Below are 230,686 nucleotides of genomic sequence, written 5' to 3'. Positions count from 1 at the left end.
CTTTTTTATACTCTTTTTCCTCTTTGTCTTTAAGTGCATTAAGTGTAGCTTGAAATTCATCTGAAGATGTGTTTTTTTCTTTGATTTTTGTCATATTGTTTAGGGCTAGCGGACTATTTTTATCATTTACTTGCATGAGTTGCTCCTTTTAAAATTTAATAACTACAAGCAAAAAACATTCCTTAATTTTAAAAACTTGACAATAAAATAAAGTTTTGATAAAATCACACTCTACTTTCAAAATGCGGGAATAGCTCAGGGGTAGAGCACAACCTTGCCAAGGTTGGGGTCGCGAGTTCGAATCTCGTTTCCCGCTCCACTTCTTTTAACTAAAATCAAACTTTTTTGATGTATTATATAATTAATATATTTTATATAAGAGGTTGCTGTATTGTTTTTTAAACAAATCATTCTAGTTTTATTTTTCTATACTTTAAGTTTTGCTTCGAATTTTGATGAAGTAAAATTAGCTTTGATTAAAGAATTTAAAATAAATTATCCGCAGTTAGAAATCATTTCTTTAGATCTTAACACTCAATCAAGTTTGCCTGCTGATTTTAATCAATATATTTTTTTAAAGCTAGGTAATCATAATTTTGATAGAGCCGATGGTTTTATAAAGGCTGAATTTAAAACTCCAGAGCAGTTTAAAAAAAATATATTTTTTAAGTATTTTTTAAAGGCAAAATTAGAAGTTTTGCAAACTACGCGTCCTATTTCGCGTAATGAAAATTTAAGTCCTGCTAGTTTTAAAATTTTAAAAATTCCTTTTGATAAAGCCCCTCAAGGTGTATTAAAAAAAGATGAAATCGCAAATTTAATAGCCAAAAGCAATATAAGAGAAAATATGATTTTAAAATATAATATGTTTAAAACCAAAACCCTTATACAAAGAAATGATTCTGTTTATGGTATTATCAAAGATGGGGATTTAAGCATGATGATAGAATTAAAAGCCTTGCAAAGTGGGAATTTAAACCAAAGAATTCGCCTTAAAAACAAAGATGGAAAAGTCGTGCATGGTAAAGTTATTAGTAAAAATTATGTGGAGCTAAAATGAAAAAAATTTTAGTAGGTATTAGCGGGGCTAGTTCTTGTGAACTTGGTTTTTTATTGTTAAAACATTTAAAAGAAAAAGGGCAAATTTATGCCATTGTGAGTAAAAATGCAAAAATAAGCTTTACAAAAGAAAATTCTCTTTTAGAAAATATAGACTTTTTGCAACACATAAAAGATAAATTTGAGCTTGAACATGTAAATTTTTTAGATAATGAAGATATTAGTCAATGCGTTGCAAGCGGATCTTTTGGCATAGAAACGACTTTTATCACACCTTGCTCGATTAATACTTTGGCAAAAATTGCTTGTGGTATAAATGATACTTTACTTACAAGAGCTGCAGGAGTGGCTTTAAAAGAACGTAAAAAACTCATACTTGGGGTAAGGGAAATGCCCTATTCTACTTTAAATTTAGAACAAATGGCTAAACTTTCTAGCTATGGAGTTATCATTGCTCCTCCTGTAATAGCAAGTTATGCTAAGGTTGATAATTTAGAAAAGTTATATGAATTTATCATAGGAAAATGGCTTGATTTAGCAAATATCGAGCATAATTTATACCAAAGGTGGCAGTGATGGCTAGTTGTGTGTATCCAGGAACATTTGATCCTATCACTAATGGACATTTAGATGTTATCATTAGAGCTAGCAAGATGTTTGAAGAGGTGGTAGTTGCTATAGCTAAAAGTGAAAGCAAAAAGCCTATGTTTGGCTTGGAACATAGAGAAAAAATGGTAAAAATTGCTACAAAAGACTTAAAAAATGTTAAAATTACAACTTTTGATAACTTACTAGTAGATCTTGCTAAAAATTTGCAAATAAATATCATTATAAGAGGCTTAAGAGCAGTGAGTGATTTTGAGTATGAATTACAACTTGGCTATGCAAATCACATGCTTTGGGAAGATTTTGAAACTATATATCTTATGCCAAATTTAAAAAATTCTTTTATTTCAAGCTCCATAGTAAGATCAATTTGTGCTCATAATGGTGATGTGAGCAAGCTTGTGCCAAAAGAAATTATACCTTTATTAAAGGAGAGAGATTGTATATAGCTTTTGAAGGGGTTGATTGTGTGGGTAAAAGCACACAGATAGAACTTTTAAAAAAATATTTTCATAATGCATTTTTTACTAAAGAGCCAGGTGGAAGTGAGCTTGGAGTGCATTTGAGAAAAATTTTATTAGAAAGCAAAATACATTTTTCTAAAAAGGCTGAGCTTTTGCTTTTTTTAGCAGATAGAGCAAATTTAATCGACATGCATTTAGCACAAAATAAAAACAAACTTATCATTTCAGATCGTAGTTTTATTTCCAATATGGCTTATGCAAGATGTGATTTTGATCAAAATATTTTATTTGAGTTAAATTCTTTTGCCACAGGTGGACTTTTTCCACAAAAGGTTGTGTTTTTGCATGGCTCTAAAGAGCTTATCGCACAAAGACTTTCTAAAAAAGATCTAGATAGTATTGAAAAAAGAGGGGTTGAATATTTTTTAAATATACAAAATGCCCTAGAAGAAACTTTAGAGTTTTTAAAAACTAAGATAGATATAAAAATTTTAAAATTAGATGCTTCTTTGAGTATTGAAATTTTACATGAAAAAATTAAGGATTTTATAGATGATTAATGCTTTAAAAGGAATGAAAGATTTACAAGATGATCAAGCTACTCTTTATGAAAAAGTGGTAAAAACTTGTGAAGAAGTAGCTAAAAACTATGGTTTTACTTTTATTAATTGTCCGCATTTAGAACTTACTAAGCTTTTTAAAAGAAGTGTTGGAGAAAGCTCTGATATAGTTGGCAAAGAAATGTATGAATTTGTTGATAAAGCAGGCAATGAAGTGTGTTTAAGGCCTGAAGGGACAGCTGGGGTGGTAAGATCATACATAGAAGCTAAAATGGACAAGGCTCAAAGTGTTAAAAGATGGTTTTATCATGGCTCTATGTTTCGCTATGAAAGGCCACAAAAAGGAAGATTGCGTGAATTTCATCAATTTGGAGTAGAAAGCTTTGGTGTGGCAAGTGTATATGAGGATGCGAGTATTATTTTAATGCTAAATGAAATTTTTAAACGCTTAGAAATTCACACAAGTTTGAAGATTAATTCTTTAGGCTGTAAAGAATGTATGGGTGTATATAAAGAAAAACTCATAGCTTTTTTAAATTCTAAAGAAGGTTTTTGTGAAGATTGCTTAAGAAGAAAAGACTTAAATCCTATTAGAGTGCTTGATTGTAAAAATGATCATTGTCAAAGTTTAATCGAAAATGCGCCAAAACTAAGTGAAAATTTATGCTCATGTTGCAAGAAAGATTATGAAAAATTACAAAAACTTTTAAAAGAAAATGATGTTGAATTTGAATGTGATGAAAAATTAGTGCGTGGGCTTGATTATTATTCTAAAAGTGCATTTGAGTTTGTTAGCGATGAAATCGGTGCAAAAGCTGCCGTAGCAGGTGGTGGAAGGTATGATAGATTAATTGAATACTTAGATGGTAAAAGTGGTTATGGCGTGGGTTTTGCTATGGGTATAGAAAGGATTATGGCTATTTTAGAGCAAAAACAAAGCGTAAAATCAAGAGAAGGAATTTATCTTTGTGCTATGGATGAAGCTTATATAGATACTATTTTTAAATTAGCAAATACTTTAAGAAAAAAACATAAAGTATATATAAGTTATGAAGCAAAAAAACTTGCAAAGCATTTAAACCAAGCAGATAATGCTAATGCTAAAATCTTTTTGTGTATAGGTGAAGATGAAATGCAAAAAGAAGAGATTTTTTATAAAAATTTAGAAAATAAAGATACTAAAAATATAAAATTAGCAAATTTGGAGAATGAGTTATGATTGATTATGGTATTAATATTTGGGGTGCAAATAATTTTATCATCGAAAATGGCAAAGTATGTGTAAATCATGGTAAAAAACCTGCCATTATAGATATAGTAAATACTTTGCGTGATGATGGCTATAAGGGGCCATTATTGCTTCGTTTTCCTCATTTAATCCATAAGCAAATTGAGCAGATTTATGAAAAATTTTCTAAAGCAAAAAAAGAATTTAACTATAAAGGTTCTTTTAATGCTGTGTATCCTTTAAAAGTTAATCAATATCCAGGTTTTGTAAAAAATTTAGTCAATCTAGGCAAAGAATACAACTATGGCTTAGAAGCAGGAAGTAAGGCTGAGCTTTTACTAGCTATGGCTTATAATAATGAAGGCGCTCCTATAACAGTTAATGGTTTTAAAGATAAAGAACTCATAAATATGGGCTTTATAGCGTGTGAAATGGGTCATAATATCACTTTAACTATGGAAGGACTTAATGAGCTTGAAGCGATGATTGAAATTGCTAAAAATCGTTTTAAGCCAAAGCCAAATATAGGTTTAAGGGTGCGTTTGCATTCAGCTGGAGTAGGAATTTGGGCAAAAAGTGGTGGTATAAATTCAAAATTTGGTTTAACATCCACTGAACTTATTGAAGCGGTAAATCTTTTAAAAACTAATAAACTTTTAGAGCAATTTACTATGATACATTTTCATTTAGGCTCACAAATTACTGAAATTCATCCTTTGAAAAAAGCTCTAAATGAAGCGGGTAATATCTACACCGAGCTTAGAAAAATGGGGGCAAAAAATTTAAAAGCTATTAATCTTGGTGGAGGTTTAGCGGTAGAATACTCTCAGTTTAAAAACGAAACAAGCAGAAATTACACCTTAAGTGAGTATGCAAACGATGTTGTGTTTATTTTAAAAGGTATTGCAGAACAAAAAAAAGATTTAGAGCCTGATATTTTTATAGAAAGTGGGCGTTTTGTAGCAGCTAATCATGCTGTTTTAGTAGCGCCTGTTTTAGAGCTTTTTTCTCAAGAATACACAGAAAGCAAGCTTTTATTAAAAGATAAAAACCCAAAACTTATTGATGAACTTTATGATTTGTATAAAAACATTAAAGCTTCTAATGCGCTTGAGTATTTACATGATAGCATTGATCATATGGAGAGTATTTTAACCTTGTTTGATTTGGGTTATGTGGATTTACAAGATCGCTCTAATAGTGAAATTTTAGTGCATTTGATTATGAGAAAAGCTATTTCTTTGGTGGGTGATCAAGCTGATTTATCGAGTTTGCAAAATGAAGTGCAAGAAAAATATTTAGTGAATTTTTCAGTATTTCAGTCTTTACCTGATTTTTGGGGTTTAGAGCAAAATTTCCCTATCATGCCACTTGATAGACTCAATAAAAAGCCAACTAGAAGTGCAAGTATATGGGATATAACTTGTGATAGCGATGGGGAAATTTCTTATTCTAAAGATAATCCTTTGTTTTTACATGATATTGATGTAGAAGCTGAAGATTATTTTTTAGGATTTTTCCTAGTGGGAGCTTATCAAGAAGTGCTTGGTATGAAGCATAATCTTTTTACACATCCAACCGAAGCTTGTATAAGTATTAATGAAAAGGGTTTTGAAGTAGAAAGCGTGCTAGAGGCTCAATCTATTTTAGATACCTTAGAAGATCTTGATTATGATGTGCATGCAATTATGGACAATATTAATGAAAAAATTTATGCTTCAAAACTTGTAAATGAAAATCAAAAAAAACATATTTTGGGTGAAATTTATTTATTTTTAAATGATAATGGATACTTAAAAAGTATAGGTTCTAAATGAGTATTTTTAAACTAATCAAAGAAGATTTTTCTATGCCAAAGCAAAAAGATCCTGCATATAGATCTTGGGTGGAATTAGTTTTTAACTATCCTGGTGTTTGGGCTGTGGTAAATTATCGTTTTGCGCATTTTTTTTATATCAAAAATTATAAACGCATAGCAAGAATGATTAGTGGAATTTCTCAGTTTTTAACAGGGGTTGATTTGCATCCTGGAGCTACGCTAGGTAGAAGGATATTCATAGATCATGCAATAGGTGTGGTAGTAGGTGAAACAGCTATAATTGGTAATGATGTGATTATCTATCAAGGAGTAACCTTAGGTGGTACAAGTTTAGATAAAAATACCAAAAGACATCCTACTATAGAAGATGGTGTGATCATAGGCTCTGGGGCTAAAATTTTAGGTAATATTACCATAGGTAAAAATGCAAAAATAGGTTCAAATGCAGTTGTATTAAAAGATGTTGGGGCAAATTTAACAGCTATTGGTATACCTGCTTATATTAAAGAATTTCAAATAAGCCAAAAAGAGAGAATTCAAAAACTAGAGGAAAGAATTAAATTTTTAGAAGAAAAACTAAATAAAGAGGACAAATGATAGCAATTACAGGTGGAGGCACGGGAGGGCATTTGGCTATAGCTAGATGTTTATTGCAAAGCGCAAGAAAACAAGGCATAGAATGTATTTACATAGGAAGTGAAAATGGCCAAGATAGACTTTGGTTTGAAAATGAAAATGGTTTTTATAAAAAATATTTTCTAAGCTCTCAAGGTGTTGTTAATAAAAAAGGCTTAGCTAAAGTTCAATCATTTTTACATATTTTAAAACTTGCAAGAACAACAAAACAAATTTTAAAAGAACATAATATTAAAGTAGTTTTTAGTGTGGGTGGATATAGCAGTGCCCCAGGCGCTTTTGGTGCTTTAATGGCAAATATCCCACTTTTAATCCATGAGCAAAATTCAAAAATAGGAAGTTTAAATTCACTTTTAAAGCCTTTTTCTAAAGCTTTTTTTACTGCTTTTGATGATCAAATTAACAAAGCAAATACTTTCTTTTGTCCTTATCCTATCAGCGAGATTTTTTCTCAAAAAGCAAGAGTGAGAAAAGAATTAAAAAATATTATTTTTCTTGGTGGCTCTCAAGGGGCTAAATTTATTAATGACCTTGCTTTAGAAAATGCTTTATACTTTAAAGAAAAAGGTATAAATATCATTCATCAATGTGGTAAGAATGATTATGAAAGATGTAAAAAAGCTTATGAGGATTTAAATGTCAAAGTAGAGCTTTTTGACTTTGATAAAAACATTATGGATAAAATTTTTAAAGCAGATTTAGCTATATCAAGATCAGGCGCAAGTAGTCTTTTTGAGCTTAGTGTAAATTTACTTCCTTGTATTTTTATTCCTTATCCATATGCGGTTAAAAATCATCAATATTTTAATGCTTTGTATTTAAAAGAGCGTAATTTATGTGAAATTTTAACCCAAGAAGAAAAACATCAATTTTTAAATTTAGTAGAAAATTTCTCATTAGAAGAAAAATCTTTAGCCTTGCAAGGATTAAAAAGCGAAAATGGCGCAGATTTTATGATAGAAAAAGCAAAACAAATGGGGTTTATTTAAATAAAATACTCCCCAAACGCACCATATTTGAACCACATTTTATAGCTAGTTCAAAATCCCCACTCATACCCATAGAGCAAATTTTTGCCCCGTGTTTTTGTAAAATTTCATAGATTTTAAAAGTTTGCTCAAAGCTTTCTTGAACTTTTTCCTCATCCATAGAGCCTATACACATAATGCCTGTAAGGTTTAAATTTTTACACTCTTCTTGTATTTGTAAATACTCTTCTATGGCCTTATTTTGCTCTATGCCACTTTTAGAACTTTCATTGGCAGTATTAATTTCTAATAAAGTATCTAATTTATAATCAAGTCTTTTATCTACGGCTTTGGCGATTTTTAAGCCATTGCAAGATTGCCAAAGTAATGGGTTTTGTTTGATTAAAAGATTGATTTTGTTACTTTGAAGATTGCCTATAAAATGCCATTTGATTTCTAAACCTTGAAGTTTTTCTTTTTTTAAAGCTAAAGCTTGGACTTGATTTTCTCCAAACTCTACAACACCTTGCTTAAAAAGCTCTCGAATTTGTTCATCTTGAACATACTTGCTAGCTGCTACTAAACGCACATTTTGTTTTATGGTTTTTTCAAAAATACTTTCTAAATTCATCTTTTCCTACATCAATTCATATAATTTTTTACGCTCACTTGAGCTTCCTATACCAAGTTGCATACGATATTTAGTGATAGTCCTACGCCCTAGTTGCACACTTGGGAATTCTTTTTGAGTGAGTTCAAGAATTTTCAAATCACTCAAAGGTTTTTTAGGATTTTCTTTTTTAATTAAATTACTAAGAAAATCTTTGATTGTAGCATTAGAAGTTTCACCATCATCAACTGCGGTGGTAAAGAAAGATTTTAAAGGTATTAAACCTCTATCACAACTTAAGTATTTGTTTGCAATTGCTCTTGAAATGGTAGAAGCATTTCTTTCAAGATCTTGTGCTAAATCTTTAAGTTGCATAGGTTTGATGTCCCCACCCATGAAAAAATCATATTGATATTCTATAATCATAAGCCCTAGTTTATAAAGGGTAGCTTTACGCATAGCTAGTGCATCGATTAAATTTTTTGCATCTTTTAAATAAGCACTTAAAAACTCATGATCTAAACCATCTGCTTCAAAAGCAATTTCAGGATAATAATCATCATTAATTTTAATTTTAATTTCACCATTTTCTTGATAAATAAATATATCAGGAATAATTTCCATGCTCTCTTCAAAATACTCCAAAAAAGGTGGAATGGAGATTTTTTTAATTATCGCTATAGCCTTTTTATACAAAGGATCTTTGATAAAATCTTTTGCATTTTCTAAATTTAAAATTAACATTTTGCAAAACTCATAAACCTCATCATCTAAGTCAAAATGCTCTAATGCAAAAATAAAAGCTTCTTGATTGTCTTTTGCACCTACTCCAATAGGCTCAAGATACTTAAATCTTTGTCTGATTTTTTCTACTTCTAAAGGATCAAATTCACCTAAAATTTCTTCATCATATTCAAAATAACCTTCATGATTTAAACATTCTATGATTTTTTCAGCAATGGTTTGGGATTTTTTAGTAGGAAAAAATGGTGGTATGATTTGCTCACTTAAAAGTTCATACACATTTTTTACTTCCAAGCTTTTTGCATCAATCATTTGCGTGGTGGTATTTTTACTAAAATATTCTTGATAATACTTGTTTTGATTGTTTGTAATGTTTGAGTTTTCTTTGATCTCTATAAAAGGATTTTCTTTAGCAAATTCATCTAAGCTTTCTTTTAGATCTTCAATGTTAGCTTGCAATATAGGAAGCCAAGATCTTAAGGTTTGTGATAGTTTTGCTTTTTGCGTTATAGAGGTTTTTTGTTTAAGCATTATTCAAGTCTAAACTCACTTCCAAGATAGTATTTTTTAACATCTTCATTATGTGCAATTTCATTAGCATTGCCACTAGCTAGCAACCTTCCGCTTCTAATCACATAAGCTCTATCGCAAATTGCTAGAGTTTCTCTTACATTATGATCAGTGATTAAAACACCTATATTCATAGCTTTTAAATCATTAATTAAGCTTTGAATTTCACTCACTGCGATAGGATCAACCCCAGCAAATGGTTCATCTAAAAGTAAAAATTTAGGATCACACATAAGTGATCTTGCGATTTCACAACGCCTTCTTTCGCCCCCGCTTAAGCTCATACCTTTTCTGTGCCTAATAGGCTCTATGCTAAGTAATTCTAGCATTTGTTCTATCTTTTGTTCTAATAAATTTTTATCCTTATATATTACTTGGGCGGCTAAAAGTAAATTTTCTTCTACGCTTAAGTCTTTAAAAACACTACTTTCTTGAGGCAAATACCCAATGCCAAGCTTTGCTCTTTTATTAAGCGGTTCTTTTGTGATATCTTGTGAGTCTAAAAACACCTGTCCGCTTGTTGGTAAAATAAGCCCACATATCATATAAAAACTCGTAGTTTTTCCTGCTCCATTAGGCCCTAAAAGTCCTACAACTTCTCCACTTTGCACTTCTAGCGAAACATCGTGTATGATTTTTGTTTTTTTAATGATTTTTTCTAAATTTCTAGCTTCTAGCTTACTCATGTATTATATACTTTCTTTTATTTTCATAAGGAATGATTTGTAAAATTATATTAAAAATTTGATATTTATCTAAATATTTTTTTAATTTTTCATCACCCCACTCTACCAAATGCAAACCTTCTTCAAAAAAATTTTCAATCAAGCCATTTTTTAAAAGTCCATCAAAACCTTCTTGATAAATATCATAATGATACATTTTACCTTGTTGAAAATCATACTCTTGCATGATAGAAAATGTAGGAGAATTAAGCGTTTTTTCTACTCCAAGAAATTGAGCATAATTTTGCACCAAAGTAGTTTTACCGCTTGCTAAATCCCCTTGAAGTAAAATAACTCCATTTTTAGGCAAAATTTCACAAAGTTTATAAAGCTCATTTTGACTTAAAATCATTTCTTTCATTGAATTTTTACCACATATTTTTCTTGCATAGCTTTTGGTATGCTTTTGGTTGTTGGTATGTCTAAAACTTTATAAATATTAGTATATTCTATAAATTTAATGCTTATTTCATCGCCAATTTTTACTTCTTTACTAGCTTTAACTACTTGATTATTTATACTTACTACACCACTTTTGCACATATCTTCTGAAATAGCACGACGCTTAGTAATATTAACTACATTTAAAAATTTATCTATTCTCATAAAAATATTTTATCAAAAAATACAAGAAAATGTTATAAAATGTCTAAATATTTTACATTATATTAAGCTAAATTCGTTAAATTTTACAATCATTTTTTTACAAAGAGGAAAGACAATGAAAAAAGATATTAAAAAAGTAGTTTTAGCATATTCTGGCGGACTTGATACAAGTATAATTTTAAAATGGCTACAAGATGAGTATAAATGTGAAGTAGTAACTTTCACAGCAGATATTGGACAAGGCGAAGAGCTTGAACCTGCTAGAAAAAAAGCGCTTTCTTTGGGTGTAAAAGAAGAAAATATTTTTATTCAAGATTTAAAAGATGAATTTGTAAAAGATTATGTGTTTCCTATGTTTAGAGCAAATGCTATTTATGAAGGAGAATATTTACTAGGTACAAGTATAGCAAGACCTTTGATAGCAAAAGCTTTGGTAGAAATAGCAAATAAAACTAATGCAGATGCTATTAGTCATGGAGCAACAGGTAAAGGAAATGATCAAGTGCGTTTTGAATTAGGTGCTTTGGCACTAAATCCAAATTTAGCCATTATTGCTCCTTGGAGAGAATGGGATTTAAATAGCCGTGAAAAACTTTTAGCTTATGCGCAAAAACATGGTATTGATATAGCTAAAAAGCCAGGTAAGTCACCTTATTCTATGGATGCAAATTTATTGCATATTTCTTATGAGGGTTTAGTACTTGAAGATCCTGCTGCTAAACCTGAAGCGGATATGTGGCGTTGGGTGAAAGATTTAAAAGAAACTCCAAATGAAAGCGAAGTGATAGAGCTTGAGTTTAGTAAAGGCGATTTATGTGCTATTAATGAAGAAAAAATGTCTCCCGCACAACTTTTGGCAAAACTTAATGAGCTTGGTGTAAAACATGGTATAGGTCGTCTTGATATTGTTGAAAATCGCTATGTGGGTATGAAAAGTAGAGGTTGTTATGAAACTCCGGGTGGAAGTATACTTTTAAAAGCACACCGTGCTATAGAAAGTATCACTCTTGATAGAGAAGCAGCACATTTAAAAGATGAATTAATGCCAAAATATGCAAGTTTAATTTATAATGGCTATTGGTTCTCGCCTGAAAGATTAATGCTTCAAGCCTTAATTGATGAGTCACAAAAATATGTAAATGGTAAAGTTAAACTTGAATTATATAAAGGTAATGTAATAGTAATAGGCAGAGAAAGTGTGAATGATAGCTTATTTAGCGAGGCTTATTGTACTTTTGAAGAAGATGCTGTGTATGATCAAAAAGATGCAGCAGGCTTTATAAGATTAAATGCTTTGAGATTTATCATCGCAGGTAAAAATGGAAGAAAATTTTAAAAAGGAAAACAATGAAAGTATTATTAATTAAAGATGTAAAAAGCTTAGGAAAAGCAGGAGAAGTTAAAGAAGTAAAAGATGGATATGGACAAAATTTTTTAATTGCCAAAGGTTTTGCCAAAGCTGCTACACATGAAGTTTTAAAACAATATGAAGCAGAGCAAAAGAAAAAGGCTGAAAATTTAAGATTTGAACTTGCAAATTTGGAAAAATTAAAAGAGGAATTATCTAAAATCACTATTTGTATAGCTAAGCCTGTGGGAGCTAATGGAAGCTTGTTTGGTGGGGTTACTAAAGATGAAATCGCACATGCATTAAAAGATCAAAAAGGCATAGAGCTTGATAAAAAAAGCTTAGAATGTGATACCATAAAAGAGCTTGGTGTGCATGAAATTTCAGCAAAATTAGGCCATGCAATTCATGCTGTATTTAAGCTAGAAGTTAAAGGAGAATAATGTTTCACGCAACTACAATTTTAGCTTATAAAGGTAAAAATAAATCTGTAATTGGTGGAGATGGGCAAGTAAGTTTTGGAAACACTGTTTTAAAAAACAATGCAGTTAAAATTAGAAAATTAAACAATGGAAAAGTATTAGCAGGTTTTGCAGGAAGCACTGCTGATGCTTTTAATCTTTTTGACATGTTTGAAAAACTACTTTCTAGTTCTAAGGGTGATTTGTTAAAAGCTGCAATAGATTTTTCAAAAGAATGGCGTAAGGATAAATACCTAAGAAAACTTGAAGCAATGATGTTGGTATTAGATAGAGATCATATATTTTTACTTTCAGGAACTGGAGATGTAGTTGAGCCTGAAGATGGTGCTATAGCTGCTATTGGTAGTGGGGGTAATTATGCACTTTCTGCTGCAAGAGCTTTAGCCAAACATTCAAATTTAGATGAAGAAGAATTAGTCAAAGAAAGCTTGCAAATAGCTGGTGAAATTTGCATTTATACTAATACAAATATTAAAACTTATGTAATTGAGGATGATAAATGAATTTAACTCCAAAAGAGATTGTGAAATTTTTAGATGATTATGTAATTGGACAAAAAAATGCCAAAAAAATCATAGCAATTGCTTTAAGAAATCGTTATAGAAGAATGCAGCTTAGCCCTGAACTTCAAGATGATATCATGCCAAAAAATATTTTAATGATAGGATCAACTGGGGTTGGTAAAACAGAGATTGCAAGACGCCTTGCTAAGATGATGGGACTTCCTTTTGTAAAAGTTGAAGCAAGTAAATATACCGAAGTTGGTTTTGTTGGACGTGATGTAGAAAGCATGGTTAGAGATTTAGCTAATGCTGCTTTAAATTTAGTAAAAAACGAAGAAAAAGAAAAAAATAAAGACAAAATTAATGAATTTATAGAAAATAAAATTTTAGAAAAACTTTTACCACCTTTACCAAAAGGTGTTAGTGAAGAAAAACAAGAAGAGTATCAAAATTCTTTAGAAAAAATGCGCGTGAAATTAAAAGCTGGTGATTTAGATGATAGCACAATAGAAGTTGAAATTTCACAAAGCGTGTTTGATACTAATCCAAATTTACCACCTGAAATGGGTGCTATGCAAGATATAGTAAAAGTTATTGGCGTGGGTAATAAAAAAGTTAAAAAAGAAATGAAAGTAAAAGATGCAAGAATAGCTCTAGCTCAAGAAGCAAGTGAAAAAATTCTTGATATGGAAAGTATTAAAGGCGAGGCTTTAAGAAGAGCTGAAAATGAAGGGATTATTTTTATTGATGAGATAGATAAAGTAGCAGTTTCAAGCTCAAATTCAAACCGCCAAGATCCAAGCAAAGAAGGAGTGCAAAGGGATTTGCTTCCTATAGTTGAAGGTAGTACTATACAAACTAAATTTGGACCTTTAAAAACTGATCATATTTTATTTATCGCAGCAGGTGCTTTTCATTTAAGCAAGCCAAGTGATTTAATCCCTGAACTTCAAGGGCGTTTTCCTTTAAGGGTTGAGCTTGATTCGCTAGATGAGGATGCTTTATATGCTATTTTAACAAGACCTAAAAATTCATTACTAACACAATACATTGAGCTTTTAAAAACTGAAAATGTAGAGCTTGTTTTTGAAGATGAGGCTATTAGAGAAATAGCAAAAATAGCAAGCAAGGCTAACGAAGAAATGCAAGATATTGGTGCAAGACGCTTACACACGGTGGTGGAAAAACTTTTGGAAGATATTAGTTTTGAAGCAGATGAATATGCTGGTAAAGTTTATAAAATAGATGATTTTAAAGTGCAAGTTAAACTTGGAGATATCATAGAAAATAAAGATTTAGCTAGGTATATCTTGTGAAAAGTGGCTTTATAAGTATAGTGGGTAGAACTAATGCGGGAAAAAGTTCTATCCTTAATTCTTTATTAGAAGAAAAAGTGGCTATGGTTTCTCATAAGCAAAATGCTACAAGAAGAAAGATTAATGCAATTATAATGCATGAGAATCATCAGCTTATTTTTATAGATACACCAGGCTTGCATGCAAGCTCTAAAGCTATGAATCAGCTTATGATTGATTTGGCGATTAAAAGCATTGCAGATTGTGATGTGATTTTATTTGTGGCTAGTATTTATGATGATATTAAAGATTATGAAAATTTTTTAAGTTTAAATCCTAAAGTGCCGCATATTGTATTAATCAATAAGGTTGATTTGGTAAAAAAAGAAGTCTTACTTAAAAAATTAAGCGAGTATTCTCAGTTTAACTCACATTTTAGCGCTATTATCCCCTATTCTGCTAAGCAAAAATTTTATAAAAAAATTCTCTTAGATGAGATGATTAAGTATTTGCCTGAACATCCGTATTATTTTGATCCTGAGTTTATTACTACCACAAATGAAAAGGATATCTATAGAGATTTTATTTTAGAAGCCATATATGAAAATTTAAGTGATGAAATTCCTTATAGCACTGAAGTAAAAATAGAAAAAATCAAAGAGCTTGAGCAAATTTATTATATTAACGCTATCATCATTACAGATAGTAATTCTCATAAAGGAATGATACTAGGTAAAGATGGAGCTACAATTAAGCGTATAGGTAAAGAAGCTAGGATGAAAATAGAAAAATTAGCACAAAAAAAGGTAATGCTAAAATTGTTCGTTCAATTAGAAAAAAATTGGCATAAAAACGAGCAAAATCTCAAAAAAATCCTTTATGATGAGTAAAAAAATCATCAAAAAAGATTTTCTTACTTATGAAAAACTTTTATATATAAAACTTACAAATCCTATTAGTGAAGATGAAATCTTAAAAAAGAGCTTTGAGGAACTTGGTCTTAAAGATGATTTTTCATATGAGCTAAAGTATTTTCAAGATAAATCTTTTACTCATGTATTTTTGTGTAAATATGAAGATATTTTAGATGTTGATTATGTAATCCCAGAACCCCTGCTCTTTGAAGTGTATTTTAGGAATGATACAAATAGTGAAAATCTTGCATTATTATTTAAGAAAAAATACATAGTTTTAGTGGAGTATTTGGGGTGTGAATTTCAAAATTGCAAAGTTATGCCATTAAATACTTATAGTAAAATATATGATGAAAAATTAAAAAATACATATAAAAACATCATAAGCATAGACGATACTCAAAATCTTAGCAGTTTTGATAAATTTAATAGTAATATTTTCTATCAAAAATTATTAAAAAAATGTGATCGAGTTAAAATTAATTTTGCCAATAAAGCAAAAATAAATCATTTAAAATCTTTTAGTTTTAAAATTTTATTAGCTTTTACATGCGGGATTTTACTAGCCTTAGTTTATCCTTTGTATTTATATACGCAAAAATCATTTTATGAAAAAGAAAAAATAAAATATGAAAATTTAATCAAAAATCAAGATGATATCTTAGAGCAAGCAAAAATAAATCAAAAACAAAATCAAGAAGTTGAAAAATTACAAGAAAAAAATGAACAAAAAATTGATTTGTTACAAAAATTTTATGCAAATACGCTCTGCTATAAGGATTTTTATAATTTTTTAAAAGTCTTAAATTCTCATCAAAGTTATATAGAAGCTTTATATATAAAAAATAATGATTTTATCATAAAGCTTAATAAAGATTATGATTTTTATGATGATTTTAAAAAATATCATTTTGTGTTAAAAAGTAAAGAGATTAACGATGAAAAAATTACTCTTGTTTTTGAAAAATCTTTATGAAAATTTAGAAAATATCTTTACGAGATTATCTAAACGCGAATTTATATTGACTTTGATAATGGCTTTTGTATTTGGTTTTTTTATAATCTATATGAGTATTTTTGAGTATTTCGAAAAACAAATGAAATTATCAAAAGATGAGTTATTTATTTTACAAGCAAAATATAAGCAAAAACAAGAATTGATTTCTGATTTTAAAGATGAAAAATTGCAATCTTTTGATAATGAAATATCCTTAGAAGAAAGCAAAGATTATCAAAGTGTTTTAAAAAATATAGAAAAAAATCTCACTAAAGTAAGGTTTTTACAAATCCAAAGTCATGAAAGTCAAGATCAGTATTTTACTTATTATGATTTAAGATCGAGTTTTAATGGTGATTTTTATTTCTTAATGCAATTTTTGCAAGAACTAGATCCTTATATAAAAGTCAAAAATTTAGAGCTTGTAAAATATGAAAATGAATTAAAAATTACATTAAATCTTATTTTTACTCTAGTATAAAAATGATTTTTTTGATAAAATTTATCTAAACATGGCAAGCGATCGCTTCTTTTGAAGAGGAAAGTCCGAGCTGCAATAAGACAAGGATTCCATCTAATGGATGGCTAGGGTAACCTAAGGGAAAGTGCAACAGAAAGAAAACTACCATATTATATGGAAAAGGTGAAACGGTAGAGTAAGAGCCTACCAGTAGCTTTGGTAACAAAGCTAGCTATGTAAACCCAATCCGCAGCAAGAAGGGGTGGTTTTAGTCTTATAATATAACCCTTCGCTTGAACTTGTTTGCAAAAACAAGTCTAGATAAATGATCGCTCTTGACAGAACTCGGCTTATCGCCATGTTTTATTTCATATAAGCAGATGCTTTTTTGAGTTTTTGTAAATTTTTTGCTACTTCATCTTGCTTTTTTTTCATAAAAGCTATTGCCTCATTAGTAAGAGCTAAAGCCTCATTGGGACAATCTTTAAAGTCAGGTTTTTCTATGAGTTTAACTATTTTTTCCACATCTTCAGTATATACAGCTAGTTTAAACTCATCTATCCATTTTTTTTCACTCATTTTTGATGAACTTCTCTCCAAGCCTCTAACAAGCCTTTGACTACATTGATAACTTCATCTACTCTTGCTTCACTATTTTCTATATTTGCCAAAGAAAGAAGTTGTAATTCTCTAGTGTATAGGCCACTTAAGTAGTGTGCTATTTCTCCGCCTTTTTCATAATCAAGGCAATTTAACAATTCTATAAAAATAGCACTAGCTCTTTTTACATAATACACTCTTTCTTCTATATTTCCATTTTGAATAGCTATTTTTATCCTACTTGCAAAGCGTAAAATCCCACTATATAACATCTCTATAAGTTTTTCTTGGGATTCTACACCAGTTTGATTTTGTGAATACGCATTATATACTGCACTATTTAGCATTTAAATCCTCTCTATTTTTTAAGAATTTTGATTATTTGCTGCATTAATCATATTTGTAATAACACTTGCTTGGTTATTTAATTTTGCAATTATACCATCATATGCTGCCCATCTTGACCACATTGTGTCATATCTGCTTTCTATGGATTTTTTAGTATTTTCTATAGTTTCGTTTAGATTTTTTGATTCTTTAGTTAAAGAGTCTTTATAACCCCCAAAAGAACCATCAGAGCTCATCATCTCGCCCATAGTGTTTTTTAATACCCCAAAGGTTCCAGTTTCTTCTTTATAAACTGAATATATAGTTTTTGGGCTTAAGCCAAATTTTTTCAAAAATTCTTTATCACCTTGAATTTCTAGGTTACTTCCTGATGTTCCTTTGATTCTAAATTGAATTTGCTGATTCTCGTTACCTTGATTAATGATTTCAAAACTAGCTTCTAAACCTTCTAAGCCAAAACTATTTATATGATCAACTAAATTTTTAGCTTTTTCTATATCATCCGCACCAGTTAGTTTAAAAGGATCTCCATTGGCAGTTTTACTTAAATCTATAGTTTCATCATTATAAGTAATGGTAAAATTGCCTTCTTTGAATTCTATTTCATCACTACCAAGCTTACTTACTCTATCTCCTGTTAGATCAATGTCTTCAAAGCCATTATGTCCTACGAAAAATTTCTCAGCCATTTCAGGATCTTCATTAAACTTAGCATTAAATTTTCCAGAGTCAAAGGTTAAAACCCCATCATTTAAAGTCAAACCATAATCAGCTAAAGATAAACTTACTTTTGAAGAAACTTTAACACCATCTGAAGTATCACTATCTCCAACTGTGATTGTTCCATCTACTGTGATAGTTTGAAGCAAAATATTGTTAATTTGTGATTTTATATTATAAATCGAGCTTACACCTACGAAATTTCCTTTTGTCCCTGCATCAGGATCGTATTTTGTCGCTGCATTAAGATTGATCATTAAATCATTATAAGCAGTAGCTAAACTTTCTAAAGATTGCGCTATGGCTTCAGTATCTTGAGTAACATTGAAACTAATTTCACCTTTTTGTTTAAGTTCTAGGGTAATATCAGGTCCTATATCTGTGATGGTATTAGTTGATCTAATCATCTTAACGCCATCTACACTAAAGATAGCATCCATACCTTTTTGGATATGATTTTCATTGTTTGAAGCTACATTGTAGCCTTGTGGAGTGTTATAATCTAGATTAATTCCAAATTTTTCACTTAGCAGTTTTTTGGCATTTGGATCTCTAGAATAATTTGCTTGGTCTATATTACCATCAGCATCAGTTGCATAACCACCATCAAAAAGACTTAATTCACCACCATTAGTAGCTCTAAATGTAAAAGATTTTCCATCTTCCCCAAAGCTTAATTCTACTTTTCCATTAGTTTGTTTTTTTAGATCTTCTGCTAAGCTCTTATAAGTAGTATTCTCGTCTATATCAATAGTAAATCTATCATATCTTTCACCATTTTTTATAACAAAAGTTAAAGAAGTGCTTTCTCCTTTGGATAAAAGTTTCTCTTCTTGGTTTATATTACCACTAAGCGATCCAGTTATTTTATCTTTATCCTTATCTCCAGCATCTGTTGGTCTAAAACCATATAAACCACCTGCACTAATGCTATTTTTATCAAGCTCCCAACCCATAGCTTTTAAGAGTTCATCATCACCTGAAAAAGAGATATTGTTTTTAGTTCCTGTTTCAGTGCTTTGCACTACTAAACGATAAGGATTGTCTCTATCTCCGGTATTTACTAGCTTAGCTTCTATTTTACCACCTGTGGCGGAATTGATTTTTTCAGCAAGTTGAGCTACGGTTGTACTTTTATCAATTTCTATTTTATAGTCTTTTCCATCTTGGGTAATAGTAAAAGAAGCTTTGCCGTTAGAATCACCTTTTATGCCTAAACTGCCCATGACGGTAGAAGTTTTGTCTTTAAAACCATTGCTTTGATAAACATCTTTTTGAGCAAGTTGATCGACTATGACTTTCATATTTGAAAGATTAGATAAAGAGCCTACAACTAAGCTAGCAGCCGCACTATCGCCACTTACACTAGGAGAAACTTTCTTTTTGTTAAATTGAGAAGTATCGCCAAGACTATTTACAGCAGTTTGAAAAGCAAGTAGTTTAGCTTCAAGCTCTGCTAAGTCTTTTTGTCTTGAAGTGTTAGTTTCAAGTTGCGTGTTATAAAGCTTTAAGTGAGCATTCATTTCTGCTTCTTTAAGCTTATTAAGCGTATCGCTTGTTAAAACTCCTGAACCTATACCTAAACTTCCTAAACTACCTACTGCCATGATTAACTCTCCTTATCAAAAATGGTGCCAATAACACCTTTAAAATGTTCTATTAATTTCATAACTTCTTCACTAGGAATTTTGCGTATTAACCTACCTGTGTCTTTTTCGGTGACATTTACATACATTTCGTTTATTTTATCATTATACGCAAAACGCACATTTGTTTCCAATGTTTCCATTTGTCTATTAAGTTTTTCTGTTGCGTTTTTTAATTTTTCATTTAAATTCTCATCTTGATCATTTAAATCAACCTGTTGCTTATTCTCTTGAGATGGCTTTTCAACACTTTTTGTGTTAAAATGAGTTATATTTGTATCCCTTTGAATATTGCTAATGTCCATTTTAAACTCCTTTTTAAAAGACTCTAAAACACACTATCGACACAATTTTAAAAAACTTAATATTTAAATTAAAAATATATATATTTAATAAGCAAAAAGTGTTCTCAAAAAGTTTAAAATTAAAAAATTTCAAACTTTTTGAAGAATTTTTCATCATTTACAAGTAATTTTTTTGCAATAAGTCTGTCTATAACTTCTTTAGAGCAATTTGTCATTAAAGGCCACTCTTTATGATAATCTTCTAATGATCCTTTATTTGTCGCATCAATTGCAACACAATCTTTTTTGATAAATATATCTCTTTTTGCATCGATATTATTTACCACACGCCAAATTAACATATAAGGATTTTCCAAAATAGCATCTGAATCTAAAAAAACTAAAATTCTAAAATGTTTTTTATGAATTTGTAGTTTTTCAAAAATTTGAGCAATTTTTTCTTTTTTATCAATTAAGATCACACAAATTGGAGCAAAGGTTTGGGTGTAAAATTGTTTTAATTTTAAAATATTTTGATCTTTTTCTTTAAAAAGTGAAAACAAAGTTTCATCACTTAGAATTTCAAGTTCAACTTTTTTCTCATCGCCACACGCATCAAGTCCTGCTTTACCACCGTAACAATAAGTGCTTGAAGCATGATCGAGTTGATCGCAAATTCCTTCACTAATAAGTAATTTTTCTTCATCAAAGCGATTAAGTATATAAGGTATGAGCTTGTCATAATCTTGCAAGCAAGGTGCATTTTCATCGACAAAAATAGCATGTTTTACAAAACTCATTTGCCCTACTCCCCAAAAAGTATGCATTACTTGTTTTGCATGAGCTGGATATTTTGCTTCTATTTTGGCTAAAATCAAATTATGAAAAACTCCATTTTCAGGCATGTTATAATCTATCAAATCAGGTGTGTTAGTTTGAAGTAAAGGTAGAAAAACTCTTTCTGTGCCAAGCCCCATGTATTTATCTTCTAAAGGCGGTTTTCCTACAACCGTAGCTTGATAAATCGCATTTTTTTTAGCAAAGATTTTTTCTACTTTTAAGACAGGACAAAGTTCAACAGGAGTATAAAAGCCTGTATGATCTCCAAAAGGTCCCTCGGGTGCAAATTCATTTGGATCTACAAAGCCCTCAATTACAAAATCACTATCATAAGGCACATAAAGATGATTGCTTTTGCATTTTGCCAAAATGGCAGGTTTTTTCTTGATAAAACCATAAAGTAAAAGTTCAAAAATACCTTTTGGTAAAGGCGCTTGAGCACACCAAATATATAAAGGATCTCCACCTATGGCTATACTTACTGGCATTTTTTGATTTGCTTTTTTATACTCATGGAAAAAGTGGCTCGCGTCTTTGTGAATTTGCCAATGCATAAGCAAGGTTTTTTCATCAACTACTTGCAAGCGATACATTCCAAGATTATTTTGTTTTCCATCTATGCTTTGAGTATAAACTTGCCCCATAGTGATAAAAGGTGCAGCGTCTTTTTCCCAAGTTTTTAAAATAGGTATTTCATATAAAGAATTTAAGCTTTTGTAGTTAAATTCTCCATCTTTTTTGATGCGTTTTGGTGGGATATTTTTTAAATCAAGCAAGGTTTTGAAAAAATTTAATTTCGCACCAAAGCTTTGCGGTATGTGCATTTTAAGTAAAGAGCTAATTTCTTTAGCTACATCTTCATAATCTTTTCCAAATGCTAAATTTAAAGCTTTTTTGCTGCAAAAAGTATTTAATAATACAGGATAATCGTATTTTTTGCCATTTTTTACTGCATTAGTAAAAAGCAAGGCTTTAGAGTCTTCTTTTTTAACTTCTATATAAGCTAAATGTGCCATTTCAAGTTCTACATCTACTGGCTCATGGATGGTTTTTAATAAATTATTTTTTTCTAAAAGCTCTACGAATTTTTGCATTTATATCATACTCTCTGCTTCTTTTAAAATTTCTTTTGCACCTTTTGCTATCATTTCTTTGGCTAAAAGCTCGCCTGCATTTGAGTAATTTTGCTTATCAATTACTCTTTTTTCTTTTAAAATTTTACTTGCATCGGGTAAGCCCACTATGGCGCGAATTTCTATTTTTTCATCAATGATTTTTGCATTAATTCCTATAGGTACTTGACAACCACCTTCTAGGGTTTTTATAAAATCTCTTTCTATATGAGTTTCTACAAAGGCATTTTTATCATTTAAGCATTCAAGGTATTTTAAAATTTGTTTATCATCAATGCTTTCTATACCTAAAGCTCCTTGAGAAGCTGCAGGTATCATCTCATCAAGTTCAAAAGCCCTAATGTATTTTATTTCTTTATCTAAACCCAAGCGTTTAATGCCAGCTAGAGCTAAAATAATAGCGTCAAATTCCTTAGCTTTAAGTTTTTCTAAGCGTGAGTTGATATTACCTCTTAGAGAAATGATATTTAAATCAGGTCTTAACGCTAAAAGCTGCATTCTTCTTCTAAGACTTGTAGTGCCTACTTTTGCACCTTTTGGAAGAGCATTTAAGCTTTCATAATACTCACTTAAAAAAGCATCATTTACCACTTCTCTTTTTGAAATAGCAGCTAAAACTAAGCCATCAGGAAAGAAGCTTGGCACATCTTTTAAGCTATGCACAGCTAAGTGTGAATCACCTCTTAACATACTTTCTTCAAGTTCTTTTGTAAAAAGTCCTTTTCCACCTATTTTAGCTAAAGGAGAATCAAGTAAAACATCACCTTTGGTTTTAAAACCCTCTAAAAAAATTTCTAAATCAGAATGTGTTTGTAATAATTTATTTTTTATATACTCACTTTGCCATAATGCAAGTTGGCTTTTTCTTGTTGCGATGATTAATTGCATTTTTTATGCTCCTGTATGATTTCTACATCTATGATTTCTTCTTCGTTGTTTGTTTGATGATATTTTCTTTTTTGTTTTGTAAATAATTTTAATATCGTCATAAAAAATAAGAGTAAAATTCCCAAAAATGTGCTTAAAATTCCTGGTATTAAAAGTAAAATTCCAACTATAGTTAAGGAAAATAATTTAATCATACCAAATAAATTAGTATTGGCATTTTGCATAGTGATGAGATTTGTCCAAGTCTTTGCTAAAAACATTGCTCCTAAAAACATACTTGCAAAAACTATCATAAAAAAATTTAAAAAACCAAAAAAGACTATAAATAAAATACTAGCAATCAATTCTAAAATCAAAAAAGCACTTAAATTTGTTTTTGCTATCATAAAATTTTCTCTAAGTGTGAAATTACTTCTTGGGTTTTTAAAACTTGTTTTTCTAGAGTATTTCTATGGATTAACTCTACTTCATCGCTTTCTAAACCCTTACCTATAACTAAAGCATAAGGAAAGCCCATTAATTCAAAATCATTAATCTTTACACCAAAACGCTCATTTCTATCATCAAACAAAATTTCTTTATCTTTAAAATGAGTATAAATTTGCTCGGCAAATTCCATAGCTTTTGTATCTTTTATATTAGAAACGATAATATCTAAAACAAAAGGAGCTAGAGTTTTATTCCAAATACAACCTTTTTCATCATGGCTTGCTTCTATGGCAACAGCTACTAAACGGCTCACCCCCATACCATAACAACCCATAGTGAAAAATTGAGCTTTACCATTTTCATCTAAATAGCTTGCATTCATTGCTTTTGAGTATTTATTTCCAAGTTTAAAAATATGTCCTACTTCAATACCTTTGCTTTGCTTAAGCTTGTGCTGACATTTTGGACAAAGATCATGCTCTTTAACTGCGGCAAGATCTTTAAAGCGTTCTTTGTTTAAATTTACAACATTGATTCCAACCAAATGATAATCTTTTTTATTTGCTCCAATAATCATATTTGTTTCATTTTCAAGCTCATGATCAATATAAAAATCAACTCCATTTAATCCTACAAAACCAATAAATCCTGGTACTAAACCTGCTTTTTCTAATTCTTCTTCACTTACATCGGCCAATTCTAATGCATTTGCTGCATTTAGTGCTTTAACTTCTTGCAGTTCATCATCGCCGCGTATAAAAAATACTACAATTTTTTCTTCATTTTCATAAATAGCTTTTTTAGCAATAGCTTTAACAGTATAGTAAGGATTAATTTTAAAAAATTCTGCTAATTCTTCTATAGTTTTTACATTTGGAGTGTGAAATTGTGTAGCAAAGTCAGCTTCTGGTCTTTCATCTTCGCAACTTTTTTTAGCTCTTTTTGCTGCTTCGATATTTGCAGCATAATCACAATGCTCACATAATAATATATCATCTTCGCCATTTTTAGCCAAAACCATAAATTCTTTTGATCCACTTCCGCCAATAGCCCCACTATCAGCTTCAACAGCTCTAAAATCAAGCCCTAATCTTGTAAGAATTTTACTATAAGTTTCATGCATAAGATTAAATTCTTTATCTAAATCAGCTTCATTGCTATGAAAACTATAGCCATCTTTCATTAAAAATTCTCTACATCTTAAAAGCCCAAATCTAGGTCTAGCTTCATCTCTAAATTTAAGTCCTATTTGATATAAATGCAAAGGAAGTTGCTTGTAAGAATTTACTTTATTTCTAACCAAAGCTACTATGGCTTCTTCATGAGTTGGTCCTAAGACAAAATCATTTTCTTTTCTATCTTTAAAGCGTAAAAGCTCTTTACCAAAAACATTAAATCTCCCACTTTCTTTCCAAAGTTCAGCTGGGGTATTAAAGCTTAAATTTACTTCTAAAGCTCCCGCTTTATCCATTTCTTCTTTGATGATATTTTTAATCTTATCTAAAACTCTTTTTCCTAAAGGTAAAAAATTATACAAACCACTTCCAATTTGTTCTACAAAAGCACCCTTAACTAAAAATATATGACTTGGCAGGGTAGCATCTTTTGGATTTTCTTTTGTGCTTATGGCATAAAATTTACTAAATTTCATGATTATTCTCCAAATTAAATTCACATTTATAGAAGTTTAAACCTTCCATGCTTTCATTTTTTAAATCAAACACATAACGCATGGCATTTACAACAGAGTCATTTTGCATAGTTCCACTTAGTTTTTTTAAATTTACACTAGGATGATGTAAAAATGCATTCATTACCTGTCTTATAAGCTTTCTTGCTTCTTCATGATTTGAGTGTTTTAAATATCCTTTATCTATGGCCTTTTGTAATTGTTCTTTAGCGATTTCATCAGCTTGCAAGCGTAATTGCTTGACCAAAGGTAAGGTTGCTAGTTTGCTTAGATGTTGAAAAAACTCATTTGTCATAGTGCCTACTATAGAATAAGCAATCTGGGCTTGATGTTCTCTTAGTGTTAAATTTTTTCTTACAACTTCTTCTAAATCATCAACAGCATAAACTATATTTTTTTCATTTGCTTTTACATCAATATCCCTAGGCACTGCTATATCAAAAAAATATCTTTTATAATCTTTTTCTTCTAATATGTCATTAGTTATGATAGCATGTGGAGCATTTGTGGCGCTAAAAAATATCTCATATTTATTTAATGCTTCTTTTAAATTTGCGATACTTTCGCAATTTGCATTTTTACCTAAATCCTCACAAAGTTTTTTGGCATTTTGTATATCTCGATTTAAAATCAATACTTTAGCTTTAGCATTTAATAAATGTTTACAGGCTAACTCGCTCATTTCCCCTGCACCTACTACAACTGCAGTTTTATTTTCTAAATTTATAAGCTCTTTGGCTTTTGCTACTGCTACTGAAGCAACTGAAATAGGATTTTTGGAAATTTCAGTTTGATTTCTAATATTTGCTGCACATTTAAAAGCATAATGGACTGCTCTAGTTAAATGCACACCACATCTTTGTTCTTGTAGAGCAAATTTATAAGCATCTTTTAATTGTCCAGCAATTTGTGTTTCTCCAATAACTAAACTATCAAGTGAGCTTGCCACAGAAAATAAATGATGGATAGCCCCACTATCTTCATAAAAATCAGCTTTTGTGCTTAAATTTTCTTTATCAACCCCACAAAGCAAACTAAGTGTTTTTAAAATATGTTCATTGATACTTTCAATTTCTCCGATAAAAAGAAAAATTTCAACTCTATTGCAAGTGCTAAGCACTAAACTTTCTAGAATTTTATTATTAGTATGGATTAATCTTAATAATTCTCTTTTTTTATCTTCATTAGAAAAGGAAAGTTTTTCTCTAGTAGCAATATCTGTATTTTTGTGCGTAAAACTGATACAATAATAATGCATTAAAATTCCCTTTCTATCATACTTTTAATAATATCTTCTAAATCTTTTATATTGTATTTTTCTATGGCTTTTAAGGCATTATTTGCATAGGTGTTTAATTCTTGACCAATTTGATTAAAAATTTCATGCTCTTGCATTTTATTTTTAATCCAAGTAAGTTCATCTATGTTTAAATCTTTCTTGTAATAAGACTTAAGTATTTCTTGATCTTGTGGATTTAATTTTTCATATAAATACATATAAGCAAGGGTAGTTTTACCTTCTTTAAAATCATTCATGGCGGGTTTGCCTAAGGTTTGTTCATCGCCTTTGATATCTAAAATATCATCTACGATTTGAAAAGCCAAGCCCAAGTTTTTACCATATTCTGCAAAATCATCTTCATTTAAATTAGCAAGTATAGCCCCACATCTTGCACTAGCTTCGATTAAAACGGCTGTTTTGTTATATATCATTTGCAAATAAGCGTTTTTATCGGTATTGAAAGTTTCGCTTAAATTTACATCCATTAATTCGCCAACGGAAAGCTTTACAACAGCATTGGAGATGATTTTTGCTAATTTTAAATCTATTAAAGAAAGTTCATAGAAGGCTTTTGAGTATAAAATATCTCCAAGCATGATAGCATTTTTGGCTCCAAATTGTTCATTGATAGATTTTACACCTCTTCTTAATTTTGCTTCATCAATCACATCATCATGCAATAAGCTTGCAGCATGGATTAATTCTATAATGGCACAAATTTTATAACTAATATCGTTTTCACTAGCTATTTTTAAAAGTAATTTTGAGCGTAATTTTTTACCGCCTTGAAGTTTTGAACTCATTGTTAAAATAGGCTTGTAATTTAATTCAGATAAAAATTCATGCATATATTGATCTATCTTTTGCACCATGCTTTCCTTAATTTTCTTATAATTATATTTTATTAAATTTTACTTTAGTTTTGATTAAGAGTGACTTTTCTAGGATCTAAAAATTCCACTTCTAATCTTTTATCTCTATCTTCTATGTAGATAGTGAAAATAGCCTCACCTTTTTTAAAATCACTAAATTCAAGTATTAATCTTGCTCTATCTATGTGTGGATTTTTATAATCAGGCACTAAAGTTTGATCTACCCAATTTAAATTTCTTCTTAAAGACATCACAAATTGCCTAGGGTATTTTTTATACCTTGAATGAACGATGATATTAGTTTGATCAAATAAAGTCCATGAAAAGTCAAAATAATAAATCTCATCAGGATAGTCAATTTCTTTTATTTTTACACTTGCTTTTTCATCTTTACTTAAGGTAAATTTATAAGTATAATCAAAAAATACTTCAGCTTTTAAAAAATTAAACATCAAAAATAAAGATAAGAATAAACGCAAAATCAACCCTCATGCCCTAAAATTTCAGCACTTAAGCCTATATAAAAATCATTTTTTCTCTCATCTATTAAGAGTGAATTTTCCATTTGAAATTGTGCTACATCATTTTCATTTAAATTATTTTTTTCTAAAAGCTCTATCATAGCGATATGATCGGCTAATAATTTTTCTAAAACATTTTCTAATGCACCTAAATTTGCATATTTTATTGTTTCAATAAATTTTTCTTTAGGGCTTTTTGCAAACATTTCATCAAAAATATCCATTTTTATCCTTTTATGTAAGTTTGAATTTTTTCTATTAAAGTAGTTTTATCGTTAGCTTCATCTAAGTCTTTAATTTCTTTTTGCCAAGAAATATGTATATAATCCATCTTAGCATTTTTAGCACAAAGTCTGTCTTTTAAGCTATCGCCTATGAAAATACTTTTTTCATATTTTGCTTCATCTGCGATTAATCTTAGCATCATAGGATCAGGCTTAGCTTCTATACCATAACTAACACCTAATATTTTATCAAAATATGAAAGAATGTTTTGTTTTTTTAAAATAGGTACCAAGCTTTCTTGAGGTGCATTTGTGGCTATAGCTAAATAGCAATCATTTTTTTTACAAAATTCCAAAACCTCAAGCACACCATCAAAAAGCACCACGCTTTGATCATAATGCTTAATAAAATACTTCTCATAACCTTCTTTAAAGCTAGTATGTGAGTAAGTATCAACCCCATAAAAAATCTTAGCATAATTTTGCCCAGGAGTATTGATAGTATCTAAAATAAACTCTCTTTTTAAAGGTTCTAAATTTAAATCAGCTCTTATTTCATTTACCGCACATACTATAGCATTAGCACTATCTATAAGCGTGCCATCCATATCAAAAATTACATTTATCAATATTCATCCTTAAATTTAATTTTATGTTTGTCTTTTTTATAACTTTGATTATTTTTTAGCTTATATAAGGCATTGGCTTTTGAAGCTAAGGTTTTTTGGTCTAAACTTTCATCTAAACACTCATTTACAAAAATCTCCAAAGCCTTAGTATAAGTAGAATCTAAAAACACCGCTTGAATTTTCTCAAAGATTTTAGCATTTTTTTGCATTCTTTCCCTAAAAAGAGTTAAATCAAAATCTTCTCTTTTTAAAGCACTCACAGCAGAATTAGTAAATTTTTCTAAAGCTCTTACATATTTTACCCTTAAAGCTTTTTCATCATTTTTCATTCTGCTGCACTTGTATTGATTCTACATTGTAATGCTTCTTGTACTAAATTTCTTGCTATTGAAGCTTCAGCATCTACAATATGTAAATGTTTATCAGTATGTGGGAAAATGATCTTAGCACCTGTACCACTTGTTTTTAAAACCGTTTGTATGGGTTTGTTAAAGCTAGAAAGCACTTGATAGAGCATATCAAGCTTAGCTTCATTACTTATAGTTATAATAGCAACTGAGCATTCTTCTATATTTGCTACTTTTAATGTTTCTACTTGGGCTACATTTGCAAAAAAGATATTTTCATTTCTACTGCGGCCAAGTTCAACTAAATTTAAATCACTTTCTAAAACCAAATATGGAATGCCTGTTTTTTTGATCTTTTGCACCACTTCTTGACCTAATCTTGTATAACCAAAAATGATAAAATGATCTTTCATTTTTTGATCACATAAATAAAATTTAGCCATATCATTTTGCTCACCTTCGGCTGCGTTGGCTATTTTTCTAAGATTATTTAAAATAAAAGGCGTTGCAACCATAGTGACGATAGAAACTATAATAAAAATTTGCGCTGTTTTTTCATCTATAAGTGAATTTACTTGCATTAACGAAAATACTGCTAGCGCAAATTCTCCAATTTGAGAAATACTCAAAGCAGTTTTTAACGCTACTCTTTTTCTTGTGTAAAGAATTAAAAGACCATAAATTACTACAAATTTTATCAATAAAACCAAGCTTACAAAAACAAAAATCAAAAACCAATTTTCAAAAACTATATGAAAATCAATTTGCAAACCAACACTGATAAAGAAAAATCCTAAAAGCAAATCTCTAAAAGGAACCAAATCTGCTTCTATTTTATGTTTATATTTAGTTTCAGCTATCAAGGCTCCAGCTATGAATGCTCCAAGTGAGTATGAAAAACCAAAAGAATGAGCCAAAAAACTCGCTCCTATTACGGTAAAAAGTATGGTAGCGATGAAAATTTCATTTGCATTAGTTTTAATGATGAATTTTAAAACATAAGTAAAAAGGTATTTGCCTATAAAATAAAGCAAAACAAGTAAAATCACAGCACTGACTAAAGTTGTAAGTAAAAGTTTTGAAATATCAGCATTTTGAGAACTAAATATATCAATCATTAATAGCAGTGGTATCACAGCAATATCTTGAAAAAGTAAAATTCCTAAAGCTTTTCTGCCGTATTCTTCGTTGATATCGCCATTATCATTAAGTATTTTTAAAACTATAGCAGTGGAAGATAAGGCTAGAGCAAAACCTGCTATCATTGCGATATGGCTTGCTATACCTAAAATATAAGTTACAAGTAAAGTACAAACCAAACCACAAGTTAGCATTTGCAAACTTCCATTTAAAAATACTTCTTTTTTCATTGCTAAAAGATGTTTAAATGAAAATTCAAGCCCTATGGTAAACATTAAAAAAACTATGCCAAATTCAGCTACATGTATAACAAATTCATTAGTGCTAAAACCATAAAATTCACGCACAAATAAACCTGTAGCTATATAACCTATAATAGTTGGAATACCAAATTTTTTAAGTATAACATTAAGTATGACAGCAACTGCTACTGCGGTTAAAAATAAAGTTATAAAAGCATCCACTCACCAACCTTTTGTAATGTTTTATTATTTTATTTTTTCTAAAAAAATTAAATCAAAATTACTTCTATGTTTAACTACTGCTCTTGATTTTGAAGGATTATCTCTTCTATCAAGTTCTAATCTTAACTCTTCAATAGTGTTTTCAAACTCATCAATTTTTGTTTTTAGTTTTAAAATCACATCAACACCAGCCAAATTAACCCCAAGATCTCTTGTTAAGCGTAAAATCATTTTGATTCTATCTATATCTTTTTGAGAATAAAGCCTCATTTTACCATCGGTTCTACTTGGCTCAACTAAACCTTCTTTTTCATATTGTCTTAGAGTTTGTGGATGTATACTTAAAACTTTTGCAACAACACTTATAAGATACACCGGTTCATCATAACTATGCTCCATTACTTACTCCTTTCAAGGTAATTTTTCTTCTAAAATTTTTACAAATTCAGGATCAAGGCTATTAATATCAGGTATTTTTACATTTAAAATTAAATACATATCCCCATAAAGATCTGTTTTTCTGTTTTGCACTCCATAGCCTTTAAGTCTAATTTTTTGATTGTTTTTAGAATTTGGCGGTATGGTGATTTTAACTTCTTTTCTTGGGGTATGCACACTGATTTTATCTCCAAAAAGCGCTGTTTTTAAGCTAATTTCAACCTTTTTGTACAAATCATCATCTTCTCTTTCATATTCATCGCTTTTTTCAAGTTCAACTTTTAAAATCAAATCCCCTCTTTGCCCTTGAAAGCTTTTTCCTTTACCTCGTATGCGTAGCTTTTCGCCATCTTTTATGCCATGTGGAATTTTGATTTTAACTTGCTCGTTATTTATATTTACCAAATGCTCACCACCTAAAATTCCTTTTTCAAAAGGAATTTTAACACTTGCTTGCAAGTCTAAATCTTCTTCAAATCCTCCAAATCCTCCAAAGCCACTTCTAAAATTATTACTAGAACTAAAACCGCCACTAAATCCTCCAAAGCCTCCGCCAAAAATATTTTTTAAAATATCATTGATGTCAGCTCCACCTGCATTTCTTGAAAAATCATGAAAACTTTGCCCACCAAACATAGAATCGCCATATCTATCATACTGAGCTCTTTTTTTCTCATCACTTAAAATTTCATAAGCGGCGTTAATTTCTTTGAATTTTTCCTCAGCACCATTTTCTTTGTTAATATCAGGATGATATTGTCTTGCTAATTTTCTATAAGCTTTTTTTATCTCATCTGCACTAGCGTTTTGCGAAACTCCTAGTGTTTCATATAAACTATTACTCATTTTTATTATTCCTTAATTTTTTATAAGATTATATCAAAAACTTTAGTCTTAGTCAATCAACTTTTATAAGTTTTAAAACTAAAGGTTTTATTTACAATTGTGTAAAAATAAAATTTTATACTTGCATTAAATGATTTTACAAAGGATAAAACATGAAAAAAACTATGATTCTTTCTTTGGCATTGGCAACTAGTCTTTTTAGTGCTAGTATTGATTTTAAACAAGCAGATGATAATGTAAAAAGAACTTTACCAACTGATAATCAAAATACTATACTTTCTTATCATGATTCCATACAAAAAGTTAAAAATTCAGTTGTAAATATCTCAACTTCTAAAACTGTTCAAAGTAGTTCATTTGGAATTGATGATTTTTTCAATGACCCTTATTTTAGACAATTTTTTGGTTTTGATTTCCCACAAGCTCCAAAAAATAAAAAAAATAAAGAAGTTGTAAGTTCATTGGGTTCTGGTGTAATTATTTCAAGCGATGGTTATATTATAACAAATAATCATGTTATAGAAGATGCTGAAAAAATCACTGTAAATTTACCTGATTCTAGCACTGAATATAAAGCTAAATTAATCGGTGCTGATCCTAAAACAGATTTAGCAGTGATAAAAATAGAAGCAAAAAACTTACCCGCAGTAGTTTTTGCTGATTCAGATAAATTACTAGAAGGTGATGTAGTGTTTGCTTTGGGTAATCCTTTTGGTGTTGGAAGTAGTGTTACAAGTGGGATTATTTCGGCCTTAAATAAAAACAATATAGGTCTAAATCAATATGAAAATTTCATCCAAACTGATGCTTCTATTAATCCTGGAAATTCAGGCGGAGCTTTGGTAGATAGTAGAGGAGCTTTAGTTGGGATAAATTCAGCCATACTTTCAAGAAGTGGTGGAAATAATGGCATAGGTTTTGCAATCCCTTCTAATATGGCAAAATCTATTGCACAAAAACTTATTGAGCATGGAAAAATTGAAAGAGGATATTTAGGCGTAGTCATAGGAGCTTTAACTCAAGATATTAAAAAAGCCTATACTAATCAAGAAGGTGCTTTAATCACTGAAGTACAAAAAGATTCAGCAGCTTATAATGCAGGGTTAAAAAGAGGAGATTTGATTATAAAAGTAGATAAAACTGTGATTAAAAGCCCTATGGATTTAAAAAACTACATAGGAAGTATTGATCCAAAACAAGCAGTAGAAGTAACTTATGAAAGAGATAATAAAGTCAAAACAGCTAAATTTATGTTAAAAACAGATGAAAAGTCGCTACAATATGAAAAAGGTTATATTGATGGTCTAAAATTAGTGGAACTTGACTCTAAGAATAGACAGCAATACCGCATACCTGAAAGTATTAGTGGTATTTTAATTACCGAAGTTACTCCAAAATCAAAAGCTGAAAAAATAGGTTTTGAGCAAGGTGATATTATTATAGGTGTTGATCAGTATGAAATTTCAAATTTTAAAGAATTATCTAAGGCTTTAGAATTAAATAAAGGTAAAGAGTATGTTAAAATTTGGATTAATAGAGGCGGATTTGTAAGAGCTTTACTTTTTTAAGAAAGGAAAAAAATGACAAATATTTTAATGATAGAAGATGATTTAGAATTAGCAGAGATTATAGCTGAATATTTAGAGCAATTTGATATGAAAGTAGATATTGCTCATGAGCCTTATATAGGTCTTTCAAGACTTGCTTTAAATCCTTATGATTTAATCATTTTGGATTTAAGCTTACCTGGACTTGATGGACTTGAAGTATGCGAGGAAATTCGTAAAAAATATGATACACCTATTATCATTTCAAGTGCAAGGCATGATATTAGCGATAAGGTTGCAGCACTTGATTTGGGTGCAGATGATTATTTACCAAAACCATATAATCCTCAAGAACTTCAAGCAAGAATTAAAAGTCATTTAAGAAGAATTTCAAACACAAAAACTGCTCAAGCTCAAGTTAAAAAAGATCTTGTATATGATAAATATAAACATACTATCACTATGAAAGATCAAGAAATTAGCTTTACTAATGCTGAATTTGATATTTTGAGTTATTTAATTAAAAAAGAAGGTGGAGTGGTAAGCCGCGAAGAGCTTGTGTATAATTGTAGCTCTATTAGTGAAGATTCTAGTAATAAAAGTATAGATGTAATCATTAGTAGAATCAGACAAAAAATCGGAGATGATCCTAAAACTCCAAAATACATTCATTCAATCAGAGGTATAGGATATAAATTAACTCAATGAATAAATCATCAATTTTTTATACTATAACCTTTGTTTTTTTGCTTGCAAGCGTTAGTGTAATTTTAGCTTTTTTATGGCTTATAAAATATGATCAACAAAATTACACTAATGAGCTTAATGCAAAATATTCTTTTATAGCTAATGCAAGATTATTATATTTTAATCATGTGATTAGTGAAAGAGAATTTTATGAGCAAACAAAAAATTACAAAATGATAGAATTAACAACTCCATCAGCCATAAGACAAATCATCTATAAAGCTGAAACTATAGCACGGGCTCAAACTAGCACAGGTGTAGTTGAAATCATTACTTTAGAAGATAATGTGTATTTAAAAATCATCTTTGATGGTAAGCTTTATTTATATAAAGATTTAGAATATCAAGGTTATCGTTATTTTGTGATCAAGCTTATTGCTAGTATAGTAGTAATGGTTTTATTGATTTTATATATTTTTATCATTAAAAAATTAAAACCACTTAGAGCTTTAAAAAGACAAATTGATAAATTTGGCGAAAATAAACTCAATGAAATTCAAAATGTTAGCAAGGGAAATGATGAAATTTCTCAAGTAGCAACAGCCTTTTATGAGTCTATTTTAAGAATTCAAAAACTAAACACTTCAAGGCAGTTTTTCTTAAGAAATATTATGCATGAGCTAAAAACCCCCATTACTAAAGGTTTAATTACTTTAGAAATGCTTGAAGATAGCAAATATAAAGAAAGATTAGTGGGTGCTTTTAATCGTTTAGAGATTTTGATTAATGAATTTGCAGCCATTGAGCAAATTACTTCGGGTGCTGGTTTGATTAATTTAAAAAAATACAATATCTTAGATCTTTTAGATGAAGCTAAAGATATAGCTATGAGTGATGATGAAAAGGTAAAAATTAGTATAAAAGAAAGTTTTAGTGTCAATGTAGATTTTAAACTTTTTACCACTGCAATGAAAAACATGATAGATAATGCGACAAAATACTCTGATGAAAATTGCGTTACTATAGAAATAACTAAAGATTATCTTTGCTTTAAAAACAAAGGAAAAGCCTTAGATAAAGACTTGAAATACTATACTCAAGCCTTTACGCAAGGCAAGAAAAATAAAGATAGTTTTGGACTTGGATTATACATTGTTAAGACTATTTTAGATTCTCATAAACTCACGCTTTATTATGAATATAAAGATGGTGTTAATCATTTTTATTTTAATGATATACAAAATATAATTTTAAACTAGGAAATTCATGCCTTTATCGCGTTTAAATGAAGAACAATATAAAGCCGCTAGTGCTCCTTTTGGACACAATCTAATTATAGCAAGTGCAGGCACGGGTAAAACTTCAACTATAGTTGCAAGAATAGCCTTTTTACTTCAAAATGGTATAAAGCCTGAAAAAATTATGCTTCTAACCTTTACAAACAAAGCTAGTAAAGAAATGATAGAAAGACTTAGTAGGTATTTTGATAAAAGCATTACTTCAAAAATCACAGCTGGAACCTTTCATAGTACTGCTTATTCTCTACTTAAAGAGTTAAATCACGATATTATTTTAAAACCTGCGAATGAGCTTAAAATTCTTTTGCGTTCTATTTTTGAAAAACGCACTTTTCATCATTTAAGCGATACTAAACCTTATATGCCAAGCTATTTGTATGATGTGTATTCTTTATTTCAAAATACTAATGCAAACTTAGATGAATTTTATAATTGGTTTTGTCAAAATTATGATGAACAAGCTGTTTATGCTGAAATTTATGAAGATATTTTAAAAGAATACGAAGAAGAAAAAATGCGTTTTAACTATGTGGATTTTAATGATTTATTGATCAAATTAAAACATGTTTTAGCTTCACATCATTTTGAATTTGATGAGATTTTAGTAGATGAATACCAAGATACTAACACCTTGCAAGGCTCGTTAATTGATGCTTTTAAAAGTAAAAGTTTGTTTTGTGTGGGTGATTATGATCAAAGTATTTATGCTTTTAATGGGGCTGATATTTCTATTATAGGAAGTTTTAAAGATAGATTTGTCGATGCAAATATTTTTACTTTAAATAAAAACTATCGTTCTAGTAAAAATATACTTGCGTTAGCTAATAAGGTTATTTTAAACAATGAAAGATTATATCCTAAAGAATTAATTGTAACTAGAGAAGGAGATTTTAAAGCGCCAAGTTTGCTAACTTTTAATGAATTATTTGATCAATACTCTACCATAGCAAAAATAATCTTACAAAGCGGGGTTAATCTTGATGAAATTGCTGTGATTTTTAGAAACAATTCTAGTGCAGATGGAGTAGAAGTAGCCTTAAGAGAACTTGGCATAGCAAGCAAAAGAAAAGGTGGAGGAAGTTTTTTTGAAAGCTTGGAAGTTAAAAACTTTTGCTCTATGCTTGCAATCGTGCTTAATCCAAAAGATATCATGGCTTTTATACATTTACTTGAATACACCAAAGGAGTTGGTGGGGTTTTGGCAAAAGATATTTTTGATGCTTTATTAAAATTAGGACATTCTAGTTTAATTAAAGGCTTTTTAAATCCTGATAGTAGTGTGAATTTAAAAAAATACAAAAAACAAAGTTACCAACTAGGACTTTTTGATGATATTGAGGAGCTAGCCTCGCCTTCAAGATTTAACTTAGAAAGCGAATTTAACACCCACCCTATTTTAAGCTTACCCAAAATCAACGAGTTTTGTGCAAAAAATCTTGAAAAAATTTATCTTTTTATTAAAAAAGCAAGTGAGTGTAAAATCTCAACCCAGCTTGTAGATTTGATTTTAGAAAATGATTATTTTAAAGAAATTTGTGATATTTTGGCAACTAAAAGAGCGACTAATAAAAATTCCAATGTTGATTTAAATAAAAAAAATGAAATTTTAGAAAAAATCAACGCGAAAATGTTTGTATTAAAAGAACTTGCTAAAAATTATAGTGATAATTATAAATACTATAACTTTCTTACTCTTGGCGCTAGTGAAATGAGTAGTGGTAGTGGGGTTAATCTTTTAAGCATACATGCTAGTAAGGGGCTTGAGTTTGAACTTGTATTTGTAATTGATCTTGCACAAGGAAGATTTCCTAATCAAAAACTCATGAGCATGGGTGGAAGTTTGGAAGAAGAAAGAAGGCTTTTTTATGTAGCTGTAACTAGAGCTAAAGATACTTTATACTTAAGCTATGCAAAATATGATAAGATTAAAAAAAGCAATTATCAACCCTCGTGTTTTCTAATCGAAGCAGGTATGTGCAAAGAAGAATAAAAATAAGACTTTATTAATCTTTTTATATTATGATTAATAAAAATCATTCAAGGAGAAAAAATGAATAGTGTATTATTCAAAGGAAATAAAGTAAATTTAAAAGGAAACAACATCCAAGTTGGCGACATGGCTCCAAATATCACTTTAAAAGCCAAAGATCTTTCAGGTGTTGAAATTGCTCCAAAAGGTAAAACTCAAATTATTATCAGCGTACCAAGCCTTGATACTCCAGTATGTGCAACTGAAGCTAGAGAATTTAATAAAAAAGCAGCAGCAAGCGGTGTAGAAGTAATCGTAGTTAGTATGGACTTACCATTTGCTATGGGTCGTTTTTGCTCAACTGAAGGTATAGATAATTTAACTGTCGCGAGTGATTTTGTTTCTAAAGAATTTGGTGAAAAATATGGTGTTTTAATGGCTGATGGTCCGCTTGAGGGAATTTTAGCTAGAGCAGTGTTTGTAATTAAAGATGGCGTAGTTGCTTATAAAGAATTAGTAAATGAAGTAACAGAACTTCCTAATATGCAAGCTTTAGAAAATTTCTTTAGTCAAAGTTGTGGATGTGGTGGTTGTGGTTGCCACTAAATTTTAAAAGCCTGTAAAAGGCTTTTAAATCTAACTGCAAAAATACTTAAAAACAATATTAGCAAACCTTTTCTAATTTTGGAGCAATAACAAATCTACAATAAGCTTGGCTAGGATTATTTTTAAAATATTTTTGATGATAGTTTTCAGCCTTATAAAATTTTTCTAGTTTTAAAACTTGTGTAACTATGTCTTTAGTGTAATATTTTTGTGCTTTTTGTAAAAAATTGCTAATAATTTTTAACTCCTCATTAGTTTGATAAAAAATAACTGATCTATACTGCGTTCCTTCATCAGCTCCTTGTTTATCTAAGCTTGTTGGATCGTGCATTTTGAGAAAAATTTCTAAGATTTTTTCTAATGAAATTTGTTTTTCATCATAAATTATCTTAGCTACTTCTATATTCCCATCACCATTTATCACGCTTTCATAATTTGGATTTGGCTTACCACCGCTATAACCTACTTCTGTATAAACTACGCCTTTAATTTCATCAAACACAGCTTGAGTACACCAAAAACAACCCGCACCTAAGATAATTTCCTTATTTGTCATTATTTTCCAAATCCTCATTTTCTTTTAAAACAAGCTGCATAAGATAAAGCTCTTCTCCATCTATGATTTTTAAATCTTTATCTTCGCATTTTGGGCACCAAAAGATATTATTTTCAAGTACTCCACTAAAATGGCATTTTTGACACTCAACTACTACTTCTTGAATATGCATAATAAATTTAGCATTTTTACATAAGGGGCTATTTTCTTTAAAAGTTTCAAAGCTTCTTTGCAAAAGTGGAGGTTCAACCCCACTTAAACGCCCTATTTTAACATGCACTTCTTCAATAACTTTTCCTTGAGCATATTCTTCACAAAGTTCTAGCAAAGATTCTGTAATACTTAACTCATGCATTAGCAAATTCTTGGTAAAAGTTCGCCTTTTGGAGCTTCTAAAATGCGTTTTGCTCCATAAGCATTTTCTAAGACCACTCTTGCTTTTTTATTAGCTGTGATTTCACCTATAATAGCTGCATTAGTATTAAATTGTTTTAAAATTTCTAATGCTTTTTGTTCATCTTTTTTATCTACACAAATAATAAAAGTTCCTTCATTTGCAAGCTCATAAGGCTCATACCCAAAAAGCTCACAAACCCCCAAAACTTCATCGCAAACTGGGATTTTTTCTTCAAATATTAAAAGCTCTAAATTACTTAATTTAGACCATTCATTTAAAACCGCACTAAGCCCACCACGCGTAGCATCACGCATTGCTTTTATGGAAATATTTGCATTTAAAAGTGTTAAAACTTCATCTTTTAAGCTTTTACAATCACTTTGGATATTTGCCTCTAAATTATTTCTTTCAACCAAAACCGCACAACCATGAGCTCCAATATCCCTTGAAACTAAGATACTACAACCACTTTTTAAGTTTTTGGTATTGATTTTTTGTATATTTTTACCTATACATGAAGTATTAATGTATATTTCATCGCCTTTATTTTTAGGAACAACTTTAGTATCCCCGCAAACTAGCTTTACTCCCGCTTTATCGCATTCTTCTTTTATAGATTTTAGTATAATTTTTAACTTTTCTAGCTCAAAACCCTCTTCTAAAATTAAAGCTAATGATAAATATAGTGGTTTTGCTCCCACCATTAATACATCATTTACGCTACCACAAACTGCTAATTTTCCTATATTTATATCTTTTAAAAAGATAGGATTTAATACAAAAGAATCAGTACTAAAAGCCAAATCATCTAAAATAGCAGCGTCATTTGCTTCTTTTAAAACATCATTTTCAAAAATAGAAAAAATTTCACTTATCAAAGCATTCATTTCTTCGCCACCGCCACCATGGGCTAAAGTAATTTGCTTCATTTTATGCCTTATCTTGATAGTATTTATAATAAGCCGCACAAGCTCCTTCACTAGAAACCATACAGCTACCTATGGGATTTTTTGGAGTGCAAGCTTTTGCAAACACCTTACAATCGTAAGGCTTAGCTAAGCCTCTTAAAATTTGACCACAAATGCAAGCTTTGCTTTCATCTTTACTTTGTACTTTACAATCAAACACTTTGCTAGCATCTAAGTGTGCAAATTCATCTTTTAGACAAAGTCCGCCATTTACAATCACTCCAAGACCTCTAAATTCAAAATCACAAGGTTTAAAGTATTTTTCCACTAAAGCCTTAGCTTTTAAATTTCCTTCTTTGCTAACTACTCTGTGATATTCATTATAAACTTCAAAAGTATTTGCATTCATTTGCTCTACTATATTTAACACACTAAGCATTATATCAACTGGCTCAAAACCACTCACTGCTATAGGAGTTTTGTATTTTTTAGCAATAGGTTCGTAAATATTTGATCCTGTGATAACGCTTACATGGGAAGGCCCTAAAAAGGCGTCAATTTTTACATTTTCATCTTGCATGATAGCTTCTACCGCGGGTGGAACCAACACATGATTAATATGAAAAAATAAATTTTTTAAATTTAAAGCTATACCTTTTTCTATAATCACCCCACTCATAGGTGTAGTTGTCTCAAAACCTATGGTAAAAAAGATTATATTTTTTTCAGGGTTTTTTAAAGCTATATCTATCACATCCAAAGGTGTATAAAGTGCTCTAATATCAGCCCCTTTAGCTCTAAGATCAATTAAGCTTTCATAACTTCCTGGCACTTTAAGCATATCGCCTAATACGCAAAAGATAGTATTTGGTATACTTGCAAGCTTTAAAGCCACATCAATACGCTCTCTTGGCATAACACACACAGGACAGCCTGGGCCATGAACAAAATTAATTTCTTTTGGCAATAAATCAGGCAAACCAAATTTCATAATACTATGCGTATGTCCACCGCAAATTTCCATGATATTAATAGGCTTAGTAATTTTAGAAGCAATAAGTTCTTTTAGGGCTAAAATTCTTTCTTTATCTCTAAAATCATTAATTAAATCCATTTTTTAGCCCCATATCGCCTTCATTTTCATCGATTTGTCCATTTTGCATTTTCTCTGCTATATCAGCATAAATTTTTAAACTCTCTTGTGCAGCTTGAGTGTCGATTTTTTCCATAGCAAAACCCACATGTATAAGCACATAATCGCCTACTTTTAAAGGCTCACTTATTAAATCCAAACTTACTCTTCTTTTAACCCCTAAAGTTTCTACTATGGCTGAATTTAGCTCATCAATTTCTAAAATTTTAGAAGGTATAGAAAGACACATTAGTTAAGCTCCTTTTTCATTTTTAGATAATTTATCCAAAGATCAAATCCTGTTTTTGTTTTACTATCTAAAATCATAATATCTATTTTAGGATTTAGCCTTTTAGCTGCCATAGAAGCTGCTTTGAAATCAAAGTCAAAATGTTGAGCTAAATCGGCTTTAGTAATGACCAATAAATCAGCCTTTCTAAACATCACTGGATATTTTTCCACCTTATCGCTACCTTCTGTTACTGAAAGTAAAACTACATTTAAATGTTCACCCAAATCATAACTTGCAGGACATACCAAATTTCCCACATTTTCAACAAAAACTATATCAAGTTTGCTAAGTTTAAAATGATGTAAAGCTTCATGCACCATAAAAGCATCTAAATGACAAGTTTGTCCTGTAGTAATTTGATGAGCTAAGCCTCCTGCTTTGATAATGCGGTTTGCATCATTATTAGTTTCTAAATCTCCTTCAACCACAGCTATTTTTAAATCATCTTTTAAAGTTTTTATAGTTTCTTCTAAAAGCGTTGTTTTACCGCTTCCTGGGGAACTCATTAAATTAATACAAAGAGTATTATACTCATTAAAATGCTCTCTATTATGAGCTGCTTGATGATCATTTTTTGATAAAATTTTACTAATAACATTAATAGTTTTTTCATCTTTTAAAACTGGATTTTCATGATGGTGATCATGATGATGTTCATGTCCATTAATAGAACAACCGCAATCTTTACACATAATCTTTCCTTTATATTTTTATTTTATTGTATATAAAAAAGTATTAAAAAAATATGAGTTTTATTAAGTTTTTAAAGATAAATAATGCACAAGTTGCCCAAGTGCGATAGAACTATCATTGCAAGGAAATTGCAAAGAAGTTTTATAAGCAAAATTTTTTCGATCTAAAATTTCAAGCAAGGTTTTATTTTGAAATACTCCGCCACATAAAAGCACTTCTTCTTTAAAATCTTTTGAATATTCTATAATTAAATTTGCAATGCCATTTAGCAAACCTGTGCTAATTTTAACCTTATCTTTATCTTCTAAAGCTTGTAAAAAGGCATTTTTAAAGCAAATTTCTTTTTCTTGGATATCAAATTTGTAACTATAATCAAGATTTTTATCATAATATTTTTCCATCAAAAGTCCAATTTGCGCTTCATAATCAAGCTTTTGTATATCAAAAGCAAAAGCGCCAAAAGCATCAATAATCCTACCAAGAGAACTTGTATATAAAGAGCTTTGAGTGTGAATTTTTTTAAGATTGTTTAATTTTACTTGAGAAAATTTAGCTAAAAACTCGCTAGCTTTGCTTTCTAAATTAAAATCAAAAATTAAAGCTAAAGCTAAATTTGCGATATTTTTAATATCTGCATTAATTAGTTTGAAATTTTTAAAATGATTTAACCTTTCATAGCTTTTTAAACTCGCTCTAAAAATCTCTCCGCCCCAAATTTTTCCATCATCTCCATAGCCTGTTCCATCAAAAACAAAGGCTAAAACATCATTTTTGTAAATTTTATGTTCGAATAAACAAGCACACAAATGTGCATAGTGATGTTGCACGCGAAAATTTTTATAATCTTTAAATTCTTTTACATAGTTAAATTGTGGATGTTTATCGCTTAAAATTTGATCAAAATTTAGTTTATAAGAGTTTTGAAAGAAAGTTAAAATTTTAAAAAATCTCTCTTGTATGTCTAAACTTTTCATATCGCCTATATAAGGAGAAATGAAAATTTGATTTTTAAAAAAACATGCAAATTCGTTTTTTAACTCACTTCCTAGAGCTAGAATATTTTCTTTTGTATTAAAAATATCTGCTGTATTGATATAAAGTGGGTTAAGACCCCTTGAAGTCCTTAAAAACATAGTTTTTTCGCTAATAACTTGAGCAATGCTATCATCGCTTGAATTGTGTATTGTTCTATCATAATCAAGATAAAAATCAAACACATCACTAAGTTGCTCTAAAAGTTTTGTTTCTTCATAAATAATGCTTTGTGAGCTTAAATTAGCACTTGTTGCAATGATAGGTTTTTTAAAATGTTCAAAAAGCATTAAATGCGTTCCCATATAAGCTAACATAATACCTATTTTATTGGTATCTGGTGCTAAGCTTTTATGGATATTTTTGCTATTTAAAATAACTATGGGTTTTAAATTTGAAGTTAAAAGTTTTGCTTCAGCTTCATTAATAAAAGCTAATTCTTGAGCCATTTTAAGATCTTTTACCATGATAGCAAAAGGCTTTTTAGGGCGATTTTTGCGTATTCTAAGTTCATTTATAGCATTTTCATTTGTGCTATCACAAATTAAATGAAACCCACCCATACCTTTAAAAGCTATGATTTTACCTTCTTCTAAAAGCTTTGCAAGCAAGATAAAAGCTTTTTCATCTTTGGCTAAAATATTTTGATTTTTATCTTTTAAAAAAATAGTAATTTTACATTTTGGGCATGAGAGTGGTTGGGCATGAAAACGACGATTAGTAGGATCTTCATACTCGCTTTGACAAAAAGAACACATTTTAAACTCATCCATAGTCGTATTAACTCTATCATATGGAAGTTTTTTTATAATAGAAAATCTTGGCCCGCAATTTATGCAAGTGATGAAAGGATATTTAAAACGCGGATTTTTCTCATCGTAAAATTCATTATAGCAATCCTCACAAAGAGCAAAATCGCTTAAAATCGGGCTAAATTTTTCACTATCTTGTGAAGTACTTATGATAAATTCATTATAAGTTTTTTGAAGTTTTTTATAAGAAAAGCTAAAATCATCTATCCTAGCTAAAGGTGGTAAATTAGCAAAAAGTTTTTCTTTAAAAATTTTTAAATCATCATTGCCACACTCAAGGATTATAACAACACCTAAGCTATTATTATAAACTTCACCTTTTAAATTAAGCTCTTTAGCTATGTTAAAAATAAAAGGACGAAAGCCAACGCCTTGCACTAACCCTTTAATATGAATTTCATATCCAAAGTGGGACATCACTTAACTTAAAAAATGGTATGTGTTTAAATACATTTTTACTAAGGCTTTTATGCTCAAACAAACTCCCACTAAGCACGGCACAATCAACTTGTTCTTTAGTCCTTAAATCATCAAATAAATCCCTTAAAAAATACGCCAAACTCTCAACAACACCTAAGGCTATGATTTGATTTTCTACTCCAGCAAGCTTAAAACTCATCACACTTCTTAAGGTTTTAGTGTAATCAAATTCTTTTTGCTCATTAAGCTTAAAATCTATCCTAACACCTTTTGCCATTTTACTCTCATCTGCTAAGGCCAAAAGTGCTAATGCTGCTTTTTTCTCGTCTTTACCAAGCTCTAAAATCATCCCTACCATGCCAAAAAGATTAAAAAAATTATTAGCCATATTTAGTTCTTTTCGCACTAGGGTAAATTCTTTTTCATAATTAGCTAATAATCTCTTAGCAACATCATCTTGACTTATAGTTTCATAAAACTCATCAAAGCTTTTTGGTAAATTTAGTTTTAAAAGATTGATTTCTTTATCAAGTAAAATAATATCATCATATTTTTTACTAAGTTCTAAAAGCAAAGGCTTTTTGTCTTTAAAATCAGACAATATACAAGAAATTCTTGCAAAATTTTTATCTTCTTTTTGAAAAATCAAATTTTTAAACTCGGGTAAAATATAATCATAACCCCTACAAACTACTAGCTCATTTTCGATTAAAGCTACTTCAAAATCATCTTCAAAATGTTCTAGCTTTTTAAAATTTAAAAACTTAATTCCTTCTTTTTCAAGCTCAAAACACAAGGCAAACAAGAAAAGATTATCATATATTTTTATTTTAAAATATTCATGATTTAATTGATGATTTTGTCTAAAAATAGCATTAAATTTAAGCTTCATTAGAGGCTTTTCAACCCCTGCTAAGATTTTAAATTGCTCGTTATTGCAAGAAAAAAATGCATTGATATGTTTTGGGTCACAAGGTATTAAAAAATCATCCAATGCTTCATTAAAAATTTCAAAAGCATATATTCCTTTTGGACTTTTAAAATGCATTTTTTCTTTGTTTTTTAATTTTTCCAAGGCTTTTTTTAAATTATCGTAGAAATTTTCTTTAGTGATTTTTATAAATTCTTCTTCTATTTTAAATTCTTCTTCTACAAAAATACCCCATTCATTTTCTAAAAGCTCGCCATTAGTATAAGCATTTGCATTAAGTCTTGTTAAAAAACTTCTTTTGGTAAAGGTTTTTTCTTTTTTTATAGGTGTAAAATCTTCTTCTATAACTTTTAAGTCAAATTTGTTTAAAAAAACACTATGGCTGATATTTTCTAAATTAGAGCAAAAGGCTTGAATTTCATCTTTTTCGCCTTTAATCTTAATGATGATTTTTTCATCTTTTTGCTCATAATCATACACATAATCTTTAGCATAATAAGCTAACAAATACTCAAAAATATCATTTTTAGATTTATAATCAAAAGTAATTTCTAAAAGCAAGTTTAAAACCTTAAAATTAAATTTTTAAAAATATAAATATAACAATTTTAATTCTAAGGAAAGCTTAAAAATATACTTAAAAAATAAGACTTTTTAGAAAAATTTCTCTTGCTTTATAATCAGGCATAAATTTATATAAAAAATCATAAAATTCTTTTTGATGATGTGGGTAGATTAAATGTGTAAGTTCATGTAAAATCACATATTCTATAGCTTTTATAGGTTTTTGCATAAGTTTTAAATTTAAGTTTATGTATGCTTTTTGATGATTACAAGAACCCCATCTTGAAATCATTTCCTTGATGCAAATTCTTTGCACCTTTCTTTCAAAAGCAAATTCCCATTTTTTTATAAAATACTCAAAAATCACCCTAGCACTACGCCTTAAAAAAAGATCTAAGGCTTTTTGATTTTTTGCAAAAATTTTATCTTTTTTTATAAGAACTTTTTTATGATTTTCGTTAAAAACTAGCTTGTATTTTTTACCTAAAAAATACAATTCATCACTTGCTAAAACTACTCTTTTTAAAGAAAGTTCTTTTTCTTTGGCTCTAATCCAACTTTCATTTTTTTCTAAAAATCTTAAAACATCTCTTTGCTCATAATATAGCGGTATGCTAAGTTTGAAATTTAAATCTCTATCTATCCTAAGTCTTAAGTATTTAAGTTTTTTCTTTTCAAAAACAAAACGAAATTCTTTAAATTCTAAAATTCCTTTTATACTAGTGCTTTGCCTTGCCATTTTTTACTTTTCCATCTATATGAATTTACTATACCGCGCAAAAACTCATCTGCACAAAAACCTATCCAAACTCCTAAAATTCCAAGTCCAGCATAAAAACAAAGCACATAGCCAACCGGTAAAGAAACTCCAAGCATAAATACCACTCCACTTAAAAACGGAAACCTCGCATCACCACTTGCTCTTAGTGAATTTACCATGACTATATTGAAAGTTCTTGAGATTTCTAAGAAAATTGAAAGAGTAAAAAGTGGTATCATAAGCTCTTTTAAACTTTCTTCAAGCTTTACTATATCCATGGTAAAATCTTGCAAAACATAATTAAGCAAAGCCACAAAAGCACTTGCAATCACGCTAAAATACAAAGCTATCCAAGTATGTTTATAGGCCACATTTAAGTATTTTGCGCCGACTAATTTACCTATGATAATTTCATTTGCTACGCTTATAGCTTGCCCTACTAGCATGATAAGTAAAGAAATTTGAAAATAAATCGTTTGAACGCTTAAATTTTCTTTACCCAAGCTTGCTACAAAAGCAAAAGCTATGGTATATTGTATAAACCATATTAAATGCTCTCCTGCTGCAAAACCACCGATATTAAAAATCTTTTTAAGTACGGCTCTTTCAAGGTTTACCATCTCTTTAATTTTAAGATGAATTTTGAGCTTAAAACTAAGTATTGCTATAAGCATGCTAAAGGCTACCAAACGCCCAAGTATATTACTAAGCCCTACCCCAAAAAGCTCTAACTTTGTAAAATGTAATATATAAAAATTTCCTATAAATATCACAACATTCATCAATAAGGTAGCAAACATAACCCAATAAGCCATATTATACACCCTAATAATAGCAGCCAAAACTATACTCATGGCGTCAAAAAACAAGCAAATTCCAAGCATGTGTAAGTAAATAGCACTATCTTTTAAAAGCTCATTTGGAATTTGTAAAAGATAAAGCAAAAACTCTCCATGCCATAAAATCAAACTTCCGCACACAAAACCAAGCAAAGCATTTAAAAATAAACTTTGATGAATTGCCTTTCTTGCTAGAGTGTAATCTTTAGCCCCTAAAGCTTGAGCAATCACTACGCTACAACCCACACTTAAAAAACTAAAAATAATGATAAATAAATCTGCTACTTGATTACCCGCACCCATAGCTCCAACTAAAAAGTTAGAATATTGCGAAACCATAACGGTGTTGATAATCAAAGAAAAATATCTTAAAAACATTTCTAGCAATATAGGCATACTAAGATGTTTGAGTGAAAGTTGTTTGCTAGCCATAAATACTCTTTTTGATAATAATCTTTTGAAAGTAAAAAGTAATTTTACTTAAAAATTACTTTTTATAAGCTTTATAATATCTCTAAAACAAATTTATCATTTTCATCTTTAAAGGTAAAAACTTTATTTTTACAAGGATAAGATATACTATCTTTTTTCATACTAAATGTTTTATCTTTTAATTTTTCAAGCATAATAGGTAATTCTTTATTAAATAATGCCTTATCAGGAATTCCACACCCATGAGTTAAATTTTTAATAAATTTACCATCTATATCTTTTTCATCTATTAGATGAAAATCTACTTCATAATTTAAAGCTTTTAAAATTTCTATCATAGAAATTTTATGATCAGCTGGAGTTAAGTCATCTTTGGCACTATGATAACTTGTATAAATAATATTTTTATTCTTTTGAGCTTGTAAAATCAAATGATCTTTATTAAGTAAAGCTCTTATTAAATAATTTTCATCAGCAAAATAATAAGGTGAGTTTGGGTTTTTGCGTGTCCAATAAGTTTTAACATTGCAATTTACAATAGTATTTGGGTCGCGAAAAGTATAATCTTCTTTATTTAGTTCTTTTCCAAGAAAATACTGCAATGGAGGCAATGCAGCACCTGAATTATCTATTACTCCATCTACATACCAAGGAGCTATTTTAGCACACATTAATGCCACTAAGCCACCGTATGACCCTCCCCCGTAAATTTTAGGTAAAGATTTAAATTGAGGATAATTTTTCATTATATCTTTTAAGGCATTGATATGATCGATAGCAGGCATAATGGCAAAATTATTATACTCATTGTTAGGTGGGATAAAAGTGGAAGTAAAATATGCTTGATAATTTTGATCTACCAAATTTTGCCCTTTTAAGCTAGAAATTGCTTGATTTAAATACTCATAATATTGCCAAGCATTATAAGTGTTTAAATTACTTGTATTGATATTTAAATTTTCCAATGCTATTTTTAAATGCGGTAAATCATCTTCCATAAAAGTAGTAGTTGCACTATATTTGTCCACATCCGATCTTCTTTGGCAAAAACAATGATAAAATACATTTACAGCTACTACATCAAATTTTTTAGCTATAAAATTTCTATAACTTTCTAGAAAATGTATATTTGCATTAGCTCCATATCCGCCTATGATGAAAACAATAGCTTTCATTTGCTTACTATCATCATAAGTAATTCTATATTCTAATTTACTTTCTCTTTTTATATTTAATTCTACATCATTACAAGAGTCTATGAAATAGGTTTGATTTATGAGCATATTAAGCCTTTTAGAAATTTTGATTAATTATATCATCAAAATTTCTAAATAAATAAAAATTATCCAAAAGCTCCATTTAAATAAGCTTTTGTTTTTTCTTCTTTAGGATTTTCAAAAAATTCCTTGCTCTCTCCAAATTCTACAAGTTCGCCTAGATGAAAAAATGCAGTATAATCAGCCACGCGCTTACCTTGTTGCATGTTATGCGTTACCATGATCATAGAAAGATTATGACTTAATTCTTTAATAAGCTCTTCTATAACGCTTGAAGATATAGGATCAAGTGCAGAAGTTGGTTCATCTAAAAGTAATAATTTTGGCTTTATGGCCAAAGCTCTTGCAATACAAAGGCGTTGTTGCTGACCACCTGAAAGTGCTAGAGCATTTTGTTTTAGTTTATCCTTTACCTCCTCAAAAAGCCCTACTTTTTTAAGACAATCTTCCACCAAAGCATCTTCTTCATCTTTGTTTTTGATCATCCCATGGAGTTTTGGAGCATAAGAAATATTATCATAAATGCTTTTTACAAAAACATTAGGTTGTTGAAATACCATTCCAACTTTTTTTCTAAGCACGACTAAATCTTGATTTTTAACATCTTTTCCATCAATCTCAACAAGACCATCGATTTTTGCTATTTTGTCATTCATCCTATTAAAACAACGCAAAAATGTGGATTTTCCACAGCCTGAAGCACCTATTAAAGCTGTGATTTTATTTTTTTGAATTTCCATATTAATATCAAATAAAGCTTGTTTTTTACCATAAAATAAATTTAGATTTGTTGTTTTTGCTATCATTTTAATTTTCCTTGAAAATATCTTCTTAAAAGTATTGCTGCTAAATTTAAAATCACCAAAAGAGATAAAAGCACTATAATCCCTGCTGCTGTTCTTTCTAAAAATGCACGCTCTGGCATAGCTGACCATGAAAAAATTTGAGCAGGTAAAACACTTGTTGGTGCAAAAACACTATTTGCCACATCAGGTATAAAAGCTATCATACCTATAATCATCAAAGGTGCCGTTTCGCCAATAGCTTGAGCTAAAGTTAAAATAGAACCTGTTAAAATCATAGGCATTGCCAAAGGTAGCATAATGCCTTTTATCATTTGAATTTTAGTCATGCCTAAAGCATATGCTGCATTTTTCATATTAATATCCACACTTTTTAAGGCAGCTTTAGTTGAAACAATAATAATAGGTAAGCTCATAATAGCCAAAGTTAATCCTCCAACTAAAGCACTAGAACGAGGCATCCCAAAAAGATTAATAAACACCCCAAGTCCTAAAAGTCCAAATAAAATACTAGGAATACTTGCAAGGTTATTAATACACACTTCTATAAAATGCGTAAATACATTTTGCGGAGCAAATTCTTCTAAATAAATAGCTGCTCCAACTCCTATTGGGATACTTACAACCATACATACTATCATCACAAGTAAAGTTCCAACCACAGAAGCAAAGATTCCTGAATTTTCAGGTGATTTAGAATCTCCATTAAGGAAAAAATTTGTGTTAAAACTTAGTTTGATTTCTTGCTTTTGAACTAATTCATCAACTAAAGTTTTTTGTTCATCGCTTAGTTTATTATAGTTTTTTTTCATATATTGATCAACTTCAGAATTTGCTAAAAGCCAAGATTTTTCTTTGATTTGACCTGTTCTTATTTTCCTTTGTTCAGCACGCGATAAAAGCTCATATGAAGGGCTATTTCTATCAGCCTGGGCATAAATGTAAGTTTGCTTAAAAGCTCCTATCCCAAGATACCCTACGCTTGATAAAAAAATACAAAGAAAAATAAGGTTTATATAAAGCCCCATTTTACAGAATCTTTTGAAATTTTTTGAAGCTTTTTTTCTTTGTTTAAAAAGTTTTTTCATAAATTTTTCCTTTTATGGAAGCGATTTATCAAATAAACGCTAAAAATATTAATGATTAATGTAATAATAAAAAGCACAAGCCCTAAAGAAAATGCACTTAAAGCTAAAGAACTATCAAAAGCTTGATCACCACTTAATGCTTCTACTATTTTTACAGTCACTGTTGTCATATCTTCTAAAAAATTCATTGTTAAATTTGGACGCAATGAAGCAGCCATAACAACAATCATTGTTTCACCTAAAGCTCTTGAAAGTCCTAAAAGACAAGCTGCAACTATACCTGGCATTGCTTCTGGTAAAATTACTGCAAAAACGACTTCTTTTTTAGTCATACCTAAAGCATAAGCTCCATTTATCCTTTTTAAACTTACAGCTTCAATGCAATCTTGTGAGAGTGAAGCCACTATAGGAACTATCATAATACCCATGATAAAACCTGCACCTAGGGCACTTTGAAAACTAGCTTCTATACCAAAAAGAGAAAAAAACCACACTATAAAAGGAGCTACCACTATGGCTGCGAAAAATCCAAAAACTACAGTAGGAATTCCTGCTATGATTTCTAAAATAGGTTTTAAATAGTTTTTAGATTTTTTACCTGCAAATACTCCAAGATAAATAGCACACATTACACCTAAAGGTAAGGCTGTTAGCATTGCTATTAATGAAATATAAAAAGTTCCCCAAAATAAACTCAAAGCACCAAAAACCCCATGCTTGCTACTTCCATCAGCACCTACAAATGCAGCATCTGCTGCCCACTGACTTGAGAATAAAAAAGTAAATACGCTTTCTTTTTGAAAAAATTTTAATGCCTCTATTAAAATAGTTAGCATAATAGCAAAGCTTACTACTACGCTAACAAAAGCACAAAGAAAAAGCGTTAATTTTATTATTTTTTCTTTTATCAATTTTTCATCCTAAAAATTAAAAAACTTTCCCTGCTTTAACAAGCTCATCAGTTAATAAACCTTTTTCTTCTATATGTTTTTGGGTTTGTTTTAATGTTTTTTCATCCAAAGGAACTAATCCTATTTTTTCTAATTCTGCTCCGCTTTTAGCTAAATCATCACTCATATAAATTTTTGCAAATTCAAATACTTCTGGATTTTTCTTAGCATTCATATATATAAACAAAGAACGAGCTAGTTTATATTTTCCTTCGGAAATATTCTTCTCATCAGCTTTTACACCATCAATATCAACTGCATTAATCTTATCATCATTACTAGCTAAAAATCCGTATCCAAAAAGCCCAAAAGCTTCTTTATCAACAGAAAGTTTTGAAACAATTAAATTATCGTTTTCTCCGCTTGGTATAAATGCTCCATCTTGGCGTATAGTTTTATATGCACCTTTATATTCAGGAATTTTTTTAGAAATATCTACCATTACAAGCTCTTCTATACTATCTCTTGTTCCTGAACTTGATGGAGGACCATAAATTGTAATTTTTCTATTTGGTAGATTTTTATTGATTTGTTGCCAATTTGTATAAGGATTTGGGACTAATTTTCCATCTTGTGGAATTTCTTTGGCCAAAGCTAAAAATAACTCATGTAAGCTTATATTTAATGGAGCATTGATTTTATTTTGAGCTAAAACTATGCCATCATAGCCTATCATAATCCCGACTATATCACTCACACCTGATTTTTTACAAGTTTCAAATTCACTTGGCTTGATTGCTCTTGAAGCATTAGAAATATCAGTAATTCCCTCGCAAAACACTTTAAAACCACCACCTGTGCCAAGACTTTCAACTATAGGTGTTTTTGTATTTTTTATAGAAGCATACTCTTCAGCAACAAAAGAAGTAAAAGGATAGACAGTAGATGAACCTGCTATTTTTAATTCTGCCGCGTTTAAACTAACAAAGGTAGCCACACTTAAAGCCAAAAGTTTTTTCATTTTTTCTCCTTGTTTTAAAAAAGTAATGAAAATTTAAAAAAACTTGGAAACATTTTGGATACATGTATTTTTTGATATAATTTTATATGCTAAATGTTATTTTGATAGAAGATGATAAAGATTTAAATGAGTTAATTAGTTTAAGACTTAGTCAAGAAAATATAAAAATTTATAATTATTTTGATTTTTTTGACTTAGAAACCTTTCTAGATACAAATGAAATAGACTTAATCATCATGGATAGAAATTTACCAAGTGGCGATAGTGTAGAGATGATAAAACAATTAAGAAAAAAAGGTTATATGGAGCCTGTGATTTTTCTTAGTGCAAAGACTTTACAAAAAGATATTTTAGAAGGTTTTGAGCAAGGCTGTGATGATTATATATGCAAACCTTTTGATTTTAATGAACTTTTATTTAGAATCAAAGCCGTAACTAAAAGAAATAAAACTCCAAAAGAACAAATTTCTTATCAAGATTTTACTTTATATATAGAAGAAAGAAAATTAATTTATCAAACAAATACATTTGAAAATTTATCAACCCTAGATGTAGAATTACTCAAGTGTTTTTTTAATCACAAAAATCAACTTCTAAGCCGTCAATTTTTAAGTGAGCAGGTATGGAAAAATGACACAACAAGCGATAAGACAATCAATACGGCTATTTTAAGATTAAAACAAAAAATTCCACAAATTAAAGAAAATATCATTTCAGTGCGCTCGGTGGGTTATAAATTGTGTTAAAAATCAGAAATTTTTTTGCTTTATTTTTTATATGTTTTTGTATATTTTTTATAGGATTGTTTTATTTTGTTAATGAGCAATATATAAACAACACTATAAAAAGCACTTATGAGCAAAAATTAAAAACCTTGAATGATACATTAAAATTTAGCATTATAAAAACACTCAATACAAACAACATTCAAGAATTTTCTCAACAAACAAGAGCAGATTTTATCATCAAAAAAGATGGAAAAACCATCTCATCTTTAGATGATTTTGATTTCTTTAAAAATCAATTTAACGCAGATTTTACACATGAATTTTTTAATAATAAAGAAATTTATTATAAAGCTTATCAATATGAAGGATATAAATACATCATCATTGTTTATCCAAAAATAAACGCAAAAATACAAGATTTTTGGATAAAAAATATTTTGATTTTTTTGCTTTTTTTAGCAGTATTAACTGCAATATATATTTTTATATTTAACTTTTTTAAAAAATACTTTCAAGAATTACTTTTGTTTATTAAAAATATAAAGAGTCAATCAGAATTTCATTTTACAAAGAACTTTTTTTATGATTTAAATTCTTTAAATTTAAGATTATTAAAAATAAAAAAATTATTTTATGAGAAAGAATTACAAAATAAAAAACAAGCCAAAAAAATTAAAATGAAAAACACTCAACTTTCAAATTTAATCAGTGCTATTTCACATGAGTTAAAAAATCCTTTAAGTGTTATAAATTTAAGTTTGCAATCTTTAGAAAAAGAACATAATGATGAAACTATGAAAAAATTTATGCTTGAAAAAATTCACAAGCAAAGCGTAAAAATCAACCAACTAACACACAAACTAAATTTTGTTTTTAATTTAAATATAACATCTTTAAATGAAGAAAATTTTGATTTATATGCTTTAAGTAAAAATATTGTTGAAAATTTTAATGAAAGCAGGATTAAAATTCAAGGAGAGCAAACTTTCATAAAAGCAGATTCTTTTCTCATTGAGCAAGTTATTATTAATCTCATTAGCAATGCACTAAAATATAGTCAAAAAGATATTTTTATTGAAGTTAAAAACCAAGAATTTACTATACAAGATCAAGGCATAGGCATAGAGGAAAAATATTTAAAATTAATCACAAAAAAATTTTATAAAATCAATACTAGCCAAAACAATTCTTTTGGACTAGGATTGTTTTTAGTTAAAAAAATACTCACTTTACACAAAAGTTCTTTAAAAATTCAATCTAACCCACAAAAAGGCAGTGTTTTTTCTTTTAGTATAAAAAATACAAAATAATTTTTTTATTATTAATATCTTTTTAATAAAACTATATTAATATAATAAAGCAATAACACTTAAAGGAGAGAAAATGCTTTCAAAAGAAGTAGTAGCTTTATTAAATGAGCAAATTAATAAAGAAATGTATGCAGCAAATTTGTATTTGAGTATGAGTTCATGGTGCTATGAGCATAGTTTTGATGGTGCAGGGGCATTTTTGTTCGAGCATGCAAGAGAAGAAAGTGATCATGCTAGAAAACTCATCACTTATTTGAATGAAACTGATTCTAAAGTAGAATTAAAAGAAGTTAAAAAACCTGATAGTGATTTTAAATCATTGCTTGATGTATTTGAAAAAACTTTTGAGCATGAGCAAAGTATCACTGCTTCTATTAATAATCTTGTAGATTTTATGCTTTCAAGTAAAGATTATTCTACTTTTAATTTTCTACAATGGTATGTAAGCGAACAACACGAAGAGGAAGCGCTTTTTAGAGGTATAGTAGATAAAATCAAACTCATAAGCGATAATGGTAATGGCTTATATATGGTAGATCAATACATCAAAAGTCTGACTAATAAATAATTTTTAGCTTCCATAAATTTGGAAGCTAAATATCTTTTAATTTAAAAGAATTATTGCAAAATAAAAGTAAATTTGCTAAAATACTTTTTATTTAAAAGGATTTTTATGCAAATGAATGAAATTACTGATAAATTAAAATTTATACTCCAAAAAGAAGGAATAAAAAACGCCAAAGATTCTGATGTAGCTAAGATGCTAAATATCAATCCTGATACCTTTTATAGTATGAAATTTAGAAATTCCATACCTTATAAACAAATACTTCATTTTTTAAATGAGAGAAATATTAATATCAATGCGTTTTTTTATGAAGATTCCCTTGAGAGTAATACTCTAACGCATGATCTAAACTATAATGTTTTAAAATATTATGATGTTAATGCTTCTATGGGAGGTGGAGCTTTAAATGATAATGTAAGTTTTTCAGAAGTGATTATAGATGAAAAACTAAGTGATTTTTTTGGCTCTAAAGATTGTGATATCATCCCATGTATAGGCGATAGCATGGAGCCTGAAATCAAAGATGATTCTTTGTGTTTAGTAGATAAAAGCAAAAGCTTTAAAGAAGGTGGAGTTTTTGCGGTAAATACCAGAGATGGTTTATTTATCAAACAAATTTTTAAAAGCAATAAAGGCGGAGTTTATTTACACTCTTTTAACCTAAGTTATGCGGATGTTCATTATCAAAATGGAGACTTTTTAATTGTAGGTAAGGTAGTAGGGACTATTAGTAGAATTTAATATTTAGCAAATAACTTCTTTTTCTATATGATAATTTTTATTATTTAAATTAATAAAAAGTTAATAAATTATATTTTTAAGTTAATTTTTATTAAAAAATAGTCAAAATTATGTTTTAAAAGTTAATAGATAATAAATAAGAGTGTTTTTATCTTTTAACAAAACTACATGAAAGGGAAGTTATGAAACATAAACTAGCTAAAGTCTCCACTTATGCTTGTTTAGCATTGGGCATTAGTTTGACTACACAAGCTTTTGCTTCTTCAGAGCCTAGAACCCTTGATGGTTATGTGGCTCAAGAAGATGCATTTTTTGATTATCTTTATAAAAATCACCCTATTTTTAAATATGAAAAAGAAGGGCGTTTAGTGGGTAAATTTACCCATAGTGATAGAACTGAAAATTGGGTTGTAAATCAAAATGGAGCTAAATTTGCTGCCGAGCATGATTTAAAGCAAGCCTCTATTACCTATCGTTTGCCTTATGAATCTTTTTTGGATTTTCCAAACAAATTTGTGGGTCCAAAAAAATGCGGTGAGTGTCACCCTGCTCAATATGCTTCTTGGGAGCGCTCTCGTCATGCAAAAACCGTGCGTTTTCCACATGAAATGGAAGAAGTTGGTGGAGCTGAAGGTTTGAAAAAACCTATGTATAACTCTCAAGCTACTATTTTACCCGATGGAATTTATCCAAATGATGTTTATGCTCTCATTGGAACACCAAGAACAAAATATGGTTTTATAGATAGATGGCTTGTGCGTGGAACTTACCATGTTGAAGATGGAAATTTGAGTGATTTAAGTGGTAAATTAACCGCTGGAGGCAATCAATTTTCAAGACTTTGGAGTGAGTTTTTAACCCCTGAAATGGCACAAAAAATAGCTGCATTTGCACCTGGTTTTCCTACTAAAATGGAAGATTTTGGAGGAAATGGCTCTCAAGTATGGGGAACAAACTCTTATGCTGCAACTTATAAAGAAAAAGCGGTTTTCCAACCTGCTACTGCGTATTGTGAAACCTGTCATACTTTTAAATTTGACTTTAAAAGCAAGGAAGAATTTTACAAAGCACTGGGTAATCCAAAAGAACTTCAAAAACATACCATCTCAAAAGGTATTACTTGCGAGGAATGCCATGGGGCTGGAGCACATCTTTATGGAGCAAGAGGTGCAGGCATGCCATCAAATTGTGAAAGATGTCATCAAAGATTTTCATATAATGAAACCGATGCTAAAATCAATCCTAGAAAACCTTTCAACGCATATTTTAAATCAAGTTGCCCTGCGTGTGGAACAGAAGGTGCTCAAATGTATTCTTCAGCACACTACGATAAGGGTATGAGATGTAATACTTGTCATGATCCGCATGAAGTAACTTTTAATGATTGGAAAAGCGGTTATACTAAAACAAAACTTAAAAAAACTTGCAAAGATTGTCATGAAACTCAAGCAAGCTTTTTCAAAAAAGGTGGAATTCACGCAAAAGATAACTGTACAGCTTGTCACATGCCAAACATGATGAGTTGTGAAAACTTTGGAGCAGTTCAAAACCCTGATAAAGGTGGATTTGATAATGTTAGAGCTTCACATATTTGGAATATCAAAGTAGATAAAACCGCAAAAACACTTAATCCACCAGAAGGCAAAGAAAGATCGCCTAAAGTTGGTGGCTGGACCATAGCTAGAGATGATGAAGGTAGATTTTTCCTTGATTTAATGTGGAGTTGTGGTAGAACTAGTTTTAGTGATATTAACCTAATGGGTCCTGGTGCAAGTGGTTGTCATAGTCCTGTGCAATCAACCTTACCTGAAAAACTTCACTTTAGCAATCAAGAAATGATTTATGATAAAGTAATGCAGTGGCAAAACCCTGTTAAAGAAGGCTATGAGAAAATTAGAAAAGGCATAGCAAATATTGATAAAACTTTTGCTGAAAAAAATAAACTTTCAATAGAGCAAAAATCAAAAGTATTAAGCCTAACTAATCAAGCTCAAGCCATAGCTGATAGACTAGAAAAAGATGGTTCTTGGGGTGTTCATGGACCTGCTTATTCTAAGAAAATCATAGAAGAAGCTTTAATTTATATCCAAGAAGCACAAAATATCCTAAATGGCAAATAAAAACAAAGGAAGAATGAAAAATTCTTCCTTAAAATAAGGAGCTAGTCTTGAAAAATTTAATTACTCGACTTTTTATTGTGCTTTTTACTCTTTTTATGCCATCAGGATTTATTTTTGCTGAGGCTAATGGAGAAATAGGCTCAATAGAAGGTGTAAAAAGCATTAGCTTAGCGCAAGCTCAAGAAATGCTAGATCAAAACAATACTTATTTTTTTGATGTCAATTCAGAGCAAGATAGACAAGCTAATGGTTATATACCTAATTCCATATCAACCTATGTGGAAAATTGGCAAAATTTATTACCTAATGATAAAAATGCAAATTTAGTATTTTATGGTTTAAATCGTTTTAGATTTGAAGCTTCTCAAGCAGCTGCAGTTGCTATAGAACTTGGCTATAAAAACTCTGTTGTAATGCTTGATGGTATAGAATCATGGGTAACTTCAGGTAGAAAAGTTGAAAAAATAGACACAGTTAAATGGGAAAAAGCTAAAGAAATTATCGAATTTAAAGACACTATCCACTCAAGATTTAAATTTAGCAACACCCCATCTTGTCGTGATTGTCATGCTCAAAAAGGTAAAGGCATTAGAGCTGATATTGCAGCAAATAAAAACCTAATCAATCAAAAATGTGCAACTTGTCATGAAAAAGCAAGCAATGCTTTAGCAAAAAGCGCTCATGGAGTAGAAAAGTTCTTACCCGCTCAAGATATGCAAAAGAAAAAAGAAAAACCATCTTGTGCAACTTGTCACTCTATTCATATTACCCCAAAACATTCAGGAATTTATTCACAAAAACAATTAGTCGATCAAAAATGCGCACAATGTCATAAACAAAAAAGTGCAACTTTTCATATGACTTTTCATGGTAAAGGTATGTTTTTAAGCACTCCAGGTGAAACTCCAAGTGTTGCTACTTGTTCTGATTGTCATGGAAAACATAATATTTTAAAATCAAGCGAAAGAAGCTCAACTCTCTCGCCAATTAACCGTGTTCAAACTTGTAAATCATGCCACCCAAATGCAAATAAAAATTTCGCAAATTGGATGGCACATGCTGATCATAGTGATGGCGAAAAATATCCTGGATTACATGGTGCTTATATATTCATGACTATTTTGGTCATTTCTGTATTTGTTTTCTTTGGAGCCCATACTATACTTTGGTGCTTGCGTTTAATTGCTATGCGTATAAAATATCCTAAAGAATGGAAAGAAGCAAGAAAAGCAGCACATGAAGATAAAGTAAGAGTAAGAAGATTTAGCACTTTTCATAGAATTCAGCATTTTTTTATGGCAGTTAGTTTTTTGGGTCTTGCATTCTCAGGCTTACCGCAAAAATTCTATGATTCAGCATGGGCTAAACCTATGATTGATTTAATGGGTGGAGATATCATTAACGCAGCAACCATACATCATATTTCAGCCATAGTAATGTTTGCAGTATTTTTCTCTCACATTGGAGAAATCATCATCGTAAATTGGAAACGCCGTGATGTAGCAAGGGATTCAATAACTGGCAAAATAAGCTTTATAAAAGTTTTAAAAGCTACTTTTGGACCTGATTCTTTAATGCCAAATTGGCAAGATTTTAAAGATATGAAAGATCATTTTAAATGGTTCTTTGGTTTTGGACCAAGACCGCAATTTGACCGCTGGACTTATTGGGAAAAATTTGACTATCTAGCAGTATTTTGGGGTATGTTTATCATTGGTATTTCAGGGCTTATTTTATGGTTTCCTGCTTTCTTTGGTAAATTTTTACCAGGTGAAGCAATCAACTTAGCAACCCTACTTCACTCTGATGAAGCTTTACTTGCTACAGGATTTATTTTTGCAATTCACTTCTTTAATACGCATTTTAGAGCAGATCGCTTCCCTATGGATATGGTGATTTTTTCAGGAAGTATTAGTGAAGAAGAGATTAAACAAGAAAGAAATGTATGGTATAAACGCTTAAAAGAAAGTGGAAAATTAAGCACTTTATATGAAAATAAAAGTAATTTCAAGGCATATCAATGGCTAGCTAAACTTGCAGGATTTGCAATGCTAATCACTGGCTTAGTATTTTTATTTTTAATGCTTTATACTTTCTTTAACACTATCTTATAACCTTATTCGCTATAATAGCGAATAAGGACTTTTTCTAATTTTTTCAAGGATTTTAAATGTTTAAAACAATACTCTCACTTAGTTTTTTAAGTATTTTTTTTATAGCTTGTTCCAATGAAGAAAAACTTGATTCTAATTTAATCTCAAGCGGTACACAATTTTCTAAAGAAAATTTACAAAAAGCAAATGATTTAGATAAAAAATCTTATGAAGAAATAGCCTATTTATTTAAAGATAATACAAATATAAAAAGTGATGATAAAAACATTTTAATCATTTTTAGCGCAAATCACTGCCTTTATTGTGATAAATTAAAAGAAGAAATTAAAAATGATAAAAAAATACAAGAACTTATAAAAGACAAATACAGCTCATATTATATAAATATAAGCTATAAAAAAATTCATACATTTTATAAAAACCATAAAAGCGACTTAAGCACAGCTGAACTTTCTAGTATTTATGATATAGTAGCCACCCCTACTATTGTAATTTTAAACAAAAACAGCCAAACTTTGCTAAATTATCCTGGTTTTATTAGCGCAAAAAGACTAAGCGCTACAATGGAGTTTTTAAATCAAAAAGAAAATCAAAATTTAGACGAAGCAGCCATAGCACAAAAACTCATACATTTTTATAAAGAAAATAATATTTAAAGGTTAAAAATGCAGTATTTTTTTTCTTTTGCAATGAGTTTTTTACTAATGAGTATATATGCCATAGCTTGTGCTGTGGCAACCTTTATAGAAAATGATTTTGGTATTAGTGCGGCTAAAGCTTTAATTTATAATAATGCTTGGTTTGATATGTTGCATTTATTGCTAGGTTTAAATTTAATCGGAGTGATATTTTACAACAAGCTTTTTCAAAAGAAAAAATACTCTATCTTGCTTTTGCATTTATCTTTTATAGTGATTTTAATCGGTGCTGGACTTACTAGATATTTTGGCTTAGAAGGTGGAATGCATATAAGAGAAAATCAAAGCTCTAACACCATAGTTACTAGGGAAGAATTTATAAAAATTACTGATTTTGATGCTAATGCTAGTTTTGAATTTCCTATTAGCTTTACCACGCTAACTCAAAAGCATTTTGAAAAAACTATTGACTTAAATGGTGAAAAATTAATCATAAGCTCTATCAAATACACTCCACAAAAAGACTCTATCACACCTGCTAGCTTAAAATTAAATATTAATTATCAAAAAGCAAATACGCAAATAATCTTAAATCCAAATTTTACAAACAAACAAGCAGTGCATTTTAACTTACAGGGAAAAAATTTTACTATCAATTGGGGACCAAGAGAAATTAAGCTTCCTTTTGCATTACACTTAAAAGATTTTATACTAGAGCGTTATTTAGGCTCTATGAGTCCATCTTCTTATACTTCAAAAATTCAAATCATAGATAAGCAAAATAATATTAATCTAGATTATGATATTTTTATGAATAATGTTCTTGATTATGGTGGATATAGATTTTTTCAAAGTTCTTATGATCAAGATGAGCAAGGCACTATACTTTCAGTCAATAAAGATCCTGGTAAAATCCCTACTTATATAGGTTATACTTTATTGATTTTGGGATTTTTATGGGTTTTATTTGATAAAAACTCAAGATTTCATCATTTAAGCATTTATTTAAAAAAAGGTCAAAGTTTTGTATTGTTTATTTTGCTTTTTGCAAATTTACAAACTCCACTTTTTGCACAAGAAGATAAAAATGAAATTTTAAATTTAATCTCAAATTTACAAAAAAATTCCTATGAACATTCTTTAAATTTTGCAAGATTACTTGTGCAAGATCATAATGGTAGAATCAAGCCTTTAGATACTTTGGCAATGGAGTTTGTTTATAAAATCACTCAAAAAGAAAAATTTTTAAATCTTCACTATGATCAAATTTTTCTAGCAATGATGATTTATCCTAAAGAATTTAGAAAAATCAAAATGATAGCTATAAAAACAAACAAGCTAAGAGAATTAATAGGCACAGATATAAATGAAAAATACATAGCATTTGATGATATGTTTGATAATGGGGTATATAAACTTAGTAATTATGTTGAGGAAGCTAACCGCAAAAAGCCCTCACTAAGAACTAACTTCGATAAAGATTTACTAGCCTTAGATGAAAAAATAAATCATGCATATTATATTTATAGCGGTCAAGCTTTAACTATTTTTCCTGATATTAATGAGCAAAGTTTAAAGTGGTATTCTCCGGTGCAAATTTTACCCTTTGCAAAAGAAGATGTAGAGCGTTTACAAATGCTTTTAGTTAGCTATTTTTTACAAGTTCGCAATGGTGTTGAAAATAATCAATGGCAAGATGCAAATGAATTTTTGCAATCTTTAAAAGATTTTCAAAATCACTATGGAAGTAGTGTTTTACCGCCAAAAGAAAGATTAAATCTTGAAATACTGCTTAATCATTATAATATCTTTGATAATCTAACTTTTGTTTATATTAGCTTTGCGTTAGTGTTTTTCTTTTTAAGTTTTTATACTATATTAAAAAATATTTCTTTATCTGCCTTTGTATATAGATTTTTTTACATCATTTTAAGTATATGTGTAATCATGCATGCGCTAGCTTTAAGCATTCGTTGGTATGTAGGTGGGCATGCTCCTTGGAGTAATGCTTATGAAAGCATGATTTATATAGCTTTTGCTTGTGTGATGAGTGCTGTGGTATTTTTTAGAAAATCACTCTTGGCTTTATATGGTGCGAGTTTTTTAGCAGGCATTTCACTTTTTGTAGCTCATCTTGGCTTTATGGATCCTCAAATTGGGAATTTAGTACCTGTTTTAAAATCATATTGGCTTAATATTCATGTTTCTATTATAACAGCAAGTTATGGATTTTTAGCACTTTGTTTTATTATAGGGATTTTGAGTTTAATTCTTTTTGCTTTAAGGGGTAAAAATAAAAATATAGATTTAAACATCATTAAATTACACTGCGTTAATGAAATGTCTATGATAATAGGACTTGCAATGCTTACAATAGGAAATTTTTTAGGCGGAGTTTGGGCTAATGAAAGTTGGGGAAGATATTGGGGTTGGGATCCAAAAGAAACTTGGGCTTTGATTTCTATTGTAGTTTATACTATGGTATTGCACTTAAGATTTATTTTTAAAGCTTATTTTATTTTTGTTTTTGCAAGTGCTAGTGTTTTAGCCTTTTATAGTATATTAATGACTTATTTTGGAGTAAATTTTTATCTTTCTGGGCTCCATTCTTATGCAAATGGTGATGCTTTTCCTATACCAACTTTTGTGTATATTTTGATTGTGCTTAATTTTGTTTTAATTATTAACGCAGGAAGAAAAAGGGATTTAAATACGCCTAGTTTTTAAACTAGGCTTTGCTTTTTTCTATTTCTTGAAGTGCATGGATAAGATCTTTTAAATTTTCATAAGGAATATGAACTTTCCAATCTATTCCATTTTCTTTTTTTAAAGCCACACCTATACTTAAGACATCATTGCTTCCTATACCATAAGGATTAGAAAGATTACAAAGGCTTATTTCTCCACTTTTACTACCATGTAATTCTATAGTTTTAAATATTTTTTTACTCATGTTTATCCCTAAAAGCTGTGATAATTTTTGCTTGAAATTTTAACCAATCTTTTTGAAGCATGATAGGAAAACCACCATAAACCCTAGCACCTTCTAAATTTTTAGTGACCCCGCCCCTTGCGGCTATGGTAGCAAAATCTCCTATTTCTAAATGCCCACTTGTAGCACTTTGTCCACCCATAGTAACATTTTTACCTAAAATACTTGAGCCTGAAATTCCACTTTGAGCTACTATAAGACAATTCTCCCCTACTTCACAATTATGTCCTACTTGAACAAGATTATCAATCTTTGTACCTTGCTTTATGATAGTGCTTTCAAAAACTGCTCTATCAATAGTCGTGCAAGCTCCAACTTCCACAAAATCTTCTAAAATAACATTCCCATTGTGATAAATCTTATAATGCTCGCCATTTTTTGTATGCGCATAACCAAAGCCATCACTACCTATCACACAATTTGCTAGCAAATGGCATTTTTTACCTATTTTAGTGTCATTATAAATCACAACATTTGGATGGATTGTAGTATATTCACCTATACTTACATTATCGCCTATATAAGCTCCTGTCATTATCACTACATGATCAGCTATTTGGACATTTTCTCCAATATAAACATTTGGCATAATCTTGGCACTTTTAGCAATTTTAGAATTTTTCTTTTCACTAGAAATTAAAGGTTTAGCAAAAAGCTTACTTAAAAGCGCAAAAGATAAATGTGGATTATCAACAACTAATTTAACACAATCTTTTGAAACTAAATTTTCAAATTCTTTTGAGACTAATATAGCCCCAGCTCCACTACTTGCAATTTTTTTAGAGTTTTTTTCTCCATCGCAATAACTAAGTTCAGTAAAACTTGCATTATTTAATGAATTTAAAGCTGTAATTTCTATATCATCTCCGCAATATTCTATGCCTAAAAATTTAGCAATTTCACTAATTTTCATTTTACCTCCATTAAAATAGAACCACTTCTAACCACACTAATAGGATTATACTTTTTCATAGTTTTTAAAAAGTTATCAATATTTTTTGCATCATCACTTGCCATTACTATAATAAACTCATCATCACTATAAGTTACACTGCCATTATAAGCTTTTAATATGGCATCTAAACCTGCAAAATTTTCATTTAAAGCAATCTTTACCAAAGCTGTTTCTTTTTCAATAAAATCACTAGAATCAATCACTTTATAAGTAGGTATGAGCTTATGAAGTTGTTTTATGATTTGCTCAAAAACTTTTTCATCACCTAAAGTAACGATATTTATCCTTGAGAATTCTTTATCATCAAGTGGAGCAACTGTAAGAGATTCTATATTATAACCGCGTCCTGAAAAAAGCCCAACAACGCGTGATAATACCCCATGCTCATTTAATACAATGACAGAAATTACTCTTCTTTTCATTTTTTATCCTTGTTTTTATAGCTAGGTAAAATCATATTATAAATAGCTCCACCCGCAGGTACCATAGGTAATACATCTTCATAACGATCTATAGCTACATTTAAAACACAAGTTTTTTTAGATTCTAAGGCTGCTTTAAAAGCTTTTTGAAATTCTTCTTTATCAAAAACATTATAACCCTCACAATGAAAACCTTTAGCAATAGTAACAAAATCAGGTTGACTTGTTAGATCTGTATTAGAAAATCTTTCTTTATAAAACATACTTTGCCATTGTCTTACCATACCTAAAAAAGAATTATTTAAAATGATATTAATCACTTTAATTCCATAAGCACTTGCTGTCATTAGCTCTTGTATATTCATTAAAAAAGAACCATCGCCTACAAAATTTATTACAACTTCTTCATCTACAGCTAATTTAGCCCCAAGTGCGGCCGGTAAAGAATACCCCATAGTTCCTTGCCCACCGCTTGTTGCAAGTTGTCTTGCATAATTAAAAGGATAAAATTGCGCTACCCACATTTGATGTTGCCCTACATCAGTAATTATCCTTGCATCAGGAGCTAATCTAGCACATTCTTCTATAACCCATTGAGGTTTTAAAACTTCATCGCTATCTTCATAGATTAAAGGATATAATTGTTGATAGTTTTGTAAAGTTTTAAACCATTCTTGGTATTTTGTGTTGTCAAAACTTTCTTTTTTTAATTCTTCTAAGGTATCTAAAATAACACTTTTAATATCCCCAACTATAGGAAAATGCGCTTCGATGATTTTAGAAATAGAGCTTGGATCTATATCAATATGAACGATTTTTGCACCCTTGGCAAACTCACTTGTTTTACCAGTAATCCTATCATCAAACCTAGCACCCACAGCAATAAGCAAATCACACTCACTTAAAGCGATATTTGCACAATAGCTTCCATGCATACCTGCCATTTTTAAATTAAGCTCATCATCACTTCTTAAAATCCCTAGAGCCATCAAAGTTTCAACTGCAGGAATTTGGCAAAAATGAATCAAGTTTCTTAATTCGTCACTAGCATTAGAAGCTATGCAACCTCCACCTAGGTAAAATAAAGGTTTTTGAGCATTTTTAATCAAACTTACTAATTTTTTAATTTGCTTGATATTTCCTTTATAGGTTGGCTTGTAAGTTTTCATAGAAATTTCTTTAGGATAATGCCATACACCCATAGCAGCAGTAACATCTTTAGGTATATCAATATGCACAGGCCCTTTTCTACCTGTTGTAGCGATATAAAAAGCTTCTTTTAAAATTTTAGGTAATTCTTCGATATTTTTTACTAAATAATTATGCTTTACACAAGGTCTTGAAATACCTATAGCATCGATTTCTTGAAAAGCATCTGTTCCTATTAAAGAATTTGCAACTTGAGCTGAAATTAAAACCAAAGGTATAGAATCACTATAAGCGGTAGCTAAACCTGTAACTGTATTAGTAAAACCAGGTCCACTTGTAACTACTGCCACACCAACTTTACCACTCATTCTAGCATAAGCATCAGCACTATGTAAGGCCGCTTGCTCGTGTCTGACTAAAATGTGTTTAAAATGAGTTTGTTTGTAAATTTCATCATAAATATTTAAAGCCGCACCACCAGGATAACCAAAAACTACTTTAACATTTTCTTCTTTTAATGCTTCACAAATCATTTGCGAGCCATTTAGCTCTTTCATTATTTTACCTTTTTGCTTAAAATGGAAAATATTATAACGATAATTTAATAAATATTATTTTACAAGAAAGAGTTTCTTGAAAATCAAGAAACCACTTGTGCTTTTTTAGCGTATTCTATACCCAAATCAAAAGCTTTTGCATTTGCCTCTTTAGTTTTTGCAGGTACCATATCAAGCATAGTTTGTTTTAATGCATCAATATCAATACATTTACTCATATAAGCAGCTATAGCTAAAGCAACGACTGATTGAGTAGCTACATTCCCTACTTCTTCTTTAGCTATAGTAATAATAGGAATTTCAAAAATTTTCCATCTTGCATAATCTTCTTTACTTGGATGAACTAAATTTGGCTCTATAACTATAACACCACCATCACAAACACCGTCTTTAAAACTATGATAACCTTTATCAGCAGTTGAAAGCATAAAACTAACTTCACCTTCTACTGCATAAGGAAAAAAGATTTCATTTTCATCAACGATAATATCAACCTTAGTTGGCCCACCTCTAACTTGAGAAGTATAAGTAGAAGCTTTAAAAGCATTACGCCCTTCTTTAATGGCGGCTTTAGCTAGAATTTCACCTGCAGTGATAACCCCTTGTCCACCTTCACCACAAAATCTTAATTGATATTTCATTTTAATACTCCCAAATCAACCATTCTTTTTTCTTTCAAGGCTCTTCTAACTTCCTCATAAGCTTCACAATATTCTGCTTTGCTTTCATCTTGGTGTAAAATTCCTATAGGGAATTTATCCGCTCTTTGTTCATAGTCTAATTGTTCAAATTTAGACTTTTCAACGCAGCGATTTTTAATCCAATCAAGCATGCTTACAGCTTCGCCCATTTTGTTTTTTCTACCTAGGTTAATATGGCAGTTTGAAAATACATCTACAAAACTATAACCTTTGTGAGATAAAGCTTTAAAAATGATATTTTCAAGCTTATTTGCCTCTATAACATTTGTTCTTGCTACAAAAGAAGCCCCAGCGGCTTTAGTAAGCTCACAAGCATCAAAATTTGGGTCTATATTACCTGCTTGAGCTGTAACAGTGTAAAAGCCTTGTGGGGTAGTTGGTGAAGTTTGTGAATTTGTAAGACCATAAATAAAATTATTGATTAAAATATGAGTTAAATCTATATTTCTTCTACATCCATGGATGGTATGATTTCCACCAATTGCTAAAGTATCGCCATCTCCGCTTACTACGATTACATGTTTTTTAGGGTTTGCTAGTTTAATCCCTGTTGCATAAGCAATAGCTCGACCATGAGTAGTATGGACTGTATTGCAATTTACATAAGAACTCATTCTACCACTACAACCTATACCAGAAACTAAACAAACATCATCCATATTCCAGCCAAGTTTTTGAATAGCTCTAATAATAGCTTTTAAAACAACACCATCCCCACAACCCCAACACCATTGTGTTGGAAGTTTATCTACTCTTAAATATTCATCGTAATTAAAAGCCATTTTACATATTCTCCTTTACTTTAGCAATAATTTCACTTGGGGTTATAGGGCGACCATTTGCACGGTGCAAGCTAATAAAATCATCTCTTTTACTTACTCTTTGAATTTCTTCTAAATATTGCCCCATATTAAGCTCACTTACCATAACTTTTTCAAATTTAGATACTACTTGAGCTATTTTTTTCTCAGCTACTGGATAAAGGGTAATAGGTCTAAAAAGCCCTACTTTTAAACCCTCTTCTCTAAGTCTTAAAATAGCTTCTTTAGCAGATCTTGCAACGCTACCATAAGCGATGATTAAAAACTGTGCATCATCACACATAAACTCTTCATAAGTACAAATTTCATCGGTATTATTTTTAATCTTACCAAATAATCTTTTGATATTTTTATCTACTATTGCTCCATCTTCTGTTGGAAAGCCTATGTCTCCATGATGAAGTCCTGTGATATGATAACGATAACCTTCAAAGAAAGGATTTAGTATGGCAGCTTCATTTTCACCTGCTGCATAAGGTTTGTAATCTTTTTTATCACCCGTAAATTTTTTTCGGTTGATAATTTCTAATTCTTCTAAATCAGGTAATTTTGCCTTACCATTCATGTGTCCTATGGTTTCATCTAAAAGCAAAAATACTGGAGTCATGTATTTTTCAGCTAAATTAAAAGCTCTAATAGTTTCAGTGTAAGCTTCCTCTAATGAAGCAGGAGCTAAAGCTATACTTGCATAATCTCCATGTGTTGGAGCTTTTGCTTGAAATAAATCACCTTGCGCAACCCTTGTTGGAAGACCAGTTGAAGGACCACCTCTCATAACATTTACAATTACTAGTGGAATTTCAGCTATAAAACCCAAACCAATTTGTTCAGCTTTTAAAGAAATTCCCGGTCCGCTGCTTGCTGTCATGGATTTTACTCCACTCATAGAAGCACCTAAGGCCACGCTAATACCCGAAATTTCATCTTCCATCTGTATAAAAGTACCATCATTTTTTGGTAACATATGGCTTAGTTCATGTGCTATTTCAGAACTTGGGGTAATTGGATAACCACCAAAAAATTTACAGCCACAATCAATCGCAGCTTTGGCTACTAAAACATTACCTGTTGATATAACTTCTCTCATTTTGTTTTCCTATGCATTTAGTTTTTTATATTTATTTTCTTTAACAGCTTGTGCTCTTTCTTTAGCTTCTGGTGTAAGCTTTGCAAATTTAAATTCATCTCTTTTGGCAACAAAAATCGCAAAATCAGGACAGTGACTTTCACATTCACTACAGCCTATACAAGAATCAGGATGAACCACTTCTATCATCTGTCCTAAAACTGCACTGATTTCATCTCTCATTGCTAAAACTCCGGCTGGACAATAGCTAACACAGATATTACAAGCTTTACATCTTGCTTCATCAACCCAAACTGGTGTATTCTCTGGAGCAATCATTAATATTCCTTTCTAGTTTTTTGTAATTTTCTAATGATTTTTTATTAAAAATTATTTTTAAAACAAACTTTTTATTATAGCGAATTTATAGCATGATTAAATATTATTTAAAAGATAAAATAAAACTAATAAGATTTTATAACACAAAGTAACATTAGGAGTAAAAAACTCCTAAAAAATTATTTATAATTATACTGAATAAAAGAATTTTCTAATGCAATTTGTTCTTGATTGTCTAATTTTAATTCTAAAGTTTCAAGCACCCCATCAAGACTAATCCTTGCCATAATTCCAAAAGCTTTTTCTCTTATGCCATATTCTCCATCTAAAATCACACATACTGGTAAAAATTCTCCACTTTTTAAAGCCTCTATCATTCTCACGCAAGCACTAGCAGGAGCTAAATAGGCTGAAGTTTTTAAATATTTTATAATTTTAGCACCACCGGTTTTAACCTCTTGTTCAATTTGAACAATATCTTGCTTATTTAAGACTTCACTTAAAGCTTTATTTTGCACTTTACTTTGAGATTTTACCAAAACCATACTATCATTGTGAAAACCTATAAGCTTAGTATCTATATAAGAAGTTTTTATATCTAATTTTTTACTCACTTCGTATTTAAATCTAGCATTATCTAAAACACCTGCCATAGCAATGATTTTTTTTAATGAAAATAATTTGCTTTCATAAAGAGCGTTGAGTAAAAAATCTACAGGATTGCTTACTATGATAAACAAAGGATCGTTGTTAAATTTTTTAATATTTTTTGCACACTCAAGCATAATTTTAGAATTAATAGCAAAAAGCTCATCTCTACTCTGACCTTCTTTTCTAGCTACACCTGCACTAAAAATAACCGCTTGAGAATCTTTTGAGTATGTATAATCATCCGTACAAGTTATTTTAATATCAAAATTAAAAGCGGCTATGCTTTGACTTAGTTCTAATTCTCTAGCAAAAAGCAAGTCTTTATTAATATCAATCAATATAATCTCATCTATTAATTCTCTTAAAATTAAAGCATAAGCAATGCTTGCACCGACATTTCCTGCTCCTATGATGGTAATTTTCATCTTAGCTCCTTTGTTGTATTATTTAACTAAATTTGTCGGTAATTCAAAAATATTTTTTATCAAATGATAAGGAAGTTGCAAACTCTGTGCGATAAGTTGAGTTTTAAACTCGGGATTATCAATTGTTCCACCTAGTTTAATTTGTGTGCTAATTTGCCTGTCTTTGCCTAATATAATTTGATTGATAATTGGAACTTTAGAAATAACCGAACTAGCTGATTTTAGCGTTCTAAGCTCTAATAAACCATCCACTTGACTACTTCTTAAATTGATTTTAGCTTGACCTAAAATATCTGCACTATCACCATTAAAATTTAGCGCATCTATTTCAAAAAGATCTTTTTTGCGATTAAAACTTATACCAGCATTTTCTACACTAAAACCTTTTTCATTAAAAGTTGGGGCTTTAAATAAAATCAAACTAGGTATGGTATCAATAAAACTTAAGAGTTGCTGATGAAATTTTAAATCTTTTAAATAAGTATCTTTAAATAAAAATTTGCCTTTAAAAAAATCAGTACTATTACCATCTACATAAAGATTAAACTCGCCTTTTTCAAAAACATTTTGACGCATAAAAGTATTTAGAAAATCATCATCCATTTTTAAAGCTCTAATTTGCATTTGATTTTCTTTAAGCAAAAGCTCAAATTTAGACTCATTTCTATTAGCCCAAGCTTTTATATAGTCTTTTTTGATTTTAGCATTAAATTGATCAAAATCTAAAGTTTTGTTAAAATCTTTTAAGATCAAATCTATATTTTTAGCACTGATATTATAATTTGAATTTTCAAGATTATCTAGTGTGTTTTCTGTATCTTGTTCTGAAAATAATAAATTAACATTATTTAAAGTAATGTTAATATCATCATTGTCTTTTTGTGCAAAAACACTACCACTTGCGCTAGTTAAATTAAAATCTTCTCCTTTTATTTTTATACTAAAACTATCATACTCATAAGGATTATTATCCTTATAGAGTAAAAATGATTCAAAAGTAGTATTATTTATATCTACATCAAAATCTTTAAAATTTAAAGTATCTAATGACAACTCTCCATCATGCACATTATTTTTTTGCATTAATTTAGAATAAGTCTTATACTTTGCAAGCTTAGCAACATAAACAGACATACCTTGATCAAAATTTAAAGTCGTAGTAAGCTCTTTATTATATAAACTGATATTTTTATCATAGTTAAGATCTAAATCAAGAAATTTATTTTCCATTTTTAAGCTATCTTGTGGTAATTTTAAATTTGCTATAAAGGTCTTAAAATCACCTTTTTTTTGCTTTAAATCAATACTTGCATTAAAATCACCGCTGATTAATTCACTTTGTACACTTGCATTTTTAATCTCTAATTTATCTTTTTGTAAATCAATATTTGCTTGTATGATTTTAAAGTCACTTATATTTATATTAGAATTTACAATATCAAAATTTCCTTTATATGAAATTCTTTCAGGGTGTTCAAAAGGAATTTTTAAAATTAAATCAGTCTTTGCAACACCATTGTTTTGTAAAAATGGTAATTTTATATCATATAAACGCAAAATTTTATTCACTCTATAATCAGCTCTAGCATTGTCACTTTTTATGCGTATATAAATTCCTGCTTTTTCATTTAGCATATTGTCTATATAAATTTGACTTTGATTAAGATTGTAATTGTTAAAATATAATTTATCATAGATAAATTCTAGTTTTTGTTTATTAAATTCAAGCCTTACAAAAGGACTAATGATAGGATCTATACCTTTATCTAAAACCACTTTCAAGTTATTTACATAACCTTTAGCACTAATATCATTCAAATAATATCTATGTTTTCCAAAATCTGCAAAGCCATTTAATTTCTCTATAAAATAAAAATCAGCCTTTACCTTACCGCCCACCCAAAGAGCAAGATTAGAAGGCAAATGCACTCCATTTTCCACTAAAATATCAAAAATTTTTGAAATATTATTTGAGCTTATATTTTCTAATTCATAAGCAATCTCTTCTCTTTTAAGTGAGAATTTAACATCACTTTTTAAAAAATCACTATCAATTTCTCCTTTAAAAGTATAAAATTTTGTCTTAGGATTGATAAGTAAAGAGCCAACTACACTAAGGTTATGATCTTTTAAAAGAAAATTATCAATATTAGCTTGTATATTTTTATCACTAATTTTTAAATTGACTTTTACTAAAAGATTTTTACTGTTTACAAAAAATAGATTATTTTTATAAATTAATTCCACGGGATAGTTATTAACAAAAATTTCATCTATATTGATTTCTTGAAAAAACCAATAAATATATTTTACATCTTTGATAAGCTGCACAGCTTTACTCGCACTAGTTTCATTTTGAGTGTTTTGATTTTGAGAATTTACTATAACTTTTTTTGCATTTAAAATGAGTTTTTTATCTAATTTAATATATAATTTCTCCAAATTAATAGAAGAAATTTCTAATTTTTCTATGTAAATTCCATTTTTGAGGTAAATAAACAAAACAATGAAAAGTATCATAGGTAATGCTAAAAATTTAAGAATTTTTTTAATATGTTGTGATTTGATTTTAATTTTTCTTTTATCCATTTTTTATTATCTACTTTTACCTATAAAAACAAACTCTGTAGTTTTTATACCACAAGGTTCTGTTAGTAAGATTATAACGCAATTAGATAAAAATAACTATAAAATGAGCAATATTGATAAATATACTTTATATTTTTTAGGCCATCCACAATCTGGCTGGATAAATATAGGCACAAAAGAACTAAATAGAGCTGAATTTTTACATAAGCTTACCGTCGCTAAGGCAGCACTTGAAACTATTACTTTAATTCCTGGGGAAACGACTGAAATTTTCTTTGAAGAATTAGCACCAAAGTTAAATTTAAATGCCAAAACCTTAATGCAAGAATTTTACAAACAAAGCCCTTTTAAAGAAGGTATGCTTTTTCCCGAAACTTATAAAATTCCAAAAGGCATTACAGAAGAGCTTTTAGTAAAATATCTTTTGGCTTACTCTGCAAGTGAATTTAAAAAACTTTCTTATAAAATTTTTAGAGAATACAATGAAAAAAAATGGCATGAATATATCATCATTGCTTCCATTATACAAAAAGAAGCAGCGAGTAATGAAGAAATGCCTATAGTTTCATCTGTGATTAGAAATCGCTTAAGAAAAGGCATGAAGCTTCAAATGGATGGGACATTAAATTATGGAAAATACTCTCATGAAAAAATCACTCCACAAAGAATAAGATCAGATAATAGTTCTTACAATACTTATAAATTTAATGGCATACCAAAAGAAGCTGTGTGTAATGTTTCATTTGAAGCTATTAAGGCAGCTATTTTTCCTGCTAAAACAGAATATTTATACTTTGTAAGAGATAAAAAAACCAATAAGCATATTTTTACCTCTACTTTAAAAGATCATAATAAGGCAATAAGAAATTGATTATAAAATTTCTCTTTGGCCTTTTGCATCAGGTTCGCTTAAAACACCTGTTTGTGAAAGTTGTTCTATGATATTTGCTGCGCGGTTATAGCCTATTTTTAAGCGTCTTTGCAAATAAGAAATACTAGTTTTTCTATCTTCTAAGATTACAGCCTTTGCTTCTTCATAAAGCTCATCTAAATCTCCATCATCAAATTCACTTCTTTTATAAGCTCCATCTTGACTATCATCTTTTAAAAAGCTCTCATCATATTCTACTACTTGTTGAGCTTTTAAAAACTCTACAATATTTTCGATTTCATTTTCGCTTGCAAAAGGTGCGTGCAAACGCACTAAACCACTCATACCAGGAGGAGTAAATAAACAATCTCCACGCCCTAATAAACTTTCAGCCCCCATAGAATCTAAAATAACCTTAGAATCTATCTTTTGTCCTACTTTATAAGAAATTCTACTTGGTAAATTTGCTTTTACAACACCAGTAACAACATCTACTGAAGGGCGTTGTGTGGCTACGATTAAGTGAATTCCACTTGCTCTTGCCATTTGTGCTAAACGACCTATATAAAACTCTACATCCTTACCTGCTGTCATCATTAAATCAGCCAACTCATCGATAATCACTACAATAAATGGTAAAATTTCTCCACCTTGTTCTTTGATTTTTTCATTGTAATTTTCTATATTTTTAGTTTTTGCTTCAGCCATCAAACGATACCTGCGTTCCATTTCAGCCACCATATTTGATAAAGCATTTACCGCCTTTTTAGGATCAGTAATTACCGGTGTAAGTAAATGTGGAATATCATTATAAATACTAAATTCAAGCATTTTTGGATCTATCATCATTAATCTTAGTGTTTTTGGCGAATTTCTATAAAGCAAAGATAAAAGCATAGAATTTATACCCACACTTTTACCACTTCCTGTAGTTCCTGCTATTAAAAGATGAGGAAGCTTTTTAAGATCTGTGATGAAAGGATCGCCTACTATATCTTTACCTAAAGCTATAGTTAAAGGTGAGCTAGAATTTTTAAATACCTCACTTTCTAAAATTTCTCTTAAGTAAATCGTATCGATTTTTTCATTTGGAACTTCAATTCCCACTACATCTTTACCTGGAATTGGAGCTTGAATTCTTATAGTTTGAGCTTTTAAAGCCATAGCTAAATCATCTTGTAATGATAAAATTTTACTTACTTTAACATCTGCTGCTGGGCGAAATTCAAAAGTAGTTACAACAGGACCTGTGTAAGTTCTAACTACATCTCCACCTATTTTAAAGCGTCTTAATTTTTCCAATAAATCATAAATTTTTCTATCTATTTCTTCTTCATTTATCTCGCTTTTGCCTTCTTTTGGCATAGTTAAAAAATCTAAAGGTGGTAAAGAAAAATCTTTTGGTTTTTCAAAATTTCCAAAATCAAGATCTTTCAACAAGGCTTTGTTTTCACTCACTTCATTAGTGATAGAATGATGTGTTTTATTTTCTATTACTTCTATTATAGGCTCTTGGGTGATCTCAAATGGAATTTTTTCTTCCTTAACTTCATTTTGTGCTTCTTCTACTACAAAAGGACTTTCATAGTTTCTTTTACTTCTTAGCTCTTCTATACTAATAGGCTTAGCAAAATCATCTTCACTAAAATCAAGTTCTTTTACTTCATTTTGCGGAATAAAATCTTCATCTTTAAATTCTTTTACCCCTAAAAAGCTAGTTTTATTTTGAATTTTTTTAAACTCAGCTTCTTTTTGTGCTTCTATAGCATTTAATTCTTCAATTTTTTTAAAATCCTCATTAAGCTCTTCTAAGATTTTTTCTTTTTGCAAGGCTTTATATTCTTCTAGCAATTTAGCTTTTTGTAGCATTTGCTCACGCTCTTTAAGCTCTTTGGCAAACAAAGAATTTTCTTCTATCACCTCTTCTTTGTTTTCGTTTAAATCCATATTGCGTCTTTTATAGCTTGGTTCATCTAAATTTTTACTTTTTAAAGTTTGAGTATAAATATCTTCACTTTTATTTTTGTATTTTAATAAATACTCTTCAGGGGTCATTTCATCTTCCTTTATATTTATTTGACTAGCTTTTTGAGCAAAACTTGCAATAGGCTCTGAAAGCTCATGAATATAACTTGAACCTAGCTTTTTATCCTCTTCACTAATCACAACCTCTTCTAATTCTTGATTTTTTAAATCTTCAAGGTTAAATTTTTTATTCTCTTGGATTTCTTTTTTTGGTAGCTCTTTTTCCTTGATAAGTTCTTCTGTTTTATCTTTAATTAAAAGCTCTTGTTTGAGCTTTTCTTGTTCTTCTTTGGTTTCATTTTCATATTTATCGCCACCAAAAAAGCCAAAAATTTTATTTTTAATTAAAGTTTCAAGTTTTAAATAAAAATCAAAATCAAGCTCTATTTTAAATACCTCTTTGATAATTTGCGGAAAAGAAATACTAAAAGCAAAAGCTAAAAGCAAAATTACCAAGATTAAACTTCCTATTTTTCCAAAAAGTCCATCTAAGATTACAAACATGGCAGAGGCTATATAGCCTTTATCTTGCAAGAACGCTGAAGCAAAAATAAGTGAAGCAAAAATACAAGCAAAAACAGCCACACTAAATCTACGCTCTATAAGTTCAAAATTATAGTTATTTTTATACAAAAGATAATTAAACCAAAAAAAGACAAAAGGGTAAAATTTAGTCAATGATCCAAATAAAAAATAACTAAGTTTTGCCAAGGAATACCCTATAATACTTACTAAAGCTTGATCGGGTATCAAAGCACTTAAGCAAAAATAAAAAATAAAAATATTAGAAATAACAAAAATAGCTTCTTTTTTTATAATATATCCTTTATAAAGAAAAAAGCTATTATATCAAAAAATTATAAGTAGTTTAATAAACTAATTTGAGAAATTTTAGAAGTAGCCGAAAGCATAGCTTGATAAGATACCATAGTTTGCATAAACTGCATATAAGTTTGCCCATAATCAGCATCAGTTACACCGCTTTTAATAGAAGCTACATTGATATTTAAAAAAGTCATTCTTTTATTTGTCTCTTCTATATTATTAGTGTAAGCTCCTATGGTTGTTTGCATTTTTCTAACATGATCTTGCAAATGATCTATTCTTTCTAAAGCCCCTTGTAAACCTGTATTTCTAGGATCACTTCCTTCTGAATCAGCCCTCATACTGCCATTTAAAACAGCATCTATCATCTCATCTAAGTCTTTAATCAAATCAACATTTGGATCATCAATAGTTAAAGAATTATTTGCACTAAATACAAAACCTGATCCATCGCGTATTTCTCCTGCTGGAGGAAAACCGCTATTTGAATTTGAATCTTTAATAGTAAGACCTATATTAGTGTTACTTGAAAATTTATCAGTAATACTTATACGACCTTTATAGTCCATACTAACTTCAACAAAACCTTTAGAATCAGCTATATCTTGTTGGATAGTTTGAAAATCATTATTATTAATAGTTCCGTTTGCATTTGGAGTAATAGTTGCTGTGGGAACATTATCACTTGCAAACATACCGATAATATCATTTAACTGGCCATAAGTAATATCTTCAGGTCTTGTTTGCATACCCACTGCATTACCTGTATTTTCATTATATTGAGAGTGAGTAATAGGAAAACTTATGGTTTGACCCGGATTATTTGGATCAGGATAACTTACAGTAGAATTTTCTAAATCAATAGTTACATTATATTTTTGACCACTTCTAGAAGTGATTTCCATTTGGAGTTGTTGACCTTGCATGCTTCCATTGGCATTTGCTACAACTTCACTTAACTTTGTACTATCAGTAGCATATTCACTTGTACCTTTAATCACTTGAGAAACATTGCCAAAAACAGTATTTCCATCTTTTTCAAAAGGCACATCATAACTAGCCCCATTAGTTTTATCACCATTGATGTTACTTTTAATAAAATCTGTTTTGTGTAAGTCTATGTTAAACTGCTTACCACCTACTGTTACTTGTATTGGACTTTGAGCATTGTTTAAATTACCATCTTTAATTGCTGCATTCATAATACGCTCTGTAACTTGAGCCATTGTAATACCTTCAGCTTTAGCAGCATCACTTAAATCTTTAATTTGAGTCGGATCTAAAAGTTGTGGAGTCATAGCAACAGCATGAAAATCTAAAGAACTACTTCCTTCTTTTAAACTCTTTATTTCTATCTGCCCGCTATCATTTAATGCTACTTTAACAACCTCATTTCCCTCTGTATTTCCATATAATCTTCCAATATTTTTTAATACATCTTCAATTTTTGCATCAGGATCTATATCTAAAGTAGCTTTAAAACTTGTTCCATCAGGTCTAACACCTTGAATATACATAGTCGAATGTGGGAAAGAGAGTTTTTCATCATAGCTATCACCAAAATGCTCATCGGGCTTAAGTTCTCCATTTTGAACATAGTTTTGGCCTATTAAATGTGAAAATTTAGATTCTCCAGTTAAAAATTCTTTTTTGTCCGGATAACGAGCATCAGTAAAAGAAACATTTGTTGAAATAATTTTATTGATATTTGAATCAGGCTTAAAAAATAAATCCCATCCAGGTATATTATAAGGAATTTGGGTGCCAGCGCCACTTACTACAAAAATATTATCTTTATTCCCAGTATAATTTCCATAATTATCAAAAGGTTTATTTGCACTATTTGATCCTGCAAAGAGATATTGCCCATTAATACTAGTATTAGCAATATTTACAATAGAATCTCTTACAAGTTTGAGTTCTTTTGCTATAGCCTCTCTTGATTCTTGAGAATTACCATCACTTGCAGCTTTTGTGAGTAATGTTTTAAATTTTTCTAAAAGTTCTGTGATATTTTTCAAGGCAGTATCTGTGTTTTTTGCTAGCTCCATAGCAGATTGAGTTCCTTGAACTATTTGACCTATGTTTGCCATCTCATATTCTAATCTTGAGCCATTAATATAAACATTTGCATTTTCCCAAGAATGCTGAATAAGCTGACCTGTTTGCAATTGCAAATTATATTTATTAAGCAAAGACTGACCATCTGTGTAGTTTTGTATAGAAGTGTAGTAATTATACTGATTGCTAATTCTCATTATTTTGCTCCGCAAATAAATTTTTTTAATTATTTACAAGCAAAAAAAGTTCCAAATTTTAATGATATTTAAATTTTTTATATAAAATATTTTATATTGTTTTAATTTTTTTTTAGTATAATCTCATACTCTATTTAATTATTTTAAAACTTTCAAAAAGCCCGAGTGGTGAAACTGGTAGACGCGCCAGACTCAAAATCTGGTAAGGGCAACCTTGTGTCGGTTCGAGTCCGACCTCGGGCACCATTTGCTTTAGTTTTAAACTTATACTAGCTAAAATATACCATTTACAAAAAAACTTCTATAAAAGGTTTATGTTGAATTACACATTGACAAAAAAAGATAAAATATTTTATTATGAATTAAATTTGAAAAATCAAAACTTTTTTGATACTTTTTTAAAAATAATGGAAAATAGTATTTTTAAAGTAGAAAAAATTCAAGAAAATAATTTTATCGTAAGTGGAGGTAAATTTACTTGGATTTATGAAAATGGTAAAAATATCATAATAACAGAATCTGCCTTTGAGATAATTGCAAATTTTATTCTAGATGATTTTTTTAATCTTTACCGCCAAACTCAAACAGATAATGAAACAACAAATGAAACCAAAGACGTAACCGAAGAAAACTATACACCTAAAATGCAAGATTTCATGGATCAATTTAGTTGTTTTAATATTCCTCAAACTTTAGATGCAAAATCTTTAAAAATCAATACACAAGATATGTTTGAATTTGCAAAACAAATGAATGCTATGAGAGATTATTATGAAGATGAATTTGAACAAAGTGACAAAATGGATTCAGAGCAAAAAGCTTTAAAAAATTATCAAGAAAAAATTATACAAAAAGCCTTAAGAGATGTCTTAGATATCACTCAAGAAGAATTTGAAAAACTCTCTTTAAGTGATACAAAAAAAGCACAAGATTTTATCGATGATGCTTTGGAGATTGAACTTTTAAAATATACTGATATATTTATCAATCATAAATTAGATGATGATATTTTCACATGTATAATTAAACCTTTACTTGAAGAAGAAACAAAAAATCAAATAGGTTTTATACAATCTAAATCTTTTAATAACATCAATTCTAAAGAATATTTTTTCAATTTAATAAAAGCTGGTGCAAAAGTGACATTCAAGCAAGCTCAAAAAAGTATGATAATGCAAAATTTTTATTATTCTTTACAAGCACAGCTTTGCGAAATTTATAATCAAAATAATCAAAATTACAAATTAGAAGACGAAGAAATAAATAAATTTATAGAATCTTTACCTAACTATATAATTTTTAACAAAATAAACATAGCTTTGCAAATATCTCAAGTAACACAAGGAAAAGAGCGTATTAACCAACTTGATGATATTGAATGTTTATATGATGAGTGGCAAAAAGAAGAATGTATAGAACTTTTTATGTTAAATTATACCTATAGTCCTCCAAAACTTTTAGCTTATGAAAGAATTGATGCAAACTTAAATGATGAAGAGATAAAAAATAAAGAACAAGAACTCATAAGAGCGAAAAAATTTAATTTTAATGCCATAAAAGCTTACAAAATTAAAAAAAGAAATGATTTTTCTAAACAGATCTTAGAAGAGTTAGCTCCTTCACAAAAACACGAATATACTATAAATTTAAATTCTATTGAAGAAAAATACATAAAAGAAATTTTAAATTTAGATGAAAATGTAAATATTACAAATTTTCACATAAATACTATCAATTCTTTATTTAATAAAATTATCCGAAAACTTTGTGGTAATTTTTTAGCATTAGATGATGTTTTAGAACAAAGCAAAATACACGATTTAATTCACAATGATTTTATCGAAATTTTAATGCAAAAAAGTGTTAGTAAAAAAACTTTGAAAAATATAAATATTTGTGTTTTTGAACCTATTTTTAGTACTAAAGAATACGATTTTTATTGTAATTTAGAAGATGAACAAAAACAAAATTTTGCCTTAAAAATAGATCAAAATTTTTTCAAGACTTTATTAAAATGTGGAGTAAGTATCACTCAAAAACACCTAAAAAAACTACAAACCTTGAAAGAATTTTATACCTTAATGCATAAATTAAATCTTGAAAATTTTAATCAAAATTTAAATTATTACGAAAATCAAATATACTACACAAAAGACCATATCAAAATTCAATTAAAAAATTTAAATAAAATCACAAATTTTCAAGAATTTTTAAATAAAAATACAAATTTTATAGCTTTAAATCAAATTTTAGATATTTTAAGTCAAATAAAAGATTTATCTTCGTATGAAAAAGAAGAATTTTTACAAAATTATGATTTTAAAGATTGGCAGCATACTGATGGTGAAATTTTTGTATATGATAGACAATACATTAATGAAAACTCCATAGGTTTTTTAAAAGCAAATAAAGAATTTCAAGAACCAAAAATACGCTTACTAGGTTTTACACAAATTAAACCAAACAATAGCATAGAAAGTCAAGCAGAAGAAATATTTGATTATTTAATGCTAGGAGAATCTCTTTTTGATTTAGATAATATATTAAATTTCTTAAATATCATTAAACACAAAGAATATTGCTATGCCTTAAAAGCTAATATAACCTATGGATTAACATACAGACGAATGATAAATTTAAAAGAATTAGCAAATTATCTAAAAACAGAAGAAATTAAAAATATTATATTTATCCAAAATGACGATGAGTGCTTTAACTCCTTAAGTAAAGCTTTGAAAATATTAAATTTAAAAGCAAATTTTGATTTTAAATTAGATTTAGATAATAATTTGCAAATTTTCATACTAGAAAATGAAGAGAATAAAAATTTAAAATCAGCTATTATGTTTGGAGATACCACAGAGGAAGAATATATTTTAGATTTTATAGAAAAAGAGCAGTTTAACCAAAACTCTCTTCCTTTACTTTTTGATTTAAATTTTAGACAAAATGGCAATGGAGGAATAGCTTTAAATTCTATTTTTTATCAAGGTTGTTGCTATTTGGAAGACAACTATACTAAAGTTGATAAATACATAGGTAGTTTTGATTTTTTTCAATGTAATTGTTTTTTAAAATATTTTAAAAATGATTTAAAAAAGATCATTATATCCTATATAGATAGAAGCGAAGAAGAGGATTTTAACATTGACGAAAATATAGAATTTAAATCTAATTTTGATAAAAAATTCTTTGACTATGTTTATTCTTATAAAAATTCTTACAATAATCTTTTTATATGCGAAAAAAATAATATACTTTATATTATGTTTTGTATAGATATGTATCAATCAAATTTAGAAGATAATTTTACATGCATGAGCTCTTTTATAAATAAACATTTTCCACTAAGTGTAAAGGAAGTTAAATTTTACTCACGAAGTCCTTATGAAAAATTTGGACTAGAAACATTTTATATACAAGAACAAATACAACTAGAAAAATTACAAAACATTAAACAAACAAATGAAAATTTTATTTCATTGCAAAGCATCAAAATGGCTAAAGAATTTTATGATACATTAAAACCTTTTGATGGTTTAAATGCTCTAAAAATTTATAATGAATTTAAAAAAATTTGCCTAACACCAGTGAATTTTTTAGAAAATACAGATAAAGATTGTGTAGATTTTTTTATAGATATTGATATTTCACACAATAGACCATTTATAGATGAATATTATATTTGTTTCAAATTTGAGAAAGATTTTTACACTTTTTTTAAAGATGAAAATCTAAGTAGATGGGTTTTAACGATAACTTTTAGTCTATCATATGATGAGTATCTTGAGCAAAACAAATCTTACTCAAGCAATGATAACAATGGAGAATTTATTAAATATGCAAATTTGAAAGAAGTAGATGATATGGAAAATCTAGAAATCAACTATGAAGAGCAACAAATAAGATGTGAAAAAATCTTTGACTTTATAGAAACAAATCCACTCTTTAAGAAATTTTTCAATAAAAACAATCCTAGGAATTTTAAATTACGATTTGCTACTTATGCTGAACAAATTGATGAAATAGTTTGGATTAATAACACTTGGATTAAATAAAGAAAGGAAAAAATAAAAACACTAAAAAATTGAAAACCAACAACATAGGAAAAATTATGGATTTTAATACCGATATTTTAGAAAGCTTAGATGATTTCAAAGCATTTTTAGACACAAAACCTAGTAAAGAACTCCTAGAAGCAGTAAAAAATCATATAGATGATTTTATGGAAGGTGCATATAATAATTTAGATCCATAAAACTACGAAGTTGCTTTTGAAGAAGATACTGACATACCTTATGATGAAGTAAGTGAAGATGAATTTATGGATTGGTTTATTAAAAATGTACTTTATCATGATGATTTAAGTGAGATTTATAAAATACTAAAATCACTTGTTAAAGATTAAAACCCAATTTACAAAGAAAGGAAAAACAATGAAAACATTAGAAGAAATATTATCTTTAGAAGAAGATGTAGATAAATATGTAAAAAACTTATGTTTAGAATTTTATGATCTTGTAGAGGCTAACAAACTTGAAGAAGTTAAAGAATTTTTAAAAGATTATCCTGTGCCTGAAATATTTTTTGAAAAATGCTATACACCTTATTGGGATAGTGAAAACAAAAGAGCTATTATCGATCCTGTTATCGCTTTAGCTTGTGCAGGAATTGCTTATGATAAAAGTAAAAGTTTTGAAATGATGGAGTATTTTGAAAATTTAGGACTTAAAGCCAATGAAGTGTGCTTTGGATACAATGCACTTAATAGGTATATTGATAGAGATGGAAAAAATAAAGAAGTAATAGAGTATTTTTTTAAAAAAGGATGCACATTTGAAACTTATAATGAAGAAAGTGGCAGCACTCCTTTACATGAATGGATATTATGCGGCGAAGAAGTGAAGTATTTAGAAGAAGCTTTAAAACTAGGAGCAAATCCTAATATGAGAGCTATTAAAACAGAAAGTGAATTTAGCTTTACTAATACAGGAGAAACCCTTTTGCATAGAGCTGCAGAATCTGATGAGAAACCTATAGGAGCTTGTGTGGAAGTGCTAATCAAATATGGAGCTGATGTAAATGCGGCTAATTGTTGTATAAGTGATATTGAAGATGGGAAAATTGAATATTATGATCCTGCTACTCCATTAGATAGAGCTAACACCTATGATATAAGCAAAAACATAAAAATCTTAAAAAAAGCAGGAGCTAAGACTTGGGAGGAATTGGTTGAAGAATACAATATCGATACAAGCTTAGAAGAACCAGAACAAATTAAAATGTATGAAGAAAGAAGAAAGGATAAAAAATAAGATTAATAAGGTAAAGAACAAAAAAGGATTTTTCATTGAAATTTAATGATGTGAAATTTAAAATCAAAGAATTTGAAAGTGTGGATATCATCAGTGGTTATTCTCTTGCCTTTTATTTGCCTAAAGAAGAGCATATGATAGGAGAAGAAAACAAGAATAAAAACCAAAAAACAAAAAAAGATGAATATCGCATCAATAAAAGTAATTCTTTAGAATATATACAAAAAATCAATGAAGAAAAAGAAATTGAAAAACTTAAACTTCAAAGCAATGAAAAAATCAATGAAGAATTTGATAAATTAAAAGATGATGCTTTACCTGCTAAAGAATATAAAAGAAAAAATTATGAATACGATGTATTTTATGATGTTTATACAAGTAAGGATAATATAAACAAGTGCATAAAAAAAATCCCGATAGAAAATGGTGTGGCAATAGTAACAAAAGATTTTTTAGAGGAATTTTATGAAAATTCTGTTAAGGGTCGGTATAATTGTAAATGGTGTCTTATACCCAGACTAATCCGCAATGAAGGAGAATCTAGTTTTGATCCTGTGCCTATTTTAAATAGTAGCTTTGTCATTTCAGAATTAAGCAATATCAAACAAAAAACCCTTACTTTTCAAAGAAAAATAGCCAATGTGGAACATCCAAGTCATTTTGCTTTACAAAGCCCTAAGGAATTTAAAAGTATGCTTGAAAATGAGCAAAGCTTTGCTTCTTATGGTGGTAAAGAAAAACAAATAGAAGAGCTTTTAAAAAGCGCACAACATAAGCTTGAAACCATTAAAAAAGCAGATGGAATTTCTAAAAAAACTAAGGAAGATTTAGAGAAAAAGCAAAGAAAAGAAGTTGAAAAATGCAAAAAATTAAAAAATAGCAAGAAAAAAATTTCACCCAAACTCATAGGAGATACGGGAGAATATGTCACTTCTTTACTTTTTGGGAAAAGATCCACACGCTATTTAAGCAATCAAAGAAAACTAGATACTAATTTTAATACTAAAGGTTTTAATCACACCATACCTGATTTTTTAGTAACGCTAAATGATTACCCTACTTTAGTAGAGGTTAAAAATGTTCAAGATCAAGCTTTAACAGAACAAATAAGCTTTGAGTTAAAACTTGCTAGAGAATATGAGCTTGATTATTTATTTTTATGCAATCATTACACAAAATTAATAGATAATATAACTAATCTAGAGATATTTAATAAAGACAATAAAAACCATAAAGGATCAAGAAGTGGTTTTATCTACCACAGACATGCTCACAGAAGCATAAAGACAATATTTAAAGAAATATATCTACACCATATCAAAGGAGCAGCACCTAATAAAATAGTAATAAAAAGATTAAATTTAAATGACCCTGTTCATATAGAAGAAGAATTAAACAAAAACAAACAAATACAAAAAAACTAAAGGAAAAACAATGAAAACATTAGAAAATATCAAAGCTATGAGTTTTGAAGAAAAAATGCAAATTCAAAAACAGTTATTTGATTTTATTAGTAATAATGACTTAGAAAATGTTAAAAATCTTTTAAAAGATTATCCCATAAAAGAAAGCTTTTATGAGGCACATTTTACATACCATCATAATAATGAAGATTATGAGCTATCTTTATTTGATCCAGCAGCAAGCTTATTAAGGGCCGCATTTGCTTGTGAAGAAAATAATAATGATTTTTCTATTTTAGATTATTTATTTGATGAGTATGGTTTAAGTTTAAAAGATCCTAAATATAATTTTGCTTTTCCCGACATGAAACATATCAAAGAAGCTAATGAAAAATACATCTTAATGAAAGAAGTAGAAGGCGAGCCTAATATTTATAAAAACGCTCTAATCTACGCATATATACTCAATGCTAAAAACCCAAATTCTCAAATCATACAATATCTAGTCAATCGTGGAGCTAAATTTGAAGTGCATAATGAAGGATTTTCCGGTAGAACTCCTATGCATTTTTGGGTTATGCAAAATAATTATGAATTATTAGAACTAGCTATTAAAGGAGGGGCTAATGTGGATATGCAAACCCGACTTATTCAAGAGAGTGAATACAATGAAACTCTTTTATTTGAAGCTGTAAGCGAACCTGAAACTTATAAGGTTACAAAGCTTTTAATTGAACTAGGAGCTAATGTGAATTTTGCTACCCCAAGAACTCCTTTAGATAATGCAAGAGGATCTAGAAATAAAAAGCTTTTAAAAGATGCAGGAGCAATGACTTCAGAGCAAATTAGAAAAAAATATAATTTACCAGCATATGATTCTTCTCATTGTGAAATTAATGGAAAAACTGACTTTGATTTATTGGGTAAATATCGTGATGAATGCTCCAAACTTTTAAACGATGCTATAAAAAAGGCTAAGGAGAATGGAGAAAAAAAAGATGTAAATAAAGTTTCAACACAAGAAACTACAATAATTTTAGGAAAAACTCCTAAAGAGCTTATAGATGCTGTGCAAAATTTTAAAGTTTTAAAAGCTTTAAATTTATTACAAAATGACGCTATTAAAAGCATCAACAAAGACATTTTAAAAATATGTGATGATGCTATAAATGAGTTAATCGATAAAGTTGTAGTAGATTCTAACAAAGGTAAAAATATAGGAGATGGTATTTATATAGAATTTAGTGAATTTATTTGCATTGATTATAATGATGATGGTTATAAAGATTATAGCGGGTGTGTAAGGAAAGAACTCAAAAAAAGTAGTCTTTATGAGCTAAAAAAGATTTTAGAAGATATTATAAAGGGTAAAAGCATAGAATCTGCTTTGCACAGTTGTGCTTTTTATGATAAAAAAGGTAAATTTAAACCAAAACATCCAAATCTTTGCTATATTCCATTTAATCTTTTTGAATTAAAAATATTAGTAGAGATGGAATTTATATCTTTAGGGCAAATTGATTTAAGTTACATAAAAGACCTAAATCAACTTTTTGCTAGTTATTCTATGGAAATCATTCATTTGCATACAAATAGGAAAGATTTTAGCGGGATAGAGTCTTGGGATGTGAGCCAAATCAAATACATGAATGGACTTTTTAAAGGATTAAAAGATTTTAATGCAAACTTAAGCAAGTGGAAAGTTACAAATGTAAAAGATTTTGAAGATATGTTTTGTGATTGTGAGTCTTTTAAAAGTGATTTATCTAAATGGAAACCAAAAAAAGCTGAAAATATCAATTCTATGTTTCATGGAGCAAAATCTTTTGACTGCGATTTAAGCGAATGGAATCTACCAAGCGAATTAGTAGAACAATCAAACAATATATTTAGCGACTGCCCTTTGCAAAACAATCCACCTTCATGGTATAAAGCAGTATTTGATATGGATAATCCAAGCTATGAATTATTATGCAAACTTGTTAAGGCGCGTGATTATAAACAAGCTAAAATTATTTTAGAAAAGATACTTCCTTTACAAAATGAACAGTATCAACATATCACTCAGCTTTGTTTTTATGTACCGAAAGGGACAGTAAGCAATGCAATGCCAGATGAGGATTTTTTTAGTACTCTTGTAAAAAATGCAAAATCTCAAGGCTTTCATATTCCTATTAGTGATAAAGTGATGCATACTTGTTTGCGTTTTGATAAACTAGAATATGCTAAATTTCTTAGAACATTAGGCTATAAAGTAGTAATTACTGAAGAAAATAATTTTGGTTTATTTGTTGCATTAAAACATAAATTGAGCACAGAAAACAAAAATATTTTAGAATTTATCTTGGATAATCTTGATAGCAAAATCGATACTGCATTTTTTGAAAATATTAGACTTGACAAAACGCCTAATAGAAGATTTTGCGATGCAGATGATGAAACACTTGATTTTTTCTTTCAAGAATTAATAAAGCGTTACCCTAAAGAGATGCTTGATGAAAAACTACTAGTTATGTTTGTGCATAGCGATCTTATTTATTTACTTTTTAAACATGGATTAAAAATAGATTTAAAAAATATACCATATGATCTAAATATAGTAGGAAGGTATTACTTAGCGCCGATTCAGAAAATGCTCGCTTATGAAGCAAAGGGAAGAGTATCAAGATTTTTACAGCTTTTAAGACATAATTTATTGCGTGCAGATTCTATTATAGAATATCATACTGGAGTAAAAGCCCCTGCGTTGCTTATTTTTTTAGATAATTTTAAGGATAGATTAGACCTTGATGGTAAAGAATACCCAATAAAAGACATTTTAATAGAATTTGCAAGTCATAATGTAGATATACAAAAGCTTGGAACTTTTTATGATAAAGATTTTTATGAAATTTTAAAATTAAGCGAATATAAACAAGAAATATTGAAAATTTTTAAAAAATAAATATATATTATATTTGACAAACAAAAATGGTTTTTTATATATATTTTAGTTATCTTAAAAATTCTGTCTTACTAAAAAAATAATTAAATTTTTAACTAAAAAATATATAAAAACCTTTTTTTGAGACATTTTATAGGATAACCTTGTGATTTTTTAAAATGGCATTGAAATTTATCAACTTAAATTTGCATATATAAAATCTCATATAAAATTCAAACCTATTTTTATTTAAATACTTAAGTTTTACATTTTTGAGCTATCACATCCATAGCTTCTTGCGAGAGAACAAAATTTGTATGATAAAGCAAGCAGCTACCCATATCAAGCACTTTTAGCACAAGCTTTTTGTTATTAGCATCTTTTGGGTTATGTCTTGTATTAGCTAGATCATAAATTTCATACACCATATCTTTGCTAAGCTTATTAATGTCAAGTTCTATGATATTTTCTTCAAATTTCATAGGATCTTGTGTAAATTCTTCTTTGTTTTCTTTTTTTACAAAGCTTTTTTTCTTACTAAAAGATTTTAGCTCATTTTCTTTTGCTTCTTCTAGTGTATAAATTTCATTTAAACTAAAGCTTAAGTCATTGTCATTGTTTTTATATCTTAGTAAAAAGGCAAAGGCTTCATCTTTGCTTTCTTTAAAAAGTGTTTCAACTTTTTCTACTTGAGTTTCAAAAATAATCATATCAAAAGAAGAATAAAAGTCTAAAACCACAGCCTTAGCATATCTTTTACCACTTTTACTCATCATTGATTTAAAATCTTCAATCTTTCCTACAACCAAAAGCTCACCCTCGCCTTTGAGTGTTTCAAAATCCATACTTTTAAAATATTCTATACCTTCTATTTGACTTGCAAATTTATCTAAAGGATGACCTGATACATAAATTCCTAAGATTTCTTTTTCATAGCCTAGTTTTTCTATTAACTCAAATTCTACTTTGCTATCGTGAAGCCCTACTTTGATATCTGCGGCTATTTCTTCTTCTCCAAAAAGAGAAGCAGTAGAATTTCTTTTAACTTCAGCTATTTTTCTACTTGTTTCTGAAATAAGCTCAAGATTATCCACCAAGCATTTTCTAGTATAGCCAAACTCATCAAATGCACCTGATTTAGCTAAATTTTCTATAGTTTTTTTATTAATCTTAGTAGGATCAATAGAGCTTATAAAATCATCAAAATCACTAAAGCCCTCTTCCTTGCGAATAGTCATGATATTTTCTATCGCAGGAATTCCCACACTCTTAATCGCTCCAAGCCCATAAATAATAGCTTCAGAACCATCTTCAAGCTTAGTTGCACTAAATTCTCTTTGAGCTTTATTGATATTTGGCGGCAAAAGCTTGATATTCATTCTTTTCATCTCTTCAATGTATTTTGCGACCTTATCCACATTGCTTTCTTCACTTGTTAAAAGCGCAGCCATAAATTCACTTGGATAATAAGTTTTTAAATACGCTGTTTGAAAGGTTATAAGCGCATAGGCAGCCGAGTGAGATTTATTAAAACCATATTCAGCAAATTTCAAAATAAGCTCAAACAAATCATCAGCCTTTTTCTCATCATAGCCTTGTTTTTTAGCTCCTTCTAAATACTCTGCTTTAAGATTGTCCAAAATTTCTCTTTTTTTCTTACCCATAGCACGACGCACATTATCAGCTCCACCCAAAGAAAAACCACCAATTTTTTGCACTATTTGCATAACCTGCTCTTGATAAACTATAACCCCATAAGTATTTTCAAGTATAGGCTTTAAATCATCAAATGCATAAGTAGCAGCCTTTCTACCATGTTTAATATCGATAAAATCATCCACCATCCCACTATCAAGTGGTCCTGGTCTATATAAAGCTAAAACCGCGATTAAATCTTCAAATCTTTCAGGCTTTAACCTAGCATTCAAACTTTGCATACCGCCTGATTCTATTTGGAAAATACCCAAGGTATTACCACTTTGTATAGTTTTATAAACCTTAGGATCATTCATATCAATCTTTTCCCAAATCACATCTTTACCATAACGCTTTTTAACTAGTTTTATGGCATTATCAATTACTGTAAGGGTTTTTAAACCCAAAAAGTCAAATTTAATTAAATCCACATCTTCAAGATATTCTTTAGAATACTGCGTTACCAAATGACGCTCATCGTTTTTGCTTTGTCTAAAAAGCGGAGCTTTATTCCACAAAGCTTCATTAGATATCACAACTCCGGCCGCGTGCATACCTGCGTTTCTATTTAAACCCTCTAGTGCTTTAGCAAAATCCCAAACTTGACGCCCCTTTGGATGAGAATTTACAAATTCAGCTATTTTTGGTTCTTGCTCATAGGCTTTTTCTAAAGTAATTTTTAGCTCTTCAGGAACTAATTTTGCCAAAGCATCCGCATCAGGTATGCTCATATCACAAACCCTGGCTACATCACGGATTACTCCCTTTGCTAAAAGCTTACCAAAGGTAATGACTTGTGCAACCTTTTCAGCTCCATATTTATCGATCACATAATCAATCACTTCCCCTCTTCTATCTTGACAAAAATCCACATCAATATCAGGCATTGATACACGCTCAGGATTTAAAAATCTCTCAAAAAGAAGATTATAAGGTATAGGATCTAAATCTGTAATTTTCAAACAATACGAAACCAAACTCCCTGCAGCACTCCCACGCCCTGGGCCAACTGGTATATCTTTCTCCTTAGCTGCGGCGATAAAATCATGAACGATTAACATATAACCTGAAAATTTCATATTTTTAATAATACTAATTTCTAAATCAAGCCTATCTTTATACTCTTGGTGCTTACTCTCATCGATAAATTGAAGTCTTTCTTCTAAGCCTTTTTTACAAAGATACTCAAAAACTATATCATCATTATCAAAGCTAAATTCTTGATCTTCTTGTGCTAGATTTAAACTATATTTTTTTGCATATTCACGGGTAAATTTAAAATTTGGTGGGGTTGGATCGCCTAGTTTTAATTCTAAATTGCATTTATTAGCTATTTCTTGAGTATTTTCAATGGCTTCAGGAATATCGGCAAAAAGCTCGCTCATTTGCTCTGGTGTTTTTACATAAAACTCATGCACCTCATGTCTTAAACGCCCTGGATCATCAAGCTTAACCCCCATGGCTATACACATAAATACTTCATGAGCAGCCGCTCTTTCTTTAAAAGTGTAATGCGTATCATTAGTTGCAATAATTTTTATATCAAGCTCTTTAGCAAGTTTGATAATAGAATCATCAATAAATTTTTGATCATCAATACCATGACGCATAATTTCAAGGTAAAAATCATCTCCAAAAACATTTTTATACCATAAAGCTGCTTCTTTTGCACCCTCATAACCCTTTGCGCCAAATTTTATATTTCTTTCATTCTTGGTATTTAAATGCCAATTAATCTCACCTTGCAAACACGCAGAAGAGCAAATCAAACCATCACTATGAGCCTCTAAAAGCTTTTTATTAATCCTTGGGTAATAATACAAGCCATGTATATAACTTTGCGAGCTCAAATACATCAAATTTTTATAACCAATTTCATTTTTAGCAAATAAACAAAGATGAAAACGCTGTCTTGAACTTTTATCACTTAAATCATCGTGATTATGTAAATATGCTTCAAGCCCTATAATAGGCTTAATTCCTTCAGCTCTCATTGTTTTATAAAAATCAATAGCACCAAACATATTTCCATGATCAGTCATAGCAACACTTGTTGCACCTTGTGCTTTTAGCGTTTTAGCTAGCTCTTTGAGTTTATTTGCTCCATCAAGTAAAGAATATTCTGTATGTAAATGTAAATGTGTAAATTGGCTCATATTTTTCCTTGTATTTTTTTATTATTATAAAAAAAAACCTTAAATTTAAAACTTACAAGCATAAAAAATGTATAATAGCTTACTTTCAAAAAAGGAGTAAAAAATGGAAGTAAAAATTTATTATTGTAATCTTTGAAATTACAAACCACAAGCTGCAAGGGTTGCAGAAGAAATACAAAATGAATTCAAAGATGCGCAAATTTCTACCATAGAAAAAGGTGGTGGTCATTTTATAGTAGAAGTAGATGGTAAAATCATTTACTCTAAAAAAGACTTGTTTAATTGTGAAGTAGATAGATTTCCTCATGAGGGTGAAACTACCAAGCTTATGAAACAAATGTAAGCTAAACCCTCATTAGCGAGGGTTTATTTTGTTAAAGGAATAAGCATACCTTCATAAAGTTTTTGATAAATTTCTTCTGAGCATAAATGTTTAGCAAGCTCTAAACCAAATAAAATAGCCGTAGCAGGCCCAGCTGCTGTGATGACATTTTCATTTACCACAACTGCTTTATTTACTCTAGTTCCTTCAATACCCACTTCACAACCAGGATAGCAAGAAAACTCCCCGTTAATCACTCCTGCTTTTGCCAATATCATAGGTGAAGCACAAATAGCAGCTACGATTTTTTTCTTAGCATGTAAATCTTGTATGATTTTTATGATAAGTGAATTGTTTTTTAAATTCATCATACCTTCAAATCCACCTGCCAAAGCGATTGCATCTAAATTTTCTTGATCAACACTAGCCAAACTCACATCAGCCCTTATGCTAATTCCATTAGCTCCTTGCACTAAAAGCTCATCATCTAGTGAAGCAATAATAACTTCTAAATTTCCACTAGCCTCCCCTGCTCTTTTTAAAACATCAGCTATACCTATAAATTCAGCCTCTTCAAAACCTTTTGCCAAAGGCACTAAAACTTTTTTCATTTTTCCTCCTTTTAGTCAATAAATCTTTTATTTAATTCATGAAAATATTCTATGCGTCTATCGCGTAGAAATGGCCACCATCTACGCACATTTTCACATCTTTGCATATCAATTTCAACGATTTTACAAAGCTCTTGTTTATCATCAGCCCTAAAAAGCTCTTCACCTTGAGCCCCAAAAACAAAAGAATTCCCCCAAAATCTTATGCCATCTTCCACACCGCTTTCATCTTTTTCAAAACCCACTCTATTAATAGCTACTACAGGTAAGCCATTAGCTATAGCATGACCTCTTTGCACACCTATCCAAGCTTCAAGCTGTCTTTGTTTTTCTTCTTTTTCATCCTTATCAAACCAACCTATAGCGGTAGGATAAATTAAAATTTGAGCTCCCTTTAAAGCCATTAACCTAGCAGCTTCAGGATACCATTGATCCCAGCATATTAAAACCCCAAGCTTTCCAACACTTGTTTGTATAGGCTCAAAACCCAAATCACCTGGAGTAAAATAAAATTTTTCATAAAAACAAGGATCATCAGGAATATGCATTTTGCGATATTTGCCTGCTATGGAGCCATCTTTTTCAAATACCACACTAGTATTATGATAAAGCCCTGCACTTCTTTTTTCAAATAAAGAAGTTACCAAAACAACTTTATTTTCCCTAGCTACATTAGACCAAAATTTAACATCCTCTTCATAGTCATTTGCCAAATCAAAAAAGTTTGTATTTTCACTTTGACAAAAATACTGCGTTTGATGAAGCTCTTGCAAACACACAAGCTCAGCCTTTTCTTTTGCTGCTTGTTTAATAAGTTCGCATGTTTTTTCTATAGTTTTTTCTTTATTTTGTTTAAATTCTTGCTGAATGAGTGCTAATTTCATTTTTACTCCTTTCTTCTTCTGAATCATCATAAGGATCTAAATGTATATGGATATTCCAAAAATCATCTTTAAAATGCTCTCTTATGCTATCTTCAATCTCATCACCAATCTCATGAGCTTTTAAAAGTGATATTGTAGGTTCAAAAACTAAATGCACACTAACATAAAGCATATCAGGACTTTTTCTAGTTTTTAAATGATGAAAACTTTTGACTTCTTTATTTGCACTTATGATTTGTTTAATCACTTCAACTTGTTCTTTATCAATAGCTACATCTAATAAAATTTTAGAACTTTCCTTAATGATTTTAAAAGCTGAAAAAATCGTATATAAACTTATAGCTATGCCAAATAATCCATCAATAAAATGATAATTTGTAAAAGCTATAATCACAAGTGCTAAAAGCGTTAAAGCATTAGTCAAAAAGTCTATTTTATAGTGTAAGCTATCAGCTTTTATAATCAAGCTTTTTGTTTTTTTAGCAACATAATTTAAAAAAACCACCAAACACAAAGTCACAGCCATAGCAAAAGCCATGACAAAAATTCCAAGATCAAGTTTTTCTACACTTTCTTGATTGTGAATTTTCAAAACACTCTCATAAAAAATATAAACCCCAATCCCACTAATAACAAGACCTTCAAAAAGCCCCATTAATGCTTCAATTTTACTAAGGCCAAAATTATATTCCTTGCTAGAGCCTTGAGAGCTTTTTTTCAAAGCTAAAAAATTTAAACCCGAAATCACACAATCAAGCAAAGAATCAATCGCACTAGAAAGTACTGCAACAGAACCCGAAGCTAATCCTACTGCAAATTTTATAATAGCTAAAAAAATAGCACATACACTTGCAATGATAGTTGCGCTTTTTTGTAAATTCATCTTTGACCTTCATAGCGGTTTTGACAAGAACAATGCAAAGAACCATTTTGTCTTAAAAACACCCTTGCATCAACCCCTACTACTTTTCTATCTTTGCATACTTTTTGTAAATTTTCTAATACCAAAGCATCATTTTCATCATTATAAGTTGGCACTATCAAACCACCATTAACAAAAACAAAATTTGCATAAGTAGCACCAAGTCTTTTACCTTCAAAATATAAAGGCTTAGGTAAAGGAAGCTCTAATAAATCAAATCCTGTTTTTTTAAGTTCCTCTTCCATAGCCTTTAAAGGTTTATAATGCTCATCATTTTCATCTTTACACACACAATAAGCAATAGTTTTTTCATTTATAAATCTTGCTAGAGTATCTATATGATGATCAGTATCATCGCCTTTTATATAACCATGATTTAACCATATAATTTGTTTTAAGCCAAAAATTTCTTTTAACTTAGCTTCAATTTGCTCTTTATTTAAATGTGAATTTCTATTTTCATTTAACAAACAAGCACTCGTTGTAAGCATTACTCCTTGCCCGTTAAAATCAATACTCCCACCTTCTAAAATAAGATCAATTTTTTCTAATTTTCCAGATAATTTTTGTGCAAAAAGTTTTGAATTTACCGCATTATCTAAAGTGCTTTGAAATTTATCACCCCAAGCATTAAAAGTAAAATCAAGCCCTATAATTTTATCATCTTCACGCGCATCAATTGCACCAAAATCTCTAATCCAAGTATCATTAGTATCACACTTAAAAAAATCTACATTTTTTATATGTTTAAATCTTTGAAAATCTTTTTCACTTGGAGTAATAAGTAAAACTTTTTGAAAATTTGCCACAGCTTTAATAAATTCCTCATAGCTTTGCATAATTTCCTCTAAATAAGGACTCCAATCGCTATTTTTATGGGGTAATGAAAGTAAAAGTAGTTCCTGTTTTTCCCATTCTGCTATGCTTTGTCTCATTGATAATTTCCTTTGGATAAAATGTATAAAAAGGTAACATTAATTACATATTCTAAAAAATATTAATAATATCATTTTTATCTTTAAAAACGGCATAGTAGTATTTAAAGATACTTTTACATTAAAAACATTTAATATTTTTTTAAATTTCAAGTTATAAGATGAAAATAAGACAAGTTCAAGGAGGTAAAATGAAAAAAATTGTATATTCTGTCTTATCTTTATCTTTTTTAATGAGTTCTGCTTTTGCCATTGATCAAGCAAAACTTCAAGCAAAAAAGCAAACAGGTATCCATTTACAAAGTGCACAATGGAAAGTCCCAAATACTATAGAAAATGGTATTATCATTGAAGATAAGCTTCCAAATTCACCTTATACTCAAGCAGTCATTTTGGGTAATAAAATTTTAAATTACACCACAAGCTATATAGGACCTCAAGCAAAAAATCCTAAAAATCGTTATACAGGTAATAATCTTTCTTGCTCAAGCTGTCATGCTAATGCTGGAACTATAAAAAATCAATCAGGTTTTGTAGGAATTTATGCACGCTTTCCACAATATAATGCAAGAGCGGATAAAATAATCACTCTAGAAGATAGGATTAATGGCTGTATGGAAAGATCCATGAATGGCAAAAGGCTTCCAAACAACTCTCCTCAAATGAAAGCCATACTTGCTTATATGCATTATATTTCTCAAGGTATAGAAGTAGGAGCAAAAACACAAGGACAAGGATTACCTAAAATATCCTTTTTAAAAAGAGCAGCAGATCCTAAAAAAGGTAAAGAAATTTATCAAAATAAGTGCGTAGCCTGCCATGGAGAAAATGGAGAGGGGATAAAAAGTAATAATCCTAGTATGAGTTATTACATATATCCTGCTTTATGGGGAAATGATAGTTACAACACAGGTGCTGGCATGTATAGACTTATCAAAGCTGCAAGTTATATCAAAGCAAATATGCCAAAAGATGATGCAACCTTAACTCTAGAACAAGCTTATGATGTGGCAGCTTATATTAATTCTCAACCAAGACCTATTAAAAAGAATAGAAATAAAGACTTTCCAGATCGTGATGTAAAACCTGCAGATATGGATGTAAAACCTTATGCTAAACATGATAAATTTAGTATAGAGCAACATCGTTATGGTCCTTTTGAACCTTTATATATTAATACAAAATAATTTTTAAGAATAGCTAATTCTAGCTATTCTTTTTTTAAAACCCAAGCGAAATACCATATCGCAAAAGATAAAAGCAAAATCATAAAAAGCTTTTTATCATACACTCCAAAACCAATATAAAGCACAGAATACATAAAACCAAAACTTCCTACATAAATGCAAATTCTACTCATTAAACCATTTTCTACTGCTCTAAAACATGGACATTTGTGAAAAAATTTCTTTTTTGTTTCTTTGGGTTTAAAAAAACTCAAAATCGCACTTAAAATCAGTAAAAAACTTAAAAAATATAAAACCTTATCCATTAATGAAAATACCTTAACCAAGCAGGAATTGCACTTTGCTCTTCTCTTAAAGAACTTTCTTCTCCATGCCCTGGAAAAAGCTTAAAATTTTTTTCATAAGCTAAAACTTTAAGCAAACTCTCTTTCATCTTAGTTGCATCTGAGTAAGGAAAATCCCACCTACCAATACTACGATAAAATAAAAAATCCCCACTAAAAAGCACATCTTCACCCACAAGTTCTATCATACAACACCCTGGAGTATGCCCTGGGAAATGATGAAATTTAAACTTAAACTCATCTATACTAAATTCATTTTCATCTTCTATCAATACATCAGCACTTGAATGCTCAAAACCATAATTAAAAGGATCTTTTAGCATAAAAGCATCATCTTTATGGATAAAAATTGGAATTTCATAAGCCATTTTAACTTTAGCATTATCATAAACATGATCATAATGACCATGGGTATTTAAAATAGCTAAAGGTTTGCTTGTATTTTCTTTGATAAACTTATAAGCATTTTCTCCTGGATCGATGATAATTTGCTTGTTATTATGATCTATAATATAACAATTTGTTTCATACATTCCACATGGTTGTTTCAAAATACGCATATAAACTTCCTTTTAACTAAATCAAATATAATTTTAAAAAATTAATATTTAAAGATTTTTTATGAATTATACAAAATTACAAGAATTATTGATCAATTTTATAAAAGAACAAGCAAGAGATAAAAATCTCATCTTAGGTTTAAGCGGTGGGATAGATTCGGCTTTAGTAGCTCATCTTTGCAAAAAAGCAGTAGGTGAAAAACTTTTTGTGCTTTTAATGCCTACAAAATATTCTAAAAAAGAAAATTTAGATGATGCGTTAATGCTATGTGATCATTTGCAAATTCATCATAAGATCATTTATATTGATGAAGTACTTTGTGCTTATGAAAAAATTTGTCAAGATTTAAGCCATTTACGTTTTGGGAATTTAGCTGCAAGAGTGCGTATGAGCTTGCTTTATGATTATTCAGCCTTGCATAATGCTTTAGTGGTAGGCACTTCTAATAAAAGCGAACTTATGCTTGGTTATGGAACTATTTATGGGGATTTAGCTTGCGCTTTTAATCCTTTAGCTACACTTTATAAAAGTGAAGTTTTTGAGCTTGCTAAATTTATAGGTGTACATGAAAATTTCATACAAAAAGCCCCTAGTGCTGATCTTTGGCCAAATCAAAGCGATGAAAAAGATCTTGGCTATAAATATGAAGTTTTAGATGAAGTTTTAAAAGCTTTAGAAAATAATCAAAGTTTGGAAAATTTTGATGAAAATTTAAAAAATTTAGTCTTAGAGCGTATGCAAAATAATGCCTTTAAAAGAAAACTTCCAACAACATTAAAGAATACATATGACTTGGCTTGATCGGTATTTTTTTAAACCTAATTTTTTACAAAAAATTCTAGCCTTTTTACTTTTACCTTTTAGCTTTTTATATATGATTATAGCTATTTTAAATACTAAATTTAAAAAAGAACTTGATTTTAATTTACCCATTATAAGCATAGGTAATCTAACCCTAGGAGGCAATGGAAAAACTCCCATTTGTAAAGCCATAGCTGCTGAATTTGAAAATTGTTTTATCATCTTAAGAGGCTATAAAAGACAAAGTGAAGGCTTAATCATCGTTAAACACAAAGATAAAATTTTATGCAGCATTAAAGAAAGTGGCGATGAAGCTATGGAGTATGCACTTACAAAGCACATTAGTGGAGTGATAGTAAGTGAAGATAGAGTTAAAGGCATACAAAAAGCTATCGAACTTGGAGCAAAGATCATACTTTTAGACGATGCTTTTTCTAAATTTCATATTAAAAAACTTAGTATTTTATTACAAAGCAAAGATGAGCCTTTTTTTGATTTTACCCTACCTAGCGGGGCTTATCGTTTGCCAAAATCTTTTGCTAAAAGGGCTGATTTTATAGCTAAAGAAAATGAAGATTTTGTGCGTTATTCTCATGTAAAAGAAAATCAAAAAGCTATTTTAATAAGCTCTATTGCAAAGCCTTTTAGATTATATGAGCATTTTATTAAAGCTAGAGCTTGTTATTTTTTTGCTGATCATTACACTTTTCAAAAAGAAGAATTAGAAAAACTTTTAAAAAAACACAATTGTGATACCTTAATGCTAACCTTTAAAGACTATGTCAAGGTAAAAGATTTTGGCTTTAAAACAGAATTAATTCATCTTGATATTATTTTAAAAGACAGCTTTAAGCAAATTTTGCAAGATTATATTGATAAATTTAACAATAAGGAAAAAAATGTTACTACACTCAACCCAAGATAAAAATCACCAAGTAAGCTTTTCAAAGGCCTTACTTAGCCCTAGTGCACCTAATAATGCTTTATATGCACCACTTAATCTACCAAAGCTTGATAATGAAGCTTTAAAAAATTTAAACTACAAAGAATTAGCTTTAAAAATTATCGCAGCTTTTGATTTTGATTTAGAGCCTGAAGTTTTTGAAAAAGCTTTGAAAACTTATGAGAGTTTTGATGATAAAACCTGCCCTGTTCATTTAAGAAAAATTAATGATAAGCTTTATATTAATGAATTATTTCATGGGCCAACAAGAGCTTTTAAAGACATGGCATTGCAACCTTTTGGCGTGCTTTTGGAATACTTAAAAAAAGATGATGATTTTTTAATCATGTGTGCTACAAGTGGCGATACAGGGCCTGCTACGCTAAAAAGCTTTGAAAATAAAAAAGGCATAAAAGTAGTTTGCATTTACCCAAATGAAGGCACAAGTAAAACTCAAGCTTTACAAATGACACACTCAAATGCAAGCAATTTAAAATCCATAGCCATTGAAGGTAATTTTGATGATGCACAAAATGCCCTAAAAACACTTTTAAATGATGAAGATTTTAAAAACACCTTAAAAGAAGAAAAGTTAAGTCTAAGTGCTGCAAATTCAGTTAATTTTGGAAGAATACTTTTTCAAATTATTTATCATTATTATGCTAGTTTGAAAATTGATAAAACAATTGATATCATCATTCCGAGTGGAAATTTTGGTGATGCTTTGGGGGCTTATTATGCTAAAAAAATGGGAGCAAATATAGGTAAAATTAAAATTACTTCCAATTCAAACAATATCTTAAGTGAGTTTTTTAATACAGGTAAATACGATTTAAGAAACAAAAACTTACAAAAGACTATTTCCCCTGCTATGGATATACTCATATCATCAAATATAGAAAGATTGCTTTTTGATAAATTTAAAGATGAACGCACCAAAGAACTTATGCAAGCTTTAAAGAATGAAAAATATTATGAGCTTAGCCAAAAAGAACTAGAGCTTTTACAAGAAGACTTTGAAGCTGATTTTTGCAATGATGATGAGTGTATGCAATATATCAAACAATACAGCCACTTAGGACTTTTAGATCCTCACACTTGCACTTGCTTTAAAATGCTTGATTCTAACACCACGACACTCATCACTTCCACAGCACAATGGAGTAAATTTACCCCAAGTATGTATCAAGCAATTTATAACAAAGAATGTCAAGATGAACAAGCTTGCATGCAAGAACTTGCAAAAGAATTTAAGCAAGAAATTCATCCAAATATTGCAAGCTTATTTACAAGCACTCAAAAACAAAATCAAATTTGCAAACTTGAAAATCTAAAACAAACTATTATAGAATGGATAAAACAATGATAATCATACCAGCAAGATTAAAATCAAGTCGTTTTAAAAATAAAATTTTATGTGAAATTGATAATTTACCTATGTTTATTTATACAGCTAAAAAAATGCAAGAAGTTGATGAAGTGTGCGTGGCAATTGATGATGAAGAGGTTTTAAAAATAGCACAAAAACACAATATAAAAGCAGTTTTAACAAGCAAAAATCATGAAAGTGGCACTGATAGGATCAACGAAGCTTGTCAAATTTTAAAACTAAATGAAAATGAGTTAATCATTAATGTCCAAGCTGATGAGCCTTTTATAGAAACGCAAAATATTAAAGATTTTAAAGAATTTAGCCAGAAAGCTTTTGAAGATGAGCTTTGTTTTATGAGTAGTTGCTACAAAGAAGTAGATGCAAAAGCTTGCGATGATCCAAATTTGGTTAAAGTAGTTACTGATAGTAATGATTATGCTTTATATTTTTCAAGATCTAAAATTCCTTATGAAAGGGCAAATTATAAACAAAATTTTAAAGCCCACCTTGGAATTTATGCATATAGGGTTAAAAATTTACAAGAATTTTGTACTTTGAAAAACTCAGCTTTGGAAGAATGTGAAAAATTAGAACAATTAAGAGCCTTAGAAAATGGCAAAAAAATCAAAATGTTAAAAATACAAAGTCAAAGCATAGGTATAGATACAAAAGAAGATTATGAGAGGGCTTTGGCTAAATTTGGAGTTAAAAAATGAAAAAAATACTTTTTTTACTAAGCTTATTTTTTACACTTCATGCAAAAGAATTAATCGTAGGTATGGAACTAGCCTACCCTCCTTTTGAAATGAGTGATACTAAAGGCAATCCAAGTGGTATTAGTGTAGAGTTTTTACAAGCCTTTGCCAAAGAAAAAAACTATGATTTAAAAATTCAAAATATAGCTTGGGATGGACTCATACCTGCTTTAAGAACTCAAAAAATAGATCTCATCATGTCTTCTATGAGTATAAGCGAGCAAAGAAAAAAAGTAATAGATTTTACCTTGCCTTATGCTAAGGCAAATTTAGCGATATTAAGTGCTAAAAAATCAAATATTAATTCCATAGAAGATTTAAATCAAAAAGGGAAAATCCTTGCTTTAAAAAGAGGTTCAAGTGCACATTTATATGCTCAAAAAAATCTTAAAAATGCAAAAATCCTAGTATTTGATAAAGAAAATGCAGCCATTTTAGAAGTCATTCAAGCAAAAGCTGATGCTTTTATTTATGATCAAATGAGTATTTATAAAGCATGGAAAAAACATCCTGAGCAAACAAAAGCTATTTTTACCCCTTTTGAAAAAACACCTGAGCAATGGGCCATAGCTTTAAATAAAAACAATACCAAATTAAAAGAAGAGCTCAATGAGTTTATTTTAAAATCTAAAAAAAATGGTCTTTTTGATAAACTAAGTCAAAAATATCTCAAAGATATGCAAGAAGTTTTCAAAGAACAAAAGCTTGAGTTTTTCTTTTAAGAAAAACTCTTTTCAAGCTTTCTTGAAAACATAGAAATAGGTAAAGTTAAAACCAAATAACAAAGCGCTAAGGGAATATAAATTTCTAAAGTAGAAAAGGTAAAAGCATTAATTTCTTGAGCATTTTGAGTTAATTCTGAAATAGCTATAACGCTTAAAAGAGAGCTATCTTTGATCAAATTACTAAGTTGTCCACTTAGTGGTGCTAAGATATTTTTTAAAGCTTGAGGAAAAATCACACTTTTATAAATTTCAAACTCACTCAAACCCAAAGCCTTAGCACTTTCATATTGCATTTTATCAACACTTAAAATCCCTGCTCTAAATATTTCACAAATATAAGCACTAGCAAATAAAGCTAAAATCAAAACTCCACAAACATAGCGATTATCAAGCCCCAAATTATCTGCAAAAATATAATAAATCAATAAAATTTGCACTAGCAAAGGTGTGCCTCTAATAAGCTCTATAAAAACTCTTGCAAACATATTAAAAAGCACGATTTTACAAAGACTCATATAACACAAAATCAAAGCAAAAATCACACCTACAATCAAAGACAAAACACTAATAAAAAAACTCGTAAAAAAACCTTGTATCATTTTGTCTTTATACTCATAAATTGCCATAAAATCAAAATTATAACTAGCACTTAAAAAAGATAAATAAAAAAATAAAAACAATAAAAATGCTAGCAAAAAGGCATTAACTGCAAACACCTTTGGACTGATTTTTTTATGCTCATTAAATTTATTACGCACTATAAAAAGATGATTCAATTCTAGCCTTTATTTTTTATCAAATTTTTTAAGTTTTTCATCATTTAAACTAAGTTCCATCTTACGAATTTCTTCCTCACCGCTACGGACTAATTTTTTATCATATTTAAAATACTTATTTTTAATTTTATTTGGATACTCTAAAGAATTAAGTAGATATTTAAACAAATTTATCCTTGCTTTCTTTTTACTATCTGAATTAATGATCACCCAAGGACATTTTGGTGTATTAGAAGCTAAAAGCATAGAATATTTGGCTAGAGTGTATTTATCCCATAATTCTTGTGATTTTTCATCAACAACAGAAAGTTTGTATTGTTTTAGCGGATCTGTTCTCCTTTGCTCAAAACGCCTTTTTTGCTCTTGTTTGGAAACTGAAAAATAAAATTTAAAAAACAAAATTCCACTATCAAGTAGCATTTCTTCAAAAGAAGACACCTCGCGCAAGAATTTTTTATGCTCATTTGGAGTACAAAAACCCATCACAGGTTCCACCCCCGCTCTATTATACCAAGATCTATCAAAAATTACTATCTCTCCTGCTGCAGGCAAATGTGTCACATAACGCTGAAAATACCACTGAGTTCTTTCCACATCACTTGGTTTTTCAAGTGCTACCACACGACAACCTCTAGGATTTAAATGTTCAATTAATCTTTTAATAGCACCACCTTTTCCTGCTGCATCACGCCCTTCAATTAAAATCAAAACTTTTAATCCTTTATCTTTGACATGATTTTGAAATTTTAAAAGCTCAATTTGTAATCTTCTAAGTTCGCTTTCATACTCAAGTGTTGATTTTTTCACTTTAATAAGAGTAAATTTATCCTTATCCACAACAAACTCCTTAATTTAGGATAATTATTAACTTAAATTTACCACAAATAAGTAAAATAAAACAAATTTAATTTTCAATTTCAAGGAGAAAAATGCGTTTTTTAGCGGTATTTTTTATTTTTTTCAATTTAGCTTTTGCTAATAATGGAGTATTATCACTTAATGAAGCCTTTAAACTCAATACCCATAGCAACAATCAAGGAATTTTTTTAAAAATCAATCTTGCAGATAGAATTTATCTTTACAAAGATCAAATCAAAGTAGAATTAGACTCTAATGACATTACTTCTTTATTAAATTTCCCACAAACTCAAACTAGAGAAAATAAAGAAGTAATCTTTAGCCAACTTGAACTTTTCATACCTCAATTATTATTAGATGATTTTGTTAAAAATAACAAAGCAAAACTTTCCCTAGCTTATCAAGGTTGTTCAGAAGAAGGTTTATGCTATCGTCCTGTATATGTAAATTATGAGCTTAATAAACAAAATGGAATTTATGCTATAAAATCAACTAAAGATCAATTTAAAAAGCAAAACGAAGATGAGCAAATTGCTAATGATTTAAGTACGCAAAATATATTTATCACACTTTTGACTTTCTTTGGTTATGGCTTATTACTAGCATTTACTCCTTGCATTTTACCAATGATACCTATTCTTTCTTCATTAATTGCAATGAAGCTCAAAGACAAACCATCTAAAAAACATAGCTTTTATTTATCTTTTATCTATGTCTTTTTTATGTCTTTAGCTTATGCTATAGCAGGTGCTTTAGTAGGCCTTGCAGGGGCTAATGTACAAGGTTTATTACAACAACCTTGGATTATCATTACTTTTGCAGGCATTTTTGTATTACTTTCACTTTCTATGTTTGGACTTTATGAATTACAACTACCGCTTAAATTTCAAAATTTTATCAATAAAAAAATAGAAGGCAAAAATGGAGTTTTTGGTATAGCTATCATGGGCTTTTTATCAGCTCTTATTGTAGGTCCTTGCGTGGCTGCACCTTTAGCAGGAGCTTTGCTTTATATTACTAATAGTGGTGATGTATTTTTGGGAGGACTTTCTTTATTTGTGATGAGTTTTGGTATGGGCATGCCTTTACTCTTAATAGGTCTTGGAGGAAATCTTTTAAAAAGTGGGGCTTGGATGCTTAAGATAAAGATTTTCTTTGGTTTTATCATGCTCATTATGGCAGTTTGGATGCTAGAAAGAATACTTAGTGTAAATATCATTTTGATACTTTATGGAATTATAGGGATATTTTTTGCTAGTTTTATGGGTTTATTTGATGAAGCTAAAACTAATTTTAATAAATTTAAAAAAGCGAGTATGATTTTAGTTTTAACTTACAGTTTAAGCCTAATTTTAGGCGGCTCAATGGGTTCAAAAAGCCTACTAAAACCTCTTGAGTTTAACCTTACTTCAAAAGAAAATAGCCCTAGTTTAAGTTTTAAAACCATTAAAAATTTAAAAGAACTTAAGCAAGAATTACAAAATTCTACCAAACCTGTTATGCTTGAATTTACAGCCGCTTGGTGTGAAAACTGCAAACTTTTAGAAGAATATACTTTTACAGATGCTAAAGTACAAAATTTGCTTGCTAATTACACGCTTTTAAAAGCAGATGTAACACACAACAGCCAAGAAGATTTAGCTCTTATGAAAGAATTTGGAGTTTTTGGACCTCCTGTGATGATATTTTTTAACAAAGGCGAAGAAAAAGGACGCATTATAGGCTATGTAGATGCAAATGAGTTTTTAAATAGAGTTCCTTAAAAACTCTATTTAAAATTAATTTTATTTCAAAAAACCTTTCAATCCTTCAAGTTGGTACTGCCATAGTTTTTCTATAAAAATTTTAAGTTTTATTGCTAAAAAACCACTAATTGGCTTATGTAAAACCGTTCCAACTGCATAATCTTTTCCGATAGAACAAACGGTATTTCCACTTATAAAAGAAAATTCTTGCTTAAATTCTTTCTCATCAATCATAGCCATTAAAGCTTTAGCTACATAAGCTCCTTCTCTTAATGCAAGCTGGGCTGTTGGAGGATAAGGGGTATTGGTTTTAGGATTTTTAAATAAACTATTATCACCTATAAAAAAGTATCTTGATGCATTTTCAACATTTAATGGATGCATAAAAGCATCTACCTCTATACGCGATCTTGCACTTGGAAAATCTGAGCTATTTTCTATAACACTATTACCTCTAACTCCTGCAGTCCAAATGATAGTATTAGCTTTAACAAATTCTCCCCCATCAAGTCTTATGCCGTTTTTTTCACATTCTATGATTTTAGATTTTTCATATACTTTCACACCAAGTGTCTCTAACCTTTGCCTTGCTTTTAAAGCCAAACTTTTATCAAACATAGGTAAAATTTGATCCATAGCTTCAATAATAGAAAGTTCTAATTTCTCATAAGCAATTTGCTCTTTTTGGCAAAAGAATTTAAGCTCTTTAGCTAAAGAAGCTACAAATTCAACCCCGCTTAAACCCCCACCACAAACTGTGATTTTTAAATCATCTTCATTTTGAGTGGTTTTATAATTTTTTATTTTCTCATATATAATTTCATTAATTTTTAAAGCATTTTCATAATTATCTATACTCAAAGCATATTCTTGCATACCTTTAATGCCAAAAGTTTCTTTAGCAAAACCAAGCCCACATACTAAAATATCAAAGTCAAATTCATTATTTTTAGTAAAAACTTTATCTTTAGAAATTTTTAAAACTTCATCTTGAATAAAGTTTATTTTTGGATTTAATAAAGGCAAAAGATCATATTTTGAACTATAAATATCTTCATTTGAAGCTACTTTGTGTAGTAAAATAGTATGATAATGATAAGAATTGTTATTAATCAAACTCACTTGTGCTTTTTCAAAAAACTCATCAGGTAAGGCTTTTATAGCCGATAAAGTAGCATATCCTGCACCTAAAAATAAAATTTTCTTTTTTTGCATGGATTTTCCTTTAATTTGATAAAAAAATAAATAAAAATTTGGCATAATGGTATTATTTTTTATCTTAAAATATTTTTTATTTAAATTTAGCAAGGAAAAAGCATGCAAAGACAAACTTGGAGCAATACGCTAACTTATATCCTTACAGTAGCAGGAGCGACTATTGGTTTTGGAGCCACTTGGCGTTTTCCATACTTAGTAGGTGAAAATGGGGGCGGTGCTTATGTTTTAGCCTTTTGTATAGCTATGATTTTTATAGGAATTCCTGTGATTTTGGTTGAAAATGTTATAGGAAGACGCAGAATGCTAAATTCAGTTGATGCTTTTGGCGGAAAAACAAGTGATGGAGTTAAAATATCTAATTCTTGGCAAGGTGTTGGCTATATGGGACTTTTAGGTAGTTTTGGAATCATGGCTTATTATATGGTAATAGGTGGATGGGTTTTAGCTTATATTTTTAAAATCATCATAGGCGATTTTAATCTTTCAAGTCCCATTAATGCTCAATATACAAGCGAATTTTATAGCTCTACTATAGAAAACAATCCTTTATTAATAGGAATTTTTACTACTATATTTGTGATAATTAACTGGATTATCTTAAAAAAAGGTGTGATTGATGGCATAGAAAAGTCAGTAAAATACCTTATGCCATTTTTATTTATCTGCCTTTTGGTTGTTGTTGCACGCAATTTAACACTTGAAGGAGCAAGTGAGGGCGTGAAATTTTACCTTACTCCTGATCTTTCCAAAATCACTCCTAAATTGTTTATAGATGTTTTAGGACAAGTATTTTTTGCCCTATCTTTAGGCTTTGGGGTAATGATAACCTTATCATCTCACCTTAAAAAAAATGAGAATTTAATCAAAACTTCTGTTTATACAGGAATTTTAAATACCCTCATAGCAGTACTTGCTGGTTTTATGATTTTTCCAGCTTTATTTAGCGTAGGTTTAACCCCTGATAGTGGGCCATCTTTGGTTTTTAAGACCTTACCTGTTGCATTTTCACATATACCTTTTGGAAGTATAATTTGCGTGTTTTTCTTTTTGCTTTTAATCATCGCTGCACTTACCACAAGTTTGCCAATTTATCAAGTAATTATCAGTGTTTTAGAAGAAAAATTTAAACTAGCTAAAAATACTGCTATCAATCTAACGCTTGGAAGTATTTTTGTCTTGGGAAATTTACCATGCATACTTACTTATGGTCCTTTAAAAGATATTACTATCATCAAAGGAAAAAATATTTTTGATAGCTTTGATTTTATTAGTGGAAACATATTCTTTGTTTTAACCGCATTTTTTTGTTGTATATATGTAGGTTGGGTGCTTAAAAAAGATGCAATTTATGAGCTTTCTAATCAAAATACCCTAAAAGGAAGTATTTTTAAACTATGGTATTACTATGTTAAGTTTATCATACCTTTGATTATCTTAGTGATTTTTTATTTTGGTATTTTTTAATTTATACTCATAACGCTTTAACATGCTTATATTTCCTTCAAGGCCTCCTTGATGGATATATAAGATTTTTCCACCAAATTGCTCTTTATGAGCTAATAAAGTTTTAAAACCCACCATATCATAAAGCAAATCAAACTCTACTCTACATTCTTTTTTTAGATCTTGATAAAGCTCATAAAATTCTAAATAAGGCTTAGCAAAATGATATTTTTTTGGTGGATTTAATATGGTTAAATTATCAAAATCATAATTTGACTCTAAGCTTAAAATTTGCTCTTTTAAATACGCACTATCTCCCACACAAGCACATGTAAAAACTTTAAATTTGCTATGTTTAGCCAAAAAAGCCGCAGAAGTTCCTGTGCCTGAGGGTAAGAAAATACTTACATTTTCATTCAATTGCTCACTAAGCTCTAAAGCCAGTTGTTGGTATCCAAATTCAGCTTCTTTTATAGCCACACCCTCTTCTATAAAAACATCATCATCTTTTTTCAAGGCTAAAGCTTGCAGTCTTCTTGTGGGATAATTTATATTTTCTATCAACTCAACATTGTGTTTTAATGCAAATTCTAAATTTCCATGGGGATTTTCTTTTAAAAAAGAACTCATTTTTTCACAAACAAAAATGAGCAAAAAATCATTTTCGTAACAAAACTTAGCTAAAGCAACTAAAGCATTGCTTTGAGAAGAACCAAAAGAAATAAATCTTTGTCCTTTTTTAAATAAATGTTTGCTTTTTTCAAAAAAGGCTAGTTTTCTAGCCTTATTTCCATTAATATAACCTAGTAAATCATCTCTTTTGAGTAAAAATTCAAAATCTTTGTATTTTAAAACATCAATTCTACTTGCTATCAAGGTATTTTTCAACCTTTTCTAAAGCATTATTTGTATTGATATTAAACTTAATCTCTATTCTACGACTTGCTTCTTTATCTTCTTTACCATCTTTCATAATCACATCAGAATAAGATCTACCACTTGCCATTAAAAGTTTTTGCAATCTTGGATCTTTGTAAAATGAGTGTATAAAACTCATCACAGCATAAGCTCTTTTTTGTGATAAATCAAGATTATATATATAAGAGCCTGCACTATCTGTGTGACCTTCTATGACTATATTTTCTATACTATTTAAGATATTTTCATCTTTTAAGATATTGTCAAAATACTGTGTTAAAATTGCCTTTAAATTCTCTTTTGCTTGAGCTTTTAGAGTAAAAGAATTTGTATCAAAAAGCACTTCAGAAGGTAAAACTATCGCGCCTGTATTAGAATCTAAGGTAATATTAGTATCAAATTTTGCTTGAAGATTTTTGATGGTATTTTCTTTGATTAATCCTAGTTCTTTGATCTTACTTTTTGCCTCATCAAAATTACGCTCTAATTCTTTGATTTCTTCATCTTTTTTGTTTAATCTCTCAAGCAAAGCAAAAATTTGTTGATCTTTTTCATCCAAACTTGAATTTAAATCTTGATTGAGTTTAGTAATATTAGCCTCTAAAGCCTGTTTTTGCTTATTAACATCATCAAGCGTGCTTGAAGTATTATTTAATTTTTGACTAAGATTTTTTAAAATATCTTCTTTTTGGTTTAACTCTTCTTTATTCTCTCTTAAGCGCTCTTCTTGTTTTTGTAGATTTTCTTTTATGATTTGCAAATCACTTTGAGTTAAAACATACTTAACAACTATAGCTCCAATAAGCAAAATAAATATAAAAAGCAAGCCCGCCATTAAATCTGCATAGGCTATCCAAAAATTATTTTCTTCATTGTTAGAATTATTTTTTATCATCTATTTTTTCATCTTCTTTTTGATTTTCAAGCTTTGCAATAACTTGTGTGGTTTGCTCATCTAATTCTTTGCTTTCTTCTTTAAATTCTTGCATTAGTGAAATTTTTTCGTCAATATTTTTTTCATCTTCATAAGCTTCTTTAAAAGTATGCATACCCTCTATAATACTTGCCCTAAAGCCTTCAAAAAGCTTAGTTTGATTATCAAGCATAAGATTTTGATATTTTTCAATATTATTTGAAAAATTATTTACCTTTTCATCTAAAGCACTCACACTTTTATCTAAATGCACAATTTTATCCGAACTCACATCTAAAAGTCTGTTATATTGCTCTGAAATTCTTAAAGTTAAATCTTTTATGTTTGAATTTAGCATATTTACCGCATTTGCAATCTCGCTGTAAGTTTTAACTATATCTTTTTGTTCTCTTTGGGTTTTAGATAAATCACTCATAGTTTGTTTTACATGCTCACTGCTTAATCTTACAGCTTTTTCCTCAGCATTTACAAGCTCTTGAAAAACTTTGAATTTTCTATCTATTGTATTATCTAATTCTTTAAAAAATTCCTCATTACTTACATGCTCAAAAATCGTGCCTATTTTTTCAAAATGCTGCAAACTTTCTTGAAGATACTTTCTATCAATTTCTTCTTTAGACCAGAAAAAATCGCTTGTTGCATTTTTTTGGCGATTAAGAAGTTTTTGGAATTTACTACTGCCGTATTTTTCAAAAAATATCCACCAAAGCGCCAAGAAAATTCCATAAATTGATACATAAAAGGCTGTTCCTACCCCATTTAATAAAACTGAAATTTCTTGTTCTAAACCTGCTGTGTCGCTTGAATTAAAATTTGGCATAGACATGGCTATACTTATAAAAGTTCCTAAAATACCAAGCATAGGAAAAATAGCTGCACCCACAGAAGCAAAATTTTCATTTCTTAAATCTTTCACATAAGCATAAGCAAAATCATCAAAACTAGCGTTTGACTTTGTTTCTTTACCTATAACTAAAAAATGCTTCATAATATAGCGTTTTAATATAAGTTTAAATTCATCTTTTTGTTGCTCAAAAATACTTGAAGCATAATCAGCGCTGTGTCTAGCAAAGATCAAAGCCACCAAAAAGATAATCCCTATCATTACAACACTATGTAATTCTACTTTAAAATCAATCTTTCCAAAATATCCTAAAAGCACTAAAATATACAATATAGCAGGGATAAATATAATCTTTAAATAAGCAACAATTCCTGTACTACCTTTTCCCTCAGGCAATACAAGATCAGAAAAATCATCAGTTGTTTTAACTTCCATTTTATAAACCTTTGTTAATTTTACTCTAAAAATTTGAAATCTTCACAGGAAAATCAACTAAGAGTTATAAAACTCTTAGTTTCTATCGATACAATTTAAATCACTAAAAGCACACTCTAAGCGTTTGATCATACTCTCTTCGCCCGCTCTAAGCCATACTCTTGGATCATAGTATTTTTTATTTGGCTTATCTTCTCCATCTGGATTACCAATTTGGCCTTGCAAATAAGCTTTATTTTTAAGCTCATACTCTCTAACACCATCCCAAAAAGCCCATTGTGTATCTGTATCAATATTCATCTTAATTACACCATAGCTAAGTGCTGCTTTGATATCCTCTATATCGCTACCACTGCCACCATGGAAAACAAAATTGATTGGTTTATCTTCACCAAGATTGAATTTTTCTTTTACATAATTTTGAGAGTTTTTAAGAATTTCAGGTCTTAAAATCACATTTCCTGGTTTATATACTCCATGTACATTACCAAAACTAGCTGCAATTGAAAATCTATCACTAATTTTAGAAAGTCTCTCATAAGCTAATGCTACATCTTCAGGCTGAGTGTATAATTTTGCATTATCAATATTAGTATTATCCACTCCATCTTCTTCACCACCCGTACATCCTAGCTCAAGCTCTAAAGAAATTCCAAGCTCAGACATTTGTTTTAGATAATTTTCGCAAGTGCCTAGATTACTTTCTAAATCCTCTTCACTTAAATCAATCATATGAGAGCTAAACAAAGGCTTACCTGTTTCTTTTTTAAACTCAATATTTGCTTCAATCAAAGCATCAATCCAAGGAAGTAATTTTCTAGCAGCATGATCTGTGTGTAAAATTACTGGAACTCCATAAGCTTTTGCCATTAAATGTACATGTCTTGCACCACTTATAGCACCAAGCACATCAGCTTTTGGACAAGCTTTTCCTGCTACAAATTTAGCTCCACCATTTGAAAACTGAATAATCACAGGTGAATTAACTTTTTTAGCACTTTCTAAAACCGCATTAATAGAATTTGTCCCCACGACATTTACCGCAGGGATAGCAAATCCTTCTTTTTTTGCATAATTATATACGGTATTTAGATCATCGCCACTTAAAACACCTGGTTTGACAAGATCTAATACACCCATTATTTATATTCCACTTTTGCTTTTTGACGAAGCTCTTGAGCTTTTTTATTCATAAGTTCTTTAAATTCTTCCATTTTGATATTGCTTTCAATACCTGCTTTTACTTCATTATAACTCATAGTACTTTTCGCTCTAGCATCTTCTTTTAAAATAATATGATATCCAAAATCACTTTTTACTGGTGTTTTAGAAATAGTGCCTTTTTTCATAGAAAAAGCTGCATCAGCAAATGGTTTTACCATAGTTGATTCAGCAAACCATCCAAGATCACCACCTTGAGCCGAAGAACCTTTGTCGATTGATTTTTCTTTTGCAAGTTGAGCAAATTTATCATTTAAAGCTTTTCCACTTAACTTACTAAGCTCGGCAATAATATCTTTAGCTTCTTTTTCACTAGTTACCAAAATATGCTTAGCTTTTACTTGAGCTGGTTTAGTAAATTTATCTTTATTTGCTTCATAGTATTTTTTAGCCTTAGCATCATCATTTTTGATAGAATCAAAAATTTTCTTTTGATAGATATTTACCATGATAGCTTCTTTAGCACGCTCTAATTCTTCTTTATATGAAGGATCATTTTCTATTTTTTGAGCTTTAGCGTCTTTTAATACAAGTTGTTGGATGATATATTGATCAATGATTGCTTTTTTTTGTTCAGCTGGTAAGTCAGTGATTTTAGCACCTCTTAACATAGGAGCAAAAAACTCATTTACTTCTGTATCGCTAATATTGTTTCCATCAAGGGTTGCAACCACCGCAGCATTTAAACTCAAACCTGTTAATAAAGCCGCAGCAACTAAAGAAATTTTTTTCATTGTTTTTCCTTTGAAATAGTTTTGTTGATTTTATTATATCTAAACTTTATTTAAAGCCGATTAACATACAATAAGTTTATGAAAAGAAATTTAGAGATTAAAGAATTATTTTTAAAACATTTTGGACAAGCAAAAACAGAATTAGTTTTTAGTAATGCTTATGAACTTATAGTTTGTGTTATGCTTTCAGCTCAATGTACTGATAAAAGGGTTAATCTCATCACACCTGCTTTATTTAAAGCTTACCCTAGTGTGCAAGATTTAGCTAAGGCAAATTTATCTTCTTTAAAACTTTTGATTAATTCTTGCTCATTTTATAATAATAAAGCACAAAATTTAATCAAAATGGCTCAAGCAGTTTGCGAGCAATTTAATGGTGAAATTCCAATGGACGAGCAAGATTTGAAAACTCTAGCAGGCGTAGGACAAAAAACTGCACATGTAGTGATGATAGAATGGTGCGGGGCTAATTGCATGGCTGTAGATACCCATGTATTTAGAGTTTCGCATAGACTTAATCTTAGCAAAGCCAAAACTCCCGAAGAAACCGAAAAAGACTTAACTAAAATTTTTAAAGATAATCTAAACTATCTTCATCAAGCTATGGTGCTTTTTGGGCGTTATACATGTAAAGCTAAAAATCCTTTATGCAAAGAGTGCTTTTTAAATCATTTATGCAAAAGTAAAGATAAGAAAATTTAATCTAGCACCAATTTAGTGCTAGATGATTTTAATGAAAGAATGGTAGATACAAGAAAGCATTGATCACTAAAGCATTTACTATATCTATGAAAAACGCACCCACTAAAGGTACAATAATAAATGCCATATGGCTCATACCATAGTGATTTGTTACAGTTTGCATATTTACCATAGCTGTTGGAGTAGCGCCCAAACCAAAACCACAATGTCCTGCTGCTAAAACTGCTGCGTCATAATCTTTTCCACATACCCTAAAAGTGATAAATATAGCATAAGCAGCCATCATAGCAACCTGAACAGCTAAAATTACCAACATCGGTAGTGCAAGAGTTACTAAATCCCAAAGATTAATAGTCATTAGAGCTAAAGCTAAAAATAAAGACAAGCTTACATTACCTAAAACTGATACTTCTCTATCAAATACATGATGAATTTTTGTAGCTGATAAAACATTTCTTAAAACCACACCTACAAAAAGACAATACACAAAAGTTGGTAAAGTAAAACCTGTATTTGTTTTAATATAAGTAGACAAAGCACTACCTATTAATAAACATAAAGCAATTAATGCCAAAGATTCTATAAAAGAAGAAGGTGTGATTAGTCTTTCTTTTTCTGGAGACTGGAAATTTAAAATCGCATCTTTATCATCATTTTGCTTTGGAACTACTAACTTATATTTATTGACTAAATATCTTGCGACAGGCCCACCTATGATACCACCTGAAATAAGCCCAAAAGTAGCACAAGCAATAGCAACAGTAGTTGCACTAGAGTAAAAATAAGGTTCTTTAATAAATTCAGCTGCCCATGCTGCACCTGTTCCATGACCGCCACTCATTGTAACAGAACCTGCTATAAGTCCCATTAGTGGATTTTGCCCCATAGCACTTGCCACACCTATGCCAACTATATTTTGCGCAAAAAGCAAGCCAACAACAACAACTAAAAAAATTGCTAATTTTCTTCCACCCTTTTTTAAAGAAGCAAAATCAGCTAACAAACCAATACTTGAAAAAAATGCAAGCATTAAAGGATCTTTCATAGATTCATCAAATTTAATATCCAATGAGAAGAAACTATGTAAGATCAAAAGAATAATCGCAGCAATCCCACCACCAACAACTGGCTCAGGGATATTATAATCACGAAGAAATTTTACCCTTTTAATGACAAATACGCCTAAAAGCAATACTATAACCATAGTAACTAGCGTTGCATAAAAATCAAATTTCATAATTCTCCTTTGTTTGATTTATTTATCAATTGTATTCTAAATGACTTTAAAACAACGCAAATAAACAACACTCTTTTCTTATAATATTACAAAATGAAACACTTTTAGTCTTTTTTACTCTGAAATTAAAACAATATTATGATATAAATTAATATTTTTAAGCAAAGATAGCTTTGCTCTGCTAAGCTCTTGGAGTGAATTTATAAACAAAGCGTCCGCATCAAGATAATCTTTTAATTCACTGCGACCTAATTCATATTTTTCTAAATATAGCTGTGTAATTTTTTCTTGATTAACATTAATGTCTTTTACTAATTTTAACAAATCATTATAATACTTGTCATTTTCATAACAAAAATTAAATTCATGGATAGTTCTTTGTAATACATCTTTATATTCAACCAAACGAGCTTGGTATGTTAATTCAGAAATTTTTACATTTTGTTTTACTCTATAAAAGTCCAAAAATGGTAAGTCAATGGCGACATTGCCTCCTAAAATTAAAAATTTAAAACTCTCATCAATATTCTTATCATTCCCATCTAAATTTCCCAATATTTTTATCCTAGGTAAAATACTTTTTTGCACACTTGTATAATCCTTGTAAGAAGCCATAAGTTGATTTAGTTTTGCTTGAACTTGTGGTCTATAAGCAAGCATTTTTAATTCTATATCAAAATTAATTTTTTGCAAAGAAAAATCTTCAAGAGTATAATTTAGCATTTTATTAATCAAATGCTCATCATCTTTACCCAGTAAGTCTTTTATATTTTTAAGAGTTAAGTCTTTATTTTGCAAATTTGTAATGATATTTTGTTTAGTGTTTAATAAAGATTTTTTAATATTTAAAAGATCTATATATTCAACTTTTCCATAATTAAGTTTAGTAGTATAAATTTCTAGCATTTGCTCTAGATTTTTTAAATGTTTGTTTAATAAATGATCTACATCATTGAAATAAATAAATTCAAAAATACTATTTATCGCTAAATTAATCGTATCAAGCTCTAAAGAGCGTAATTCATACTCACTCGCCTTTGCTAAAAATTCAGAACTAGCAACTTGATCTGAAATTTTGCCATATATATCAAGCTCATAATTTAACATAATGCCATTTGAAAAACTATGCGTTTTTGTGCCATTGTTTAAATTTTTTCTTATATTTGCACCAAAATTTCCACTCAAAGTAGGATAAAGATCTAAATTTAAAAGCTTATATCTAGCTAAAGTACTTAAAAAATTAACCCTTGCTATATTTAAGTCTTTATTATTATCAATAATAGCTTTTAAGATATTATTTAAGTCTTGATTGTTATATTTTTCCCACCAAGCCTTGCTTGCGTTAAAATCTTCAAAATATTCTTTTTTTATTTGTTCTTGAGATACTTGTTCTAATTTTACTCCTACGCAGGCATTTAAAAAAAAGGCTATAAAAAATAATAAAAATATTCTCATCTCATTCCTTTGATAAAGCACTAATAGGATTTAAATTTGCTGCATTTTTTGCTGGGAAAAATCCAAAAACCACTCCGATTAAAACCGAACTTAAAAGCCCTAAAAATACCGAATTTAATGAAAGTATCATCGTAAAACCAAAATTTAAAGAATTAAATACTTCAATGATGATAAAAGAAAGCATTACTCCAAAAATAGCCCCTAAAGAACAAATCAACACAGCTTCGATTAAAAACTGCATTAAAATATCTTCTTTTCTAGCTCCAATAGCCATTCTAACTCCAATTTCTCTTGTGCGCTCACTTACTGAAACAAGCATGATATTCATCACACCAATACCACCTACTATCAAAGATACCACTGCAATAGAAGAAATAAGTAAAGTCAAAGTAGCAGTATTTTCCTCAATGGCATTTTTAATCGCGTCAGAATTTATAGTAAAAAAATCTTTTTTTCCGCGTTTAATCTCTAAAATTTTTACCATAGCCTCCTCAGCCAAAGCAGGATTTACCTCATCTTTTACCTTAGTTACTATGGCTCTTATTTGTTTATCTCCTGTGATTTTATTCATCAAAGTAGAATAAGGAGTATAAATTTTAATGGTATTTTCATCAGCTCTAAAGCCTTTATTATCTCTTTCTTTTTTTAAAACACCAACTATAGTTAAAGGTTGCTTGTTAAAAATCACGCTTTTACCTAAAACATCTTTAACGCTGATATTATCAAATAAAATTCTCAAAGCATTTTCATCTATAATGCAAATATTAGTATTATCTTTTATATCTTCATTATTAATAAACCTACCATCTACCATCACAAAACCCCTAAGTCTTAGATGATTTGGTCCTACTCCATAAATTCTAGCTTGTAAAGAATTATTCTTATAAGTTACCACCCCTATTTTACCCACATCTGCTTCTACTGCTTCTAAATAAGGCAAAGAGCTTAAGGTTTTTAAATCACTTAAATTAAGCCTTGTTCTACCTGATCGAATATCTCCCAAGCCACGCCCTGAAACAACTTCTATGGTATTAGTCCCAATAGAGCTAATAGAAGCAAGTATGTTTTGTTGGGCTCCAAGCCCTAAAGCAACCACGCAAACTACTGAAGCTATGCCTATGATAATACCAAGCATAGTAAGCAAAGAGCGTAGTTTGTGTGCTACAATGGAAGTTATAGACATTTTTAAACTTTCAAAAAGCTGATTTTTAAGCAAATTAAAGCTTTTTTTCTCTTTTGGCATTAACTTAGTTTTTATTTCATCTGTTTTTTTTGCACCATTATCACTTATAATCTTACCATCTTTAATTTCTATAACTCTTTTTGCTCTAGCAGCTATTTCTCTATCATGAGTGACTAAAACTACGGTGTGTCCTTGCTCATTTAGTTTATTTAAAATTTCTAAAACTATCTTACCGCTTTTAGAATCAAGCGCACCCGTTGGCTCATCTGCTAAAATAAGCTCGCCACCATTTATCAAAGCTCTTGCTATAGAAACTCTTTGCTGTTGCCCACCACTTAGTTCATTTGGCTTTGATAATTCTTTATGATCAAGCTCTAAAAAAGAAAGTAATTCTTTAGCCTTTTGCGATCTTTCTTGTTTATTTTTTCCTGCATAAACAGCAGGTAAGGCTACATTATCTTTAGCATTTAAAAGACTAAGCAAATTATATCTTTGGAAAATAAAACCAATTTTTTCGCGTCTAATTCTTGCTTTTTCATCTTTGCTTAAATTAGTTACTTCATATGCATCTAAAAAATATTTTCCACTACTTGGCTCATCAAGTGTACCTATAATATTTAAAAGAGAGGTTTTACCACTTCCTGATTGTCCTATAATGGCTACAAATTCTCCCTTTTGAATATAAAGATTAATATTTTCTAAAATAGCTGTATTATTAATCTTTTTTTGTATATTTTCTAAGCGTATCATTTTTTATTTTTACCTATGATAACTAAATCACCCTCATTAATACCATCTAAAATTTGAGTATTTAAACTATCTTTGATACCTAATTTAACAGGTGTTTTTACACTTATATTATTGGCTTTTAAAATTTCTACATAATAACCACTTGTATCGCTTTTTATAGCTAAAGTTGGTATAACTAAAGTATTATTTTCTGTTTTAATAGCAATTTCATTTTCTGTACTCATACCTATGCGTAAAAAATTATTATCATTTTTTACAAAAACCCTTGCATAATAATACACAGCACTAGCACTAGTACTTGAGTTTGAGTTTAAATTTGTATTGCTTGTTGCATCACTTATGGTAGTATTTGCTGGATCTATACTTGAAATAGTTGCTTCATATTTTTTATCAGGCTCATTTAAAATGCTAAATTTTACCTTTTTTCCAACACTAATTTTATTAATATCAGCTTCAGCTATTTGCATACGAATTTCCATTTCACTTAAATCAGCCAAGCGCACTATACTTGGTGTATTTTGGTTTGCATTTACAGTTTGCCCCTCTTCAACTGCTACATTGATAATCTCGCCCTTACTAGGTGCAGTTATAGTGGTATAAGCTAAATCTTTTTGAGCATTTTTTAAAGAAATTTCAAGTTGAGTAGTTTGAGCTTTTAAATCAGCCACATTTGCTCTTAAGGCATAAAAAGTATTTTTAAGATTTTCAAGATTTTCTAAAGAAGTAGCCTTTTTAGCATAAAGCTTTTGCTCTCTTTGGTATTGTTTAGTAGCTATATCAAGAGCAATTTTTTTACTTTCTAAATTTGCCTTTGCACTTTCAAGTCTAGCTTTGGTAATATCTAAATCATTTTGTTGTTTATCTTTATCAATTTGTGCGATTAAATCACCCTCATTAACACGATCGCCCAATTTTACATATAGTTTAGTAATTTGCCCACTAACTTGTGCACCAACATCAACTTGGGTTTTTGCATAAACTTCACCTATTGCTTCTATGCTTTGAGTAATGTCTTGTTTTTTAACCTCATAAGTTAGATAATTATATTCTTCCTTATTCGCAAAAAAGTAAAAATACACCCCTATAATGAGTATAATCAAAAATATGCTTAAATAAATTATTTTTTTCATTTTAATCCTTTAAAAACCGTATAATAAAATATTTGTATGAAGTAAAAATAAAATTGTAGCAATAAAATATAATTTTAACAATTTTAAAGCTTATAAGATATAAGATAAATTAAACTAAAAATAAGGAAATTATATGCAAGATTATTTAAATTTAATGCAAAATCGCTCTTCTATTAGAGCATATACTCAAGAAAAAATTTCTAGAGAGAACTTAGAATATATCTTAGAATGTGCTAGATTATCTCCTAGTTCTTTAGGGCTTGAACCTTGGAAATTCTTAGTTTTTCAAAAAGATGAACATAAAAAAGAAATTGCCAAAATAGCTAACAATCAAAATCATGTAGCAAATTGTGCTGCTATTATTGTTGTGATCTCAAGAGCTGATTTTAAAGATTATTTTGAAGAAAAACTAAAAAAGCGTGGTTTAAGCCAAGAAGAGTTAAATAAACGCTTGCAAACCTATAAGCCATTTTTAGACGCAATGGATTTAGAACAAAGTTTTATTTATGCAAAAGAACAAAGTCATCTTGCTATTGCAAATATTATCAATGCTGCTTATAGTTTAAATTTAGGTTCGTGTATTATCGGTGGCTTTGATAAAGATAAAATCAATCAATATTTAAATTTAGACACCGCTAAACAAAGAGTATCTATGCTCATTGCTCTAGGACATGCCCAAAAAAATTCTGGTACAGAAAAAGCTCGTTTTGCATTTAATGAAGTGGTAGAATTTAAAGATTAATCAAATATCAAAACTCCATTTAAATTTTATATAATAAAATAATATTTTTAAAATAAAATGGAGTTTTAAATGCAAGGAAATTTTTTAAAGATTTTTGGCGTATTGCCATTTTTAGCAGTAGCTTTTATTAATGCTTTTGTGGATTTAGGACACAAAATCATCATACAAAATACCATTTATAAATTTTATGAAGATAGCACCCAACTTTTTCTAACTGCTATTGTCAATGCTTTAATGCTTTTGCCTTTTATTCTTATGCTTTCACCATCTGGATTTTTAGCGGATAAATTTCCTAAAAATAAAATCATGAAAATATCTGCATTATTTTCAGTAATATTAACTTGTATTATTTGTTTGTGTTATTATCTTGGAGCATTTTGGCTTGCATTTACAATGACTTTTATCATGGGAGTGCAATCTGCCTTATACTCTCCTGCAAAATATGGCTTTATAAAAGAATTAGTAGGAAAAGAGCTTTTAGCTATGGGAAATGGAGCTGTCAATGCAGTAAGTATTGTGGCTATTTTAGCCGGTATGGCAGTATTTTCTCTAAGCTTTGAAATGCTTTTTGAGTCAAATTTTAACACTCCTTCGAATATTTTAACACAAATTGCACCTTTGGGTTTTGTATTAATAGCTTTTGCTTTATTAGAACTTTTTTTAGCTTATAAACTTCCTAGCTTAAAAGAAGAAGATAAAAATTTAAGTTTTGACAAAAAACAATATTTACAAGGAAAGCTTTTAACCTCTAATTTAAAAACAATATTTTCTCATAAAATTATTTGGCTTTGCATTATAGGAATTTCACTTTTTTGGGCCATATCACAACTTTATTTAGTGAGTTTTCCTGTATATGCAAAAAATGATCTTTTTATAGAAAATACCTTTTATGTACAATGCTCTTTAGCTTTTTCTGGTATAGGAGTGATTATAGGATCGCTTATTAGTGGCAAGTTTTCTAAAAATTACATCGAATTAGGTCTTATACCACTAGGTGCTTTAGGGATTTTTCTAATGAGCATTTTAATGCCATTTTTAGAAAACTTACCAAGTTATAGTGTAGTGTTTTTTATTTTTGGTTTAAGCGGAGCATTTTTTATCATACCTTTAAATTCTCTCATACAATTTCATGCAAAAGAAAATGAACTAGGAAAAGTCTTAGCAGGAAATAATTTCATACAAAATATTTTTATGTTAGGCTTTTTAGCACTAGCTACTTTTGCTGCTTATGCTAAAATTGAAGTGATAAATTTGTTTTATTTTATCATCGCTGTGGCATTTTTTGGAAGCATTTATGTGCTAAGTAAATTGCCTTTTTCTTTAGTGCGTTTATTAATGAGTATAGCGTTTTTTCAACGCTACCGTTTATTGGTAGAAGGTTTTGAGAATATTCCTGAAAAAGGCGGAGCGTTATTACTTGGCAATCATATATCTTTTATAGATTGGGCTATTGTGCAAATGGCTATACCAAGAAAAATTTATTTTGTTATGGAAAAAAGCATTTATTCTAAGTGGTATATTAGAATTTTTCTTGATAAATTTGGAGTTATTCCTGTTTCAAGTGCTTCTAGCAAATCAAGCTTAGAGCTTATTGCTATGCATATTAAAAATGGAAATTTAGTTTGCCTTTTCCCAGAAGGAGTGCTTTCACGCCATGGACAGCTTAATGAATTTAAAGGTGGATTTGAGTTAGTTTGCTCAAAATTAGAAGAACAAGATGGAGTGATTTTACCTTTTTATATTAGAGGACTTTGGGGAAGTGCTTTTTCAAGAAGCGATGAAGAATTTTCAGCAAGAAACCGCAAAATAAGCAAAAGAAAAATCGCTATTGCTTTTGGAAAAAGCTTGCCAATACACACTAAAAAAGAAGTGGTTAAAGCAAAAGTTTTTGAACTTTCATTTATTGCTTGGAAATCTCAATGTGAAAGTATGCATACTATAGCTAGAGCTTGGATAGATAGTGCTAAAAGAAATTTAAGTCAAATAGCTATTGTTGATCCTTTAATAGGTGGTATTACTTATAGAAAAATGCTTGCTTTAAGTCTAGTTTTTAGCTCTTTTATAAAAAATAGATCACATGAGTTAAATATACAACCTACCCAAGGAAGCTATGCTCCAAAAGAAGAATGTATAGGAATTTTACTCCCTGCTTCCATGGCTAGTTCTCTTTGTAATCTAGCTGTATTACTTGCAAATAAAATCGTGGTAAATTTAAATTTCACAGCAGGTGTAAAAGCAATAAATCAAGCCATTCAAAGCTCTCAAATTCAACAAATTTATACTTCTAGAAAATTTATGGAAAAATTAGAAAATAAAGGTATAAAACTAGAATTTGAAGAGCATGTTAGAATTATTTTTATGGAAGATATTATCGCAAACTTTAAAAGACAAAAACTCAAAATCTTTTCTATGCTTGCTTTAGTAAGTATCTTACCTACTTGTTTAATAAAAGCATTATTTGCATCTAATAAACAAAACCTTGCCATAGCTGCTATATTATTTAGTAGTGGTAGCGAGGGAACACCTAAAGGAGTAATGCTAAATAATCGCAATATTTTAAGCAATATAGCTCAAATTTCAGATGTATTATGTGCAAAAAATGAAGATGTTGTCTTATCTTCTTTGCCACCTTTTCATGCTTTTGGATTAACTGTAACTACTTTTATGCCTTTATTAGAAGGGATTAAAAGCATAACACATGCTGATCCAACAGATGCACTAGGTGTAGCAAAAGCTATAGTAAAAAACAATGTTAGCATTATGTGTGCTACTTCAACTTTTTTAGGTATTTATGCAAGAAATAAAAAACTTGATGCGATTATGTTTGAAAGCTTAAGGATTATCGTATCAGGTGCTGAAAAACTCAAAAGCGAAGTAAGAACTGCCTTTGAAATGAAATTTAAAAAACCTATTTTTGAAGGTTATGGAGCCACTGAAACCACTCCGGTTGCAAGTGTGAATTTACCGAATAAATTTGATCCTGACTATTGGATTTTACACCGTGCAAATAAAGAAGGTAGTGTAGGTATGCCTTTACCAGGAAGTGCTATACGCATAGTAGATCCATCTACTTATGAAAGTTTAAATCATGGAGAAGATGGATTAATACTCATTGGTGGCCATCAGGTTATGGTGGGTTATTTAAACAATAAAGAAAAAACCGATGAAGTTATCAAAGAAATCGATGGCATACGCTGGTATAATACCGGCGATAAAGGCCATGTAGATGAGGATGGCTTTTTATATATAGTAGATCGTTATTCTCGTTTTGCAAAAATTGGTGGCGAGATGATATCTTTAGGAGCTTTAGAAGAAGAAATTGCTAAATTTATCAATACAGATATAGTAAAATTTTGCGCAGTTGCACTAGATGATGATAAAAAAGGTGAAATGGTATGCTTATTAGTAGAATGCCAAGAGCAAGATTTTGAAGGAATTTGCGAAGCGATTAAAAACTCTACTATGCCTGCTATTTTTAAACCAAGTAAATATTTTAAAGTAGAACAAATTCCGCTTTTAGGTTCTGGCAAAGTGGATTTAAAAGGCGCTAAAGATTTAGCTAAAATCTTGCAAGAAAATTAATTCCCAAAGTAAATTTTACTTTGGGAAATTTTATAAACTATTTCTTTTAGTTTTACAATCATATTTTTTATCAAAAACAAGCTTATTATTTTCCTTAACTACTAATTTTCCCTTAATATAAAAATACTCCAAATCGCTAGTTTGTGTTAAGATTATATCCGCCTCCATCATACAACCCTCGCGTCCTATTTGCATTGTTTGGGTAATGGTATATTCTGCACTTAATGGGTTTTCATTTTGAAGTTTTAATTCTCTTTTTAAATTATGCTTTACTAAAACATCAACCTCATCAAATCTATAAACACCTTCTCCAAAAACCCCACCAACACCATCTGTAATACAAGTCCAAGTATCGTTTAAAATATCATAAGAAATACTTCTATCTACCCTACCTTCTTCTAAAAGTGTTATTGGAGTTAAAGGAGCACTTTGTGCTTGCATATTGATTTTATTGCTATCTTGACCATTAAAACATGGTAAATTAAATTCACACTCATTTAAATCTAAAGTCAAGGTTGAAATTTTTGGCATAGGCCAAAACATAGGCCAAAAAGAATTTGCTAATGATAATCTTATCTTAGAACCCTTAGCAAATCTATATCCACAAGCATCAAGTTTGATTTGCTTTTGGATAAATTCATCTTTTTTTAAAGGTATAAATTGCTCTTTATTATCACTTAATGCAAGATTGATTACTCCATAACTTACTCTTTTTACAAAACCATCAGCTCTAACTTCACTAAGTTGAGCAAAAAGCATAGCTTTTTCTTGATCGCTTGCAATTTTTACATTTAACATAGGAAAGCCCAAGACATCCAAATCTTGTTCTAAAAAATCACTTTCAAAAACAACTGCCATCCCATCATCCAACCTTTGATCGCTAGGACTTTCTCCTAAAACACCAGCTCCCATCCACTCTCCTGATAAAAGCCCATGATTTAATGGAGTGTTAATTTTGATAAATTCACTTGATTTTTTACATGTTAATTTATGCGGATTTAAATAGTATTTTTTATAGCTAATATCATTTTTAAAATCATTTAAAGCAACAAAACGACCTTCTACTTTCTCTGTTTTTGAATTTGGCTTAGAGCTATTTTCAATATATGCTTGTATCATAGGAGCTTCAAGCACATCGTTTTCTTCATTTTTAAGCCATTTATCCCACCATTTAAGTGCTTCTTGTAAAAAACCCATTGCAGGCAAAGGTAAGCCATCATGAGGATAAACATGAGCCCAAGGACCAACGATAGCTTTTTTTGGAACTTTCAAACCATTCATTAGAGTAAAAACAGGATTAGTGTAAGAATCAGCCCATCCATCTAATGCAAAAACAGGAACTTGTATATCATCATAATTTTCCCCAACAGACCCATGCTTCCAATAATCATCTTTTAAAGTATGCCCAAGCCATAATGTGGGCCATAAAGGCATGTTCTCAAGCCTATTGAACCATTTTTTTCTACCATTTGGATCAATTTTTGGATCAACAAAGCGTGATTGATATGCAAGCATGATATTACCCCACCAAAAATTATCATTAAGCAAACATCCGCCTTTATAATGAATATCCTCATTAAACCTATCATCAGTAAAACCTACTACTATAATTGCTTTTAAATTTTTAGGTCTTCTTGCTGCAACTTGTAAAGAATTAAAGCCACCCCAAGATTTACCCATCATACCAATATTCCCATCACACCATTCTTGCTTTGCAATCCACTCAATGACTTCTAAGGCATCATCTTGTTCTTGTTTTAAATATTCATCTTCTAATAAACCATCAGATTCCCCACTTCCTCTAATATCAACCCTAACAACCGCATAGCCATTACCACTAAAATATCCGTGCATAGGCTCATCTCTGCCCCTTGTTCCATCATTTTTTCTATAAGGAATGTATTCTAATATAGCAGGAACTTTTTCTTTTACTTGAGGAAGCCAAATTCGTGATGAAAGCTTAGTGCCATCTTTTAAAACTATCCATTCATTTTCTATTACTCTAACCTTGTTTTTAAAGTTAAAAACAATTTCCTTCATTTCATCTCCTTTTTATTGTATTTTTTAATCCAAATCAAACAAAACATTACACCCAAAATAGCCATAACTATCATGATGGTAAAATATATATGAAAACCTTTTACACCTGGGTATCTATCTAATAAATCTCCAGCAAGTAATGGTGCAAAAACTTCAGGCAAATACCCAAAAGTAGATACAACACCTATAGCCATACCCGCTAAATGTATAGGAATTTTTCCCTCACTAAGTAAAGAATAATAAATTCCAAAATTAGAATACATAGCTATATAAATTATAACACAAGCAGAAGTTAAAACACTCATTTGTAAAAATCCATTTAATTTTGAACTAAGCATTAAAAAAATAACACCAATTCCCATTAAAATAAAGCCTATCATCATTATTTTAGCTTTTCCATATCCATCTGCTATAAATCCACCCACTACAGAAGAAACCGGACGAATATATTGAGCCAATACCGTTAAAATAGCTGCAAAAACAGCAGAAGTTCCTATAACATTGCTTGCATAAGGAGTAAAATAATAAAAACTCATGTTAAAAAAATATGTACAAAAAGTAATAGCAACCACAAGCCAAAGAGCAGAATTTTTCAAAAGAAAAACCAAGTCTTTGATTTTAATCTTCTCACTTTGCTCATTAATATCATCTTTCAAAAGAAAAAACAATAAAATAGCACTTACAATAGGAGCTATAGAATAAAACACAATAACCATTTCTATACCTTGTGCGGCCAAGGCTTTTGTTTGAAAATATCCAAAAATACTCGTAGCTATAGCCAAATGTGCAGCACCAACAACTCCTCTACCGCCTTCAAAAATTCCATAAGCCCTTGCTTGTTCTTTAGAATTTGCTAAACTCCTTACTATTTTCATCAAAGAAGGCCAAAAAGTTAATAATGAAGTAATCCCCCAAATTCCATAAATAATCAAAAGTGCATTTAAAGAAGTAAAATATAAATGCAATAAACCACCAAGTCCTGTAGCAATTAAAGAAAAAATCAATAATTTTTTTGGTGCAAAACGATCTGCTAAATAACCTCCTAAAGCATAAGAAAACAAACCAAGCAATCCATAAGCACTACCCAAAAGCCCCATTTCAAAATTATTTAAATGATAAAGACTCATATAATCATCATAATAATACTTTCTAAAATAAGGTAAACCATAAATAATAGATCCGCAAAAGGATAATAACAATAATGTTAAAAAATTATTTTTTAAACTTTGTCCTGTATTTTGTCCCATCAAAAACTCCTTTTGCATACTATATATAATTTTTATGTTTTTTTGCTTTTATATAAGTGATTTTATGCAAAAAATATTATAATAATATATTTTTTACACATTTTAATCTACTTTATTATAAAATTTTATTAATTTAATAATTTATAAGCATAAAAAATTTATTTACAAAATAAAAATAATTTCTGTTTTTTATTTTTTATTATTGTTTTTTTGATACATTTACATAAACTAAAAATTAAAAAAGGGAAATAATGAAAATTTTTGATATGGTAGTTATTGGTGCTGGCCCTGCAGGTATTGCAGCAGGAGTAGAAGCTAAAATAAAAAATAAAGAAGTTATTGTTTTAGAAAAAGCTGATGCGATTTGTCAAACCTTGGTAAAATTTTACAAAGAAGGCAAAAGAGTAGATAAAGCTTATAAAGGTTGTGATAGCACAAATCACGGGCATATAAATTTTGAAGATGGAACTAGAGAAAGTACGATAGAAACTTTCCAAAATGCCATTAAAGAGCATAATCTTGAAGTAAAGCTTTCTAGTGAAGTTGAAAGTGTTAAAAAAGATGGAGAAAATTTCATCGTTAGTACTGCAAATGAAAATTATATTTGTAAAAATGCAGTTATTGCCATAGGTAGAATGGGTAAGCCAAATAAACCAAGCTATACTTTACCTATAACTTTAACAAAAATCATCAATTTTAATGCAAATTCAACAAGCCAAGATGAAAAAATCTTAGTTGTAGGCGGTGGAAATTCAGCAGCAGAATACGCTATAGATTTAGCTAAAAATAACGATGTTACACTTTGCTATAGAAGAGAAACTTTCTCAAGATTAAACGATATTAATCTTGAAGATATTCAAAAAGCTTTTGAGCAAGGCAGTGTAAAAGCAAAACTCGGCATAGATATAACTGGTATTGAAGATGAAAATGGCAAAGCTAAAGTAAATTTCACTAACAATACAAGTGAAATTTATGATCGCATTATTTATGCTATTGGTGGTTCAACTCCACTTGATTTCTTACAAAAATGCTCTATAGAAGTTGATGAAAAAGGTGTGCCAAGCTTTGATGAAAACAAAGAAAGTAATGTAAAAGGATTATTTGTAGCAGGCGATATAGCGAGTAAAAACGGAGCTTCTATTGTAGTGGGTTTAAATGATTCATTTAAAATCTGCGATCATCTTTATAAATGCTAAAACTCTTTCAATATTCAAAAGGCTATCGTTATAATAATGATAGCCTTTTACTTTTTGACTTTTTATCTAAAAATAACTTAAAAGGAAATATCCTTGATATAGGATGTGGATGTGGAATTTTAGGACTTTTAGTAAAGCAAAAATTTCCAAATTCAAAAGTCTATCTACTAGATATTCAAGAGCAAAATATCAAACTAAGTTATAAAAATGCCAAAGAAAATAAACTTGAAATTCAAAGCATTTGCGAAGACTTTTTAAACTATAAAAGTGATATAAAATTTGATTTTTTAATCTCTAATCCTCCATTTTATAAAAAAAATACACAAAAAAGCCAAGATTTGCATTTATGTATATCAAGATATCAAGAATTTATGCCGCTTGAGAAGATGTTTGCTAAAATAAATACTTTAATCAAGCCAAATGGTAGTTTTTTTATGTGCTATGAGGCAAGTTTTTTAGATGAAATTTGTGCTTCTTTAAAGCAATTTAAATTAAAGCTAGTTTCTCTTCAATGCATTCACACCAATACACAAACTAATGCAAGGCTTGTTTTAATGCATATTAAAAAAAATAGTAAAAGCCCTTGTGTGATAATGCCTACGCTTTTTATGTATGAAAATAATGTTTTAAATCCAAAAATTAGCGAAATTTATGAAAATACAGGAACTATAAGCTATGATATGTGAAAAAAACTTTGATTATTCTTTTGATGAAAATGCTTGTAAAACATGCGGTGGAAAATGCTGCACTGGAGAAAGTGGATATATCTATGCTAGCAAAGAAGAGCTAGAAGCTATTGCTGCTTTTTTAAATTTAAGCTTTGAAGCCTTTAAAGAACAATACCTTATCAAAGTTGGATTTAAATATAGTTTTAAAGAAGTAAAGCATGAAAATGGCTATCGTTGTATTTTTTTTGATACAATGTATAAAAAATGTTTAATTTACAAGCATAGACCAAAACAATGTAAAACTTTTCCATTTTGGGAGTATTTTAAAACACACAAAGAGGAGTTGAAAGAAGAATGTATAGGGGTTTGCTTTCACTAATTATCGTTTTTATCCTAACAAACCTTGCTTTGGCTAAAAGCGAAGATAAAATCTTACAAGCACTCATTTATGAAGAACATGGACAGTTTCAAAAAGCATGTGATATTTATACAAATTTATTTCATGAAAATAATGAAAGTATCTATTTACAAAAAGCATTGCTTTTAGCTTTGGGTGCTAACTTAAAACAAAAAGATGAACTTTTAAAAGCCTCTAAAGAATTTTTAAATCATACAGCTATTGCAAGATTAAATGCTTTGCATTTTTTTGAAATAGGAGATTATAAACAAGCCGAAACTATACTTTATAAACTCATTAAAGAAGAGCAAGATTATAGAAACTATGAAATACTAGGTGATATTTTTGCTAAAAAAGCTTTATACACCAAAGCTTTAGAGCAATACAATCTTGCTTATAAGCTTTTTGAACATGAAAATTTATTACTTAAAATAGTTGAAATTAATATTAAAAATAAAAATATCGATCAAGCTAAAAAAGCTTTAGAAGAATTTGTAAAAAATTCACAATGCACTCTTAAAACATGCACCCTACTTTTAAAAATTTATCAAGAGCAAAAAAACAATAAGGCAAGCATTCAAACCCTTGAAAAACTATATAAACTCAACAATGATATTAAATATATATATGCTATGATAGAATTACTAGTGCAAGAAAAAAATTATAAACAAGCTCTAAATTTAGTCCAACAATACAACATAGATCCTGATACTAAAATTTTCTTATATACACAAACAAAAAATTATAAAAAAGCTTACGAAATAGCTTTAAAACATTATGAACTTAGCAAAGATAAAAAATACCTTTCTATGGCAGGGGTTTTAGAATTTGAAATTTATATGGATTCTAAAAGTAAAAAAATCACGGATCCAAAAATTCTAGCTTCTATTATGAAAAAATTTGAACAAAGTGTAGATGTGCGTAGCGATGCTTTATATCAAAACTACTATGGCTATGCCTTAATCGAATATGATATTGATATTGCAAAAGGCATAGAATTAGTAGGCTGGGCACTTGAACAAGAACCACAAAATCTTTACTACCTAGACTCTTTAGCTTGGGGCTATTATAAACTTAAAAATTGCAAAAAAGCTTATGAAATTTTACAAAAAACATTCCACGATAAAGAATTTGCAAATTCCCAAGAAAGCAAAGATCACTTAAAGGCCATTGAAAAATGTTTAAAACAATAGATTTAAAAGATCATTTTTCAAAAACACAAAAAATTCTAGAAAATAAAAAAGAAATTTTTCCTTATGATATGCTGGGCAGAAGCCTAGCTTCTAATGCTTTTTATCCTAAAGATATTTACACACTTTTGCTTGAAAGAAAACTTTCGCATTTTTTATACTCCAAAGATTTAAATTTTAATCATGAAAATTTTGATGCTATCGTTTTACCAACAAGTCCTTTGCTTAATCAAGACATACAAAATTTAAGTCTTTTTAGACGCTATCATGACAAACCCATTGTGCAATTTGACTTTATTTTTGATGAATATCAAATTTTGGAAAGCTTGGTATATGGAGCTGATGCGTTTATTGTATTTCCTAAAATACTAAAAACTATGCAACTAAAAAAACTTTATAGTTTTGCAATACATCTTGGCTTAGAGGCCATTTTTTATATTGAAAGCAAAAGCGATCTTAATAATGCTATTTTAGCAGGAGCTAGAATTTTTTTATTAGAAGATGAAAAGCTATTACCTTTGATACCAAAAAATAAAGCTCTTATAAGTAAAAATATCAAAAATCTACATGCTTGCATAAAGGAGAGTTGATGGAGTATTTATACGCACCTTGGAGAGATGTTTATTTTAATAATAAAGATAAAAATTTTTGTCCTTTTTGTCATTGTAAGTATGAACTCAATGAAGATGAAAAACTTGGGGTAATTTTTAGAGCTAAAGAATGTTTTGGCATTATGAATAAATACCCTTATAGTCCGGGTCATTTCATGATTATCCCTTATGATCATTTAGAAAATATAGAAGATTTAAATAATGATACATGGCTAGAAATTAGCCATTTTGTGCGTATTGGAGTTAAAATTTTAAAAGAAAACTTTCATGCCAAGGGTGTTAATATAGGTATGAATTTAGGCAGTGCAGCAGGAGCTGGCATAGCGCCGCATTGTCATTATCATTTAATCCCAAGATGGCAAGGGGATACAAATTTTATCACTACCATAGGACAAACTAGAGTTTGTGGGAGTGATTTGGGAAAAGTTTATACCACCTTATACAAAGCTTTTAAAGATTATGTATAAAGAAGTTGATTTTGAAAATTTTTTAAAATTTAATTTTGATCTTTTAATTGATGTAAGAAGTCCCAAAGAATACAAACTTGCTCATATAAAATCTGCGCAAAATTACTACGCATTAAATGATAATGAATTTGAAGAAATAGGCACACTTTATAAGAAAAATAAAGGCTTAGCTAAAGCAAAAGGTGCAAGTTATATTTGTAAAAATATGAGTGAACATATTAATAAACTTTATCAAAATTATAAAATAGGTTCTTTGGTGGGAATTTATTGTGCAAGAGGTGGTAAAAGATCAAAAGCTATTGCTTTAATCTTGGCTGAACTTGGTTATAGAGTTGTAAGATTAGAAGGTGGATACAAGGCCTATAGAAGTTATGTGAGTGAGTTTTTTAGGAAAGATTTAAATATTGAGTTTTTATGTCTTTGTGGTAATACGGCAAGCGGTAAAAGTGATTTAATCGAAACTTTAAATAATGCTTTAAATTTAGAAAAACTAGCTAACCACCAAGGATCAAGTTTTGGTAAAATTTATGGAGAACAACCAAGCCAAAAAGCCTTTGAAGATAAGTTGTTTTATTTTTTAAAAGATTATACTCACAAAACTTGTTTTATAGAAGCTGAAAGCAGACAAATTGGAAATTTAACTATCCCGCTAAATTTATATAATAGTATGCAAAAAGCTAAGAAAATTTGGTGCGAGTGTGATATAAATTTACGCATTCAAAGAGTTTTAAAAAACTATACTCCAATGGATAAAAAAGTATTTTATCAATGCGTTGAAAAAATATCACCTTATATCAGCAAGGATTTTAAATTAAGACTTTGTAAAAATTATGAAGAAAATAATTTAGAACTTTGTGTAAAAATGCTTTTTGAATATTATGATAAAGTATATAAAAAACCTGCAAAAATTGATTATTTTATAAATAGCTCTAATTTAAATGAAGCTAAAAAATATCTTATGAGTTTAAACTCATAAGATTATATTTACAAAAATTACAAAAATAATACTTGAAAGAATTCCAGCAACTGGTAAAGTAATAACCCAAGCTAAACCAATAGGTTTCATCATACCCCATTTAGCATCTTTATTAAACACCCCTATACCCAAAATAGCGCCGATTAAAATATGGGTTGAGCTAACTGGAATTCCAAGTTGAGTTGCTAAAAGTATAACAATACTTGCACCAAGTTCAGCACTAAAGCCTGTTGTTGGCTTAATTTCTGCTAGTTTTGAACCAACAGTTTGAATAACTTCTTTACCTAAAAACCAAAGTCCAATAACCAAAGCTATACCAAACATAAGCATTACAGCAAATGGCACTGGCGAACTTGGATTAATGGTGTTGTTTTTAAGCACATCTAAAATCGCAGCAAATGGCCCAAGAGCATTAGCTATATCATTAGCTCCATGCGAAAAAGCAAAACTAGAAGCAGTAAAAATTTGAAACCACGAAAAAATCTTTTCTATAGTTTTATTTACTTCAGTTTTTTTCATCAATCTTACAACAGCCAAAGTAACTATATAAGCAAAAATAGAAATAATAGAAACTATCCATAAATTCTGCACCATATCTAAAGTAGAAACTTTATTTAAACCTTTAAATAAAAACATTGACGCTATTATTAAAGCAGCTATCCCTGCAACCAAAGGAACATGAAATTTCATTTTAGAAAAAACATCTATATTTTTTTCTTTTTCTTTTAATTCTTTAATTTTTAACTTATATTCACTTCTTTTTTCATCATCATCTAAAACAATGGCGCTTAATTCTTTAATTTGCTCTTCTTGACTTTTGTTTTTTAAATTGATAAAAAAATTTTCTTTAAACTCTTTTTTTTCTTTTTTAATTTCTTTTATTTGCATATTAATCAAAGCCGAAGGTTGAAGTATTTTTTTATAAATATAAGCATAAATTAAATACGCCACAAGTCCACCAAGCAAAGGAGAAATAACCCAACTCATAGCTATTTTATAAATACCATTCCAATTTACCATAGAAAAAGCTTGGTCTTGATCAAAAAATACAAACCCCATAGCTATACTTGAACCTACAATACCACCTATAATGCTATGAGTAGTAGAAACTGGAAGTCCTTTTTTTGTTGCTATAAATAACCAAATACCTGAACTTAGCAAAGCTGAAAGCATTACACATACAAACACCATAGGATCAACACTATCTGGTAAAACTACTATACCACTTCTTATAGTATTAGTTACTTCCCCACCTGCAAACACAGCTCCACTTAATTCAAATACTGCTGCAATAATTAAAGCTTGCTTGATAGTAACTGTCTTAGCTCCCACGCTAGTGCCAAATGAATTTGCAACATCATTACCACCAACATTAAAGGCCATAAAAATTCCAAATACACTAGCAAGAATAAATAATATCATGGAATTATTAGGAATATAATTATAACCCCAAACAAAAAAACACAAAACGCTTACAATAAAAATAAAAAATGCAATGGTATTGTCTTTACTCAAGCATTCTCCTTAAGAAATTATTTTAAGAATATTTTAGTAACTTTTACTTATTTTTTTCTTTGATTTGTAAAAATTGTAAAGCAGATTTTACTGCTTGCATATAACTTTGTAAGTTTATTTTTTCATTTTTATAAGCCTTATCATAAGCTGTTCCATGATCAACACTAGTTCGAATTATGGGTAAATTTAAACTCGCATTAATGCTTTTATCAAAATATAAAGCTTTTAAAGGTGCTAAGGCTAAATCATGATACATACTGACTAAATACTTGCATTTACTTAATGCAAAAGGAGTAAAAGCACTATCGGCCACTAAAGGCTCACTTAAAAAAATATTTTCCTTATAAGAAAACTCTTTTTCTTTTTGACTTAAAAAATATTCATTTTCTAAATTTTGTAAATTTAATGCATGATCTTTTAAAAATACATTTGCCATTCTTATAGCCTTTTTTATTTCTTGCTCTTCCTCTCCACCTATTACGCCATTATCGCTTGCATGAGGATTAAAACCCAAAACTCCAATTTTTTCAAATAAAGTGCATTGATAAAAATTAATTAAAAATTTCGCAAGTTCAAAAGCCTTAATTTCTTTATAAACATCTCTTAAAGGCATATGCTCAGTATATAAAGCCACAAAAAGCTCATCACACCCTAACATCATAATAGCATCTTGTTTGAAAAAATCTCTTAGTGCTTCAGTATGACCTTTATAGCTCACTCCTGCCATTTGCCAAGTTTTTTTATTAATCGGTAAAGTTACTAAAGCATCTAAAAATAAATGCGTGCAATAACTAGCTCCTTCAAAACTTAAAAAAGAATAAGCTCCACTTTTAGCGTCTAAATTTGCAGGATTTAACTCAAAATCAAAATCAATAATTTTATTAACTTGATATGAAAACTCATAAATTAAAAAATTTTCTTTTTCTTCTTTAAAGGCAAAATGTGGTTTTGAAGCATTAGAAATTTCAACTAAATTGATTTTAGATTTAGGATTTATTTTTAAAAGTTTATTTGCTTTTTGAAATAATTCATAATGCACAAAATAATATGGCTCACAAATTTTTACTAGCTCATCATGACAAGATAATAAAATTTGCATACCTATACCATTTAAATCTCCTATACTAATAGCAATTTTTTTCATCTTTTAATCAAAGCTTTCATTTGCAATATAGCTTTTTCTAAGCCTACAAAAACCGATCTTGCTACTATGCTTTGACCTATATTTAACTCTTCTATTTCTAAAATATCCACAATATTTTTTACATTTTTATAATTAAGCCCATGACCAGCTGCCACTCTTAAATTTAAACCCTTAGCCAAACTCGCACTTTGTTTTAATCTTTGGAGTTCATTTTCTAAAAGCTTTTTGAGTTCATTTTTACTTAAAATTAATTCAGGCAATGCATAAGAAGTTTGATTGATATTGGTATATAATGCATTATAAATATTAGCATACAAGCCTGTATGAAGCTCTATAAAATCAGCATTTAAAGAAGATGATTTATTAATATCTTCTAAATTTGGATCAATAAACAAAGAAACTTCGATTTGCTCTTGCTTTAAAGCATTAATGGCTTCTTGTAATTTTTCATTGTCTAAATTTAAACCACCTTCTGTTGTAAGCTCTTGTCTTTTTTCAGGTACTAAAGTAACGCGCGAGGGTTTGTATTTTAAAGCATATTCTATCATATCAATAGAGCATTCTAAATTCACTACACACTTGCAATATTTTAAGATATTTTCTAAATCAAACTCATTAGCATGACGACGATCTTCTCTTACATGGATAGTGATTTGATCAGCTAAATTTGCACTCAAAAACGCAGCTTCAAGCAAATCAGGATCATTTACTTTTCTAGCTTCTCTTAAAACTGCTATATGATCGATATTAACCCCTAAAAGCATAAGTTTTCCTTATAAGTTTTTTGCTATTATACTTTAAATTTTTTAAGGAGAGCTAGTGCTAGGTATTGATATGGGTTCAAATACATTAAGAGCTGTTTTGATGGATGAGAATTTTAATAAATTAAAAAGCGAAGAATTTATCATAGGAGCAGCTAAAAATATGCAAAATGACACCATTAGTGATGAAGCTATAGAAAGAATTTTTAATGCTTTAAAAATCTTAAAAGAAAAAAAATATGACTTAAGTCAAGCTAAAGCAGTCGCCACAGCTGCTTTTAGAAAAGCAAAAAATACTAAGCTTATTTTTGAAAAAATTCAAAAAGAATTTAAACTTGATATAAAATTAATCGATGCAAAAACCGAAGCAAAACTAAGCGTTTTAGGTATGCAAGAGCGTCTTAAAGCTCTTAAACTTTTTAGAAAAGACTTAAGTTATTGTGATTTGGGCGGTGCTTCTTGTGAAATTTCAAATGATAAGTTTAGCAAAAGTTATGATTTTGGAATCATTAGTTTTTATGAAAGAATGCATTTTAAAGCCATAAAACCAAATGCTTATGTAAGTTTTTTTAAAAAATATCCACAAAATCTTGTGCGTATTAAAGATGAAAAATTAAAAATTCATCTAAGCCCCTACCCTGCGCATTTAAAGCAACTTGCCTTAAAAGCTTTTAATCTTAGTAAAGATATAAAATTAAAAGGAAATTTTTTCATACTAAATTCAGGAGTACCTACCACACTTTGTGCTTATAAACAAAACATAAAATACAAAGACTACCTAGAAGAAAGTGTAAATGGTAAAATACTCAAACGCAAAGATTTTTTTGATTTTGCATTAAAAATTTGGAATTTAGAACAAGAAAAAGCTAAAATTTATCTTGGAGAAAATAGAAAAAAATACCTCATAGCAGGCTCAATGATACTTTTTGCTTTATTTAATAAGCAAAAGCTCATTGTGATTGATGATGGTGTTAGAGAAGGTGTGTGTATAGCACATTTTAAAAATATCAAATTTTAAAGGAGAAAAAATGAGTTTAAAAGATCAAATTTTAGAAGATATCAAAGAAGCTATGCGTAATAAAGATGATTTTAAAAGAAACACTTTAAGAACGCTTAATGCTAGCTTTAAACAAATAGAAGTTGATGAGAGAATCACACTTAATAATGAAAGAATATATAAAATCATTGCGAGTGAGATTAAAAAACGAAATGAAGCCGCACTTGCTTTTAGCAAAGGTTCTAGAGAAGATTTAGCACAAAAGGAACTCCAAGAAGTAGCTATTTTAAGTGCTTATTTACCAAAACAACTTAGCGATGAGGAATTAGAAAGTGAGCTAAAAAAACTTATAGAAAAACTACAAATTAGCTCTTTAAAAGAACAAGGTATTTTGATGAAAGAAGCTAAAGCAGCTTTTGGTGCAAGCGTTGATGGTAAAAGACTTAATGAAATGGTAAGAAAGCTTTTAGCATGAAAAAAGTTTTAACACTTTGCGCCTTAGCTTTAAGCTCTTTTGCTTATACTCAATATGAATTACATCCTAGCTTTAAAGCTTATTTTAAAGACTGCTCTTTATTAATGGATAAATATTATTATATTAATTGTTATGATTATAATTATAAAGGCACCAAGGCAATTGCTTATAAACTAGAAGCTAAAATTTTAAATCAAGGACACATCAAAAAACGCCCAAAATTTAAAGATGATACCAATATTCCTAAAAAGTATAGAACTTATTGGGAGGATTATCTAAGAAGTGGTTATACAAGAGGGCATGTTGTACCAAATCAATCCATGAATGCAACCCCACAAGCCCAACTTAGCACTTTTTTAATGAGCAATATCACTCCGCAAAAAAAAGATATTAATGCAGAAATTTGGAATGAAATCGAACAAAGAGAAAGATATTTAGCAAAGAAAAATAAAGAATTAGAAGTCTTAAATTTAGTACTTTATGATGATAAGCCAAAACGCATTAAAAACAACATAGCCATTCCTAGTTTTTATGTCAAAATTCTTAAGGTTAAAAATTTCAGCGAATGTTATAAAGTGCCAAATAATGATAATTTTGCAAGATTTGATAGAAATTATTTTAAGGAAGATTGTAAAAAATATATTGATTAAACTAGAAGCAACAAGGCTTCTAGTTTAGTTTTTACTCAACTTCAGCATCGATTACATCATCGTCTTTTTTCTTTTGAGCGTTTGGTTCTTCTTTTTTATACATATTTTCTGCTAATTTATGAGAAACTTCACTTAAAGCTTTCATTTTGCCTTCGATTTCTTCTTTAGAAGCATTAGCATTTTTCAATGTCTCTTTTAACTCATCTAAAGCTTTTTGAATATTTGCTTTATCATCATCACCTACTTTATCTCCAAGCTCACTTAAAGATTTTTCTACTTGATGTACCAAACTATCAGCAGCATTTCTAGCTTCTACTGCTTCTTTGCGTTTTCTATCTTCTTCTTTGTGAAGCTCTGCATCTTTTACCATATTATTGATTTCTTCTTCACTTAATCCACTTGAACCTGTGATTTTAATCTCTTGAGCCTTACCTGTAGCTTTATCTTTTGCACTAACTGTTAAAATACCATTTGCATCAATATCAAAAGTTACTTCAATTTGTGGCATACCACGAGGTGCTGGTGGAATTCCTTCAAGATTGAAATTTCCTAAAGATTTATTATCACGGCTAAATTCTCTCTCACCTTGTAAAACATTGATAGTAACTGCGCTTTGATTATCTTCAGCAGTTGAGAAAACTTGCTCTTTTTTAGTTGGTATAGTTGTACCTTTTTCGATGATTTTAGTCATCACACCACCTAAAGTTTCAATACCTAAAGAAAGCGGAGTAACATCAAGCAATAATACATCTTTAACATCACCTTTAATAACCGCACCTTGAATTGCCGCACCTATTGCAACAACTTCATCAGGATTTACTGATTTATTAAGCTCTTTTCCAAAGGCTTTTTTAACTTCTTCTTGTACTAGTGGAACACGAGTAGAACCACCCACCATAACAATTTCTTTTACTTCACTTTTATCAAGCCCTGCATCTTTTACTACTTCATTAATTTTGCTAATAGTTTCAGCAACTAAACCATCAATCATACTTTCAAATTTAGCTCTTGTTAGAGTCTTAGTTAAGTGTTTTGGGCCACTTGCATCAGCTGTGATAAATGGTAAATTAATATTAGTTTCATTAGCTGAACTTAATTCTTTTTTAGCATTTTCAGCTGCTTCTTTTAATCTTTGTAAAGCCATTACATCGTTTTTAAGATCAATACCTGTTTCATCTTTAAACTCATTTGCTAAAAAGTCGATTAATTTATTATCAAAATCATCACCGCCTAAAAATGCATTACCGCCTGTTGCTAAAACTTCTACAACATTATCACCTGTTTCAAGCACAGTAACATCAAATGTACCACCACCTAAATCATAAACTACAATTTTTTCACTTTCTTTTTTATCAAGTCCGTAAGCTAAAGCTGCTGCAGTTGGTTCGTTGATAATTCTTAATACATTCAACCCTGCAATTTGTCCTGCTTCTTTTGTAGCTTTTCTTTGTGCATCATTAAAATACGCAGGAACAGTAATAACCGCATCTTCTACTTTTTCACCCAAGAAAGCTTCTGCATCTTCTTTTAATTTCATTAAAACTTTTGCTGAAATTTCTTGTGGAGTATAAATTTTACCTGCTATTTCAATCGCACAAGCCCCATTTCTCTCTGTGATATGATAAGGCAAGCGATTTTTAGCTTCTTTTGCTGCTTCTTCATTAATCATCAAACCCATGATTCTTTTTATGGAATAAATAGTTTTTTCAGGATTAGTCACAGCTTGACGCTTAGCGCTATCTCCAACTAAAACTTCACCTTTATCTGTAAAAGCAACTACTGAAGGGGTAGTGTTTTTACCTTCTTTATTTGGGATAACTTTACTCTCACCTCTTTCATATACACTCACACAAGAATTTGTTGTACCTAAATCTATACCTATAACTTTTGCCATTTTTTATCCTTTTTATTAAATTTTATTTTGCAACACTAACTTTTGCTGATCTAATTACTCTATCATTCATCATATAGCCCTTTTGTAAAAGTTGGACAATATGATTACTTTCATGATCGGCGCTTTCAACATGAAACATCGCTTCATGTAAATTTGGATCAAACTCACCATTTGCTTCTATTGCTTTAACCATATGTTTTTCAAGTTTTTTCAAAAGCAAGTCTAAAGTGTTTTGAACCCCTTCTTTTATTTTCAAACTTAATTCATCATTAGCTTCTACATTAATAGCCGCCTCTAATGCATCAACTACATCAAGCAAATCTTTAGCAAAACTTTCATTTGCATAAATTGTTGCTGAAATTTTTTCTTTTTCCATTCTTTTTTTGATATTTTCAAATTCAGCATTTGCTCTTAAATAAGTATCTTTTAACTCATTATACTCTGCTTGAAGTTTTTCTAATTCATTGTTTTGATTTTCTGAATTTTCCACTGCTTCTTCTTGCATTTGCTCATTTTGCTTTTCTTCGCTCACGCAGCCTCCTTTATAATATTTAACATTGTTTTAAAATCAGAATACACACTACCGGCAAAAACCACATTAGATTCTTTGCCTAAAAATGTACTCTTAAGCTTTAATCCCATAAAACCCTCTTCAAATAAAGGATCAAATTGCAATTTATCGTTAAAATAAAATCCAATTTGAGGAGATAAAAGCTTAGCAAATTCATCATTTTGATAAATTTGATAAGCTTTACTCTCATTATATCTATAATAAACCATAGCTTCTTTTAGCATAGTTATTTTTTCCAATAACTCTTTAAACTCAACTCTAAAAGCTAAATTTTCAATACTTTTTAGATCAAGCCCTATAAGTCTTTGTAAGAAAACCAGACTATCTTGGCTAAATCTTAAAACCAACTCATTTTGTCCAAAATCAAGTATGATAAATTTATCATTAACCTTGGTAATATCTTGCAAAATAAGCTCATCGCCACCATAAACTAAGGTATAAATTTCAAACTTATCAAGCAAAAACTCCAACAATGCAAGATCGTTAATCACAATCTCATCTTCGCAAAGTTGCTCATACCAATAAGCCTTCATAGCACTAAAAGTTGGTATGCGACCACTGCTAATATGAAGTTGCGTTAATACACCTTCATCACTTAATTTTTTAAAATAAACTCTTATGGTAGAAGCAGGTATGCTAACTTTATGATTTAACTCATTAGAACCCACAGGGTTATTATCCTCTAGATAGGTTTCAATGATAGTTTTTAAAATTAAATCTTTTTTACTATAAGACTTCACTATAAAACCTTAAATTTTTTATTTTAGCACTCAATGTTTTTAAGTGACAAGATAATTATACAACTTTAGTATAATAATGTCAAGTTATTTTTAAATAAAAATATTTAAAATTATTTAGTCTATATAACTAAAGTTTATTTAGCCATTTATATATAATATATAAAAACTTATTTTTCAGTTTTTTTAAAAGAAAAGATAATATAATTGCGTCTAGCAATATTTTTTAAAAGGTTTATAATAATGAAAAATCTTACTTTAAGAGAAAAGCAAGATCTTGAAGCTTATGTGTTTTCCAATATAGAAAGAAAAAAAATGGCTTTAAGTAGAATTTTAAAGTTATATTATTTAAGATTTTTTAGACTAGTTTTTTAATTTATATTTTCTCATACCCTCTTTTGTGAAAGATAAGTCTTTAAAATCAGGGGATGAGATTAACTCCATACAAGTTTTATCCAAATTTTCCATTCCACTTACTTGCATACTAGCTTGCAAATTTTCATCTAAATATAAATCAAAAATTACACAAGCTTGATTATTGACCTTGTAGAGAATTTTTCCACCTTTTTTCTCATCTAGTTCATACGCTTGTAATTTATCATTTTTACTCATTTTTTTAATTTCATTTGCAAAAGATTGATGTAAGGTATAATAAATCATAAAATCGCGCATAATATTTTTAATATCAGCAATTTCTTTTCTTAGTTTTGATAAATCTTTAGTGTATAAACTTATAAATTGCGTATTTAAGTATTCATTTAGACTTTTTTCGTTTAATTTTTCACACAATGGATAAATTTTAACCACGAAAGCCTTATCTTTAGCAAGTACTATATCCACACAAGCTTGCTTGTTTTGTTTGTATTCTAAAAATAAAGCTTGACTAGAGCTTAAATTTAGCGTGTTTTGTTTATTATAAGCAAAATCACTTAAATCTTCATAGATATTTGCATAAGAAAAAATTCCTATAAAAAGCAATAATAAATTTTTCATTCAAATAAATCTTTATGATGAATTTTTAAGTACTCCACTACTTCTAAGATCTCATCAACTCCTTCTTTTTGGGTATTATGACAAACTTCATCAATACAATCAATATAAACTCCAATTGCTTTTTCTAATTTTACTCTTTTTACCCCAGCAAACAAGAGCATTGCTTCTAAAACTATACTTAATTCATATTGTAAATTTTCTATTTCTTCTTTAAAATCATGATTTGTTTTCATTATTTTCCTTTAATTCTTTACTTTTAATTAAATCTACAAATTGTGCTTTTATAAAATCATAATTAGAGCTATCTTTATACGCAGCAAATAATCCTCCGCTAGCATTTTTATGCCCTCCCCCATTGACCAAACTTTTAGCCATCAAACTCACATCGATTTTATTATTTGCTCTAAAACTTAAGGTTTTTCTCGAACTAAGATCAACAAAAAAATCAAAATCAGGATTTTGCATTAAAAAATCATTTCCAATTACGGAAGTATTGCCTATATTTGAAGTTAATAAACCTTTACTTCCTTTATAAAATACACTAAATTTTTCTTTATTTACACTTAGTCTTTCTACCACAAATTTTGAAATTAAATTGCTTAAGGTATCATCATTTTCTTTTTTAAAAAAAGATTTTTTTAAGCCATGCAAATCATCATCTAAATTAATATGAGCATTTTTTTGATGAATGTATTTTCTACAAACATCAAAAAGATAAAAAAGATATTTGATATTTTCTTGTGCAAACATTACCCTATTGATTTCTTTTGCTCCAGAAACCATACCAAGCAGTACTTTTCCAAGTTCAAAATTCTCATCTTCACTCAACCAAATATCTACTGCATTTACCACATCCACAAATTCTGACAAAGCCTTATTTTCACCATAACATTTACTAAAAAAATCATAAACAATCTTAGTAGCACATCTTTTATCATCTAAAAAATACCAAGGATATTTTTGCATACATTCTAAGCCACTTTGATGATGATCTAAAAGTAAAAGTTTGATTTTTTTGCCTTCTATGGCTTTTTGAAAATCTTCACATTGACTTAATGTTAAATTTAAATCCGTGATTAAAATCACAAATTCTTCATTAGGATTTTGCTTTAAATCTTCCTCTATATTTTTAAAAATCACATTAAAATTTTCATTAATCTCTTTACCATAATTAGAATTATAAAAATAACAATTCTTAAAATAAAAATCTAGCACATACTGACAAGCATAGCCATCTAAATCCGTATGTGAAAGATGATAAATTTTCATATTTTTCCTTTATAAATTATCAACTTTTATGATACCTTCTGTTTCAAACTTGGTATTTTCTGCAATCTCAGCAAAACTTAAGACCGTAATATTAATACCAAAATTAGAACAAATATCAGCAATGAATTTTCTAAGTTGCGGCTCAACACAAAGCAAGAAAGGCTTAATTCTTGTATTTGCCACACTTGCAAGTTCAGCTTTTAAAGCTTCTACTAAAGCGCCGGTTTGAGCTACATTTATCATTAAATGATACGAACCATCTTTAAACTGCACATGCTCCATTAATTTTGCAGCCGCAGCAGCATCAAAAATATAAAAGCTAATTTGCCCTTTTTCATCCACATATAAATTTGTAATTGCTCTTGCTAAAGAAGCCCTTACATGCTCAATAATCATATCCAAACTCTTGCTTACTTCAGCTATATCACTAATTGATTCTAAAATTGTAAGCATATCTTTAATAGGAATATGCTCTTTAAGTAAAGCTTTTAAAACTTTTTGAATCAAACCTATACTAGCAACTCTTAAACAATCATCTACCACGATAGGATAATCATTTTTGATTTTATCTAGTAAATTTTGCACTTCTTGTTTAGTTAAAAGCTCTGAAGCATTAGCTTTTATAAGCTCACTCATATGGGTTGAAATCACACTTGCTGGATCAATTACAATATAACCATTTAGCGTTGCCTCATCTTTTAAGGATGATTCTATCCACAAAGCATCAGAATTAAAAGCAGGTTCTTTAGTAGCTATACCTTCGATAGGTTCAGTGATAAAACCACTATCCATAGCTAGATATTTATCGGGATAAATTTCAGCACTAGCTATACCTACACCTTTGAGTTTAAAAGTATATTCATTTGGTTTTAATTGCAAATTATCTCTAATTCTAATTTTTGGCATTAAAAAACCTAAACTTTGAGCTATATTGCGTCTTGTTGATCTAATACGCTCTGTTAATTCACTTTCTGCTAGTTTGATAAGTCCATAACCTAATTCTAATTCTAAAATTTCTAATTTTAAAATATCTGTGATTTTATTTTCTTCTTCTTTTAAGATTTCTTCTTCGCTGCGTTTTTGAGGTTTAGCTTGTTCTTCTTCATGGGTTTCTTGAGACTTTTTAGCTGAAATTGCATTGATTTGAATTTTACCTTCTTGCACTTGCTTTATCATATAACCAAGTCCTAAAAACACCAAAGCCATAAAGCCCAAAGAAAAATGTGGCAAGCCTGGTACTAAAGCAAATATAAATAAAACAAAGCCCACAATTAATAAAGTTTTGTATTCCCCTAAAAGCTGATTGATAGAACCTTCAGCAAAATTATCCTCATCTTTACTAGCACGCGTGATGATAATTGCAGTTGCCGTTGAAGTTATAAGTCCAGGAATTTGAGAAACAAGTCCATCACCTATTGTTAATATAGTATAAGTTGAAGCACATTCTCCAAGCTCCATATCATGCTGAAAATAACCTATCATAAACCCACCAATTAAATTTACAATGGTGATAATAATCCCAGCAACAGCATCCCCTTTTATAAATTTAGAAGAACCATCCATTGCTCCATAAAAATTTGCTTCAGCTATGATTTCTTGGCGTCTTGCGCGTGCAGTTTTTTCATCAATCAAACCTGCATTTAAATCCGCATCAATAGCCATTTGCTTACCTGGCATTGCATCAAGGGTAAATCTTGCTTGAACTTCAGAAACCCTTGTACTACCTTTAGTTACAACCATAAAATTGATTAAAACTAAAATACAAAAAACAACCATACCTATAACATAATTTCCACCAACAACAAATTCACCAAAACTTGCCACTATATCACTAACAGCAGCTGGACCTTGATGACCCTCGCTTAAAATCATACGCGTTGTAGCTATGTTAAGTGAAAGTCTAAAAAGCGTAATAATTAAAATCATAGTTGGAAAAGTTGTTAAATCTGTAGGTTTTGGTATATATAAAGAAATTAAAATAATTAAAACTGAAATTGCTATACTTAAAGCAAGAAAAAAATCTAAAACTATACTTGGTAAAGGTACTATAATAATAGCTAAAATTGCAATAATTACAGCTACTATAGTTAGACTCTTTGCCTTTAAAATAGGTGCAACAAGTGGAGCAATCCAAGGCAATACTAAGCTAAAAATATCCCTTTTAGCCATTATTTTGAATAATATCCTCTAGAGTAATAGAAACTAAAAAATCATCTATCTTATTTTGAAGCTTCACCAACACAGGCATAATTTTACAATTTTCTTCTTTTTGCGAAGGACAAATTCCATTACTACACTCAAATACATTGATAGATTTTTTCTCTACACTATTAATAATTTCTTTTAAAGTGTATTCACTTGGCTTTTTAACAAGCATAAATCCACCTTTAGCACCCTTATAAGATTTCAAAAGTGCGTCTTTAGCAAGTGCTTGTAAAATTTTTGCTAAAAAACTTTTTGGTATATCTAAAACACTTGACATAGTATCTACATCTTGTGGTTCTTGGGATTTTGCTATATGAATTAAAGACAATAAAGCATATTCGCTAGCTTTGGTAAATAACACTTTTTTCCTTTCATTGAAATATTAATAAACAATATCTATTTTTAACTTTAAATAAAAATTTTAATTATATCAAAAATATGTGTTGTTAAATATTAAATTTCTTATTTTTTAAATTTCAGCATTTTTTTTGTTTTTTTAGTTATAATTGCACTTTTTATTTTAAATACCGCTCAGGAGGTCTATTATGGCTTTAGATTCGGCTAAAAAAGCAGAAATAGTTGCAAAATTTGCTAGAAAAGAAGGAGATACGGGTTCTCCAGAAGTTCAAATCGCACTTTTAAGTGCAAGAATTTCAGATTTAACAGAACATTTAAAAATCTACAAAAAAGATTTTTCTTCTCGTTTAGGTCTTTTAAAGCTTGTTGGTCAAAGAAAAAGACTTTTATCTTATCTAAAAAGAAAAGATTATCAAGCTTATTCTAAATTAATCAGCGAATTAAATTTAAGAGATAAATAAGCCTCGTGCTTATTTATCTTTAATATATTTTATTTTAGTTATTTACCACTTCTTTAATTTAAGTTTTCAAAATTTCAATATTTTATTCACAAGAGTTTCACGATGTGATTTTAGCTTCTAAGTATCTAAAAATAGCACTTTAAGTTTTATGAGTAAAAATATTTTTCACATTTAATTTTATTGATTTTTAATGTTTTTTCACTTTTGCTATAAAAAACCCATCTGCATAATTATCTGGTAAAACTCTTTTGGCAAATGACAAGTCAAAATCATCACTTTTTGCATTAATGAAGTTAACATTTAATAAATCAAAATCTAGTAATTCTAATTTAAAATTTTCACTTCTTAACGCATTTTCTAAAACAGCTTCATTTTCTTCTCTTAAAAATGTACAAGTACTATAAACCAATTCCCCACCATGTTTTAAGGCTAGTAATGCTGAATGTAAAAGTTTTTTTTGTAAATTTGCTATTTGCTTAATTTCTTTTGTGTTTTTTTGTATTTCAAAACCCATTTTTGCGAAAGTTGAACAAGGCGCATCAAGCAAAATTTTATCAAATTTCAAAGGACAAGCTTTACCTATAGTGCGTGCGTCTTTTAAAAAGCATTTTGCAATTTTAACTTGATAATTTTCCATAGTTTTTTTTAAGGTAAAAAAGCGTGTTTTAGATAATTCACAACTTGCTAAATAACCCTCATTTTGCATAAAATTGGCCAAATTTAAACTTTTTCCACCAGGAGCTGCACACATATCTAATACATTCTCACCAGCTTTAACACCCAAAGTTTTAGCACATAAATACGAAGAATAATTTTGTATATAAAACTTACCCTCATTAAAAGCATTCATTGAGCTTAATTTACTTTTAAAAATAGTAGGTATTTTATAACAATACAAATCAATTTTTTCAAATTTTATATTTTTTTCATTTAGAATTTCTTCTAGTTTTTCATTGTCAATAAGCAAAGAATTTCTAAAAATATTGAGATATTTTTCTTGATTAAAACTTTGAAGGATTTGTTCTTTTTGCTCTTTTGTATAAATTTCATCTAAAGCTGTATTTAAATCAAGCAAGGCCATAAAAATCCTTTAAAAATAAATATGCAGCTAAAGAATCAAGTTTGCCATCTTTTTTCTTTAAATTCACTACACCAAGCTCTTGTGCGTTTTTAGAGCTAAAACTCTCATCAACAAAAAAAACTTCTTTATCAAAATCAAGTAAAGATATGAAATGCTCTATTCTTTTTCGCATTTCATCTTCACTAGATCCGCCCAAAGGAATTCCTACCACCAAAGTATTTACATCATAGTCTTTAATGTATTTTTTTACCTCATTTGCTGCTTGATTGCGGTTTTTTCTAATGATAGCTTCAAGCGGCATGGCCATGCTTTTATTAATACACAAAGCAACACCAATACGCTTTAAACCTATATCTAACGCTAAAGTATTCATATGCAAGCTCTTATTTTCACTCCAGAAATTTCCACCAGACCCTCAAGTTCATATTCATAAACTCTATCACCAAATTTTTTCAAAACTTTTTCTAAATCATTTTCATGCTTTAAAAAGCTTAACAAATCATCCTCACTTTGCTCTTGATAAAGCTCTCCAAACATTTTTGCAAATTCCTCAAAATTATGAATTAAATTTGCTTTTTTTGTGGCTAAAAGTAAATTTGTTCCTTCACTTTCATCTTTCCTATGAGGTAATACATATATAGGTTTATTCATACTCAAAGCAAGCCTTGCACTTTGCATAGAACCACTTTTTAAATCAGCTTGAGCTATTATAACAACCTCACTTAAAGCAATAATAAGCCTATTTCTTAATAAAAAATCATATGGCTTTGCTTTATATTTTGCTTCATTTTCACTTAAAGCTAATGCATTTTCATAAATATTTAAAATTTCATTTGTATTAGCTTTTGGATAAATCTCATCAAGTCCATTAGCAAATATGGCTATAGTTTGAGGATAAGCTATTTTAGCTGCTTGGATATCCACACCCAAAGCCCCACCACTTACTACACAAACCTTAGTTTTTTTTAACAAAGATACTAACTCAATGAGACAATTTTTAGTATAAACGCTCATTTTTCTAGAACCTATAATAGCTACTTTTCTAGCATTTAAAAGCTCTAAATTGCCTTTATAATAAATCTTTGAAGGTGGATTTAAAAGATTTTTAAAATCTTCAATATTCTCAATAAATTTCATTTAAATATACAAGTTCAACTGAATTTAACAAATCTTTACTTTGCACCAAAGCTTTAAAAGTCTTTTCTCTTGGATGACCAATAGCTATAGCAAAACCTTTCTTTCTTGCCTCTTCTACTGCTTGTTTGAGTTGATTTTTAATATATGCTATATCATCTTCATTATCCAAAAAAACATCTCTAGCTATATAAGGCTGATTAAATTGACTTGCTAAATTTTTAGCTTTAGAATTTCCTATGGTTCTTGAATCTACAAAAATAAAATCATTTTGTTTAAAAGCATTAAATAATTTTTCCATAGCCTGCTTATTTGCAGTAAATAAACTTCCTGTATGGTTGTTAATAAATTTTACCTTTGGAAATTGTTCTTTTACAAAAGCAATGCGCTTGCTTATTTTTTCCATATCATCACTAGGGTGTAAAGTGTTTAATTCTGCCTTGTCATATTTTATAGCAGCAAGAGGCAAATGCACCATAAAAAAGTCAAAATCCTTTGCAAACTCAGCTGTATAAGGATGGCGTTTATCAGGTGGAAAAAAAGATGGGATTAATTTTAAATTTGTTTTTTTAAGCATATCTACATGAGTGTGACTTGCCATATCATCTATAATAATTGCTAGACGAGGCTTGGTATTTTTTTGTACTAGAATTTGAGTTTTATTATCCTCGCTTTTATCTGATATATTTTGCTCTACATTTTTTGATTCTTTGCTTGTATTTTGATCTATTACTTCTAAAATTGAAGTTTGATTATCTTCTTTAGTTTGATTTAACTCTGTATTTACAGGGTTTAAATTTAAAATTTCACTAATATTTTTATCTAAAAATTCTAAATTTTCATTTTCTAAAGTCAAATTTATATCATTAAAACTAAAATTATTTTCTTGTTCTATTATAGGTAATGGTTCTTTTTTGTTTATTGTTTGATTGTAATCTAAACCTTTATTTTCTTCTTTTTTTAAAAACAAAGCTCCAAATGCAAAAAGAAAAATTCCAATTACAACAAGACAAAGCGCTAAAAGCACTTTGTATTTTTTATTTATAGTTTTCAAATTAGTTTTTATCTTTATCAACTAATTTTTTAGCACTAATCCAAGGCATCATAGCGCGAAGTTCGCGTCCTGTTTTTTCTATCAAAGAATCATTCATTAATTTACGCTCTGCATGCATTCTTGCAAAATTCGCTCTTCTTTCTAAGATAAAATCTTTGGCAAAACTTCCATTTTGTATATCTTTTAAAACACCTTTCATAGCTTCTTTAGTTTCTTTGGTAATAATCTTAGGTCCTGTGATATAATCTCCATATTCAGCAGTATTAGAAACAGAATATCTCATATCAGCAATACCACCTTGATAAATCAAATCTACAATTAATTTCATTTCATGCAAACACTCAAAATACGCCATTTCAGGTTCATACCCTGCTTCAACTAAGGTTTCAAAACCAGCTTGGATTAAAGCACTAAGTCCTCCACAAAGCACCGCTTGTTCGCCAAATAAATCTGTTTCAGTTTCAGCTTTAAAAGTCGTTTCTATAATACCTGTTCTACCACCACCTATAGCACTAGCATAACTTAAAGCTAAATTTTTAGCATTTTTACTTTCATCTTGGTGGATAGCAATTAAGCAAGGAGTACCCCCGCCTATACTAAATTCATGTCTTACAGTATGACCTGGAGCTTTAGGAGCTATCATAATCACATCTATACCTTTTGGAGCAACAATTTGTCCATAATGGATATTAAATCCATGTGCAAATGCTAGAGTTTTACCTGCTTTTAATTCAGGTTTAATTTCTTCATTAAAAATTTCACTTTGAATTTCATCAGGAGCTAAAATCATAATCAAATCTGCTTCTTTAGTAGCTTCTTTTACACTTTTTACTATAAAATTTGCTTTTTGAGCTTTTGCCCAACTTTGCCCACCCTCTTTTAAGCCTATGATCACTTCTACACCACTATCTCTTAAATTCATAGCATGAGCATGACCTTGAGAGCCAAAACCTATAATAGCTACTTTTTTTGATTTTATTAAATTAATATCACAATCTTTATCATAATAAATTGACACAGCCATTATGCACTCCTAAAATTAAAATTAAAGCAAAGATTATAACTAAAAAATATAAATTTAATCCTTTTATGATAAAATTTAAGTTTTGAAAAATTACTATAAAGAGTATTATGAAAGAATTATTTAATCAACTAAGCTATGGTCTAAATGCTGATGAAATTACCAATAAAAGCAAGCAAATCATTAGAGAGTTACTAACTTGCGATATCATTAAATTTTATAAAAACAAATACTATTTAAAAGATGGCTTTACTTTTGGTAAGATTGATATTTCAGCTAATGGAACGGGATTTTTAGAAAGTTTTGATCCTGTTTTTAAGCGTGATTTGCTCATAGAAAATAAAAATTTAAAAGGAGCAAATTATGCTGATATAGTTGTGGCAAAATTACTTCCTCTTAAAAAAAAGCGTCCAAGTGCTAAAGTTATCTTAATACTTAAAAGAGCCCATGAAACTTCTTTGGTTATAACTAAAAAATACGGCGAAGCAGTCCTTGGAGTAAATATTCAAACAGGACTCACATGTGCCTTAAAAGCCTCTCAAAAATCCTTAAAAACTCTACCTTTAGGAACTATTTTAAAAATAGAAAATCATGATAATAATATCACTGAAGTGATAGGGCATATTGATGATGATTTTGTAGATGAAAAAATTTCCTTAGCACTTTTTAATAAAAATGCAGTTTTTGATAATTTATGTGAAAATGAAGCAAGAGCTTATGGAAATGAAGTTGATGCGAGTATGTATCCATCAAGAAAAGATCTTAGAAATTTAAATTTTTGTACCATTGATCCAATTGATGCAAAAGATTTTGATGATGCAATTTATTATGATAAAAATGAGCATGCTATTTATGTAGCCATAGCTGATGTAAGTGCTTATGTGCATGCTTATAGTGCTATTGATAAAGAAGCAAGATCGAGGGGTTTTTCGATTTATTTTCCTCATATTGCTATACCTATGTTACCAAGAGCTTTGAGCGAAAATATTTGCTCACTAAAACCTAATGAAGATAGGTTAGCATTTTGTTTTAAAATAAGCTTAGATCAAAACAATGAAGTGATTAAAGAAGAGCTTTTTGAGGCTATTATCAACTCAAAACGCCGTTTTAATTACGATGAAGTTGATGAGTATTTACAAAAGCAAGAAGATTTAGGCACAATCAATTGGCTTTATGAGGTTTTCAAAATCACTCAAAATTTACGAAAAAAACGATTAAAAAATGCTTGTGAGTTTAAAACCCAAGAGCTAAGAATGACTTTAGATGAAAATAATAAACTCATAAAAACACGCCTTGAAAATGACACTGCCTCGCATAATTTAATCGAAGATTGCATGCTTTTAGCTAATAAAGCTGCAGCAAAACTCATTGATATAGGAGTTTTTAGAAATCATTTAAATCCTGATTATAAAAAAATAGATCAATTGCTAGCTGATCTTTCAACACTTAGTATAGATATTAATCCTAAAAATAATGTCATAGAATTATTTAAAGACATTCAAGTCTTAGCAAATGAGCTAAATATAAGAGAAGAAGTAGATAAACTCATCATCAAAGCGCAAAAAAAAGCAGAATATTCTAGTGAAAATGCAGGGCATTTTGGCTTAGGTTTTGATAAATATACCCATTTTACAAGTCCTATTAGAAGATATTCTGATCTTATATTGCATAGACTTTTAAAAGCTAAAATCAACAATGATGAAAAAATGTTTAATTATTTGCTTTTAAATATACAAAGTACTTGCGAGGAATTAAGTTTATTAGAAAGAGAAGCAGATAAGGTTGCTTGGCATTTTATGGATAGAAAATTTGCAAGATGGGCAAAAGAAAATATAGGAAAAAGATTTAAGGCTTTAGTGGTAGAAAATCAAAGTTCATTGCAAGTAAAATTAAATGATGAAATTAAGGGAGCTTTGATTACCATCATAGGTTCAAGGGCAAATTTATTAGAAAATGTAGAAGTAGAAATCACTGAAGTAGATATTGTTAGTGCTAAAATTTTTGGCAAAATTACCAAGCATTTTAGTTTAGAAAGAAACTAAAATGTATAAAAATCAACTCCAAAGCTTACTTAATGGTAATAGTTTTCCCAATTATTTCTTGCTTTATGGAGCGGATAATTTCCAAATAGAGCTTTATACTAAATTTATTAAAGACAAATACTCTTTTGATGAGAGTTTAAGATTTTATTTTGAAGAATATGATTTTAAGCAAGCATATGATTATTTATCTAGCGCTTCTTTATTTAGCGAGAGAAAACTGCTAGAAATCAAAACTCAAAAGAAAATCTCAAGTAAAGAACTCAAGCAACTTTTACAGCTTTGTCAAAATTCGCAAGATAATTATTTTTTACTTGAAATTTATGATGAAAGCTCCAAACAAAGTGAAGCGGAGAAAATTTTTGCTAATAATTTTTGTAGATTTTATAAAGTAAATTCAGCTAAGGAAGGCATGGAATTACTAGCTTTAAAAGCTAAAGAATTAAATATTAACATTACTCAAAATGCCCTTTATGCTCTTTTTTATAATTTTAATGAAAATTTATATTTAGCGGCTAATGAGTTAAATAAATTTAGTGGTCTAAATATCAATGAAAAAATCATCCAAGAGCATTGTTATAGTTTAAGTACTATTAGCTTTGAAAGTTTTTTTGATAAATTAATGCAAAAACAAGATTTAAGAAACGAACTTGAAAATATTTTAGAAAATTATAATGAAATAGCATTGATTAATGCCTTATATGCAAATTTTTCTAGACTTTTTAAAATAGCTTTACATATTAAAATTTATGGAAATTTAGACTTAAAAGAAATTTTAGGCTATGCTCCACCTATTTCTGTGGCACAAAATCTTCAAAAACAAGCTCTTATGATCAAAATATCACAATACAAAAATATCTTTCTGACACTTTGTAATTGCGAATATGAATTAAAAAAGAATTCTAAAATAGAAAAAAAAGAATTTTTAATCGCAACACTTTTACAACTTAGCTCCATATTAAAAAGTTAAATTAAGAAAACTTATGGTAAAATGAAATTTGCATTTTATGCAAATCCTTGCCTAAAATTTTAGGCTTTATATCCATAAGGAGAAATTAAATGAGACATTATGAAGTTTTATTCATATTAAAACCAACACTTACAGAAGAAGAAGTAAGTGCTAAGTTGGAATTCGTAAAAGAAGTCCTTACAAAAAATGGCGCAGAAATTGAAAGCGTAGTTCCAATGGGAACAAGAAAACTTGCGTACAAAATTAAAAAATACGAAAGAGGAACTTATTTTGTGATTTATTTCAAAGCTCCTACAAATTTAATAGCAGAGCTTGAAAGGGTATTAAGAATCACTGAAGAAGTAATCAGATTTTTAATCGTAAAATATGAAAATAAAAAAGAAATTGCAGCTTGGGAAAGACTAAGCAAGGGTATCAAACAAAATAAAAAAGAAATTAAAGCTAGTGAAAGCACAGAAGGCTAATTAATGTTTAACAAAGTCGTTTTAGTAGGGAATCTTACAAGGGACATAGAAATGCGTTATGCTCCATCAGGTAGCGCAATAGGCTCTTCTGCTATAGCTGTAACAAGAAGATTTAGTACAAATACAGGAGAAAAAAGAGAGGAAACCTGCTTTATCGACATTAGCTTTTTTGGAAGAACTGCAGAAATTGCTAATCAATACCTTAACAAAGGTAGTAAAATTTTAATCGAAGGTCGTTTGAGATTTGAGCAATGGAGCGATCAAAATGGACAAAACAGATCAAAGCATAGTATTCAAGTTGAAAATTTAGAAATGCTAGGTTCAACTGTACAAAATAATCAACAAAGTAATTTTGAAAATCAAAATTATGGTTATAATCAAAATTTTAATCAACAACAAAGCTTTGATCCTTATGCTCAAGTACAAACTAAAACAAATTCATCTAATAATACCTATCAAAATCCTCAAAAGGAAGCCCCTATGAAGGAAATTGATATTGATAAATATGATGATGATACAGAATTACCATTTTAAAGGAAAAAACATGGCAGAAAAAAGAAAATACTCACGCAAATATTGTAAATATACTGAAGCTAAAGTTGATTTTATAGACTATAAAGATACAGCATTGCTAAAACATGCTTTATCAGAAAGATTTAAAATCATGCCACGCCGTTTAACAGGCACTAGCAAAAAACACCAAGAAATGGTTGAAGTTGCTATTAAGCGTGCAAGACATGTAGCACTTATCCCTTATATCGTAGATAGAAAAGAAGTTGTTACCAATCCTTTTGAAGGACTATAATTATTAAATCAAACCCAAGCTTTTTAAGCTTGGGAAAATAAAAAGGTTGTTTTATGTTTTCAGATATAGAATCTGAAATTTATGTTATTTTACTTGCATCCGTTGCTATTATAGCAGTTTTAAATCCTTTTGGAAATCTTCCACAATTTATTGCAATGACTGAAGGTCTAGATGCTGATATAAGAAAAAAACTTTTTAGAAATATCATTTACACTGCATTTTGTATTGTTTTAGTTTTTTTACTTTCTGGACCATTTATCATGAAATATTTATTTAAAATAGATATTAATGATTTACGAGTTGCAGGTGGTTTGATTTTAATCATTATGAGTACAAAAAATCTACTTTTCACCCCATCAAGCACTCAATTTCAACACTATCAAGGATTAAGCCACAAAGAATTATTAAAAAAAAGTATAGTGCCAATGGCATTTCCTATGCTTGTAGGACCTGGAACACTTTCTACCATAGTAGTTATTTCAGAAGATCAAAATTTAGCTATAGCCATAGCTTCTGTATTACTTACTTTTGCTTTTATTTTTGCTTTATTTCACTTTTCAGCTACTATTGAAAAAGTTATCGGTAAGCTTGTGCTTTATGTTTTTTCACGCATTGCTTTAGTTTTTATTATGGCTATGGGAGTAAAAATGATAGCTATTGGAATTCAAACTTACATTCAATCTACCTAGGATAAATAAAAAAACTTTTTTGTAAAAACACTTCTTCATTTACTGCTTTATTGGTATTTAACAACACACTAATATTTACCGCTACAATACTTTTTGCATGAACATACTTTGCAATTAATTTATTATTTTTACATTCACCCAAAGGATAAGCATAATCAATTCGTATTTTTATATTATTATATTCAAAATTATATTCACTTAAGCATTCTTTACCCTCCAAATAGGCTTGATATAAAAAATATTTAGCAAACTCTTTTGCATCATGAAGTAAAATATTTCCTTGAGTATAAAGCGCTAAATCTTTCATAATTCTTGGTGGATATGAAGAAATTTTTATTATAAACGCCATAATAAAAGAAATAAATAAAATAAAAAATATTGTATATATCATTGCAAATGATTTTTTCACAAAAGCATCCATTTATCTAAACATCTATTTTGAGTATTACTGCAAATTGTAATTTTTAATAACTCGCCATCATGCTTGAAAATAAGTTTTGAAATATTTTGAGCTAATAAAAATACTTGTTTGTTATGATTTAAATCATCAATTTGCATATAAATATTTTTATTTTTCAAATACACCTTAATATAAGCATATAAAATAGTATAAAATCCGCTAAAACTCTCATCAAAAAAATTGATTTTTTCTCTATCATCAACTAATATTTTATAGATTTTTGAATTTTTTATATCATAAATATACATATAATCACTAGTGTATATTTTCAACTTCTTCATACTATGCATATCTTTATAATTGCTCAAAATTCCTTCAGAAATTCCATTTTCTATAAAATACAAATTACTTTTTGGGCTAAAAAAACTTTCATTATTTTCTAAAATAATACCACTGAAGTTTAATTTTTTTAATGACAAATCATAAAAAATATCATCATTTGCACTCATATAACACTCAAAAGAATTACTTGTAAATATTGCATTCAAGCAAGAATTATAAATTTTCTCCATGCTAAGTAAAGCTTGATTTAAATCAAAAAATATTTCACTAGATTTTTTAACATTAAAACTATAATTATAAATATACATAGCTGGATTAATTAAAATAGTAATCAAAATACCCAAAATAACAAGACTTAACGCAAGTTCCAATAAACTAAAAGCCTTTTTCATCTACAAAAGCTTCTTTATAGGATAAATCTTTTATTTTTAAAGATTTGAGTTTAAATTCATCACTAGTGTATTCTAAAAAGTTGTAATTATTTATATTTATCTCTTTTGCTTTATATGAAGGAATTTTCTTTAGCAATTCTTTTTCTTCATTAAAAAGGGTTTGATTTTGCCATATAGCATTTAAAGATTTATTTGCAAATACAAGATAATAAGATCCAAAAATAAAAGATAAAATTACAATACAAAAAGCAAGCTCTAGGAGACTAAAAGCTTGCTTCATTTATTTAAACTTGCATTAAAAGCTTCAAAAAAGGCACCGCGTAAAGCTCTTTTTTCTAAAGCTTCAATTCCTTTTATAGTTACTCCTGCTGGAGAACAAATTTTTTCTTTAATAATAGCAGGATGAGCATGATTAAACAAAGCACTAAAGCTTTCAAAACTTGCACGAGTAAGCCCATAACTAAGCTCATTTTTTAAACCATTTTTCACACCTGCATTAGCTAAACTTTCTGCTACCAAAGCCAAAAATGCAGGAGCACAACCACTCAAAACCATAGCTATATCAAATTCTTTTTCATTTTGCAAACTTATGGCTTTACCAAAAGTATTTAGCAAAGATAAAATTTCATCTTTAAATAAATCTTTTTCCATTAAATAAGCAGTTGTAGAAGCTTTAAATTCGGCTGCTGTATTTGGCATAATTTTCACATAATTTTGTGCATCAATACAATGAAGCCGCTCAAAAGTAGTGTTTGCTAAAACCGAAATAAGCCATCTTGCCTTGCCTTTTAATTTAACAGCTACTTCTTCTAATGCATAAGGTTTAAAAGCCAAAATAATATTTTTATTATCCATATCAAACTCATCATACGATAATACTTTTAAATTTAAACCACTGGCTTTTTTTAAATCCCTAGCAACAATAACTACTTTATAAGTATCCTCTAAACCTTTAGCTATAGCACTTGCCATAGCACCATTTCCTAAAATATAAATTTCAGACATTATTTTGTTTGTTTAATAAAAGCTGAAATCTTTTCAGACTGAAAATAATTAGGATATTTGCTTGTATCTAAAATCACTTGCACTAAAGAGTTATTATCATAATTCATCACAACAGGTGCTAAAAAATTTACCGTAGATTCTTCTAATGGCTCATTAATAGCCACTATAACAAACACACCAAAATTAGTTTGCTCATTTAAAGCTAATAATTCTTGATAATAATCAGGCACTTCAAAATCATAATCAGGACGGATCATATAAGGATCAATCATCACAAAAGAAAAATCTTTACCATCAAGGCTTTTAAGTCTATAAAAAACCTCGTCTATTTTATAAAAATTCATATTTTTGGTATCTTCAAAACCTAAAATAGGACATTTAACTTCTAAGTTCATCTTGCCTCCTAAAATCTATTGACTAAGAAATTACAACTCATTAAGCAATTTTAGTTCCAATTTTAAAAATTACACTAATTAAGAGTTTTTGACTATAATTTTAGTTTTAAAAATTAACAATTTCATAAACATAAAAACATTATAATTACAATTATTAAATTTATAAGGTAACACAATGAAAAAACTTTTTATTTTTTCACTTATTATTGCAGGTTTATTTTTAGGAGCATGTAGCTCGAAAAAAGCTGAAGATTTATATAATCTAAGTTCTATGGAATGGTATCAACAAATTATAAAAGATTTACAAGAAAAAAATCTTGAAGCAGCTGATAAACACTATACTTCAATGGCAGGTGAACATATTGCTGATCCATTATTAGAACAAACTTTACTTATATTAGCTCAAGCTCATATTAGTGAAGAAGAATATGAAATGGCAAATTTTTATCTTGATGAATATTTAAACAAATTTGGTGATTCTAAAAATGTAGCTTATATAAGATATTTAAAAATCAAAGCTAAATTTGACTCTTTTGCTGTTCCAAATCGTAACCAAGCTTTAATGCTAAAAACAATAGAAGAAATCAAAGAATATAATCAAAACTATCCTAATGTACAATATAATGATTTAATCGATACTATGCTAACTAAATTTAATCTTGCAGTTTTTTACCTTGATGCAAGTATAGCAGAGTTATATCAGAAAAAAAACAGAGAGCAAAGCTATGAGATTTATAAGCAAAAAATCGAAAATTCCGATTTTAATAAAATCGATATGATTAAACCAGAACTTCCATGGTATAGAAAAATATTTGAAGAAGGTATAATGTAATGAAATTAGAAAATACTCAAAACTATCCAACAAAACTTCCCATTCTTGTAGAAGATGAGCTTTTTTTATACCCTTTTATGATAACACCTATTTTTTTAAATGATATGCAAAATATTAAAGCCTTAGATACCGCTTTACAAAATGAAAGTATGATTTTTGTGGCACCATCAAAAATTGAAGGTGGGCGTGGCTTTGATGATATATATGATTGTGGTGTCATTGGGAGTATTATGAGAAAAGTTCCACTGCCTGATGGCAGGATTAAAATTTTATTCCAAGGATATGCAAAAGCCAAGATTGTTGAGAGAATTTCGGATGATCCTTTATATGCTTTAGTTGATTTAATTCATCAAGAGCCAATTTGTAATACAAAAAAAGAAGCTATTATAGAAGTAGTTAGAGAAAAAGCCAAAGCTTTATCGACTGTGAGTCATTATTTTCCACCTGATCTTTTAAGAACTATAGAAGAAGATGTCGAGCCTAGCAGAATTTGTGATCTAATATTAAATTCTATTAAAATCAAAAAACAACAAGCTTATGAATTTTTTATCGAAACTAATTTAGAAACCAAGCTTTTAAATTTAATTGATTATTTAGCTAAAGAAATTGAAGCAAATAAAATCCAAAAAGAAATCAAAAATAAAGTTCATTCTAAAATTGACAAGGTTAATAAAGAATACTTTTTAAAAGAACAACTCAAACAAATTCAAAGAGAGCTTGGAAGCGATATACAAAAAGAAAGCGAAGTAGAGGAATATAATAAAAAATTAGAAAAGAAAAAAGCTTTTATGTATGAAGAGGCTTATAAAGAAATCAAAAAGCAAATTCAAAAATATGAAAGAATTCATCAAGATAATTCAGAAGCTTCTATGGTGCAAACTTACATAGAAACGGTTTTAGATATACCTTTTGAGCACTCCTCAAAGAAAAAACTAAATTTAAAAGATGTATCTTTACAACTCAATAGTGATCACTATGCCCTAGAAAAACCAAAAGAGCGTATTGAAGAATACTTTGCAGTTAAAGAACTTTTAGAAAAACGCAAGATTAAAGATAGAGATGGTGCAAAAGTCATCTTGTGCTTAGTTGGCCCTCCTGGTGTTGGCAAGACTTCTTTAGCAAATTCAGTCGCAAAGGCATTAAAAAGAGAGTTAGTGCGCATAGCTTTAGGTGGTTTAGAAGATGTTAATGAACTAAGAGGACATAGAAGAACCTATATAGGAGCTATGCCAGGACGCATTATACAAGGACTTATAGAAGCAAAACAAAGCAACCCAGTAGTTGTGCTTGATGAGATTGATAAACTAAGTCGCAATCATAGAGGAGATCCAAGTGCAATTTTACTTGAAATCTTAGATCCTGAACAAAATACTAAATTTAGAGATTATTATCTAAATTTCAACATCGATTTAAGCAAAATCATTTTCATAGCTACTGCAAATGATGCAAGTTTAATTCCACCTGCTCTAAAAGATAGAATGGAATTTATAGAACTTAGCTCTTACACCCCTCAAGAGAAATTCCAAATAGCCAAAAACTATCTCATACCTGATGAAATAAAAAAACATGGATTAAAAAAAGAAGAAATAAGCTTTAGTGATGATGCTATAGAATTAATAGTAAATGAATATACTAGAGAATCAGGTGTAAGAAATTTAAGAAGAAAAATTGCTGAAATTTGTAGAAAATGTGTTAAAAAACTTCTTTTAGAAAAAGATATTAAAAATATTGAAATTAATGATAAAAATTTAAAAGATTTTTTAAGTAAAAAAGTCTTTGAAATAGAAAAGCACGAAAAAGAAAATAAAATCGGACAGGTAAATGGACTTGCTTGGACTGCGGTAGGTGGAGATGTATTGAAAATCGAAGCCATTAAAATCAAAGGCAAGGGTGATCTAACTTTAACAGGGAGCTTAGGTGATGTGATGAAAGAATCAGCAAAAATTGCTCAAAGTCTTGTTAAGAATTTAATCGATGATGAACAAATTAAAGTCTCAAAGAAACTTTTCTACAAAGAAGATGAAAACATATATAATCAATACAATCTTCACATTCATGTACCAGATGGAGCCACTCCAAAAGACGGACCAAGTGCAGGCATAACTATTACCACAGCCATCGCTTCTATTTTTAGCGACAAGAAAGTAAAATCAAATGTTGCAATGACTGGAGAAATTGATCTAATGGGCAATGTTCTACCAATAGGTGGTTTAAAAGAAAAACTTATTGCTGCTTATAAAGCTGATATTAAAACAGCCATTATCCCACATAAAAACTATGAAAGAGATTTAAAAGATATTCCTGAAGAAGTAGTAAAAAATATGAAAATTATTGGGGTAAAAAATTTACAAGAAGTTTTAAAAATAGCTCTTATCTAAATTAGAAGCTTTAAGCTTCTAATTTATCTATAATAGCTTTACTTTCTCTTTCTAAATTTTGTATATCTTCTATAATACAATCATAATCCTCTTTAGAAATGCTTTCCTTTTTAGAAAGCTTCACTGCTTTGTTAGCTACATTTTGAATAAATTCACTTTTAGACTCTAATTCTTTAGGAGGAATTAAAGGACAGAAAATGCTTTTTGCATCTTCATCTTTACATAAAGTTGAAATAGGATCTAGATTTTGAAGATTTTCTTGAGAACCATTTAGAGTTAAATAAACATCAGATTTATATAATATATGATCTATTTTCATAGCAGAAAGAGTTAAATCAGATGCAAAATTAACAAAATCTTCTCCTAAATGCAAACTCTTTCCTTCAAGATCTTTAAAAGCTTGGCTAAAATCTAAAATTTTAGCATCAGAAGAACTAGCTATACCATAAACCTTCTCACTATTTTCTTGTATTAAGCCTATTTCTTGATTCATTACTTGAATTGCTAAAGTAATTTCACCTGTTGCTTTTTGTGTTTTTTCAGCAAGTTGTCTTACTTCATCTGCAACTACCGCAAAACCTCTACCATGCTCTCCCGCACGAGCTGCCTCAATAGCTGCATTTAAAGCAAGTAGGTTAGTTTGATCTGCAATATCCCTAATTACTTCAACAATCGCATTGATGTTTTGAGAATTTGAAGCAAAAGTATCAACAGCATTTTTACTTTCATTGGCTACTTGCATCATAAAACCAATTGATTCTTGTAAGCCACCAATCTCGATACCATTTTTTTGCGCTGTATTAGAAATAACTTTAATATCACCAAAAACTTTCCTCATAAGTTTAATGATAGCATTTAAATCTGTAGATAATTTTAATAAATTTTTATTTTGACTATTTAAACTCAAGTCCATAAGTTCTCTTGATAAAGCATTCTTAAACACCAATTTTCCAGTTTTTTCTATCTCATCCAAAGCTTTATTAATAAAGTTAATATTATGAACAAAAATACCTTTTAAACCTTCAGGGATAGCTCTTCTAAAATATTCACCTTTTTGAGAACAAGCAATTGAAGTATTTATCTCTCTTAAATAAGCCTCTAAACCATCTATTGTGTTATTAAGATTATCAGCAATTTCTTTTAATTTTTTATTAGTACATTTAATATATACAATTCTTGAATCAAAATTACCATTTTTTAACTCTCTACTAAGATGTAAAATCTTATCACTAAATTGTTCTTCTTTTTTTAAAATAAACAATCCATATATAAATAAACAAAACAAAACTAAAAAGAAACCTAAAGAAATAAACTCTGCATAAAGCAAAGAATTAATACAGGCTACTATGCTTAAAACTATACCAAGAAACAAAATATTTTTCATAAGAAATCCTTTTTTTATTTTTGAATTTTCATCATTAGTTCATTATAGGTTACCCCATAAGATTTTACTATTGCTTTTAACTCCTCTATTCCAGATTTAATACCACCATCTTTTTCTTTCAACAAAAGAACTTTATAAATTTCTTCCATTGTTTTGATAGCATCAACATTAGGTTTTCTTCTAACTGAATAATAATTTAAAATGTTTCCATTTTCATCACATGAAGCAGTTACATTAGCAAAAACCCAATAATAATCGTTATATTTTGTTTTATTTTTTACAAAAGCAAAAATTTCTTTTTTAAGCTGAATGTTATCCCATAAATATTTAAAAACCGTTCTTGGCATATCAGGATGACGCATAATACTGTGAGGTTTGTATAAAATTTCATCAATTTTATAATCAGAATATCTCAAAAAATCCTCATTTGCATAAATAATCTCACCTTTTAAATTAGTTTTTGATGTTATTAAAACATCCGAGGTTAGAATTTTTTCTGAAGACATAACACAATCTCCTTAGTTTAAAATTAAAAAGAGAGTGATTATATCTTAATACAAAATAATAATTTATAAACAAAATTTATCAAATTCATCTTTGAAGCTCTAAAATTAATTGATTATAACTCATACCATAAGAATTAACTATCTTAACAAGTTCATCCACTCCGGCTTTTATACCATCTTTTTCTTCTATTTCTAAAAGAATTTTATAAACTTGCTCTATGGTTGATATTGCCTCTCTTTTAGGTTTTCTTCTAACTGAATAATAATTTATAATATTTCCTTGTTCATCAAAAGAAGCTGTAACATTAGTAAAAACCCAATAATAATCATTTTGTTTGGTTTTATTTTTAACAAAAGCAAAAATTTCTTTTCCATCTTGTATATAATCCCATAAACATTTAAAAACAGTTTTTGGCATATCAGGATGACGCACAATATTGTGAGGTTTATATAAAATTTCCTCCATTTTATAACCCGCATATTTTAAAAAATCATCATTAGCATAAATAATATCCCCTTTTAAATCTGTTTTAGAGGTTATTAATGTATCTGGTTCTAAAATTTTTTCTTGCGACATTTTTTTCCTTATAATTTATTTACAAAATATTATATTTCATTTATCATAAAATTTCATTGAAATTAAAACCTTTGTCATAAAGTATCTTTCTGACTAATTCTTGATGTTCTTTTCCTTTTGTTTCTAAAGTAATTGAAATCATCGCATCACCATACTCTAGCTTAGTGGAAAATCTATCATAATCAATTTTAACTATATTAGCTTGAGCTTCTTTTATAGCATCACTCAAAGTACTCAAAGCTCCTGGTTTATCAACCAAAGTAACATTGATAAGCATTTTTCTAAAAGCTTTAAACAAACCTTTTTCTATGATAATATTTAACATTTGTACATCAATATTTCCACCGCTTAAAATCACGCCTATTTTTTTATGATTTTTTAAATCTATTTTTTTATGTAAAAGTGCAGCAACTGCTGATGCTCCAGCACCTTCAACTGTGATTTTATGTTTTTCAAGTAAATACAACACCGCATTAGCTATTTCTTCATCATCAACTTGAATAAAATCATCAACACATTCAAGAATAATATCAAAATTAATTTTATTTACATCACGCACTGCAATACCATCAGCTATGGTTCTCACAGCCTTTGAATTGATTATTTTTTTACTTTTAAAACTCTCATACATAGCAGGAGCTCCTTTAGCACTTACTCCAATAACTTTTATATTAGGATTAATCTGCTTAGCAGCACTCGCCACTCCACTAATCAAACCTCCACCACCAACTGGAGCTAAAATCATATCTAAATCACTTATTTCATCAAGCATTTCAAGCATTAAAGTACCCTGTCCTGCTATAATACTTTCATTTTCAAAAGGATGAATAAAATTTAAATGATGTTCTTTAGCATAATTTAACGCATAAGCATAAGCCTCATCAAAATTATCTCCTTTTAAAATCACTTTTGCACCTAAATTTTTAGTCGCACTTACTTTTAGCAAAGGTGTGGCTTCAGGCATAACAATCACAGCTTCTATCCCAAATTTTTTAGCACTAATCGCAACTCCTTGTGCATGATTTCCAGCGCTTGCAGCTATTACACCTGCTTGCTTTTGTTCTTTACTTAAATTAGCAATAGCATTATAAGCACCTCTGATTTTATAAGCACCTGTTTTTTGCAAATTTTCACATTTTAGAAAAACATCAGTATCTAAAAACTCACTTAAAAAAGAAGAGTGCACCAAAGGGGTTTTTAATACAAAATCTGCAATTTTTTGCTTTGCTTGATAAATTTTATTTAACTCAATCATGATTTACCTTTTTTATCTAATTCTATTTTGATACAACGATCTTGAACACAATTTATACCAAATTTTTTACATTTTTGCATTATTTCATCGTTAATAATACCAAGTTGCATCCAAAAATTTTTAACATTTTTAGCTAAAAGATCTTCAAAAATTTCATTTGCGTAACTTGCTTTTCTAAACATTACAACCGTGTCAATTTCAAAAGGAATTTCCCTTAAATTTCTATAAACTTTCTCGTTTAAAATAAAATCTTCTTTAGGATAGATAGGATAAATTGTATAAGATAAATCTTGTAGATATTTGCTTACAAAATACGAAGGTTTTTCTTGATTAGGACTAAGTCCTATAATGGCGATATTTTTCATAGAACTTAGTATTTTATGAGTATCACACAATGCTTTTTCCTTATTTTTAAAAAAGCATTGTATCTAAAATAAAATTAACAAAAAGTTTTTTTAACTATTAATAAATAATATAAAACAAGAGCAAACAAAACAAGTACAGCACAAAGTGCATAGACATTAGCAAAACCTATACTTGGTTCAACAATACCCAACAAATAAGGACTAACTCCTATGCCAAAATCCAAAGATAGAAAAAAAGTAGAATTAGCTAACCCCATTTTTTCTTTAGGAGCTAGTTTGATAGCCAAAGCTTGCGCACTTGAAGTAGCATTTGCATAACCTAGTGCACAAAATATACCGGCGATAATAATCATATAAAAATTCTTTGCAAACGCAAGTAAAAGTAAACACAATATAAAACTAAATAATGAAAAAATTATTACAATATTAGCTCCATGTTTATCAAATACCTTTCCAGCAAGAGGTCTAAAAACTATAGAAAATCCAGCATATATTACAAAAAACATAGATCCAGCAAAGCTTAAATTTAAACTTTGAGTATAAGCACTCATATAAGCTATAATAGCTCCAAAAGGACATGCGATCAAAAAAGTAATCAAAGCCAAATTTAAAACTGATTTTTCAAAGTAATTATAAATACTAAATTTTCTTTTTACATGATAATGTTTTTTAAATCTTCTTACTTTTAAAAAAATTGATAAAACCAATGCAAAGATAATACTCACACTTGCAATTAAAAAGCTTAGCTGAAATAAGTTGATAGAGTCAAGCTTTATGGCCAAAAAAGGGCCTAAAGCTGAAGTTAAAACAACACTCGTAGCATAATACCCTATACCAATTCCTCTTTTATTACTAGGTATTATTCTAGCAATAGCTGCCCCACAAGCACAAGAACAAATTCCATAGCAAACTCCAGCTAAAAAGCGTATCAATACCAAAAAATACACATTATAAAATTTCAAATACATTAAATTAATAAAAAGATAAAATAAAAGTGAAAATATAATCACTTTTTTTATATTAATACCATCAATAATAGAACCAAAATAAAGTCTAGAAAGCAAAGCACCTATAACAAAAGCACCCATTATAAGTCCTGCGGTGCTAGTTTGAAGATTTAAAACACCCAAAACATAATCTGTACTAGAAATAGTACTCATATAAAAAACAAGACAAATAACAAAATTTATCCCAAAAATACAGAAAAAATTTATATTAAATAAATTATATTTCTTACTAAGACCCATGAAAAAACCTTTCTTAAATTTTTTCATTGATATAATCAAGTAATTTTAAAAGCACTTCTTGATCTTGTTCATCTAATATATCTAAGATTTCTTTTTCATATTTTCTTATACAAACATTTGCATCAAAAAAAATTTCTTTACCCTTGGCACTTAAAGTAATGATCTTTTCTCTTTTATCATCAGCTTTTAAAAACTCTATATATTCAAGTTTTGCTAGTTTGGAAACAACTCTAGAAAGTATAGCTTTATCCATTTGATAAAATTCACATATTGGAGCTAAAGTGCTATTTTGATGATGGCTTAAATAAACAAAAACTCTCCAATCACTTGATTTCAATCCAAATGGCTTTAAAATTTCATTGACTTTATAGAGTATTTTTCTATTTGTATAAGTAATTTTTTGAAAAAATATGAGAAATCCTTTGTAAAAATTAATTGATTAAATCAACTATTTTAATAGTAACAAAGATTACATAAATTCTAACTTATATAAGTTTTTTCCTTAAATACATTCTGCATTTAAGATAAAAAATATCAAAAAAATTAAAGCTTGTAACTTTGTTATAATATTTTAAATTTACAAATATTTGTAGTATTGACAAACTCAATTTAGCTTAGATTAAACTATGACTTTAGAGACTTTATTTATACTAATAAAACTTGCATTATTATTTTATAATGCTTAATATAATTTAACATAAGTCAATAAATTTTACCACTAAGTATTATAAAATATTAAAAATTATCACAATAAAGGTTGTAATCATGATCGATATTTATCCTTATATACTAATAATACATTTATTTTGTGCTATATTTTTTATAGGATTTTTATTTACCGATGTATTCTTATTAAGAAAATTAAATTTGGATATAAAAAATACAATTAAAATAATGCCACCTATTGTATTGATTTTATTTCTTAGCGGTTTATATTTAGCTCATTTTCACTTAAATTCATTAAATTGGATATTTATTTGCAAAATATTCTTTGCTTTTTGTATTTTTATATTAATACTATTTTCTCTTTTTTATAAAATAATCTTAAAAAAACAAAATCCTTTTCATGCATATATTCATCCTATTGTATTTATTTTTACTATAATTATTGTAATATGTGCAAAATTAATGTTTTATATTGTTATTTGATTTTCAAATAAACACCACATTCAAGATGATTTGTGTTTGCAAATTGATCAAAAAATGCAAATTTGGATATTTTATGAGTTTTGCATAATTTCTCAAGGTTTTCTTTTAAAGTGATGGGATTGCACGATATATAAATGATATTTTCATAATTTTTAATAAGTTTAATCACGCTTAAATCAAGTCCTGCTCTTGGAGGATCAACTAAGACATGAGATATTTTAAAACCATCTAAATCTATGTCTTTTAAGCGATTAAATTCCCTTTCTTTTTTCAATGCTTGACTTAACTCTTCACTAGAAAGCCTTGTAAAAGTTATATTTTCAATAGAATTTAAAACGCAATTTTTTAAAGCAAACTCAATATTTTTCTTAGAAATTTCAGTTGCTAAAACTTTTTTAAAATTTCTTGCTAAAGCTATGGTAAAATTTCCATAACCACAATAAAGCTCTAATAAATCTTGCTTAAAATCACTCTCTACACAAGATACAACCCATTCGATCATCTTTTCATTAATAAAAGTATTGGGCTGGATAAAACAATCATTATTAAACTCATATAAAAATTCATTTGTATTGATGTTTAAAATTTGTCTTAAATTTTCTCCATTAAATACAAGTTTTTTACCCCTGCTTCTTGCTATGAGCTTAAGGTTTAATTTTTCTGCTAATTCTTGTAAATCTTGTGCAATTAGCTCTATATTTTTATGGAAAAGTAAAGTTATACTTAAATCTAATTTTGTAGCTAAAAACTCTACTCCAAAAAGCTTTTGTTTTAAATTTTCATTTAGATTATTTAATAAAATAGGCATATATTTTTGAATTTCTTCATCTGCTATATCAAATTTTTCAATAGGAATTTTTTTCTTATTTTCAAACATTGCATAAGAAATTTCCCCATTTTCATGATGATATATAGAAAATTCCGCCCTAGTTCTATAAGCTTTTAAAGGCGATTTAAAGCACTGAATTTCTCCATCATATAAAGAAGAAAACAATGCTTTGTTTAAAGCAATTTTTTCTTCAAAATACATTTACGCATCTACCTTTTTGCCAACCACAAAAAGTAAAACTATCATAGCTAAGATTCCAAAAACAAGTCCTAGCCATACATTAAGTCCTAATGCTACCGGTAAATAACCACAAAGTATACTAATAGCACAAACACTCAAAGCATAAGGCATTTGTGTACTAACATGAGCTAAAAGATCACACTTACTTCCCATAGACGAAAGTATAGTTGTATCGGAAATTGGCGAGCAATGATCTCCAAAAATAGCTCCTGTTAAAACCCCTGAAATATTAATAATCATATATTGGTGCAACTCTACTCCGCTTAATTCATTATGAACCCCAACAGCCATAGCTAAAGGAATAGCCAAAGGCATTAAAATACCCATAGTTCCATAACTAGTTCCCGTTGAAAAAGAAATAATAGAAGCAAAAATAAAAATTGCTGTAGGAAGCAAATAAAGAGGTGTTTTATCTGAAAATAAGTCAATTAAATATTTAGAAGTTCCCAAATCTTTAATCACAGAAGCTAATGACCACGCACAAAGTAAAATAATCACAGTCATAATCATAGTTCTCCAGCCATGAGTCCAAACCGCAATAGCTTCTTTTAAAGTAAATATTTTTCTATACATTCCCAAAATAATAGCTACTATAGTAGCTAAAAGTGCTGCTTGAAACAATACAACTGAAGCATCAGCTGCGCCAAAAGTCTCTCTAAAAGCAAATAAACTAAACGGTGCTGCATCAATTTGTGCTTTAACACTCACATCATCTAAGGCATTATAACCACTAAAATAAAAACCTATAAATGAAAACACAATCAAAACAGCCAAAGGTATAATAGCATTAGAAGCTTGCAATTTTACATGCTCTTTTGGCTCTAAGACCTTATCTTCTATATTATCAATTTGTTCATGACCATGAGAAAATTTACCTGCTCTAGCTCTAAGTTCAGCTTTTAACATAGGTCCAAATTCCCTACCTGTATAAATAGTCAAAACAACAAAAATCAACATAAAAAGATTATAAAATCTATAAGGTAAGGTTTGTACAAAGATTTCAAAAGCGTTAATTTCTTCTTTTACTACACCTAAATGTGCAAAAGTTGCATTATCAATTAGATCATATCCACTGCGAATTAAAGAAATTTCAAGTCCTATCCAAGTAGAAATGATAGCAAGACCGGTAATTGGTGCTGCAGTTGCATCCATTATAAAAGCAAGCTTTTCACGGCTTACTCTAAATTTATCTGTTACCGGACGCATGATAGGACCTACGATTAATGAATTGGCATAATCATCAAAGAAAATAAAAATTCCCATACACCAAGTAGCAAATTGTGAGCTTTTTGCTTGTTTAGCTTTAGTAGAAAGCCAAAGAGCTACTGCTTTTGTCCCCCCTGTTTTGGTAATAAGAGCTACAACACCACCTATAGTTAAAACTTGCAATAAAATTCCTGCATTACCCGGACTTGCCATGGCATTTACCACTTTGGAAATAAAGCCTGTAAAAGAAGCAATGATAGCATGGTAAATACTATTTTCAATAAGTCCTAACATAAAAGTACCACTTAATGCACCAATAAATAACGAAAGTACTACATCTTTAGTAACAAAAGCTAAAATAATAGCTATCACCGGTGGTAAAAGCGTCCAAGCTCCAAAAAGTTCTGCATTTGCTTGTGCATCAGCAAATAACAACAAAGGAGCTAATAATAAATAAAAAATTTTCATAATTATCCTTAAGTTTTTATATTTTTTCGCTAAAAGTTCCTGCCCATGTTTGAGTCACAGGCATAAGCTCTATTTCGTTAATATTAATATGCTCAGGTAAGCTAACGATAAAAGTAATAATTTTTGCTATATCTTCAGCTTTGATATATTTAGTATTTTCATAAACCTCATCAGCTTTTTTAATATCACCTTTAAATCTCACTTCACTAAATTCAGTTTTACAAAGCCCTGGAGCGATATTTGTTACTTTTATATTACTTCCACGCAAATCCGTTCTTAAAGCTTTGGAAAATTGTGCCACAAAAGCCTTGGTTCCACAATAAACATTACCTCCATAATAAGGCACATTAGCTGCAATTGAGCCAAGATTAATTATGTGGGCATTTTTTGCTTTTCTAAGTAAAGGTAAAGCAGCTCTTGCTACATATAAAAAGCCTTTGATATTAGTATCTACCATGGCTTCAATATCTTCAATATCCAAAGAATCAAATTCATTTAAACCTAAAGCAAGACCTGCGTTGTTAATAAGCAAAGAAATATTGCCAAAATCTTGAGGTAAATTTTCAATTGATGCAAAAACTGCTTGTTTATCTCTGACATCAAGTTCTATGGGATAAATTTTATCCCCATAAAGCTCTTGTAGTTTTTCTAATCTATCTTTGCGTCTTGCTATAGCTATAACTTTATAATCAAGTTCTATTAAAGCTTTTAAACTCTCTAGTCCAAAACCTGAACTTACTCCAGTTATTAAAGCAGTTTTCATGGTTGTGTCTCTTCATATAGCATCAAATTCTCATTTTCCTTTAAACCAAGTTTTTTTAGATATTTAATATTTTGTTCTTTTTTTGCAATTATGGCAAAATCAAGAGCGTTAAATCCCAAATCATCAATTTCTTTATAATTTGCTTTGTAATCTATAAGTAACTTAAGCATTTTTACATCTGCATAGTTTGCTCCATGCATAAAAATATTTTTAGAAGTATGCTCAAGTGCACATAAAGTAATGAAATATGGCGTATTACTTCCCATACTAGCAATAGAAAGTTTTTCATTATCGTTAATGTATTTTTGATTTACATTAGCTCCATTTTCTAATAAAACTTTTGCAACCTTATAATTGTTGTATTCAACTGCATAAAACAAAGGTGTTTTTCCAAAAGAATTTCTATAATCAATAATAGCCCCATTTTCTAATAAAAGCTTGACATTATCTGCACTATCTAATGCAAAAAACAAAGCAGACTCATAACCTTCATTTATTTTTACACCTAATTTTATAAACTCACTTATAATTTGACTTTCTCTATTGTTTAACAAAGCAGATTTAAAACCATTATTTAATTCTAAATTGCTAATTTTTTTAGAATAAATATATTCTTTTATTTGTTCTAAAGAGTTGTTTTTATTAGCCACAAATTTTTCAAAGTCCGAAATATCTTTAAAGATTTTAGTCTCACCAACTGCCCAATTTAAAAATTCATTCAAAGCATTACTAGCAAAGTAAATAGCACTTGCTTTATCTAGATTAAATTCGTTTTGAAAATATTTTGTTAAAGGATTAATCGCATTATTATACTCTTTCCAAAATTCCTTAAAGAGCTTAAAATTTCCTATACTTTGATAAGCCCAAAATCTAAAATAAGCTTTTAATTTTGCAAATTTTTCTTCAAGTATTATAGGATCTTGTAAAGTTTTTTGATAAACTTGCGGATCAAGCGCAATTTCTAATAATTTAAAATCAAATTTTCTCAAATCGCTAAAATATTCCCCTCCCATACAGGCACTATTACTTCCTCTAATTTCATTAGCAAGCTCATATAATCTTTTTGTAATTTGATTATTTTTTAAAGAAAAATCGCAATTTAAATCTACTTGAGCAAAATCTTGAGAAACTTGTGGTTTAAACTCTTTAAAAAAATCCATCTTATTTTCTTTGACATACCCGCAAGTGTAATCTAAAGCTAATGCATTTAAACTTATAATCAAACTAAATAATAAAATCCTCAAATATTTTCCTTTGATATAAATTAAATCACTATTTTAACTAAATTTTTGCTTTAATAACAATTAATTAATTTAAAATTCATACAATGATTATTTTAAAATGAGGAAAAAATGTATCAAAGTTTTTACAAAGCTAGTTTTGCTTATATTCTTTTGCAGAGTAATGAAAATAAACTTATCAATGTTGATTTTATAACATATAAGCCCAATTTTAGCAAAGATAAACACACTATTTTAGAACAAGCCTTAGAAGAGCTAGACCTTTATTTTAATAAAAAACTTTTTTTCTTTAATACACCCCTAGCTCTTCAGGGGAGCGAATTTGAGCAAAAAGTATATAAAGCTTTAATTAAAATTCCCTATGGACAAACTAAAACTTATCAAGAAATTGCTTCTTTTGTCAATCATCCAAAAGCTTTTAGAGCGGTAGGTAATGCAAATTCTAAAAACAAACTTGCAATTTTTATACCTTGTCATAGAGTGGTAGCTAAAAATCACTTAGGCGGATACAATGGTGGTTTATTTATCAAAGAAGCTTTACTTAAATTAGAAGGTGTGCTTTAAAATGCCAAGTTTATTACTAGCAAGTTTTATTTGGGCTTTTTCTTTTCCATTAATTGGGCATTTTATAACCTTAGAAATGGATAGTTTTTTTGCTGCATTTGCAAAAGTTTTTTTGTCTTTATCAGTATTTTTACCTTTTTTAAATTTTAAGCTGAATTTGCATTTAAAACTAAAACTCATAAGCATTGGAGCTTTACAACTTGGTGTGATGAATTTATTTTATTATCATTCTTTTTTATATTTAAGTGTAAGCGAAGTGGCACTTTTTACGATTTTTACACCTTTTTATGTTGTACTTTTTTATGGGCTTTTTTCAAAAAATCTTAGATATTTATATTTTATAAGTATTTTTATATGTATTGTAGGTGCTTTTGTAGTTAAATTTGATAATATTAACTCTAATTTTTTATATGGTTTTTTACTTATTCAAGGAGCTAATTTAGTATTTGGCGCTGGACAAAGTTTTTATAAAATTTTATTAGAAAAAAATACAAACTTAAATCAAAAAGAAGCTTTCGCTTATTTTTATTTAGGCGCAACCAGTATAACCTTACCTGCTTTTTTATTTTTTGGAGATTATAATAATTTACCATCCAATTTAAGTTCTTGGATAGCTTTGATTTATCTTGGGACTATTGCTTCAGGATTTGGATATTTTTTATGGAACAAAGGCTCTACTGAAGTAGATAGCGGGGTTTTAGCTTTGATGAATAATGCCATTATACCTATAAGTATTTTTATCAATATGAGTATTTTTGGAGTAGATGTAGAGCTACTACCTTTTTGCATAGGGACCTTGATCATTCTTTTTTCATTTTTTATACATAAAAAAATCATGCATTATTATAATAAGAAATCTTACTCAAATACAAACCACTAGCAGGAGCTAAAAATCTACAATGAGCTTTTTTGGCATTGATTTGATCTAAAAGCTCATTTTTGCTCATTTTTCCTTCTAATACTTTTAAAATACTTGCCATCATCATTCTAATTTGAGATCTTAAAAAACCATTTGCTTCAAAATAAAACACAGTGTAATTTTTATAAGCATAAACTCTAGTTTTATACATTTTTCTTATACTTGTTTTATTATCAGAGCCTTCTTTTTGAAAGAGTTTAAAATTATGCTCTCCTTCAAATAAAAAAGCAATTTCCTTGGCTAATTTAATATTTATTTTTGGATAAAAATACACATATGAGGCTAAAAAGGGATTATATTTTCCATGACTTATAATATAGCGATATGCTCTTTTTTGCACATCAAAACGCACTTGGAAATTTTCTTGCATTCTTTGGATATGCTTTATATGTATAAATGGGTGTGCAAAATGATTGATTTTATTTTTTAAATATACAAAATCTTTAAAATGTTCTCCCGCTTTTACGCAAGCGACTGCATTAAATGCATGCACACCTTTATCAGTTCTTGAAGCAAATAAAGGCTTTTCATAAATACCCAAATGCGACAAGGCCTGCGCTAAGGCATCTTGGACACTAAGCTTATGTAGTTGGGTGGCTGAACCTTGAAATTTAGAACCATCATAAGAAAAAGTTAATTTTAAAAGCATTAATACTTACTTGCAATTTTTGCTTTAAAATAAAACAAAGAAGTAATTAAAAAACTTGAAAAAATCACAGCAATAGCTACAAAAGGTGGATTATAAAAACTAATCAAAAGCGTAAAATAAGCAAAAATAATCACAAAAATTCCAAAATAAGCAAAACCTTTTTCATAACGATAAGTTACTATACCAAAAGAGAGTGCAAAAAGCACGCTAGCTAAAGGAAATAAAGCTATAAGAATATAAATAACAAATTCTTTTGCTTTTTCTTTATTGCTTGTTACATCAGACCAATACCCATAAAAACTTTGAGTATTTAATTCTTTAGAAGAAAGTTTACTTTTAATTAATAAATTTTTAAAACTAGAAATATGCCAATCTTCTTCTTTAATTTCATAAGCCTTTCCTTCATCTAGTTTAAAAGTAATAACCCCATCATTTGTTTCTAACTTTCCTTCTTTAGCTAAAATCACTTGTTCTTTATCTTGTGGGTTTTTCTTTGGATGATACATTATAATATTTTTATAAGTTTCATCAGAATTTTTAGCATCGATAAAAACAAGCCATTCTCCATATCTTTGTCCAAATTCCCCTGTTTTTATACTTACTTTAGCACTAATTTTTTTATAATCTACAAAATTATCAAAAAGTTCAAAAGATATAGGTATAAAAACCAAAACCACCACAAGCATAAAAGCACTTACTAAAGCTGCAATTTTTGCAAAAAAACTTGCTATCATACTTGGAGCTATACTCAAAGCAAACAACACCGTGCTTTCATTTTCCCTAGAAAGTCTATAAAATACCAAAGTCAAAGCAATGAAAAAAGATATAGGTAAAGTAAAAATTAATATCTTTGGTAAAAGAAAAATATATAATTTGATTAATTCAAAAAAAGTAATTTCAATATAAGCAGTAATTTTAGCAAGTTGTATAAAAAATATAATCGAAACAATAATAAATAAAGTAAAAAATAAAGACAACATTGTGCTTAAAAACTGATTAAGCAAATACTTATAAACTAGTTTCATAATATACTTTCTACACTTAGATTAATCAAAATTCCGCAAAATAAAAAAGGAATCATAGGCATTTGATAATCTTTCTTGGCTATTTTTATAAACATCAAAAGACTTAAAAAACTTGCAATAAATAAAATCAAAAAGCCTTTTTCATAGCCAAAAATTCCAAAAATCAAAGCTATTATTATAACATCACCTTCCCCTAAACTTTCTAAAATTTCATCTCTTTTTTTAAAATTTTTAATAAAATTAATCACACTTTTTAGTATGAAAATTAACCCCGCCCCAAAACACACTCGAAATAAAAAGCTATCTTGAAAATCCTCTAAATTTAAGCCATTTTGCAAAAAATCAAAACAAAAAGCTAAAATAAATAAAATCCAAAGCCAAAGCTCACTCACTGCTTTTAGATAATAATCCATCCAAGAAAGTGCTAAAAATATAGCTAGCATACAAGCAAAAATTAAAATTTGAAAAAAATCTTCGATTAAATAAAAAGTAAAGACAAACAAACACGCGCAAAGAAATTCATTAAAAGGATAAATCAAAGAAATTCTTTCTTTACAAAAAGCACATTTGCCTTTTAAAAATACAAAAGACAACAAAGGAAAAAGATGATAAAATTTCAAAGTTTTAAAACACTTAAGACATTTTGATCTTGGACTTATTATGCTTTCTTTATTAATCGTTCTTAAAATCAAAACATTGACAAAAGAACCCACACAAAGCCCTAGTAATAAAAATAAAAATATCATTTACCAAAGGTTCTTTTGCGTTTTTTAAACTCAGTAATGATATTTGCGATTTCTTTTTTAGTAAGTGCAGGAAATAAGGTTTGACTAAAATAAATTTCTGCATAACTTGACTGCCATAATAAAAAATTTGAAATTCTTTTAGCACTCCCTACCCTTAAAAACAAATCCACATCTTCACTTAAGTCAAGATTTGCTTGTATATTTGCTTCATTAATTTCAAGATTTTTTTCAATCACCTTTTTAACCGCTCTAACTATCTCATCCTTGCCTCCATAAGAAATAGCTAAATTTACGCATAATTTTGTGTAATTTTTAGTTTGTTCTTGAAAATTTTGTATTTTTTTTAAGGTTAATTCATCTAAAAGACTTAAATTTCCTATAGCTTTAAAACGCACTTCATTGGCTATAAATTTATTTAAAGATTCATCAAGATATTTATTTAATAGCTTAAAAAGAAACTCTACTTCTTCTTTTGGTCTTTGCCAATTTTCTGTACTAAAAGCATAAAGGGTTAGATTTTGAATTTTTTCATCTATACATACTTCTATGATTTTTTCAACAACTTTAGCACCTTGACTATAGCCAATTTTTTCTAAAAGTCCATTTTTTCTAGCCCATCTTCTATTGCCATCCATTACCACAGCAAGATGTTTTAATTCATTCATTCTATCCCTTTATATCCATCAATCTTTTAAAAACAAACATAGGGTTAAGCGTATTAACTACTTCAAATTTAAAATACTCGTTTAAAAAATGTGCTACTTTGGCAAAAGGTGTTTGTATGCGTGTGATTTTACCATTATCAATTATAATTTTTAAAGCACCAAAAATTTCAAAATACAAATACACTTCTAAAATATTTCCATTTTTCTTAGCTTCAAACAAAGCCCTATTTCCCTCATAAACAAAAGGTATATGATAAATTCCTTCAAAAAATGCAAAAAACATTTCTTTATAAATTTCAAACTCATATGCGCTTTTACTTTCCATAAGTCTTTGAATGATGAATTTTTTATACCAAGCTTTTTCATCACCTTCTTGCAAAAGTTTTTCTATGAGTTCAGCTCCCTCTTCAAAAAGTCTAATTTTAGGCTTTTTCAACAGATTTTTAAAAGAAATTACACCTTTGTCTTCATAAACTTCAGCTAAATACTCCTCCCCTACTTCAAGTTCTATCATACTTTTTGTTTCAAGCTTTTTAGTGTTTAAAAGCAATACATAGCGATTATATGCGCGTTTTTCTAAAATTTGCATTCTTACAGGTAAGGTTGAGTTGATGATATTCACCAAAGTTTCCTTAATTCTTGTGCTAAAATAAAGCCAAGTTTTTCTTTGCTTTGTTTAGAACTTTGAGAGGTACTATCTTTAGTGATAAAACAAATGCTATTTTCATCACTTCCAAAGTTCATTTGCTCATTTAAGACATTTAAACACACCATATCTAAATTTTTACTAACTAAAGATTTTTTAGCATTTTCTAAAGCATTTTGCACATCAAATTCCATTTTAAAGCCTATTTTTTTACCTTTAAAATCTAAATTTTTTAAGATGTCTTCATTCAGCTTTAATTTTAAATCAAGTCCGTTTAAATGCTCATTTTTCTTAATCTTACCCTTATAAGCTTTTAGAGTAAAATCACTCACAGCAGCAGCCATAATTAAAGCATCAAATTCTTTGTATTTTTGCAATTTTTCTTTTAATTCTAAAGAAGATTCAAATTTTTCTAATTTATAAGGTGCTTTAAACTCCACTGAGCTAACTAATACTACTTTAGCACCTAAAAAATACAAGGCATCAGCAATAGCCTTTGCCATTTTTCCACTTGAAAAATTACTAATACATCTTACATCATCGATCTTTTCTTTAGTACCGCCACCGCTTATAACAAAACTTTTATCTTTAAAAAAATCTTCTTGCATTAAGCTTCTTTTTAAAGCATTTATAATGCTATCAAGCTCAGCCAAAGCTCCCAAGCCTTCATCTTTACAAGCTAGAGTTTTAACTATAGGATCAATGATAATATAGCCTTGCTCTTTTAAATTTTTTAAAGATTTTTGAGTACTAAAGTGTAAATACATGTTTGTATTTGCAGCAGGTGCAATTAAAAATGGTTTATTTTTATCTACTGCTATTAAAGTTTGAATAAATAAATTATCCGCTATACCATAGTTTAGTTTATTAATAGAATTTATACTAGCAGGTGCAAAAAGCACACAATCACAAGTCTTACTAAAGGCTATATGATTATTAGTATTTTGCCAACTTTCGTTATCTTCACATAAAATTTCATCTGCTAAAGCTTCAAAACTAAGCCTAGTACCAAATTTCAAAACTCCCTGACTTAGCAAAACTTTAACCCTAAAACCTTCTTTTTTTAATAAAGAAATCAGCTCATAAGCTTTATAAAAGGCTATGCTTCCACTTACTGCTAGTAAGATAGTTTTCATTTTTTACCTAGTTTTTCATAATAGTAATTTTCTACAATCTGAGCATTAGCTCTACTAATATACATAGAACCTTTTTCTACATTTTTATGCACTGTGCTTCCTGCTGCGATGATTACCTCATCTTTTATCTCAACCGGAGCGATAAATTGCGTATCTGAACCCACAAAAACATTTTTACCTATTTTGGTTTTATATTTTTTAACCCCATCATAATTACAAGTGATAGTACCACAACCTATATTAGTTCCCTCATCTATCTCACAATCTCCTAAATAACTCAAATGTCCTGCTTTAACTCCATTTAATAAAGCATTTTTACATTCTACGAAATTTCCTATATGGGTATTTTTAAGCTGACATTTTGGACGCAAATGCGCTAAAGGCCCTACATCGCTATTTTCTACTATACTATCTTCAATCACACTTGAACTTTTAATGATAGAATTAATGATTTTTGATCTTCCTTCTATACGCACATTTTCATACACTTCACACTCGCCTACAAACTCAACTTCATCTGAAATAAAAGTCGTCGCAGGCATGTGAAAAATCACTCCTTGCTTCATCCATTCTTTTTTAATCGCTTCTTGCATAAGATCTTGAGCTAGGCAAAGCTCTACTTTATCATTTACCCCCATAAAATCTTGCTCATTTACAAACACCGCATCGATTTCATAGCCCTTTTCTTTTGCTAAATAAACTGCATCGGTTAAATAATACTCTTTAGCTTTATTATCATTTTTTATCAAAGGCAATACTTCTTTTAAAATTTGTGCTTTTATAGCATAAACACCACTATTGCAAATGTTTATAGCAAGTTCTTCTTTGCTTGCATCTTTTGTTTCTACTATTTTTTGAATTTTATTTTCTTTTAATACTATTCTTCCATAACTTTTTGGATCTTTTGCCTCAAAAACAGCCACATTAAAATCACTCTCATTTAAAGCTATTTTTTCTAAATCATCTGCTTTAACTAAAGGCATATCACCACATAAAATCAATACTTTTTCATGCTTACTCTCATAGCCCCTTAAAGCCCCTGCAGTACCTGGAAAATTTTGCAAGTCTTGTTCTAAAAAACGTGTATTTGGAAAATGCTCTAAAACAACTTGTTCAACCTTTTCTTTTTGATGAGAAAGCACTACACATACATCATCACTAATCTTATATGCTTGTTTTAAAATATGTAAAATCATTGCTTTTGAGCAAATTTTTTGAAGTACTTTTGGATTTTGTGATTTCATACGCGTGCCAAGTCCAGCAGCCAAAATAAGCACAGAAATTTTCATAATTTACCTTTGTTTTAAAAATTATTGCTTATTTTAACAAGCTAAAGTAAAAATTCTTACTAGTTGTTATTTGTTTTTTACAGATTTTCATTTACTTTAAACTGAAATTTATGGGGGGGGGTATAATTGCTTTTTTTAATTTAAAATTAAAGGAGCAATCAAATGAAACTTTCTTATCATACAAGTAAAGTTTTAATGGGAGTTAGCATTAGTGCTTTATTAAGCAGCACTGCTTTAGCACAAGAGATAAATTATATAAATTTATCTGATTTTTTTAAGCATAAAGATGGAATTTGGAGTTTAGATTCTAAAGAAAATATAGAATTAAAAATAAGCCCTTCAGATATTCAATCACACTATGGTGGAGAAAATAATGATAAACCTATAAAAGAATTTAATATCAAAACAAGTGGTATTTTAACTATTGGAGATGGAGATAATTGGATAGATGTAGGTAGCACTTCGACTAATGAAGCAAAATATGATTTATATAGCGTTAATTTAGAAGCAAAAGAAATCATTTTAAATTCTGATAGAGCTACCTTAGAAGCAAATAAAGCTTTTAATATAAAAGGAAATGTTACACTAAAAGGCAGCTCACCTATAACAAATGATAATATAAGCAACGAAGAACTTGATAGACCTGCTTTAAATGTATGGAATGGATATGGCGAAAAAGATGGCTATATGAGCATACAAGGAAATTTAAATGTAAATAATTCTTTTATTGGTATATTTGATGCAAATAAAAAAGGTGGCTTAATCTCTGTAGATGGAGATGTAAATATAAAAGATTCAGCTATAGGTATAAGCACAAATAGTGTTTCAAATTTAGGTATAAACAACTATGTAGCTATAAAAACTACAGGTAGTTTTAACCAAGATATAGATAAAAACATAGTAACGGCACTATATACTAAAGATATAACGAGCATGCTTGAAACAAGTAATTTACTTCCAAAAAATGTATTTTTTGAAGATACTGATTTGGCTCAATTTACAGATTATAAACTTAGTGTTTCTAATGATGGCAAAAGTCTTTTAATTAGCGGTGGTGCTAATGAAAATGTAAGAGATTTATCAAAAATATTAAAATCTGAAATTGATATTAGAAAAGAAGCTTTAGATAGCTTTAATAATATAAAAGAAGATATTAAAAGAAATGAAAATTTAGAAAATTCTGGATTTGGAACCTACCAAAAACCAGGATATATTGGCGATGATGCTATGCTTGAAGCCATAGCACAAGCAGAAAAAGAACTGCAAGAACAAATTAAAAAATTAGAACAACAAATCCAAGATATACAAGATAATGGTGGAAAATTTGATGGTAGTGATTTAGTTGAAAATATGAAAGATATTAGCTTAGAAAATAAAAATTTAGCTGTAAATATGCTAAATAGTATTTTAGATTCTAAACTTAGCAATGATGCTATCGCAGCACTCACTCTAGATACCACAGGAAAAAATCTAAACACACTTACCACAAATACAAAAGCAAGTGCAAAAGCTATAGTAAATAATGCTCAAAATTCTTCTGTTAATTCATCTATAGGTATAGCAAATGACCTAGCAATTGGAACAAGAATAGCAAAACTTTCAAATCCTTATCAAGATAAAGCTTTAGTAGAAAAATTTGCTACAACCCATATAGCAGCACTAGCAAGCGATGTTTATAATTATTATGGAAATTCTTCATTTAATAATAGCTTTTGGGGTAATGTTTTTGGTGGTGCAAATATCATAGATGGAGATAGTGGTGCTTTATATGGATTTACACTAGGTGCTGATAGAAAAATCAATGATAATGCTTTGCTTGGTTTTTACTTTACTTATGCTGATTCAACTATCAAAGATGGAGTTATGGAACAAAAATCAGATAACTATCAATTTGGTATTTATTCTTTAATTAATCCAAACGATCAATGGGAAATTAATCTAAGAGCTTACGGGCAAATTTCTCCAACAGATCAAAGTGTTGTAATGTTAAATGATTCTAATAAGGCTGATTTTGATAGTAAATTCTTTGGTTTAAGTGCTAATGCTGGTAGAATTTTTAATCCAAATTCATCATCATTATTCATCAAGCCTTTTGCTGGTATAAATTACTACTACGCACACACTCCAAGTTATAAAGAAAGTGGTATGTTTGCAAAAGATGTTCAAAGTATGACAAATAATTCCATATCTTTAGAACTTGGTGCTGAATTTAGAAAATATATGAGCGAAACATCGTATTTATTTATCACTCCAAAAATAGAACAATATGTAATGAATAATGGAGATGATTATATAGCTGGATTTGTTGGATCAAATTCAAATTTTATCATCAAAGGTAATGATAAGAAAAAAACTTATGGACAAATCATCATAGGTGGAAATGTAGATATTAACGAGCAATTTAGCCTAAATGCAGGTGTTGGAACTAAACAAATACTAGCTGGTAAAACAGATGGTAAAAATGAAACTTATGTAAGTGGTCAAGTAGGTTTTAAATACAAATTCTAAAAAAATATTTTTTGAGAAACTCCTAAATGCTAGAGTTTTTCACTCTAGCATTTTAAAAATAAACCATTAATTCAATCATATAAATTGCATTTTTAAGAGTAAAATTGCTAAAATAATGCTTTTAATTTTAACCAAGGAAATATTTTGAGGGTTTTACTAGTTTTATTTTTATCAAGCCTAGCTCTTTTTGGCGCTGAAGCAACTATACCAACTGTAAATTTAAGCCTTAGTGCCCCAAATAGCCCTCAACAGCTCGTAACAACTTTAAATATAATTATAGTTTTAACTATACTAGCACTTGCTCCAACTATCATCTTTGTAATGACTTCATTTTTAAGACTTATAGTAGTTTTTTCTTTTCTAAGAACTGCTCTTGGCACACAAACCATGCCTCCAAATACTATCTTAGCGACACTAGCTTTGATTTTAACTTTTTTTATTATGGAACCTGTTGCTACAAAATCATACAATGAAGGCATAAAACCCTATATTGCTGAACAAATAGGCTATGAAGAAGCCTTTGCTAAAGGCGTTAAACCTTTTAAAGATTTCATGTTAAAAAATACCAGAGAAAAAGACTTAGCACTTTTTTATAGGATCAGAAATTTAGAAAATCCAAAAACCATAGATGATGTTCCTTTAACGGTTTTAGTGCCTGCTTTTATGATAAGTGAACTCAAAACTGCTTTTGAAATAGGCTTTTTGCTTTTCTTGCCATTTTTAGTTATTGATATGGTAGTAAGCTCAGTGCTAATGGCTATGGGTATGATGATGTTACCACCTGTTATGATTTCCATGCCTTTTAAATTGCTTATTTTTGTTTTGGTAGATGGATGGAATTTGCTTATACAAAATCTCGTCAAAAGCTTTTTAACTTAGCAATTTAGAGCAAAAATATGTGTATTATTAGCTTTATTTGTATTTTTCTAAATCAAAGATTTTAAATGGCATTTGCTATATTTGGAAAATACCTTTATGATGATCTTGCCTTCACTCTTAAAGCTCACACTCAAAAAGAAAGTAAAAAAGCTTTTAAAATCATAGAAAAATATAAAAATCAATATTATTTTTTAGGTTATATTCAATATGAATTCTATAAATATCTAGAAGATAAAAATTATAAAAGCAAAGAGCCTTTTTTATATTTTTTTGCTTTTAAATCAAAAAAAATCTTTACAAACGAAGAAAAAAATTTAGACTTTTATCCAAGTTTTTCATCCAATTTAAACCAAGAAAAGTATTTTGAAAACTTTGACAAAGTCAAAGAAGCCATAGCTAAAGGTCAAAGTTATCAAGTTAATCTTACTCAAGAACTACATTTACAATCAAATCTTAATGTGTATGAGAGTTTTTTAAGCCTTTATCCTAAGCAAAATACCCCCTATAAAGCTTATATGAAAAATGAATTTTTAGAATTGGCTTCATTTTCACCTGAACTTTTTTTTAAAATCAAAAATAAAAAAATCATCACAAAACCCATGAAAGGCACAATCAAACGCTCAAATAATCCAAAAGAAGATGAAAATCTAAAAAACTTTTTAAAATGCGATGAAAAAACTATTAGCGAAAATGTAATGATAGTTGATTTATTACGCAATGATATTTCAAAACTCATCAAAAAACATTCTTTAAAATGCGAACTTTTTAAGGTTAAAACCTACCCTACCTTACACCAACTCATTTCAAAAATAAGTGGGAAATTAAAACAAGAAAATGATTATTTTAAAATTTTCAAAGCCCTTTTTCCATGTGGATCTATCACAGGTGCACCCAAAATAGAAACTATTAAACTCATAGAAAATTTAGAGCAAAGAAAACGCGGGATTTATTGTGGAGCAATAGGTTTAATCTATAAAGATAAAGCAAAATTTAGCGTAGCCATACGCACTTTAGAGAAAAAAAATAATGATGATTTTTTAAGATATGGTGTAGGAAGCGGACTTGTGTGGGACTCACAAAAGCAAGATGAATTTGAAGAATTAAAACTAAAAAGTAAAATTTTAAAACCTAACTTTTATTTATTTGAAACAATGTATTATAAAAATCATTCTATTTTATTTTTCAAAGAACATTTGACAAGAATTTTAAACTCAGCTAATTTTTTTGACTTTGATACTCAAAGATTAAAACATGATTTTAAAAATATACTAGAGAGCAAAGATAAAAAATTCCATTTTAAATCTTTACAAAATTTTAACAATTTTGTTTTCAATCATCATCATTTTTTTACAAAAAGTAATTTTACTCAAAAAGGCTCAAAGGCTATTAAATTAAAACTTTTTGAAAATGGCCTTTATGAGTTTGATTTTAACAACATACAAGAAAATTCAAGCAAAAAACTACTCATAAGTAAAGACATCATAAAAGTAAATCTTTTAACACACCATAAAACTTCTCTGCGTAGTTTATATGAAGCAAATTCTTATCTATGGAAAGAAAATATTTGCTATGACATAGTTTTTTTTGATGAAAAAGGCATACTTTGTGAGGGTTCAAGAAGCAACATTATTATAAATTTAAATGATGAGTATTTTACCCCTTATGCTAAAAACTGCCTAAATGGTATTTATAGACAAACACTCTTAAAACACAAGCTCATCAAAGAAAAAGATATCACTAAAGATGAGCTTTTAAATGCTAAAGAAATTTATGCTATTAATTCTTTAAGAGGCTTAAAAAAGGTATTTTTGTGAAAGTTTTGATTATAGATAATTATGATTCTTTTACCTACACCATAGCCTTTTATTTAAAAGAATTAAACATTACTTATAAAATTATTAAAAACGATAAATTCAAAAATCCAAAAAAGCTTAAAAAATATGATTTTACTCATCTTTTAATCTCCCCTGGACCAAATTCTCCAAAAGAATCAAAGTTAAGTTTAAAAGCTATAAAATATTTTAAAAAAGATAAAAAAATTCTTGGAATTTGTCTAGGACACCAATGTATAGCACATGTTTTTGGTGGTAAAATTTCTAAACTTCCAAACCCAACTCATGGTAAGGTAAAAACTATAAAATTTAAACCAAACCCACTTTTTAAAAATCTTAAACAAAATTTTAAAATTTGTTTATATCACTCTCTTTATGTTAATCATATAGGTGAAAAATGTGAAATTTTAGCCCATAGTGAAGATAATATCATCATGGCTTTAAAACATAAAAAATACGATATTTATGGAGTTCAATTCCACCCTGAAGCCATACTAAGTCAAAACGGCAAAAAGCTACTTAAAAACTTTCTTACTTTACAATAATCTAATATTTATATTTTTTTCATTTACTTTAAACTTAAATTTATGGGGGGGGGTATAATGCTTTTTTCAATTTAAATTTACAAGGAGTAATCAAATGAAACTTTCTTATTACACAAGTAAAGTTTTAATGGGAGTTAGCATTAGTGCTTTATTAAGCGGTGCTGCTTTAGCTCAAGAAATTACTATTGCTGATGGCGATGGTAGTATGGAACAACATTTTGAAACAAATGATGGGCAACATTTTACTTTAAAAAATGATTATACTAATGGCAATTTAACCATAAATATCAACAATACAGATCTACCTAACAGCATAGCAAAAGAAGGCTATGAAGATCTTGCGACAGTGAATATTAATTTAGGCTCTAATGTTCTTACTATTAAAAATATTTCACATGGAGATATTTCTACCTATGTAACAAATTATACCATCAATGCTAAAAAAACTGAAGCTATAGATGTAATATTTCAAAGCACAAATGGAAAATCTATCGTTAATGGAGATTTTAGTATAAAAGGTTCATCTAGTCCTACAGAAGGTGTTTTAGATGATATAAAATCTTCAGCTATTTTAATCGGCGATGGACATGGCCTACGAGGCTCTCTTGAAGTAAATGGAAATTTTACAGCAGATCAATCTACTCTATTTACTATAGGTGGTAATAAAAGTCAAAATCATATACAAGTAAATGGTAAAGCAAATATCACAAATTCAAACTTTTCCATAGGAACAACAAGTTTTGGTGATTTAGCTTTAAATAATTATGTTTTTATGAGTGCAAGTGAAGGATTTAATGAAGATATAACAAGCTCAAACAAAGCAAGTGCAAACATAAGTAAAAATTTTGAAAGCATTGTTGGTATGAGCAACAAAGACTTAGGACTTGATTATGAAGTTGTAAGAGCTATGGATGTAAAAGATTTTGTTGAATATGAACTTTCTACAAAAGATAATAAGCTTTTAATTAGTGGTGGTGCAAATGAAAATGTAAATAACAATAAGATGATTCTAGAAAGCGATAAAAAATATCTAGAATTAGTTAAAACTGATTTAGAAGATGCCAAAGATGATGAAGGTGTTAATATAGAAAAAATTGATGAAGCTATTGCAAAAATTAATGAGCAAATAAAACAAATTCAAGATATGATTAGCAATGCTGGAAGTGGAGAAATCTCTAATGATGATTATATTAAAAACGATTCTAGTGTTTCAGCTTCTAACAAAGACTTTGTTTCTAAAATTTTAGATGGACTTAAAATTGGTGGAGATTTAAATGCAATAGGTAGTATTAAATTTGATAAAGTCGGGGAACAAGTAGCAAATGATATAAAAGATTCAGCTAAATCTATCTCAAATGTAAATCAAGCCTCATCAGGTATAAACTCGACTATCAATGTATCAAATGATGTATCCATAGGTTCTCGTGTAGCTATGTTAAATAATCCTTATGGAAATTACGCTACAAAATTATCTCAAATAAGATTTGCTACTAATGATTATAGAGGAAATTATGTTGATAATTATAATAACAGCATTTGGGGTAATGTAATAGGCGGTGCAAACATCATAGATGGAGATAGTGGTGCTTTATATGGAGCCACTATAGGTATGGATAGAAAAGTCAATGATGATGTTATTATTGGTGCTTATTTTACTTATGCAAACGCTGAAATAAAAGATAATCTTTTAACCCAAAAATCAGATAATTTCCAATTTGGTGCTTATTCTAATATCCATATAAGTCCAAAGGTAGAAGTTAATGTTAAGGCTTATGCTCAAATTTCTCCAACAGATCAAGATATTGTAAATAGAGGATTTAACACTACAAATAGTGCTGACTTTAATAGAAAATTCCTTGGTTTGAGTGCTAACATGGGATATATTTTTGATTTTAGTAATAATACCTTATTTATCAAACCTTTTGCCGGAGCAAACTACTACTATGCACATACCCCAAGCTATAAAGAAAACGGAATTGCAGGAAAAGATGTCAATAGCGCTAGTAATAATTCTATTTCTTTAGAACTTGGTGCTGAATTTAGAAAATATATGAGCGAAACATCATATTTATTTATCACTCCAAAAATAGAACAATATGTAATGAATAATGGAGATGATTATGTAGCGAGTTTAAATGGAGTAGCACTACCTAGCGTAAAAAGTGATGATAAGAAAAAAACTTATGGACAAATCATCATAGGTGGAAATGTAGATATTAACGAGCAATTTAGCCTAAATGCAGGTGTTGGGGCTAAACAAATACTAGCTGGTAAAACAGATGGTAAAAATGAAACTTATGTAAGTGGTCAAGTAGGTTTTAAATACAAATTCTAAAAAAATATTTTTTGAGAAACTCCTAAATGCTAGAGTTTTTCACTCTAGCATTTTAAAAACTCTCATACTCTTTAGCTATAAAAACTTCATCATCTTTTATAATTAATGGGCGTTTTATAAGCGTTGGATTTTGCAAAATCATCACTTTAATTTCATCTTGGTTTAAATTTTGAAGTTTTTCTTTATTTAACCCTAATTTTCTAGCACTCATACCCGCTGTATTTACAAGCTCTAAAACACTCCTTTTGCTAAGCCAAAAATTTAAAGTTTCTTCATCTAGCTTTTTAATATCTAAAAATTCAAATTCAATTTGCTTAGAATTTAAATAATCCATGGCCTTTTTAACACTATTACAATTTTTAATACCATAAAATTTTAACATTTTCTTGCCTTTTTAACTAAGTCTGCTATGATAAATGCTAATTCTAAAGCTTGGTCAGCATTTAATCTTGGATCACATTGTGTTTCATAGCGTTTGGAAAGTTCTTCTTGAGTGATATTTAAAGAGCCTCCTACACATTCTGTTACATTTTGCCCTGTCATTTCCAAATGTACCCCACCAGGATACACTCCTTCACTCATAGCTATCTCAAAAAACGCACGCACTTCTTGAATAATTTTATCAAATTCTCTTGTTTTAAAATTACCTGATTTAACCGTATTTGCATGCATAGGATCTATGCTATAAAGTATATTAAACCCTTCTTGTTTTAACTCTTTAAATAATTTTGGCAAGGCATTTTCTATCTTATCACATCCCATACGGATGATGAAATTTAATCTTCCTGCTTCATTATGCGGATTTAAAATACTTGCTAGCTTTTTTATTTCATCTAAATCATAATTAGCACTAAGCTTAACACCGAGTGGATTTTTTACTCCACTTAAAAAATGCACATGTGCTTCATCTGCTTTTCTAGTACGCTCACCTATCCAAAGCATATGTGCTGAACAATCATAAATTTCCCCGCTTAAACTATCTACTCTAGTTAAAGCTTCTTCATAAGGCAAAAGCAAGGCTTCATGGGAAGTATAAAAGGCTGTTTGGGAAAGATTTGGGGTATCAGTGATACCACAAGCTTGCATAAAAGCTAAAGCTTGAGTGATTTTTTCACTAAGTTCATTATATTTTTTCCCAAGCTCTGCTTTTTTTAAAAAACCCAAATTCCACTTATGCACTACTCTTAAATCCGCTAAACCACCTCTTGAAAAAGCTCTTAATAAATTTAAAGTTGTAGCACTTTGATAATACGCTTCTAACATTCTTTTAGGATCGGCTATTCTTGATTTTTCATTAAATTCAAAACCATTAATAATATCCCCACGATAACTTGGAAGTGTTACTCCATCTACTTCTTCAAAATCACTACTTCTTGGCTTTGCAAATTGTCCTGCAACACGCCCTACTTTAACGATAGGACAAGATCCTGCAAAAGTAAGCACTATGGCCATTTGAAGCATAACTTTAAACATATCTCTTATATTATCAGCACCAAAATTTACAAAACTCTCTGCGCAATCTCCTCCTTGGAGTAAAAATGCTTGAGAATTTACAACATTAGCAAGAGATTTTTTTAACTTATCTACCTCACCTGCAAAAACAAGTGGTGGTAATTTTTCTAATTTTTTAACAACATCTTGTAGTTCATTTTCATCAGGATATTGCGGCTGTTGCTGAATTTTATAATTTTTCCAAGAATCTTTAGTCCATTTCATAGCTTAACTTCCTAATTTTAAGTAAGCTAAAATTATACAAAATGAGACTTAAATTAAGATTTCAAAACACTCTCAACGCGTTCAAGGCTATCTTGTTTATATAGAGTTAAACGCACTATAGAATCTTCTAGTGCTAAAAGATTATGAATTTCATTAGCTTTTAAACTAATGCTATCTAAAGATTTAAGTAGAATTTGCTGATTTAAAACTCCAAAATCAATAGAGCCTTTTAATACTTGTATAGTAATATCAAAAGGTGCTTTATGATCTTTCATAAAGCTATCCTTTGACATATTTATGCATATTTCCTTAGCATAAGCATTTTCTATTTTTTTAGATATATTTATGCCATTTTCAATTTCTTGTTCCCAAGAAATTACTTCATGCATTTGAGTTCTAAATTTCATTTTATTTTTTAAGTTCTTTAATACGAGCAGCCTTACCTCTTCTATCTCTTAAATAGAATAATCTAGCACGGCGTACACGACCTCTTCTTAATACTGTAATACTTTCTAAACTTTCACTATAAATAGGGAAAATTCTTTCAACACCTACATTGTTAGCGCCTATTTTACGCACAATGAAAGTTTCATCTACACCATTTCCTCTACGCGCTATACAAATACCTTCAAAATTTTGAATTCTTGTTTTATCGCCTTCTTTAATGCGAATAGCAAGTCTTAAAGTATCTCCAGCACGAAATTCTGGAACATTTTTACCTTCAATTTGTTTTTGCTCAAATTGCTCAATGTATTTATTTTTCATAACGATATTCCTTAAAATTTGCGTTCATGCTTTTGATACAAATCAGGACGAAAATATTTCGTTTTGCAAGACGCCAAAGTAGTTTTTAAAGCTGTTATTTTAGCGTGATTTCCCTTTAAAAACTCTGAAGGAACATAAAATTTTTTATTTTCCTTTTCAAAAACAAATGGCTTAGAAAATGATGGTGCCTCTAATAAATCATTTTCAAAACTTTCCTCACTTAAACTTTCACTATTTCCGAGAACATCTTGAATATTTCTACTAATAGCATCACACATCACCAAAGATGCTAACTCTCCACCTGTAAGTATAAAATCTCCTATAGAAAACACTTCATTAGCAAATTCTTCCACAATACGCTCATCTAAACCCTCATATCTACTACATACAAAACAAATATGCTCTTTGATGCTTAATCTTTTAGCATCTATTTGCTTAAAAGTTTTAGCACATGGTAAAAGAAAAATAAAATGCGTATTTTTATCTTGGCTTTTAATATGCGTTAAACAATCATATAAAGGCTGAGCTTGTAATAAAAGTCCCGCACCACCGCCTATTTTATAATCATCTACTTTTAGATGTTTATTTGTAGTAAAATTTCTAGGATTAACAAAATCAAATTCTAAAATTCCTTTTTCTTTTGCCCTTGCCAAAATAGAAGTTTTAAAATAAGGCTCAATAAGCTCTGGGAATAAACTTACAAAAGTATATTTCATGAATTTTCTAAAATATCTAAAGCAGATTGTGTGAATATTTTTTTATTTTCTATATCAACTTTTTGAATATATTTATCAACATAAGGAATATAAAAGTTTTTAACCTTTGTCTGTAGTTTTTCATCGCATTTTATACAGAATAAAAATCCAGCTCCATTTTCTAAAATATCTTCAACTATACCTAATTTTTGTTCATTTTCAAAAATTTCACAGCCTATAATATCAAAATAAAAATACTCATCTTTTTTTAACTTACAAGTTTCTTTTGTAGTTTTTATGCTTTGAAATAGTGTAATATTAGTTAGTTTTTTTGCAGATTCTAAATTCTCAAAACCTTCAAATAAAACCAAAGATCTTGTTTTATCGAAAGCTTTTATGGTGTAAATTTTTTGATTACCATCAAAAAATTTAGCACCTGCTTTAAACTGCTCATAAAAATCACTTAAATTATGTAATTTTACATAACCTTTCAAACCAACACTTTTCCCAAGTTTAGCAACTTGGACCAAATCATTCTTCAATAGCTTTTACCGTTATACGATATGAAGTTGCATCTTTAACTTTATAAGCCATAATAACTGTTTTTATTGCGTTGATTAATTTCCCATTTTTTCCGATCAACTTACCAGTGTCAGTTGGATCAACATAAATGATAATTTCAGCAAAATTGTTTTCTAAATTTCGTTTTTGTATATCAACTTTTTCAGGAAAATCAACAATTAATTTTGCGTATTCTCTTAAAAAATTTTCAACCATTTTTACTTGCTTGTAATAGCTGCTACTCTATCGCTTAATTTAGCACCTACGCTCTTCCAATAAGCTAAACGCTCAGCATCAAATTTTACTACTTCAGGTTCAACCATAGGATTATAATATCCAATGCTTTCTATCCAACTACCATCGCGTCTTTTTCTACTATCAGTTACAACTATACGATAAAATGGTCTTTTTTTGCGTCCCATTTTTGTAAGTCTGATTACTGTCATTTTAATACTCCTAAAAAAATTAAAATTTTGTTATAGATATTTTAACTCATATATCCATAAAAAAGCTTTAATTATTGCGGTCTTTTAGCTTGCTGCAACATATTCATAAAATTTTCCATTCCTTTTTTGTTTGAAAATTTTTTTGCCAACTTAGCCGCATTACTAAATTGTTTTAAAAAGCGATTTACTTCCATTTGAGATAAACCAGCACCCTCTGCAATACGACGCTTTCTTGCGTTGTTTAACAAATCAGGATTTTCTCTTTCTTTTGGCGTCATTGATGAAATCATTGCTTTAATATGAATAATTTCTTTAGAATTATCCAAATCAATATCTTTAATATTTGCTGCCATAGATGATAAACCAGGTATCATACCAATGATTGATTTCATACTACCAAGTTTTTTAACACTTTCCATTTGATTTAAAAAGTCATTGAAATTAAATTCACCTTTTTTGATTTTTTTATTAAGTTTTTTTGCTTCTTTTTCGTCTATAATAGCGGCAGTTTTTTCAGCCAAAGTCGCCAAATCACCCTCACCCATGATACGATTAACAATCCTATCAGGGATAAATACTTCTAAATCAGCTACTTTCTCACCAACACCAATAAATCTTAAAGGCACACCAATTTGTTTAGCTATACCTAACGCAACACCACCTTTAGTATCTGCATCAAATTTACTTAAAATAATCCCAGTGATTTCTAAAGCTTCATTAAAGCTACTTGCTGTTTTAACTCCATCTTGACCACTCATAGCATCAGCTACATAAAATACTTCATCAGGATTTAAAATAGCTTTTACTTCTTTAAGCTCATTCATCAAAGCTATATCAATTGCCAGACGGCCGGCAGTATCTACAAGCAAAACATCATACATAGAATTTTTTGCTTTTTCTAAAGCTTGTTTAGCTACATTTAAAGGATTACTTTCATTTTCTATAAAAAATAAATCAAGCTCATTAGCTTGAGTGAGTTGTCTTAATTGCTCTACCGCAGCTAATCTTTGCAAGTCACATGCAGCAATTAATACTTTTTTATTTCTTAGTTTTAAGTAATTAGCAATTTTTACCGTAGTAGTAGTTTTACCACCACCTTGCAAACCACACATCAAAACAACCGTAGGTGGCTTACTAGCAAATACAAAACCTTGATTTTTACCTTTAACACTAAGAATTTCTTCTAAATTTTTCTTAATTGAGTCTAAAAATTGCTTTTGGCCTATGCCATTAGTTTTTACATCATTTTCTACTAAAGTGAGTAATTCTTTCGTAACTTTATGATGTACATCTGCTTTTAAAAGGGCTTTTTTTAAAGTGTCAAGAGCATTTTTTAAAGCTTTTTCATCATCAACAAAACGAAGTTTATTAACCGCGGATTTAAATGACTCACTAACTATTTCAAACACTTTATTTTCCCTTTATTAAAATTTTAAAAAGCTAAATTATAAACCCTTTTAGCTTTAAACGCCTTTAAAAATTTAAATTTTTTATTTCAAAACCATAAGCATTAAAACTCTCATCAAGTAAAGCTTTAAATTGATAATCAAAAATATGCGTTTCATAAGAATGCAAATACATTCTAGAAGAGCTATTTTTTGCATATTTTTCATCGCCAATAATACCATGTTTTATATGATTTAAATGCACTCTGATTTGATGTGTTCTACCTGTTTTAATGACTGCTTTTATTAAAGTTTTTTTTGCATTTACCATTAAAGGTATAACCTGAGTATGAGCTTCTAAGCCAAATTTATCGATTTTACTAAAAGCTCCGGATTTATTTTTTATAGTAGTTATTTTTTCACAAATTTCAAGTTCTTCAGCAATTACTCCATCGACAATAGCTAAATAGCTTTTATGAACATTTTGTTTTTTATACTCTTGAATGCATTTTAGTCTAAATTCCTCATCTTTGCTTAAAAGCAAAACCCCGCTTGTTTCTTTATCAAGCCTGTTAATTAATTTAGCATTATAAACACCTTCTAAATTCTCGCTAATTTCCCCATAAGGCTTATTTAAAGCTATGATTTTATCATCTTCAAAAAGTATTTTTGCTTTTTTTATTTTTTGCACGACAAATCTTGTTTTTGAGCTCATCAAAGCTCTAGCTATAACAACCTTTTTTCCCATAGCAAAAACACAACCTTTATCAATCAAATCTTTTGCTGCATTATTGGAAATTTTTTCTTGCATTGCAAGCAATTTATAAGCTTTTTCTTGCATCTAAACCTTCTTTTATACTTAATATAACTTCATTTAAATCATTTTGCTCTTTGACTCGTGCTTGTGATAATTTTTGCTTTAAAAAATCATTTATATCTTTTACACTCTCACAAATATACAAATCATCAACTTCTTGATATAAACTTTCTTGATTAAAATAATATTTCCCTGAGATAATAACATTATTCCATCTAGCTGCCTCTATAGGATTATGCCCGCCTATATTATTTACAAAAGAGCCGCATAAAAAAACCACATCACTAATCTTATAAAAACTTTCTAGCTCACCCAAAGTATCTAGTAATAAGCACTTGGTCTTAAAAAAATTTGCAAAATCATTTTCACTTAAAGTAAAGTCTGAAAATTTTTGCATATTATAATGATTTTTTTGGCAAAAATCTTTTAAAATCCCCTCAACCTCGCCAAAACGCTCCGGATGTCTTGGAGCGATAATTAATCTATCATTTTCTTCTAGTTTAATCTCATTAAGCAATAATAATTCTTCATTTTCATGCGTACTAGCAAATATAATAACCCTAGCCTTAGGTTTTGAATAATTTTTCACTTGTTCTTGTTTTATATATGCTTTGATATTTTTATATGCTGCAACATTTTTAGCACCCAAACACTCTAACCTTTCTTTGTCTTTTTGACTTTGCGCAAACACAACATCAATATATTTAAAAATCAAACGATAAAAAAAGCTAAAACGCTTGTAGTTTTTTAAAGATCTATCACTAATCCTAGCATTTAATAAAATAACTTTTGCATTATAAAATTTAGCCATCAATACAAGCATAAGCCAAAGCTCTGCTTCAAAAATAATCAAAACTTTGCAAGGTTTCATCCAAAATGGTATAAAAATTTCAAATGGTAAAAAATTTACTTTTTTAGAATGTCTTAAAGCTTCATTAAATCCGGTTTGCGTGATAGTTGAAATTTTACAAGTTGGAAAAAGTTTTATTAAGGGAACAATGCTTTTAATCTCCCCAAAGGAGCAAGCATGAAAATATATATCCCCTTGTTCTTGTTTTAAGTTTTTATAAAGAAAAAATCTAGATTTTAAAGACGCTTTATATTTTTCTTTACAAAAACTTAAAATCAACAAAAAAGGAACTGCGATTACATATATAATCACAGCAAAAATGTAATAAAAAAAAATCAATTTTGATTTTCTTCTTTTTCTTTATATAAAATTCTTCCGCAATGCGGACAAGTTACGATTTCATCACCTTTTAAAACTGCTAAATAAGTTTTATCATAAATTCTCATAAAACAGCCATAACAAGCATGTTTTTTCACAGGAACTACAGCACTATTTCCCGCCCATTTTCTAATTTTCTCATAAAAAGTTAAAACTTTTTGATTTATTTCGCCAACCAGCTTTACTTTTTTATCATAAATCTCTAATCTTTCTTTTTCAATATCAACTAATACAACTTTTGTTTGAGCATCTATTTGATCCACTTCATTTTCAAGTTCAGTTCTCTTAGTTTGCAATTCTTGTATAAATTTTTCTTTGTTTTCTAAAATTTTATCTAATCTTTCTATCTCTTCATTTGCTGCATCAAGTTGCTCTTTAGCTATATCTTCTTCGATTTTTAAAGCATTTGCTTCTTTTTCAGTTTTCACTGCAGCACTTTTTTTGGCTATTTCTTTAATTTTCACACCAAATTCTGCAATATGGTTATTGTTTTGTATTTTTTGATTTTCTATATCTTTAATATCTTTTTCAAAACCTGCAATTTCTTCTTCAGTTTTATCAAGCAAATTACGCTTTTCTTTTAAATCCTTTGTAGCATCTTCTACTTTATTTGCAAAACCATCTAACTCTTTATCAATTTGCGATAAAGCTATAAGTTGTTCTAAATATTTATTCATTGATTTTTTCCTTAAAAATATTGAAATGGATTTTTTGAAACTGATATTATAACTTCTAAATGAAATTTTTGCAAATCTTTTGCTAAAATTTCACCAAAGTATGACTCACTTTCATAGTGACCTATATCAATCAAATTGAGTTTATTATGATAACTTTCTAAAGCCTGATGATACTTAAAATCCCCACTTAAAAAACAATCTGCTTTTACACTAGAAATCAAATCTCCACCACTGCCTGTACATATTGCTAAAGTTTTTATTTTTTCTTGATGAGCATTAACAACCCTAATATGATTAAGTTTTAAACACTTTTTAACATGATCAACTAATGTATCTAATTGAAAATCTACATCACAATAGATCAAAAATTCATTTTGTTCTTTGATCTTAAAACCCAAAATTTCGCTAGTAAAATAAGTATTTAAATGACTTAAATCAAAATTTGTATGCATAGCAATCAAGGCTATATTTTTTTGTATCATTTTTGTAAGAAGATTTTGCGGATAAAGCACTCCACTTAAATTCTTCAAACATTTAAAAATTAAAGGATGATGGACTATAAAAAGTGAATTTTCGCTTGCATTTTCAATTAAATGCATATCTACATCAAGCGCAAGATAAATCTTATTTATGTCTTGATCGAAATTTCCAAGCAATAAACCACTATTGTCCCATGAACTTTGCGTATTAAATGGACTAATAGTATCTAAATAATCATAAATTTCTTTAATTTTCATCTAAACTTTCTTTATATACTAAAGCACAACTTTTAGATAATTCTCTAATTTTAAGCATAAAATCTTGTCTTTGAGTTACTGAAATAGCTCCTCTTGCATCAAGCAAGTTAAAAGTATGTGCTGCTAACATACAATAATCATATGCTGGTAAAGCAAGTTTTGCATCTAATGCATTTTTACACTCATTGTAAGCATTTTCAAATTGTACATTTAAAGTTTTTACATCACTTACTTCAAAATTATATTTACTAAATTCAAACTCGCCTTGCTTATGAACATCTTTATAGGTAATTTTTTCGCCGTTAAATTCATTCCAAACTATATCATATACATTATCTACATCTTGTAAATACATTGCAAGTCTTTCCAAGCCATAAGTAATTTCAGCACTAACTAAATCTACGCTTATACCACCAACTTGTTGAAAATAAGTAAATTGTGTAACTTCCATACCATCAAGCCAAACTTCCCAGCCCAAACCCCAAGCACCTAAACTTGGACTTTCCCAATTATCTTCAACAAAACGAATATCATGTGATTTCAAATCAAAGCCTAAATTTTCTAAACTTTTTAAATATAATTCTTGGATATTATCAGGACTTGGTTTAATTAAAACTTGAAATTGATAATAAGCACCCAACCTATTAGGATTTTCACCATATCTTCCATCAGTTGGTCTTCTACTTGGTGCTACATAAGCAGCCGCCCAAGGTTTTTTACCTAAACTTCTTAAAAAAGTTGCCGGGTGAAAAGTCCCTGCACCTGCTGGAAAATCATAAGGTTGCATAATAGCACAACCTTGCTTTTGCCAAAATTCTTGTAAATTTAAAATCATTTGAGAAAAAGTCATTTTTCTTCCTTTAATTCTTCAGACTTCTCAGGCGAATTTGCATATAATTCCACTGTTTTATTCCACATCATTTTATATTTTCTTTTTAGAAATTCAACTTCATTGCGCGCATATTTAAGTTGCTCGTTAAGATTTTCTATAGTTTTTCTATCCTCATCATAAAGCTCTTGCATAGAATAAAGAGCATCTTTTAAAAATTTATTTTCACCCTTTAAAGCTTCTAAGGTTTCATCCTTAGCATCAAGAACTTTTTCATGTAAATTTAAAATAGTCCCTATAGTTTTTTCTACAAAACTTTCTCCTGCCAAGGTCATAGAATTTACCATAGCAGGTTGCTTTGAACTTGAAGGAACTACACTAAAAGTACCTTGATTAGCTTCTATATAAATTTTACCTTCTTCTTCTTTGAAATTTAAAGCACCATTTGCCATCATTCCTTTTACAACATCTTCGGATAAATGAACTAACTGACAAAATTCTTTTAATTCCAAGTAAGTTTGCATATACGCTCCTTAAAGAAAAACTTCAATTGTATTAGAATCTTGGATTAATTTTTCTTGTTGTTTTTGTCTATCTTCTAATAATTTTTGCGCTAAAGACTCATCTTCTATTGCTAAAATTTGCACTGCCAAATAAGCTGCATTAATAGCCCCTGCTTTACCTATAGCCACAGTTGCTACAGGAATTCCACTTGGCATTTGCACAGTAGAAAATAAAGAATCCATGCTAGCTAAATTACTTCCTGGCATAGGTATACCTAAAACAGGTTTTGTTGTATGTGCTGCAACAGCTCCTGCTAAATGAGCTGCCATACCCGCTGCAGCAATAAATACTTTTGCACCTTTTTCTTCAGCATTTTTGATGTATTCTTGGGTTCTTTGAGGGCTTCTATGAGCTGAAGTGATCAAGACTTCATATTTTACATCAAATTTTTCCAAAATTCCTAAAGCTTCTTTTACTATATCATAATCACTCTTACTTCCCATCAATATGGAAACAAATTTCATTCAACACTCCTTCTTAAAAAGCTAAATTCTGGAAGTTTAAATGGCAAAGTAATTTCATTTTCATTACCACTATGAATTTCACTAAATTCTTTATTGTTTTTTGCTAATAATTGTTTAAACACTATGAATTTTTTTCCTTCATTTTCATATACTAAACCTAGTTTATTTTCCCCTAATTCTATATTAGAATCAACCGGAGCTAGAATTTCATATTCTTTGTTTAATTCTATCTTACCCTTACATTTAAAAAATTCACCATCTTCGCTAATAGCATGCACTTGATGGGTTCCTTCTTCTATACTTGTATTATGATTTATTGAATCGGTTTTTTCATAAGCTCTTGAAACTAAATATCCATCTGTAAAACCTCTGTGTTTTAAAGTATAAATTTCTTTTTCATACTTAGCCGCATCAAAAGTATTTTGCAATACATCTTGCACTGCCATTTTATAAGTTCTTGTAGTCAAAGCTACATAATACTCACTTTTCGTTCTTCCTTCTATTTTAAAAGCATGAATGCAATCTTCTTGCATAATTTTTTGAATATACGAGCTTAAATTTAAATCTTTAGAATTAAACACATGCGTGCCATTCTCATCTTCTTCAAGTCTAAAAAGTGTATTAGTTTCTGGGTTCTTTGCATAAAGTTCATAGTTAAATCTACAATCATTTGCACATGATCCACGATTACTCATGCGTCCACTTTGCACTGAGCTTATCAAACATCTGCCAGAATACGCAAAACACATAGAACCATGGACAAAACTTTCAAGTTCTATGTCACAATTATTTTTCAAATCTTTTGCATCTTTTAAACCAAGTTCCCTTGCTATAACAACACGCTTAGCTCCCATATCTTTATAAACTTGAGCGTCTAAGTAATTTAAAATATTAGCTTGGGTTGATACATGAAGATTGATTTCAGGTGCAAGCTCTTTAACCAAACGCATAGCACCTACAGAAGCTACTATAAAAGCATCGGGTTTCATTTCTTTTAATTTTAAAATATGCCTTTTCAAACCTTCAATTTGAGAGCTAAAATGAAATCCATTAATCGTTACATAAATTTTTTTTCCTTTTGCATGCGTGTACTCAATAGCTTCTTTAAAAGTTTCATAATTAAAATCTCTAGCAGTTCTTGCTCTTAATGAAAAATTACTCACTCCTGCATAAACAGCATCAGCTCCATAAGCTAAAGCTATTTTTAATTTTGTAAAATTACCTGCAGGAGCTACTATTTCAGGAATAATCATTTTTTTCCTAAACTTGCGATTAATGCCTCAATATCATCATTACTTACAACATCTGCAGTTGTATCTCCTTCGATATGCACAGCAGATCCCACGCGTTTTTCATCATCAATTTTACCTTCAAACAAACTACTCATATATCTACTTAAAGCTCTCATAACATTAATAACACGCTCAATTTTTTGACGATGAATATCTTGATATTGCATAGCATCCATTGCCATCATAACTTCATCTTGTCCAGTTTGCAAACAACCTGTAATCTCATCTATGATATTTTTAGCATTGTTATTTATTTCAATAGCTTCTTTAAAGCTTACCACATTAGGAAATTTTGCATTTAATTTTTCAAAAATTTCTATATTTTTATTTAAAGCATCACTGATTACACAAAGATCACTCTCAGAATTTGCAAAAAAGTCGTTAATAGCTTCTAATTTTTCCATCATCTCTGTGGCTTTTATTTCACTATCTCTTGTAACATCATCAAGTTGATGTACAACTTTATGTTCTTTACTAGGTGGTGGTGGTGGCCAAGCCATATCCGCTCTTGCTTTATAATCACCATTAATCATATCATTAACAATTTGCTTATTTTTTTCCTCATCTTCATAATCTGTATCTGGTTTTTCTTCTGTTTCTTCTACAGAATCAAGATCTAAGTCTTCAGTGCCATTCATTAAAGCATCTAATTCTTCTTGAGTCATTGTTACACCTTTTTTAATAAAAAAACTAATGCGAGATTATATTACAAAAAAATATAAATCAACATTAATTTTACCAATTAATTATTTTTTTACACAAAATAATCTTTTTTTTAATTTGATTATAAAAAAAATATTAATTTAAACTTAATTTAAAAAAAATATACTACAATCTATAAAATAAATTAAAAAACCCAAAAAATAAAAAGGAGAAAAAATGGGTAAATTTGTAAATAACATTGATGAGTTTTTTAGTTATTGTCAAGAACATGAAGTTTTATTTGTTGATTTTAGATTTACTGATATGATAGGCACTTGGCATCACATCACTTATAATATAAAAGCAATTGATGATAAAACCTTTGAAAACGGAATTCCTTTTGACGCAAGCTCTTTGCATGGTTGGCAGCCTATAGAAAAATCAGATATGATTTTAAAACCTGATGTGAAAAGTGCGTTTTTAGATCCTTTTACAGCTGATCCTACTATCATAGTAATTTGCGATGTATATGATATTTACAAAGATCAAATGTATGAAAAATGCCCAAGAAGTATTGCTAAAAAAGCAATGCAACACTTAAGCACAAGCAATATCGCTGACACTGCTTATTTTGGTCCTGAAAATGAATTTTTTATTTTTGATAATGTAAAAATAGTTGATTCTTCTCACTGTGCAAAATATGAAGTAGATACTGAAGAAGGTGAATGGAATGATAATAAAGATTTTACAGATAGTTACAATAGTGGACATCGCCCAAGAAATAAAGGTGGATATTTTCCTGTAAGTCCTATTGATTCTAGTGTGGATATTAGAGCTGAAATGGTACAAGTTTTAGAAAGAGTTGGTTTAAAAACTTTCGTACATCATCATGAAGTAGCACAAGGACAAGCTGAGATTGGTGTAGAATTTGGGAATTTAGTTGAAGCTGCTGATAATGTACAAATTTATAAATATGTAGTTAAAATGGTAGCACATTTAAATGGAAAAACAGCGACCTTTATGCCAAAACCACTCTATGGAGATAATGGAAGTGGTATGCATGTGCATATGAGCCTTTGGAAAGATGAAGTAAATTTATTTTATGATAAAGAAGGATATGGAAAATTAAGTGAATATGCGATTAATTACATCGGTGGAATTTTAGCTAATGCAAGAAGTGTTGCTGCATTTACCAATCCTAGTTCAAATTCTTATAAAAGAATAGTTCCAGGTTTTGAAGCACCTTGCATACTAACTTATTCTTGCCAAAATCGCTCTGCAAGTTGTCGCGTGCCTTATGGTATTAATGAAAAAAGCGCAAGAGTTGAAATAAGATTTCCTGATAGCACTTCCAATCCTTACCTAGCTTTTACAAGCTTGCTTATGGCAGGACTTGATGGTATTAAAAATAAAACCATACCGGTAGGTCCTATGGATGAAAATTTATTTGCACTAACCCTAGATGAAATTAGAGAAAAAGGTATAGAGCAATTACCTCACACTTTAAGAGGATCTTTGGAAGCACTCATTAGAAAAAATGCCTTCTTAAAGCCTGTTATGAGTGATGTATTTATTGATGATTATCAACATATGAAATTTGAAACCCAAGTATGGCCTGTAGAAGCTAGACCAACTGCATATGAGTTTAAAACTTGCTATTCATGCTAATCTTGATGCTTTTTAGCATCAAGATTAAAATACTATTGTTTTATTATCATATATAAAAATCCTATCATCAAACACTAAATCCAAAGCCTTAGAAAAAACATTTTTTTCTACATTACGCCCTGCTTGTTGCATAGCTTGCCAAGAATATTCATGAGTAACTGGTATAACATCTTGGGTAATAATTGGCCCCTCATCTAAGTTATTATTTACAAAATGTGCTGTTGCGCCTATAATCTTTACCCCTCTTTCATAAGCTTGCTTATAAGGATTAGCTCCTATAAATGCAGGTAAAAAAGAATGGTGGATATTAATAATCTTTCCCTCAAAATTCTCTACAAAAGATGGAGATAATATTCTCATATATTTTGCTAAAACAATATAATCAAACTCATATTGTTTTAAACACTCTAGTAGTTTTTTTTCATGCTCTTGTCTGCTTAAATCCTGTGCTAAAATAGTATGAAAAGGTATGTTAAATTTATCCACTAAAGGTTTTAATACATCATAATTTGCAATAACTGCCTTAATATTTGCATTAAATTCTCCACTAAATTGACGGATAAGTAACTCACCTAAACAATGAGTTTCTTTAGTAGCTAAAACAATAATATCTTTTTTTCTTTTTGAGGTAATTTCAATTTGTGCATTATCAGGAAGCATAGCTTCAAGCGTTCCTTTAAAAGCTTTTATATCAAGCTCACCTTCTAAATGCGCCCTAAAGAAAAAACGATTTTCTCCAACAAATTCATCATTTTTTATAATATTGATTCTATATTTAAAAATAACATCTGAAATTCTATAAATCAATCCTTTTTCATCGCTGCATGAAATTTTTAAAATATACTCATTCATTTTTACTCCTTTATATAGTTTTTTAATTCTTGTAATTTTCTTTTTTCAAGTTCAATTCCAAGTTCTTTCCCGCTAAATCCTTCCTTTAGTAAGTCATTGGCGCTAATTTTACTTTCAAAAGCATGATAGTATAAATTTATTTTTTTTGCTTGTGTTATACGCTCATTATTCCAAAGTCCAAGCCATTTGCAAAGTGGTATTTTTAAAGCAATTTTAGCTAAATTAAAATCATCAATTTTACCTAAAATAAATTCTTGTTCACATTTTTTTAAAAACTCTTTTTTTAATTTTGTTTTTTTAAAAAATTCCTCTTTATTTATATGAAAAAAATTCAAATACAAATACAAAAACAAAGCCTCATCACAAATTAACTTTTGGCTATACTCTAAAAGTCTCTCAAATTCTTTATTACAGCTTTGATAAAAAAAGATTTTTTCTTCTAAATTTAAAATTTTAAAATACTCATAAGCTTTATTCAGTCTTGAAGTTTTAAAAATTTTATAAAGTTCATTATTAATACGCTCTTTAGATAAATCGCTTATATCCATAGTTTGCATTAATTTTAAACTTTCTTTTGCAATTGTTAAATCAAACCTACATGCAAAAGAAATTCCACGAAGCACTCTTAAACTATCTTCAATAAAACTTTTATCATCAATATGTCTTATAATCTTTGCTTGCAAATCTTGCAAACCATTAAAAAAATCCAAAAATTCAAAATCAAAAATATTTACCATCAATGCATTAATGGTAAAATCTCTTCTTCTTGCTCCTTCTTGCTCATTATTACAAACTTTAACTTCAAAACCTCTATGGCCTGTAAAAATTTTATTTTCATAGCGTGCTAGAGCTAAATCAAATTTTTTATATTTATATACAAAAAAACTTTTTCCTACTCCATTTGCACCAAGTTTTTGCATAAGCTCATCAAAAAGCATAGGCTCAATATCATAAATTTCTATATCATAATCATCACTAGATAAATCTAAAAAAGAATTCCTTACACAACCACCTACTAAATAAACCCTTTGTGTGTAAGGCTTAAGTATATTTTTAATTCTTAAAAAATCTTGGTCATTTTTTAAGTCTATCTTCAATCTTTGCAAGTAAAAACTCTAAAAAAGTAATGGTCATATCTAGTCTTTTTTCCATATGCTCATCTTTGGTATTTTTTAATCCTTCAAATAAAACCAAAATACGCTCTCTAAGATTTTTCAAGAAAAATTCTTCATTATTTATAATGCTTTCTTCTTTTTCTTCTAAAGCTTCAACCTTAATAGCGACATTTTGTTTATCATCTTTTACTTTTACTTCTAAATCATCTAGTTCTTGGATTAGCTCTTGTGTAACCTTACTAATTTCTTCTTTGATTTTTTTCTCTTGAGCATTAACATTTTTTTCTTGAGTAATTTCTTCTACCATAGGGGCAAATTCATCGTTTTTATTTTTTTTATTATCTAATTGCGAATTAACTTCACTAATAGCCATTTTTGCTAAATCTTCTATATTCATAGTTTTATCAACCACCTTTTAAATTCATTAATTTCTTCTTCACTTTTCATATTGACAAAAAAATCAAGCATATCATAATTTAAATCTTCATGATTAGAACGCAAGCCACTCAAACGCCTTATAGCATCAATGGCATTTTTATTTTGCGGATCTTGTTTTAATATATTTTTATAAATCTCCAAAGCCTCATCTTTTAAGCCTTGTGCTTCATAAATAGAAGCCTCTGTTACTGTATATCGCATTATTAACTCACAAAAATAAAATCCTAAAATTCTAACAAAAAAGGCTTTAATTTATTTTTAATTTTCACTTAATCACAGGAGCCTTATATGCTAAAAATACAAAAATGTTAAGTATTATAGCTACCACAATAAGCATAATAAAGCCTGAAGTGAAATTTCTAAAATTATCATGAAGCATGCCTATAATCCAAGGTGATTGAGCAGCTATTAAATACCCTATACCTTGCGACATAGCAGAAAGTTTAGCCGCTATGATAGAATTTGAGCTTTTGATAGCAATAAATAATAACGAAATTGTAAAAACTCCACTAGAAGCAAAACCTAAAAAAATAGCCGCTAAAAACAAAATCGCTTTTACTTTAAAAAGAAAAATCATCATAAAACTTAAAAAATACAAAAACCCTAACATCACTATAGCAAAACTTTTAGCGCGAGATCTGAGCTTTCCTAAAATGATAGGTAGTAAAAATGCCACAGGCATTCCTATGATTTGAGATAATAATAAAACATTAGAACCAAAGTCAATTCCAAAGCCCTTTTCACTAATCATCACACTAAGCCATGCAAAAAGACTATAAGATAAAAAACTTTGTAATCCCATTACAATAGTAACTTTCCAGGCTGTTAAGTTTAAAAAGATATTCACTTTATTAATATTTTTCTTTTTAGGGCGTAATAATCTTTTATTTTTCAAATGCGGAAAATAAAAAATCAAAGCAATCAAAGCCAATATAGCCCAAAAAAACATAGCTTGAGGTACATCAAAAAATTTAAGCAAAGGAAGTGATAAGGCCACGCCAGCAATTGAAGATAAGCCTATAATTGATCCATACAAACCCATTATCTTATAAGTATTTTTAGAAAATTTTTCTTTTACAAAAGAAGGTAATAAAACATTAGCTATTGCAATGCCTGCTCCTATCAAAAAAACCCCAGAAAATAAACCTATAGTTCCTCCATAACTTCTAATAACTTCTCCAAAGACAATCAAAATTAAGGCAAAAAACAAAGCTTTAATTTGTGAAAAATACGCTACAAAAAACGATATAAGACCAAAAGCTATTAAAGGTAAGGTTGTTAGCATACCTGCTAAAGTAGAATTGATATTGTAATATTCTTGAATATGTTCTATCATAGGACCTATGGAAGTTATAGGTGCTCTTAAATTTAAAGCAAGAGTAATCACAACTAAAATATTAATCCAAAAGAATTTTTTATATGAAATTTGTGTGTACATGATTATTTTTGATTTAATATATTTTCAAGATATCTTTGTTTATCAGAATCGGTGTTTTTTTGCACTACTTGTTTTTTTTCTTTTACAACTTCATTCTCTTTGGAAAAATAAAAGTGATCAATGATAAAAATAGAAGAAATAATCACAATTAAAGGAATTAAAAAAATCATAATCAATACTTTCTAAAAACATTACCATAGTATTCTAAATTATCTTTTTTTAAATTTTCATCAAAAGTATTTGCCTCAAAATTTGCTTTTAAAATTTTTTCTCTTTCTTCATCCAAATCCTGATACGAAAATACCATATTAATACTTATCACCCCATCAAGCTGTTCTAATTGTTTATATGCTTTTAACTCATCATCTAAATTTTCACTTTCTATTACCACTATAATTTTTTCTTCTTGAGCTAATTCCACACTACAACATGGTGTTTGTTGAATTTGCTCTTTAAGTTTTTCTAATTTTTCCTCTTTGGTTAAAATCAATACACTAGAAAGATTCATCTATACTCCAAAATATAATTTTATCTTCATAACCAGCACTAATAAATTCATGCTCGTTTAAAAATATAAGATATTCTAGCAAAAAATCTTTATTTTGGAATTTTTTTATTGTTTTTAAATTTTTAGTATCTATAAGCTCTATAATATTTTTTTCATTATCTCCAAAAACCGCTATAGAACCACTTTTATTTAGACTACAAGCATATATTAAAAAGTCTCTTTCTATGCTTTTTTCTTGATCATTTCGCGCTATGCCTAATTTTCTATCAGTGCTACAACTTGTAATAATTGCATTTTTAAAATCAAGTTGATAAATATTATCTTTATGAAGATTTTTATAACTTTTTATTTTTTGCCACTTTTTCACATCAAAAAGTACTATTTCACCACTTTCAAAACCTGCTACTAATTGAGTTTTTGTCTCATTTAAAACCACATCACTTAAACTTGAGTTAGAGAAAGTAAAATTTTTTATAATATTTTTTGTTTTTAGATCAAAAAGCTCTATATTAGAACCTAGCAAGGCTAATAAAATAGTATCATCATCTAAAAACAAAGCTTTTTTTACTCCATCACTTAAAAGCTTATAGTTGTAAAGTTGTTTATTTTTATAAATACTAAGCCTTTTACTACCAAAATCACCTTCACTTAAAATCAAAATAGCCCCATTTAAGTAATCAATACTATAAATTCTAGGGCTAAGATTTTCTTCGTAAAAATTTTTAATCTTATCAAGTTGAGTGATTTTTTGCATTTTTTTGTCTTTAATAAAGTACTGATTTAATTCTCCATTATCAAGTCCTATAAGCAAACTACTATCAACAAGTTTTAAGGCATTTAAATTTGAATCAAGTTTAAGCTCATAACTAAATACATATACACTCATTAGTAAGATTAAAAATATTTTTTTCATAGTTTTATTTTACGCCTTCATTTAAAACATCTAAAAGATTAGATTTTTTCTTTAGTTCCTCATTTTTAAATTTAGCTTCAAAACTATTTCCTACTAAAGGTTTTGCATCGCTTTGTGGCACATGGCATTGTGTACAATTAAACCTTGCATCACTTATCATATCTTTAGTAGATTTGTTTTTTCTTAAGTCAAAATAATGGCTACTTGGAAGCGGAGTGGCTCCAACATCTTTAGCTATAGCTTTATCATGACAGCTTAAACAAATATTATTATCCTTAGTAATTGGAAGCATATCCTCTAAAGTATGTGGAATTAATGGCGGAGCATTTTCAAATGATCTCTCAATTAAAACAGATTCTCCAGCCATTGCTTGAGAATACTTTGCATCCAATAACTCTACATTTTCACTTTCCAAACTTGTTTTTCTTAAACCTATATCTTTTGAATCAACACTTTTAACAGCAAGTCCGCAAGCACTTATTAAAACAGCTGCTGCTAAGGATAAAAAGATTTTATTTTTCATTTTCTCTCCTTAAATTTATTATACTAAAACCTAAAGCATCATCACCGCAAACATCAATACATTTTCCACATCTTATACACTCACCTGATTTTACATCTTGATTTTCTTTACCTATCATCCAAAGCACTTGCTTTTCAGGGCATACTCCAAGGCATTTATAACACTTAGTACATTTTTGTAAGTTATATCTTACTTTTAGTAATGAAAAATGCGAACTTAAAGCCCAAAAAGCTCCTAAAGGACAAAAATGCGAGCAAGTAAATCTTGGACTAAAAAATGTATCTATACAAAAAACAATCAAAGCTACAAAAAGCCAAGAAATACCGCCGAAAATAATTCCTCTTTGGATTATTCCTATATAAGAAAATTCCTCAAAAACAGGAAAGGAAAAAAGAAAAGAAAAAATCAAAACAAAAGCCAAAACATAATAACGCAAATTTTTATTTACATTAAAAATCCTTGCTTGATTAAAACCTAATTTACTTCTAATAAAATAAGCAAAATCAGTAATGATATTTACAGGACAAACCCAAGCGCAAAACGCTCTTCCAGCAAAAATAGCATAAAATAAAAATACTATCAAAGCACCACTTAAAGCCATTAAATCTACTTGCAAACTTGCTAAAGCAAGTTGAATAAACGCAAAAGGATCACTTAGCGGCACCGAAGAAAATAAAACTGAAGAGCTTAAATTTCCTTTTAATATAAAATTAAATACACCAAAAGAAAAAAAAGTTAAGATAGACAATTGCACTATTCTTCTTAAAATAAGATATTTCATAACAATTCTCCATCATTAAGATAATCTTTAGCCTTGTTTTTATTGAAATTTTTATCTGTGTTTACATCTTGCAAGCGTTTTTCATCTTTTTCATCCCAACCTTTGATGTAATTATCCCCAGCTTTTCCCAAGACAAATTCTCTAGGTAAAACTCTAATAGCAGCTTTTTGCGTTATACAGGCTTTCTCACAAATCCCACATCCCACGCATACTTCATGATCTACTACAGGTAATAAAAATGCGTGCTTTGCAGTTCTTTCATTGCGTTTTATTTCAAGCTTTAATGCCTTATCTATCAATGGACAGGCTCTATAACAAGCATCACATTGAATTCCCCAATAAGCAACACAACTTGCACTATCAATTATAGCTATACCCATTTTTGTTTTATAAATTCCATCATTTTGCTCTAAATATTTATGATCTAGCGCATTTGTAGGGCAATCTCTTATACAAGGTATATCCTCGCACAATCTACAAGGATTTTCTCTTGCTATAAAAAAGGGTGTGCCATTTTTAGCACTATTTTCTAAATTTGCTAGTTTTAAAACATCATAAGGACAAGCTTTTACACAAAGTCCACATCGTATACATTTTGATAAAAATTCTTTTTCATCATCTGCCCCAGGAGGTCTTAAAAAATACTCCTGATTTGAGCTAAATGCTAAACTTGCTAAAAATGCACTTCCGCTTCCTATACATAAAAGCTTAAAAGTAAAGGCTAAAAATTCTCTTCTATTTTTCATTTTTATGCTTTAGTAATTTTTACGGCACATTTTTTGAAATCTGTTTGATTAGACAATGGACAAGTTGCATCTAATGTAACTTTGTTTATATATACATTTTCATCAAACCAAGGCACATACACAAGCCCTTTAGAAGTTTTATTTCTACCACGAAAATCTACTCTAGCTTTTACTTTACCACGGCGTGATTGTACCCATACGATATCACCTTGATTAATTTTCATTGCCTTAGCATCATCTTCATTCATATAACAAAGTGCTTCAGGTACTGCACGGAAAAGCTCAGGAACTCTCATAGTCATTGTTCCACTATGCCAATGTTCTAAAACCCTACCAGTACATAACCAAAATGGATACTCTTCACTCGGTCTTTCAGGAGCTTTCATAAATGGTCTAAAGAAAATTTTCACTTTGTTTTTCAAGCTATATTTTTCTTTAGTCTGCGGAGCCAGTAAATCTCCTTTTGGTAGTTCTTTAGCGAATTCACCATAAAATGCAAAATCTGAATTTGGAGCTGCTTTTTTAGCATAATAATCAAATTTAGTATTAAATCTCCATTGTGTTTCTTTACCATTTACCACAGGCCATCTTAAACCTCTTACTTTATGATAAGTATCAAAATCAGCTAAATCATGCCCATGACCTAAACCGAATTTGCGGTATTCTTCCCAAAGGTATTTTTGAACGAAAAAGCCATAGCCGGTAAATTCTTTACCATCACTACCTATAATTTTTCTTTCATCGCCATTAACATCACTATTATCAAATCCTTTTGCAATAGAATCGTTTGCTTTGAAAGATTTTGCTTCTTTGTTTGCAAATAATACATCATATAAAGTATCATCTTCACTATAACCCATAGCTTTAGCTTCTTCTAAAACACTTGGCAGAGTAAGTTTATCATTTACCTTAGTTTCACCCCAAACTTCTTTTAATTTAAAGCGTTTTGCAAATTCCATAATTTGCCAAGTATCACTCATAGCCTCACCTACAGGCAGCACTTGCTGTTTCCAGTGTTGAGTTCTTCTTTCAGCATTACCATAAGCACCCCATTTTTCATAAATCATAGCACTTGGTAAAATTAAATCTGCCACCTTAGCACTAATTCCTGGGTAGCAATCACTCACAACGATAAAATTATCCATTTCTCTAGCTGCTGCTATCCAGTGATTTGCATTAGCAGTGTTTTGCCAAGGATTATTTACTTGCACCCAAGCAAATTTGATATTTCCATCTTCTAAATCTCTCATGATTTTTAAGTATGGAGCACCTGGTTTAGGATTGATTGTTTTTGCCGGAACTTTCCAAATTTTTTCGCTAATTTCTCTGTGTTTAGGATTTGCAACGACCATATCAGCAGGTAAACGATGCGAAAAAGTCCCTACTTCTCTTGCAGTTCCACAAGCACTTGGTTGCCCTGTCAATGAAAACGCACCGCTACCTGGCTTAGCTTGTTTACCAAGTAAAAAATGCACCATATAAGCTTGTTCATTCACCCAAGTACCTCTTGTGTGTTGATTAAAGCCCATAGTCCAAAAACTTACAACTTTTCTATTTTTTTCTATATATAAATTTGCTAATTCTTGAAGTTTTTTCTTAAATTCTTCAATGCTTTCATCTTCATTACCTTTAGCAACTTTAGCAACATAATCAAGCGTATAAGGCTCTAATGCTTTTTTGAAATCTTCAAATGAAATTTCCCAATGTGCATCAGGAGCACTTTGGTGTTTCATTTCAAATTTATCACCTGCTTTTACTCCTAAATAAGCCAAAGATACCGCTTCTTCTTCATCTACAATAATAGCATTTTGTTTTGCTACTGTATCTTTCTCACTTGCTTTAAATTTAGGATGGTTTGGATTATTTCTCATTCCATAACCAATATCAGCATAGCCTGTTGTAAAGATACAATGTTTTTCAATAAATTCTTTATCCATAGCTTCAGGATGATTATAAACAATCTCTCTAGCGATATAATTCCAAATAGCTAAATCAGTATTTGGCTTGAAGATGATTTCAGTATCTGCTATATGAGAAGTTCTATTAGAAAAAGTAGATAAATTTACAATTTTGACTTTATCTAAATTACTTAATTTTCTATCACTTACCCTTGACCATAAAATCGGATGCATTTCTGCCATATTTGCACCCCAAGTAATAATAGTATCAGTAAGCTCTATATCATCATAACAGCCAGAAGGCTCATCAACTCCAAAAGTTTGCATAAAACCAACAACCGCACTAGCCATACAATGGCGTGCATTTGGGTCTATATTGTTTGATCTAAAACCAGCTTTTACTAATTTTGCAGCAGCATATCCTTCTTGTATAGTATATTGACCGCTTGCAAAAATTCCAATTCCTTCAACACCTTTTTCTTTGTAAGCTTTTTTAAATTGTTTTTCCATTTCATCAAAGGCTCTTTGCCAAGAAACTTGTTGAAATTTTCCATTTTTATCAAACTCACCTTTTGCATTTACGCGAAGTAAAGGTGTTACTAAGCGATCTTCTCCATACATAATTTTTGCATTAAAATAACCTTTAATACAATTTAATCCACGATTTACAGGAGCTGCTGGATCTCCTTTTACAGCAACAATTTTACCATCTAAACTTGCAACTAAAATTCCACAGCCTGTACCACAAAATCTACAAACAGCCTTATCCCAACGCCATTTATTCTCAGTATTAGCAAGTACACTACTTGGAACACTAAGACCTGCAACACCACAAGCACTAGCAATAGCGGTGTTTTTAATGAAGTCTCTTCTGTTCATTATATCCCTCGTTATTGTTTATTCAATGTATTTTAATACATCTAAAAAATATTACTACATTAATGATAAAATTTAAATTATAAAAAAGAATATTTTATAAGTATTTATAAATAGGAGTTTTTTAGTATATTTTTAAATATTTTTACATATTATAAACGCTAGTTAATTCTAGCGTTTTAATTGATTTACAATTCCAAGCATATCATCACTTGTAGTGATTGCTTTTGAGCCTGCTTCGTAAGCTCTTTGTCCTGTAATAAGATCAGTCATTTCCTCTACAAGTTGAACATTACTAAGCTCCACAAAGCCGTGTTTGATGACAGAAAAACCGTTCTCGCCCGCTATACCTGCAATAGGCGCCCCACTTGCATCAGTTTCTACTAAAAGGTTATCCCCTAAAGCATGTAAACCTGCAGGATTGATAAAATTTACAAGTTCAATTTGTCCTATTTGAGTTTCAGCTGTATTTCCTGGCTGCATTACTGAAACTGTTCCATCACTTGCCACATTTATAGCAATAGCATCTTCAGGTATAGTCATTTCCGGTAAAAGTCTATAACCATCTGAATTTACTATGTTTCCTTCAGCATCTTTAGTAAATTGACCATTTCTAGTATAAGCTATAGTTCCATCAGGCATTTGAATTTGAAAAAAGCCATTATTACCAGCAATTGCCATATCAAGACCTGAAGTTGATGTTTGTTTTAAACTACCTTCACTAAAAATTTTACTTACAGCTGTTACTCTTGCTCCAAGCCCTACTTCAATGCCACTTGGATGTTTTGTGGTACTTGAGGTTGAAGTTCCTGCGTATTTCATCGTTTGATACATCAAATCTGCAAATTCTGCACGCGATTTTTTATAACCTACTGTATTAACATTTGAAATATTATTTGAAGTCACATCAATTTGTGTTTGTTGCGATACCATCCCTGATGCTGCTGTGTATAATGATCTTAACATTTTATCTATCCTTAGTTTATTTAGTACTTGCTAATTTATTAATAGCTTCTTGATTTAAATCATCCATATGAGATGTCATCACTTTTTGATACATCTCAACCATTCTATTTGCCTCAATTAACCCTACCATTTCTGTAACTGGATTAACATTTGATCCTTGAGTAAAACCTTGCTTAATGGCATTTGAATTTGGTAAATCTCTAATCTTGTTTAAATTGTCAATTTTATACATATTATCGCCATCTTTTTGTAAATCTCTTAAATCATCAACTTGTGCTACAAATAATCTTGCAATATTTTGATTAGCTGCACTAATGATTCCATTTTTATCCACATTAATAAAAGAAGTAGAATCTCCTATGCGTATGCCATCATTTTCGGGATTATTAAAATAATCACTGCTTAAAACTCTATATCCTTGACGGTTTACCAAATAACCCTCATCATCAAGTTGGAAATTTCCATCTTGACTTAATCTTATTTCACCATTATTTGTTTTAATCAAGTAAAAAGTATCTTCGCGAGTAAGAGCTAAATCCAAAGGATTATGCGTCATTTTCATAGAACCTACACTAAAATTTGTATAGACATGATTAACCTGCGGAACTCTATCTATAGTTGTATTAACAAATCTTGCAGCATCTCTTGTGTGATTTTGTATAGGTAACTCATCTTGAGTTTCTTTAAAAATCCTTTTAAAATCTGCAATAACAACATTATCTCTTTTATAGCCACTTGTATTTACATTTGCTAGATTGTTAGTTACAACATCTAAGCGATTAAATTGCGTAACCATAGCACCGGTGGCTTGATAATACCCATTTTGCATTATTTTTCCTAACTAAAATCTTAATTTTTCACTAACAAAGCAAAAGTCGTTCCAAAATATTTTTATTTGTTTTTAATTAATTTTTAGGCATAATATTTAGTTTTACACTCATTACTTAAATACAAGGGGTATCCATGGCTAATGAAACTAATGTTTTAGAAGAACTTTTCAAAGAAAATTCTAAAGATTATATCACATATGAAAAACTTGTCAAGTATTTTGCAAAGCTTCCAAACGCAACAAGTGCAAAAAAAATCCGTGATCTAATGGATAAATATAAAGTAGAATTAATCTCTTCAGCTGAAATTGCCAAAAAAAGAAATTTAGAAGAAGCAAAAAAGCTACAAGAGGAAAAACAAAAATTACAAGATACAAGTTTGGAAAATGAATTTGATTTAGCCAATGAAAATGATTTACTTGAGTGGAGCAGATCAGACTCTCCTGTAAGAATGTATTTAAGAGAAATGGGACAAATTGCTCTTTTAAACAAAGATGAAGAAATTGAAATTTCTAAAAAGATTGAGCTAGGCGAAGACATTATCATCGATGCTTTTTGTTCTGTGCCTTATTTGATTGATTTTATACTTGATTATAAAGAACCTTTAATTAATAGAGAAAGAAGAGTGAAAGAGCTTTTTAAAAGCTTTGAGGATGATGATAAAAGCGATGATGATAAAAGCGATGAAGAAATAGACTCTGAAGAAGAAAACGAAAATGAGGAAAATGAAAATTCTAATGAAAAAAAACCTAAAAAAACAAATAAAAAAGAAGATGAAAGAACTTTAAAAGTCATAGAAAGCTTTAAAGCATTAGAAAAAGCAAAAAAAGAATGGTTAAAAACTATATCTACTATTAATGCAGAAAAAAATGATGATGAACTATTAGATAAACTCATAATTGCTTTTAAGAAAAATATACTAAAAGAAAAACTAATGGATCTAGGTCCAACATCAAAACTTATTTCTGAAATAGTAAAATCTATGGAAACAGCATTAAAAAGTGATGAGGAATTTGACAAAGAATTAAAACGCTTAGAATATCGCTTACCGATGTTTTCAGAAGAATTAAAACAAAGACACCAAGATATCTTAAAAGATATTACCAAACTTAGCAAAGAAGAAATTGCTGAACGCGCACTAGAAACTACCATGGTAAGCACTTATATGGAGATTAAAAAACTTATTCAAACTAAAGAAGCTAGTCAAAATTCTTTTGATTTAGAAAAAGATCAACTAAAAGAAATTCTAGAGCAAATCAAACGCGGTAAAAAAATCTCAGATGAAGCTAAAACCAGAATGGCAAAATCAAATTTACGCTTAGTTGTAAGCATTGCCAAAAGATATACTAACCGCGGATTACCATTTTTAGATTTAATCCAAGAAGGCAACATAGGCTTAATGAAAGCGGTAGATAAATTTGAATACAAACGCGGTTATAAGTTTTCAACCTATGCAACTTGGTGGATTAGACAAGCTATTTCAAGAGCAATTGCCGATCAAGCAAGAACTATAAGAATTCCTATTCATATGATAGAAACTATCAATCAAATCAATAAAATCATTCGCGAATATTTGCAAAAAGAAGGTAAAGAACCGGATGTAAGTATTATTGCAAAAGAAGTAGGACTTAGTATAGATAAAGTAAAACAAGTTATTAAAATTACTAAAGAACCAATTTCTCTAGAAGCACCTATTAGCAACGAGGATGATGGTAAATTTGGAGATTTTGTAGAAGATAGAACCTCAATTTCACCTATGGATCACATCTTAAAAGATGATTTAAAAGAACAAATTGATGAAGTTTTAGATCAGCTTAATGATAGAGAAAAGGCTGTTATTAGAATGCGTTTTGGCTTAATGGATGATGAAAGTGATAGAACTTTAGAAGAAATCGGTAAAGAATTAAATGTCACAAGAGAAAGAGTAAGACAAATAGAAAGCTCAGCTATAAAAAAACTTAAACACCCAAAAGTTGGTAGAAAACTTAAAAACTACATAGAAGGTTGGAAATAATCCTTGCTAAAAAAGCAAGGATTAGCTATCCCTAAAAAGCTTCGTTGCTAAGTGCGTCGCCCTGCTGTGATCAGTATCTTTTTTCAAGGTATTAAAAATTCTACTAATATACTCTTCTAAAGTTTGTTGAGAATTGTTGATTTTTTCTGTCTCATTTAAAATAACCTTACGATATCTTCCCTCGCTGTCTAACTCATAAGCTAAATCATTGTCGCTTAATTGTAGTTTTAAAATTTGAGCCAATTTTGCACGAGAATGCTCATCAAAAATAGGAGTCATTAATTCTAGTCTTCTTTCTAAATTCCTTGGCATCCAATCAGCGCTTGAAATAAAATAATTTGGTGTTGTATGTTTAAAATATAAAATTCTAGCATGCTCTAAATATTTTCCCACTATACTTCTAACTCTTATATTTTCACTATATCCTTTTACTCCAGGTCTTAAACAACAAATTCCACGCACAATAAGATCTATTTTAACACCTTTATTTGAAGCTTCATACAAAGCTTTAATCACATCACCATCTACCAAAGCATTCATTTTGGCTATGATTACTCCATCTTTTCCATAGCTTGCTTCAGTGGCTATCATATCTAAAATTCTTTCTTTGATTTGCTTTGGACTCATTGATAAAGTCTTTAAACGACGACTTTTACTATATCCTGAAAGTATGTGAAAAAAAGTTGTAGTATCTTGAGAATATTCTTCTTTTGAAGTAAAATAACTCACATCAGTATAAATTTTAGCTGAACTTGCATTGTAATTACCCGTACTTAAATGATTATAAATTTTTAATTTATCCCCTTCTTTTCTAATCACTTGAGCTACTTTTGCATGCACTTTAAAACCAGTGATTCCATATACCACATGAGCCCCTGCATTTTCTAATGATTTTGCCCAATGCAAGTTATTTTCCTCATCAAAACGCGCTTTTAATTCTACCATTACAGTAACTTGTTTGCCATCGCTTGCTGCATCAATTAAAGCTTGAACTATGTTTGAATTTTTTTCTACTCTATAAAGAGTCATTCTTATAGAAACAACCTTAGGATCTTTACTTGCCTCTTTGATAAATTGATATACAGGCTCAAAACTCTCATAAGGCTGTATAGCCAAAATATCTTGTTTATCTATTGCACTAAATATAGATACATTATCCCCAAAAGGTGGTAAAATTTTTGGTGTATACATAGGATTTAGCAAATGTGTAAATTCTTTGTTGGAAATGATTTGCCATAATGAAGCTAAATTTAAAAGTATATTATACTCATAAATATCTTTATGAAAAATATTCATATGAGAACTTAAAAATTCAATCAACTGCTCATCTGCGCCTTTTTCTATTTGCAAGCGTATAAAAGCACCTTTTCTACGAAGTTTTAAACCCTGCTCTAAAATCAACATAAAATCATCAGCTTCTTCTTCTTCTATTTCCATATCTGCATTTCTAGTTACTCTAAAAGCAGCAGAAGATAAGAGCTTGTAGCCAGGAAAAATATGCTCAGTATGATAGCGTACTATACTTTCTATAGGCACATAAATATTAGAACTTACTTGATAAAATCTTGGTAAAACCCTAGGTATGCGTATCATGCCAAATTTTAAAAGTTCAGGGTGCATAGGATCACAAAGTTTTACCGCTAAAGAAAATGAAAGGTTATTTAAATGCGGAAAAGGATGAGTTGCATCAACTGCAATAGGCACTATCACAGGAAAAATATTAGAAAAAAAATGCTCATTACATTGCTGTTTTAAATCCTCATCAAGTTCTTCGTATGAGCGAATAAATAAATTTTCTTTTTCTAAATCTTGGGTAATTTTAGTAAAATACTGCTCTACTACATATTTTTCTTCATGTAGATAATTTCTAATAGCTTTAAGTTGCGCAAGAGGAGTCATTTCATCATTGCTTGTTGTGCTTATTCCTGCCACAAAAAGTTGTTTTAATCCAGCCACTCTTATCATATAAAACTCATCTAAATTTGTACAGTATATAGCAATAAATTTAAGTTTTTCAAGTAAAGGAAGATCTTTAGAGCATTGATCTAAAACACGAGAATTAAACGCAAGCCAAGAAAGTTCTCTGTTAATATACATTGATGGTTGAATTTGCATGATATACCTACCTTTATTTCTAGATATTTATATTTTAGTATTTCTTTCATTAAAATTTATTTTATTTGTATAATAGTAAATATAATTATATAAAAAAATAATACTTTTTTTATCTTATTAAAAAAATAATAAATGATTAATAAATATATATTTACTTTTTTGCCTTTATGGTGTTATATAATTATACACAAGTTCTTGTAACTTAAACTTCATTCAAAGGAGAGACTTTGAAAAAAGCAAACTCAAAACTTTTTGCTGTTTTCCTCTTCTTACTTGTAATTTTAGCAGGAGTTGGAATGTATACTTTCCATAATGCTAAGGGCACTTCTTATTTTAGCGATGCTAGTGAAAGCTGTAATAATTGCCATATTATGAACGAGGTTTATAATGATTATTTAAAAGCTTCGCACTCTAAAGAAGTTGATGGTAAACCAAGAGCAACCTGCAATGATTGCCATTTGCCGCATAGCTTTTTTGAAAAATGGATTGCTAAAGCTCAAAGTGGCTTAGGACATGCTTATGCATTTACTTTCAAACTAGATTCTTTACCTACACATTTGAGTGCAAATGCAAAAAGTAAAGAAATAGTCCAAAATAACTGTATAGAATGTCACAAAGAAATTGCGAGTAACACTATCAACCCTACCCTAGATCCACATAAAGATAATGCTTTAAGTTGTGTATCTTGCCACCAAGGTGTTGGTCATAAGAGAGGATTTTAAATGAAAGGAGTATTTAATGAATAACAAAGGCATTTTATATAGTGCTATAAGTGCTACTATAGTAGCTATTGCAGGTGTATTATGGCTTAATCAGGACATTACAGCTAAAACAAATGATTCAGTAGGTGGGATCATTTCACAAGAAATTGTAAAACTTGGTGATGAAAATCCTACTTTTGATTACTGGGGAAAGAACTTTCCTGATTATTTAGACATGCACACAGCAGTAGAAAAACAAACACCTAATGCAACAGAATTTGGTGGAAATTTAGCTTATTCAAAGCTTATTCGCTATCCACAACTAACTGTTCTTTGGGCAGGTTATCCATTTAGCATTGATGCAAATGAAGAAAGAGGACACTTTTGGGTTCAAGTAGATCAAATGGATACAGCTAGAAATAATAAAGATTTCTTAAATGCACATGGTTTTACAGGATTTGGCGGTCAACCAACAGCTTGTATGAACTGCCATAGCGGATGGACTCCATGGCTTTTAAACAACACTGCAAAAGGCGATTGGGTAGCATTTAACTCTGCAAAATATTGGACTATGGTTAAAACTATCCCAGCTGTAAATGGAGCTAAAGAAAACTCACCTGAACACAGCGGACCCCATGGTGGAAAAAGAATGGGTGTAACATGCGCAGATTGCCATAACCCAACAGATATGAGTTTAAGACTTACAAGACCAGCTTTAATTAAAGCATTAATTTCAAGAGGTTATGAAGCAGACGAAAAACAAGGCATTAAAGCTTCAAGAAGCGAAATGAGAACTTTAGTATGCTCTCAATGTCATGTTGAATACTACTTCAAACCAACAGGCACTAAAGTGAAAACTATAGGCGAAAGTATTGCTAATGATAGTTCTAAAAAATGGTGGAATGGCACTCAAAAAACTTATGATGAGTTTGATTCTTGGAGAGATGGTAACAAGCCAGTTGAAATCGAAGTTGATGGTATAGAGCTAGCATTTCCATGGAGTGAGTGGAAAAAAGGCGAGCCATTTAGAATAGAAATGATTGATGATTATTATGAAAAAAATAGAGAAAATTTTCCAAGTGATTGGGTTCATAAAATCACAAAAGCACCAATGATTAAAATTCAACACCCAGAAAGCGAACTTTATAGTGGTGGAGTACATGCTGCAAATGGTGTAAGTTGTGCAGATTGTCATATGCCTTATATTAGAAAAGGTGCAAAAAAAGTTACTAACCACAATATTACTTCACCTTTAGTTGATATTAACTCAGCTTGTAAAACTTGTCACACTCAAAGCGAAAGCTATCTAGCTAAACAAGTAAAAGATATTCAAAATTCAGTAGCCCATGATTTAAGAACAGCTGAATATTCTTTAGTAAGCTTGATTAAAGATATAGAAACTATTCGTGCAGAACTTGGAAAAATGCCTAAATTTCAAACTGATGGCAAAGCAGATGATGCTAAAATTTCGACTGAATTAAAAGAAGTATTAGAACTACATAGAAAATCTCAAATTAGAGCAGACTTTGTAGGTGCTGAAAACTCAACAGGTTTCCACAATCCTAGAGAAGCTTCAAGAATGCTTTTACAATCAGTTGATATGTCAAGACAAGGACAAACTAAGCTAGCAGAAATTGCAGCCAAAAATGGCATTAAAGATTTCAAAACTTCAAATTTAGGTTTTGAAGATATTCAAAAATTAAATCCAGGTGAAATTCACTATAAAGTAGATCTAAATGGTAATAAAGCAGGTGATCGCTACTATAAACACCAAGAAGTAAATGGTAATCCACCAGCAAAACTTCTTGAAGATGATAAAAATCTAAAACCTTATAATTATAAAGTAATAGATTAATCAAAATAAACCCTCGCAATCGAGGGTTTATTCTTTTATCAAACTTACATCCTCACCTTTTAAAATTTTATTCATAGTGTTCATAGCACACATTTTTCCACACATTGAACAAGAATTAAGTTCTTCAGGCTTTCTTTCATTAAACATTTTCTTAGCCTTTTCTCCATCAATTGCTAATTTAAACATTTTTTCCCAATCAATATCTTGTCTTGCTTTACTCATTTCATCATCTATTTTTCTTTCTTTGGGAAGCTTGGCTATATCTCCTGCATGAGCTGCTATTTTAGTTGCTACTATACCATCTCTTACATCTTCTAAATTTGGAAGTCTTAAATGTTCAGCAGGAGTTACATAACAAAGTATATCAGCGCCAGCTGCTGCTGCAACTGCTCCACCAATTGCTCCACTTATATGATCATATCCTGCACCTATATCAGTAACTAATGGTCCTAAAACATAAAATGGAGCTCCATTGCAAATTCTTTTTTCAAGTTGCATATTAGCTTCTATTTCGTTAATAGCCATATGACCAGGTCCTTCTATCATTACTTGTACATCTTGAGCCCATGCTCTTTTAGTTAATAACGAAAGTTCGATAAGTTCAGCAATTTGAGCTCCATCACTTGCATCATGAGTACAACCGGGCCTTAGTGCATCACCCAAAGAAAGTGTCACATCAAATTCCTTACATATAGCAAGCAAATCATCATAATATTCATAGAATGGATTTTCAGCATCATTCATTTGCATCCAAGCATAAAGAACTGAACCTCCTCTTGAAACTATATTAGTAATCCTATCACACTCTTTAAAAACCCTAGCAGCACGAGAATTTATCCCTGCGTGAATTGTCATAAAATCCACTCCACTTTTAGCATGATGATATACTACATCTAAAAAATCTTTTGCTTTAATACCTTTTAAATCTTTTTCTAAAAAACCTACCGCATCATAAACAGGCACAGTACCTATCATAGCTTTTGAAGTAGCAATTAGCTCATCTCTAAAACGACTAGTTTTACCATAATTACTAAGATCCATAATAGCTTCTATATTAAATTTGTGAGCCAATTCTACCTTTTTCATCTCTTCACTATAATCTACACAATCATTTGAAACACCTAAATTTACATTTACCTTTGTTTTAAGTCCATAGCCAATACCATTTGGATCTAATGCTTTATGGTTAATATTTGCAGGAATGATGATTTTTCCACATGCTATATTTTCAAGTAAAAAACCTTCACTTACTTGTTCTTTTTGTGCAACAATTTGCATTTGCTTTGTGAAAATTCCTTCTTTTGCATAAGACATTTGAGTTTTCATTTGAATTTATCCTTGAAATAATTTTGGATAAATGAAGGGTATGTGAGTAGTTGATAAATTATCCCAACGCTAGTATTACCTAGTTCTGGTGCGGTCTAAGCTTTTAGCTTACTCTCAGCCTGTATCACAAGCTCCCGTCATTTATGCAAAAGAAGTATAGCAATAAATACAAAACAAAGTTTATTTTTTTGTTTGATTTTTAGCTTGCTTGCTAAAATGTAACAATTCTTCAGTAGTTTTAATGTAAAAAGGAATTTTTTTAAGACAGTATTTTAAAATTTCACTTGCGGCCAAAGCATCACTTAAAGCTCTATGATGCTTACTTTCAATACACAAAAACTCTTTTAGAGCATCAAGGCCGTATTTGGGACTTTCAATGCATTTTTTAGCTAAATCAATAGTACATAATCTTCTATTTAAAAGCACTCCAAAATCATTTTCATACATAGCTTTAGATATAAAATGATAATCAAAACGCACATTGTGTGCTACAAAAATGCTATCTTTTAAAAATAACTTAAAATCATTTAACACAGCTTTCAAAGAAGGAGCATTTTCTACCATATCTAAACTAATCCCAGTTAATTCTGTAATATTTTCAGGTATGCTTTCTACTTTTACAAAACTCTCAAATCTATCAATTTCTTTATAATTTTGAATTTTTACAGCACCTATTTCTAAAATTTGACCACTTTTTATCCCGCCAGTACTTTCAATATCTACAACACAAAATATCTCATCTTTTATTTTTGTATTTTTACTTTTTAAACACAAACAATTTTGTGCATTAAGCTCTACCCCTAGTCCTAAAAGCTCAAAAATATATAAATCAAAATCATAGTGGTTTAATTCTTCTATTTTTGCAAGTTCTCTTAAAACCCAAGGAAAAGGTTTATTTTCTTTGCTTAGTTTGATGATTAAATCATCGATTTGTTGTTGGCTCAAAATTCAAGCTTTAAAGAATTAATTGCTGTTTTTTTATCTTGCGAAGAAAAAATATAACTACCCGCGACTAAAATATCAGCTCCTGCTTCATCCAAATCAGGTGCATTTAAGCCATTTACCCCACCATCAACCTCTATAAAAACTTTAAGATTTTTCCTATCTATCATTTCTCTCAACTGGCGAATTTTATTATACACCAAAGGTAAAAAACTTTGGCCGCCAAAGCCTGGATTAACACTCATTAAAAGTACCATATCTACAAATTCTAAAATATATTCTATGCTTGAAACTGGAGTATGTGGATTTAATACAATAGCAGGATGAATGCCGTTTTTTCTTATATACTCACACACCCTAATAGGATGGTTTTCAGCTTCTAAATGAAAACTAATAAATTTTGGTTTTATAGGTATAAATAAATCTACAAAACTACTAACATTATGCACCATTAAATGCACATCTAAAGGTACTGAAGTAATTTTTGAAATATTTTCAACCACACAAGGACCAAAAGTAAGATTTGGCACAAAATGTCCATCCATCACATCAATGTGCAACAAATCAGCTCCCGCTTGAGATACTTCTTTAATCTCATTTTCTAAGTTTAAAAAATTTGCAGACAATAAACTTGGCGCTACATACATTATATATCTCCAATAAAATAAAAAATAATTTTATCATACTTATTATCAAATTTTCTTTATGTATTTTTAATAATATTTGATTTTTTTAAGCTTGCTTTAGATATAATGCTAAAAATTATTTTTATTTCATAAGGAAAAATTTATGTCAAGAATTTGCCAAATTACAGGAAAAGGACCTATGGTAGGTAACAATGTTAGCCATGCTAACAACAAAACTAAAAGACGCTTTTTGCCAAATTTAAGAACAGTTCGTATTACTTTAGAAGATGGAACTACCAGAAAAGTTAGAGTTGCTGCTTCAACTTTAAGAACACTTAAAAAACAGAGTAGCAAATAATCCTTAATATAAACGAGGAATTATTATGTCTTTTTTGAAAAAGCTACAAAAATTCCTCAATTGGTCCCCTTCTCCAAAACCTTCAATCAACCTCAATGACGAGCTTTACGAGCAACTTAGATTTTTAAGAATTCCTCTTATTGCTGTCGTAATAATGACACTAATTGGAGCTTTTGGTTATATGCTTACAAGTAATTATAATCTCAATGATGCTATTTACCAAGCTGGTATGACATTTACCACTTTAGGCTACACTGAAGTCAACCCCATACCAACAGCGGGTAGAATTTTTACCGTTATATATGTGTTATTAACTTTTACAATATTTACTTTTTGCATGGGTTTAGTGATAGAAATAGTAAAAAAAGGAATCTTGTCTAAAATAATCAAGGAGAGAAGAATGCTTCATAAAGTTGCAAGATTAAAAAATCATTTTGTAATATGCTATCACAATGATTTTACCATAGAACTAGCACAGCAATTCAAAGAAAATCACATTCCTTTTGTTGTTGTTGATGAAATAGAAAATTTTAGCGAGATAGCTGAAAAATATAATTATCCTTATTATATAGAAAGTGCCCCACATACAAATATAGCCTTTTTAAAGACCAATCTTTCTAGCGCAAAAGGTGTAATTACTCTTAGCAATAACATAGCAGATAATATAGCCATCATTGCTTCAGTGAGATTGTTTGAAAAAGAATTACAAAGAATCAATCCTTATTTTATACTAGCTAGCTCAAGCAATGAAGACGAAACTGAAAAACTCAAAAAACTTGGAGCAAATTCCATAGTTTCTGCTACAAAATTGGTCGCACAAAGACTTAGTGCTATGTCAGCAAGACCTGATATGGAAAATTTATTAGAAAATTATCTTTACAAAAAAAATAGCCCTATTGATTTAGAAGAGGTTAAAATTCCTGACGAGTCATGGGTGAGATTTAAAAGACTAAAAGAAATCCATTTAAGAGATATGGCAAATGTTAGCATAGTAGGAATTTTGGAAAATAAAAAATTTACCCCTATGCCAAGAGGAGACACTTTAATAGGCACTGGTGCAAAATTGTTAATCGTTGGTACAGCAGATAGTATAAAAATAGCTAAAAAGATTATTAAAAATAAACAAAAACCTGACGAGTTAAAATACATTTAACTTATTTAAGCTATAATCAATAACAATAAAATTTCAAAAAAAGGAGGCTTACATGCTACATGAATTTAGGGATTTAATCACCGAGTTAAAAGGCAAGGATATGCATTTTGATAAGTTGTTTGAAGAGCACAACAAACTTGATCACAAAATCAAAGATGCAGAAGAAGGTAGAATTCATCTAGATAGCTTAGAAATAGCAAATCTAAAGAAAGAAAAGTTAAAATTAAAGGATGAATTAAATACTTATTTATCAAATTATAAAAAATAATTTCTACCGATTTTTTTAACTTTTAAGGATTAAATATGTTTGGAAAAAAAAGTCAATTATCACAAGACTTTGAAAATTTACAAAATAAAATCAAAGAACTAGAAGAAGAAAACAAAAGACTTCTTTCAGAAAAACAAGAATTAATTAAAAATTATGAAAAACAACTTCAAGGAAATTGCGGAAAAACTGAACTTGAAACAAATCTTTTGGAAATGCTATTAAATGGTGTTTTAAAAGGTATTGCAAATGTTCAAAGTGATATGCAGGAAAATGTTAATAAAGCGGAAATGATTTCTCAATATTCTGATTCCTCTTTAAAAGATATGCAAGAGTTAAATTCAATAACACACTCTATCATATCTTCACTTCAAAGCATTATAGAATCAGCTAATCGCTCAAGAGATACAGCGGGAAATTTACACCGCAGCGTTGATGAGATCACTAATGTTATTAACTTAATCAAAGATGTATCCGATCAAACCAATCTTTTAGCACTAAATGCCGCAATCGAAGCTGCTAGAGCAGGAGAACACGGCAGAGGCTTTGCTGTTGTTGCTGATGAAGTAAGAAAACTTGCTGAAAAAACACAAAAAGCAACTTCTGAAGTAGAATTAAATATTAACCTATTAAAACAAAATGCTGATGAGATGTATGGACAAAGTGAGCAAGTAGAAAAAGTATCATTAGAATCTAATGAGCATATAGTAAAATTCTCTAGTAATTTTGCTCAATTAATTTCTAATGCAAATTCAACTAGTTCTCACGCTAAAAGCATTACCTCTGAAATATTCATATCACTAGCAAAACTAGATCATATTGCATTTAAATTAAATGGATATAATGAAATTATTCATGCTTCAGGAAAAACTTTATCTGATCATTTAAGTTGCAGACTTGCAAAATGGATTGCTGGTATTGGCAAGGAAAGATTTTCTGGCGGAAGAACTTTTGGTAAGTTAAATTTACCACATCAAAAAGTACATGAAAATATGAACCAAGCCGTTGCTTTAGCACATAATGAAGATACAAGTGATAAACTAGTACAAAATCAAATTTTAGATAAATGCTCTAATGCTGAAAAGGCTTCTGAAGATTTATTTGGAATCTTTAAAGAAATGCTTGATGAAAAAGATCTAAATATTGAAAATAAAGAGGAAAAATAAAAAGAGGTAAGATTAATTCTTACCCTTAAACCATAAATACGCATACTCAAGTAAAGGAGTTTTTATAGGATTTTCTTTAGAAAACTTTTCAAAATCTTTTCTTTTTATCCATACTGCTTGGATATCTTCCCCCTCAATTCCACCACCATTACCAATTTTATCATCTTCATTAATTTCAGCAAAAAATAAAAATTGTCTACTAACACCTGAACCAAAACCTGTATAAAATTCCCCTATTTTTTCTACAACCTTAGGAGCATAACCTAGTTCTTCAATACATTCTTCTTTAGCTATTTCCTCTAAACTCAAATCTTTATCAACAAGACCTGAACAAAGTTCTATGCTAAATCCCATCTCGTTTAAATTTAAGTTATTGTGTTTTTGATAATCCCATAAAGGAATTCTAAATTGCTTTACAAAAACAAAAGAATCTTTTTGAGTATGATATAAAAAAACAGAAACACTATCTAATGCTTCTATAAAATCCCAAGTGTATTTTTTGTTATCTTTACCTATATAAGTATATCTTTTAGGTTTAATATATTTTGAGTTAGAAAATTGCTCTTCTTGTAAATTTTTCACTTTATGATACCTTTTCAATTAAATTCTTTTTAAAATTTCTTCAGCTAACACATTAGCTCTTTTGTCTAAAAACAAATTATAGTCTACAAAATCATCGTGTATAATAAAATGAGATTTTAATGCCTCATCGATATTACTATTTTCTTTTTCAAAATATTTTATATACTCTTGAGGATTTCTATCCCTTATAATTCTTTTATTTAAATAATCATCCACTAGCGTTATGTTAGCTAATGCATTTGCATTATCGGTATTGTTTATTCTTTTCAAATATGCTTTTGGAAAAAAATGATGATAATTTTTAGAAGAAGCTATACTGAGATAAGAATTATCTAATCTTACTTTTGAATTGTCGCTAAATTTTTTAGGTTCATTATAAGCTAATATACAAAGAACTGCTTTATCAAAAGCATTTGATGATGAAAAATCTTCTTTTAAAAGTTCAATAAAATAATCTTTTTGTTTGTTTTGCAATGGTAATTCTTTATCAAAATTTACATTTATATTGTTTTTGATATTTTCAATTATTTTTATATCAGAATTTAATTTACTTTCAACAGAAGAAGAAAACCTCCAACTGATTGCACATCTAAAAAAATATCTTTCAATTTGTTTTAATTGAGTATTAGTTGGAGGTTTAAAATCATTAATTCTATAAAAATAAGCAATTGGAACTATTAAAACATAATAAGGCAAAAGTTTTGATACTTCTATTTTAAAATAATCTCTTATTTTATCAATCGCTAATTTTAATGCCTTAATTGTATTATCCCATTCATCTATAAATTGATTTTTATTTATAGATAAAATTGCACTTGTTTTAGAATTTTTTATTAAATTTAAAGATAATAATTGCAAAATAATAGTTTTATTTTCGGCTATTGTTTCATATGCACTAATTTCTAATTCTC

227 protein-coding genes, 2 tRNA genes, 1 other RNA gene, 3 pseudogenes and 1 riboswitch (2 of these 234 only partly in view) are annotated in these 230,686 nt (G+C 29.2%); of the genes and pseudogenes, 85 read left to right on the top strand and 148 right to left on the bottom strand.

Annotation, left to right across the window (positions count from 1 at the left end):
- Positions 1 to 136, bottom strand: the 5' end (the start) of a protein-coding gene (locus tag L8X27_RS01455; protein WP_039668370.1) for an invasion antigen C. Its footprint begins 161 nt before the window's first position; only the first 136 of its 297 coding nucleotides appear in the window; its start codon is at positions 134 to 136; its stop codon lies beyond the left edge, outside the window.
- A 108-nt stretch (positions 137 to 244) separates the two neighbouring features.
- Here L8X27_RS01455 and L8X27_RS01450 point away from each other — a divergent pair.
- From L8X27_RS01450 to L8X27_RS01410, 9 genes are all read left to right on the top strand, one after another.
- A tRNA-Gly gene (locus tag L8X27_RS01450) sits at positions 245 to 319 on the top strand.
- Positions 320 to 391: 72 nt separating this feature from the next.
- Complete coding sequence (gene flgA, locus L8X27_RS01445) at positions 392 to 1,060, top strand: flagellar basal body P-ring formation chaperone FlgA (RefSeq protein WP_263662435.1); 669 nt, start codon at positions 392 to 394, stop codon at positions 1,058 to 1,060.
- A complete protein-coding gene (locus tag L8X27_RS01440) occupies positions 1,057 to 1,635 on the top strand; it encodes a UbiX family flavin prenyltransferase (protein ID WP_263680985.1) in 579 nt (192 codons plus the stop codon). The genes flgA and L8X27_RS01440 overlap by 4 nt, the downstream gene beginning before the upstream one ends.
- Entirely contained in the window at positions 1,635 to 2,114 is a 480-nt protein-coding gene (gene coaD / locus L8X27_RS01435) for a pantetheine-phosphate adenylyltransferase (RefSeq protein WP_263671339.1), read from the top strand. Before L8X27_RS01440 ends, coaD begins: the two co-directional genes overlap by 1 nt.
- The gene (gene tmk, locus L8X27_RS01430; RefSeq protein WP_263671341.1) at positions 2,105 to 2,689 is read left to right on the top strand and encodes a dTMP kinase; all 585 of its coding nucleotides are present in this window, start codon (positions 2,105 to 2,107) and stop codon (positions 2,687 to 2,689) included. The genes coaD and tmk overlap by 10 nt, the downstream gene beginning before the upstream one ends.
- Positions 2,682 to 3,908, top strand: a complete 1,227-nt coding sequence (gene hisS / locus L8X27_RS01425; RefSeq protein WP_263680984.1) for a histidine--tRNA ligase — start codon at positions 2,682 to 2,684, stop codon at positions 3,906 to 3,908. The genes tmk and hisS overlap by 8 nt, the downstream gene beginning before the upstream one ends.
- On the top strand, positions 3,905 to 5,734 hold the full coding sequence (speA, locus tag L8X27_RS01420; protein WP_263680983.1) for a biosynthetic arginine decarboxylase: 1,830 nt from the start codon (positions 3,905 to 3,907) through the stop codon (positions 5,732 to 5,734). Before hisS ends, speA begins: the two co-directional genes overlap by 4 nt.
- Positions 5,731 to 6,333, top strand: coding sequence for a serine O-acetyltransferase (cysE, locus tag L8X27_RS01415; RefSeq protein ID WP_133318905.1), 603 nt, complete (start codon positions 5,731 to 5,733; stop codon positions 6,331 to 6,333). Before speA ends, cysE begins: the two co-directional genes overlap by 4 nt.
- Entirely contained in the window at positions 6,330 to 7,361 is a 1,032-nt protein-coding gene (locus L8X27_RS01410; RefSeq protein WP_263680982.1) for a UDP-N-acetylglucosamine--N-acetylmuramyl-(pentapeptide) pyrophosphoryl-undecaprenol N-acetylglucosamine transferase, read from the top strand. The genes cysE and L8X27_RS01410 overlap by 4 nt, the downstream gene beginning before the upstream one ends.
- On the opposite strand, the gene L8X27_RS01405 is transcribed toward L8X27_RS01410, so the two are convergent.
- The 5 genes from L8X27_RS01405 to L8X27_RS01385 are packed head-to-tail and all read right to left on the bottom strand — an operon-like array spanning position 7,354 to position 10,595.
- Complete coding sequence (locus L8X27_RS01405) at positions 7,354 to 7,971, bottom strand: YggS family pyridoxal phosphate-dependent enzyme (RefSeq protein WP_263680981.1); 618 nt, start codon at positions 7,969 to 7,971, stop codon at positions 7,354 to 7,356. The genes L8X27_RS01410 and L8X27_RS01405 overlap by 8 nt on opposite strands.
- 6 nt (positions 7,972 to 7,977) lie before the next feature.
- Positions 7,978 to 9,225, bottom strand: coding sequence for an RNA polymerase factor sigma-54 (locus L8X27_RS01400; protein ID WP_263680980.1), 1,248 nt, complete (start codon positions 9,223 to 9,225; stop codon positions 7,978 to 7,980).
- A complete protein-coding gene (gene lptB, locus L8X27_RS01395) occupies positions 9,225 to 9,950 on the bottom strand; it encodes an LPS export ABC transporter ATP-binding protein (protein ID WP_039618272.1) in 726 nt (241 codons plus the stop codon). The genes L8X27_RS01400 and lptB overlap by 1 nt, the downstream gene beginning before the upstream one ends.
- The gene (tsaE, locus tag L8X27_RS01390; RefSeq protein ID WP_133318901.1) at positions 9,943 to 10,350 is read right to left on the bottom strand and encodes a tRNA (adenosine(37)-N6)-threonylcarbamoyltransferase complex ATPase subunit type 1 TsaE; all 408 of its coding nucleotides are present in this window, start codon (positions 10,348 to 10,350) and stop codon (positions 9,943 to 9,945) included. The genes lptB and tsaE overlap by 8 nt, the downstream gene beginning before the upstream one ends.
- On the bottom strand, positions 10,347 to 10,595 hold the full coding sequence (locus L8X27_RS01385; RefSeq protein ID WP_039618276.1) for an RNA-binding S4 domain-containing protein: 249 nt from the start codon (positions 10,593 to 10,595) through the stop codon (positions 10,347 to 10,349). Before L8X27_RS01385 ends, tsaE begins: the two co-directional genes overlap by 4 nt.
- Before the next feature lie 115 nt (positions 10,596 to 10,710).
- Here L8X27_RS01385 and L8X27_RS01380 point away from each other — a divergent pair, with 115 nt between their 5' ends.
- The 8 genes from L8X27_RS01380 (at position 10,711) to rnpB (ending at position 16,963) form a co-directional block, all read left to right on the top strand.
- Positions 10,711 to 11,931, top strand: a complete 1,221-nt coding sequence (locus L8X27_RS01380) for an argininosuccinate synthase (RefSeq protein WP_263661354.1) — start codon at positions 10,711 to 10,713, stop codon at positions 11,929 to 11,931.
- Positions 11,932 to 11,942: 11 nt separating this feature from the next.
- Positions 11,943 to 12,386 (top strand): 50S ribosomal protein L9, encoded by a 444-nt coding sequence (gene rplI, locus L8X27_RS01375; RefSeq protein WP_039618280.1) that lies wholly within the window; start codon positions 11,943 to 11,945, stop codon positions 12,384 to 12,386.
- Positions 12,386 to 12,928 (top strand): ATP-dependent protease subunit HslV, encoded by a 543-nt coding sequence (gene hslV, locus L8X27_RS01370; RefSeq protein ID WP_133318899.1) that lies wholly within the window; start codon positions 12,386 to 12,388, stop codon positions 12,926 to 12,928. The genes rplI and hslV overlap by 1 nt, the downstream gene beginning before the upstream one ends.
- A complete protein-coding gene (gene hslU, locus L8X27_RS01365) occupies positions 12,925 to 14,244 on the top strand; it encodes an ATP-dependent protease ATPase subunit HslU (RefSeq protein ID WP_133318898.1) in 1,320 nt (439 codons plus the stop codon). Before hslV ends, hslU begins: the two co-directional genes overlap by 4 nt.
- Entirely contained in the window at positions 14,241 to 15,113 is an 873-nt protein-coding gene (gene era, locus L8X27_RS01360; RefSeq protein ID WP_263662445.1) for a GTPase Era, read from the top strand. The genes hslU and era overlap by 4 nt, the downstream gene beginning before the upstream one ends.
- Positions 15,103 to 16,113 (top strand): hypothetical protein, encoded by a 1,011-nt coding sequence (locus L8X27_RS01355; RefSeq protein WP_263680978.1) that lies wholly within the window; start codon positions 15,103 to 15,105, stop codon positions 16,111 to 16,113. Before era ends, L8X27_RS01355 begins: the two co-directional genes overlap by 11 nt.
- Positions 16,076 to 16,615: a hypothetical protein gene (locus L8X27_RS01350; protein WP_263680977.1), complete on the top strand. Its 540-nt coding sequence runs from the start codon at positions 16,076 to 16,078 to the stop codon at positions 16,613 to 16,615. Before L8X27_RS01355 ends, L8X27_RS01350 begins: the two co-directional genes overlap by 38 nt.
- 26 nt (positions 16,616 to 16,641) lie before the next feature.
- Positions 16,642 to 16,963, top strand: an RNA gene (gene rnpB, locus L8X27_RS01345) — RNase P RNA component class A.
- Here rnpB and L8X27_RS01340 read toward each other — a convergent pair.
- From L8X27_RS01340 to L8X27_RS01260, 17 genes are all read right to left on the bottom strand, one after another.
- A complete protein-coding gene (locus L8X27_RS01340) occupies positions 16,958 to 17,173 on the bottom strand; it encodes a hypothetical protein (RefSeq protein ID WP_133318894.1) in 216 nt (71 codons plus the stop codon). The two genes, rnpB and L8X27_RS01340, sit on opposite strands and share 6 nt — an antisense overlap.
- A complete protein-coding gene (fliS, locus tag L8X27_RS01335; RefSeq protein ID WP_133318893.1) occupies positions 17,170 to 17,541 on the bottom strand; it encodes a flagellar export chaperone FliS in 372 nt (123 codons plus the stop codon). The genes L8X27_RS01340 and fliS overlap by 4 nt, the downstream gene beginning before the upstream one ends.
- Positions 17,542 to 17,559: 18 nt before the next feature.
- Positions 17,560 to 19,869: a flagellar filament capping protein FliD gene (gene fliD / locus L8X27_RS01330; RefSeq protein ID WP_263680975.1), complete on the bottom strand. Its 2,310-nt coding sequence runs from the start codon at positions 19,867 to 19,869 to the stop codon at positions 17,560 to 17,562.
- A gap of 2 nt (positions 19,870 to 19,871) precedes the next feature.
- Positions 19,872 to 20,213, bottom strand: a complete 342-nt coding sequence (locus L8X27_RS01325; RefSeq protein WP_133318891.1) for a FlaG family protein — start codon at positions 20,211 to 20,213, stop codon at positions 19,872 to 19,874.
- Positions 20,214 to 20,332: 119 nt separating this feature from the next.
- Positions 20,333 to 22,126 carry a menaquinone biosynthesis decarboxylase gene (locus L8X27_RS01320; RefSeq protein ID WP_263671352.1) on the bottom strand — a complete coding sequence of 598 codons (1,794 nt, stop codon included), beginning with the start codon at positions 22,124 to 22,126 and terminating at the stop codon, positions 20,333 to 20,335.
- Complete coding sequence (hemC, locus tag L8X27_RS01315) at positions 22,127 to 23,053, bottom strand: hydroxymethylbilane synthase (protein WP_263671353.1); 927 nt, start codon at positions 23,051 to 23,053, stop codon at positions 22,127 to 22,129.
- Positions 23,044 to 23,439, bottom strand: a complete 396-nt coding sequence (locus tag L8X27_RS01310) for an FxsA family protein (RefSeq protein ID WP_263671354.1) — start codon at positions 23,437 to 23,439, stop codon at positions 23,044 to 23,046. The genes hemC and L8X27_RS01310 overlap by 10 nt, the downstream gene beginning before the upstream one ends.
- On the bottom strand, positions 23,436 to 25,136 hold the full coding sequence (locus tag L8X27_RS01305) for a proline--tRNA ligase (RefSeq protein WP_263659863.1): 1,701 nt from the start codon (positions 25,134 to 25,136) through the stop codon (positions 23,436 to 23,438). Before L8X27_RS01305 ends, L8X27_RS01310 begins: the two co-directional genes overlap by 4 nt.
- A complete protein-coding gene (gene hemA, locus L8X27_RS01300) occupies positions 25,123 to 26,430 on the bottom strand; it encodes a glutamyl-tRNA reductase (protein WP_263671356.1) in 1,308 nt (435 codons plus the stop codon). Before hemA ends, L8X27_RS01305 begins: the two co-directional genes overlap by 14 nt.
- A complete protein-coding gene (locus tag L8X27_RS01295) occupies positions 26,430 to 27,323 on the bottom strand; it encodes a polyprenyl synthetase family protein (RefSeq protein WP_263671357.1) in 894 nt (297 codons plus the stop codon). The genes hemA and L8X27_RS01295 overlap by 1 nt, the downstream gene beginning before the upstream one ends.
- Positions 27,324 to 27,370: 47 nt before the next feature.
- The gene (locus L8X27_RS01290; RefSeq protein ID WP_133318977.1) at positions 27,371 to 27,778 is read right to left on the bottom strand and encodes an exporting protein; all 408 of its coding nucleotides are present in this window, start codon (positions 27,776 to 27,778) and stop codon (positions 27,371 to 27,373) included.
- Between the two features lie 29 nt (positions 27,779 to 27,807).
- Positions 27,808 to 28,071, bottom strand: coding sequence for a DUF2018 family protein (locus L8X27_RS01285; protein WP_258107334.1), 264 nt, complete (start codon positions 28,069 to 28,071; stop codon positions 27,808 to 27,810).
- Positions 28,072 to 28,073: 2 nt separating this feature from the next.
- Positions 28,074 to 28,700: an HAD family hydrolase gene (locus tag L8X27_RS01280; protein ID WP_263659848.1), complete on the bottom strand. Its 627-nt coding sequence runs from the start codon at positions 28,698 to 28,700 to the stop codon at positions 28,074 to 28,076.
- On the bottom strand, positions 28,697 to 29,029 hold the full coding sequence (locus L8X27_RS01275; protein WP_258107332.1) for a hypothetical protein: 333 nt from the start codon (positions 29,027 to 29,029) through the stop codon (positions 28,697 to 28,699). The genes L8X27_RS01280 and L8X27_RS01275 overlap by 4 nt, the downstream gene beginning before the upstream one ends.
- On the bottom strand, positions 29,026 to 30,651 hold the full coding sequence (locus L8X27_RS01270) for a cation:proton antiporter (protein ID WP_133318882.1): 1,626 nt from the start codon (positions 30,649 to 30,651) through the stop codon (positions 29,026 to 29,028). Before L8X27_RS01270 ends, L8X27_RS01275 begins: the two co-directional genes overlap by 4 nt.
- A gap of 24 nt (positions 30,652 to 30,675) precedes the next feature.
- Positions 30,676 to 31,050 (bottom strand): heat shock protein transcriptional repressor HspR, encoded by a 375-nt coding sequence (locus L8X27_RS01265; RefSeq protein WP_039668403.1) that lies wholly within the window; start codon positions 31,048 to 31,050, stop codon positions 30,676 to 30,678.
- Positions 31,051 to 31,062: 12 nt separating this feature from the next.
- Positions 31,063 to 31,935: a J domain-containing protein gene (locus tag L8X27_RS01260; RefSeq protein WP_263659850.1), complete on the bottom strand. Its 873-nt coding sequence runs from the start codon at positions 31,933 to 31,935 to the stop codon at positions 31,063 to 31,065.
- A gap of 152 nt (positions 31,936 to 32,087) precedes the next feature.
- Between L8X27_RS01260 and L8X27_RS01255 the strand changes: the two genes are divergently transcribed.
- Genes L8X27_RS01255 through tpx form a run of 5 tightly spaced genes read left to right on the top strand, consistent with a single transcriptional unit; the run spans position 32,088 to position 38,042 of the window.
- On the top strand, positions 32,088 to 33,503 hold the full coding sequence (locus L8X27_RS01255; RefSeq protein ID WP_133318880.1) for a DegQ family serine endoprotease: 1,416 nt from the start codon (positions 32,088 to 32,090) through the stop codon (positions 33,501 to 33,503).
- Between the two features lie 12 nt (positions 33,504 to 33,515).
- Positions 33,516 to 34,190: a response regulator transcription factor gene (locus L8X27_RS01250; RefSeq protein ID WP_039626094.1), complete on the top strand. Its 675-nt coding sequence runs from the start codon at positions 33,516 to 33,518 to the stop codon at positions 34,188 to 34,190.
- Complete coding sequence (locus L8X27_RS01245) at positions 34,187 to 35,428, top strand: ArsS family sensor histidine kinase (RefSeq protein ID WP_133318879.1); 1,242 nt, start codon at positions 34,187 to 34,189, stop codon at positions 35,426 to 35,428. Before L8X27_RS01250 ends, L8X27_RS01245 begins: the two co-directional genes overlap by 4 nt.
- Before the next feature lie 7 nt (positions 35,429 to 35,435).
- Entirely contained in the window at positions 35,436 to 37,457 is a 2,022-nt protein-coding gene (locus L8X27_RS01240) for an ATP-dependent helicase (protein ID WP_263671359.1), read from the top strand.
- Between the two features lie 60 nt (positions 37,458 to 37,517).
- Positions 37,518 to 38,042 (top strand): thiol peroxidase, encoded by a 525-nt coding sequence (gene tpx / locus L8X27_RS01235; protein WP_258107330.1) that lies wholly within the window; start codon positions 37,518 to 37,520, stop codon positions 38,040 to 38,042.
- Positions 38,043 to 38,100: 58 nt separating this feature from the next.
- Here the strand turns inward: tpx and msrA are convergent, their stop codons facing one another.
- From msrA to L8X27_RS01160, 15 genes are all read right to left on the bottom strand, one after another.
- A complete protein-coding gene (msrA, locus tag L8X27_RS01230; protein ID WP_263671360.1) occupies positions 38,101 to 38,598 on the bottom strand; it encodes a peptide-methionine (S)-S-oxide reductase MsrA in 498 nt (165 codons plus the stop codon).
- On the bottom strand, positions 38,588 to 38,953 hold the full coding sequence (locus tag L8X27_RS01225; RefSeq protein WP_039618337.1) for a hydrogenase maturation nickel metallochaperone HypA: 366 nt from the start codon (positions 38,951 to 38,953) through the stop codon (positions 38,588 to 38,590). Before L8X27_RS01225 ends, msrA begins: the two co-directional genes overlap by 11 nt.
- Positions 38,953 to 39,924: a hydrogenase expression/formation protein HypE gene (hypE, locus tag L8X27_RS01220; RefSeq protein WP_263671361.1), complete on the bottom strand. Its 972-nt coding sequence runs from the start codon at positions 39,922 to 39,924 to the stop codon at positions 38,953 to 38,955. Before hypE ends, L8X27_RS01225 begins: the two co-directional genes overlap by 1 nt.
- A gap of 1 nt (position 39,925) precedes the next feature.
- The gene (hypD, locus tag L8X27_RS01215) at positions 39,926 to 41,017 is read right to left on the bottom strand and encodes a hydrogenase formation protein HypD (RefSeq protein WP_263671363.1); all 1,092 of its coding nucleotides are present in this window, start codon (positions 41,015 to 41,017) and stop codon (positions 39,926 to 39,928) included.
- Positions 41,004 to 41,285: a HypC/HybG/HupF family hydrogenase formation chaperone gene (locus tag L8X27_RS01210; protein ID WP_012661500.1), complete on the bottom strand. Its 282-nt coding sequence runs from the start codon at positions 41,283 to 41,285 to the stop codon at positions 41,004 to 41,006. Before L8X27_RS01210 ends, hypD begins: the two co-directional genes overlap by 14 nt.
- Entirely contained in the window at positions 41,285 to 42,019 is a 735-nt protein-coding gene (hypB, locus tag L8X27_RS01205) for a hydrogenase nickel incorporation protein HypB (protein WP_263660346.1), read from the bottom strand. The genes L8X27_RS01210 and hypB overlap by 1 nt, the downstream gene beginning before the upstream one ends.
- A 63-nt stretch (positions 42,020 to 42,082) precedes the next feature.
- Positions 42,083 to 44,281: a carbamoyltransferase HypF gene (gene hypF, locus L8X27_RS01200; RefSeq protein ID WP_263680973.1), complete on the bottom strand. Its 2,199-nt coding sequence runs from the start codon at positions 44,279 to 44,281 to the stop codon at positions 42,083 to 42,085.
- The gene (locus L8X27_RS01195; protein ID WP_263680971.1) at positions 44,262 to 45,776 is read right to left on the bottom strand and encodes a hypothetical protein; all 1,515 of its coding nucleotides are present in this window, start codon (positions 45,774 to 45,776) and stop codon (positions 44,262 to 44,264) included. Before L8X27_RS01195 ends, hypF begins: the two co-directional genes overlap by 20 nt.
- Before the next feature lie 76 nt (positions 45,777 to 45,852).
- On the bottom strand, positions 45,853 to 46,518 hold the full coding sequence (locus tag L8X27_RS01190) for a M48 family metallopeptidase (protein ID WP_263680969.1): 666 nt from the start codon (positions 46,516 to 46,518) through the stop codon (positions 45,853 to 45,855).
- On the bottom strand, positions 46,494 to 47,810 hold the full coding sequence (locus tag L8X27_RS01185) for an MATE family efflux transporter (protein ID WP_263671370.1): 1,317 nt from the start codon (positions 47,808 to 47,810) through the stop codon (positions 46,494 to 46,496). The genes L8X27_RS01190 and L8X27_RS01185 overlap by 25 nt, the downstream gene beginning before the upstream one ends.
- 71 nt (positions 47,811 to 47,881) lie before the next feature.
- Positions 47,882 to 49,093 (bottom strand): DUF2920 family protein, encoded by a 1,212-nt coding sequence (locus L8X27_RS01180; protein WP_263680968.1) that lies wholly within the window; start codon positions 49,091 to 49,093, stop codon positions 47,882 to 47,884.
- A gap of 59 nt (positions 49,094 to 49,152) precedes the next feature.
- Positions 49,153 to 49,893, bottom strand: coding sequence for a phosphate ABC transporter ATP-binding protein PstB (gene pstB, locus L8X27_RS01175; RefSeq protein WP_087700725.1), 741 nt, complete (start codon positions 49,891 to 49,893; stop codon positions 49,153 to 49,155).
- Positions 49,890 to 50,978 carry a phosphate ABC transporter permease PstA gene (pstA, locus tag L8X27_RS01170; protein ID WP_133318866.1) on the bottom strand — a complete coding sequence of 363 codons (1,089 nt, stop codon included), beginning with the start codon at positions 50,976 to 50,978 and terminating at the stop codon, positions 49,890 to 49,892. Before pstA ends, pstB begins: the two co-directional genes overlap by 4 nt.
- Positions 50,975 to 51,889 carry a phosphate ABC transporter permease subunit PstC gene (gene pstC / locus L8X27_RS01165; RefSeq protein WP_047208303.1) on the bottom strand — a complete coding sequence of 305 codons (915 nt, stop codon included), beginning with the start codon at positions 51,887 to 51,889 and terminating at the stop codon, positions 50,975 to 50,977. Before pstC ends, pstA begins: the two co-directional genes overlap by 4 nt.
- A 16-nt stretch (positions 51,890 to 51,905) precedes the next feature.
- On the bottom strand, positions 51,906 to 52,889 hold the full coding sequence (locus L8X27_RS01160) for a substrate-binding domain-containing protein (RefSeq protein WP_257928718.1): 984 nt from the start codon (positions 52,887 to 52,889) through the stop codon (positions 51,906 to 51,908).
- An 86-nt stretch (positions 52,890 to 52,975) separates the two neighbouring features.
- Here L8X27_RS01160 and L8X27_RS01155 point away from each other — a divergent pair, with 86 nt between their 5' ends.
- The 8 genes from L8X27_RS01155 to ccsA all read left to right on the top strand — a co-directional run bounded on the left by L8X27_RS01155 (position 52,976) and on the right by ccsA (position 63,835).
- The gene (locus tag L8X27_RS01155; RefSeq protein ID WP_043019788.1) at positions 52,976 to 53,635 is read left to right on the top strand and encodes a response regulator transcription factor; all 660 of its coding nucleotides are present in this window, start codon (positions 52,976 to 52,978) and stop codon (positions 53,633 to 53,635) included.
- A gap of 128 nt (positions 53,636 to 53,763) precedes the next feature.
- A complete protein-coding gene (locus L8X27_RS01150) occupies positions 53,764 to 54,927 on the top strand; it encodes a sensor histidine kinase (protein ID WP_263671740.1) in 1,164 nt (387 codons plus the stop codon).
- Between the two features lie 73 nt (positions 54,928 to 55,000).
- Positions 55,001 to 55,495 (top strand): non-heme ferritin, encoded by a 495-nt coding sequence (gene ftnA / locus L8X27_RS01145; RefSeq protein WP_220566403.1) that lies wholly within the window; start codon positions 55,001 to 55,003, stop codon positions 55,493 to 55,495.
- Between the two features lie 105 nt (positions 55,496 to 55,600).
- Positions 55,601 to 56,236 carry a helix-turn-helix transcriptional regulator gene (locus tag L8X27_RS01140; RefSeq protein ID WP_220566402.1) on the top strand — a complete coding sequence of 212 codons (636 nt, stop codon included), beginning with the start codon at positions 55,601 to 55,603 and terminating at the stop codon, positions 56,234 to 56,236.
- 182 nt (positions 56,237 to 56,418) lie between these two features.
- Positions 56,419 to 58,356 (top strand): cytochrome c family protein, encoded by a 1,938-nt coding sequence (locus tag L8X27_RS01135; protein ID WP_263671742.1) that lies wholly within the window; start codon positions 56,419 to 56,421, stop codon positions 58,354 to 58,356.
- A 95-nt stretch (positions 58,357 to 58,451) separates the two neighbouring features.
- The gene (locus L8X27_RS01130; protein ID WP_412175413.1) at positions 58,452 to 60,470 is read left to right on the top strand and encodes a rhodanese-like domain-containing protein; all 2,019 of its coding nucleotides are present in this window, start codon (positions 58,452 to 58,454) and stop codon (positions 60,468 to 60,470) included.
- 56 nt (positions 60,471 to 60,526) lie between these two features.
- Positions 60,527 to 61,126 (top strand): SoxW family protein, encoded by a 600-nt coding sequence (locus tag L8X27_RS01125; protein ID WP_263665915.1) that lies wholly within the window; start codon positions 60,527 to 60,529, stop codon positions 61,124 to 61,126.
- 9 nt (positions 61,127 to 61,135) lie between these two features.
- Positions 61,136 to 63,835 (top strand): cytochrome c biogenesis protein, encoded by a 2,700-nt coding sequence (ccsA, locus tag L8X27_RS01120; RefSeq protein ID WP_263680964.1) that lies wholly within the window; start codon positions 61,136 to 61,138, stop codon positions 63,833 to 63,835.
- Position 63,836: 1 nt separating this feature from the next.
- Here the strand turns inward: ccsA and L8X27_RS01115 are convergent, their stop codons facing one another.
- The 10 genes from L8X27_RS01115 to L8X27_RS01070 form a co-directional block, all read right to left on the bottom strand.
- Complete coding sequence (locus tag L8X27_RS01115) at positions 63,837 to 64,061, bottom strand: hypothetical protein (RefSeq protein ID WP_133318859.1); 225 nt, start codon at positions 64,059 to 64,061, stop codon at positions 63,837 to 63,839.
- Positions 64,054 to 65,013, bottom strand: coding sequence for a UDP-3-O-(3-hydroxymyristoyl)glucosamine N-acyltransferase (lpxD, locus tag L8X27_RS01110; protein ID WP_220566400.1), 960 nt, complete (start codon positions 65,011 to 65,013; stop codon positions 64,054 to 64,056). The genes L8X27_RS01115 and lpxD overlap by 8 nt, the downstream gene beginning before the upstream one ends.
- Entirely contained in the window at positions 65,010 to 65,477 is a 468-nt protein-coding gene (gene ilvN, locus L8X27_RS01105) for an acetolactate synthase small subunit (RefSeq protein ID WP_039626144.1), read from the bottom strand. Before ilvN ends, lpxD begins: the two co-directional genes overlap by 4 nt.
- Positions 65,474 to 67,183, bottom strand: coding sequence for an acetolactate synthase large subunit (locus L8X27_RS01100; protein ID WP_263680963.1), 1,710 nt, complete (start codon positions 67,181 to 67,183; stop codon positions 65,474 to 65,476). The genes ilvN and L8X27_RS01100 overlap by 4 nt, the downstream gene beginning before the upstream one ends.
- An 83-nt stretch (positions 67,184 to 67,266) precedes the next feature.
- The gene (locus tag L8X27_RS01095) at positions 67,267 to 67,824 is read right to left on the bottom strand and encodes a 2-oxoacid:acceptor oxidoreductase family protein (protein ID WP_133318856.1); all 558 of its coding nucleotides are present in this window, start codon (positions 67,822 to 67,824) and stop codon (positions 67,267 to 67,269) included.
- Complete coding sequence (locus L8X27_RS01090; RefSeq protein WP_263671751.1) at positions 67,821 to 68,666, bottom strand: 2-oxoglutarate ferredoxin oxidoreductase subunit beta; 846 nt, start codon at positions 68,664 to 68,666, stop codon at positions 67,821 to 67,823. Before L8X27_RS01090 ends, L8X27_RS01095 begins: the two co-directional genes overlap by 4 nt.
- 1 nt (position 68,667) lies before the next feature.
- Entirely contained in the window at positions 68,668 to 69,792 is a 1,125-nt protein-coding gene (locus L8X27_RS01085; RefSeq protein ID WP_263671753.1) for a 2-oxoglutarate synthase subunit alpha, read from the bottom strand.
- A gap of 9 nt (positions 69,793 to 69,801) precedes the next feature.
- Entirely contained in the window at positions 69,802 to 70,116 is a 315-nt protein-coding gene (locus L8X27_RS01080; RefSeq protein ID WP_133318853.1) for a 4Fe-4S binding protein, read from the bottom strand.
- Positions 70,117 to 70,289: 173 nt separating this feature from the next.
- Positions 70,290 to 71,186: a lactate/malate family dehydrogenase gene (locus tag L8X27_RS01075; RefSeq protein ID WP_220566395.1), complete on the bottom strand. Its 897-nt coding sequence runs from the start codon at positions 71,184 to 71,186 to the stop codon at positions 70,290 to 70,292.
- An 18-nt stretch (positions 71,187 to 71,204) separates the two neighbouring features.
- Positions 71,205 to 73,706: an AsmA-like C-terminal domain-containing protein gene (locus tag L8X27_RS01070; protein WP_263671755.1), complete on the bottom strand. Its 2,502-nt coding sequence runs from the start codon at positions 73,704 to 73,706 to the stop codon at positions 71,205 to 71,207.
- Between L8X27_RS01070 and mltG the strand changes: the two genes are divergently transcribed.
- Positions 73,693 to 74,646 carry an endolytic transglycosylase MltG gene (gene mltG / locus L8X27_RS01065; protein WP_133318850.1) on the top strand — a complete coding sequence of 318 codons (954 nt, stop codon included), beginning with the start codon at positions 73,693 to 73,695 and terminating at the stop codon, positions 74,644 to 74,646. The genes L8X27_RS01070 and mltG overlap by 14 nt on opposite strands.
- Here mltG and L8X27_RS08020 read toward each other — a convergent pair.
- Together L8X27_RS08020 and flgL are read right to left on the bottom strand one after the other, a co-directional pair.
- Positions 74,647 to 76,167 (bottom strand): annotated as a pseudogene (locus L8X27_RS08020) (DNA translocase FtsK); the annotation flags it as partial. It abuts the gene before it with no gap.
- A gap of 1,361 nt (positions 76,168 to 77,528) precedes the next feature.
- Entirely contained in the window at positions 77,529 to 79,754 is a 2,226-nt protein-coding gene (gene flgL / locus L8X27_RS01055) for a flagellar hook-associated protein FlgL (RefSeq protein ID WP_263680962.1), read from the bottom strand.
- A gap of 159 nt (positions 79,755 to 79,913) precedes the next feature.
- Between flgL and L8X27_RS01050 the strand changes: the two genes are divergently transcribed.
- The 6 genes from L8X27_RS01050 to L8X27_RS07975 all read left to right on the top strand — a co-directional run bounded on the left by L8X27_RS01050 (position 79,914) and on the right by L8X27_RS07975 (position 89,416).
- Positions 79,914 to 80,000 (top strand) — tRNA-Leu (locus L8X27_RS01050).
- 71 nt (positions 80,001 to 80,071) lie between these two features.
- The gene (locus tag L8X27_RS01045; protein WP_263671384.1) at positions 80,072 to 83,812 is read left to right on the top strand and encodes a hypothetical protein; all 3,741 of its coding nucleotides are present in this window, start codon (positions 80,072 to 80,074) and stop codon (positions 83,810 to 83,812) included.
- A gap of 56 nt (positions 83,813 to 83,868) precedes the next feature.
- Positions 83,869 to 84,012 (top strand): hypothetical protein, encoded by a 144-nt coding sequence (locus L8X27_RS01040; RefSeq protein ID WP_263671385.1) that lies wholly within the window; start codon positions 83,869 to 83,871, stop codon positions 84,010 to 84,012.
- Positions 84,013 to 84,190: 178 nt separating this feature from the next.
- Entirely contained in the window at positions 84,191 to 85,069 is an 879-nt protein-coding gene (locus L8X27_RS01035; RefSeq protein WP_263671386.1) for an ankyrin repeat domain-containing protein, read from the top strand.
- 35 nt (positions 85,070 to 85,104) lie between these two features.
- Positions 85,105 to 86,493, top strand: a complete 1,389-nt coding sequence (locus L8X27_RS01030; protein ID WP_263671387.1) for a putative toxin — start codon at positions 85,105 to 85,107, stop codon at positions 86,491 to 86,493.
- A gap of 10 nt (positions 86,494 to 86,503) precedes the next feature.
- Positions 86,504 to 89,416 carry a BspA family leucine-rich repeat surface protein gene (locus L8X27_RS07975; RefSeq protein WP_318529407.1) on the top strand — a complete coding sequence of 971 codons (2,913 nt, stop codon included), beginning with the start codon at positions 86,504 to 86,506 and terminating at the stop codon, positions 89,414 to 89,416.
- Positions 89,417 to 89,652: 236 nt separating this feature from the next.
- On the opposite strand, the gene dnaE is transcribed toward L8X27_RS07975, so the two are convergent.
- Positions 89,653 to 93,246, bottom strand: a complete 3,594-nt coding sequence (gene dnaE / locus L8X27_RS01015) for a DNA polymerase III subunit alpha (protein ID WP_263671388.1) — start codon at positions 93,244 to 93,246, stop codon at positions 89,653 to 89,655.
- A gap of 103 nt (positions 93,247 to 93,349) precedes the next feature.
- Here dnaE and L8X27_RS01010 point away from each other — a divergent pair, with 103 nt between their 5' ends.
- Positions 93,350 to 93,589 carry a SelT/SelW/SelH family (seleno)protein gene (locus L8X27_RS01010; RefSeq protein WP_263680961.1) on the top strand — a complete coding sequence of 80 codons (240 nt, stop codon included), beginning with the start codon at positions 93,350 to 93,352 and terminating at the stop codon, positions 93,587 to 93,589.
- 23 nt (positions 93,590 to 93,612) lie between these two features.
- Here L8X27_RS01010 and L8X27_RS01005 read toward each other — a convergent pair whose 3' ends face one another.
- The 4 genes from L8X27_RS01005 to L8X27_RS00990 are packed head-to-tail and all read right to left on the bottom strand — an operon-like array spanning position 93,613 to position 96,920.
- Entirely contained in the window at positions 93,613 to 94,179 is a 567-nt protein-coding gene (locus L8X27_RS01005; RefSeq protein ID WP_263680960.1) for a DJ-1 family glyoxalase III, read from the bottom strand.
- Between the two features lie 11 nt (positions 94,180 to 94,190).
- The gene (locus L8X27_RS01000) at positions 94,191 to 95,063 is read right to left on the bottom strand and encodes an N-carbamoylputrescine amidohydrolase (RefSeq protein ID WP_039628382.1); all 873 of its coding nucleotides are present in this window, start codon (positions 95,061 to 95,063) and stop codon (positions 94,191 to 94,193) included.
- On the bottom strand, positions 95,032 to 95,946 hold the full coding sequence (locus tag L8X27_RS00995; protein ID WP_263666199.1) for a cation diffusion facilitator family transporter: 915 nt from the start codon (positions 95,944 to 95,946) through the stop codon (positions 95,032 to 95,034). Before L8X27_RS00995 ends, L8X27_RS01000 begins: the two co-directional genes overlap by 32 nt.
- A complete protein-coding gene (locus L8X27_RS00990; protein ID WP_263671391.1) occupies positions 95,943 to 96,920 on the bottom strand; it encodes an agmatine deiminase family protein in 978 nt (325 codons plus the stop codon). Before L8X27_RS00990 ends, L8X27_RS00995 begins: the two co-directional genes overlap by 4 nt.
- A gap of 191 nt (positions 96,921 to 97,111) precedes the next feature.
- Here L8X27_RS00990 and L8X27_RS00985 point away from each other — a divergent pair, with 191 nt between their 5' ends.
- Positions 97,112 to 98,107, top strand: coding sequence for a c-type cytochrome (locus tag L8X27_RS00985; RefSeq protein ID WP_263671392.1), 996 nt, complete (start codon positions 97,112 to 97,114; stop codon positions 98,105 to 98,107).
- A gap of 23 nt (positions 98,108 to 98,130) precedes the next feature.
- Here the strand turns inward: L8X27_RS00985 and L8X27_RS00980 are convergent, their stop codons facing one another.
- Complete coding sequence (locus L8X27_RS00980; protein WP_263664443.1) at positions 98,131 to 98,412, bottom strand: hypothetical protein; 282 nt, start codon at positions 98,410 to 98,412, stop codon at positions 98,131 to 98,133.
- Positions 98,412 to 99,011 carry an MBL fold metallo-hydrolase gene (locus L8X27_RS00975; protein WP_263671393.1) on the bottom strand — a complete coding sequence of 200 codons (600 nt, stop codon included), beginning with the start codon at positions 99,009 to 99,011 and terminating at the stop codon, positions 98,412 to 98,414. Before L8X27_RS00975 ends, L8X27_RS00980 begins: the two co-directional genes overlap by 1 nt.
- Before the next feature lie 61 nt (positions 99,012 to 99,072).
- On the opposite strand from L8X27_RS00975, the gene L8X27_RS00970 reads away from it, so the two are divergent.
- From L8X27_RS00970 to L8X27_RS00950, 5 genes are read left to right on the top strand one after another with little or no spacing between them, the layout of a single operon-like run.
- Positions 99,073 to 99,813, top strand: coding sequence for an NAD+ synthase (locus L8X27_RS00970; protein ID WP_263671394.1), 741 nt, complete (start codon positions 99,073 to 99,075; stop codon positions 99,811 to 99,813).
- On the top strand, positions 99,800 to 100,738 hold the full coding sequence (locus L8X27_RS00965) for a tetraacyldisaccharide 4'-kinase (RefSeq protein ID WP_263660057.1): 939 nt from the start codon (positions 99,800 to 99,802) through the stop codon (positions 100,736 to 100,738). The genes L8X27_RS00970 and L8X27_RS00965 overlap by 14 nt, the downstream gene beginning before the upstream one ends.
- Positions 100,713 to 102,122 carry a threonine synthase gene (gene thrC / locus L8X27_RS00960; protein WP_263671395.1) on the top strand — a complete coding sequence of 470 codons (1,410 nt, stop codon included), beginning with the start codon at positions 100,713 to 100,715 and terminating at the stop codon, positions 102,120 to 102,122. The genes L8X27_RS00965 and thrC overlap by 26 nt, the downstream gene beginning before the upstream one ends.
- Positions 102,119 to 102,844 (top strand): 3-deoxy-manno-octulosonate cytidylyltransferase, encoded by a 726-nt coding sequence (gene kdsB / locus L8X27_RS00955; RefSeq protein WP_263671396.1) that lies wholly within the window; start codon positions 102,119 to 102,121, stop codon positions 102,842 to 102,844. Before thrC ends, kdsB begins: the two co-directional genes overlap by 4 nt.
- A complete protein-coding gene (locus tag L8X27_RS00950; RefSeq protein WP_133318832.1) occupies positions 102,841 to 103,605 on the top strand; it encodes a transporter substrate-binding domain-containing protein in 765 nt (254 codons plus the stop codon). Before kdsB ends, L8X27_RS00950 begins: the two co-directional genes overlap by 4 nt.
- Here L8X27_RS00950 and L8X27_RS00945 read toward each other — a convergent pair.
- Both L8X27_RS00945 and ppk2 read right to left on the bottom strand, forming a co-directional pair.
- Positions 103,602 to 104,384 carry an amino acid ABC transporter permease gene (locus tag L8X27_RS00945; RefSeq protein WP_263660060.1) on the bottom strand — a complete coding sequence of 261 codons (783 nt, stop codon included), beginning with the start codon at positions 104,382 to 104,384 and terminating at the stop codon, positions 103,602 to 103,604. The two genes, L8X27_RS00950 and L8X27_RS00945, sit on opposite strands and share 4 nt — an antisense overlap.
- A gap of 9 nt (positions 104,385 to 104,393) precedes the next feature.
- Complete coding sequence (gene ppk2 / locus L8X27_RS00940; RefSeq protein WP_220567128.1) at positions 104,394 to 105,236, bottom strand: polyphosphate kinase 2; 843 nt, start codon at positions 105,234 to 105,236, stop codon at positions 104,394 to 104,396.
- 77 nt (positions 105,237 to 105,313) lie between these two features.
- Here ppk2 and dsbD point away from each other — a divergent pair, with 77 nt between their 5' ends.
- The gene (dsbD, locus tag L8X27_RS00935; protein WP_263671397.1) at positions 105,314 to 107,005 is read left to right on the top strand and encodes a protein-disulfide reductase DsbD; all 1,692 of its coding nucleotides are present in this window, start codon (positions 105,314 to 105,316) and stop codon (positions 107,003 to 107,005) included.
- A gap of 21 nt (positions 107,006 to 107,026) precedes the next feature.
- On the opposite strand, the gene L8X27_RS00930 is transcribed toward dsbD, so the two are convergent.
- Complete coding sequence (locus L8X27_RS00930; RefSeq protein ID WP_263671398.1) at positions 107,027 to 108,202, bottom strand: NAD(P)/FAD-dependent oxidoreductase; 1,176 nt, start codon at positions 108,200 to 108,202, stop codon at positions 107,027 to 107,029.
- A gap of 102 nt (positions 108,203 to 108,304) precedes the next feature.
- Between L8X27_RS00930 and L8X27_RS00925 the strand changes: the two genes are divergently transcribed.
- On the top strand, positions 108,305 to 109,669 hold the full coding sequence (locus tag L8X27_RS00925; RefSeq protein ID WP_039618443.1) for a sodium-dependent transporter: 1,365 nt from the start codon (positions 108,305 to 108,307) through the stop codon (positions 109,667 to 109,669).
- Here the strand turns inward: L8X27_RS00925 and L8X27_RS00920 are convergent.
- The 5 genes from L8X27_RS00920 to L8X27_RS00900 all read right to left on the bottom strand — a co-directional run bounded on the left by L8X27_RS00920 (position 109,640) and on the right by L8X27_RS00900 (position 114,734).
- Entirely contained in the window at positions 109,640 to 110,524 is an 885-nt protein-coding gene (locus L8X27_RS00920; RefSeq protein WP_263671399.1) for a 1-aminocyclopropane-1-carboxylate deaminase/D-cysteine desulfhydrase, read from the bottom strand. The genes L8X27_RS00925 and L8X27_RS00920 overlap by 30 nt on opposite strands.
- On the bottom strand, positions 110,511 to 111,461 hold the full coding sequence (locus L8X27_RS00915; RefSeq protein ID WP_263671400.1) for an OmpA family protein: 951 nt from the start codon (positions 111,459 to 111,461) through the stop codon (positions 110,511 to 110,513). The genes L8X27_RS00920 and L8X27_RS00915 overlap by 14 nt, the downstream gene beginning before the upstream one ends.
- Positions 111,448 to 112,779, bottom strand: a complete 1,332-nt coding sequence (locus L8X27_RS00910; RefSeq protein WP_039626332.1) for a MotA/TolQ/ExbB proton channel family protein — start codon at positions 112,777 to 112,779, stop codon at positions 111,448 to 111,450. The genes L8X27_RS00915 and L8X27_RS00910 overlap by 14 nt, the downstream gene beginning before the upstream one ends.
- 75 nt (positions 112,780 to 112,854) lie before the next feature.
- Positions 112,855 to 113,919 (bottom strand): class II fructose-bisphosphate aldolase, encoded by a 1,065-nt coding sequence (gene fbaA, locus L8X27_RS00905; protein WP_133318824.1) that lies wholly within the window; start codon positions 113,917 to 113,919, stop codon positions 112,855 to 112,857.
- A complete protein-coding gene (locus L8X27_RS00900) occupies positions 113,919 to 114,734 on the bottom strand; it encodes a peptidylprolyl isomerase (RefSeq protein ID WP_133318823.1) in 816 nt (271 codons plus the stop codon). Before L8X27_RS00900 ends, fbaA begins: the two co-directional genes overlap by 1 nt.
- 78 nt (positions 114,735 to 114,812) lie before the next feature.
- Between L8X27_RS00900 and nth the strand changes: the two genes are divergently transcribed.
- On the top strand, positions 114,813 to 115,436 hold the full coding sequence (gene nth, locus L8X27_RS00895) for an endonuclease III (protein WP_133318822.1): 624 nt from the start codon (positions 114,813 to 114,815) through the stop codon (positions 115,434 to 115,436).
- Positions 115,437 to 115,464: 28 nt separating this feature from the next.
- On the opposite strand, the gene gltS is transcribed toward nth, so the two are convergent.
- The 4 genes from gltS to L8X27_RS00875 all read right to left on the bottom strand — a co-directional run bounded on the left by gltS (position 115,465) and on the right by L8X27_RS00875 (position 121,191).
- Entirely contained in the window at positions 115,465 to 116,673 is a 1,209-nt protein-coding gene (gltS, locus tag L8X27_RS00890) for a sodium/glutamate symporter (protein WP_133318821.1), read from the bottom strand.
- Between the two features lie 114 nt (positions 116,674 to 116,787).
- Positions 116,788 to 118,128, bottom strand: a complete 1,341-nt coding sequence (locus L8X27_RS00885) for a TolC family protein (RefSeq protein WP_263671401.1) — start codon at positions 118,126 to 118,128, stop codon at positions 116,788 to 116,790.
- Between the two features lies 1 nt (position 118,129).
- Complete coding sequence (locus L8X27_RS00880) at positions 118,130 to 120,061, bottom strand: ABC transporter permease (protein WP_263671402.1); 1,932 nt, start codon at positions 120,059 to 120,061, stop codon at positions 118,130 to 118,132.
- Complete coding sequence (locus L8X27_RS00875; RefSeq protein ID WP_263671403.1) at positions 120,058 to 121,191, bottom strand: efflux RND transporter periplasmic adaptor subunit; 1,134 nt, start codon at positions 121,189 to 121,191, stop codon at positions 120,058 to 120,060. Before L8X27_RS00875 ends, L8X27_RS00880 begins: the two co-directional genes overlap by 4 nt.
- Positions 121,192 to 121,324: 133 nt before the next feature.
- Between L8X27_RS00875 and L8X27_RS00870 the strand changes: the two genes are divergently transcribed.
- Both L8X27_RS00870 and L8X27_RS00865 read left to right on the top strand, forming a co-directional pair.
- Positions 121,325 to 121,933: an NAD(P)H-dependent oxidoreductase gene (locus tag L8X27_RS00870; protein WP_263664430.1), complete on the top strand. Its 609-nt coding sequence runs from the start codon at positions 121,325 to 121,327 to the stop codon at positions 121,931 to 121,933.
- Between the two features lie 69 nt (positions 121,934 to 122,002).
- The gene (locus L8X27_RS00865) at positions 122,003 to 125,515 is read left to right on the top strand and encodes an acyl-[ACP]--phospholipid O-acyltransferase (RefSeq protein ID WP_263671404.1); all 3,513 of its coding nucleotides are present in this window, start codon (positions 122,003 to 122,005) and stop codon (positions 125,513 to 125,515) included.
- Between the two features lie 30 nt (positions 125,516 to 125,545).
- Here the strand turns inward: L8X27_RS00865 and L8X27_RS00860 are convergent, their stop codons facing one another.
- Positions 125,546 to 127,555, bottom strand: coding sequence for a CocE/NonD family hydrolase (locus tag L8X27_RS00860; protein ID WP_263671405.1), 2,010 nt, complete (start codon positions 127,553 to 127,555; stop codon positions 125,546 to 125,548).
- Positions 127,552 to 128,802: an MFS transporter gene (locus tag L8X27_RS00855; RefSeq protein WP_263680958.1), complete on the bottom strand. Its 1,251-nt coding sequence runs from the start codon at positions 128,800 to 128,802 to the stop codon at positions 127,552 to 127,554. The genes L8X27_RS00860 and L8X27_RS00855 overlap by 4 nt, the downstream gene beginning before the upstream one ends.
- Positions 128,803 to 129,053: 251 nt before the next feature.
- Between L8X27_RS00855 and L8X27_RS00850 the strand changes: the two genes are divergently transcribed.
- From L8X27_RS00850 to mnmH, 7 genes are read left to right on the top strand one after another with little or no spacing between them, the layout of a single operon-like run.
- Complete coding sequence (locus L8X27_RS00850; protein WP_263660070.1) at positions 129,054 to 129,998, top strand: NAD(P)-binding domain-containing protein; 945 nt, start codon at positions 129,054 to 129,056, stop codon at positions 129,996 to 129,998.
- Complete coding sequence (locus L8X27_RS00845) at positions 129,992 to 130,684, top strand: tRNA1(Val) (adenine(37)-N6)-methyltransferase (RefSeq protein WP_263660941.1); 693 nt, start codon at positions 129,992 to 129,994, stop codon at positions 130,682 to 130,684. Before L8X27_RS00850 ends, L8X27_RS00845 begins: the two co-directional genes overlap by 7 nt.
- On the top strand, positions 130,674 to 131,045 hold the full coding sequence (locus L8X27_RS00840; RefSeq protein ID WP_263660942.1) for a YkgJ family cysteine cluster protein: 372 nt from the start codon (positions 130,674 to 130,676) through the stop codon (positions 131,043 to 131,045). Before L8X27_RS00845 ends, L8X27_RS00840 begins: the two co-directional genes overlap by 11 nt.
- Positions 131,021 to 132,256 carry a tetratricopeptide repeat protein gene (locus L8X27_RS00835; protein WP_220567118.1) on the top strand — a complete coding sequence of 412 codons (1,236 nt, stop codon included), beginning with the start codon at positions 131,021 to 131,023 and terminating at the stop codon, positions 132,254 to 132,256. Before L8X27_RS00840 ends, L8X27_RS00835 begins: the two co-directional genes overlap by 25 nt.
- Positions 132,241 to 132,843: an indole-3-glycerol-phosphate synthase TrpC gene (locus L8X27_RS00830; protein WP_263660943.1), complete on the top strand. Its 603-nt coding sequence runs from the start codon at positions 132,241 to 132,243 to the stop codon at positions 132,841 to 132,843. The genes L8X27_RS00835 and L8X27_RS00830 overlap by 16 nt, the downstream gene beginning before the upstream one ends.
- The gene (locus tag L8X27_RS00825; RefSeq protein ID WP_263660944.1) at positions 132,843 to 133,331 is read left to right on the top strand and encodes an HIT family protein; all 489 of its coding nucleotides are present in this window, start codon (positions 132,843 to 132,845) and stop codon (positions 133,329 to 133,331) included. Before L8X27_RS00830 ends, L8X27_RS00825 begins: the two co-directional genes overlap by 1 nt.
- Positions 133,324 to 134,307, top strand: coding sequence for a tRNA 2-selenouridine(34) synthase MnmH (gene mnmH, locus L8X27_RS00820; RefSeq protein ID WP_263659103.1), 984 nt, complete (start codon positions 133,324 to 133,326; stop codon positions 134,305 to 134,307). Before L8X27_RS00825 ends, mnmH begins: the two co-directional genes overlap by 8 nt.
- Here the strand turns inward: mnmH and L8X27_RS00815 are convergent.
- The 3 genes from L8X27_RS00815 to L8X27_RS00805 are packed head-to-tail and all read right to left on the bottom strand — an operon-like array spanning position 134,302 to position 137,730.
- Entirely contained in the window at positions 134,302 to 135,822 is a 1,521-nt protein-coding gene (locus L8X27_RS00815; RefSeq protein WP_133318806.1) for an inorganic phosphate transporter, read from the bottom strand. The two genes, mnmH and L8X27_RS00815, sit on opposite strands and share 6 nt — an antisense overlap.
- Positions 135,823 to 135,865: 43 nt before the next feature.
- Positions 135,866 to 136,966 (bottom strand): 4-hydroxythreonine-4-phosphate dehydrogenase, encoded by a 1,101-nt coding sequence (gene pdxA, locus L8X27_RS00810; protein WP_263671407.1) that lies wholly within the window; start codon positions 136,964 to 136,966, stop codon positions 135,866 to 135,868.
- Complete coding sequence (locus L8X27_RS00805) at positions 136,963 to 137,730, bottom strand: pyridoxine 5'-phosphate synthase (RefSeq protein WP_263662541.1); 768 nt, start codon at positions 137,728 to 137,730, stop codon at positions 136,963 to 136,965. Before L8X27_RS00805 ends, pdxA begins: the two co-directional genes overlap by 4 nt.
- A 55-nt stretch (positions 137,731 to 137,785) precedes the next feature.
- Here L8X27_RS00805 and L8X27_RS00800 point away from each other — a divergent pair, with 55 nt between their 5' ends.
- Genes L8X27_RS00800 through L8X27_RS00790 form a run of 3 tightly spaced genes read left to right on the top strand, consistent with a single transcriptional unit; the run spans position 137,786 to position 139,849 of the window.
- The gene (locus L8X27_RS00800) at positions 137,786 to 138,745 is read left to right on the top strand and encodes a Ppx/GppA family phosphatase (protein WP_263671408.1); all 960 of its coding nucleotides are present in this window, start codon (positions 137,786 to 137,788) and stop codon (positions 138,743 to 138,745) included.
- A gap of 10 nt (positions 138,746 to 138,755) precedes the next feature.
- Positions 138,756 to 139,199, top strand: a complete 444-nt coding sequence (locus L8X27_RS00795; protein ID WP_263666179.1) for a GatB/YqeY domain-containing protein — start codon at positions 138,756 to 138,758, stop codon at positions 139,197 to 139,199.
- Positions 139,196 to 139,849 carry a DNA/RNA non-specific endonuclease gene (locus L8X27_RS00790; protein WP_263666177.1) on the top strand — a complete coding sequence of 218 codons (654 nt, stop codon included), beginning with the start codon at positions 139,196 to 139,198 and terminating at the stop codon, positions 139,847 to 139,849. Before L8X27_RS00795 ends, L8X27_RS00790 begins: the two co-directional genes overlap by 4 nt.
- Before the next feature lie 31 nt (positions 139,850 to 139,880).
- Here L8X27_RS00790 and dnaK read toward each other — a convergent pair whose 3' ends face one another.
- Genes dnaK through L8X27_RS00775 form a run of 3 tightly spaced genes read right to left on the bottom strand, consistent with a single transcriptional unit; the run spans position 139,881 to position 143,054 of the window.
- Positions 139,881 to 141,743, bottom strand: coding sequence for a molecular chaperone DnaK (dnaK, locus tag L8X27_RS00785; RefSeq protein WP_114640400.1), 1,863 nt, complete (start codon positions 141,741 to 141,743; stop codon positions 139,881 to 139,883).
- A 22-nt stretch (positions 141,744 to 141,765) separates the two neighbouring features.
- Positions 141,766 to 142,275: a nucleotide exchange factor GrpE gene (grpE, locus tag L8X27_RS00780; protein WP_114640401.1), complete on the bottom strand. Its 510-nt coding sequence runs from the start codon at positions 142,273 to 142,275 to the stop codon at positions 141,766 to 141,768.
- Entirely contained in the window at positions 142,272 to 143,054 is a 783-nt protein-coding gene (locus L8X27_RS00775; RefSeq protein WP_133318800.1) for an HrcA family transcriptional regulator, read from the bottom strand. Before L8X27_RS00775 ends, grpE begins: the two co-directional genes overlap by 4 nt.
- A 240-nt stretch (positions 143,055 to 143,294) precedes the next feature.
- Here L8X27_RS00775 and L8X27_RS00770 point away from each other — a divergent pair, with 240 nt between their 5' ends.
- A complete protein-coding gene (locus L8X27_RS00770) occupies positions 143,295 to 143,426 on the top strand; it encodes a hypothetical protein (RefSeq protein WP_256374638.1) in 132 nt (43 codons plus the stop codon).
- On the opposite strand, the gene L8X27_RS00765 is transcribed toward L8X27_RS00770, so the two are convergent.
- From L8X27_RS00765 to L8X27_RS00745, 5 genes are read right to left on the bottom strand one after another with little or no spacing between them, the layout of a single operon-like run.
- A complete protein-coding gene (locus tag L8X27_RS00765; protein WP_263666174.1) occupies positions 143,415 to 144,044 on the bottom strand; it encodes a hypothetical protein in 630 nt (209 codons plus the stop codon). The two genes, L8X27_RS00770 and L8X27_RS00765, sit on opposite strands and share 12 nt — an antisense overlap.
- Complete coding sequence (locus L8X27_RS00760; RefSeq protein ID WP_263659094.1) at positions 144,041 to 144,277, bottom strand: hypothetical protein; 237 nt, start codon at positions 144,275 to 144,277, stop codon at positions 144,041 to 144,043. Before L8X27_RS00760 ends, L8X27_RS00765 begins: the two co-directional genes overlap by 4 nt.
- The gene (locus tag L8X27_RS00755) at positions 144,261 to 145,313 is read right to left on the bottom strand and encodes a DHH family phosphoesterase (RefSeq protein WP_039618500.1); all 1,053 of its coding nucleotides are present in this window, start codon (positions 145,311 to 145,313) and stop codon (positions 144,261 to 144,263) included. Before L8X27_RS00755 ends, L8X27_RS00760 begins: the two co-directional genes overlap by 17 nt.
- Positions 145,314 to 145,322: 9 nt before the next feature.
- Entirely contained in the window at positions 145,323 to 147,482 is a 2,160-nt protein-coding gene (flhA, locus tag L8X27_RS00750; RefSeq protein WP_133318796.1) for a flagellar biosynthesis protein FlhA, read from the bottom strand.
- A complete protein-coding gene (locus L8X27_RS00745; RefSeq protein ID WP_220567238.1) occupies positions 147,475 to 147,879 on the bottom strand; it encodes an Rrf2 family transcriptional regulator in 405 nt (134 codons plus the stop codon). Before L8X27_RS00745 ends, flhA begins: the two co-directional genes overlap by 8 nt.
- A 184-nt stretch (positions 147,880 to 148,063) precedes the next feature.
- Here L8X27_RS00745 and rpsO point away from each other — a divergent pair, with 184 nt between their 5' ends.
- Positions 148,064 to 148,336 carry a 30S ribosomal protein S15 gene (rpsO, locus tag L8X27_RS00740; RefSeq protein ID WP_012661650.1) on the top strand — a complete coding sequence of 91 codons (273 nt, stop codon included), beginning with the start codon at positions 148,064 to 148,066 and terminating at the stop codon, positions 148,334 to 148,336.
- 187 nt (positions 148,337 to 148,523) lie between these two features.
- Here rpsO and L8X27_RS00735 read toward each other — a convergent pair whose 3' ends face one another.
- Genes L8X27_RS00735 through ilvC form a run of 5 tightly spaced genes read right to left on the bottom strand, consistent with a single transcriptional unit; the run spans position 148,524 to position 152,629 of the window.
- Entirely contained in the window at positions 148,524 to 149,417 is an 894-nt protein-coding gene (locus L8X27_RS00735; RefSeq protein WP_263664422.1) for an RsmB/NOP family class I SAM-dependent RNA methyltransferase, read from the bottom strand.
- Positions 149,404 to 149,790 carry a Holliday junction resolvase RuvX gene (gene ruvX / locus L8X27_RS00730; protein WP_220567240.1) on the bottom strand — a complete coding sequence of 129 codons (387 nt, stop codon included), beginning with the start codon at positions 149,788 to 149,790 and terminating at the stop codon, positions 149,404 to 149,406. Before ruvX ends, L8X27_RS00735 begins: the two co-directional genes overlap by 14 nt.
- Positions 149,787 to 150,554 (bottom strand): DNA-protecting protein DprA, encoded by a 768-nt coding sequence (locus tag L8X27_RS00725; RefSeq protein ID WP_263660085.1) that lies wholly within the window; start codon positions 150,552 to 150,554, stop codon positions 149,787 to 149,789. The genes ruvX and L8X27_RS00725 overlap by 4 nt, the downstream gene beginning before the upstream one ends.
- Complete coding sequence (locus L8X27_RS00720; RefSeq protein WP_263671415.1) at positions 150,541 to 151,596, bottom strand: divergent polysaccharide deacetylase family protein; 1,056 nt, start codon at positions 151,594 to 151,596, stop codon at positions 150,541 to 150,543. Before L8X27_RS00720 ends, L8X27_RS00725 begins: the two co-directional genes overlap by 14 nt.
- A gap of 10 nt (positions 151,597 to 151,606) precedes the next feature.
- Positions 151,607 to 152,629, bottom strand: coding sequence for a ketol-acid reductoisomerase (gene ilvC, locus L8X27_RS00715; RefSeq protein ID WP_012661655.1), 1,023 nt, complete (start codon positions 152,627 to 152,629; stop codon positions 151,607 to 151,609).
- Between the two features lie 107 nt (positions 152,630 to 152,736).
- On the opposite strand from ilvC, the gene L8X27_RS00710 reads away from it, so the two are divergent.
- From L8X27_RS00710 to L8X27_RS00685, 6 genes are all read left to right on the top strand, one after another.
- Positions 152,737 to 154,668 (top strand): VacB/RNase II family 3'-5' exoribonuclease, encoded by a 1,932-nt coding sequence (locus L8X27_RS00710; protein ID WP_263671409.1) that lies wholly within the window; start codon positions 152,737 to 152,739, stop codon positions 154,666 to 154,668.
- 1 nt (position 154,669) lies between these two features.
- On the top strand, positions 154,670 to 155,635 hold the full coding sequence (gene holA / locus L8X27_RS00705; RefSeq protein ID WP_263660088.1) for a DNA polymerase III subunit delta: 966 nt from the start codon (positions 154,670 to 154,672) through the stop codon (positions 155,633 to 155,635).
- Between the two features lie 89 nt (positions 155,636 to 155,724).
- A complete protein-coding gene (gene rpsF, locus L8X27_RS00700) occupies positions 155,725 to 156,099 on the top strand; it encodes a 30S ribosomal protein S6 (protein ID WP_133318789.1) in 375 nt (124 codons plus the stop codon).
- A 3-nt stretch (positions 156,100 to 156,102) separates the two neighbouring features.
- Positions 156,103 to 156,633, top strand: a complete 531-nt coding sequence (locus L8X27_RS00695; RefSeq protein ID WP_263671410.1) for a single-stranded DNA-binding protein — start codon at positions 156,103 to 156,105, stop codon at positions 156,631 to 156,633.
- 10 nt (positions 156,634 to 156,643) lie between these two features.
- Entirely contained in the window at positions 156,644 to 156,904 is a 261-nt protein-coding gene (rpsR, locus tag L8X27_RS00690; protein WP_039618521.1) for a 30S ribosomal protein S18, read from the top strand.
- Positions 156,905 to 156,957: 53 nt separating this feature from the next.
- On the top strand, positions 156,958 to 157,593 hold the full coding sequence (locus L8X27_RS00685; protein WP_263659084.1) for a MarC family protein: 636 nt from the start codon (positions 156,958 to 156,960) through the stop codon (positions 157,591 to 157,593).
- Here the strand turns inward: L8X27_RS00685 and L8X27_RS00680 are convergent.
- From L8X27_RS00680 to fliW, 5 genes are all read right to left on the bottom strand, one after another.
- Positions 157,586 to 157,900, bottom strand: coding sequence for a hypothetical protein (locus L8X27_RS00680; protein WP_263659083.1), 315 nt, complete (start codon positions 157,898 to 157,900; stop codon positions 157,586 to 157,588). The two genes, L8X27_RS00685 and L8X27_RS00680, sit on opposite strands and share 8 nt — an antisense overlap.
- Positions 157,901 to 157,998: 98 nt before the next feature.
- Positions 157,999 to 158,727, bottom strand: a complete 729-nt coding sequence (locus tag L8X27_RS00675; RefSeq protein ID WP_263660961.1) for a prepilin-type N-terminal cleavage/methylation domain-containing protein — start codon at positions 158,725 to 158,727, stop codon at positions 157,999 to 158,001.
- Positions 158,711 to 159,007 (bottom strand): hypothetical protein, encoded by a 297-nt coding sequence (locus tag L8X27_RS00670; RefSeq protein ID WP_263660963.1) that lies wholly within the window; start codon positions 159,005 to 159,007, stop codon positions 158,711 to 158,713. Before L8X27_RS00670 ends, L8X27_RS00675 begins: the two co-directional genes overlap by 17 nt.
- Entirely contained in the window at positions 159,004 to 159,732 is a 729-nt protein-coding gene (locus tag L8X27_RS00665; RefSeq protein WP_263660964.1) for a pyrroline-5-carboxylate reductase, read from the bottom strand. The genes L8X27_RS00670 and L8X27_RS00665 overlap by 4 nt, the downstream gene beginning before the upstream one ends.
- Entirely contained in the window at positions 159,732 to 160,127 is a 396-nt protein-coding gene (fliW, locus tag L8X27_RS00660) for a flagellar assembly protein FliW (protein WP_012661666.1), read from the bottom strand. Before fliW ends, L8X27_RS00665 begins: the two co-directional genes overlap by 1 nt.
- Before the next feature lie 175 nt (positions 160,128 to 160,302).
- Here fliW and bamD point away from each other — a divergent pair, with 175 nt between their 5' ends.
- Positions 160,303 to 160,959 carry an outer membrane protein assembly factor BamD gene (bamD, locus tag L8X27_RS00655; protein WP_263680955.1) on the top strand — a complete coding sequence of 219 codons (657 nt, stop codon included), beginning with the start codon at positions 160,303 to 160,305 and terminating at the stop codon, positions 160,957 to 160,959.
- On the top strand, positions 160,959 to 163,337 hold the full coding sequence (gene lon, locus L8X27_RS00650) for an endopeptidase La (protein WP_263671414.1): 2,379 nt from the start codon (positions 160,959 to 160,961) through the stop codon (positions 163,335 to 163,337). The genes bamD and lon overlap by 1 nt, the downstream gene beginning before the upstream one ends.
- A 10-nt stretch (positions 163,338 to 163,347) precedes the next feature.
- Here the strand turns inward: lon and L8X27_RS08015 are convergent.
- From L8X27_RS08015 to L8X27_RS00595, 11 genes and pseudogenes are all read right to left on the bottom strand, one after another.
- Positions 163,348 to 164,019 (bottom strand): annotated as a pseudogene (locus L8X27_RS08015) (methyl-accepting chemotaxis protein); the annotation flags it as partial.
- A 716-nt stretch (positions 164,020 to 164,735) separates the two neighbouring features.
- Positions 164,736 to 165,227: a PAS domain-containing protein gene (locus tag L8X27_RS00640; RefSeq protein WP_220567252.1), complete on the bottom strand. Its 492-nt coding sequence runs from the start codon at positions 165,225 to 165,227 to the stop codon at positions 164,736 to 164,738.
- An 85-nt stretch (positions 165,228 to 165,312) separates the two neighbouring features.
- Complete coding sequence (locus L8X27_RS00635) at positions 165,313 to 165,804, bottom strand: PAS domain-containing protein (RefSeq protein WP_133318778.1); 492 nt, start codon at positions 165,802 to 165,804, stop codon at positions 165,313 to 165,315.
- 43 nt (positions 165,805 to 165,847) lie between these two features.
- Entirely contained in the window at positions 165,848 to 167,059 is a 1,212-nt protein-coding gene (ilvA, locus tag L8X27_RS00630; protein WP_220567254.1) for a threonine ammonia-lyase, read from the bottom strand.
- On the bottom strand, positions 167,056 to 167,424 hold the full coding sequence (locus tag L8X27_RS00625) for a CoA-binding protein (RefSeq protein WP_263671416.1): 369 nt from the start codon (positions 167,422 to 167,424) through the stop codon (positions 167,056 to 167,058). Before L8X27_RS00625 ends, ilvA begins: the two co-directional genes overlap by 4 nt.
- A gap of 74 nt (positions 167,425 to 167,498) precedes the next feature.
- On the bottom strand, positions 167,499 to 168,671 hold the full coding sequence (locus L8X27_RS00620; RefSeq protein ID WP_263659077.1) for an MFS transporter: 1,173 nt from the start codon (positions 168,669 to 168,671) through the stop codon (positions 167,499 to 167,501).
- A 13-nt stretch (positions 168,672 to 168,684) separates the two neighbouring features.
- Entirely contained in the window at positions 168,685 to 169,008 is a 324-nt protein-coding gene (locus L8X27_RS00615) for a MarR family winged helix-turn-helix transcriptional regulator (protein ID WP_133318774.1), read from the bottom strand.
- An 804-nt stretch (positions 169,009 to 169,812) separates the two neighbouring features.
- On the bottom strand, positions 169,813 to 170,850 hold the full coding sequence (trmA, locus tag L8X27_RS00610) for a tRNA (uridine(54)-C5)-methyltransferase TrmA (RefSeq protein ID WP_263671302.1): 1,038 nt from the start codon (positions 170,848 to 170,850) through the stop codon (positions 169,813 to 169,815).
- Positions 170,851 to 172,563, bottom strand: coding sequence for a Na+/H+ antiporter NhaC family protein (locus L8X27_RS00605; RefSeq protein ID WP_263665210.1), 1,713 nt, complete (start codon positions 172,561 to 172,563; stop codon positions 170,851 to 170,853). It lies immediately after the preceding gene.
- Between the two features lie 16 nt (positions 172,564 to 172,579).
- A complete protein-coding gene (locus L8X27_RS00600; RefSeq protein WP_133318770.1) occupies positions 172,580 to 173,326 on the bottom strand; it encodes an SDR family NAD(P)-dependent oxidoreductase in 747 nt (248 codons plus the stop codon).
- Positions 173,323 to 174,570: an ankyrin repeat domain-containing protein gene (locus L8X27_RS00595; protein ID WP_133318769.1), complete on the bottom strand. Its 1,248-nt coding sequence runs from the start codon at positions 174,568 to 174,570 to the stop codon at positions 173,323 to 173,325. The genes L8X27_RS00600 and L8X27_RS00595 overlap by 4 nt, the downstream gene beginning before the upstream one ends.
- Before the next feature lie 108 nt (positions 174,571 to 174,678).
- Between L8X27_RS00595 and L8X27_RS00590 the strand changes: the two genes are divergently transcribed.
- Complete coding sequence (locus tag L8X27_RS00590) at positions 174,679 to 175,131, top strand: methylated-DNA--[protein]-cysteine S-methyltransferase (RefSeq protein WP_133318768.1); 453 nt, start codon at positions 174,679 to 174,681, stop codon at positions 175,129 to 175,131.
- A gap of 1 nt (position 175,132) precedes the next feature.
- Complete coding sequence (locus L8X27_RS00585) at positions 175,133 to 176,011, top strand: EamA family transporter (RefSeq protein WP_263671300.1); 879 nt, start codon at positions 175,133 to 175,135, stop codon at positions 176,009 to 176,011.
- Here L8X27_RS00585 and truA read toward each other — a convergent pair.
- The 7 genes from truA to glmU are packed head-to-tail and all read right to left on the bottom strand — an operon-like array spanning position 175,965 to position 182,206.
- Positions 175,965 to 176,699: a tRNA pseudouridine(38-40) synthase TruA gene (truA, locus tag L8X27_RS00580; protein WP_263671298.1), complete on the bottom strand. Its 735-nt coding sequence runs from the start codon at positions 176,697 to 176,699 to the stop codon at positions 175,965 to 175,967. The two genes, L8X27_RS00585 and truA, sit on opposite strands and share 47 nt — an antisense overlap.
- Positions 176,699 to 177,724: an LptF/LptG family permease gene (locus tag L8X27_RS00575; protein ID WP_263671297.1), complete on the bottom strand. Its 1,026-nt coding sequence runs from the start codon at positions 177,722 to 177,724 to the stop codon at positions 176,699 to 176,701. The genes truA and L8X27_RS00575 overlap by 1 nt, the downstream gene beginning before the upstream one ends.
- Positions 177,721 to 178,470: a prepilin peptidase gene (locus L8X27_RS00570; protein WP_263671295.1), complete on the bottom strand. Its 750-nt coding sequence runs from the start codon at positions 178,468 to 178,470 to the stop codon at positions 177,721 to 177,723. The genes L8X27_RS00575 and L8X27_RS00570 overlap by 4 nt, the downstream gene beginning before the upstream one ends.
- Complete coding sequence (gene uppS / locus L8X27_RS00565; protein WP_214125459.1) at positions 178,467 to 179,135, bottom strand: polyprenyl diphosphate synthase; 669 nt, start codon at positions 179,133 to 179,135, stop codon at positions 178,467 to 178,469. Before uppS ends, L8X27_RS00570 begins: the two co-directional genes overlap by 4 nt.
- Position 179,136: 1 nt before the next feature.
- Entirely contained in the window at positions 179,137 to 179,757 is a 621-nt protein-coding gene (locus tag L8X27_RS00560) for a hypothetical protein (protein ID WP_039626453.1), read from the bottom strand.
- On the bottom strand, positions 179,754 to 180,917 hold the full coding sequence (coaBC, locus tag L8X27_RS00555) for a bifunctional phosphopantothenoylcysteine decarboxylase/phosphopantothenate--cysteine ligase CoaBC (protein WP_263671294.1): 1,164 nt from the start codon (positions 180,915 to 180,917) through the stop codon (positions 179,754 to 179,756). The genes L8X27_RS00560 and coaBC overlap by 4 nt, the downstream gene beginning before the upstream one ends.
- Entirely contained in the window at positions 180,914 to 182,206 is a 1,293-nt protein-coding gene (gene glmU, locus L8X27_RS00550) for a bifunctional UDP-N-acetylglucosamine diphosphorylase/glucosamine-1-phosphate N-acetyltransferase GlmU (protein WP_214100347.1), read from the bottom strand. Before glmU ends, coaBC begins: the two co-directional genes overlap by 4 nt.
- Positions 182,207 to 182,368: 162 nt before the next feature.
- On the opposite strand from glmU, the gene L8X27_RS00545 reads away from it, so the two are divergent.
- The 5 genes from L8X27_RS00545 (at position 182,369) to L8X27_RS00525 (ending at position 190,305) form a co-directional block, all read left to right on the top strand.
- Positions 182,369 to 184,714, top strand: a complete 2,346-nt coding sequence (locus L8X27_RS00545) for an autotransporter outer membrane beta-barrel domain-containing protein (protein WP_263671293.1) — start codon at positions 182,369 to 182,371, stop codon at positions 184,712 to 184,714.
- Between the two features lie 144 nt (positions 184,715 to 184,858).
- Positions 184,859 to 185,593: a flagellar type III secretion system pore protein FliP gene (gene fliP / locus L8X27_RS00540; RefSeq protein ID WP_133318758.1), complete on the top strand. Its 735-nt coding sequence runs from the start codon at positions 184,859 to 184,861 to the stop codon at positions 185,591 to 185,593.
- A gap of 65 nt (positions 185,594 to 185,658) precedes the next feature.
- Entirely contained in the window at positions 185,659 to 187,407 is a 1,749-nt protein-coding gene (locus tag L8X27_RS00535) for a bifunctional anthranilate synthase component I family protein/class IV aminotransferase (RefSeq protein ID WP_263680953.1), read from the top strand.
- A complete protein-coding gene (locus L8X27_RS00530; protein ID WP_263680952.1) occupies positions 187,404 to 187,970 on the top strand; it encodes an anthranilate synthase component II in 567 nt (188 codons plus the stop codon). The genes L8X27_RS00535 and L8X27_RS00530 overlap by 4 nt, the downstream gene beginning before the upstream one ends.
- 94 nt (positions 187,971 to 188,064) lie before the next feature.
- Entirely contained in the window at positions 188,065 to 190,305 is a 2,241-nt protein-coding gene (locus L8X27_RS00525) for an autotransporter outer membrane beta-barrel domain-containing protein (RefSeq protein WP_263680951.1), read from the top strand.
- Positions 190,306 to 190,357: 52 nt separating this feature from the next.
- Here the strand turns inward: L8X27_RS00525 and L8X27_RS00520 are convergent, their stop codons facing one another.
- The 18 genes from L8X27_RS00520 to L8X27_RS00435 form a co-directional block, all read right to left on the bottom strand.
- Entirely contained in the window at positions 190,358 to 190,687 is a 330-nt protein-coding gene (locus L8X27_RS00520) for a Spx/MgsR family RNA polymerase-binding regulatory protein (protein ID WP_263660106.1), read from the bottom strand.
- On the bottom strand, positions 190,681 to 192,021 hold the full coding sequence (locus L8X27_RS00515) for a class II 3-deoxy-7-phosphoheptulonate synthase (RefSeq protein ID WP_263680949.1): 1,341 nt from the start codon (positions 192,019 to 192,021) through the stop codon (positions 190,681 to 190,683). The genes L8X27_RS00520 and L8X27_RS00515 overlap by 7 nt, the downstream gene beginning before the upstream one ends.
- A gap of 53 nt (positions 192,022 to 192,074) precedes the next feature.
- Positions 192,075 to 192,428 carry a cupin domain-containing protein gene (locus L8X27_RS00510; RefSeq protein ID WP_243705616.1) on the bottom strand — a complete coding sequence of 118 codons (354 nt, stop codon included), beginning with the start codon at positions 192,426 to 192,428 and terminating at the stop codon, positions 192,075 to 192,077.
- Between the two features lies 1 nt (position 192,429).
- On the bottom strand, positions 192,430 to 192,786 hold the full coding sequence (rplS, locus tag L8X27_RS00505; RefSeq protein WP_012661698.1) for a 50S ribosomal protein L19: 357 nt from the start codon (positions 192,784 to 192,786) through the stop codon (positions 192,430 to 192,432).
- An 11-nt stretch (positions 192,787 to 192,797) separates the two neighbouring features.
- The gene (gene trmD / locus L8X27_RS00500) at positions 192,798 to 193,502 is read right to left on the bottom strand and encodes a tRNA (guanosine(37)-N1)-methyltransferase TrmD (RefSeq protein ID WP_263660985.1); all 705 of its coding nucleotides are present in this window, start codon (positions 193,500 to 193,502) and stop codon (positions 192,798 to 192,800) included.
- A complete protein-coding gene (rimM, locus tag L8X27_RS00495; protein ID WP_263680947.1) occupies positions 193,499 to 194,023 on the bottom strand; it encodes a ribosome maturation factor RimM in 525 nt (174 codons plus the stop codon). Before rimM ends, trmD begins: the two co-directional genes overlap by 4 nt.
- Positions 194,013 to 194,258 carry a KH domain-containing protein gene (locus tag L8X27_RS00490; RefSeq protein ID WP_263680946.1) on the bottom strand — a complete coding sequence of 82 codons (246 nt, stop codon included), beginning with the start codon at positions 194,256 to 194,258 and terminating at the stop codon, positions 194,013 to 194,015. Before L8X27_RS00490 ends, rimM begins: the two co-directional genes overlap by 11 nt.
- 2 nt (positions 194,259 to 194,260) lie before the next feature.
- Entirely contained in the window at positions 194,261 to 194,488 is a 228-nt protein-coding gene (gene rpsP, locus L8X27_RS00485; protein WP_012661702.1) for a 30S ribosomal protein S16, read from the bottom strand.
- Between the two features lie 71 nt (positions 194,489 to 194,559).
- Positions 194,560 to 195,897, bottom strand: coding sequence for a signal recognition particle protein (gene ffh / locus L8X27_RS00480; RefSeq protein WP_263671283.1), 1,338 nt, complete (start codon positions 195,895 to 195,897; stop codon positions 194,560 to 194,562).
- Positions 195,898 to 195,961: 64 nt separating this feature from the next.
- On the bottom strand, positions 195,962 to 196,714 hold the full coding sequence (locus tag L8X27_RS00475; RefSeq protein WP_263660109.1) for a pseudouridine synthase family protein: 753 nt from the start codon (positions 196,712 to 196,714) through the stop codon (positions 195,962 to 195,964).
- Positions 196,695 to 197,879 carry a lipid IV(A) 3-deoxy-D-manno-octulosonic acid transferase gene (waaA, locus tag L8X27_RS00470; protein WP_263664396.1) on the bottom strand — a complete coding sequence of 395 codons (1,185 nt, stop codon included), beginning with the start codon at positions 197,877 to 197,879 and terminating at the stop codon, positions 196,695 to 196,697. Before waaA ends, L8X27_RS00475 begins: the two co-directional genes overlap by 20 nt.
- Positions 197,876 to 198,595, bottom strand: a complete 720-nt coding sequence (locus L8X27_RS00465) for a zinc ribbon domain-containing protein (RefSeq protein ID WP_133318747.1) — start codon at positions 198,593 to 198,595, stop codon at positions 197,876 to 197,878. The genes waaA and L8X27_RS00465 overlap by 4 nt, the downstream gene beginning before the upstream one ends.
- An 11-nt stretch (positions 198,596 to 198,606) precedes the next feature.
- On the bottom strand, positions 198,607 to 199,332 hold the full coding sequence (locus L8X27_RS00460) for a Nif3-like dinuclear metal center hexameric protein (protein WP_263671281.1): 726 nt from the start codon (positions 199,330 to 199,332) through the stop codon (positions 198,607 to 198,609).
- A complete protein-coding gene (gene glyQ, locus L8X27_RS00455) occupies positions 199,322 to 200,182 on the bottom strand; it encodes a glycine--tRNA ligase subunit alpha (RefSeq protein WP_263659059.1) in 861 nt (286 codons plus the stop codon). Before glyQ ends, L8X27_RS00460 begins: the two co-directional genes overlap by 11 nt.
- Positions 200,179 to 200,685, bottom strand: coding sequence for a DUF3972 domain-containing protein (locus tag L8X27_RS00450; RefSeq protein ID WP_220566839.1), 507 nt, complete (start codon positions 200,683 to 200,685; stop codon positions 200,179 to 200,181). Before L8X27_RS00450 ends, glyQ begins: the two co-directional genes overlap by 4 nt.
- A gap of 9 nt (positions 200,686 to 200,694) precedes the next feature.
- Entirely contained in the window at positions 200,695 to 201,189 is a 495-nt protein-coding gene (gene purE, locus L8X27_RS00445; RefSeq protein ID WP_133318743.1) for a 5-(carboxyamino)imidazole ribonucleotide mutase, read from the bottom strand.
- Positions 201,186 to 202,442, bottom strand: a complete 1,257-nt coding sequence (locus L8X27_RS00440; RefSeq protein WP_263659058.1) for a peptidase U32 family protein — start codon at positions 202,440 to 202,442, stop codon at positions 201,186 to 201,188. Before L8X27_RS00440 ends, purE begins: the two co-directional genes overlap by 4 nt.
- Positions 202,439 to 203,146 carry a protein phosphatase CheZ gene (locus tag L8X27_RS00435; protein WP_263659057.1) on the bottom strand — a complete coding sequence of 236 codons (708 nt, stop codon included), beginning with the start codon at positions 203,144 to 203,146 and terminating at the stop codon, positions 202,439 to 202,441. Before L8X27_RS00435 ends, L8X27_RS00440 begins: the two co-directional genes overlap by 4 nt.
- Positions 203,147 to 203,360: 214 nt before the next feature.
- Between L8X27_RS00435 and glnA the strand changes: the two genes are divergently transcribed.
- Positions 203,361 to 204,791 (top strand): type I glutamate--ammonia ligase, encoded by a 1,431-nt coding sequence (gene glnA, locus L8X27_RS00430; protein ID WP_263671280.1) that lies wholly within the window; start codon positions 203,361 to 203,363, stop codon positions 204,789 to 204,791.
- Positions 204,792 to 204,815: 24 nt separating this feature from the next.
- Here the strand turns inward: glnA and purU are convergent, their stop codons facing one another.
- The 14 genes from purU to L8X27_RS00360 form a co-directional block, all read right to left on the bottom strand.
- A complete protein-coding gene (purU, locus tag L8X27_RS00425; protein ID WP_133318739.1) occupies positions 204,816 to 205,643 on the bottom strand; it encodes a formyltetrahydrofolate deformylase in 828 nt (275 codons plus the stop codon).
- A 2-nt stretch (positions 205,644 to 205,645) separates the two neighbouring features.
- Positions 205,646 to 206,749, bottom strand: coding sequence for a CCA tRNA nucleotidyltransferase (locus L8X27_RS00420; RefSeq protein ID WP_263671279.1), 1,104 nt, complete (start codon positions 206,747 to 206,749; stop codon positions 205,646 to 205,648).
- The gene (gene ciaD, locus L8X27_RS00415; protein ID WP_263659054.1) at positions 206,718 to 207,155 is read right to left on the bottom strand and encodes an effector protein CiaD; all 438 of its coding nucleotides are present in this window, start codon (positions 207,153 to 207,155) and stop codon (positions 206,718 to 206,720) included. Before ciaD ends, L8X27_RS00420 begins: the two co-directional genes overlap by 32 nt.
- Positions 207,152 to 207,400, bottom strand: a complete 249-nt coding sequence (locus tag L8X27_RS00410) for a hypothetical protein (protein ID WP_087691144.1) — start codon at positions 207,398 to 207,400, stop codon at positions 207,152 to 207,154. Before L8X27_RS00410 ends, ciaD begins: the two co-directional genes overlap by 4 nt.
- Positions 207,401 to 207,461: 61 nt before the next feature.
- Positions 207,462 to 208,634 (bottom strand): MFS transporter, encoded by a 1,173-nt coding sequence (locus L8X27_RS00405; RefSeq protein WP_263659053.1) that lies wholly within the window; start codon positions 208,632 to 208,634, stop codon positions 207,462 to 207,464.
- A gap of 2 nt (positions 208,635 to 208,636) precedes the next feature.
- Complete coding sequence (locus L8X27_RS00400) at positions 208,637 to 208,804, bottom strand: hypothetical protein (RefSeq protein WP_087699327.1); 168 nt, start codon at positions 208,802 to 208,804, stop codon at positions 208,637 to 208,639.
- A 2-nt stretch (positions 208,805 to 208,806) separates the two neighbouring features.
- Positions 208,807 to 209,142, bottom strand: coding sequence for a chaperone NapD (locus tag L8X27_RS00395; RefSeq protein WP_133318735.1), 336 nt, complete (start codon positions 209,140 to 209,142; stop codon positions 208,807 to 208,809).
- On the bottom strand, positions 209,129 to 210,055 hold the full coding sequence (locus L8X27_RS00390) for a WD40 repeat domain-containing protein (RefSeq protein ID WP_220566846.1): 927 nt from the start codon (positions 210,053 to 210,055) through the stop codon (positions 209,129 to 209,131). Before L8X27_RS00390 ends, L8X27_RS00395 begins: the two co-directional genes overlap by 14 nt.
- A gap of 4 nt (positions 210,056 to 210,059) precedes the next feature.
- On the bottom strand, positions 210,060 to 210,578 hold the full coding sequence (locus tag L8X27_RS00385) for a nitrate reductase cytochrome c-type subunit (protein WP_133318733.1): 519 nt from the start codon (positions 210,576 to 210,578) through the stop codon (positions 210,060 to 210,062).
- A complete protein-coding gene (gene napH, locus L8X27_RS00380) occupies positions 210,568 to 211,359 on the bottom strand; it encodes a quinol dehydrogenase ferredoxin subunit NapH (RefSeq protein WP_263666148.1) in 792 nt (263 codons plus the stop codon). Before napH ends, L8X27_RS00385 begins: the two co-directional genes overlap by 11 nt.
- Positions 211,356 to 212,105: a ferredoxin-type protein NapG gene (gene napG, locus L8X27_RS00375; protein ID WP_133318731.1), complete on the bottom strand. Its 750-nt coding sequence runs from the start codon at positions 212,103 to 212,105 to the stop codon at positions 211,356 to 211,358. Before napG ends, napH begins: the two co-directional genes overlap by 4 nt.
- A 2-nt stretch (positions 212,106 to 212,107) precedes the next feature.
- Complete coding sequence (gene napA / locus L8X27_RS00370) at positions 212,108 to 214,882, bottom strand: periplasmic nitrate reductase subunit alpha (protein WP_263680945.1); 2,775 nt, start codon at positions 214,880 to 214,882, stop codon at positions 212,108 to 212,110.
- Between the two features lie 168 nt (positions 214,883 to 215,050).
- Positions 215,051 to 215,845, bottom strand: coding sequence for a flagellar basal-body rod protein FlgG (flgG, locus tag L8X27_RS00365; RefSeq protein WP_133318729.1), 795 nt, complete (start codon positions 215,843 to 215,845; stop codon positions 215,051 to 215,053).
- Between the two features lie 16 nt (positions 215,846 to 215,861).
- Positions 215,862 to 216,674 (bottom strand): flagellar hook-basal body protein, encoded by an 813-nt coding sequence (locus L8X27_RS00360; RefSeq protein ID WP_133318728.1) that lies wholly within the window; start codon positions 216,672 to 216,674, stop codon positions 215,862 to 215,864.
- A gap of 134 nt (positions 216,675 to 216,808) precedes the next feature.
- Between L8X27_RS00360 and rpoD the strand changes: the two genes are divergently transcribed.
- Positions 216,809 to 218,686 carry an RNA polymerase sigma factor RpoD gene (gene rpoD / locus L8X27_RS00355; protein WP_133318727.1) on the top strand — a complete coding sequence of 626 codons (1,878 nt, stop codon included), beginning with the start codon at positions 216,809 to 216,811 and terminating at the stop codon, positions 218,684 to 218,686.
- Between the two features lie 21 nt (positions 218,687 to 218,707).
- Here rpoD and L8X27_RS00350 read toward each other — a convergent pair whose 3' ends face one another.
- Positions 218,708 to 220,801: an RNA degradosome polyphosphate kinase gene (locus L8X27_RS00350; protein ID WP_263669832.1), complete on the bottom strand. Its 2,094-nt coding sequence runs from the start codon at positions 220,799 to 220,801 to the stop codon at positions 218,708 to 218,710.
- Positions 220,802 to 221,028: 227 nt separating this feature from the next.
- Here L8X27_RS00350 and nrfH point away from each other — a divergent pair, with 227 nt between their 5' ends.
- Together nrfH and L8X27_RS00340 are read left to right on the top strand one after the other, a co-directional pair.
- A complete protein-coding gene (nrfH, locus tag L8X27_RS00345) occupies positions 221,029 to 221,523 on the top strand; it encodes a cytochrome c nitrite reductase small subunit (protein WP_039618639.1) in 495 nt (164 codons plus the stop codon).
- 16 nt (positions 221,524 to 221,539) lie between these two features.
- A complete protein-coding gene (locus L8X27_RS00340; RefSeq protein ID WP_263660119.1) occupies positions 221,540 to 223,357 on the top strand; it encodes an ammonia-forming cytochrome c nitrite reductase subunit c552 in 1,818 nt (605 codons plus the stop codon).
- Between the two features lie 27 nt (positions 223,358 to 223,384).
- Here L8X27_RS00340 and thiC read toward each other — a convergent pair whose 3' ends face one another.
- From thiC to rpe, 3 genes are all read right to left on the bottom strand, one after another.
- Complete coding sequence (gene thiC, locus L8X27_RS00335; protein ID WP_263671275.1) at positions 223,385 to 224,683, bottom strand: phosphomethylpyrimidine synthase ThiC; 1,299 nt, start codon at positions 224,681 to 224,683, stop codon at positions 223,385 to 223,387.
- A gap of 43 nt (positions 224,684 to 224,726) precedes the next feature.
- Positions 224,727 to 224,831, bottom strand: a riboswitch (TPP riboswitch).
- Positions 224,832 to 224,863: 32 nt separating this feature from the next.
- On the bottom strand, positions 224,864 to 225,628 hold the full coding sequence (locus tag L8X27_RS00330; protein WP_220566853.1) for a 3'-5' exonuclease: 765 nt from the start codon (positions 225,626 to 225,628) through the stop codon (positions 224,864 to 224,866).
- The gene (gene rpe / locus L8X27_RS00325) at positions 225,625 to 226,272 is read right to left on the bottom strand and encodes a ribulose-phosphate 3-epimerase (protein WP_263671274.1); all 648 of its coding nucleotides are present in this window, start codon (positions 226,270 to 226,272) and stop codon (positions 225,625 to 225,627) included. Before rpe ends, L8X27_RS00330 begins: the two co-directional genes overlap by 4 nt.
- 142 nt (positions 226,273 to 226,414) lie before the next feature.
- Here rpe and rpmB point away from each other — a divergent pair, with 142 nt between their 5' ends.
- From rpmB to L8X27_RS08005, 5 genes and pseudogenes are all read left to right on the top strand, one after another.
- Positions 226,415 to 226,609 carry a 50S ribosomal protein L28 gene (rpmB, locus tag L8X27_RS00320; RefSeq protein WP_012661734.1) on the top strand — a complete coding sequence of 65 codons (195 nt, stop codon included), beginning with the start codon at positions 226,415 to 226,417 and terminating at the stop codon, positions 226,607 to 226,609.
- A gap of 25 nt (positions 226,610 to 226,634) precedes the next feature.
- On the top strand, positions 226,635 to 227,762 hold the full coding sequence (locus tag L8X27_RS00315; protein ID WP_220566855.1) for a potassium channel family protein: 1,128 nt from the start codon (positions 226,635 to 226,637) through the stop codon (positions 227,760 to 227,762).
- Between the two features lie 52 nt (positions 227,763 to 227,814).
- The gene (locus L8X27_RS00310; RefSeq protein ID WP_133318720.1) at positions 227,815 to 228,030 is read left to right on the top strand and encodes a YdcH family protein; all 216 of its coding nucleotides are present in this window, start codon (positions 227,815 to 227,817) and stop codon (positions 228,028 to 228,030) included.
- Between the two features lie 431 nt (positions 228,031 to 228,461).
- Positions 228,462 to 228,746, top strand: a pseudogene (locus L8X27_RS08010) (methyl-accepting chemotaxis protein); the annotation flags it as partial.
- Positions 228,732 to 229,193 (top strand): CZB domain-containing protein, encoded by a 462-nt coding sequence (locus L8X27_RS08005; protein ID WP_412175096.1) that lies wholly within the window; start codon positions 228,732 to 228,734, stop codon positions 229,191 to 229,193. The pseudogene L8X27_RS08010 and the gene L8X27_RS08005, both read left to right, overlap by 15 nt.
- Positions 229,194 to 229,205: 12 nt before the next feature.
- Here the strand turns inward: L8X27_RS08005 and L8X27_RS00300 are convergent, their stop codons facing one another.
- Both L8X27_RS00300 and L8X27_RS00295 read right to left on the bottom strand, forming a co-directional pair.
- Positions 229,206 to 229,775, bottom strand: coding sequence for an NUDIX domain-containing protein (locus tag L8X27_RS00300; RefSeq protein WP_263671273.1), 570 nt, complete (start codon positions 229,773 to 229,775; stop codon positions 229,206 to 229,208).
- An 18-nt stretch (positions 229,776 to 229,793) separates the two neighbouring features.
- Positions 229,794 to 230,686, bottom strand: the 3' portion of a protein-coding gene (locus L8X27_RS00295) for a DUF262 domain-containing protein (RefSeq protein ID WP_263671272.1). It continues 697 nt past the right edge of the window; the window shows 893 of its 1,590 coding nt (coding positions 698–1,590); its start codon lies off the right edge, out of view; its stop codon occupies positions 229,794 to 229,796.

Source organism: Campylobacter sp. CNRCH_2015_1657, from assembly GCF_025772685.1.
Taxonomy (GTDB): domain Bacteria; phylum Campylobacterota; class Campylobacteria; order Campylobacterales; family Campylobacteraceae; genus Campylobacter_D; species Campylobacter_D lari_D.
This window is presented reverse-complemented; position numbering and strand designations above follow the sequence as displayed.

What these genes read in the sequence shown, in the direction of transcription:
- L8X27_RS01440 (WP_263680985.1), top strand. Translation starts at nt 1,057, where the DNA reads ATGAAAAAAATTTTAGTAGGTATTAGCGGGGCTAGTTCTTGTGAACTT.
- coaD (WP_263671339.1), top strand. Translation starts at nt 1,635, where the DNA reads ATGGCTAGTTGTGTGTATCCAGGAACATTTGATCCTATCACTAATGGA.
- hisS (WP_263680984.1), top strand. Translation starts at nt 2,682, where the DNA reads ATGATTAATGCTTTAAAAGGAATGAAAGATTTACAAGATGATCAAGCT.
- speA (WP_263680983.1), top strand. Translation starts at nt 3,905, where the DNA reads ATGATTGATTATGGTATTAATATTTGGGGTGCAAATAATTTTATCATC.
- cysE (WP_133318905.1), top strand. Translation starts at nt 5,731, where the DNA reads ATGAGTATTTTTAAACTAATCAAAGAAGATTTTTCTATGCCAAAGCAA.
- L8X27_RS01410 (WP_263680982.1), top strand. Translation starts at nt 6,330, where the DNA reads ATGATAGCAATTACAGGTGGAGGCACGGGAGGGCATTTGGCTATAGCT.
- L8X27_RS01405 (WP_263680981.1), bottom strand. Translation starts at nt 7,971, where the DNA reads ATGAATTTAGAAAGTATTTTTGAAAAAACCATAAAACAAAATGTGCGT.
- L8X27_RS01400 (WP_263680980.1), bottom strand. Translation starts at nt 9,225, where the DNA reads ATGCTTAAACAAAAAACCTCTATAACGCAAAAAGCAAAACTATCACAA.
- lptB (WP_039618272.1), bottom strand. Translation starts at nt 9,950, where the DNA reads ATGAGTAAGCTAGAAGCTAGAAATTTAGAAAAAATCATTAAAAAAACA.
- tsaE (WP_133318901.1), bottom strand. Translation starts at nt 10,350, where the DNA reads ATGAAAGAAATGATTTTAAGTCAAAATGAGCTTTATAAACTTTGTGAA.
- L8X27_RS01385 (WP_039618276.1), bottom strand. Translation starts at nt 10,595, where the DNA reads ATGAGAATAGATAAATTTTTAAATGTAGTTAATATTACTAAGCGTCGT.
- L8X27_RS01380 (WP_263661354.1), top strand. Translation starts at nt 10,711, where the DNA reads ATGAAAAAAGATATTAAAAAAGTAGTTTTAGCATATTCTGGCGGACTT.
- rplI (WP_039618280.1), top strand. Translation starts at nt 11,943, where the DNA reads ATGAAAGTATTATTAATTAAAGATGTAAAAAGCTTAGGAAAAGCAGGA.
- hslV (WP_133318899.1), top strand. Translation starts at nt 12,386, where the DNA reads ATGTTTCACGCAACTACAATTTTAGCTTATAAAGGTAAAAATAAATCT.
- hslU (WP_133318898.1), top strand. Translation starts at nt 12,925, where the DNA reads ATGAATTTAACTCCAAAAGAGATTGTGAAATTTTTAGATGATTATGTA.
- L8X27_RS01355 (WP_263680978.1), top strand. Translation starts at nt 15,103, where the DNA reads ATGATGAGTAAAAAAATCATCAAAAAAGATTTTCTTACTTATGAAAAA.
- L8X27_RS01350 (WP_263680977.1), top strand. Translation starts at nt 16,076, where the DNA reads ATGAAAAAATTACTCTTGTTTTTGAAAAATCTTTATGAAAATTTAGAA.
- L8X27_RS01340 (WP_133318894.1), bottom strand. Translation starts at nt 17,173, where the DNA reads ATGAGTGAAAAAAAATGGATAGATGAGTTTAAACTAGCTGTATATACT.
- fliS (WP_133318893.1), bottom strand. Translation starts at nt 17,541, where the DNA reads ATGCTAAATAGTGCAGTATATAATGCGTATTCACAAAATCAAACTGGT.
- fliD (WP_263680975.1), bottom strand. Translation starts at nt 19,869, where the DNA reads ATGGCAGTAGGTAGTTTAGGAAGTTTAGGTATAGGTTCAGGAGTTTTA.
- L8X27_RS01325 (WP_133318891.1), bottom strand. Translation starts at nt 20,213, where the DNA reads ATGGACATTAGCAATATTCAAAGGGATACAAATATAACTCATTTTAAC.
- L8X27_RS01320 (WP_263671352.1), bottom strand. Translation starts at nt 22,126, where the DNA reads ATGCAAAAATTCGTAGAGCTTTTAGAAAAAAATAATTTATTAAAAACC.
- hemC (WP_263671353.1), bottom strand. Translation starts at nt 23,053, where the DNA reads ATGCAATTAATCATCGCAACAAGAAAAAGCCAACTTGCATTATGGCAA.
- L8X27_RS01310 (WP_263671354.1), bottom strand. Translation starts at nt 23,439, where the DNA reads ATGATAGCAAAAACAAATTTAAGTGCTTTTTTGATTTTAGAATTGATT.
- hemA (WP_263671356.1), bottom strand. Translation starts at nt 26,430, where the DNA reads ATGCATTATTATTGTATCAGTTTTACGCACAAAAATACAGATATTGCT.
- L8X27_RS01290 (WP_133318977.1), bottom strand. Translation starts at nt 27,778, where the DNA reads ATGTTTAATTTTTTAAAAGCTGAAGTATTTTTTGATTATACTTATAAA.
- L8X27_RS01285 (WP_258107334.1), bottom strand. Translation starts at nt 28,071, where the DNA reads ATGGATATTTTTGATGAAATGTTTGCAAAAAGCCCTAAAGAAAAATTT.
- L8X27_RS01275 (WP_258107332.1), bottom strand. Translation starts at nt 29,029, where the DNA reads ATGAAAAATGATGAAAAAGCTTTAAGGGTAAAATATGTAAGAGCTTTA.
- L8X27_RS01265 (WP_039668403.1), bottom strand. Translation starts at nt 31,050, where the DNA reads ATGGAGCATAGTTATGATGAACCGGTGTATCTTATAAGTGTTGTTGCA.
- L8X27_RS01260 (WP_263659850.1), bottom strand. Translation starts at nt 31,935, where the DNA reads ATGAGTAATAGTTTATATGAAACACTAGGAGTTTCGCAAAACGCTAGT.
- L8X27_RS01255 (WP_133318880.1), top strand. Translation starts at nt 32,088, where the DNA reads ATGAAAAAAACTATGATTCTTTCTTTGGCATTGGCAACTAGTCTTTTT.
- L8X27_RS01250 (WP_039626094.1), top strand. Translation starts at nt 33,516, where the DNA reads ATGACAAATATTTTAATGATAGAAGATGATTTAGAATTAGCAGAGATT.
- L8X27_RS01245 (WP_133318879.1), top strand. Translation starts at nt 34,187, where the DNA reads ATGAATAAATCATCAATTTTTTATACTATAACCTTTGTTTTTTTGCTT.
- L8X27_RS01240 (WP_263671359.1), top strand. Translation starts at nt 35,436, where the DNA reads ATGCCTTTATCGCGTTTAAATGAAGAACAATATAAAGCCGCTAGTGCT.
- tpx (WP_258107330.1), top strand. Translation starts at nt 37,518, where the DNA reads ATGAATAGTGTATTATTCAAAGGAAATAAAGTAAATTTAAAAGGAAAC.
- msrA (WP_263671360.1), bottom strand. Translation starts at nt 38,598, where the DNA reads ATGACAAATAAGGAAATTATCTTAGGTGCGGGTTGTTTTTGGTGTACT.
- L8X27_RS01225 (WP_039618337.1), bottom strand. Translation starts at nt 38,953, where the DNA reads ATGCATGAGTTAAGTATTACAGAATCTTTGCTAGAACTTTGTGAAGAA.
- hypE (WP_263671361.1), bottom strand. Translation starts at nt 39,924, where the DNA reads ATGAAGCAAATTACTTTAGCCCATGGTGGCGGTGGCGAAGAAATGAAT.
- hypD (WP_263671363.1), bottom strand. Translation starts at nt 41,017, where the DNA reads ATGGATTTAATTAATGATTTTAGAGATAAAGAAAGAATTTTAGCCCTA.
- L8X27_RS01210 (WP_012661500.1), bottom strand. Translation starts at nt 41,285, where the DNA reads ATGTGTCTTTCTATACCTTCTAAAATTTTAGAAATTGATGAGCTAAAT.
- hypB (WP_263660346.1), bottom strand. Translation starts at nt 42,019, where the DNA reads ATGTGTAAAGATTGCGGTTGTTCTATTAATGGACATGAACATCATCAT.
- hypF (WP_263680973.1), bottom strand. Translation starts at nt 44,281, where the DNA reads ATGTCCCACTTTGGATATGAAATTCATATTAAAGGGTTAGTGCAAGGC.
- L8X27_RS01190 (WP_263680969.1), bottom strand. Translation starts at nt 46,518, where the DNA reads ATGGCAAGGCAAAGCACTAGTATAAAAGGAATTTTAGAATTTAAAGAA.
- L8X27_RS01185 (WP_263671370.1), bottom strand. Translation starts at nt 47,810, where the DNA reads ATGGCTAGCAAACAACTTTCACTCAAACATCTTAGTATGCCTATATTG.
- L8X27_RS01180 (WP_263680968.1), bottom strand. Translation starts at nt 49,093, where the DNA reads ATGCTCATAAATCAAACCTATTTCATAGACTCTTGTAATGATGTAGAA.
- pstB (WP_087700725.1), bottom strand. Translation starts at nt 49,893, where the DNA reads ATGATAGCAAAAACAACAAATCTAAATTTATTTTATGGTAAAAAACAA.
- pstA (WP_133318866.1), bottom strand. Translation starts at nt 50,978, where the DNA reads ATGAAAAAACTTTTTAAACAAAGAAAAAAAGCTTCAAAAAATTTCAAA.
- L8X27_RS01160 (WP_257928718.1), bottom strand. Translation starts at nt 52,889, where the DNA reads ATGAAAAAACTTTTGGCTTTAAGTGTGGCTACCTTTGTTAGTTTAAAC.
- L8X27_RS01155 (WP_043019788.1), top strand. Translation starts at nt 52,976, where the DNA reads ATGCTAAATGTTATTTTGATAGAAGATGATAAAGATTTAAATGAGTTA.
- ftnA (WP_220566403.1), top strand. Translation starts at nt 55,001, where the DNA reads ATGCTTTCAAAAGAAGTAGTAGCTTTATTAAATGAGCAAATTAATAAA.
- L8X27_RS01140 (WP_220566402.1), top strand. Translation starts at nt 55,601, where the DNA reads ATGCAAATGAATGAAATTACTGATAAATTAAAATTTATACTCCAAAAA.
- L8X27_RS01135 (WP_263671742.1), top strand. Translation starts at nt 56,419, where the DNA reads ATGAAACATAAACTAGCTAAAGTCTCCACTTATGCTTGTTTAGCATTG.
- L8X27_RS01130 (WP_412175413.1), top strand. Translation starts at nt 58,452, where the DNA reads ATGCCATCAGGATTTATTTTTGCTGAGGCTAATGGAGAAATAGGCTCA.
- L8X27_RS01125 (WP_263665915.1), top strand. Translation starts at nt 60,527, where the DNA reads ATGTTTAAAACAATACTCTCACTTAGTTTTTTAAGTATTTTTTTTATA.
- ccsA (WP_263680964.1), top strand. Translation starts at nt 61,136, where the DNA reads ATGCAGTATTTTTTTTCTTTTGCAATGAGTTTTTTACTAATGAGTATA.
- L8X27_RS01115 (WP_133318859.1), bottom strand. Translation starts at nt 64,061, where the DNA reads ATGAGTAAAAAAATATTTAAAACTATAGAATTACATGGTAGTAAAAGT.
- lpxD (WP_220566400.1), bottom strand. Translation starts at nt 65,013, where the DNA reads ATGAAAATTAGTGAAATTGCTAAATTTTTAGGCATAGAATATTGCGGA.
- ilvN (WP_039626144.1), bottom strand. Translation starts at nt 65,477, where the DNA reads ATGAAAAGAAGAGTAATTTCTGTCATTGTATTAAATGAGCATGGGGTA.
- L8X27_RS01100 (WP_263680963.1), bottom strand. Translation starts at nt 67,183, where the DNA reads ATGAAAGAGCTAAATGGCTCGCAAATGATTTGTGAAGCATTAAAAGAA.
- L8X27_RS01095 (WP_133318856.1), bottom strand. Translation starts at nt 67,824, where the DNA reads ATGAAATATCAATTAAGATTTTGTGGTGAAGGTGGACAAGGGGTTATC.
- L8X27_RS01090 (WP_263671751.1), bottom strand. Translation starts at nt 68,666, where the DNA reads ATGGCTTTTAATTACGATGAATATTTAAGAGTAGATAAACTTCCAACA.
- L8X27_RS01085 (WP_263671753.1), bottom strand. Translation starts at nt 69,792, where the DNA reads ATGAGAGAAGTTATATCAACAGGTAATGTTTTAGTAGCCAAAGCTGCG.
- L8X27_RS01075 (WP_220566395.1), bottom strand. Translation starts at nt 71,186, where the DNA reads ATGAAAATTACCATCATAGGAGCAGGAAATGTCGGTGCAAGCATTGCT.
- mltG (WP_133318850.1), top strand. Translation starts at nt 73,693, where the DNA reads ATGAAAAGTATCATAGGTAATGCTAAAAATTTAAGAATTTTTTTAATA.
- L8X27_RS01070 (WP_263671755.1), bottom strand. Translation starts at nt 73,706, where the DNA reads ATGATACTTTTCATTGTTTTGTTTATTTACCTCAAAAATGGAATTTAC.
- flgL (WP_263680962.1), bottom strand. Translation starts at nt 79,754, where the DNA reads ATGAGAATTAGCAATCAGTATAATTACTACACTTCTATACAAAACTAC.
- L8X27_RS01040 (WP_263671385.1), top strand. Translation starts at nt 83,869, where the DNA reads ATGGATTTTAATACCGATATTTTAGAAAGCTTAGATGATTTCAAAGCA.
- L8X27_RS01035 (WP_263671386.1), top strand. Translation starts at nt 84,191, where the DNA reads ATGAAAACATTAGAAGAAATATTATCTTTAGAAGAAGATGTAGATAAA.
- L8X27_RS07975 (WP_318529407.1), top strand. Translation starts at nt 86,504, where the DNA reads ATGAAAACATTAGAAAATATCAAAGCTATGAGTTTTGAAGAAAAAATG.
- dnaE (WP_263671388.1), bottom strand. Translation starts at nt 93,246, where the DNA reads ATGAGCCAATTTACACATTTACATTTACATACAGAATATTCTTTACTT.
- L8X27_RS01005 (WP_263680960.1), bottom strand. Translation starts at nt 94,179, where the DNA reads ATGAAAAAAGTTTTAGTGCCTTTGGCAAAAGGTTTTGAAGAGGCTGAA.
- L8X27_RS01000 (WP_039628382.1), bottom strand. Translation starts at nt 95,063, where the DNA reads ATGAAATTAGCACTCATTCAGCAAGAATTTAAACAAAATAAAGAAAAA.
- L8X27_RS00995 (WP_263666199.1), bottom strand. Translation starts at nt 95,946, where the DNA reads ATGAATTTACAAAAAAGCGCAACTATCATTGCAAGTGTATGTGCTATT.
- L8X27_RS00990 (WP_263671391.1), bottom strand. Translation starts at nt 96,920, where the DNA reads ATGAGACAAAGCATAGCAGAATGGGAAAAACAGGAACTACTTTTACTT.
- L8X27_RS00985 (WP_263671392.1), top strand. Translation starts at nt 97,112, where the DNA reads ATGAAAAAAATTGTATATTCTGTCTTATCTTTATCTTTTTTAATGAGT.
- L8X27_RS00980 (WP_263664443.1), bottom strand. Translation starts at nt 98,412, where the DNA reads ATGGATAAGGTTTTATATTTTTTAAGTTTTTTACTGATTTTAAGTGCG.
- L8X27_RS00975 (WP_263671393.1), bottom strand. Translation starts at nt 99,011, where the DNA reads ATGCGTATTTTGAAACAACCATGTGGAATGTATGAAACAAATTGTTAT.
- L8X27_RS00970 (WP_263671394.1), top strand. Translation starts at nt 99,073, where the DNA reads ATGAATTATACAAAATTACAAGAATTATTGATCAATTTTATAAAAGAA.
- L8X27_RS00965 (WP_263660057.1), top strand. Translation starts at nt 99,800, where the DNA reads ATGACTTGGCTTGATCGGTATTTTTTTAAACCTAATTTTTTACAAAAA.
- thrC (WP_263671395.1), top strand. Translation starts at nt 100,713, where the DNA reads ATGTTACTACACTCAACCCAAGATAAAAATCACCAAGTAAGCTTTTCA.
- kdsB (WP_263671396.1), top strand. Translation starts at nt 102,119, where the DNA reads ATGATAATCATACCAGCAAGATTAAAATCAAGTCGTTTTAAAAATAAA.
- L8X27_RS00950 (WP_133318832.1), top strand. Translation starts at nt 102,841, where the DNA reads ATGAAAAAAATACTTTTTTTACTAAGCTTATTTTTTACACTTCATGCA.
- dsbD (WP_263671397.1), top strand. Translation starts at nt 105,314, where the DNA reads ATGCGTTTTTTAGCGGTATTTTTTATTTTTTTCAATTTAGCTTTTGCT.
- L8X27_RS00930 (WP_263671398.1), bottom strand. Translation starts at nt 108,202, where the DNA reads ATGCAAAAAAAGAAAATTTTATTTTTAGGTGCAGGATATGCTACTTTA.
- L8X27_RS00925 (WP_039618443.1), top strand. Translation starts at nt 108,305, where the DNA reads ATGCAAAGACAAACTTGGAGCAATACGCTAACTTATATCCTTACAGTA.
- L8X27_RS00915 (WP_263671400.1), bottom strand. Translation starts at nt 111,461, where the DNA reads ATGATAAAAAATAATTCTAACAATGAAGAAAATAATTTTTGGATAGCC.
- L8X27_RS00910 (WP_039626332.1), bottom strand. Translation starts at nt 112,779, where the DNA reads ATGGAAGTTAAAACAACTGATGATTTTTCTGATCTTGTATTGCCTGAG.
- fbaA (WP_133318824.1), bottom strand. Translation starts at nt 113,919, where the DNA reads ATGGGTGTATTAGATCTTGTCAAACCAGGTGTTTTAAGTGGCGATGAT.
- L8X27_RS00900 (WP_133318823.1), bottom strand. Translation starts at nt 114,734, where the DNA reads ATGAAAAAAATTTCTTTAGTTGCTGCGGCTTTATTAACAGGTTTGAGT.
- nth (WP_133318822.1), top strand. Translation starts at nt 114,813, where the DNA reads ATGAAAAGAAATTTAGAGATTAAAGAATTATTTTTAAAACATTTTGGA.
- gltS (WP_133318821.1), bottom strand. Translation starts at nt 116,673, where the DNA reads ATGAAATTTGATTTTTATGCAACGCTAGTTACTATGGTTATAGTATTG.
- L8X27_RS00885 (WP_263671401.1), bottom strand. Translation starts at nt 118,128, where the DNA reads ATGAGAATATTTTTATTATTTTTTATAGCCTTTTTTTTAAATGCCTGC.
- L8X27_RS00880 (WP_263671402.1), bottom strand. Translation starts at nt 120,061, where the DNA reads ATGATACGCTTAGAAAATATACAAAAAAAGATTAATAATACAGCTATT.
- L8X27_RS00875 (WP_263671403.1), bottom strand. Translation starts at nt 121,191, where the DNA reads ATGAAAAAAATAATTTATTTAAGCATATTTTTGATTATACTCATTATA.
- L8X27_RS00870 (WP_263664430.1), top strand. Translation starts at nt 121,325, where the DNA reads ATGCAAGATTATTTAAATTTAATGCAAAATCGCTCTTCTATTAGAGCA.
- L8X27_RS00865 (WP_263671404.1), top strand. Translation starts at nt 122,003, where the DNA reads ATGCAAGGAAATTTTTTAAAGATTTTTGGCGTATTGCCATTTTTAGCA.
- L8X27_RS00860 (WP_263671405.1), bottom strand. Translation starts at nt 127,555, where the DNA reads ATGAAGGAAATTGTTTTTAACTTTAAAAACAAGGTTAGAGTAATAGAA.
- L8X27_RS00855 (WP_263680958.1), bottom strand. Translation starts at nt 128,802, where the DNA reads ATGGGACAAAATACAGGACAAAGTTTAAAAAATAATTTTTTAACATTA.
- L8X27_RS00850 (WP_263660070.1), top strand. Translation starts at nt 129,054, where the DNA reads ATGAAAATTTTTGATATGGTAGTTATTGGTGCTGGCCCTGCAGGTATT.
- L8X27_RS00845 (WP_263660941.1), top strand. Translation starts at nt 129,992, where the DNA reads ATGCTAAAACTCTTTCAATATTCAAAAGGCTATCGTTATAATAATGAT.
- L8X27_RS00840 (WP_263660942.1), top strand. Translation starts at nt 130,674, where the DNA reads ATGATATGTGAAAAAAACTTTGATTATTCTTTTGATGAAAATGCTTGT.
- L8X27_RS00835 (WP_220567118.1), top strand. Translation starts at nt 131,021, where the DNA reads ATGTATAGGGGTTTGCTTTCACTAATTATCGTTTTTATCCTAACAAAC.
- L8X27_RS00830 (WP_263660943.1), top strand. Translation starts at nt 132,241, where the DNA reads ATGTTTAAAACAATAGATTTAAAAGATCATTTTTCAAAAACACAAAAA.
- L8X27_RS00825 (WP_263660944.1), top strand. Translation starts at nt 132,843, where the DNA reads ATGGAGTATTTATACGCACCTTGGAGAGATGTTTATTTTAATAATAAA.
- mnmH (WP_263659103.1), top strand. Translation starts at nt 133,324, where the DNA reads ATGTATAAAGAAGTTGATTTTGAAAATTTTTTAAAATTTAATTTTGAT.
- pdxA (WP_263671407.1), bottom strand. Translation starts at nt 136,966, where the DNA reads ATGAAAAAAATTGCTATTAGTATAGGAGATTTAAATGGTATAGGTATG.
- L8X27_RS00805 (WP_263662541.1), bottom strand. Translation starts at nt 137,730, where the DNA reads ATGCTTTTAGGGGTTAATATCGATCATATAGCAGTTTTAAGAGAAGCT.
- L8X27_RS00795 (WP_263666179.1), top strand. Translation starts at nt 138,756, where the DNA reads ATGAGTTTAAAAGATCAAATTTTAGAAGATATCAAAGAAGCTATGCGT.
- L8X27_RS00790 (WP_263666177.1), top strand. Translation starts at nt 139,196, where the DNA reads ATGAAAAAAGTTTTAACACTTTGCGCCTTAGCTTTAAGCTCTTTTGCT.
- dnaK (WP_114640400.1), bottom strand. Translation starts at nt 141,743, where the DNA reads ATGGCAAAAGTTATAGGTATAGATTTAGGTACAACAAATTCTTGTGTG.
- L8X27_RS00770 (WP_256374638.1), top strand. Translation starts at nt 143,295, where the DNA reads ATGAAAAATCTTACTTTAAGAGAAAAGCAAGATCTTGAAGCTTATGTG.
- L8X27_RS00765 (WP_263666174.1), bottom strand. Translation starts at nt 144,044, where the DNA reads ATGAAAAATTTATTATTGCTTTTTATAGGAATTTTTTCTTATGCAAAT.
- L8X27_RS00760 (WP_263659094.1), bottom strand. Translation starts at nt 144,277, where the DNA reads ATGAAAACAAATCATGATTTTAAAGAAGAAATAGAAAATTTACAATAT.
- L8X27_RS00755 (WP_039618500.1), bottom strand. Translation starts at nt 145,313, where the DNA reads ATGAAAATTTATCATCTTTCACATACGGATTTAGATGGCTATGCTTGT.
- flhA (WP_133318796.1), bottom strand. Translation starts at nt 147,482, where the DNA reads ATGGCTAAAAGGGATATTTTTAGCTTAGTATTGCCTTGGATTGCTCCA.
- rpsO (WP_012661650.1), top strand. Translation starts at nt 148,064, where the DNA reads ATGGCTTTAGATTCGGCTAAAAAAGCAGAAATAGTTGCAAAATTTGCT.
- L8X27_RS00735 (WP_263664422.1), bottom strand. Translation starts at nt 149,417, where the DNA reads ATGGCCTTGCTTGATTTAAATACAGCTTTAGATGAAATTTATACAAAA.
- ruvX (WP_220567240.1), bottom strand. Translation starts at nt 149,790, where the DNA reads ATGAATACTTTAGCGTTAGATATAGGTTTAAAGCGTATTGGTGTTGCT.
- L8X27_RS00725 (WP_263660085.1), bottom strand. Translation starts at nt 150,554, where the DNA reads ATGAAATTTATTGAGAATATTGAAGATTTTAAAAATCTTTTAAATCCA.
- ilvC (WP_012661655.1), bottom strand. Translation starts at nt 152,629, where the DNA reads ATGGCTGTGTCAATTTATTATGATAAAGATTGTGATATTAATTTAATA.
- L8X27_RS00710 (WP_263671409.1), top strand. Translation starts at nt 152,737, where the DNA reads ATGAAAGAATTATTTAATCAACTAAGCTATGGTCTAAATGCTGATGAA.
- holA (WP_263660088.1), top strand. Translation starts at nt 154,670, where the DNA reads ATGTATAAAAATCAACTCCAAAGCTTACTTAATGGTAATAGTTTTCCC.
- rpsF (WP_133318789.1), top strand. Translation starts at nt 155,725, where the DNA reads ATGAGACATTATGAAGTTTTATTCATATTAAAACCAACACTTACAGAA.
- L8X27_RS00695 (WP_263671410.1), top strand. Translation starts at nt 156,103, where the DNA reads ATGTTTAACAAAGTCGTTTTAGTAGGGAATCTTACAAGGGACATAGAA.
- rpsR (WP_039618521.1), top strand. Translation starts at nt 156,644, where the DNA reads ATGGCAGAAAAAAGAAAATACTCACGCAAATATTGTAAATATACTGAA.
- L8X27_RS00685 (WP_263659084.1), top strand. Translation starts at nt 156,958, where the DNA reads ATGTTTTCAGATATAGAATCTGAAATTTATGTTATTTTACTTGCATCC.
- L8X27_RS00680 (WP_263659083.1), bottom strand. Translation starts at nt 157,900, where the DNA reads ATGAAAGATTTAGCGCTTTATACTCAAGGAAATATTTTACTTCATGAT.
- L8X27_RS00675 (WP_263660961.1), bottom strand. Translation starts at nt 158,727, where the DNA reads ATGAAAAAGGCTTTTAGTTTATTGGAACTTGCGTTAAGTCTTGTTATT.
- L8X27_RS00670 (WP_263660963.1), bottom strand. Translation starts at nt 159,007, where the DNA reads ATGAAGCAAGCTTTTAGTCTCCTAGAGCTTGCTTTTTGTATTGTAATT.
- L8X27_RS00665 (WP_263660964.1), bottom strand. Translation starts at nt 159,732, where the DNA reads ATGTCTGAAATTTATATTTTAGGAAATGGTGCTATGGCAAGTGCTATA.
- fliW (WP_012661666.1), bottom strand. Translation starts at nt 160,127, where the DNA reads ATGAACTTAGAAGTTAAATGTCCTATTTTAGGTTTTGAAGATACCAAA.
- bamD (WP_263680955.1), top strand. Translation starts at nt 160,303, where the DNA reads ATGAAAAAACTTTTTATTTTTTCACTTATTATTGCAGGTTTATTTTTA.
- lon (WP_263671414.1), top strand. Translation starts at nt 160,959, where the DNA reads ATGAAATTAGAAAATACTCAAAACTATCCAACAAAACTTCCCATTCTT.
- L8X27_RS00640 (WP_220567252.1), bottom strand. Translation starts at nt 165,227, where the DNA reads ATGTCTTCAGAAAAAATTCTAACCTCGGATGTTTTAATAACATCAAAA.
- L8X27_RS00635 (WP_133318778.1), bottom strand. Translation starts at nt 165,804, where the DNA reads ATGTCGCAAGAAAAAATTTTAGAACCAGATACATTAATAACCTCTAAA.
- ilvA (WP_220567254.1), bottom strand. Translation starts at nt 167,059, where the DNA reads ATGATTGAGTTAAATAAAATTTATCAAGCAAAGCAAAAAATTGCAGAT.
- L8X27_RS00625 (WP_263671416.1), bottom strand. Translation starts at nt 167,424, where the DNA reads ATGAAAAATATCGCCATTATAGGACTTAGTCCTAATCAAGAAAAACCT.
- L8X27_RS00620 (WP_263659077.1), bottom strand. Translation starts at nt 168,671, where the DNA reads ATGGGTCTTAGTAAGAAATATAATTTATTTAATATAAATTTTTTCTGT.
- trmA (WP_263671302.1), bottom strand. Translation starts at nt 170,850, where the DNA reads ATGTATTTTGAAGAAAAAATTGCTTTAAACAAAGCATTGTTTTCTTCT.
- L8X27_RS00605 (WP_263665210.1), bottom strand. Translation starts at nt 172,563, where the DNA reads ATGAAAATTTTTTATTTATTATTAGCTCCTTTGTTGTTATTTGCTGAT.
- L8X27_RS00600 (WP_133318770.1), bottom strand. Translation starts at nt 173,326, where the DNA reads ATGAAAACTGCTTTAATAACTGGAGTAAGTTCAGGTTTTGGACTAGAG.
- L8X27_RS00590 (WP_133318768.1), top strand. Translation starts at nt 174,679, where the DNA reads ATGTATCAAAGTTTTTACAAAGCTAGTTTTGCTTATATTCTTTTGCAG.
- L8X27_RS00585 (WP_263671300.1), top strand. Translation starts at nt 175,133, where the DNA reads ATGCCAAGTTTATTACTAGCAAGTTTTATTTGGGCTTTTTCTTTTCCA.
- truA (WP_263671298.1), bottom strand. Translation starts at nt 176,699, where the DNA reads ATGCTTTTAAAATTAACTTTTTCTTATGATGGTTCTAAATTTCAAGGT.
- L8X27_RS00575 (WP_263671297.1), bottom strand. Translation starts at nt 177,724, where the DNA reads ATGAAACTAGTTTATAAGTATTTGCTTAATCAGTTTTTAAGCACAATG.
- L8X27_RS00570 (WP_263671295.1), bottom strand. Translation starts at nt 178,470, where the DNA reads ATGATATTTTTATTTTTATTACTAGGGCTTTGTGTGGGTTCTTTTGTC.
- uppS (WP_214125459.1), bottom strand. Translation starts at nt 179,135, where the DNA reads ATGAATGAATTAAAACATCTTGCTGTGGTAATGGATGGCAATAGAAGA.
- coaBC (WP_263671294.1), bottom strand. Translation starts at nt 180,917, where the DNA reads ATGAAAACTATCTTACTAGCAGTAAGTGGAAGCATAGCCTTTTATAAA.
- glmU (WP_214100347.1), bottom strand. Translation starts at nt 182,206, where the DNA reads ATGAAAATTTCTGTGCTTATTTTGGCTGCTGGACTTGGCACGCGTATG.
- L8X27_RS00545 (WP_263671293.1), top strand. Translation starts at nt 182,369, where the DNA reads ATGAAACTTTCTTATCATACAAGTAAAGTTTTAATGGGAGTTAGCATT.
- L8X27_RS00535 (WP_263680953.1), top strand. Translation starts at nt 185,659, where the DNA reads ATGGCATTTGCTATATTTGGAAAATACCTTTATGATGATCTTGCCTTC.
- L8X27_RS00525 (WP_263680951.1), top strand. Translation starts at nt 188,065, where the DNA reads ATGAAACTTTCTTATTACACAAGTAAAGTTTTAATGGGAGTTAGCATT.
- L8X27_RS00520 (WP_263660106.1), bottom strand. Translation starts at nt 190,687, where the DNA reads ATGTTAAAATTTTATGGTATTAAAAATTGTAATAGTGTTAAAAAGGCC.
- L8X27_RS00515 (WP_263680949.1), bottom strand. Translation starts at nt 192,021, where the DNA reads ATGAAATGGACTAAAGATTCTTGGAAAAATTATAAAATTCAGCAACAG.
- L8X27_RS00510 (WP_243705616.1), bottom strand. Translation starts at nt 192,428, where the DNA reads ATGAAATTTAGAACTCAAATGCATGAAGTAATTTCTTGGGAACAAGAA.
- rplS (WP_012661698.1), bottom strand. Translation starts at nt 192,786, where the DNA reads ATGAAAAATAAATACATTGAGCAATTTGAGCAAAAACAAATTGAAGGT.
- trmD (WP_263660985.1), bottom strand. Translation starts at nt 193,502, where the DNA reads ATGAAATATACTTTTGTAAGTTTATTCCCAGAGCTTATTGAGCCTTAT.
- L8X27_RS00490 (WP_263680946.1), bottom strand. Translation starts at nt 194,258, where the DNA reads ATGGTTGAAAATTTTTTAAGAGAATACGCAAAATTAATTGTTGATTTT.
- rpsP (WP_012661702.1), bottom strand. Translation starts at nt 194,488, where the DNA reads ATGACAGTAATCAGACTTACAAAAATGGGACGCAAAAAAAGACCATTT.
- L8X27_RS00475 (WP_263660109.1), bottom strand. Translation starts at nt 196,714, where the DNA reads ATGCAAGAAAAAGCTTATAAATTGCTTGCAATGCAAGAAAAAATTTCC.
- L8X27_RS00465 (WP_133318747.1), bottom strand. Translation starts at nt 198,595, where the DNA reads ATGAATAAATATTTAGAACAACTTATAGCTTTATCGCAAATTGATAAA.
- L8X27_RS00460 (WP_263671281.1), bottom strand. Translation starts at nt 199,332, where the DNA reads ATGAAAATTAAAGAAATTTATGATTATTTAGATACTATTAGTCCATTT.
- glyQ (WP_263659059.1), bottom strand. Translation starts at nt 200,182, where the DNA reads ATGACTTTTTCTCAAATGATTTTAAATTTACAAGAATTTTGGCAAAAG.
- L8X27_RS00450 (WP_220566839.1), bottom strand. Translation starts at nt 200,685, where the DNA reads ATGCAAACTTACTTGGAATTAAAAGAATTTTGTCAGTTAGTTCATTTA.
- purE (WP_133318743.1), bottom strand. Translation starts at nt 201,189, where the DNA reads ATGAAATTTGTTTCCATATTGATGGGAAGTAAGAGTGATTATGATATA.
- L8X27_RS00440 (WP_263659058.1), bottom strand. Translation starts at nt 202,442, where the DNA reads ATGATTATTCCTGAAATAGTAGCTCCTGCAGGTAATTTTACAAAATTA.
- L8X27_RS00435 (WP_263659057.1), bottom strand. Translation starts at nt 203,146, where the DNA reads ATGACTCAAGAAGAATTAGATGCTTTAATGAATGGCACTGAAGACTTA.
- glnA (WP_263671280.1), top strand. Translation starts at nt 203,361, where the DNA reads ATGGGTAAATTTGTAAATAACATTGATGAGTTTTTTAGTTATTGTCAA.
- purU (WP_133318739.1), bottom strand. Translation starts at nt 205,643, where the DNA reads ATGAATGAGTATATTTTAAAAATTTCATGCAGCGATGAAAAAGGATTG.
- ciaD (WP_263659054.1), bottom strand. Translation starts at nt 207,155, where the DNA reads ATGAATATAGAAGATTTAGCAAAAATGGCTATTAGTGAAGTTAATTCG.
- L8X27_RS00405 (WP_263659053.1), bottom strand. Translation starts at nt 208,634, where the DNA reads ATGTACACACAAATTTCATATAAAAAATTCTTTTGGATTAATATTTTA.
- L8X27_RS00400 (WP_087699327.1), bottom strand. Translation starts at nt 208,804, where the DNA reads ATGATTTTTTTAATTCCTTTAATTGTGATTATTTCTTCTATTTTTATC.
- L8X27_RS00395 (WP_133318735.1), bottom strand. Translation starts at nt 209,142, where the DNA reads ATGAATCTTTCTAGTGTATTGATTTTAACCAAAGAGGAAAAATTAGAA.
- L8X27_RS00390 (WP_220566846.1), bottom strand. Translation starts at nt 210,055, where the DNA reads ATGAAAAAAATATTTTTAATCTTACTAATGAGTGTATATGTATTTAGT.
- L8X27_RS00385 (WP_133318733.1), bottom strand. Translation starts at nt 210,578, where the DNA reads ATGAAAAATAAAATCTTTTTATCCTTAGCAGCAGCTGTTTTAATAAGT.
- napH (WP_263666148.1), bottom strand. Translation starts at nt 211,359, where the DNA reads ATGAAATATCTTATTTTAAGAAGAATAGTGCAATTGTCTATCTTAACT.
- napG (WP_133318731.1), bottom strand. Translation starts at nt 212,105, where the DNA reads ATGAAAAATAGAAGAGAATTTTTAGCCTTTACTTTTAAGCTTTTATGT.
- napA (WP_263680945.1), bottom strand. Translation starts at nt 214,882, where the DNA reads ATGAACAGAAGAGACTTCATTAAAAACACCGCTATTGCTAGTGCTTGT.
- flgG (WP_133318729.1), bottom strand. Translation starts at nt 215,845, where the DNA reads ATGTTAAGATCATTATACACAGCAGCATCAGGGATGGTATCGCAACAA.
- L8X27_RS00360 (WP_133318728.1), bottom strand. Translation starts at nt 216,674, where the DNA reads ATGCAAAATGGGTATTATCAAGCCACCGGTGCTATGGTTACGCAATTT.
- rpoD (WP_133318727.1), top strand. Translation starts at nt 216,809, where the DNA reads ATGGCTAATGAAACTAATGTTTTAGAAGAACTTTTCAAAGAAAATTCT.
- L8X27_RS00350 (WP_263669832.1), bottom strand. Translation starts at nt 220,801, where the DNA reads ATGCAAATTCAACCATCAATGTATATTAACAGAGAACTTTCTTGGCTT.
- L8X27_RS00340 (WP_263660119.1), top strand. Translation starts at nt 221,540, where the DNA reads ATGAATAACAAAGGCATTTTATATAGTGCTATAAGTGCTACTATAGTA.
- thiC (WP_263671275.1), bottom strand. Translation starts at nt 224,683, where the DNA reads ATGAAAACTCAAATGTCTTATGCAAAAGAAGGAATTTTCACAAAGCAA.
- rpe (WP_263671274.1), bottom strand. Translation starts at nt 226,272, where the DNA reads ATGTATGTAGCGCCAAGTTTATTGTCTGCAAATTTTTTAAACTTAGAA.
- rpmB (WP_012661734.1), top strand. Translation starts at nt 226,415, where the DNA reads ATGTCAAGAATTTGCCAAATTACAGGAAAAGGACCTATGGTAGGTAAC.
- L8X27_RS00315 (WP_220566855.1), top strand. Translation starts at nt 226,635, where the DNA reads ATGTCTTTTTTGAAAAAGCTACAAAAATTCCTCAATTGGTCCCCTTCT.
- L8X27_RS00310 (WP_133318720.1), top strand. Translation starts at nt 227,815, where the DNA reads ATGCTACATGAATTTAGGGATTTAATCACCGAGTTAAAAGGCAAGGAT.